Here is a 230,686-nt window from a genome sequence, read left to right as displayed (position 1 = left end):
CCTTGCCCCGGCCGATCATCCACTTGTTCACCGGCACGGTGACGACGAACGCGATGGCCAGCGAGATCGCCAGCGCGCCCCAGAACAGCAGGTCGGTCAGTTCCGCGTCCATCGCGCCCGGCCACAGCACGATCACCCCGTTGTCGACCAGCTCCATCACGGCGATCGACAGGGTGTCCGCGGCCAGCGCCACCCGGACGGCGGCCCGGAGGCCGAGGCCGGAGCGCAGGACGCCGCGCAGGGTGAGCGAGTAGCCGAAGAAGAAGGCGAGGACGATCGCGAGGATCGTCGTCGGCAGGTTCCCCCAGCCGAGCGCGGTGCCGATGACCATGCCGAGCACTTCGCCGATGGCGCAGCCGGTGAGGCAGTGGAGGGTGGCCTGGACGGCCATGGACCAGCTGCTCGCCGGGTGGTGTACGTGTCCCGCGTGCGCCTCGTGCTGCATGAGTGCCCCCAACGTCAGGTAACGGTTCCTGCATCCAGCAAGAACCGTATACCCCCAGGGGGTATTCCGTAACGGGTTACGCGTCGCGAAGTTTCTTCAGCCGCTCCACGTCCGCGGCATGCCCTTCCTTCCCGCCGGGGGTCTCGATGATCAGCGGTACGCCTGCCGTGGCCGGGTGGGTCATCAGCGCCCGGAACGGGTCCTCGCCGATGTGGCCGGCGCCGATGTTCTCGTGCCGGTCCTTGTGGGCGCCGACGACGTCCTTGGAGTCGTTGGCGTGGATCAGCTTCAGCCGCCCCTCGCCGACGGTGTCGACCAGCAGGTCGAGGGTCTGGTGCATGCCGGACGGGCCGGTCAGATCGTGTCCGGCCGCGAAGATGTGGCAGGTGTCGAGGCAGATCCCCAGCTTGGGGTGGGCGTCCAGGGCCTCGAAGTACGGTCCGAAGTCCCAGGTGCGCGAGCACAGCGAGGCGCCCTGTCCGGCGGTCGACTCCAGCAGCAGGAACGGGTCGTCGTCGTGGGTGAGCTCGTCGAGCAGCGGCAGCATGTGCTCCCGGACCTGCTTCAGGGCCACGGACCGGTCCCGTCCGCCGGTCGCGCTGCCCGTGTGCACGACCACGCCGAGCGCCCCGATCTCCCGCCCGCGCCGCAGCGAGTGCCGCATGCTCTCCACCGACTTCTCCACGGTGGCCTCGGTGTGCGAGCCGAAGTTGATCAGGTACGGGGCGTGGACATATGCCGGGATCGACTCGGCCGCGCAGGCCGCCCGGAACTCCTCGTCCTGCCGCGGGTTGCCGGCGGGCGTGGCCCAGCCGCGCGGGTTGGCGACGAAGACCTGTACGGTCTCCGCCTTCAGATCGCGGGCGTAGGACAGGCCGACGGAGTTCAGACCGCCGGCCACGGGGACATGGCCGCCGACGGGGTTGCGCTGAGTCATCACCCGTTCAGGGTGTCATGCGCGGGGGAGTGCCCCGTCGGTGGTCCAGGGTTCGTCCAGGGGCCGGTCTCAGCGGATCTCGATCGTGATGGTCGATCCCTTGGGCGCGGTGTCGCCGCCGTCCACGGACTGGCTCTTGACGGTGTCGCCGAACAGCCCGAGGATGCCGCGGTCCTCGTCGACCTCGAACCCGGCCGCCTCCAGCGCGTCCTTCGCGTCGTCGACGCTGTCGCCGACCACGTCCGGGACCTCGACCATCTCGGGGCCCTTGGAGATCGTCAGCGTCACGGTGTCGCCCTCGGCGGCCCGGCTGCCCTCGCCCGGCGTCTGGGCGGCGACCTGGCCCTTGTCGAACTCCGAGTTGACCTGCTCGGTGGCGACCTTCACCTTCAGGCCCGCCTCCGTCAGATCCGCCTTGGCGTCCTCCAGGCTCTCGCCGGTGACGTCCGGGACGTCGACCGGGCTGCCCTTGCTGACGACCAGGGCGACGGCCGTGCCCGCGTGGAGCTCGGTGCCGCCCTCGGGGTCGGTGCGGATCACGAAGCCCCTGATGACGTCGGAGCTGAACTCCCGGGTGACCATGCCCGGTTCCAGTCCGTCGTTCTTCAGCCGGAGCCGCGCCTTGTCCAGTCGGTAGCCCTTGAGGTCGGCCAGCTCCACGGTCTTCGGGCCGTCGGAGACCGTCAGCGTCACCGAGTCGTTGTTCCGTATCCGGGTGCCGACCTCCGGGTCCGAGTTGATGACCCGGCCCCGCTTCACGGTGTCGCTGTAGGCGTGCTTCACCTTGCCGACGTCGAGACCCTCCTGGGAGAGCCGCTCACGCGCCTGCGCCTCGGTCTTGCCGATCAGCGCCGGGACCTTGGTGAACTGCCCGGAGTTGATGTACCAGACGCCGGCGCCGACACCGAGGATCAGCAGGAGCGCGACGACGATCGCGAGCGGCCCGCGCGGAAGGCCCGAGCCACGGCGCCGCCGGGGCGGCGGGGGCGGCGGGGACGCCAGCCGGCTGGTGCGGTTGAGCGCGGACCCGTCGTCCTCGTTGACCGGCAGCGGCCGCGGCACCGTCAGCGAGCGCGGGATCACACTCGTCCGGTCCTCGGTGTTGTCGTGCTCGGTGGTCAGCGCCTGCGGCGGTACGGCGTCCAGCTGGTCCGCGCTGAGCGCGGCACGCGCCTCGCGGACCTGGGCGAGCATCGCCACCGCGTCGTACGGGCGGACGTCCGGGGTGCGGGCGGTCGCCGACGCGACCAGCTCGTCCAGCTCGAACGGCAGGCCCGGCACGATCGCCGAGGGCGGCGGGGCGTCCTCGTGGAGGTGCTTGTAGAGAACGATCGCGGGCGAGTCCCCGTCGTGCGGCTTCTCGCCGGTCAGCATCTCGTACAGCACGACACCGCACGCGTACACGTCGACGCGGGCGTCGGCGGCGCCCGGCTGCTCGATCTGCTCGGGCGCGAGATAGGAGACGGTGCCGAGCACGGCACCGCTGGTGTTGGTGACGGTGTCGACCGAGCGGACCAGCCCGAAGTCGGCGACCTTGACCCGGCCGTCGTCCCCTATGAGGACGTTCTCGGGCTTCATGTCGCGGTGCACGAACCCGGCGCGGTGCGCGGCGCCGAGCGCCGCCAGCACCGGCTCCAGGATGTCGAGCGCGGCCCGCGGCTGGAGCGCCCCGCGGTCGCGCAGCACGTCCCGCAGGGTGCAGCCGGCGACGTACTCCATGGCGAGATAGACGTACGACCCGTCGGCGCCCTGGTCGAAGACCTGCACCACGTTGGGGTGGGCGAGCCGGGCGACGGACTTGGCCTCGCGGATGAAGCGGTCGACGAAGGTGGCGTCGGCCGCGAGGCCCGGGTGCATCACCTTCAGGGCGAGCACGCGGTCGAGGCGGGTGTCCAGGGCCCGGTAGACCGTGGCCATCCCGCCGACGGCGATCCGCGCTTCCACGCGGTACCGGCCGTCGAGCACCTGCCCGACCAGAGGGTCCTGAAGGGTCGTATCCACGCAGGTGAGTGTACGAGCCGTGACTGACAGGGCCGGGGGTTCGGGTGAGATCGGGGCGGGACTGAAGCCGAGCTGTGACGGACCTCGCACCCGCTCCCGAATCTCATCGAACGTACGTTCAGAATGCCGGGCGTTCGGGGTCGAGACGCGCCAACCCCTCGGTGGGGGAGGAGGCTTCGGCGAAGTGGCGCTTGGGAATGCGCCCCGCCCGGTGGGCCAGCCGGCCCGCCTCGACCGCGTGCCGCATCGCGTGCGCCATCAGCTCCGGCTCCTGGGCCCGCGTCACCGCCGAGGCGAGCATCACACCCGCGCAGCCCAGCTCCATCGCCAGCGCCGCGTCCGACGCCGTACCGGCGCCCGCGTCCAGGATCACCGGCACGCGCGCGTGCTCGACGATCAGCTGGAAGTTGTGCGGGTTGCGGATGCCGAGCCCGGAGCCGATGGGGGAGCCCAGCGGCATGATCGCCGCGCAGCCCACGTCCTCCAGCTTCCGCGCCAGGACCGGGTCGTCGTTGGTGTACGGCAGCACCGTGAAGCCGTCGTCGACCAGGGTCTCCGCCGCCTCCAGGAGCTCGATCGGGTCCGGCAGCAGGGTGCGCTCGTCGGCGATGACCTCCACCTTGATCAGGTCCGTGCCGAGCGCCTCGCGCGCGAGGCGGGCCGTCAGCACCGCCTCGCCCGCCGTGAAGCAGCCGGCCGTGTTCGGCAGCACCTGGATGCCGAGCTCGGTCAGCACGGACAGGACCGAGCCGTGCACGGTCGGGTCGACGCGGCGCATGGCGACCGTCGTGAGTTCCGTGCCCGAGGCGACCAGCGCCCGCCTCAGCACGTCCAGACTGGGCGCCCCGCCCGTGCCCATGATCAGCCGGGACGCGAACGTCGTACCGCCGAGGACGAAGGGATCGTCGGCCATGGGTCAGCCTCCTTGGACGGCGGTCAGGACCTCGACGCGGTCCCCCTCGGAGAGGGGCGTCGACGGCCACTGCGCGCGCGGGACGACGGTTTCGTTGAGGGCGGCGGCCACTCCGGAGGGTGCCGGGGTGAGGGCGCGCACGACGGTGTCGAGCGCCGTGCCGGGGGCGAACTGGCGGGGCTCCCCGTTGACGGAGATGTTCATGCGGGCTGCTCCGTGAGGTGCTTCGTGAATCGCCTGGGGGTGAAGGGGCGGGCCTCGTCCGGGAGTTCACCGGTGGTCAGGGCGTGGGCCATGGCGTCGCCGGTGATCGGCGTCAGCAGTACGCCGTTGCGGTAGTGGCCGGTGGCCAGCAGCAGCCCCGGCAGCTCGGTCGGGCCGAGCAGGGGCGCGTTGTCGGGGGAACCGGGGCGCAGCCCCGCGCGGGTCTCCGTCAGCGGCAGCTCGGTGATGCCGGGGACCAGCTCATGGGCGTCGCGCAGCAGTTCGTACACCCCGCCCGCGGTCACCGTCGTGTCCCAGCCCTGCTCCTCGCTGGTCGCCCCGATCACCAGCTCGCCGTTCTCCCGCGGCACCAGATAGACCTGGCTGCCGCGCACCACGGCCCGCACGGTCCGGCTCAGGAACGGCGCGTACCGCTGCGGCACGGTCAGCCGCAGCACCTGGCCCTTCACCGGGCGCACGGGCGGCAGCACGGCCTCGGGGACACCCGCGAGGCGTCCGCTGAGGCTGCCCGCCGCCAGCACGACCTGCCCCGCGCCCAGCCGCGTACCGTCGGTCGTGGTGATACCGGCGGCCCGGTCCCGCACGACGTCGAGCCGCTCGGCCCAGTCGCGGTGGAACACCACGCCCGCCCGCTCGCAGGCGGCCAGCAGCGCCCTGGTCAGCCGCCGGGGGTCGATCTGGTGGTCGCCGTCCACCCGCAGCCCGCCGCGCACGCCCGGCGCGAGCATCGGCTCCAGCCGCCGGCACTCCCGCCCCGAGAGCCACTCGGACTCCAGCCCCGACTGCTGTTGCAGGGCGTGCAGTTCACGCAGATGGGCCCGGTCGTCGGCGTCCAGGGCGACGGCGAGTGTGCCGCAGCGGCGGTGGCCGAGGTCGAGCCCGGTCAGCTCGGTCAGCTCGGCCGCGAAGTCCGGATAGCGGCGGGCCGAGGCCAGGTTCAGGCCGAGCAGGGTCTGTTCGCCGTAGTGCAGTTCGGTGACGGCGGCGAGCATGCCGGCCGCCACCTGGGCGGCCCCGCCGCCCGGTTCGGGGTCCACGACGGCGGTGGCGAAACCGCGCTGCGCGGCCCGCCAGGCCGTGACGAGGCCGATGATTCCGCCCCCGACGACGAGGACGTCTGACGTACGTGAGGACATGGGCGTCCAGCCCCTCCCTTCGCCGGCATGACCCGGATCAGGTTCGTACGGTCGGAGGCCGCCAGCCTCCCTCTCAGCCCGGTGCGTCCGGGCTCCCGCGAGTGCTCTACGTTGGCCACCCTAGCCCGACGTCGTATGTCTCAGTAAGGGAGCCTCTCTCGGTGGCACGCTCGCTCGACGGTCTCGTCCTCGCCCCGGTCGCCGACCAGGCCCCAGGTCAGGTGGGTACCCGGACCCGGTTCACGTACCACGAGAAGGACGGCGAGATCTGGGCCGAGTACGCGGGCGGCGACGTCGTCCGCGGCCACCTGGTGGGCACGCGGGCGGGCGACCGGCTCGACTTCCGGTACGTACAGCTCAAGCACGACGGGACGACCTCCTCCGGGCACTGCGTGTCCACGGTCGTGGACCTGCCCGACGGGCGGGTGCGCCTGGCGGAGCGCTGGGAGTGGGAGTCACAGCCCGGCAGCGGGACCAGCGTTGTGGAGCAGGTCACTGTGCAGGACTCCTGACTGACAAATTGTCAGTTGTCTATGGTGATCAGGTGAGCGACGAGACGGAGACGCAGGCGCGGCGGCGTGTGGTCGTGGTCGGCGCGGGCATGGCCGGCGTACAGACCGCGGTGGCCCTGCGCGAACAGGGCTTCACCGGCACGGTGACGCTGATCGGCGCGGAACCCCACCAGCCCTACGACCGGCCACCGCTGTCCAAGGCGGTGCTGCTCGGCAAGGCCGAGGGCTCCGCCTTCGACGTCGACTTCGAGGCGCTCGGCATCGAACTGCGGCTCGGCGTCGAGGTGCTGGGCGTCCGCCCGGCCGACCATGAACTGGACGCCGAGGGCGGACCGGTGCCGTACGACGTCCTGGTCCTCGCCACCGGCGCGGAACCGATCCGGCTGCCCGGCGCGGAGGGCGTCCCCGGCGTCCATCTGCTGCGCACCCTCGACGACGCCGAACGGCTGCGCCCGGTGCTCGCCCGGCAGCACGACATCGTGGTCGTCGGCGCGGGCTGGATCGGCGCCGAGTTCGCCACCGCCGCGCGCGACGCGGGCTGCGCGGTGACCGTCGTCGAGGCCGCCGACCGGCCGCTCGCGGGCGCGCTGCCCGCGGAGGTGGCCACGCCGATGGCCGCCTGGTACGCCGACGCGGGAGCCGCGCTGCGCACCCACGCGCGCGTGGCCCACATCGAGCCCGGCGAGGTCGTCCTCGACGACGGCTCCCGGCTGCCCGCGGACGCGGTCGTGGTCGGCATCGGCGCCCGCCCGGCCACGTCCTGGCTGTCCGGCTCGGGCATCGACCTCGGCGCGCACGGAGAGGTCGTGGCCGACGCGGGGCTGCGCACATCAGTCCCGGACGTGTACGCCGTGGGCGACTGCGCGTCCTTCCCCTCGGGGCGCTACGGCGAGCGCCTGCTGGTCCACCACTGGGACAACGCCCTCCAGGGGCCGCGCACGGTCGCGGCCAACATCATCGGCGAGGCACCCTCGGTCTACGACCCGGTGCCGTACTTCTGGTCCGAGCAGTTCGGCCGTTTCGTCCAGTACGCCGGCCACCACACGTCCGCCGACACGGTCCTGTGGCGCGGCGACCCGTCCGGACCGGCCTGGGCGGTGTGCTGGCTGCGGGAGAACCGCCTGGTCGCGCTCCTGGCGGTGGGCCGGCCGCGGGACCTGGCGCAGGGGCGGCGCCTGATCGAGGCGGGGACGGCACTCGACACCGGGTTGCTGTCGGACCCGGGGCGGCCGTTGAAGGCGGCGGTGGTCTAGCGGAAACGTCAAGGTGGGAGCCGTTTCGGGCGGCCCCGGCTTCCGACTGTCAGTGCGGGATGGCAGGCTTGATTCCGTGACCGAGATTGACGCAAAGATCGATGCTCTCGTCCCCGCCTGGCTCACCCTCCCCGACATCGCAGAAATGCTGGACGTCGAGGTGACGCGTGTGCGGCAGCTGGTCAAGGATGGCCAGCTCATCGCCGTACGCCGAGGTGAGAACCGCGCCCTGCACGTCCCCGCCGCCTTCATCGACGGGGCCGAGCAGAAGGTCGTCAAGGGCCTCGCCGGGACCCTGACACTCCTGAGGGACGACGGCTTCACCGACGAAGAGATGCTGGAGTGGCTCTTCACCCCGGACGACAGCCTGCCCGGCACTCCGGCCCAGGCCCTGAGCGAGAACCGCGGCACGGAGGTGAAGCGCCGGGCCCAGGCGCTCGCCGTCTGACCCGCACACCGTCCGGTGCGTGAACCGGGGCCGCAGGATGTCCGTGCGGCCCCGGGCCGGGGTGGCTGCCGGACCGGGCGGCGGCACCCCGCGAGCGCGGGCGAGCGCACCCACCCCCGGCCCACGCGACCTGCCACGGCGTACCGGCATGCCCCGCCCCGACCCGCCTGTGTTTCACTACCGCCCGCCAAGGCCGACCGCACTCGTCCACGGCCCGTACGCCACCGACACCGGGGGAACGACCATGACCGACGCCGCCCGCACCGCCCGCGCCCAGCTCGCCGACGCCCGCGTCTACCTCTGCACGGACGCCCGCAGGCGCCAGGGCGACCTCCCGGAGTTCCTCGACGCGGTCCTGGCCGGCGGCGTCGACATCGTGCAGCTCCGCGACAAGGGCATGGAGGCCGCCGAGGAACTGGAGCACCTCCAGGTCTTCGCCGACGCCTGCGCCCGCCACGGCAAGCTCCTCGCCGTCAACGACCGCGCGGACGTCGCCCACGCCGCCTCGGCCGACGTCCTCCACCTCGGGCAGGGCGACCTCCCGGTCCCCGCCGCCCGCGCGATCCTCGGCGACGACGTCCTCATCGGCCGCTCCACCCACGCCGAGCGGGAAGCCGCCGCCGCGGCGACCCAGGACGGCGTCGACTACTTCTGCACCGGCCCCTGCTGGCCCACCCCCACCAAGCCCGGCCGCCACGCCCCCGGCCTCGACCTCGTCCGTCACACCGCCGCCCTCGGCGCCGACCGCCCCTGGTTCGCCATCGGCGGCATCGACCTCGGCAACCTCGACGAGGTGCTGGAGGCGGGGGCCGACCGTGTCGTCGTCGTACGCGCCATCACCGAGGCGGACGACCCCGGCGCGGCCGCCGCGGAGTTCGCCAAGCGCCTGCGCCTGCGGTGACCAGCCGCATCGGGGCCCCGCTAGACGAAAGCTGTCCGATGGGTGGACAACAAATCGACAAAACGGGCAAATTTCCGTGATCTGGTTGGGTGACCAGCGCCCCCTGGCTAACCTGCCGGTATGGCCCTCGGAACCGCATCCACCAGGACGGACCGCGCACGCACCGTGCGCGACATGCTCGCCACGGGCAAGACGACGTACTCCTTCGAGTTCTCGGCGCCCAAGACTCCCAAGGGTGAGCGGAACCTGTGGAGCGCGCTCAGGAGGGTCGAGGCGGTCGCCCCGGACTTCGTCTCGGTGACCTACGGTGCCGGCGGCTCCACCCGCGCGGGCACCGTCAAGGAGACCCAGCAGATCGTCGCGGACACCACTCTGACCCCGGTCGCCCACCTCACCGCGGTCAACCACTCGATCGCCGAACTGCGCAACATCATCGGCCAGTACGCCGACGCCGGGATCCGCAACATGCTCGCCGTGCGCGGCGACCCGCCCGGCGACCCCATGGCCGACTGGGTGCCGCATCCGCAGGGCCTGACGTACGCGGCCGAACTGGTCCGGCTCATCAAGGAGTCGGGTGACTTCTGCGTCGGCGTCGCCGCCTTCCCGGAGATGCACCCGCGCTCCGGCGACTGGGACACGGACGTCGAGCACTTCGTCGACAAGTGCCGTGCCGGCGCCGACTACGCCATCACGCAGATGTTCTTCAAGCCCGAGTCCTACCTTCGCCTCCGCGACCGCGTGGCCGCAGCCGGCTGCGCCACCCCGGTCATCCCCGAAGTGATGCCGGTCACGAGTGTGAAGATGCTCGAGCGACTTCCGCAGCTCAGCAACGCGTCGATCCCGTCCGTCCTGAAAGAGCGGATCCTCACAGCAAAAGACGATCCGGCCGCTGTACGCTCCATCGGTATCGAATTCGCCACCGAGTTCTGCGCGCGGCTACTGGCCGAGGGAGTGCCCGGACTGCACTTCATCACGCTCAACAACTCCACGGCGACGCTGGAAATCTACGAGAACCTGGGCCTGCACCACCCACCGCAGGCCTAGACCGGCCGCACGGATATACGACACACTGCGTAGCGGTCACTGGGAGAGGGGCGTACATGGGCTGGACGGTCCTCTACATCGCGTTCGGCATCGTCGCGCTGTGGTTGCTCGGCGAGGTGCTGCTCCAGTACAAGGCGCGGCTGCGCTGGCGGCTGCTCGCCTTCGCGGGCTTCCTCGGCGTCGTCCTCGGTGTGCTGATCCCGTCGGTCGTCGTCATCGGGCTGGGCGCCATCGCCTTCGCGATCGGCCAGACGTACGTCACGCTCTCCTTCCGCCGCGGCTTCGAGCAGGGCTGGGCGGTCAATCCGCCGGCGGCCCTGGGCGGCCTGACCGGCGGCAAGCGCCCCCGCCGTGAACGCGGTCGCGAGGAGCCCACCCTGGAGGTCTCCGACCTGGAGGCGTCGGACGCCGACTACGGCGACGAGGCCAACTACCGTCAGGACCCGGCCGGTTACGGCGACGACTACGACCGCGACGACGTGTTCACGCCCGCCCGCTCCGCCGCGGCGGCCGAGACCACCGCGGTCTACGAGCCCCAGCCGATGCCGGACGACACCGGCTCCTACGGCATATACGGCGACACCCCCTACCCGGCGGCGACCGGCGACGGCACCTACGCCGGCCAGGACCAGTACGCGACGGCCGCCCAGGGCGCCGACCAGAGCTATTCCTACGACGGCTACACCGGCTACGACCAGCAGCAGTACGGCTACGACATGGCCGGACAGCAGCAGTACGCCGCCTACTCCGACCCGTACATCGGCACCCAGACCTACGGCGGCGCCGGCTACGACACCTCGTACGGCGGCCAGCAGAGCTACGACCAGCAGGCCTACGGGCAGGACCAGTACGGCAACCCGACCTACGGCGGCGAGACCCCGGCCGGCGGCGTCTGGGTCCCGCAGCAGCGGTCCGACGACTCCTACGGCGGCGAACTCCCGCCGGAGCAGCAGTACCCCTACCAGGGCAACGGCCAGCAGGGGAACGGCTACGACGAGCAGTACCGCTTCTGAGCTTCTGAGCGGCGGTCACCCGCAGCGGGCGGCTCGCGGGGCCGTCACTGAGAGCCCCGGAAGTCCGGTCCCTCCACGATCAGTCCGGCGACCAGCGCGCCCGACATGCCCGCGTGCGGGAGTCCGCCGCCGGGGTGCGACCAGCCACCGACGGTGAACAGGCCCGGCAGGCCTGTGCTGTTCGCCGGGTGCAGCAGACGCCCTTCGGCCGCGGCGAGAGCCGGGGGTGGTACCGCACCGCCCGCCGCGCCCGTCGTCTCCGCGATGTGGGCCGGAGTGCGTACCTCGTGCCAGAGGAGGCGCTCGCGCAGGTTCGGTACGGCCCGCTCGGCGGTGGTGATCAACTGGTCCGCGTGGTCGGCGAAAACCTCGGACTCCGGCTGGCCGCTGTCGGCGAACGCGGGCACGGTCGTCGTGAGGGTGACCGCCTCGTGGTCCGCGTCCGGGACGGAGCGGACGTCGTCGGGGCGCAGGACGGTGAGCGTGGGGCGCGCGTCGAGTCCCGGAGACGAACCGAACAGCAGGCCCAGTTCACGCTCCCGGTCCTCCGCGTGCACGACCGTCTTGTGCGCCACACCTTCCGGGCGGCCGCCGCGCAGCGCCAGCAGCACCGTGAGGCGGCTCGGCAGCCCGCGTCGAGGGGGAACACCGCCGTCGCCCCGGATCGCCGTGCCCCGCACACAGCGGTCCAGCACCTCGGGAGCGACTCCGGCGACCACGAACTCCGCCTCCGCCACCGAGCCGTCGCCCAACTCCAGCCCGGCCGCCCGGCCGTCCTTCTCCACCACGCCGGTGACCTCGGCGCCGAAGTGGAACTCCACCCGGCGTGCCACACACCGCTCGTACACCGCGCGCGCCAACTCCCGCATGCCGCCGCGGACATACCAGGTCCCGAAGGCGTGCTCCATGTACGGCAGCACCGCCGCGCTCGCCGGGGCGGTGCTCGGGTCGAGGCCGTACGCCAGGGCGTAGCCGTCCAGGAGCGCGGCCAGTCGGGGGTCGCGCAGCTCCCAGGCGCCGATCTCGGTGAGCAGCCCGGCGCGGCGGGTGCGCAGCAGCTTCTTGTGCGGGACCGACGGATAGGGCTCGCGGTCGGCGAGCACCGACCAGTTGGGCCACAGAGGCTCCTCCAGGAGCGGCCGGCGTGTACGGTCCCAGGCCTCGCGGGCCCGGACCAGGAAGTCGCCCCAGCGGTCACCGGCGCCCGCACCGAGGGCCTCGTCGAGCGCCGCGACCACGCCCGCGCGGGACGCGTTCGGCAGGGAGACCTCGGTGCCGTCCGCGAAGAGGTGCCGCGACGACGGGTCGACCTGGACCAGCTCGACGACCGACTCCAGCGGTTCCTTGCCGGTCTTGACGAAGAGGTCGCGGTAGACGGCGGGCAGCGGCAGCAGCCCCGGGCCGGTGTCGAAGGCGAACCCGTCGCGCTCGAAGCGGCGCACCGCACCGCCGTACGTCTCCGTACGCTCGTACACCGCCACCCGGTGGCCCGCGACGGCCAGCCGGGCAGCGGCCGCCATCGCGCCCATCCCGGCGCCGATCACCGCAATCCGTGCCATGCCCGCGACTTTATCGGCCGCCACTGACAGCCCAGGTGACAGGTGGGGTCACCAGCCGGGCGGCGACCCCGACCGGCCCGCGAGCCGCTTCTCCTCCCGGCGCTGGGCCCTGCGCCGCAGGAACCGCCGGATGCGGGAGACCAGGAAGATCAGTATCACCAGCCCGCCGACGAGCAGCACCGCCGCGATGATCGCCGCCGCCTGCGGGTGGAAGATCGCGAAGGTGACGAGGCCGGCGACGCCGAGATCCTCGGCCAGGCTCACGATCACGTTGCTGAGCGGCTCCGGCGAGGTGTTCACCGCCATCCGCGTCCCGGCCTTGACCGCGTGGCTGGCCAGCGCCGTCGAACCGCCGACCAGACCCGCGACCGCGTCGTTGAGCGAGCCGCTCTGACCGGCCAGCACCGCGCCCACCCAGGCGCCCGCTGCGGGCCGGATCAGCGTGTGCACGGAGTCCCACGCCGAGTCGACGTACGGGATCTTGTCCGCGATGGCCTCGCACAGGAACAGCACGCCCGCTGTGACGAGAACCTCAGGGCGCTGCAAGGTCTCGGGGACGTCGTCGCTCAGCCCGGTCGCGCCGAAGACGCCGAGCAGCAGCACGACGGCGTACGCGTTGATTCCGCTGGCCCAGCCGCTGGTGAAGACAAGGGGGAGTACGGACACGGAGGCGATCGTAACCAGTCGGCAACGGGGCGTCCTGGGCCTGAGTGCGCAGCTCTGAGTATCCGTACCTAGTGGGGGAGATGAGTACGCGCGCGGATGGGGCCCGACCTGCGTGAACGAGAGAGTGGAGCCACGGAGAAGGGAACGGCTCCGGCACCGGCGACACGGGGCGCCGGAGCGGAGCCGCCCCGGATCCGCTCCTTCCGCCGGCGGAAGTCGGCGGGAGCGAGGCACGGGGCCCGGGGGAACGACCGAACGGGGGTCCAACGGGGGACACGGGGGAAAACGGGGGAGCACGAGAAGGCGCCGGTTCGAGGTGGCCCGCGGGGGACGCGGCCACAGCGGACCGGCGCTTTCGTGTCTACGCGCGCGTGCCGCGCCTCAGCCCCGGCCGCTCACCCGGCCCTGCAACAGCCGCGACAGCGCCGAGTGGACGTCGTCCAGCGAGCGTTCCGGCTGGAACGCCTTCCAGTCCAGCGCGGCCACCAGCACCATGCCGACGAGCGCGGACGCGGTCAGGGACACGTCGATGGCCTCGTGGAACTCGCCGCCCTCGATGCCCTCGCGCAGCACGTTCTCGACCACCGCCACCGCCTGCTGACGGACCACCATGAGCGTGGACTGCCAGGCCCGGTTGGTACGCCACAGCTCGGCCACGTACAGCTGCGTGAAGGCCGGGTAGCGGTCGATGAAGACCAGGCCGGCCCGGATCATCGCGTCCAGGGCGTCCGTCTTGCTGCCGCCCGCCGCGGCCGTCCGCTCCGCCGCCTCCTTGAGGGAGGCGGTGAGGAGTTCCACGCCGTGCCGCAGCAGCTCCTCGAAGAGGACGGACTTGCTCGCGAAGTTGTAGTACACGGTGCCCTTCGCGACCCCGGCCCGCTCGGCGATCTCGTCGACCGTGGTGGCGGAGAAGCCCTGCTCCGCGATGAGGGTGACGGCCGCCTCGTAGAGCTTCTGGCGGGTGGCCTCGCGGCGCGTGCTGCCGCTGCTGCTTTCCATGGCCCTGATTGTCACAGCAACCGTGGGCCCGTCGGTCGTCGAGGTCACAGGCTCAGCTCCGGGTGCAGACGGTCGAGGGTCCACACCTGGCGGCGGCGGGCCGACAGGGCGGTCAGTGCGAGCGCGCCCGCGGTGAACGCGACGAGCACCACGCACGCGTGCCACACCGGACCGAGCCCGCCGCCCGTGATGAGCCGGCGCAGCGCCTCGACGACGTAGCTCATCGGCAGGAAGGGGTGGATCGCGTTGAAGAAGCCGGGGCTGGTCTGTACGGGGTACGTGCCGCCCGCGGACGTCAGCTGGAGCATCAGGAAGGCCAGGACGAGGATCCGGCCCGCCGCCCCGAAGCGGGCGTTGAGCCACTGCACGATCGCCGCGAAACACGCCGTGACCAGGAACAGGAAGCCCACGGTCCCCGCCGCCCGCACCATCTGCAGGCCGATCGCCCAGTGCAGCACCGACATCAGGGCGACGGTCTGGAGCACCCCGACCGCCACCACCGGCAGCCAGCCCGCCAGCGCGATCCGCCACGCCGGGGCGCCCGCCGCGAGCGCGCGCCGGTTCATCGGCGCCACCAGCATGTACGCCACCATCGCGCCCACCCACAGGGACAGCGGGATGAAGTACGGGGCGAAGCCGGTGCCGTAGTTGGGCGCCTGGTGCAGGTCCCGGGAGACGAGCTGGACCGGGTCGGCCATGACGCCGGTGCGCTCGTCGCGGTCGGCCTTGCCGTAGTCGGGGATCTGGCCGGCCCCGTCGTGCAGTCCGTCGGAGAGCTTCCCGGTGCCGTCGACGAGCTTGAACATGCCGCCGTTGAGGTCCTGGGCGCCGGTCTTGAGCTTGCCGACGCCCTCGTCCAGGTCGCCGGCGCCGGTCTTGGCGGTGCCGAGGCCTGTGTGGAGCGTCTTGGCGCCCGCGGCGACCTTGCCCGCGCCCTCGTTCAGCTTGTTGATCTTGGAGACGGCGTCGTCGAGGTCCTCGGACAGGTTCGGCGCCCGGTCGGCGAGGGACTGGGCCTGCTTCTGGAGGGTCGCCAGGTTCTTGTCGAGCTTCTTGAGGTCGCCGTCCTGGTCGTCCACGAGGGTGTTCAGGTCGTCCGCGATCGTGGCCACGTCGGCGGCGGCGTCCTTGGCCTTCTTCAGGTCGGCGCAGGCCCCGTCCGGCAGGACCGGGTCCTCGCAGCGCGCCTTGTAGACGTCGTTCAGGGTGTCGGAGGCGGTACGGGCGCCCTTGGCGGCGACGGGGGCCGTCTTCACCAGGGTGTCGAGGTTGTCGCGGATCGCCCCGGCGGAGTCCGCGACCAGCTGGGCGGTGTCGCCGATCGTCTTCTCGTTGTCCTTCAGGAACGGACCCACCTTGTCCGCGACCCCGTTGACCTTGTCGGCCAGCGTCTGGGTGCCCTCCGCGACCTGCGCCGAGCCGTCCTGGAGGTCGCCCGCGCCCTTGTCGAGCTTCTTGAGCCCCTTGGACAGCTTGCCGCTGCCGCTCTTGGCGTCCGTCAGCCCGTCGGCGAGGTCCTTGGAGCCCTTCTCGGCCTTGACCGTGCCGGTCTCCAGCTTGTCGGCGCCCTTGGCGGCCTTGACCGTCGCGCCGTGGATGTCGGAGAAGGAGATGAAGATCTGGTCCAGGAACGACCGCGACGCCTTCGTCGACGCGGCCTGACGGACCTCGCTGAAGACCGTGCGGGAGATCTGGCCGACGATGTAGTTGTTCGCGTCGTTGGTCCTGACCTGGAGCGCGCCCGTCTCGGGGGAGTCGCCCGCGCTGGAGGCGATCCGCGCGCTGAAGTCGGTCGGCACGGTCAGCGACAGGTAGTACGTGCCGTCCTCGACGCCCGCGCGCGCGTCGGCGGCGCTCACCTCGTGCCACTCGAACGTGTCGCTGTCGAGCAGCCCCTTCGTGATGTCGGCGCCCGCGGTGATCTTCTTCCCGTCGGCGGTCGCGCCCTTGTCGTCGTTCACCAGCGCCACCGGGATGCGGTCGAGCCGGCCGTACGGGTCCCAGAACGACCACAGGTACAGGGCGCCGTAGAGCAGCGGCAGCACCAGCAGCGCCACCAGGGCGGCGCGCGGCAGCTTGCCCCGCCCGAAGCGCCGCAGCTCAAGAGCGGCCAGTCGCGGCGAGCGCATCGGTCCCCTCCTTCTGTCCGGTGGCGATCGTCAGAACGCCCTCAGGAGCCTCGCTGCACACCGCCACGACCGTGGTCCCGGCCTCGGCGAGCGACCTCAACAGCGCCCAGACCTCGGCCCGTTCCGCGTCCGACACCTTCAGGTCGACGTCGTCGACGGCGAGGAGTTGCGGACGCCCGATGAGCGCGAGTGCGAGGGACAGGCGCAGCGCCTCAAGCCGCTCCAGATCGCGTACGGCGGTCCGCGAGCCCTTGGGCAGGGCCTCCCGGTCGAGACCGGCGGCGGTCAGGGCGGTGTCGATGCGCAGCCTCGCCTCGTTCGCGCGCTCCGCGCGGGGCCGCAGCAGGGCCCGCAGGGAGTCCCCGAACCGGCGCTGGAGCAGGGCCCGCTCCCGCAGGTGTTCCCCGACGGTGAGGGCCGGGTCGAGGTCGGTGACGCCGGCGACATGGGCGACGGCGCTCAGCCGCCGCACCGCCCCGAGCTGCTTCGGCAGCCGCGCCCCGCCCACGGTCGCGGTCCCCTCGGTGGCCTTCATCCGTCCGGTGAGCGCGAGCAGCAGACATGTGCGGCCGGTTCCCGACGGGCCCTCGACCGCGATGAGCGACCCGGGCTCGGCCTCGAAGGTGATGCCGCGGAAGGCCCACCCCCGCGGTCCCTTGAGCCCGAGGCTCTCGGCTGCGACGGCGATTCCGTCCACAGCCCACCCCCTGAGTGTGTGGCAAGTTTTTGAACTGACTGGTCAGTGCAAAAGTAACCCGAACCTTCGATCGAAGCAAAAGCCCAGGTCAGAACGGATTGTCAGTGCCATACCTCACGATGGGCACATACGGCCACAACGCCGTCACGCAGACGACAGGAGGTTCGTCATGGCCACCTATCACGCAGCAGCCGCCCGCCGGCGCCGCGCCACCGGCCCTGCCCCCTCACTGACCGGACCGGCGAGCGACGTACACCCCGTGCTGCGCCGGACCACGGCCCCGCCCGCCGCCCTCGACCTGCTCGCCCAGGCCCGCGCCGGACTCGACGAGGCCGCCGTCCTGGAGACACCGAACGAGCGCTATGCGACGGCGCACCTCGCCGCCCTGCGCACCGCCGCCGCCGTGCTCGCCGCGCGAGGCCGCCCGGAGCCCACGCCCCGACGCCGCGCCAAGATCCGGAGCGCCTGGGAAGTGCTCCCCGAGATAGCGCCCGAGCTCGCCGAGTGGAGCGCGCTCTTCGCCGCCGGGGCCCGGCGCCGCGCCCGGGCCGAGGCCGGCATCCAGGGCGCGGCCTCCCGCCGGGACGCCGACGACCTCATACGCGACGTGGCGATGTTCCTGCGCCTCGTCGAGCGGATGCTGGTCCTCCAGCCGGTCCTGCCCCAGCCCCGCCAGGACGCCGACCACCCGGACCCCGACGACCACCCAGGGAGCAGGGACATGCCGGACGCGGGGTGACACCGCCGGCGGGACGCGCGCCCGCACCGGCCGGCGCAAGGGGGGCCGCCAAGGTGCCGCGTCCGGCGTATGAGACGTGCCCTCGGCCACCGCCCCGAGGTGACCAGGTGGGGCAACGGAGGCAATAGGGTGGAGGCGCCTGAAGCCCTTCGCCCTCCGTAGCCCGGGCGGGGAGGGTGCCCGTTCGCTCCGCCGCGCAAGAGGCGGTGCCGCGCCGAGGAGTCAACTGTCGTGTCGGACCCGCTGCGACCCCGCGCCTCCCTCCGTACCGCCGTGGTCTGGGAGGTCCTCCAGGACGCTCTCGAACGACGGGTCAAGGCCACGGGCCGGGAGTCCCTGGACGTGCTCGACACCGGGGGCGGCAGCGGCAACTTCGCCGTGCCCGTCGCCCGCCTCGGCCACCGTGTCACCGTCGTCGACCCCAGCCCCAACGCGCTCTTCGCCCTGGAGCGCCGCGCCGCCGAGGCCGGCGTGGCCGACCGGGTCCAGGGCGTCCAGGGCGACGCCCACGGCCTCTTCGACGTGGTCGAGCGCGGCGCCTACGACGCGGTGCTGTGCCACGGCGTCCTGGAGTACGTCGACGAGCCCGCCGAGGGAGTGCGCAACGTGGTCGCCGCGCTGCGCTCCGAAGGCGTCCTCAGCCTGCTCGCGTCCGGCCTCGGCGGCGCCGTGCTCGCCCGCGCCCTCGCCGGCCACTTCAAGGAGGCCAAGCAGGCCCTCGCCGACCCGAACGGCCGATGGGGCGCCGGTGACCCCGTCCCGAGGCGCTTCACCGCCGAGCAGCTCACCGCGCTGGTCGAGGGCGCGGGCCTGGAGGTCGGCGCCGTGCACGGCGTACGGGTCTTCGCCGACCTGGTCCCCGGAGTGCTGGTCGACACCGAGCCCGGCGCCCTGGAGGCGCTGCTCAAGCTGGAGGAGGCGGCCGCCGAGCTCCCCGCCTTCCACTCCGTGGCCACCCAGCTTCATGTGCTCGGCGAGACGCGGACGACCTCCTGAGGCCCGGGTGCCCCGTCCTGGTGCCGCGCTGATCAGGGACTTGGGTGCAGATGGAGTACGCCACAGGCCCCCCGATCGGGCGCCCAGCGCCGTATGATCGAGGGAGACCGCCCGGCATGACGGGCCGGCTGCTGGGGAATGGAAGATTCAGTGGCCGGGACGTTCATGGCGGAATCCGGTTGGCCAATTGGCGTAGAGGGGCGGGTTTCACGGGGGCGATTCCCTGCCTATCCTGAAGGGACCCCCCGGGTCGCCCCGGCGACTGCACGATGAGGAGGACTCCGTGCCGCTCTCGGAGCACGAGCAGCGAATGCTCGAGCAAATGGAGCGAGCGCTGTACGCCGAAGATCCCAAGTTCGCGACAGCGCTTGAGGGAAGCGGGCTGCGCACGTACACCCGGCGACGGGTCTACCAGGCGGTCGCGGGCTTCCTCGTGGGTATCGCGCTCCTCATGGCAGGAATGGTCGCCAAGCAGGTCTGGCTCAGTGTGGTGGGCTTCCTCGTCATGCTGGGGTGTGCGGTACTCGCCGTGACCGGTTGGCGCAAGGCCCCCAAGCCGGGCGAGCAGCCCTCGGCAGGTGGACCGCACGCCCGCCGTCAGCCACGGCAGAAGCGCTCCATGATGGACCGCATCGAGCAGCGCTGGCAGCGGCGCCGCGACGAACAGGGCGGCCAGTAGCTCGACCACAAAGCTGATGAGGGGGTGACCGTCCACCGGACGGTCACCCCCTCACGCACGCCCTTGTTCAGGCCTCTGGCCCCGGCGCCTCCGGGGACCCTGTGAGCGCCTGAAGAACAGCGGTGGACACAGCTGAGGCCCCGATCCGTTCCCCACGGACCGGGGCCTCGGCAGTGATGCGTGCCCTCCGGCCTCAGCTCTGCTGGCCGGACGGTTTGCGCAGGGTCGGCCGGGCCGCCGCCACCCGCGCCGTGACACCGCTCCACCACTCCGAGACGGCCCACACCACTCGGACGGTCGAACGCGGGGCGAAGGTCGCGCGCAGCCGCGTGCCCCGCGGCGCCGTACCGCGCAGCCCGGCGACGGCCCGCCGGACGTCCTCCGCCAGCCCCGCCACCGGACGTGGCCGCGGCGCGTAGAGGACCTGCTCCACCGCTTCGGCCACACGATGCACCGAGGCCGCGGCCTCGGGTTCGAGATGCCCCACCCGGACGATCCGGGCCGCCGCCTTGCGCGGGGTCTGCGACCCGTCCGGCACGATCCCGAAGTCCCAGGCCGTGTCCGTCAGTTCCAGCCAGACCGCCAGAGTGTGCAGCGCGGCGTCCGCCTCGGTCCGTCCGTGCGCCCCCAGCCGTACCGCGCGGGTCCGCATCCGCCACAGCGCGGGCGCCAGCGGGATCGCCAGGGCGGCGAGACCGGCGAACGCCCAGGCCAGCAGGACGTACCACTTCGGACCGTCGTCGTCCTTGATGAGCGCGGCCGCCGCGGACTCGCTCGGGCAGGCCTCGAGCTTCTTCTGCTCCGCCGTGCAGCTCTCGCTCGCGGAGGGGGCGGCGGACGGCGCCGCGCTCGCCGACTGCGTCGGCCTGCCGGTGTCCGGCAGGTTGCTGCCCGGGGCCTCCGTCTGCGTGTACTCGGGCTGCGTGCCCCGGGTCGGGGTCGGCTCGAAGCGGGTCCAGCCCACCCCCTCGAAGTACAGCTCCGGCCACGCGTGGGCGTCCTTCAGCCCCACCGACACCGAACCGTCGCCCTGCGGCGTACCCGGTGCGAAGCCCACGGCGACCCGGGCCGGGATGCCGAGGCTGCGGGCCATGGAGGCCATCGCGAAGGAGAAGTGGACGCAGAAGCCCTGCTTGTTCTCCAGGAACCGGGCGATCGCCTGCGAGCCGCTGCCCGCCTGCACCTGGGTGTCGTACTGGAAGCCCCCGGTCACCGTGAAGTACTCCTGGAGCTTCACCGCCTGCTCGTAGTGGTTCGAGGAGCCGGCGGTGACCTCACGGGCGGTCTTGGTGACGATGTCGGGCAGGGACTTCGGCAGCTCGGTGTACTCGCGCTTCAGGGCCGCGGGCGGCTCCGGCGCCGTGGCGAGCTGCTCGGCCGTCGGCCGCACGTCCAGGCTCCTGACCGTGTACGTCGCCCCGCGCGTGGTCTGGCCGTGGTCCCCGACCAGCGTCATGCCCTCGGGTTCGTAGCGCCACTTCCCGTCGACGTCCACGCCGCTCGGCGGGTACGGCATCGGCAGCCAGTCCTGCTGGTACCAGTCGGCCGCCGAGATCCGCGTCGTGATCTCGGCCCGCCGGACGTCGGCACCGAGCCCGAGCGGGGTGGGGAACTCGTCCGGAACCTTCTCGATGCTGCGCTTGGACGGCTTCCAGGTGGTGCCGTCGAAGTCGTCCAGGGAGACGATCCGCAGGTACTGGCTCGCGGCCGCCTCGGGGTTCGAGCGCACGGACAGGACCTGGCGGTCGTCGTCCGCGTTGAGGTTGTCGCGCAGGGACACCAGGGGGTTCACCGCGGAGATCGTGCCCCCGCTGCCGTTCCCGGCGCCCGCGCCCGTGCCCACGCCGTCCAGGAGGCCGCCGCTCATCGAGGGCAGGGCGATGGGCACCACGAGGGCCAGCCCCAGCGCGACCGCGCCGATGCGCCGCCCGGTGCGGACCGGGGCCACCACACCGGACTCCGCGCCGGGAGTGCGCGGTGCCCCGCCGAAGACCCGCCCCCACTGGGAGAGCCGGTCGCGTCCCTCGGCGAGCAGCAGCATCAGATAGCCCGCCGCCGCGACCAGGAACCACAGCCAGTCCGCGCCGCCGTCGGACAGCCCCGCGGCCACCGAGTACAGCGCCAGCAGCGGCAGCCCGGCCGGAGCCGCGCTGCGGAAGGTCACCGCGAGGGTGTCCACCGCGAGCCCGATGACCAGGACGCCACCGATGATCATCAGCCGGATGCCGGCGGACTCCAGCGGCGCCGGGATCGCGTACCGCGCGATGTCGTCGCTGCCCTGCTGGAGCAGGTCGGCGAAGTGCCGGAAGGCCTCGGGGCCGGGGACGATCCCGGCGACCGCCTGCTCCCGGGCGAAGACCAGGGTCAGCATCATCAGCGTGACCAGCGCCTGCGAGGCCACGGTCAGCGGCCGGGCCAGCGGCACCCGCCGGGTCGCCGCGCCCACCAGGGACTGCACGCCCAGCAGGAAGGCCGCCTGGACGATCCACGTGGCCGGCTCGACCAGGGGGAGCAGGGCGCAGGACGCCATCAGGGTGGCCGCCCAGGCGCACAGCGCCAGTCGTGCCCGCCCGCTCATGCCGGTGCCCCCTCACTGCCCGCGCCGCTCGCCACACCCAGACCGGTGCGCTCACGGTCCGCCTGGCGCCACAGCTCGGTCAGAGAGGCGCCGCGCGGCACGCGCAGCGCCGTCCAGCCCACCTCGCGCAGCATCCGCAACCGCTCCTCGCTCCGGTCCAACGGCCCGGCCACATCGGTCGGTTCCCGCCCCCAGCTCGCGCTGTCCAGCAGGAAGGCGACCGCGCCGCCGCTGCGCTGGCGCATCTTGGCGGCGACCGTGGCCTGTTCCTCGTCGAGGTCGCCGAAGAAGGCGACCAGCAGCCCTTCGTTGCCGCCGCGCAGCACGTCGTACGCGCGCGACAGGCCGGTGCCGTCGGAGTGGTCGATCACCGCGAGGGTGTCCATCATCAGGCCCGCCGCGTCCGCCGACTCCTGGTTCGCGCCGGCGAACCCGTCCGCGCCCTCGCCGGGCACCGAGCTGCCGGTGTCCGTCAACAGCCGTACGGAGAAGCCGCGTTCGAGCATGTGGACCAGCGCCGACGCGGTGCCCGAGACGGCCCACTCGAACGCTGAGTCGGGGCCCGCGCCGTGGAAGGCGAGACCCCGGGTGTCGAGCAGCACCGTGCAGCGGGAGCGCTGCGGCTGTTCCTCGCGGCGCACCATCAGCTCGCCGTAGCGCGCGGTGGAACGCCAGTGCACCCGGCGCAGGTCGTCGCCGTAGCGGTACCCGCGCGGGATGACGTCGTCCTCGCCGGCCAGCGCGAGCGAGCGCTGTCGCCCGTCGCCGTAGCCCTTCGCCTCGCCGCTGAAGCGGACCGGCGGCAGCGGCTCCACGCGCGGGATCACCGTCAGGGTGTCGTACGAGGAGAAGGACCGGGTCAGCTCGCACATGCCGAACGGGTCGGTCAGGCGCAGCTGGAGCGGGCCCAGCGGGTAGCGGCCGCGCAGGTCGGAGCGGACCCGGTAGGACACCTCGCGGCGGCCGCCCGCCTCGACCCGGTCGAGGACGAAGCGGGGGCGCGGGCCGAGCACGTAGGGCACCCGGTCCTGGAGCATGAGCAGGCCGGTGGGCAGCCGCGAGACGTTGTCCATCCGCAGATGGACGCGGGCCTCGCTGCCGGCGGGCACGCGCGCGGGGGAGAGCCGGCGGCTGCCGGCGACCCGGTAGCGGGTGCGGTACAGGACGGTGGCGCAGACCAGGGGCAGCACGGCCAGCAGCAGACCGACCCGCAGCAGATCGCTCTGCCCCAGGACGTACGCGCAGATGGCGGCGGCGATGCCCGCGGCCAGGAAGGACCGGCCGCGGGTGGTCAGGCCGGCCAGCGCGGTGCGCATCCCGCCCTTGTCGCCCCGGTCGGCCTCCGCGTGGCCCGGCCCGGCGGCGGTGGTCATCCAAGCCTCCGCGGCGGCTGCTGGCCGTAGCCCGGCGTGCCGTGGCCGAGGCCCATGCCGCCCTGCTGCTGGGGCACCGGGGTGCGCTGCAGGATCTCCTGCACGACCTGCTCCGCGGTGCGCCGGTTCAGCTGGGCCTGGGCGGTGGGCAGCAGGCGGTGGGCCAGGACGGCGACGGCGAGGGCCTGCACGTCGTCCGGCAGCGCGTACTCCCGGCCGCTGAGCGCGGCCGACGCCTTCGCCGCGCGCAGCAGATGCAGCGTCGCGCGCGGGGAGGCGCCGAGTCTGAGGTCGGGGTGGGTGCGCGTGGCGGCGACCAGGTCGACGGCGTAGCGCCGGACCGGGTCGGCGACATGGACGCCGCGGACGGCGTCGACCAGCTTCACGATGTCGTGCGCGTGGGCCACCGGCTGGAGGTCGTCCAGCGGGTTCACCCCGCCGTGGACGTCGAGCATCTGCAACTCGGCCTCCGCGCTGGGGTAGCCGATGGAGACCCGTGCCATGAAGCGGTCGCGCTGGGCCTCCGGCAGCGGGTAGGTGCCCTCCATCTCGACCGGGTTCTGCGTGGCCACCACCATGAAGGGGCTGGGCAGCTCGTAGGTCTGCCCGTCGATGGTGACCTGCCGCTCCTCCATGGACTCCAGGAGCGCGGACTGCGTCTTCGGCGAGGCGCGGTTGATCTCGTCGCCGATCACGATCTGCGCGAAGATCGCGCCCGGCTTGAACTCGAAGTCCCGGCGCTGCTGGTCCCAGATCGAGACACCGGTGATGTCCGAGGGCAGCAGGTCGGGCGTGAACTGAATACGCCGCACCGAGCAGTCGATGGACCGCGCCAGTGCCTTCGCCAGCATGGTCTTGCCGACGCCGGGGACATCCTCGATCAGAAGATGCCCCTCGGCGAGCAGCACGGTCAGCGAAAGCCGTACGACCTCGGGCTTGCCCTCGATCACACCCTCCACCGAACTGCGGACTCGCTCCACAGTGGCAGTCAGATCAGTGAGGCTCGCTCGATCGTCATAGGTCGTCACCCGGCCCTCCTCGGCCCGTTCTTTCTCCGGGCCGACGCTCTGCGTTGCGGACCGGCCCACCCCGAATCACGGACACCACGCGGAAATGGTTCCGCGTGACGTCCATCCACGCATTCTTGCTGCCGTTACCGATTCGTGTCACTCGCCTGTGGACAACTGCCTGCGATTTGTCGGGGCTTGCGACGCTTTGGGTGCCCCGGAAGCGGAAATCAACAGCAGAACGACAGCTTCGGAGCGCGGCCGGGCGCGGTCAGGCGGGGTCGATCTCGCGCAGCAGGCCGGTCTTCACGTCGAAGACGAAGCCGCGCACGTCGTCGGTGTGCAGCAGGAACGGGTTGGTGCGCACCCGCTGCATGGACTGGCGTACGTCCTGGTCGACGTCCCGGAAGGCCTCCACGGCCCAGGCGGGGCGCTGGCCGACCTCGTCCTCCAGCTCGGTGCGGAAGTCCTCGGTGATCTGCTCCAGGCCGCAGTTGGTGTGGTGGATCAGCACGATGCTGCGGGTGCCCAGCTTGTGCTGGCTGATGGTGAGCGACCGGATCACGTCGTCGGTGACCACGCCGCCCGCGTTGCGGATGGTGTGACAGTCGCCGAGCTCCAGGCCGAGCGCCGCGTGCAGGTCGAGGCGGGCGTCCATGCAGGCCACGATGGCGACGTGCAGAACAGGGCGGGCGTCCATGCCGGGGTCGGTGAACGCGGCGGCGTACTGCTCGTTCGCGGCGACGAGCCGGTCGGTGACGGCGCCGGTACGTATGGCGCCTTCGGATGCGGTGGCGGCGGATGCAGAAGTCGTCATGGTGACGACATTACTGGTCACCGCTGATCCGGTCCTGCGGTGAGAAGGGAAAAAGACCGTCATCACGTCCTCTTTGTGAGGTAAGCCACAGGGGTGGCGGGGTACGCCCGAGCGGGTGATTTCCCGCCGTCGGCCGCCTCGCCCCGATGCCCGGCCGCGACGCGCAGGCCGGTTGATTGACCGCGAGACACCGTGGACTAAAGTGACGCGAAGCGGGAGGCGAGGTCTCCCTGCTGGCATGAATTCCCCAGGAGAAACCGGCGCAGTCACCGGATCTCCCCACGCGCGCGGCGCGTACGTACGGCTCGGCCTCCTCCCGCTCCCGGCCGGCTGACGCTTCCGGCGCCGGCAGGCCTCCCCTTCACGAGCGGGCGGGGACCCGGCGGTGCGTACGGCCCGCCGGACCTGAGAGGGCCCCTTGAGCAACACGCGACATGTCCCGGTGATGCTCCAGCGCTGCCTGGACATGTTGGCCCCCGCCCTGCACGCCCCCGGAGCGGTCGTCGTCGACTGCACCCTCGGTCTCGGCGGCCACAGTGAGGCCCTCCTCCAGCAGTTCCCCGAGGCCCGGCTCGTCGCCCTCGACCGCGACAAGGAGGCCCTGCGCCTGTCCGGCGAGCGCCTCGCGCCCTACGGCGAGCGTGCCACGCTCGTCCACGCGGTCTATGACGAGCTTCCGGAGGTTCTCGAGCGACTCCGCATTCCGCACGTCCAGGGCGTCCTGTTCGACCTCGGCGTCTCCTCCATGCAGCTCGACGAGGCCGACCGCGGCTTCGCCTACGCCCAGGACGCCCCGCTCGACATGCGCATGGACCAGACGACCGGCATCAGCGCCGCCGAGGTCCTCAACACCTACCCGCCGGGCGAGCTGGTGCGGATCCTGCGGGCGTACGGCGAGGAGAAGCAGGCCAAGCGGATCGTGGCCGCGATCGTGCGCGAGCGCGAGAAGGAGCCGTTCAGCAACAGCTCGCGGCTCGTCGAGCTGATCCGGGACTCCCTGCCGCAGGCCGCCAAGCGCACCGGCGGCAACCCGGCCAAGCGCACCTTCCAGGCGCTGCGCATCGAGGTCAACGGCGAACTCTCCGTCCTGGAGCGGGCGATCCCGGCCGCGGTGAAGGCCCTCGGCGTCGGCGGACGGATCGCCGTGCTGTCGTACCACTCGCTGGAGGACCGGCTGGTGAAGCAGGTGTTCGCGGCCGGCGCCGCCAACACCGCGCCCCCCGGACTCCCGGTGATCCCCGAGCAGTACCAGCCGCGGCTCAAGCTGCTCACGCGCGGTGCCGAACTTCCCACCGAGGAAGAGGTCGCCGAGAACCGGCGGGCGGCCCCCGCGCGGCTGCGTGGCGCCGAGCGGATCAGGGCGGACATCGAGTGAGGAGCGGAGTGAGCAGGAAACCCGAACTGAGGGGGCGGGCGGCTCGGCTCGCGCGGCTCTTCCCACCCCATTCCGGCTCCGGCCGGCCCGGTTCCGGCCAGGCCGCCCGCACCCCGTTCGTGCTCCTCGTCGTGCTCCTTCTCGGCGGCGGCCTCATCGGACTCCTCGTGCTGAACTCCGCGCTCAGCGAAGGGTCGTTCAAACTCGACGACCTCCAGAAGGAGACCAAGAGCCTCACCGACCAGGAGCAGGCCCTCCAGCGCGACATCGACGCCTACTCCGCCCCCGACGCCCTCCAGCGCCGGGCCCGCGAACTCGGCATGGTCCCCGGCGGAGACCCGGCCTTCCTCGCCCCCGACGGCACCGTCAAGGGCGTCCCGAGCGCCGCGGCCGAGCAGTCCGCGGTCCAGGTCGTACGACCCCCCGAGGCGATGCCCGTCACGGCCGCGTCCCCGACGCCCACGGCCGCGCCCACCCCCACGGCCGTCCCCACCCCCGCAGTCACGCCCTCCACCGAACCGTCCTCCGCGACCCCGACCCCCGGCAGGTGACGGAAGTGTCCGACAGGGAACCGCCGCGCCGCCGTGTGCCCGGACCCGCCAGGCCCGCCCCCGACGGCCGCCGGCGCCCCGCCGGCCCCGGCGCCCGCCCGGCCCGCCGCCCACCGGCGCCCCGCCCCGCGGCCCCGCGCGCCACGGCCGCACGGCAGATCCGGCTCGGCAGCCCCCGGCCCCGGCTGCGCATGGTCAGCCTCGGCCTGACCCTCGTCCTGATCGCCTTCGCGGTCCGGCTCCTCCAGGTCCAGGCCGTCGACGCGAGCACCTACGCCGCCAAGGCCGAGCAGAACCGGTACGTCGGCTACACCCTGACCGCCGAGCGCGGCCAGATCACCGACCGCGGCGGCGTCGCCCTCGCGACCAGCGTGGACGCGTACGACATCACGGCCGACCCGACGCTCTTCAAGCGCAAGCAGCTCAAGATCGACGACGGGCCCGAGCAGGCCGCCGCGCTGCTCGCCCCGATCCTCGGGCAGGAGCAGGCCGACCTGGCCGAGAAGCTCCGCACCAAGGGGCAGTACGTCAAGCTCGCCGGACGGCAGACCCCGCAGGTCTGGAAGCAGATCAAGGACCTCAAGAGCGCCCTGGCCGCGAAGGCCGAGGACGGCACCGGTGTCAACGTCCTCGCCGGTGTCTTCGCCGTCGCCACCAGCAAGCGCGTGTACCCGAACGGCGATCTCGCCGCCGGGATACTGGGCTGGGTCAACGCCGACGGCAAGGGCGGCGGCGGGATCGAGCAGAAGCTGAACACGCTGCTGTCCGGCAAGGACGGCAAGATCCGCTACGCCCAGTCCGGCGGCCGGCAGGTCCCGACCGCGGGTTCCACGGAGACGCCCGCCGTGCCCGGCAGCGACGTCGAGCTCACCATCGACCGCGACATCCAGTGGGCCGCGCAGAACGCCATCACCGAGCAGGTGCGCAAGTCCAAGGCGGACCGCGGCTACGTGATAGTGCAGGACACCAAGACCGGCGAGATCCTCGCGATGGCCAACTCGCCCGGCTTCGACCCCGGCGACCTCTCCCAGGCCGACCCCGGCACCCTGCACAACTGGGCCGTGGAGGACGCCTACGAGCCCGGCTCCACCGCCAAGGTCATGTCGATGGCAGCCGTGCTGGAGGAGAACGTAGCGACGCCGCTGACGCACGTCACCGTGCCGAACCGGCTGCACCGCGGCGACCGGCTCTTCAAGGACGACATCGACCACAAGACCTGGTACCTCACGCTCAACGGCGTGCTCGCCATGTCCAGCAACATCGGCACCATCCTGGCGACCGGCCAACTCGGCAAGACCCAGGCCCAGTCCAACCAGGTCCTCTACTCCTACCTGCGCAAGTTCGGCCTCGGCAGCTACAGCGGCCTGGACTTCCCCGGCGAGACGAAGGGCATCCTCGCCGCGCCCCAGGACTGGTCGACCTCGCAGCAGTACACGATTCCTTTCGGCCAGGGCGTCTCCCTCAACGCGATGCAGGCCACGTCCGTCTACTCGACGATCGCCAACGGCGGCGTCCGCGTCGAACCCACGCTCGTGCGGGGCACGCAGGGACCCGACGGACGCTTCACACCCGCCGCGAAGCCCAAGAAGTCAAGGGTGATCAGCGAGAAGACGGCGAAGACCCTCGCCCGGATGCTGGAGTCGGTCGTGGACGACGAGGCGGGCACCGGTGCCAAGGCGCGTATTCCGGGGTACCGGGTCGCGGGCAAGACGGGTACGGCCAACCGTGTGGATCCGGCCACCGGCAGGTACCACGGCTACACCTCGTCGTTCGCCGGGTTCGCGCCCGCCGACAGCCCCCGCATCACCGTGTACTGCGCGATCCAGAACGCCACCAAGGGCAGCTACTTCGGCGGTCAGATCTGCGGCCCCGTCTACAAGCAGGTCATGGAGTTCGCCCTGAAGACCCTCCAGGTCCCACCGACGGGAACCAAGTCCGCCTCCCTTCCCGTCACCTTCACGCCCTGATCAGTACGAGCAGCCAGGAACCACCTCGTGACAACGATCACTCCCGATCCCGGGAACCAGAGCACGCCCGCGCCCTCGCTTCGCTCCGAAGCGGGTGTGCCCGGTACGCTCACCGCCGTGCCACACGCTGATCAGTCCCAAACCACCCAGAAGGGCCATCCCGTGACATATCCGGGACCGCCCCGGCCGGTCCGGGTCTCCGCAACACCCCTCGCGGAACTCGCCGATCAGCTGGGTGTCGAGCAGCCGGACAGCACCGCCGAGGTCACGGGCATCACCCATGACTCGCGCGCGGTCCGCCCCGGCGACCTGTACGCCGCCCTCCCGGGCGCCCGCCTGCACGGCGCCGACTTCGTCACCCAGGCCGCCGGCCTCGGCGCGGTCGCCGTGCTCACCGACCCGACCGGCGCCGAGCGCGCCGCGGCGACCGGTCTGCCGGTCCTGGTCGTGGACGACCCGCGCGCGCGGATGGGCGAACTGGCGGCCACCATCTACGGCCACCCGGGCCGCGACCTGCTCCAGATCGGCATCACCGGCACCTCCGGCAAGACCACCACCGCCTACCTCGTCGAGGGCGGCCTGAAGACCAAGAACAACACCGGTCTGATCGGCACGGTCGAGATGCGGATCGGCGACGAGCGCATCAAGTCCGAGCGCACCACCCCCGAAGCCACCGATCTCCAGGCCCTGTTCGCGGTCATGCGCGAGCGCGGCGTCGAGGCGGTCGCGATGGAGGTCTCCAGCCACGCCCTGGTGCTCGGCCGGGTCGACGGCTGCGTCTTCGACATCGGCGTCTTCACCAACCTCAGCCCGGAACACATGGAGTTCCACTCCGACATGGAGGACTACTTCCGGGCCAAGGCACAGCTCTTCACGCCGAAACGCAGCAGACTCGGCGTCGTCAACTTCGACGACGAGTACGGCCGCCGCCTCGTCGAGGAGGCCACGGTCCCGGTCGTCACCTTCTCCGCCGAGGGCCACCCCGACGCCGCCTGGCGCGCCGAGAACGTCCAGGTCGGCCCGATGGACTCGACGTTCACCGTGATCGGCCCCGAGGGCGAGCGCATCCACGCCCGGTCGCCGCTGGCGGGCCCCTTCAACGTGGCCAACACCCTCGCCGCGATCGTCGCCCTCGCCGTCGCCGGGCTCGATCCGCAGACCGCCGCCGACGGCGTCGCCGCGGTGCCGGGCGTGCCGGGGCGCCTGGAGCGCGTGGACGCCGGACAGCCGTATCTCGCGGTCGTGGACTACGCCCACAAGACCGACGCCGTCGAGTCCGTCCTCAAGGCGCTCCGCAAGGTCACCGAGGGCAGCCTGCACGTCGTGCTCGGCTGCGGCGGCGACCGCGACCGGACCAAGCGCGCGCCCATGGGCGCCGCCGTGGCGCGGCTCGCCGACACCGCCGTACTGACCTCCGACAACCCCCGCTCCGAGGACCCGCTCGCGATCCTCGCAACCATGCTCGAAGGCGCGGCGTCCGTGCCAGTACACGAGCGCGGCGAGGTCCAGGTCTTCGAGGACCGGGCCGCCGCGATCGCCGCAGCCGTCGCCCGAGCACGGCCCGGAGACACCGTGCTGGTCGCGGGCAAGGGCCATGAGCAGGGCCAGGACATCGCCGGGGTGGTCCGTCCGTTCGACGACCGCCAGGTGCTTCGAGAAGCCATCCAGAAGACCCAGGGATGAACTTGTGATCGCCCTCTCTCTCGCCGAGATCGCCTCAGTCGTCGGCGGGCAGACGCACGACATACCGGATCCGTCCGTCCAGGTCACCGGGCCGGTCGTCCGGGACTCCCGAGAAGTGGAGCCCGGCAGTCTCTTCGTCGCCTTCGTCGGCGAGCGCGTCGACGGCCACGACTTCGCGGCGCAGGTCGTCGAGGCGGGCGCGGCCGCCGTGCTGGCGTCGCGCCCCGTCGGCGTGCCCGCGATCGTCGTGGACGACGTCCAGACCGCGATCGGCGCCCTCGCGCGTGAGGTCGTACGACGGCTCGGCGCGACCCTCGTCGCCCTGACCGGCTCGGCGGGCAAGACCAGCACCAAGGACCTCATCGCCCAGGTGCTCCAGCGCAAGGCGCCGACGGTGTGGACGCCGGGCTCGCTCAACAACGAGATCGGGCTGCCGCTGACCGCCCTGTCCGCCACCGAGGAGACGCAGTTCCTCGTGCTGGAGATGGGCGCCCGCGGCATCGGCCACATCCGCTACCTCGCCGAACTGACGCCCCCGAAGATCGGCCTCGTCCTCAACGTCGGCACCGCCCACATCGGCGAGTTCGGCGGTCGCGAGCAGATCGCGCAGGCCAAGGGCGAGCTCGTGGAAGGGCTGCCGGAGGAGGGCGCGGCGATTCTCAACGCCGACGATCCTCTCGTACGGGCCATGGCGTCCCGTACGAAGGCGAAGGTGATCCTTTTCGGAGAGTCCGACGAAGCGGACGTACGCGCCGAGAACGTGAGACTCACGGACACGGGACAGCCGGCCTTCAGGCTTCGCACACCCTCCGGTGACAGCGACGTGACCATGCGCCTGTACGGTGAGCACCACGTGTCGAACGCGCTCGCCGCGGCCGCCGTCGCCCATGAGCTGGGCATGTCCGCGGAAGAGATCGCCACCGCGCTCTCCGAGGCGGGCTCCCTCTCCCGCTGGCGGATGGAGGTCACCGAGCGCCCGGACGGCGTGACCGTCGTCAACGACGCCTACAACGCCAACCCCGAATCCATGCGGGCCGCACTGCGCGCGCTCGTGGCCATGGGCCGGGGGCGGCGGACCTGGGCGGTGCTCGGCAAGATGGCCGAGCTCGGGGACGAGGCGCTCGCCGAGCACGACGCGGTCGGACGGCTCGCCGTCCGGCTCAACGTCAGCAAGCTCGTCGCGGTCGGGGGCAGGGAAGCGTCCTGGCTGCAACTGGGCGCATATAACGAGGGTTCGTGGGGTGAGGAGTCGGTGCACGTGTCCGACGCACAGGCGGCGGTCGACCTGTTGCGCAGCGAGCTGCGCCCGGGAGACGTCGTTCTCGTGAAGGCGTCCCGTTCGGTCGGCCTGGAGAGCATCGCCGCGGCGCTGCTCGCGACCGGTGCCGAGGGTGAGGTTTCCGCCCGATGATGAAGCAGATCCTGTTCGCAGGAGTCATTGGTCTGTTCCTGACCCTGGTCGGCACCCCGCTGCTGATCAAGCTGCTCGCCCGCAAGGGCTACGGCCAGTACATCCGCGACGACGGCCCGCGCGAGCACGCCAGCAAGCGCGGTACGCCGACCATGGGTGGTATCGCCTTCATCCTCGCGACGGTCGCCGCCTACTTCCTGTCCAAGATCATCACCGGCTACCCGCCCACCTACTCGGGCCTGTTGGTGCTCGGCCTGATGGTCGGCATGGGTCTGGTCGGCTTCCTCGACGACTACATCAAGATCGTCAAGCGGCGCTCGCTCGGTCTGCGGGCCAAGGCGAAGATGGCCGGCCAGCTGATCGTCGGCATCAGCTTCGCGGTGCTCGCCCTGATGTTCCCGGACGCCCGCAACAACACCCCGGCCTCCGACAAGCTGTCGTTCATCACGGACTTCGGCTGGAAGATCGGCCCGGTGCTGTTCGTGATCTGGGCGCTGTTCATGATCCTCGCCATGTCGAACGGCGTGAACCTGACGGACGGTCTGGACGGCCTGGCCACCGGTGCCTCCGTGCTCGTCTTCGGCGCCTACACGTTCATCGGCGTCTGGCAGTTCCAGGAGTCCTGCGCCAACGCGGGCACCCTGACCAACCCCAACGCCTGTTACGAGGTGCGCGATCCGCTCGACCTCGCGGTCATCGCCTCGGCGCTGATGGGCGCCTGCCTCGGCTTCCTGTGGTGGAACACCTCGCCGGCCAAGATCTTCATGGGCGACACCGGTTCGCTCGCGCTCGGCGGTGTCCTGACGGGTCTGGCCATCTGCTCCCGCACGGAGCTGCTCGTGGCCATCATGGGCGGCCTCTTCGTCCTCATCACCATGTCGGTGGTCATCCAGGTCGGCTCGTTCCGGATGACCGGCAAGCGGGTCTTCCGGATGGCGCCGCTCCAGCACCACTTCGAACTCAAGGGCTGGTCCGAGGTCCTCGTGGTGGTCCGCTTCTGGATCATCCAGGGCATCTGTGTGATCGTCGGCCTGGGTCTCTTCTACGCGGGATGGGCGGCAGAAAAGTGACCTCCTCGGTGTCCGCGGACTTCCAGGGCAAGCACGTCACGGTCGCCGGACTCGGCGTCTCCGGCATCCCGGCGGCCAAGGTGCTGCACGCGCGCGGGGCGCTCGTCACGGTCGTCAACGACGGCGACGACGCACGCGCGCGTGAGCAGGCCGCCGAGTTGGAGGCGCTCGGCATCACCGTCCGCCTCGGCGACGGCGCGACCCTGCCCGAGGGCACCGACCTCATCGTCACCGCACCCGGCTGGAAGCCGGACAAGCCGCTGTTCGAGGCGGCCCGCGCGGCCGGCGTGGAGATCTGGGGCGACGTCGAACTCGCCTGGCGCCTGCGGGGTCCCGACGCGGCCCCCTGGCTCGCGATCACCGGCACCAACGGCAAGACCACGACCACCCAGATGCTGGCGGCCATCCTGAAGGCGGCGGGCCTGCGCACGGCGGCCGTCGGCAACATCGGGATCTCGGTGCTGGACGCGGTGCTCGGCGAGGAGCGGTACGACGTCCTGGCCGTGGAGTTGTCGAGCTACCAGCTCCACTGGGCGCCCTCCCTGCGCGCCCACTCCGCCGCCGTGCTGAACCTCGCGCCGGACCACCTCGACTGGCACGGCTCGATGGAGGCGTACGCACGCGACAAGGGCCGCATCTACGAGGGCAATCGCGTCGCCTGCGTCTACAACGTCGCCGACAAGGCCACCGAGGACCTGGTCCGCGAGGCCGACGTCGAGGAGGGCTGCCGGGCCATCGGCTTCACCCTCGGCTCGCCCGGCCCCTCCCAACTCGGCGTCGTGGACGGCATCCTGGTCGACCGCGCCTTCGTGGAGAACCGGCAGAAGAACGCCCAGGAACTCGCCGAGGTCTCCGACGTCAACCCGCCGGCCCCGCACAACATCGCCAACGCCCTTGCGGCGGCGGCCCTCGCGCGCGCCTTCGGGGTGCCCGCCAAGGCCGTACGGGACGGTCTGCGGGCCTTCACCCCGGACGCCCACCGCATCGCGCACGTGGCCGACGTGGACGGCGTCGCCTACGTCGACGACTCCAAGGCCACCAACACCCACGCCGCGGAAGCCTCGTTGGCGGCGTACGAGTCCATCGTGTGGATCGCCGGCGGGCTCGCCAAGGGGGCCTCCTTCGACGAGCTGGTCGCCAAGTCGGCAAAGCGACTTCGGGGCGTGGTGCTGATCGGCGCCGACCGGGCCCTGATCCGCGAAGCCCTCGCGCGACACGCGCCGGAAGTACCCGTCGTCGACCTCGACCGGACCGACACTGGGGCGATGCTCCAGGCGGTGACGGAAGCGAAGCGGCTGGCTCAGCCCGGCGACACGGTGCTGCTGGCCCCGGCCTGCGCCTCCATGGACATGTTCACCAACTACAACAAGCGCGGTGACGCGTTCGCGGAGGCGGTTCGCGAACTCGGCTCCTGACCGACGTAGCGGAGGCTCTGATGCCCAGCAGCCGTACCGGCCGACCGCCCGTGCAGCGGACCGTCAGACGTCCCGCCGCCTCCCGGACCGTGCGCGACAATCCCGTACGACAGCTCTACCTACGCGCGAAGAAGGCCTGGGACCGGCCGCTGACCGCGTACTACCTGATCCTCGGCGGCAGCCTGCTGATCACCGTGCTGGGGCTGGTGATGGTCTACTCGGCCTCCCAGATCAAGGCGTTGCAGATGTCGCTGCCGGGCTCGTACTTCTTCCGCAAGCAGCTGCTGGCCGCGGCGATCGGCGCCGGGCTGCTGCTCGTGGCCTCGCGGATGCCGGTGAAGCTGCACCGGGCGCTGGCCTACCCGATCCTCGCGGGCGCGGTCTTCCTGATGGCCCTGGTGCAGGTGCCGGGGATAGGGATGGCGGTCAACGGCAACCAGAACTGGATCTCGCTCGGCGGCTCCTTCCAGATCCAGCCCAGCGAGTTCGGCAAGCTCGCGCTCGTCCTGTGGGGCGCCGACCTGCTCGCGCGCAAGCAGGACAAGAAGCTGCTGACCCAGTGGAAGCACATGCTGGTGCCGCTCGTCCCGGTCGCCTTCATGCTGCTCGGGCTGATCATGCTCGGCGGCGACATGGGGACCGCGATCATCCTGACGGCGATCCTTTTCGGCCTGTTGTGGCTCGCGGGAGCGCCGACCCGGCTGTTCGTGGGGGTGCTGTCGATCGCCGGTCTGATCGGCCTGATCCTCATCAAGACCAGCCCCAACCGGATGGCCCGGCTCGCCTGCATCGGCGCCACCGAGCCCCGCTCCGCGGGAGCCGACTGCTGGCAGGCCGTGCACGGCATCTACGCCCTGGCCTCTGGCGGAATCTTCGGCTCCGGGCTCGGCGCGAGTGTGGAAAAATGGGGGCAACTGCCCGAAGCGCACACGGACTTCATCTTCGCCGTCACCGGTGAGGAACTGGGCCTGGCGGGGACGCTGTCGGTGCTGGCCCTGTTCGCGGCTCTAGGCTATGCGGGTATCCGCGTGGCCGGCCGCACGGAGGACCCCTTCGTCAGGTATGCCGCGGGAGGCGTGACCACCTGGATCACCGCGCAGGCGGTGATCAACATCGGTGCGGTGCTCGGCCTGCTGCCGATCGCCGGCGTCCCCCTCCCGCTGTTCTCCTACGGAGGTTCCGCCCTGCTGCCGACCATGTTCGCGATCGGGCTGCTGATCGCCTTCGCTCGTGACGAGCCCGCTGCGCGGGCCGCGCTTGCGATGCGGCAACCCCGCTTTGGTAGAAAGCGGGGTGCCGGGGGCTCCGCTCGGACCAGGGAGCCGCGGAGATGGAACACGATGCGACGGCGTGCCTCGGCGGCACGTACGTCCGGAGAGCGGTGAATTTCGGTGCATGTCGTACTCGCCGGTGGGGGGACCGCCGGCCACATCGAGCCCGCGCTCGCCCTCGCGGACGCCCTGCGCAGGCAGGACCCGACCGTGGGAATCACGGCCCTGGGCACGGAGCGCGGCCTCGAGACTCGTCTCGTCCCCGAGCGCGGCTACGAACTCGCGCTGATCCCCGCCGTACCGCTGCCACGCAAGCCCACACCCGAGCTGATCACCGTGCCGGGCCGACTGCGCGGCACGATCAAGGCCGCGGAGCAGGTCCTGGAGCGCACCAAGGCGGACGCGGTGGTCGGCTTCGGCGGTTACGTGGCCCTGCCCGGCTACCTCGCCGCCAAGCGCCTTGGCGTGCCCATCGTGATCCACGAGGCCAACGCACGCCCCGGCCTGGCCAACAAGATCGGCTCGCGCTACGCCGCCAAGGTCGCCGTCTCCACCCCGGACAGCAAGCTGCGCGACGCCCGCTACATCGGCATCCCGCTGCGCCGCACCATCGCCACACTCGACCGGGCCGCCGTCCGCCCCGAGGCCCGCGCGGCGTTCGGCCTCGACCCGAACCTGCCGACCCTCCTGGTCTCCGGCGGCTCCCAGGGCGCCCGCCGGCTCAACGAGGTCGTCCAGCAGGTCGCCCCCTGGCTCCAGCAGGCCGGCATCCAGATCCTGCACGCGGTCGGCCCGAAGAACGAACTGCCGCAGGTGCACCATATGCCGGGGATGCCGCCGTACATCCCGGTACCGTACGTGGACCGGATGGACCTCGCGTACGCCGCGGCCGACATGATGCTCTGCCGCGCGGGCGCGATGACCGTCGCCGAGCTCTCCGCCGTCGGACTCCCGGCCGCCTACGTCCCGCTGCCCATCGGCAACGGCGAACAGCGGCTCAACGCCCAGCCGGTGGTCAAGGCGGGCGGCGGTCTGCTCGTCGACGACGCGGAACTCACCCCGCAGTGGGTCCAGCAGAACGTCCTGCCCGTGCTCGCCGACCCGCACCGGCTGTACCAGATGTCCCGCGCCGCCGCCGAGTTCGGCCGCCGGGACGCCGACGACCTGCTCGTCGGCATGGTGTACGAGGCGATCGCCGCCAACCGTGCACGTCACTAGGGACGCATGACCGAAGGGCAGGGAGCGTGGCCGGACCGACCACTGCCGAACGCGGTGAACGCCAGCAGGAGTCGTCCGTTCCGCCCCCTGTCCGACGGCTGAGGCCGCCCCGGCCTCGTACGATCATCATTCTCGCCGTCGCGCTGGTCCTCCTCGGCGCCGGTGGCGTCTGGGCGCTCTACGGCTCCCAATGGCTGCGCGTGGAACGGGTGTCGGTCTCCGGCACCGGTGTGCTGACGCCCGCACAGGTGCGCGAGGCTGCCGACGTACCGCTCGGATCGCCGTTGATTTCCGTCGACACCGATGCGATTGAGGCGCGCTTGCTCCGGAAATTGCCCCGAATTGACTCGGTTGACGTGACTCGCTCCTGGCCGCACGGAATCGGGCTGAAAGTGGTCGAGCGCACTCCGGTTCTGATTGTCGAAAAGGGCGGAAAGTTTGTCGAAGTGGACGATGACGGCGTCCGTTTTGCCACGGTTTCCCGGGCCCCGAAAGGCGTCCCCGCGCTCGAATTGGCGCCCCCGGAGTCCAGCTCCGCCACCGCGAGCCTGCGCCGCTTCGGCGACGACCGGCTGGTGCGCGAGGCGGTACGCGTCGCCGGTGACATTCCGGCCGCCGTCGCCCGCACGACCCGGACCGTCAAGGTGCGTTCGTACGACGACATCTCGCTGGAGTTGAGCGACGGCCGGACCGTCGCGTGGGGGAGCGGCGAGAAGGGTGCTGCGAAGGCCCGTACGCTCACCGCTCTGCTGAAAGCGGCGCCCGGTGCGCGGCACTTCGACGTCTCGGTTCCCACCGCCCCTGCGTCATCAGGGAGTTGACGTACATCCGCGCAGGCCAGCACCCTGGTTGGCTACCGCTACGGCTGATCACATAGGGTGAAAAGAAAAACGGGAGGTTCGGCGTGTTCGTTGAACGTGCGCCACTTGTCGACTTAGTGTCCTGTTCAGAAGACTCCAGGGAACAGACACACTGGTAACCCTAAACTTCAACGTTAGGGTTCGGGTCGGCACTATGGACCGTCCCATTCGGCATCCGTCGTCGTATCGCATGACCACGCGAGACGACGACACGTAACTCGAGGCGAGAGGCCTTCGACGTGGCAGCACCGCAGAACTACCTCGCAGTCATCAAAGTCATCGGTGTCGGCGGCGGTGGTGTCAATGCCATCAACCGGATGATCGAGGTCGGTCTCAAGGGCGTCGAGTTCATCGCCATCAACACCGACGCGCAGGCGCTGTTGATGAGCGACGCCGACGTGAAGCTCGACGTCGGCCGTGAACTCACCCGTGGACTCGGCGCCGGCGCCAACCCGGCCGTCGGACGCAAGGCCGCCGAGGACCACCGCGAGGAGATCGAGGAGGTCCTCAAGGGGGCCGACATGGTCTTCGTGACGGCCGGTGAAGGCGGCGGCACCGGCACCGGCGGCGCGCCCGTCGTGGCCAACATCGCACGCAACCTGGGCGCCCTCACCATCGGCGTGGTCACGCGCCCGTTCACCTTCGAGGGACGGCGCCGCGCCAACCAGGCCGAGGACGGCATCGCGGAACTCCGCGAAGAGGTCGACACCCTCATCGTCATCCCCAACGACCGGCTGCTGTCCATCTCGGACCGCCAGGTCTCGGTCCTCGACGCCTTCAAGTCGGCCGACCAGGTCCTGCTCTCCGGCGTCCAGGGCATCACCGACCTCATCACCACGCCCGGCCTGATCAACCTCGACTTCGCCGACGTCAAGTCGGTCATGTCCGAGGCCGGTTCGGCCCTCATGGGCATCGGCTCGGCCCGCGGCGACGACCGCGCGGTGGCCGCAGCCGAGATGGCGATCTCCTCGCCGCTCCTGGAGGCGTCCATCGACGGCGCCCGTGGTGTGCTGCTCTCCATCTCCGGTGGCTCCGACCTCGGCCTGTTCGAGATCAACGAGGCCGCCCAGCTGGTGAGCGAGGCCGCGCACCCCGAGGCCAACATCATCTTCGGCGCGGTCATCGACGACGCCCTCGGCGACGAGGTCCGCGTCACGGTCATCGCCGCCGGCTTCGACGGCGGCCAGCCGCCGGCCCGCCGGGACACCGTCCTCGGCTCGACCTCCAACTCGGGCCGCCGCGAAGAGCCGACTCCGGTACGGCAGACCGAGTCCCGCCCGTCCTTCGGCTCGCTCGGCAGCGTCACACCGAAGGAGGAGCCGGAGCCCGCGCCGGAGCCGGTCGCCGACCTCCCGGTCGCCCCGCCGGTCCCGCCGTCGCGCACCTACTCGGACAGCGCGGCCGAGGAACTGGACGTGCCGGACTTCCTGAAGTGATAGGACAGCGCGAGACCGTGAGCGGCGCGCACTTCGCCTTCACCGACCGGTGGGGCGGGGTGAGCGCCGTTCCGTACGAGGAGCTCAACCTCGGCGGAGCGGTCGGCGACGACGCCGACGCCGTCCGTACGAATCGCGAACTGGCCGCCAAGTCGCTGGGGATCGACCCGGCGCGGGTGGTCTGGATGAACCAGGTGCACGGGGCGGAGGCGGCGGTGGTCTCCGAGGCGTGGGGGGACCGGCCGGTGCCGCGGGTCGACGCGGTCGTCACCGCCGAACGCGGTCTCGCCCTCGCCGTCCTCACCGCCGACTGCACGCCCGTCCTGCTCGCCGACCCGGTCGCCAACGTCGTCGCCGCGGCGCATGCGGGGCGGCCGGGCATGGTCGCCGGGGTCGTCCCCGCCGCCGTACGGGCCATGACCGAACTCGGCGCCGAGCCCGGCCGGATCATCGCCCGCACCGGGCCCGCGGTGTGCGGGCGCTGCTACGAAGTCCCGGACGCGATGCGCGCCGAGGTCGCCGCCGTCGAACCGGCGGCGCACGCCGAGACGAGTTGGGGCACTCCCGCCGTCGACGTGACCGCCGGAGTGCACGCGCAGCTCGACCGGCTCGGGGTGCGCGACCGGGAGCAGTCGCCGGTGTGCACGCTGGAGTCGCGCGACCACTTCTCGTACCGCCGCGAGCGCACCACGGGGCGACTCGCGGGATATGTCTGGCTGGACTGAGAGAGCATGACGGACCGTAAGGGCGAACTCGCCGCAAATCTGGCGAAGGTGGAGGAGCGCATCGCCGCCGCGTGCGTGGCCGCGGGGCGCAAGCGTGAAGAGGTGACCCTGATCGTGGTCACCAAGACCTACCCCGCGAGCGATGTGCGGATCCTCTCGGAACTCGGTGTCCGCGACGTCGCCGAGAACAAGGACCAGGACGCGGCACCCAAGGCCGCCGAATGTTCTGATCTGCCACTGACTTGGCATTTCGTGGGTCAGCTACAGACCAACAAGGTGCGTTCCGTGACTGGTTATGCCGATATGGTGCATTCGGTCGACCGGGCTCGACTCGTCACGACGCTCTCCAGGGAAGCGGAGCGGCAGGGGCGGGAACTCGGCTGTCTGATCCAGGTCGCGCTCGACGCGAACGAAGGCGGCCGCGGGGAGCGCGGGGGCGTCGCGCCCGACGGAATCGAAGAGTTGGGCGAGCTTGTGGCGGCGGCGCCGGGGTTGCGGCTGGCGGGTCTGATGACCGTCGCACCCCTCACCGGCCCTTACGCGGGACGCGAACTCGCGGCGTTCGAGCGGTTGATGGATTTGTCGACCGACCTGCGCCGAGCCCATCCGGCTGCGAACATGGTCTCGGCAGGGATGAGTGCGGATCTCGAACAGGCCGTGGCCGCCGGAGCGACACATGTACGCGTCGGTACCGCGGTACTCGGAGTCCGCGCGAGGCTCGGGTAACGTCGCCAAGAAGTCGGACCACAGCAGAAAATATGGTCATTACCGCCGAAAGGCGGGCGTAACGACCTCGTGGATCGCAGGCACTTGGCAGTCGTCAGCAGATCCACCACAGAGCGGAGGACTCAGAGCATGGCCGGCGCGATGCGCAAGATGGCGGTCTACCTCGGCCTCGTGGAGGACGATGGGTACGACGGCCGAGGTTTCGACCCCGACGACGACTTCGAACCCGAACTGGACCCGGAGCCCGAGCGGGACCACCGGCGGCACGAGCCCGTGCACCAGTCGCACAGTGCACATCAGTCCCAAAGGGACGAAGAGGTGCGAATCGTACAGCCGTCCACCCCGCGTGAACCGGTCGCACGTTCCGCTTCGCTAGCCGCGGAATCCGGACGTCCGGCGCGCATCGCGCCCGTGGCGTCCATCACACAAGAACGCCAGAGCCTGGAGAAGAACGCACCGGTGATCATGCCCAAGGTCGTGTCCGAACGAGAGCCTTACCGGATCACCACACTTCACCCGCGGACCTACAACGAGGCCCGTACCATCGGGGAACACTTCCGTGAGGGCACCCCTGTGATCATGAATCTCACTGAGATGGATGACACAGATGCGAAGCGACTTGTCGACTTTGCGGCCGGTTTGGTGTTTGGTCTTCACGGCAGCATCGAGCGGGTGACGCAGAAGGTGTTCCTGTTGTCGCCTGCTAACGTCGATGTCACGGCGGAGGACAAGGCCCGTATCGCAGAGGGCGGGTTCTTCAACCAGAGCTGAGACGCAAGGCCGGAAACAGCAGTACAAGTAGTACCCGGCAGCACGGAAACAGGGGAGAGGGAAGCACAGGTCATGAGCGTGGTTCTGGATGTCGTCTACATCGCGCTGATGTGCTTCCTGATCGTGCTCATCTTCCGGTTGGTCATGGACTACGTCTTCCAGTTCGCCCGCTCGTGGCAACCCGGCAAGGCGATGGTGGTCGTTCTGGAGGCCACCTACACTGTCACCGATCCACCGCTCAAGCTTTTGCGGCGGTTCATTCCGCCGCTGCGTCTCGGGGGCGTGGCGCTCGACCTGTCCTTCTTCGTACTGATGATCATCGTCTACATCCTGATCTCGATCGTGAGCCGGCTGTGAGCGATGTGAACTACCGTCTTGCCGATGCCGACGACTACGTTGAGGTGAAGAGATGCCGTTGACCCCCGAGGACGTGCGGAACAAGCAGTTCACGACCGTCCGCCTCCGAGAAGGCTATGACGAGGACGAGGTCGATGCCTTCCTCGATGAGGTCGAAGCCGAACTGACCCGCTTGCTCCGCGAGAACGAGGACCTGCGCGCCAAGCTGGCCGCGGCCACGCGCGCCGCTGCGCAGAACCAGCAGAACATGCGCAAGCCTCCGGAGGGTCCTGGCGGTCCCGGTCCGCAGGACCAGCAGCAGGGTATGCCTCAGCAGGGGATGCCGCAGCAGGGCATGCGAGGACCGGGCGGCCCCGTGCCGGCCGGCATATCTGGCCCGCCGCAGCAGCAGATGGGCGGCCCCATGGGCGGCCCGCCCCAGCTGCCGAGCGGTGCGCCGCAGCTGCCCGCCGGTCCCAGTGGGCAGGGTGGCCCGCAGGGTCCCGGTCCGATGGGCCAGGGTCCGATGGGTCAGGGCCCGATGGGTCAGGGCCCCATGGGTGGTCAGCCGCCCATGCAGCAGCAGATGGGTGGCCCGATGGGCGGCCCCATGGGCGGTCCGATGGGCGGCCCCGGTCAGGGTCCCGGTGGCGACAGCGCCGCCCGTGTCCTCTCGCTGGCCCAGCAGACCGCCGACCAGGCGATCGCCGAGGCCCGTTCCGAGGCCAACAAGATCGTCGGCGAGGCGCGTTCGCGTGCCGAGGGTCTCGAGCGTGACGCCCGTGCCAAGGCCGACGCCCTGGAGCGGGACGCGCAGGAGAAGCACCGCGTCGCGATGGGCTCCCTGGAGTCCGCCCGCGCCACGCTGGAGCGCAAGGTCGAGGATCTGCGCGGCTTCGAGCGCGAGTACCGCACCCGCCTGAAGTCCTACCTGGAGTCGCAGCTGCGTCAGCTGGAGACCCAGGCCGACGACTCGCTGGCTCCGCCGCGTACCCCGGCGACCGCGTCGCTTCCGCCGTCCCCGGCGCCCTCGATGGCCCCGGCCGGTGCGAGCGCCCCGTCGTACGGTGGGAACCCGGGCGGCATGGGCGGTGCTCCGGCGCCGGCCGCCCCGTCCTACGGCGGTCAGCAGCAGATGTCGCCCGCGATGACCCAGCCGATGGCTCCGGTCCGGCCGCAGGGTCCGTCGCCGATGGGGCAGGCCCCCTCGCCGATGCGCGGGTTCCTGATCGACGAGGACGACAACTGACGAGTTGTAGTACGCCTTAGGCGTCGGCAGCGTTCAAAGGGGCGAGCCCTGGACTTCGGTCCGGGGCTCGCCCCTTTTACGCGGGTTGATCTCGTGGGGTGGGGTGGGGTGGTGTGGGGGCGTGGGCGCAGCCTTTGCCATGCAGAGGTACGGCAAAGGCCCGGTCTCCGCGGACGGGAGACCGGGCCCTCGTAGGCCGTGCCCTTGTTACGCCTTGCGCAGGCGGAACGTCAGGGACAGGCCCTCGTCCGTGAACGGGGCGCCGAACGTGTCGTCCGCCTCACCCTGGGCGAAGTCCGTCGACAGGACCTCGTCGGCGATCAGGCCCGCGTGTTCGGTCAGGGCCGCGATCACCGCCGGGTCCGTGGACGTCCAGCGCAGGGCGATGCGGTCGGCCACGTCCAGGCCGCTGTTCTTGCGGGCCTCCTGGATCAGGCGGATCGCGTCACGGGCCAGGCCCGCCTGCTTCAGCTCCTCCGTGATCTCCAGGTCCAGGGCGACCGTCGCGCCGGAGTCGGACGCCACCGACCAGCCCTCGCGCGGGGTCTCCGTGATGATGACCTCGTCGGGTGCCAGCGTGATCGTCTCGCCGTCGACCTCCACCGATGCCGTGCCCTCGCGGAGCGCCAGGGACAGGGCGGCGGCATCCGCGTTCGCGACCGCCTTCGCCACGTCCTGGACGCGCTTGCCGAACCGCTTGCCCAGGGCGCGGAAGTTGGCCTTGGCAGTGGTGTCGACCAGGCTGCCGCCGACCTCGGAGAGGGACGCCAGCGACTCGACGTTCAGCTCTTCCGTGATCTGCGAGTGCAGTTCGGGGTTCAGCGTGTCGAAGCCCGATACCGCGACCAGCGCGCGCCGCAGCGGCTGACGGGTCTTGACGCCCGACTCCGCGCGCGTGGCACGGCCCAGCTCGACCAGGCGCCGGACGAGGACCATCTGCCGCGACAGCTCCGGGTCGATGGCGGACAGGTCCGCCTCCGGCCAGGTGGACAGGTGGACGGATTCCGGGGCGCCCGGCGTGACCGGGACGACCAGGTCCTGCCAGACCCGCTCGGTGATGAACGGGGTCAGCGGGGCCATCAGCTTGGTGACCGTCTCCACGACCTCGTGCAGCGTGCGCAGCGCGGCCTTGTCGCCCTGCCAGAAGCGGCGACGCGAGCGGCGGACGTACCAGTTGGACAGGTCGTCGACGAACGCCGAGAGCAGCTTGCCGGCGCGCTGGGTGTCGTAGGCCTCCAGAGCCTGCGTCACCTGGTCGGTGAGCGCGTGGAGTTCGGAGAGCAGCCAGCGGTCCAGGACCGGGCGGTCGGCCGGGGCCGGATCGGCCGCGGACGGCGCCCAGTTCGACGTACGGGCGTACAGGGCCTGGAAGGCGACCGTGTTCCAGTACGTCAGGAGCGTCTTGCGGACGACCTCCTGGATCGTGCCGTGGCCCACGCGGCGGGCCGCCCACGGGGAGCCGCCGGCCGCCATGAACCAGCGGACCGCGTCGGCGCCGTGCTGGTCCATCAGCGGGATCGGCTGGAGGATGTTGCCCAGGTGCTTGGACATCTTCCGGCCGTCCTCGGCGAGGATGTGGCCGAGGCAGACGACGTTCTCGTAGGACGACTTGTCGAAGACCAGGGTGCCCACCGCCATCAGCGTGTAGAACCAGCCGCGGGTCTGGTCGATGGCCTCCGAGATGAACTGCGCCGGGTAGCGGCTCTCGAAGAGCTCCTTGTTCTTGTACGGGTAGCCCCACTGCGCGAACGGCATCGAACCCGAGTCGTACCAGGCGTCGATGACCTCCGGCACGCGCGTGGCCGTCTTGCCGCAGGCGTCCTTGGGGCAGGCGAAGGTGACGTCGTCGATGAACGGGCGGTGCGGGTCGAGGTCCGACTGGTCGGCGCCGGTCAGCTCGGTGAGCTCCGCGCGGGAGCCGACGACGGTCAGGTGGTCGTCCTCGCAGCGCCAGATCGGCAGCGGGGTGCCCCAGTAGCGGTTGCGGGACAGCGCCCAGTCGATGTTGTTGTTCAGCCAGTCGCCGTACCGGCCGTGCTTGACCGTGTCCGGGAACCAGTTGGTGTTCTCGTTCTCCTGGAGGAGGCGGTCCTTGATGGCCGTGGTGCGGATGTACCAGGACGGCTGCGCGTAGTAGAGGAGCGCGGTGTGGCAGCGCCAGCAGTGCGGGTAGCTGTGCTCGTACGGGATGTGCTTGAAGAGGAGGCCGCGGTCGTGGAGGTCTTCCGTGAGCTTCTCGTCCGCCTTCTTGAAGAAGACACCGCCGACCAACGGGACGTCCTCCTCGAAGGTGCCGTCCGGGCGGACCGGGTTCACGACCGGGAGGCCGTACGCGCGGCAGACCTTGAGGTCGTCCTCACCGAAGGCGGGGGACTGGTGGACCAGACCCGTACCGTCCTCGGTGGTGACGTACTCGGCGTTCACCACGTAGTGGGCGGGCTCCGGGAACTCCACGAGCTCGAACGGACGTTGATACGTCCAGCGCTCCATCTCGGCGCCCGTGAAGGACTGGCCGGTGGTCTCCCAGCCCTCGCCGAGCGCCTTGCCGACGAGCGGCTCGGCGACGACGAGCTTCTCCTCGCCGTTGGTCGCGACGACGTAGGTGACGTCGGGGTGCGCGGCGACCGCGGTGTTGGAGACCAGCGTCCAGGGGGTCGTCGTCCAGACCAGGAGCGCGGCCTCGCCGGCGAGCGGACCGGAGGTGAGCGGGAAACGGACGTACACGGACGGGTCGACGACCGTCTCGTAGCCCTGCGCCAGCTCGTGGTCCGACAGGCCGGTGCCGCAGCGCGGGCACCAGGGGGCGACGCGGTGGTCCTGGACCAGCAGGCCCTTGTCGAAGATCGTCTTCAGCGACCACCAGACCGACTCGATGTACTCGGGGTCCATCGTGCGGTAGGCGTCGTCCAGGTCGACCCAGTAGCCCATGCGGGTCGTCAGCTCGGTGAAGGCGTCGGTGTGGCGGGTCACGGACTCGCGGCACTTGGCGTTGAACTCGGCGATGCCGTACTTCTCGATGTCCGGCTTGCCGCTGAAGCCGAGCTCCTTCTCCACCGCGAGCTCGACCGGCAGGCCGTGGCAGTCCCAGCCGGCCTTGCGGGCCACGTGGTAGCCGCGCATGGTGCGGAAGCGGGGGAAGACGTCCTTGAAGACGCGCGCCTCGATGTGGTGGGCCCCGGGCATGCCGTTGGCGGTGGGCGGGCCCTCGTAGAACACCCACTCGGGGCGGCCCTCGGACTGCTCCAAGGACTTGGCGAAGATCTTCTGCTCGCGCCAGAAGTCGAGCACCGCGTGCTCGAGCGCGGGCAGATCGACCTGGGCGGGCACCTGGCGGTACTGCGTCATCAGTCTTCCTCCGGCGGACTTGCTGCCTTCCGTCCGGAGGGACGAGAGCTACGTCATATCCTGCGCCGCCTTCGGCGCGCTCCCGCGGTACCACCCTCCTTGGCTCCCCTGTGCGCCGAACGCACCGGTGAGCCCCCTCATTGGGGTCGCGATGCCGGGTCTACTGGCCCTCCTGGGCGTTCTTCCGGCGGCTCCGGGGTGATCTTCACGTCGCGCTCGCCCCCGGGCTTCCACCGTCCCCGGGTCGCTCTGGGCTGCGTACGTCGTTACTCGTCCCCATCCACGCTTCTCGCTCCGCCCAGTGTACGGCGCCGCGAGGACAGCGGCCGACCGGTTTTCCCGGCCTCCGGGGCGCGGGCTCCGGAGTGACCCGAATGGAGCGGTACGCGTGTTCGGATTCCGGGACGCGCGATCCGGCGGATTACCGGGCGGGGAGCTGGGCACAACGCTTGCATGCCTGGCGTGCTCCCTGCGCGAGGCGGGCGAATCGGGCGGTGCGCCCCGTTGCCGCGGGACTCAAGTCGATTTATCGTCCCAGCACGATTCGCGTGCAAGATCACAATATGTGAAGGGGCCGCGGCCATGGTGGCGAAGAAGACCGCCGATCAGAAGTCGGCGTCGGGCAGGTCCACACATGCCTCCGGCGGTGCGGCCAAGGACGTGGGCGGGAAGAAGGCCGTGGGGGCGGCGGCGAGGAAGGCGGCCGAGAAGGCGGCGGAGGGTCCTGAAAGACCGGGGGCGGCGGCCGGGAGCAGGAAGACGGCGGCCAAGAAGACTGTGACGAAGAAGGCCGCCGCCAAGAAGACGGCGGAGACGGCGGCGGAGACGACGGAGACAGCGGAGCCGGCCGCGAAGAAGGCGGCCGTGAAGAAGGCGGCTGCCAAGAAGACGGCGGCGACGAAGACGGCGGCGAAGAAGGCGGCCGCCAAGAAGACCGCCGCCGCGAAGAGCACGAAGAGCACCACCTCGAAGACCTCGAAGACCACGAAGAGCACCTCCACGAAGACCGCGACCGGCGAGAGCACGGCCGGGAAGACGGCCAAGAAGGCGAGCGCGGCGCAGGCCGCGAAGCAGACGGGAGCCACGACGGTGGTTGCGAAGAAGACTCCTGGCACGGCCACGGCGGCGAAGACGGCCGTCCCCAAGGCACGCCTCGCCGCGGCGGAGCCGGGCGAGCTCGCGGTCCGCCCCGGCGAGGACCCCTGGACCCCGGAGGAGGTCGCCGAGGCGCGCGCCGAGCTCCAGTCCGAGGCGCTGCGGCTGCGCGCCGAGATCACCACGTCCGAGGAGTCCCTCGTGGGTCTCATGCGGGACTCCGGGGACGGCGCGGGCGACGACCAGGCCGACACCGGCACCAAGAACATCACGCGCGAGCACGAGATGGCCCTCGCGGCCAACGCGCGCGAGATGCTCGAACAGACCGAGCGGGCCCTGGACCGCCTCGACGCGGGTACCTACGGTCTGTGCGAGAACTGCGGCAACCCGATCGGCAAGGCGCGTATGCAGGCGTTCCCGCGCGCGACCCTGTGCGTGGAGTGCAAGCAGAAGCAGGAACGCCGGTACTGAGGGTCCACCTGGGCGTGCCGTACCCTCGTCCTCAGTCAGGCACCTAGGTTGAGGGACTCACGTGACCGAAGCGGAGCGCATGATCGGTACGCCGGACACCCCTGAGGGGGACGGGGCCGAGCCGGAGCAGGCAGCCGGGCAGGCGGGCGTCGAGGAGCGGCCCCAGGCCAGGGGCAAGCGCCGGATCGCCGTGCTGTTCGCCGTCGCCGCCTTCGCGTACCTCCTCGACCTCGGCAGCAAGCTGCTCGTGGTGGCCAAGCTGGAGCACCACGCGCCGATCGAGATCATCGGGGACTGGCTGAAGTTCGAGGCGATCCGCAACGCGGGCGCCGCCTTCGGCTTCGGCGAGGCCTTCACCGTGATCTTCACGGTGATCGCGGCGGCCGTGATCGTGGTCATCGCCCGCCTCGCCCGCAAGCTCTACAGCCTGCCCTGGGCGATCGCGCTCGGCCTGCTCCTCGGCGGTGCGCTCGGCAACCTCACCGACCGGATCTTCCGCTCGCCCGGCATCTTCGAGGGCGCGGTCGTCGACTTCATCGCGCCGAAGCACTTCGCGGTGTTCAACCTCGCCGACTCGGCGATCGTGTGCGGCGGCATCCTGATCGTGCTGCTGTCCTTCAAGGGCCTCGACCCGGACGGCACCGTCCACAAGGACTGAGCGCGCGGTCGGGACTGTCTCACCCGTCCGGCATACTCGACGGGTGAGCACGCTTCCCGAGATCCGAACCCTGCCCGTGCCGGACGGCCTGGAGGGCGAGCGCGTCGACGCCGCCATCTCCCGCATGTTCGGCTTCTCCCGCACCAAGGCGGCCGAGCTGGCGGCGGCGGGCAAGGTCCAGGTCGACGGGTCCGTGGTCGGCAAGTCCGAGCGGGTGCGCGGCGGCGCCTGGCTGGAGGTCGAGATGCCCGGCGCGCCCGCGCCCGTGCAGATCGTCGCCGAGCCGGTCGAGGGCATGGAGATCATCCATGACGACGACGACGTGGTGGTGATCGTCAAGCCCGTCGGCGTGGCCGCCCACCCGTCGCCCGGCTGGACGGGACCGACCGTCATCGGCGGCCTCGCCGCCGCCGGGTACCGCATCTCGACCTCCGGCGCCGCCGAGCGCCAGGGCATCGTGCACCGCCTCGACGTCGGCACCTCCGGCCTGATGGTGGTCGCCAAGTCCGAGTACGCGTACACGTCGCTCAAGCGCCAGTTCAAGGAGCGCACGGTCGACAAGCGCTACCACACCCTCGTCCAGGGCCACCCGGACCCGACGAGCGGCACCATCGACGCCCCCATCGGCCGCCACCCGAACCACGACTACAAGTGGGCGGTCACGGCCGACGGCAAGCCGTCGATCACGCACTACGACCTCATCGAGGCGTTCCGCGCGGCCTCCCTGCTCGACGTGAAGCTGGAGACGGGCCGCACCCACCAGATCCGCGTCCACATGGCCGCCCACCGCCACCCCTGCGTCGGCGACCTCACCTACGGCGCCGACCCGACCCTCGCCAAGCGGCTGCGCCTGACCCGGCAGTGGCTGCACGCGGTCCGGCTCGGCTTCGAGCACCCCGGGGACGGGCAGTGGGTCGAGTTCGAGAGCGACTACCCGGAGGACCTCCAGCAGGCCCTGGACCAGGTCCGCGAGGAGACGTACGCGTGAGCGGGCCGTCGTACGCCGTGCGGGTCGCCGAGGACCCCGCCGACCGGGAGATGTGCTTCGCCGTGCGCAAGCAGGTCTTCGTCGTCGAGCAGGGCGTCCCGGAGGACCTGGAGTACGACGCGTACGACGCCGTCGCGGTGCATGTGCTGGCCGTGCGGGACGACGGGGTGGCGCTGGGCACCGGGCGGCTGCTGTACGGCGCGCAGGCCGCCGAGAAGGTCGGCGGTGATCTCACCCTGGGGTCGCTCGGGCGGCTCGCGGTGGCCGAGGAGGCGCGCGGTCTCGGCGTCGGCGTGGCGCTCGTACGGGCCATCGAGGACGCGGCACGCGCGCGGGGGCTCGCGGCGGTGGATCTGCACGCGCAGACGCACGCGCTGGGGTTCTACGAGCGGCTGGGGTACGAGGCCTACGGGCCGGAGTACCTGGAGGCGGGGATTCCGCACCAGGGGATGCGGCGCGCGCTGTAATTGATCGCGGCGGCCGTCATGGCAGGCTGGACAGCTGGAGTTTCCTGTTCGTCCGACCCGCCGGAGCCTGACCGTGGATCAGTTGGCCCTGCTGTTCATGCTGTTGCTCGGGGCCGTGGTGAGCGTCCCGGTGGGGGAACGGTTGAAGCTGCCGGCGCCGGTCCTGATGACCCTGCTCGGGATCGTCCTCGCGCTGCTGGACTTCGTGCCGAACGTCGAGATCGAGCCGGAGCTGATCCTGCCGCTCCTGCTGCCGCCGCTGCTCTACGCGGCCGTGCGGCGCACCTCCTGGCGGCAGTTCGCGGCCAACGTACGGCCGATCCTGCTGCTCGCCGTGGCGCTGGTGTTCGTCACCACCCTGTGTGTGGCCGCCGTCGCCCAGGCGATCGTGCCGGGGCTGCCCGTCGCCGCCGCCGTGGCGCTCGGCGCGCTGGTCGCGCCGCCCGATCCGGTCGCGGCGACCGCCGTCGCCGGGCAACTGGGGCTGCCGCGGCGGCTGGTGTCGATCCTGGAGGGCGAGGGGCTCTTCAACGACGTCACGGCCATCGTGCTGTACCACGTGGCGATCGCCGCGGCCGTCAGCGGTTCCTTCCATGTCGGGGAGGCCGCGTTCGAGCTGGTGCTCTCCGCGGTCGTCGCCGTCGTCATGGGGCTCGCCCTGGGCTGGGGCGCGAACAAGCTGATGGACCTGCTCGGCGACGCCACCCTCCAGATCGGGCTGACGCTCCTCGTGCCGTACGCCTCCTACGTGCTCGCCGAGGAGCTGCACGGGTCCGGGGTGCTCGCCGTGCTCACCACCGCCCTCTTCCTCGCCGAGTACGGCACCGACGCCGACGACGTGCTCACCCGGCTCGCCGGGCACACCTTCTGGGACATCGTCGACACGCTCGTCACCGGGGTGGCCTTCGGGCTGATCGGGCTCGAACTGCACAACGCCATCCGGACCGCGTCCGGGCGGTGGGGCGAGATGCTCGGCTGGGCGGCCGCGATCGTCGCGGTCGTCGTCCTCGTACGGCTGCTGTGGCTGCTGCCCGCGACCTGGGTCGCCAAGCGGCTGCACGCCAGGCAGGACTACGACGAGGAGATCCCGATGACCTGGCGGGAGACCGTCGTCATGTGGTGGTCGGGGATGCGAGGGGTGGCGTCCGTGGCGTTGGCGCTGGCGATTCCGCTGAAGACCGAGGACGGGGGCGCCTTTCCCGACCGGGACGAGATCGTGTTCATCGCGTTCGGCGTCATCATGGCGACGCTGGTGCTCCAGGGGCTGACCCTGCCGTGGCTGGTGAAGCGGCTCGGGGTGAAGGCCGACACCGAGCGGGAGAAGGAGTTCGAGAAGACGCTGGCGATCCGGGCGGCCAGGGCGGCCAAGCGGCGGCTGCGGGAGATCGAGGACGTCGAGGAGCTGCCGGAGGAGCTGTCCGAGCAGATGCTGCGGCGGGCCTTCGACATCGGGGTGCGGATCAGTCCGGACATGGGCGACGAGGAGCGCCGGGAGGCGCACCAGCAGCGGGCGAAGCGGCTGAAGCGGGTGCGGCGGATCCAGGGGGAGATGCTGAGCGCGGCGCGGCACGAGGTGCTGGCGGCGCGGAGTGAGCCGGGGGCGGATCCGGAGGTGGTGGACCGGGTGCTGCGCCATCTGGACGTGCGCAGTCTGCGGTGACCTGACAGGCGTATGACCTTCGTGTGAAGGCGGATGACGGGAGCCACAGCCCTTCTTAGGGTGGGTTCATGGCTCGCAACGTGGTGATCAGTGGTGGCGGTACGGGAATCGGGCTCGCTGCGGCCCGGGTCTTCGCGGCGGACGGCGATCGGGTGCTGCTGCTCGGGCGGCGCAAGGAAGTGCTGGAGGAGGCCGGGGTGCCCGGGGCGCTGACGTACGCGGCCGATCTCAGTGACACGGCCGATGTGCGCGGGGTCGCCGAGTTCGTCGGGCGGGAGCTGGGGGCCGTGGATGTGCTCGTCCACAGTGCCGGCGGGACGGGGCAGCTCGAACCGCCTGCCGCCGGGGACGATCCGCTGGACGCCGTCGCGCACAACTGGACCGTCAACTTCCGGCTCAATCTGCTGACCGCCGCGCTGCTCACCGAGGCCCTCAAGGACCGGCTCGCCTCGCCCGGCGGACGTGTGCTGTTCGTCAGCTCCATCGCCGCCTACCGGGGGTCCGGGAGCGGGGCGTACGGGGCCGCCAAGGCGGGGCTGCATCCCTACGCCCACGACCTGGCCCGGGATCTCGGGCCGCGCGGCATCACCGTGAACGTGGTCGCGCCCGGCTACATCGAGGACACCGAGTTCTTCGGCGACGCCATCGACCCCGCCCGGCGGGAGCGGCTCATCAACGACACCGCGAACGGTCGCGCCGGGAACCCGGGGGACGTCGCCGAAACCCTGCACTGGCTCGCCTCGCCCGGCGCCGGGCACGTGACGTCACAGATCGTGCAGGTCAACGGGGGTGCCGAGCGGGGTAACTGACGGTCAGCGGTTCTGCCTCGGGGGCTCGTGCATCCGGCGGGGCGCGCCGTCCGGGGAGGCGGACGAGCGGGCGCCGTTGCGGCCCGGGGGCGGAGCCGAGTCGGCCGTGTTGACGCGGGGGAGGGCGTAGGGGTGGTGGTCGGTCAGCCAGCGGATCATCTGCTCGCGGACCGTGACCCGTACCTTCCAGATGTCGTCGGCGTCCTTGGCGGTCACCAGGGCCCGCACCTGCATGGTGTTCGGCGTCGAGTCCGTGACCGTCAGATCGCAGGCACGGCCGTCCCACGCCGGGCACTCGCGGAGGATGTCGCGGAGCTTCTCGCGCATCGCGTCCATCGGCGCCGAGTGGTCGAGGTGCCAGTAGACGATGCCGGTCATCTGGGCCCCGCCGCGCGACCAGTTCTCGAACGGCTTCGAGGTGAAGTACGACACCGGCATGGTGATCCGGCGTTCGTCCCAGGTCCGGACCGTCAGGAAGGTCAGTGTGATCTCCTCGACGGTGCCCCACTCGCCGTCCACCACGACCGTGTCCCCTATGCGCACCATGTCGCCGAACGCGATCTGCAGCCCCGCGAACATGTTGCTCAGCGTGGACTGCGCCGCGACACCGGCGACGATGCCGAGGATTCCGGCCGAGGCCAGCAGCGAGGCACCGGCCGCGCGCATCGCCGGGAACGTCAGCAGCATCGCCGCCACCGCCACCACGCCGACGATCGCGGCGACGACCCGCATGATCAGCGTCACCTGGGTGCGCACCCGGCGGACCCGGGCGGGGTCCCGGTGCATGCGCGCGTACCTGCTGTACGACGTCTCGACGACCGCCGCCGCGATCCGGATCACCAGCCAGGCCGCCGACCCGATCAGCACGAGCGTGAGGGTCTGCCCGATGCCGACCCGGTGCTCGCGCAGCACCCGGGCCTCGTCGTAGGAGCCTCTGAGCATCGCGGCGCACAGCACCAGCTGGTAGGGGATGCGGCCGCGGCGCAGCAGTCCCCACAGCGGGGTCTCGCTGTGCCGTGCGTCGGCCTTGCGCAGCAGCAGGTCCGTGGCCCAGCCGATGACCAGCGTGAGCAGGACCGAGCCACCGATGACGATCAACGGACGGAGTACGTTCTCCATGACCCCGAACCTAACCGGCACCACGGGGTCATGAACATGTGACTTCCGCGGAGATATGGGTACGGGCGCGCGCCGGCGCTGTCGTACCCGGCTGGCACCATGGCCTCATGAACATCATGCTCTTTCACTCGACCTACGGTCTGCGGCCCGCCGTCCACCAGGCCGCCGACCGGCTGCGCGCCGCCGGACACCAGGTCTGGACACCGGACCTGTTCGAGGGGCGCACGTTCGAGACGGTCGAGGAAGGCATGGAGTTCAAGGAGGGCATCGGCAAGGACGAGCTGCTCAAGCGGGCCGTGCTGGCCGCCGCGCCCTACTCGGAGCGGGGCCTGGTGTACGCCGGGTTCTCGTTCGGCGCCTCCGTCGCGCAGACCCTCGCCCTCGGCGACGACAAGGCGCGCGGGCTGCTGCTCCTGCACGGCACCTCGGACATCGCGGCCAACGCCACCGTGGACGAGCTGCCGGTCCAGCTGCATGTCGCCGAGCCGGACCAGTTCGAGACGGACGACTGGCTGAGCTCCTGGTATCTCCAGATGGGCCGCGCGGGCGCCGACGTGGAGATCTACCGGTACGCCGGGGCCGGTCACCTCTACACCGACCCCGACCTGCCCGACTACGACGAGGAGGCCGCCGAGGCCACCTGGCGGGTGGCGCTCGGCTTCCTCGACTCGCTCTAGGTCAGCCGGCGCGGTAGGCCGCGAAGCTCTGCTGCATCCGCGTCACCTGGCCCGCGGTGAACTGGTACATGCAGCTGTCGTACGTGTAGTCCATGAAGTTGTGGATCGGGTCGACGCCGGTCTTGTTGGTGCAGCTGTCGCGGCCGGTCGGGCACTCGAAGGCGGCGCTCTTCTCGGCCGGGGTGTCGCTGACGTAGTCGCCGTTGCCGTTACAGCCGCCCTGGAAGGTGTGGTACAGCCCCATCCAGTGGCCGACCTCGTGGGTGGCGGTGTCGCCCTCGTCGTAGTTCGTCGCCGAGCCGCCGGGCAGGGAGGCGTCGAGGATGACGACGCCGTCCATGGCCGGGCTGGACTTGTACGAGCTGGGGAAGGTGGCCCAGCCGAGGAGGCCGTCGCCGAGGTTGGCGGTGTAGATGTTGAGCGCGTTCGCGCCGCCCTTGCGCAGGGCGGTCTTCATCGCCTTCTCCTCGGCCGAGCCGGAACCGACGTTGTACCAGGCCGCGTTGTCGGTGTAGTCGGTGCCGGCCAGCGTGAACTGGTAGCCGGAGTCGACGTTTCCGGTGCCCTGGCCGGCGTAGGCCGCGTTCAGGACGTTCAGCTGGGCGTTGATGGCGGACGAGCTGAGGTTGCCGGTGGCGCCGTCGTGGATGACGTGGAAGTACACCGGGATGGTGGTGGAGGACGCGGCGGCGAGGCTGCGGCTGCCGGACTTGGGCAGCTTGTCGAGCTTGGCCTTGAGGTCGGCGTTCATCGCCTGGGCCTTGGCGGCGCTGACCTCGTTGGGCTCGGCGATGTGCGCGCCGCTGCCCGGGCGGGATTCGCGGGCCGCCGCGTGGGTGTCCGTGTCGGCGCAGTCGGCGGCGGCCGGAGCCTGGGCCGCCGCGAGTCCGGTGGGCGCCGACAGGGGAGTGAGCATCAGGGTTCCGGCCACAACTGCCGTGCCGAGAAGGCGTCTGCGCGTAGTGGGGGATATCCGGGCAAGCGCACGCATGCTGACTCCTAGCGGATGCGTTGGGGAGAGCGGACGCAGGGGTCTTCCTGGCCGCCGCCCGGAGATTACGTGTACATGCTCAGCCTGTAAATGCCTTCCGATCACCTTCTGACCGGCCAAGGGGCGCGGCCGTATACGAACACGGGCCGCGCCCCTCGCCGTTGGCCAAAACCTGACTACACGGGGTCGTACGTCCGCTCGACCTTCTGGGTGCCGGACTTCGTGCGGTACGAACGGGCCCAGGACGAGGTCGCGTTGGCCTTCGTCTTGTCGGAGACGACGTAGTAATCCATCTGCGCGCGGTCGGCGGTGATGTCCAGGACGCCGTAGCCGTGGCGGTCGGTGTCGACCCAGTGGACATGCCGGTTGGCCAGCTTGATGACCGGCGCGGCGAGCGCGGAGACCGTGCCCTCGGGGACCTTGACGAGATCGTCGAGGTTGTCGGAGGTCACCGAGGTGACGACGAACTCGGTGGCGGCCGAGGCCGACAGCGGGTACGTTCCGGCGTCCACCGGCACGTCGTTGGCCCACGCCATGTGGATGTCACCGGTCAGGAACACGGTGTTGCGGATGGCGTTCGCGCGCAGGTGGGCCAGGAGTTCACGGCGGTCGTCCGTGTAGCCGTCCCACTGGTCGGTGTTGAGGGCGAGGCCCTCCTGCGGCAGTCCGAGCAGCTTGGCGAGCGGCTTGAGCAGGTCCGCGGAGAGCGAGCCGATCGCGAACGGCGAGATCATCACCGAGTTGCCGACCAGCCGCCAGGTGGTGTCGGAGGACTTCAACCCCGCCTTCAGCCAGTCCAGTTGGGCCCGCCCGGTGAGGGTGCGGTCCGGGTCGTCGACCGTGCCGTTGCCGACGGACACCTGCTGCGAACGGAAGGACCGCAGGTCCAGCAGCGACAGGTCGACCAGCTTGCCGAAGCGCAGCCGCCGGTAGGTCGTCCCCGCGATCGCCGGACGTACCGGCATCCACTCGAAGTACGCCTGCTTGGCGGCCGCCTGGCGTGCGGCCCAGGTGCCCTCCGTGCCCTCGGTGTGGTTCTCCGCCCCGCCCGACCAGGCGTCGTTGGCGAACTCGTGGTCGTCCCAGATCGCGACGACCGGAGCCACCGCGTGCAGCGCCTGGAGGTCGGCGTCGGTCTTGTACTTGCCGTGCCGGACGCGGTAGTCGGCGAGGGTGAGGATCTCGTGGGTCGGCGCGTGCTGCCGTACGACGGTGTCGCGCGTGCCGTACTCGCCGGTGCCGTACTCGTAGATGTAGTCGCCCAGGTGCAGCCAGGCGTCCAGGTCGCCGCGGGCGGCGAGATGGCGGTACGGGGAGAAGTAGCCGGCCTCCCAGTTGGCGCAGGAGACCACGCCGAAGCGGAGGTTGGACACGGCCGCGTCCGCCGCCGGCGCGGTGCGGGTGCGCGCCGCCGGGGAGTCGGTGCCGCCCGCGGAGAAGCGGAACCAGTAGGTGGTGGCGGGGGCGAGGCCGCGGACGTCGGCCTTGACGGTGTGGTCGGAGGCGGCGGTCGCGGTGACGGAGCCCTTGGCGACGATGTTCGTGAACGCCTTGTCCGTGGCGACGATCCAGCTCACCTCGGTGTCGGGGCCGAGCCCGGAGCCGGGTATCGCCGCGGCCACGGGGGTCACCCGGGTCCACAGCAGGATGCCGTCGGGCAGCGGGTCGCCGGAGGCGACGCCGTGCAGGAAGGCGGGGACCTCGTCGGCGGCGCCGGCGGGGAAGGGGGCCGCGACGAGGGCGGCGCCCGCGGTGGCGGCGGCCTTCACGACCGTACGGCGGCGTGGCGCCAGGGAGTTGAGGCGCTCGGATGCTCTGTGTCTACTGGTCACGACCGATCAGGTTACTGATCGGTATGAACGAGAGCGGGCGAACCGGTGAAAGTTCGCCCGCTCTTTGACCGAAGGCCTGGATCAGCGCTGGATCAGGCCTGGCTCAGCCCTGGCTCAGGCCTTCAGAGCCGCTTCGAGCGCCGTGTTGAACTCGGCCACCGTCATCGGCGCGTTCTCGCCGTCGGAGCCGGTCAGGGTCTTGCCGTCCATCTTCAGGGTCGGGGTGCCGCCCACGCCGGCCTTGTCGAAGAGCTTGGACTCCTCCAGCGCCCACTTGTCGTAGGTGCCGTCCTTCACGTCCTTCTGGAACTGCTTGTTGTTCTTCAGGGCGTCGACCGTGTTCGCGATCTTGATGAGGTAGGCGTCGTCCTTGAACTTGTCGTCGGTCTCCTCGGGGTGCCACTTCGTCGTGTACATCGCGGTCTTGTACTCGAGGAAGGCCTCGGGGCTGACGTTGAGCGCGGCGCCGAGCGCGCTGAGCGCGTTCTTGGAGCCCTCGCCGGTCAGCTTGTCGTCCAGGAAGGTGGCGCCGACGTACTGGATCTTGAACTTGCCGGCGTCGAGGTCCTTCTTGACGGTCGGGCCGACCGTCTGCTCGAACTGGGCGCAGACCGGACAGCGCGGGTCCTCGTACATGACGAGGGTCTTCTTGGCGCTGCTCTTGCCGATGACGACGGTGGTGCCGTTCGTGCCGGTGGTGTTGGCCGGCTTCACCAGCTTGTCGTTCTTGGCGTCTTCCCAGTAGCCGGGCTTGTTGCCCTGGACGACGGCGTAGCCGATGCCTCCGGCTATCGCGAGGACGCCCACGATGGAGCAGGCGACGATGACCTGCCGCTTGATCTTGTCGCGCTTGGCCTGGCGCTCGCGTTCCTGCCGCAGGCGCTCGCGCGCCGCCGTCTTCGCAGACTGGCTGTTCCGCTTGCTCATGGGGGATCTCCGTAAGGGGACGCGCACACGTGGGTGCGGATACGTAAAAGAGGGGGTGGTGATGCTCGGTGCTGTGCGTGCTCGTTCAGACGAGAGCGGCCGAGCAGGGCGGTCCACGCCGTCCCAGGGAGTGCACGAGAAGCCGGTCGCGGGCGGCCGTCGTACGACGACGGGGGTGCCGCGGGACGCGGGGCGCCGGGGTCCGTCGTACCGCCACCGCGGCGACCGCGAGCAGGAGCGGGCGGAACGTGGTCGCCGCGACCGCCCCCAGCAGCTGGGCCAGCGCCCGCTCGCCGCGGCGCAGCCAGGCGGCGGCGAGCAGGCCGACGCCGATGTGCGCGCCGAGCAGCAGCCAGGCGGCCTGCGGATCGGCGTGGGCGAGGAGGCTCGCGAGCCGGTCGGTGTCGGCGCCCGTGACCCGGGCCAGGGGGCTGCCGACGCTGGTGCCGTCACCGCAGAGCACGTCCCAGCCGACCGAGCGCAGCGGGCCCGCGACGGGGCCGCCCGCGGCGCCGTAGCAGACGTGCTGCCCGGTGGTGAGGACCGTGTCCGCGGCCAGCTCCAGCGGGACGAGCAGGGCGGCGATCCGCCCGAAGCTCCGCTCCCGGCCGGCCAGGGCGTACGCCACGGCGAACACGGCGACCGCGACCAGGGCCACCGTGTTCAGCGGGAGCGGGGCACGGGACAGCAGTACGTGCGACGCGGTGCTGAGCGTCACGACGAGTGCCGTGAACAGCGCCGCGCGGAGCGCTCGTAGCTGGGTCCCGGATATGTCCATAGCGACAGAGAGTGTGTCACGCGCCCCTGTAAGGGACCCCTAAAAGGTCCCTGTGAGCGCCCCTATCGTTATCGACATCCGTGCGGTTTCCGTCACAGGCCCGGAATCCGGCCGTTGCGGAAGAGGTCCACGAAGATCTGGTGGTCGGCACGCGCGCGTGCGCCGTAGTCGTGGGCGAAGGAGACCAGGAGCTCGCCGAAGCCCTCCTCGTCGGCCGCGATCGCCGCGTCGATGGCCCGCTCGGTGGAGAACGGCACCAGGGACTCGCCGGACTGGTCGTCCGCCGCCGCGTGCATGGTGGCCGTGGCCCGGCCGAGGTCGGCGACGACCGCCGCGATCTCCTCGGTGTCGTCGATGTCACCCCAGTCGAGGTCCACGGCGTACGGCGAGACCTCGGCGACCAGCTGCCCCGCGCCGTCCAGCTCGGTCCAGCCCAGCCACGGGTCGGCGTGGGCCTGGAGTGCGCGCTGGGAGATCACCGTGCGGTGCCCCTCGTGCTGGAAGTAGCCGCGGATCGCCGGGTCGGTGATGTGCCGGGAGACGGCCGGGGTCTGGGCCTGCTTGATGTAGATCACGACGTCGTTCTCCAACGCGTCGCTGTGGCCCTCCAGGAGGATGTTGTACGACGGGAGTCCCGCCGAGCCGATCCCGATGCCGCGGCGGCCGACGACGTCCTTCACCCGGTACGAGTCCGGGCGGGCCAGCGAGGTCTCCGGCAGGGTCTCCAGGTAGCCGTCGAAGGCGGCCAGCACCTTGTACCGCGTGGCCGCGTCCAGCTCGATGGAGCCGCCGCCCGGGGCGAACCGGCGCTCGAAGTCGCGGATCTCGGTCATCGAGTCCAGCAGCCCGAAGCGGGTCAGCGAGCGGGCGTCGCGCAGCGCGTCCAGGAGCGGGCCCTCGGCGGTGTCCAGCGTGAACGGCGGCACCTCGTCGCTCTTGGCGCCGGTCGCCAGGGCGTGGACGCGCTCGCGGTACGCGGCCGCGTAGACGCGCACCAGCTCGGTGATCTGCTCGTCGCTGAGCGCCTTCGCGTAGCCGATCAGGGCGATCGAGGCGGAGAAGCGCTTGAGGTCCCAGGTGAAGGGGCCGACGTACGCCTCGTCGAAGTCGTTGACGTTGAAGATCAGGCGGCCCGTGGCGTCCATGTACGTGCCGAAGTTCTCCGCGTGCAGGTCGCCGTGGATCCACACGCGCGAGGTGCGCTCGTCGAGGTACGGGCCGCCCCGCTTCTCGGCGTCCAGGTCGTGGTAGAAGAGGCACGCCGTGCCCCGGTAGAACGCGAACGCCGAGGCCGCCATCTTGCGGAACTTCACGCGGAACGCTGCCGGGTCGGCGGCCAGGAGCTCGCCGAAGGCGGTGTCGAAGACGGCGAGGATCTCCTCGCCGCGAGGCTCGTCGTTGAGCTGCGGTACCGACATCGCGGGGTGCCTCCTGGTGCATGTGTACGACAGCGTTTCTGTCGTCTCAACGGGTGGGGTCGCGCGAAAGTGCCCGCGACAACCCTCGCTGTGAAGGTACGCGGGGCGGCCCCCGGAGTGTCAGTCCCGAGGCATAGACTTCGACGCTGTCCCCCGAACTGTCCGCCAGCCTGTCGCCGAGCGTTTCCCAGGAGGCCAAACCGTGTCGAAGCCGCCGTTCACGCACCTGCACGTCCACACCCAGTACTCCCTGTTGGACGGTGCCGCGCGGCTGAAGGACATGTTCGACGCGTGCAACGAGATGGGCATGACCCATATCGCCATGTCGGACCACGGCAACCTCCATGGGGCGTACGACTTCTTCCATTCCGCGAAGAAGGCCGGGGTCACCCCGATCATCGGCATCGAGGCCTACGTCGCCCCCGAGTCCCGGCGCAACAAGCGCAAGATCCAGTGGGGTCAGCCGCACCAGAAGCGGGACGACGTCTCCGGTTCCGGTGGTTACACCCACAAGACGATCTGGGCGGCGAACGCCACCGGTCTGCACAACCTCTTCCGGCTCTCCTCGGACGCCTACGCCGAGGGCTGGCTCCAGAAGTGGCCCCGGATGGACAAGGAGACCATCTCCCAGTGGTCCGAGGGCCTCATCGCCTCCACCGGCTGCCCCTCCGGCGAGCTCCAGACCCGGCTGCGCCTCGGCCAGTACGACGAGGCCCTGAAGTCGGCCGCCGAGTACCAGGACATCTTCGGCAAGGACCGCTACTTCCTGGAGCTGATGGACCACGGCATCGAGATCGAGCGCCGGGTCCGCGACGGCCTCCTCGACATCGGCAAGAAGCTCGGCATCCCGCCCCTGGTGACGAACGACTCGCACTACACGTACGCGCACGAGGCGACCGCCCATGACGCCCTGCTCTGCATCCAGACCGGCAAGAACCTCTCCGACCCGGACCGCTTCAAGTTCGACGGCACCGGCTACTACCTGAAGTCCACGGACGAGATGTACGCCATCGACTCCTCCGACGCCTGGCAGGAGGGCTGCCGCAACACCCTCCTGGTCGCCGAGCAGATCGACACCACCGGCATGTTCGAGGCCAAGAACCTCATGCCGAAGTTCGACATCCCCGAGGGCTACACCGAGGTCACCTGGTTCAAGGAGGAGGTCCGCCGCGGCATGGAGCGCCGCTACCCGGGCGGCATCCCCGAGGACCGCCAGAAGCAGGCCGACTACGAGATGGACGTCATCATCTCGATGGGCTTCCCCGGCTACTTCCTCGTCGTCGCCGACTTCATCATGTGGGCCAAGAACAACGGCATCGCGGTCGGCCCCGGCCGAGGCTCCGCGGCCGGTTCGATCGTCGCCTACGCCATGGGCATCACCGACCTCGACCCGATCCCGCACGGCCTGATCTTCGAGCGGTTCCTCAACCCCGAGCGCATCTCGATGCCCGACGTCGACATCGACTTCGACGAGCGCAGGCGCGTCGAGGTCATCAGGTACGTGACCGAGAAATACGGCGCCGACAAGGTCGCCATGATCGGCACCTACGGCAAGATCAAGGCCAAGAACGCGATCAAGGACTCCGCGCGCGTGCTGGGCTACCCGTACGCGATGGGCGACCGCATCACCAAGGCCATGCCCGCCGACGTCCTCGGCAAGGGCATCGACCTCAACGGCATCACCGACCCCTCGCACCCCCGCTACTCGGAGGCCGGCGAGGTCCGCGGGATGTACGAGAACGAACCGGACGTGAAGAAGGTCATCGACACCGCCAAGGGCGTCGAGGGCCTGGTCCGGCAGATGGGCGTGCACGCCGCCGGCGTGATCATGTCCAGCGAGACCATCACCGAGCACGTGCCCGTCTGGGTGCGCCACACCGACGGCGTGACCATCACGCAGTGGGACTACCCGAGCTGCGAGTCGCTCGGCCTGCTGAAGATGGACTTCCTCGGCCTGCGCAACCTGACGATCATGGACGACGCCGTCAAGATGGTGAAGTCCAACAAGGGCATCGACCTGGAGCTGCTGAGCCTCCCGCTGGACGACCCCAAGACCTTCGAACTGCTCCAGCGCGGCGAGACCCTCGGCGTCTTCCAGTTCGACGGCGGCCCCATGCGCTCGCTGCTGCGCCTGATGAAGCCCGACAACTTCGAGGACATCTCCGCCGTCTCCGCGCTCTACCGTCCCGGCCCGATGGGCATGGACTCGCACACCAACTACGCGCTGCGCAAGAACAAGCTCCAGGAGATCACCCCGATCCACCCGGAGCTGGAGGAGCCCCTCAAGGAGGTCCTGGACGTCACCTACGGCCTGATCGTCTACCAGGAGCAGGTGCAGAAGGCCGCCCAGATCATCGCCGGCTACTCGCTCGGCGAGGCCGACATCCTCCGCCGCGTGATGGGCAAGAAGAAGCCCGACGAGCTGGCGAAGAACTTCACCATCTTCCAGGCGGGCGCCAAGAAGAACGGCTACAGCGACGAGGCGATCCAGGCCCTGTGGGACGTGCTGGTCCCCTTCGCCGGCTACGCCTTCAACAAGGCGCACTCCGCCGCGTACGGCCTGGTCTCGTACTGGACGGCCTACCTCAAGGCCAACCACCCCGCCGAGTACATGGCCGCGCTGCTGACCTCCGTCAAGGACGACAAGGACAAGTCGGCCGTCTACCTCAACGAGTGCCGCCGCATGGGCATCAAGGTGCTCCCGCCGAACGTCAACGAGTCGGTGCACAACTTCGCCGCCCAGGGCGACGACGTGATCCTCTTCGGCCTGGAGGCCGTGCGCAACGTCGGCACCAACGTGGTCGAGTCGATCATCAAGAGCCGCAAGGCCAAGGGGAAGTACGCCTCCTTCCCCGACTACCTCGACAAGGTCGAGGCCGTCGCCTGCAACAAGCGCACCACCGAGTCGCTGATCAAGGCGGGCGCCTTCGACACCCTCGGCCACACCCGCAAGGGCCTCACCGCGCACTTCGAGCCGATGATCGACAACGTGGTCGCGGTCAAGCGCAAGGAGGCCGAGGGCCAGTTCGACCTCTTCGGCGGCATGGGGGAGGAGGAGACCAGCGAACCCGGCTTCGGACTCGACGTCGAGTTCACCACCGACGAGTGGGACAAGACCTATCTGCTCGCCCAGGAGCGGGAGATGCTCGGTCTGTACGTCTCCGACCACCCGCTCTTCGGCCTGGAGCACGTGCTCTCCGACAAGGCCGACGCGGGCATCGCCCAGCTCACCGGAGGTGAGCACGCGGACGGCGCGGTCGTCACCATCGGCGGCATCATCTCGGGCCTCCAGCGCAAGATGACCAAGCAGGGCAACGCCTGGGCGATCGCCACCGTCGAGGATCTCGCCGGCTCCATCGAGTGCATGTTCTTCCCGGCGACCTACCAGCTGGTGTCGACCCAACTCGTCGAGGACGCCGTGGTGTTCGTCAAGGGCCGCCTCGACAAGCGTGAGGACGTCCCGCGCCTGGTCGCCATGGAGCTCCAGGTCCCCGACCTGTCCAACGCGGGCACCAACGCGCCGGTGATCCTCACCATCCCGGCGACCAGGGTCACCCCGCCGATGGTCAGCCGCCTCGGCGAGATCCTCAGCCACCACAAGGGCGAGAGCGAGGTCCGGATCAAGCTCCAGGGTCCGACCAAGACCACCGTCCTGCGCCTGGACCGGCACCGGGTGAAGCCGGACCCGGCGCTCTTCGGTGACCTGAAAGTGCTGCTCGGCCCGTCCTGTCTGGCGGGTTAGCCGTACGTCGAGAGGGCGCATCCGTGAACCGGATGCGCCCTCTCTGTGTGCCTGGGTCTCAACAACCCGCGGGTCTCGACCCGTTATGCAGATGTCAGTTGTGACCGAAGCGCTTCTGCTTGCCCTTGCGGGCCATGTCACCCGGAGTCACCTGGGTCATGCGCTGCTCGGCCTGCGCCTCCATCGAGGACTGCTGGGCCTGCTGCTGACCACGCTCGGACTGCGGCTGCTTACGGTCACGGTTCTTGTTCTTGGCCATGGTGATCTGCCTCCTGAGGGGGATCTAGGGGCCAGGGCCGCGACCAGATTCACATAGGCTGACAAAGAACGCATTTCGGATAATTACCGTGTGTGACAGGGGTTGTCGTCCGGCGATGCCCCGAAACGCCACGCCGAAGATCGAGTTCCGGCCGTTAACCTCCGCGTGGTCGGGCAGACTCGAAGGAAGCCCGAAGCAAACCTCCCGGGAAGAGGGTGAGTCGCGTGGACCGCTGCATCGTCCTGGTGGACGCCGGCTATCTGCTGGGGGCGGCCGCCTCCCTCCTGGCGGGGGAACCTTCCCGATCCCGGATCACCGTCGACCACGCCGCTCTGATCCAGGGCCTGCGCGATCGCGCCGAGTCGGACACCGAGCGGCCGCTGCTGCGCATCTACTGGTTCGACGGCGCCCCCGACCGCGTGCCCCAGCCCGAACACCGCCGGCTGCGCGTGATGCCCCGGGTCACCGTCCGGCTCGGGGCCCTGACCCGCAGCGACGGACGCTGGGCCCAGAAGGGCGTCGACGCCGCCATGCACGCCGAGCTCACCGAGCTGGCCCGCAACCGCGCCTGCTCCGACATCGTCCTCGTCACCGGCGACGGCGACCTGCTGCCGGGCATGATGGCCGCCAAGGAGCACGGCGTCGCCGTCCACCTGTGGGCCGTGCAGGCCGCCGACGGCGACTACAACCAGTCCGAGGACCTGGTCGCCGAGGCCGACGAACGACGCGTCCTGGACCGTACGTGGATCACCAAGGCCGTCCGCGCCAAGGAACTCGGCGGGATCTGCGCGCCGCCGCCCGCGCCCCGGCCCGAGATCGCCGCGATCCTCTCCGCGCCGCTGCCCGAATCCGCGCTCGCCGCGGCCGCCGAGCGCTCCGCCGACGAGGGCGAGCACACCCCCGCCGCCGCGTCCGAGAACGGCACCCAGGAGCGGGTGCCCGCGCCCAAGGGCGTGCCCACCCCCAAGGACCTCGCCGCCCTGCGCGCCCCGGGCGTCCAGCCGCAGCAGCCCGCCAACGCCACCCTGCGCTGGTCCTCCGACAAGGGCTGGGTCGACCGGCCCGGCGGCGCCGCCGAACCGCCCGAGGTCGCCTCGATGCCGACGCTCGCCCAGCTCACCACCGCCGAGCAGCGCTGGGCCGACCGGGAGGAGGACATCACGACCGTCGGAGGCGACCCCTACGAGGTGGGGCAGGTCTTCGCCCGGCGCTGGATGGAGCGGTTGGGCGACCAGAGCCATCTCCAGAAGCTGTCCGGGATGTACCCGCGCATCCCGCACCGCATCGACGGGGAGCTGCTGCGCTACGCCGCCCGCTTCGGACTGCTCGCGCACAAGGACGACCAGATCGACGAGCACGACCGGTATGCCATCAGGGCCGGGTTCTGGCGCGAGATCGACGTCCGCACGGCCGCGGAGCACGCGCCCGCGGGGGAGTGAAACGGCACATACCCCGCCCCCAAGGGGGAGCGGAGCTTCCCGACCCCGTAGTCTCGTCCCTTGTGAGTACGCGCGCGGCACAGGCACTTCGGCATGGCGACGATGTCGTGTGCGCGGTGCGCGGACTGACCAAGACCTATCCCGCGGTACGGGGCAGGCGCGGGGTTCCCGCGACGCCCGAGGTGCGGGCCACCGACGACGTACGACTCGACATCCGCCGCGGTGAGATCTTCGGACTGCTCGGGCCGAACGGCGCCGGCAAGTCCACCCTCGTACGCCAGCTGACCGGCCTGATGCGGCCCGACAGCGGCACGGTCGAGATCCTCGGGCACGACATCGTGCGCCACCCGGAGCGGGCCGCGCGCATCCTCGCCTACCTCGGCCAGGAGTCCACCGCCCTCGACGAGCTCACCGTCTCCCTCGCCGCCGAGACCACCGGACGGCTGCGCGGCCTGGAGGCGCGTGCGGCCCGGGCCGAGCGGGACGCCGTACTCGACGAACTGGGGCTCGCGCCGCTCGCCGGGCGGGCGATCAAGAAGCTGTCCGGCGGTCAGCGGCGGCTGGCGTGCTTCGCCGCCGCGCTGGTCGGGGAGCGGCCGCTGCTGGTGCTCGACGAGCCGACCACCGGCATGGACCCGGTGGCGCGGCGAGCCGTGTGGGCGGCCGTGGACCGGCGCCGGGCCGAGCGCGGCACGACCGTCCTGCTCGTCACCCACAACGTCATCGAGGCCGAGACCGTCCTCGACCGGGTCGCGGTCCTCGACCGCGGCCGGGTGATCGCCTGTGACACCCCCGTCGGGCTCAAGGAGCAGGTCGCGGGAGAGGTCCGGGTCGACCTGGTGTGGCGCGAGGCCGCGCCGCTGCACGTCCCCGAGGTCGCCGCGCTGCACGACCGGGCCGTCGAGACCGGACGCCGCTGGACGCTCCGGCTCGCCCCCGAGGAGGCCCGCGCGGTCGTCGCCACCGTCACCGGCGGCGCCGCCTTCGCCGCCCTCGACGACTTCACGCTCGCCACGCCCAGCCTGGAGGACGTGTACCTGGCGCTCGGCGGGGCGGCGCGGCAGGGGCTGGTGAAGGCGTGAACGCTTTGAAGGCTCTTGAGTCGGGCTTGAGCGAGCGGGCCGTAGCATCCGTACGGAGACGGAACAGGGCGAACGTATCGGTGACCCCGTGGGTGAAAGGGAGCAGCGCCACGTGAGTGTCGTACCCGCCGAGGTGCTGCCGGGCGGCGCCCTGGCCGTCGAGGAGACGGACCGGGAGGCGGCCGAGCTCGGGCCGCGTGCGCGGCTGTGGCCGGCGCTCGTGGCCGTGTACCGGGCCCAGTTGTCCCGGGCCCGAGTCGCGCGCATCCCGCTGCTGTTCGTGGCGACCTTCCAGTCCGTCGGGATCATGGTCCTGATGCGCGGGGTCGTGGACGGCGGGGCCGAGGCGCAGGCCGTCGTCGCGGGCTCCGCGGTGCTCGTCGTGGCGTTCGTCGCGCTCAACCTGCTCGCCCAGTACTTCGGGCAGCTGCGGGCGAGCGGCGGCCTTGACCACTACGCGACGCTGCCGGTGCCGCCCGCCGCGGTGGTGCTGGGCGCGGCGGGGGCGTACGCCTCCTTCACCGTCCCCGGGACCGTCGTGACCGCGGTGTTCGGGTGCGTGCTGTTCGGGCTGCCGATGGCGCATCTGTGGGTGCTCGTCGCCGTGATCCCGCTCGCCGGGGCCGCGCTCGCCGGGCTCGGGGCGGCCTTCGGGCTGCTCGCGCCGCGGCCGGAACTGGCGACCGTCCTGGGTCAGTTGGGCATGTCCGCGGCGCTGCTGCTGGGCGTCCTGCCGGCCGACCGGATGCCGGAGGGGGTGCGGTTCCTGCGGGACCTGCTGCCCTCGACGTACGGCGTCGAAGCCTTCGCGCGGACCTTCGGGCCGCATCCCGACTGGGCGTTCGTCCTCGGTGACCTGGCCGTCTGCGGAGCGGTCGGGGTCGTCTCCCTCGGCGTCGCCACCTGGGCCTACCGTCGAGCGGCCGTCCGGTGACGCGCCGCACAGGCGGGCCTGGCACGATGTCAGGGTGACCGCACCGCTGACTCCTCCGCCGCCGAGCGACCCCTCCCCGCACCAGGCCTGGCAGGCACCGCCGCCCTACGGTGCCGGTGGGCCCGGAAGCCTGTACGAACAGGACGGCCCCGGAATGAAGACCGAACTGCGGGAAGCCGCCGTGATCACGGTGGCGGTGGCGCTCGGTGGGCTGCTGCTGGGTGTGCTGTGGTGGTGGCTGGCGCCGCACGTGCCGCTGGTCGGGGACGTCGTCGAGAAGCGCTGGATCGTCTACGTCAAGGACACCGAGGGGGAGCAGGCGGTCGGCGTCGACGGCACGTTCGCGCTGCTCGGGCTGGCGTTCGGGGTCGTGAGCGCGGTCGTCGTGTTCCTGCTGCGGCGGCGTGGGGGTGTGCCGTTGGTGGTGGCGCTCGGGGTCGGGGGGCTGCTCGGGTCGCTGCTGGCGTGGCGGGTCGGGGTGTGGCTCGGGCCCGCGCAGGATGTGCTGGCCCATGCGAAGTCCGTGGGCAAGGGGGTGACGTTCTCGGCGCCGCTGAAGCTCGGGGCGAAGGGGGCGTTGCTGGCGTGGTCGTTGGGGGCGCTGTTGGTGCACCTGGGGCTCACGGGGTTGTTCGGGCCGCGGGATCCCGAGTTGCCGGCGTATGGGGCGGGGCCTTACGGGGCGAAGCCCTCGGCGTAAGGCTTTCGGTGCGTTGTGGTTGCGGCGGGGATTCTCTCGCCCCCGCCGCCCCTACCTGTCCCATCCCTGGGGGCTGCGCCCCCAGACCCCCGCTTCGGCCCTGGACGGGCCTCGTCCTCAAACGCCGGACGGGCTGAAAAGCGCCCCTACGCCGGGCGCCTGCCGTGGTTCGAGCGGCCCTTCTTCGTGCGCCATTTCCGCTTTCGCGTTTTCTTCGACATGTTCCTCGTACTTAACCGAGGAACGGACCCGCGTCGAGAGGTCAGGCGCGGCCGATGGGGGCCAGGACCGCGTCCGTGAGCTTCGCCAGGTCCTCGGGGGCGAGTTCGACCTCCAGGCCTCTGCGGCCCGCCGAGACACAGATGGTGGGATGGGCGGAGGCGGAGGCGTCCAGGACCGTGGGGAGCTTCTTGCGCTGGCCCAGGGGGGAGATGCCGCCTCGCACGTAGCCTGTCGTGCGCTCGGCGAGGGTCGGGTCGGCCATCGCCGCCCGCTTGCCGTTCACCGCCGCCGCCAGGGCCTTCAGGTCCAGCTGGCCCGCCACCGGGACCACCGCCACCGTGAGGGTGCCGTCCACGTCCGCGACGAGGGTCTTGAAGACCCGCTCGGGGGACACGCCCATCGCCTCGGCCGCCTCCTCGCCGTAGGAGGGGTGGCTGGGGTCGTGGTCGTAGGCGTGGACCGTGTACTCCGCTCCTGCCGCCGTCAGGGCCACCGTCGCGGGGGTGCCGCCTGTCTGCTGTGCCTGCTTCTTGGACTTCTTCGCCATCGGTCGTCCCTCGGACTCAGTTCAGACTCGTCGGGCCGCGCGTCAGGTCCGACGCCGGCAACGACGGCAGATTACGGATGATCGCCGTCTCCGAGCGAAGGAGTTTCAGCTCGTCGCGCAGCCGGGACGCGGTGTCCGGGGCCTGGAGGAGGCGCTGTTTGGTGGGGGTGTCGAGCATCATCGCCGCCGCCACCAGATAGGAGACGACCGCCGGTTCGTCCGGCAGTTCGGAGCCGGAGGCGAGGGAGCGTTCGCGGGCGCCCGCGAGGCGCTTCTGGTAGGCGCGGAAGGCCCTCAGGACGCCTTCGGCCAGGGCGCCGGCCTCCTCGCCCCGCTCCTCCGGGAGCTCCTCCAGTTCCGCGACGAGATACGGGCCCGACGCGTCCACGGACAGCAGCTTCACCCGGGTCGTGCCGGTCGCCAGGACCTCGAACGTGCCGTCGGCCCGCTCCCTGATCGTCGCCGCGTCCGCGATGCAGCCGGTGCCGTGGAAGGCCTTGGCGGGGTCGGCGCCGAAGCCCGCGGCCGGGCCGCGTTCGGGCACCGACGTGGGATCGGGCATGCCGGGCTCACTCGCCGCCACCTCGTGGCCGTCGCGAATGGCGACGACGGCGAAGCGGCGCGGTTCGTCCTCGGGGGTCTTCAGAAGTTCGCGCATCATGGCGCGATAGCGCTCCTCGAAGACGTTCAACGGGAGCACCAACCCCGGGAACAGCACCGAGTTCAGGGGGAAGAGCGGGAGCCGGACGGTGGTCACGGCGCAAAAGCCTAGTGGTCGCGGGAGTGTGCACGTCCGCGGTGCCCACTCCGTGGATGCCCGGAGGCCGATCGCAGCCGGATCTCCTCCCGCAGTTCCAGGAACCGTCCCAGCGGGTCGTCGGAGACCAGTTCCCAGGGGAACGAGGTGGCGTACGGGCCGATCCGGCGCAGCTGCTCCAGGGCGTCCTCGCGGCGGTCCAGGAGCGCGAGGACGTACGTCAGCTTGTTCCGCATCTCGGCCGGCCACGGGTCCGCCGCCGGGAACCGCGCCGACAGCGCGATCGCCCGGTCCACCGCCGCGTCCAGCCGGGCCCGGGGTACGTCCGGTCCGCAGCCGTCGGTCAGATAGGCGAGCGCGGCCCGGGTCGGCAGGGCCTGGACGAGGGAGTCGGCCGGGGCGTCCTGCGCGGCCGTCTCCGCGAAGTCGAAGCACTCCCGGTGCGAGCCGTGCCAGCTCTCGGCGAGACAGCGCAGGGCGGCGGCATGGCAGCCGTAGTGGTGCGGGGCGCGGCGGATCGCCGCCTCCCACAGCTCCTCGAAGTACTTGTGCCCGGCGCGCGAGCCGTGCGCGTGGTCCAGCGCGATCCGCCACGGCACCGGATCGCGGTCGTCACCGCGCGCGGCGGCCGTGATCAGCGGGCTCACCTCGCGCAGCAGCTCCTCCCGCGCGGGCGATCCCCAGACGCGGGTCACGGCGAGCTGGGCGCCGACCACGAGCATGTCCGGGTCGCGCGGAGCGGCCGTACGCCAGGACTCGAACCACTCGGGGCGCGCGCACGCGAAGGACGCCAGGCGTACGACGTACCGGTCGCGGTGTTCCCAGGCGGAAGCCGCGCGGGTCGAGGCGAGCAGGGCGGCCGCCACCTCGTACGATCCCTGCCCTGCGGCCACGAGGGCCGGGCCGAGCCGGTCGTCGGGCGCGTCGAGAAGCACCTCGTCGTCGGCCGGCAGCGCGACAGGCGGGTGCTCGACGGTCCTGGCCGTCCGGGAGGAGCGGACGAACGGGGGCAGCAGAGCCATGGTGTCGACCATTGAAAAGCCGCAGGTCGCACGAGCGCCAGAGGTTCCGGGCAAAGTACGGAAAGTTGTACGGCGGAAGGTCAAGAGCGCGTAAAAATGATTAGTGTTCAACAATCGTTGGACCGCCGTGCCCCCGAACGTCGGCGTCAGTTGCGTCTCAGCAGCCTCGTCGCCCCGGCCGCCACCGTCGTCGCCAGGATCCAGCCCAGCAGGATCATCGCCGCCGCCAGCCACTGCCAGCCGCCGCGCAGCTGCCAGAAGCCGACCTGGCCCAGGTCGATGACCGGCAGGAGCAGGTCGAGGGCGAACAGGGTGGCGTTCCAGTGCGGGCCCTCGTCGCCCTTGAGTGGCGGATGGTCGGCGTGCGCGAAGGCCAGCGAGCCCGCCGCCCACAGCACCGCCATCCACACCAGCGCCCGCCCCGGCCGGTAGCCGTAGGCGACCGTCCAGTCCTGCGCGTACCCCCACAGCTTCGCGGCCGGCGGCAGCGTCTCGCGGCGGCGGCGCTGCTTGGCGAGCAGTACCTCGCGCGCGTCCTCGTCCTCGCCGCCGGCCCGCAGCACGGCCGCGAGGCGCTCGTACGGCTCCGGGTTGTACTCGGCGGTCGCCGCGGACACCCACGCCAGCCGCTCCTCCAGCGGGAACGGGCCCCTCGGCACCAGGTTCTCGTAGCCGAAGCCGCCCATGTGCAGCCGGCCCGGGCCCGGCCAGCTGTCGGTGCGGTCCATCAGGTTCACCACCCGCGCCCCCGACAGCACCACCCGCCCGCGCGCCGGTGCCTGCCCGAGGAAGCGCAGCTCGGGCGTCTGGATGCGGCGCAGCGACACCTCCTGGTCGTCGGTGAGGGTGAAGCGGGCCTTGTCGAAGTCGACCGCGTCCCCGAACCGGCCGTCGTCCAGGCGCAGCCCGCCCCGGCAGGTGAACCGCTGGATGCGCGTGCCCTGCGCCGGGGTGGCCCCGCTCAGCAGCGGGCTGCCGACACCCGCCGGCGTCAGGTACATCGAGCGCCCGACGGTCAGCTGGGGAGCGTTGAGCGCGAGCCGCGTGTAGGGGTTGGCCAGCTTCGCGCCGCGCAGGCTCAGCGAGACACCGACCTTGGCGCTGCGCAGGCTCAGCTCGCCGTGCGACTCAAGCAGCTCGGCCTGGAGATCCTGGCCCACGCTCATGCCGTCGGCGGCGATCGAACGGCCGCTGCGGTCCCGGTAGACGATCGCCTGGTTGAGCAGCAGATCGGTGCCGATGTGCGCGTCGGTCAGCCGTACGCCGTTGTGGAACCGGCAGCGCGGCAGATGCAGATCGCCCTCGGTGTGGACGCGGGCCGCCTCCAGGCGCGGCACCGAGCAGTCCACCAGGCGCAGGGTGGCGAAGCGGGCCTCCGGCAGCAGGACGTCCCGCTCGAACCGGCAGCCCTTCATCTCCACGTACGGCACCACGGTGCCGCCCGCCAGGTCCAGCGCGCCGCTGATCTGCACGCCGGCCAGCTTCAGCGACGACACCCGGCCGGCCAGTGCGGGCGGCCCGTCCAGCAGCAGCCAGCACACGATGCGGGCCCGCACGGTCCGCTCCGGGCCCCACGGGTGGCCGCCGTGCGGATCGTCGACGACCGCGTCGCCGCTGCTCAGGTCGTACACACTGCCGTTGCGGAAGGCCTGCCACATGCCGACCTCGGCAGGCGTCAGATCGTCCGGCAGGTCCCCCTCGGTCACCACTCCTCCAATCGCGTGCGCATCCCCGTCATGCCCGCGTCATGCCCGCTGGGTGAGGCCCCGAACGCGGGCCTGTCCGGCGGATCAGGTCGCAGTAAAGCAGCGGTGCCTCATCGACCCCGCGTCTGCGGCATGATCCGCCGGACAGGCCCATAGACGTGAAGGCGATCTTCCAGGTTGCGTACCAGGTCGCGTATCAGCCATTGGAATGCCCGAACGACGCCGGACCGTGGTCTGAGAGAATTGGGTCTGTGATCTCCCGAATCGATCTGCGCGGCGACGCCCTCCCCGAGGGCCCCGCCCTGCGCGACCTGCTGCCCCGAGCCGACTTCGACGTTCAGGCCGCCCTGGAGAAGGTGCGTCCGATCTGCGAGGCCGTGCATCATCGGGGCGACGCGGCGCTGATCGACTTCGCCGAGAAGTTCGACGGGGTCCGGCTGGAGTCCGTACGGGTTCCGGCCCAGGCCATCAGCGAGGCACTGGAGTCCCTCGACCCGGCCGTCCGCGCGGCCCTGGAGGAGTCCATCCGCCGCGCCCGGCTCGTCCACCGCGAGCAGCGCCGCAGCACCCACACGACCCAGGTCGTCCCCGGCGGCACCGTCACCGAGAAGTGGGTCCCGGTCGACCGGGTCGGGCTGTACGCGCCCGGCGGCCGGGCCGTCTACCCGTCCTCCGTGATCATGAACGTGGTCCCGGCCCAGGAGGCCGGCGTCGAGTCCCTCGCCCTCGCCTCCCCGGCGCAGGCCGAGTTCGGCGGCCTGCCGCACCCGACGATCCTCGCCGCCTGCGCGCTGCTAGGCGTCGACGAGGTGTACGCCGCCGGCGGCGCCACCGCCGTCGCGATGTTCGCGTACGGCACCGAGTCCTGCGCGCCCGCCAACCTGGTCACCGGCCCCGGCAACATCTGGGTCGCCGCCGCCAAGCGCTACTTCACCGGCAAGATCGGCATCGACGCCGAGGCGGGCCCGACCGAGATCGCGATCCTCGCGGACGACACCGCCGACCCGGTGCACGTCGCCGCCGACCTGATCAGCCAGGCCGAGCACGACCCGCTCGCGGCGGCCGTGCTGGTCACCGACTCCGTCGCGCTCGCGGACGCGGTCGAGAAGGAGCTGGAGCCGCAGGTCGGGGCCAGCAAGCACATCGACGAGCGGATCCGCCCGGCCCTGGAGGGCAAGCAGTCCGCGATCGTCCTCGTCGACGGCATCGCCGAGGGCCTGCGGGTCGTCAACGCCTACGGCGCCGAGCACCTGGAGATCCAGACCGCCGACGCCGGCGCGGTCGCCGAGCGGGTCCGCAACGCGGGCGCGATCTTCATCGGCCCCTGGGCACCCGTGTCACTCGGCGACTACGCCGCCGGGTCCAACCACGTCCTGCCCACCGGCGGCTGCGCCTGCCACTCCTCCGGGCTCTCCGTCCAGTCCTTCCTGCGCGGCATCCACATCGTCGACTACACGAAGGACGCGCTGGCGGACGTGGCGCACCACGTGGTCACGCTGGCGGAGGCGGAGGACCTGCCCGCGCACGGCGCGGCGGTCAAGGCAAGGTTCGGGTGGAAGGTGCCTGAGAGCAAGTGAGCTTCGGAATCGACGATCTCCCCGTACGGGACGAGCTGCGCGGCAAGTCCCCTTATGGCGCGCCCCAGTTGGACGTGCCCGTACGGCTGAACACCAACGAGAACCCCTACCCGCTGCCCGAGCCGCTGGTGGAGCGCATCGCCGAGCGCGTCCGCGAGGCCGCCCGCGACCTCAACCGCTACCCCGACCGGGACGCGGTCGAACTGCGCACCCAGCTCGCCAAGTACCTGACGGACACGTCCGGTCACGAGGTCGGCCTGGCCAACGTCTGGGCCGCCAACGGCTCCAACGAGGTCATCCAGCAGCTGCTCCAGACCTTCGGCGGCCCGGGCAGGACGGCGATCGGCTTCGAGCCGTCGTACTCGATGCACGGCCTGATCGCGCGCGGCACGGGCACGGGCTGGATCTCCGGTCCCCGGAACGAGGACTTCACCATCGACGTCGAGGCGGCCGCGCGAGCGATCGCCGACGCCAGGCCGGACGTCGTCTTCGTCACCACCCCCAACAACCCCACGGGCAACGCGGTCCCGCCCGAGACGGTCCTCGCGCTGTACGAGGCCGCGCAGGCGGCGAAGCCGTCGATGGTCGTGGTCGACGAGGCCTACGTCGAGTTCAGCCACGGCGACTCGCTGCTGCCGCTCATCGAGGGACGGCCCCAGCTGGTCATCTCGCGGACCATGTCGAAGGCCTTCGGCGCGGCGGGTCTGCGCCTCGGCTACCTCGCCGCGCACCCGGCGGTGGTGGACGCCGTACAGCTCGTACGGCTGCCCTACCACCTGTCGGCCGTCACCCAGGCGACCGCCCTGGCCGCCCTGGAGCACACCGACACGCTGCTGAAGTACGTCGAGCAGCTGAAGGCCGAGCGGGACCGGCTGGTGAGCGAGCTGCGTGAGCTCGGTTTCCAGGTCGTGGAGTCCGACGCGAACTTCGTGCAGTTCGGCCTCTTCGACGACTCCCACGCGGCCTGGCAGAAGATCCTCGACCGGGGTGTCCTGGTCCGGGACAACGGCATCCCGGGGTGGCTGCGGGTCTCCGCCGGAACCCCCGAAGAGAACGACGCGTTCCTCGACGCGGTCCGTGAGTTGAAGAAGGAGCTGAACGCATGAGCCGCGTGGGACGCGTGGAGCGAGTCACGAAGGAGACCTCCGTGCTCGTCGAGATCGATCTCGACGGCAGCGGCAAGGTTGAGGTGGCGACCGGGGTCGGCTTCTACGACCACATGCTCGACCAGCTCGGCCGGCACGGTCTGTTCGACCTGACCGTGAAGACCGAGGGCGACCTGCACATCGACTCGCACCACACCATCGAGGACACCGCCCTCGCCCTGGGCGCCGCCTTCAAGCAGGCGCTCGGCGACAAGGTCGGCATCTACCGCTTCGGCAACTGCACGGTCCCGCTGGACGAGTCCCTCGCCCAGGTGACGGTGGACCTGTCCGGGCGCCCGTACCTCGTGCACACCGAGCCCGAGAACATGGCGCCGATGATCGGCGAGTACGACACCACCATGACCCGGCACATCCTGGAGTCCTTCGTCGCCCAGGCGCAGATCGCCCTGCACGTGCACGTGCCGTACGGGCGCAACGCGCACCACATCGTGGAGTGCCAGTTCAAGGCGCTCGCGCGGGCGCTGCGCTACGCGTCCGAGCGGGACCCGCGCGCGGCCGGCATCCTCCCCTCCACGAAGGGCGCGCTGTGAACGGGCTGTCCACCGTCCTGATCGTCCTCGGCCTCTTCCTGGTCGGCGGGATCATCTCCTTCGTCAAGCAGGGGATGCCCAAGCAGCTCGTCGTGCTGCTCTCCATCGGCGCCGCGATGTGTCTCGTCGCCGGTGTCATGAGGCTGGAGGTGTGGAGTTGAGCGCATCCTCGAAGAAGGTCGTGGTCTTCGACTACGGCTTCGGCAACGTGAGGTCGGCCGAGCGTGCTCTCGCGCGCACCGGGGCCGACGTCGAGATAACGCGTGACTTCGACAAGGCGATGAACGCCGACGGGCTGCTGGTGCCGGGCGTCGGCGCCTTCGCCGCCTGCATGAAGGGCCTGCGCGACGCGCGCGGCGACTGGATCATCGACCGTCGGCTGTCCGGCGGGCGCCCGGTCATGGGCATCTGCGTCGGCATGCAGATCCTCTTCGCGCGCGGCATCGAGCACGGCGTGGAGACCGAGGGCCTCGACGAGTGGCCCGGCTCGGTCGAGCCCTTGCAGGCCGACATCGTGCCCCACATGGGCTGGAACACCGTGGACGCGCCGGCCGGCTCCGAGCTGTTCGCGGGCCTGGACACGGACGCCCGCTTCTACTTCGTGCACTCCTACGCCGTCCACGACTGGACCCTGGAGACCGCGAACCCGGCGATCAAGGCCCCCCTGGTCACCTGGTCGACGCACGGCAAGCCCTTCGTGGCCGCCGTGGAGAACGGCGCCCTGTGGGCCACGCAGTTCCACCCCGAGAAGTCCGGCGACGCCGGAGCGCAGCTGCTGAACAACTGGATCGGAACCCTCTGATGCCCTCGAAGCTTGTACTCCTTCCCGCCGTGGACGTCCGCGACGGCCAGGCGGTCCGCCTCGTGCACGGCGAGTCCGGTACGGAGACCTCGTACGGCTCCCCCCTGGAGGCCGCCCTCGCCTGGCAGGCGGCGGGCGCCGAGTGGCTGCACCTGGTCGACCTGGACGCCGCCTTCGGCACCGGCGACAACCGGGACCTGGTCCGCCAGGTCACCGAGGCCATGGACATCAAGGTGGAGCTGTCCGGCGGCATCCGCGACGACGCCTCCCTGGCCGCCGCGCTCGCCACCGGCTGCACCCGCGTGAACCTCGGCACCGCCGCCCTGGAGAGCCCGGAGTGGGTCGCCAAGGTCATCGCCGAGCACGGCGACAGGATCGCGGTCGGTCTCGACGTCCGCGGCACGACCCTCAAGGGCCGCGGCTGGACCAGCGAGGGCGGCGACCTCTACGAGGCGCTGGAGCGTCTCGACAAGGAGGGCTGCGCCCGGTACGTCGTCACCGACATCGCCAAGGACGGCACGCTCCAGGGCCCCAACCTGGAGCTGCTGCGCAACGTCTGCGCGGCGACGGACCGGCCGGTCGTGGCGTCGGGCGGCGTGTCGTCGCTGGACGACCTGCGCGCCATCGCCGAGCTGGTACCCCTCGGTGTCGAGGGCTCCATCGTCGGGAAGGCCCTGTACGCGAAGGCGTTCACGCTGGAAGAGGCCTTGGAGGCTGTGTCCTGATGACTGATGCCGTACGGCGGGTGCAGAGCGGAAGCCCCTGGGAGGAGTCCTTCGGTTTCGCACGCGCCGTCGCGGTGGGCGACCGGGTGCTGGTCGGGGGCACGACGTCCTTCAAGGGGTCGGTGCTGTACGGCGAGGGCGATCCGTACGAGCAGGCCAAGGTCGCCTTCGGTACGGCGATCGAGGCGCTCGGCGAGTTCGGCCTGGACGCCGGGTCCGTGATCCGTACGCGGATGTATCTGACCCATGCGCGGGACGTGGACGACGTGGGCCGCGCGCACAAGGAGCTCTTCGACGCGGTGCGTCCGGTCTCGACCCTCCTTGTCGTGGAGGGCTTCGTGGACCCGCGCATCCTCGTCGAAGTCGAAGTAGAGGCATTCAGAGGAGCCGTGAACTCATGACCCTGGCGGTCCGAGTCATCCCCTGCCTGGACGTGGACAACGGCCGGGTCGTCAAGGGCGTCAACTTCCAGAACCTGCGCGACGCGGGCGACCCGGTCGAGATGGCCAAGGTCTACGACGCCGAGGGCGCCGACGAGCTGACGTTCCTGGACATCACCGCGTCGTCCGGCAACCGCGAGACCACGTACGACGTGGTGCGCCGCACGGCCGAGCAGGTCTTCATCCCGCTCACGGTCGGCGGCGGTGTGCGGACCGCCGAGGACGTGGACAAGCTGCTGCGGGCCGGTGCGGACAAGGTGGGCGTCAACACGGCGGCCATCGCCCGTCCCGACCTGATCCGCGAGATCGCCGAGCGGTTCGGGCGCCAGGTGCTGGTGCTGTCGGTGGACGCGCGGCGCACTCCCGAAGGCACCTTCGAGGTCACCACCCACGGTGGCCGCAAGGGCACCGGCATCGACGCCGTCGAGTGGGCGCACCGGGCCGCCGAGCTGGGGGCGGGGGAGATCCTGCTCAACTCGATGGACGCGGACGGCACCAAGGACGGCTACGACCTGGAGATGATCGCCGCCGTCCGCAAGCACGTGACGGTTCCGGTGATCGCGTCCGGCGGCGCCGGCAAGCTCGCCGACTTCGCCCCGGCGATCGAGGCGGGGGCGGACGCGGTCCTGGCGGCGTCCGTGTTCCACTTCGGCGATCTGCGGATCGGCGAGGTGAAGGACGCGCTGCGGGGGGCCGGGCACCCGGTGAGGTGACGCGCTGCTGAGGGGAGCCCCGGCTGCCGGTGAGGTGGGCGGGGCTTTCTTGCCGGGAGATAGGAAAGGAAAGTTGCGCAACTTTTCTTTCCTATCTACGATAGCGGCATGGCAAGCAAGGAGAACCGCCGCATCAAGGATGTGGGGACGCTGAAGGCGCTGGCGCACCCCTTGCGGGCGAACCTGTACCGGCTGTTGTCCGTGGCCCGTGTGGCCACCGCCTCACAGCTCGCCGACCAGGTGGACGAGGCCGTGTCCCTGGTCAGCTACCACCTGCGCAAGCTCGCCGAGCACGGGCTGATCGAGGAGGCCGAGCCGCAGACCGGTGACGGCCGGGAACGCTGGTGGCAGCCGTCGTCGGACGGTGTGAGCATCCGCGACGCGGACTTCCGGGACGCCCCGGAGAAGGCCGCCGCGCACACCGCCGCCACCCGCCTCTTCCATGAGCAGCGCGCCGACCTCTACCGGCGCTACCTGGACGAGCGCGCGGCGTGGGGGCCCGAGTGGAACACGGCCTGCCAGGACTCGGAGTCCTGGCTGCGGCTGACCCCGACGGAACTGTCCGAGCTGGGCGAGGAGTTGCTGGCCCTCGCCAGGAAGTACGACGAGAAGGGCCGGGCCGCCGAGGCCGCCGGCGACACCGAAGGGCGCGAGAACGTCGCGTTGCACGTGTACGGCTTCCCGTTCCGCGTCTGAGAAGGGCTCCTGTCATGACGGTCACCGCCGTAGCCCCGGCCCATGTCGGCAAGGCCCACCGCGACGGCAACGTCCTGCGCTGGCTCGCCGCCTACACCTCCTCCATGGTCGGCGACAGCGTGTACTACATCGCCCTGTCCTGGGCCGCCGTCCAGACGGGCAGCGCCTCGCAGGCCGGGCTCGTGATGTCCGTGAGCGCGCTGCCGCGGGCGGTGCTGATGCTCGGCGGGGGAGTCGTCGCCGACCGGCTCGGACCGCGCCGGGTCGTCATCGGCAGCGACGTGGTGCGCTGCGCGGCCGTCCTCGCGGTGGCGGCGCTGCTGTTCCTCACCAGCCCCGGGCTGTGGCCGCTGGCCGCGCTGGCGTTCGTCTTCGGCACCGTCGACGCCGTGTTCATGCCGGCCGTGGGCGCCCTACCCGCGCGCGTGACGTCACGGGACCAGCTCGCGCGCGTGCAGGGCATGCGGGGCCTGGCGATCCGGTTCGCGAGCGTGGTCGGGGGACCGCTGGGCGGCCTCGGGGTGGCGGTGGGCGGGGCGGCGGCCGCGTTCGGGCTGGCGGGGCTGCTGATCGCGGTGTCGGTGCCGCTGCTCGTGTCCGTACGGGTGGGGGAACTGCCCGCCGACGACAAGGCCGGTGACAGCCCTCGGGGCAGCGCCTGGAGCGACCTGGTGAGCGGCCTGCGCTACATCCGCCGGCACCGCGTGCTCGCCCCGCTGATGCTGGCCATCGCGCTCGGGGACCTCGGGTTCGTCGGCCCCCTCAACGTCGGCCTGACCCTGCTCGCCGACGAACGCGGCTGGGGCGCCTCCGGCATGGGTGCCGTGCTCGCCGGGTTCGGGGTCGGAGCCGGCGCCGCCTCTCTGCTCCTCACCGTGCGCGGGCGGCTGCCGCACGCCGGGCAGGTCGCGGCGTACGCCATCCTCGCGGGCTCCGTCGCCATCGGGGCGCTGGCGTTCGTGCCCAGCCTCCTCGCCGCCGTCGGCACCGCCGTGCTGGTCGGGCTCCTCGCCGGGCTCAGCGGCGCGATGTGCGGGGCGCTGCTCCAGACCCAGGCCGACGCCGCCTACCTGGGCCGCGTCACGGCCGTCTCCGGACTCGTCAGCCTGGGCTTCGCGCCGCTGAGCATGCCGCTGTCCGCCGCGGCCATCGGGGCCTGGGGCACGGGGCCGGTGTTCGTCGTCAGCGCGGCGGTGTGCGGACTCGGCGGGGTCGTCGCCCTGCTGGTACGGGACCTGCGCCGAGCCGAACTCCCGAAGTGACCCCTAGATACCGAGCTGCTTGCCCTCGGACAGCTTCGCGATGGCGTCCTTCTCGCCGTCCAGGTCCACCTTGGCGGCGCTCTTGCGGCCGTACAGGAACAGCAGCAGCTCCGACGGCTCGCCCGTCACCGTCACGACCGGCGTGCCGCGGTGGGCGACCGCCGTCTGGCCGTCGGGGCGGCGCAGCACCAGGCCGGTCGGGGCGCTGCGGCCCATCAGCCGGGCGGTGCGCTCCAGGCGGGACCACAGGGCGTCCTGGAAGACCGGGTCGAGCTCGCGGGGCGTCCAGTCCTCCTGGGCCCGGCGGACGTCCTCGGTGTGGACGTAGAACTCGATGATGTTGGACGCCTCGTCGAGCTGCTTGAGCTGGAACGGCGAGAAACGCGGCGGCCCGGTCCGGATCAGCTGGATGAGCTCCTCGTACGGCTTGGCCGCGAACTCGTCCATCGCCTTGTCCAGGCGGGCGGAGAGCTGCTTGATGAGGAGGCCGGCGGAGGCGTCCGGGCGCCGCTCGCGCACCACCACGTGCGCGGCGAGGTCCCGGGTCTGCCAGCCCTCGCACAGGGTGGGCGCCTCGGGGCCGGCGGTTTCCAGGAGATCGGCGAGCAGAAGTCGTTCACGCTTGGCGAAAGTCGACATGCCGTCAGCCTACGACCGCGTAGCGGGTCCGCCCACCCGTCTCCCGGCCACCACCCCTCACCGAGGCGCTTCGCGCCGCCTTTTCCAATCAGTGGACACCACGCCGGAACTGTCAGCGGCGCGCGGCACAATGGCACCCATGACCAGCACGCCCCCGCCCACCGCCCTCGACCCCGAGATCGCCGCCCGCCTCAAGCGCAGCGCCGACGGGCTCGTCCCCGCCATCGCCCAGCAGTACGACACCGGTGAGGTGCTGATGCTCGGCTGGATGGACGACGAGGCGCTGCACCGCACGCTCACCACCGGCCGCTGCACGTACTGGTCGCGCAGCCGCCAGGAGTACTGGGTCAAGGGCGACACCTCCGGCCACTTCCAGTGGGTCAAGTCGGTCGCGCTGGACTGCGACGCCGACACCGTCCTGGTCAAGGTCGACCAGGTCGGCGCCGCCTGCCACACCGGCGCGCGCACCTGCTTCGACGCCGACGTGCTCCTCAAGGACGGCGCCGGTTCCGGCGTACCGGCCGCGGATCAGTAAGGTCAGCCGCCATGGACCTCGAGACCTTCCGCAAGCTCGCCACCGACCGCCGTGTCATCCCGGTCACGCGCAAGCTCCTCGCCGACGGCGACACCCCGGTCGCGCTCTACCGCAAGCTCGCCGCCGAGCGCCCCGGCACCTTCCTGCTGGAGTCCGCGGAGAACGGCCGCTCCTGGTCTCGCTACTCCTTCGTGGGCGTGCGCTCCGCCGCGACCCTGACCGCGCGCGACGGCCAGGCCCACTGGCTCGGCGCCCCGCCCGTCGGCGTCCCCGTGGACGGCGATCCGCTCGCCGCCCTGCGCGCCACCATCGAGGCCCTGCACACCCCGCACCAGGAGGGCCTGCCGCCCTTCACCGGCGGCATGGTCGGCTATCTCGGCTACGACATCGTCCGCCGCCTGGAGAAGATCGGCCCCGGCGAGCGCGACGACCTCCAGCTGCCCGAACTCACCATGCTCCTCACCAGCGACCTCGCCGTCATGGACCACTGGGAGGGCTCGGTCCTGCTGATCGCCAACGCGATCAACCACAACGACCTCGACACCGGAGTCGACGAGGCCTACGCCGACGCGGTGGCCCGGCTGGACGCCATGGAGGCGGACCTGTCCCGCGCGGTGGCCCAGCCGCCCGCCGTCCTGCCGCCCTCCGAACTGCCCGAGTACACCGCCCTGTGGGGCGGCGAGGACTTCCAGGCGGCCGTCGAGGACATCAAGGAGCGCATCCGCGCGGGCGAGGCCTTCCAGGTCGTCCCCTCCCAGCGCTTCGAAACGCCGTGCACGGCAAGCGCGTTGGACGTCTACCGGGTCCTGAGGGCCACCAACCCGTCCCCGTACATGTACCTGTTCCGCTTCGACGGCTTCGACGTCGTCGGCTCGTCCCCCGAGGCCCTCGTGAAGGTCGAGGACGGACGGGCCATGGTCCACCCCATCGCCGGCACCCGCTGGCGCGGGGCCACCCCGCAGGAGGACCAGGCCCTCGCCGACGAACTGCTCGCCGACCCCAAGGAGCGCGCCGAGCACCTGATGCTGGTCGACCTCGGCCGCAACGACCTGGGGCGGGTCTGCGAACCGGGCTCGGTCGAGGTCGTCGACTTCATGTCCGTCGAGCGGTACTCCCACGTGATGCACATCGTCTCGACGGTCACCGGAAAGGTGGCCGAGGGCCGGACGGCCTTCGACGTCCTCACGGCCTGCTTCCCGGCCGGCACCCTCTCCGGCGCCCCGAAGCCCCGCGCGATGCAGATCATCGACGAACTCGAACCGTCCAGGCGCGGTCTGTACGGCGGCTGCGTCGGCTACCTCGACTTCGCGGGCGACTCCGACACGGCCATCGCCATCCGAACGGCCCTGCTCAGGGGCGGTACGGCCTACGTCCAGGCGGGCGCCGGGATCGTCGCCGACTCCGACCCGGTCGCCGAGGACACCGAGTGCCGCAACAAGGCGGCGGCGGTGCTGCGCGCGGTGCACACGGCGAACCGGCTCGGGCAATAGGGCGCTTCTCATAGGAACCCCGGGTGACGGTTCGCCCGGGGTTCGGGCGATAGTGGAGTACGTGACTGCCGTTCCTCACCCCCGTTCCGAAGCCGCAGGACCCGCCAGGGCCGGCCGCCTCAGCCTCGCCACAGCCCTGCTGGCCGGTGCCCTCGGCGCGGCCGTGGCGCTGCTCGCGACCCGTCAACAGTGGTCGTCGGGCACCGCGACGGTGGCCGGCGGCGACTTCCCGCTGACCGCCAAGGGCAGCGACGTCACGGGCGTCCCCGCGGCCCTCGCCATAGTGGGCCTCGCCGCGCTCGTCGCCGTCTTCGCCGTCCGCAAGGTGGGCCGCTTCGCGGTCGCCGCGCTGCTCGCGCTCTCGGGCGTCGGCATCGTCGTCGCGGCGCTGCTCGGCGTCTCCGACAGCTCGGCACTCGACGAACAGGCGGCGTCCGCCTCCGGCGACGCGGCCGCCACGGTCGACGGTCTCAGCCACACCGCGTGGCCGTACGTCGCCGTCGCCGGCGGTGCGTTGATCCTGCTGGCCGGGTTGCTGGCGCTGCGGTACGGGCGGATGTGGCCCGCGATGTCCGGGCGCTACGAGCGGAACGGGGCGCCTCGGACGGTTCGGCGGGCGAAGGCCGTTGATCCCGAGCGGCCTGAGGAGATGTGGAAGGCGTTGGATCGGGGCGAGGACCCCACGGGGGCGTAGCGCTCCGCCGGGGAGGACCCGTTTTCGGGTGCGGGCCGACCGTGGCTGGTCGCGCAGTTCCCCGCGCCCCTTGGGGGGGTCCACTCACCCGCGTTGACCCGCTAGGGCCACCCCTGCTCACCTCTCCCGTGCACGTGCGGAAGAATGGTCTCCGAGCGTCCGGCTCAGACACGAATACAGCAACGAGGAGCAAGTCATGGCGGGCAGCAGCCACGGTCACACCCCGGCCGCCTGGACCGGTGTCACGATCGCCTTCATCGGTTTCTGCGTCGCGGGCGCCTTCATGGTGATGGCCCAGCCCGCAGGCTTCTGGGCCGGCATGGCGATCGTGGTCATCGGCGGCATCGTCGGTTGGATCATGAGCGCGATGGGCCTGGGCCAGCCGAAGGACGCCCACAAGGACCTCCTCGCCTCGCAGCCGGAGCCGGCGAGCGCCAAGGGCTGAGAGCGGCAGCAGCCACCTCGTGGAGGGGCGGACCGGCGAAAGTGCCGGAGCCGCCCCTCACGCGCGTCCGGGGCCGAGCGGGGCACAATGCGAGGCGTGAACGCCGACAGCGAGAGGGTGCTGACCCACACGCGCGTGCTGAGCCGTCTGGCCGTGCCCGCCGGCGTCCTCACGGCCGTCGCCGGAGCCTTCGCCTACGTGGCCGCGGTGGACCCCAACGAGCCCGGCCACTATCCCGTCTGCCCGCTCCTGCGCTACACCGGCCTGTACTGCCCCGGCTGCGGCGGACTGCGCAGCGCGCACGCCTTCGCCCACGGGGACGTCATGGCGGCGCTCCAGGCCAACGCCCCGGCCGTTCTCGGCTATCTGGGCTTCGCGGTGCTGTGGACCGTCTGGGTGGTCCGTGCGGCGCGCGGACGACCGCTGCGCATCGACCTCGGCCCGGTCCACCTGTGGACGCTGGGCGCGTTGCTGCTGGTCTTCACCGTTGTCCGGAACCTGCCGTTCGGTGGCTGGCTGCATCCTTGATCAATGGGCGAACGTCCAGGTAGTGGGACCGCCGTCAACCGGATGCGAGGCCTACGCCCTCCTGCGGATACCATCGCAGTGACCGCCTTTTCCCACCGGTCGCTGGAACTGTCAACCGTCTGGAAGGGGGCCGCTCGCGTGAGTGTGCTCGACGAGATCATCGACGGAGTCCGTGCCGACCTCGCGGAGCGGCAGGCGCGCGTCAGCCTCGACGAGCTCAAGGAGCGCGCGGCGAAGGCTCCCGCGGCGAAGGACGGCGTGGCCGCACTGCGCGGCGACGGCGTCAAGGTCATCTGCGAGGTCAAGCGGTCCAGCCCCTCCAAGGGCGCGCTGGCCGCGATCGCCGACCCGGCGGGCCTGGCCGCCGACTACGAGGCGGGCGGCGCCGCCGTCATCTCCGTCCTCACCGAACAGCGCCGCTTCGGCGGCTCGCTGGCCGACCTGGAGGCCGTCCGCGCGCGCGTGGACATCCCGGTCCTGCGCAAGGACTTCATCGTCACGTCGTACCAGCTGTGGGAGGCCCGGGCCTACGGCGCCGACCTCGCCCTGCTGATCGTGGCCGCCCTCGAACAGCCCGCCCTGGAGTCCCTCATCGAGCGCGCGGTGTCCATCGGACTCACCCCGCTCGTCGAGGTCCACGACGAGGACGAGGTCGAGCGTGCCGTGGACGCCGGCGCGAAGATCATCGGCGTCAACGCCCGCAACCTCAAGACCCTGGAAGTCGACCGCGGCACCTTCGAGCGCGTCGCCCCCGAGATCCCCGACCACATCGTCAAGGTCGCCGAGTCCGGCGTCCGCGGCCCCCACGACCTCATCGCCTACGCCAACGCCGGCGCCGACGCGGTCCTGGTGGGCGAGTCCCTGGTGACGGGCAAGGACCCGAAGACGGCGGTGGCGGACCTGGTGGCGGCGGGCGCACATCCCGCGCTTCGGCACGGGCGCGGATGATCTTTCGGTAGGCTTGCCCCGATGACTCTCTCACTGACCCTGACGACCGTGGACCGGTACGCCCGCCTCGCGCGCGGCTGCCGCCCGCGGGGTTGCCGTGCGCCGGCACGCAGGGTGCACGGCCGCAGGGTGCGGTACGTGATCGGTGATGAGCCGGGGCAAGTGAACGGCATGCGATGGCAGCAGCGCCCCGTCAGGGGCGCGGGGAACTGCGCGACCAGCCACTACGGGTCCGCAGCCAACTGATCACCCCCGCCCCCACGGCGAACAGTGCTGTTCACACATCACTCACCGTGAGGTTTCCGCATGCCCAGCGAGTTCTTCATCCCCGACCCCCAGGGTCAAGTACCGACCGCCGAAGGCTACTTCGGCGACTTCGGCGGCAAGTTCATCCCGGAGGCCCTCGTCGCCGCCGTGGACGAGGTCGCCGTCGAGTACGACAAGGCCAAGCATGACCCCGAGTTCGCCCGCGAGCTCGACGACCTGCTGGTCCACTACACCGGCCGCCCCAGCTCCCTCACCGAGGTACCGAGGTTCGCCGAACACGCCGGTGGCGCCCGGATCTTCCTGAAGCGGGAGGACCTCAACCACACCGGCTCCCACAAGATCAACAACGTGCTCGGCCAGGCGCTGCTCACCAAGCGCATGGGCAAGACGCGCGTCATCGCCGAGACCGGCGCCGGTCAGCACGGCGTGGCCACCGCCACCGCCTGCGCGCTGTTCGGCCTCGAATGCACCATCTACATGGGCGAGATCGACACCCAGCGCCAGGCCCTCAACGTGGCCCGGATGCGGATGCTCGGCGCCGAGGTCATCGCCGTGAAGTCCGGCAGTCGCACGCTGAAGGACGCGATCAACGAGGCGTTCCGCGACTGGGTCGCCAACGTCGACCACACCCACTACCTCTTCGGTACGGTCGCCGGCCCGCACCCCTTCCCGGCGATGGTCCGCGACTTCCACCGCGTCATCGGCGTCGAGGCCCGCCGCCAGATCCTGGAGCGGGCCGGCCGGCTCCCCGACGCGGCGATCGCCTGCGTCGGCGGCGGCTCCAACGCCATCGGCCTGTTCCACGCCTTCATCCCGGACACCGGCGTACGCCTCATCGGCTGCGAGCCCGCCGGGCACGGCGTGGAGACCGGCGAGCACGCGGCCACCCTGACCGCGGGCGAGCCCGGCATCCTGCACGGCTCCCGTTCCTACGTCCTCCAGGACGAGGAGGGCCAGATCACCGAGCCGTACTCGATTTCGGCCGGTCTGGACTACCCGGGCATCGGCCCCGAGCACTCCTACCTCAAGGACTCCGGCCGGGGCGAGTACCGCGCGGTCACCGACGACGCGGCCATGCAGGCCCTGCGCCTGCTGTCCCGCACCGAGGGCATCATCCCGGCCATCGAGAGCGCCCACGCGCTGGCCGGCGCCCTGGAGGTCGGCAAGGAGCTCGGCAAGGACGGGCTGATCATCGTCAACCTGTCCGGCCGCGGCGACAAGGACATGGACACGGCCGCGCGCTACTTCGGCCTGTACGACACCGACGCCGAGGTCGCGGCCGACGCCGCCGACCTCGCCGAGATCGAGGGGGACGCCAAGTGAGCGGGAACATTCAGCTGCTGTCGGACACCCTCGCCGGTGCCAGGGCCGAGGGGCGCTCCGCGCTCATCGCCTACCTCCCGGCCGGGTTCCCGACCGTGGACGGCGGCATCGAGGCGATCAAGGCCGTCTTCGACGGCGGAGCCGACGTCGTCGAGGTCGGGCTGCCGCACAGCGACCCGGTCCTCGACGGTCCCGTCATCCAGACCGCCGACGACATCGCCCTGCGCGGCGGCGTCAAGATCGCCGATGTCATGCGGACGGTGAAGGAGGCGTACGCGGCCACCGGGAAGCCGGTGCTCGTGATGACGTACTGGAACCCGATCGACCGCTACGGCGTCGAGCGCTTCACCGCCGAGCTCGCGGAAGCGGGCGGTGCCGGGTGCATCCTGCCCGACCTGCCCGTGCAGGAGTCGGCGCTGTGGCGGGAGCACGCCGAGAAGCACGGCCTCGCGACCGTCTTCGTCGTGGCGCCCAGCAGCAAGGACGAGCGGCTCGCGCAGATCACCGCGGCGGGCAGCGGGTTCGTGTACGCCGCCTCGCTGATGGGTGTCACCGGCACCCGGGAGTCGGTGGGCGCGCAGGCGCAGGACCTGGTCGAGCGCACCCGCGCCGTCGGCGGCGACCTGCCCGTCTGCGTCGGGCTCGGCGTCTCCAACGCGGCGCAGGCCGCCGAGGTGGCCGGCTTCGCCGACGGCGTGATCGTCGGCTCGGCCTTCGTGAAGCGGATGCTGGACGCGCCGGACGACAAGGCCGGCGTCGAGGCCGTCCGCGAACTCGCCGGTGACCTGGCGAAGGGCGTGCGCGGACAGGCGTAACAAGTCCGGACGTTTCGTACGGGTCACTCGAACGGGTGGACCTGGGACCGGGGAGGCGCGCTGCGCCTCCCCGGTTCGTTTCCGGGGTGTGAGCGAGAAGAACCGTGAGGGAAAGCGCACCGCCCGCGAGCGGCTGGCGGTCGAGCGTGAGAAGCAGAAGGCCGCGGAGAGGCGGCGGCGGACGCTGATCGTGGCCGCGAGCGTCGTCTGTGTCCTGGGGCTCGCGGCGGTGATCGGCATCGTCGCCGCCAACTCGGGCAAGGACGACGGCAGCGACTCCGCGGGCCCGGTCGTGGCGCCGTCGGGCGCCAATGGCGACGACCAGCTCGCCATCCCGGTGGGCAAGGCCGACGCCAAGTCCTCGCTCACGGTGTGGGAGGACTTCCGCTGCCCGGCCTGCAAGTCCTTCGAGGACGCCTACCGCTCGACCATCCATGAGCTGACCGGCGCCGGCCAGCTGAAGGTCGAGTACCACCTCGCGACGATCATCGACGGCAACATGGGCGGCACCGGCTCCCGCACCGCGGCCAACGCCGCGGCCTGCGCCCAGGACGCCGGCAAGTTCACCGCGTACCACGACGTGCTGTACGAGAACCAGCCCCCGGAGACGGACGACGCCTACGCCAAGAACGACAAGCTCATCGAGCTGGCGAAGAAGGTCGACGGCCTGGACACGCCGGCGTTCCGGACGTGTGTCGAGAAGGGCACCCACAACAGCTGGGTCGCCAAGTCCGCGGCCGCCTTCCGCAACGGCGGATTCAGCGGCACCCCGACCGTCATCCTCAACGGCAAGAACATCTACCAGGACCAGACGATGACCCCGGCGAAGCTGAAGAAGCAGGTGCAGGACGCGGCCAAAGGGTAACGGGGGGTAAGAGAATTCCGACCCTCCTGTTATGGAGCCGTAGCCGGGCTGCCTGCCGTCGGCGGCGCCCGGCACGGTAGCGTCGGTCCTGCCATGGAACTTGCCTACATTCCCAGCCCGTCGCACGGGGTGTACCACCTCGGTCCCATCCCCCTGCGCGGCTACGCGTTCTGCATCATCATCGGCGTCTTCGTCGCGGTCTGGCTCGGCAACAAGCGCTGGATCGCCCGCGGCGGCCGCGCCGGCACGGTGGCCGACATCGCGGTCTGGGCGGTGCCCTTCGGCCTCCTCGGCGGCCGGCTCTACCACGTGATCACGGACTACGAGCTGTACTTCAGCGAGGGCCGTGACTGGGTGGACTCCTTCAAGATCTGGGAGGGCGGCCTCGGCATCTGGGGCGCGATCGCGCTCGGTGCGGTGGGCGCCTGGATCGGCTGCCGCCGCCGGGGCATCCCGCTGCCGGCCTACGCCGACGCCATCGCCCCCGGTATCGCCTTCGCGCAGGCCATCGGACGCTGGGGCAACTGGTTCAACCAGGAGCTGTACGGCCGGGAGACCGACCTCCCCTGGGCCCTGAAGATCACGTCCTCGACGGACGGCCGGGTTCCGGGCACCTACCACCCGACGTTCCTGTACGAGTCCCTGTGGTGCATCGGCGTCGCGCTGCTCGTCATCTGGGCCGACCGCCGCTTCAAGCTCGGGCACGGACGGGCGTTCGCGCTGTACGTCGCCGCGTACTGCGTGGGCCGGTTCTGGATCGAGTACCTCCGCGTCGACGACGCCCACCACATCCTGGGCCTGCGCCTGAACAACTGGACCGCGCTGATCGTCTTCCTGCTGGCGGTCGTCTACATGGTCCTCTCGGCGAAGAAGCGCCCGGGGCGCGAAGAGGTCGTCGAGCCGGGTGCCGCCGACGACGAGGCGGACGACGCCGAGAAGGCCGAGGGCGTGGCGAAGGGCGAGGCCGAGTCCGACTCCGAGGAGACGACGGACGAGGCCGATTCCACCGCGGTGAAGGACGAGGCCGAGTCGGCCAAGAAGAGCTGACGGTCGAACGTACGACGACGAAGGGCGCCCGGGGATCACCGGGCGCCCTTCGTCGTGCGGAGGTTCAGCGGCGGCGGGCGAGCGACAGAGTCCGTCGCGCCGCTGTCACCACCGCCGCGTCGACGAAGCTGCCGTCCGGGAGCGCCTGGGCGCCCTGTTCCGTGGTCGCCGCCTTCACGATCGTCTCCGCCTTCTCGATCTCCGCCGGGGTCGGGAGGTAGGCGCGTTCGATGATCGGGAGCTGGCGGGGGTGGATGGCCGCCCGGCCCAGGAAGCCCAGGGTGCGGCCGTGGGCGCAGGAAGCGGCCAGGCCCTCCAGGTCGCGGATGTCGGGGTGGACCGACTGGGGCGGGGACGGGAGGTTCGCGGCGCGCGCCGCCACGATCACGCGGGAGCGGGCCCAGTCGAGGCCCGCGTCCTCCCGTACGCCCAGGTCCGCCCGTAGGTCCGCCTCGCCCAGGGCGATGCCGCGCAGGGCGGGGTGGGCCGTGGCGATCGCGTGGGCGTGTTCGATGCCGAGGGCCGACTCCAGGAGGGCGAAGAGGGCGGGTGCGCCGCCGTCGGCGGGGGTGGCGCGTTCGGCGATGGCGGTGATCTGCCGCGGTCTCGTCACCTTGGGCAGGCGGAGGCCGGACAGGCCCGGGAGGGCGGCCACCGCCTTCAGGTCCGCCGCCGCGAGCGGGCCGTCCAGGGCGTTGACGCGGACGTGGACCGGGACGGGATGCCGTTCGGTGAGGAGTTCGGCGGTGGCGTCGCGGGCGTAGGGCTTGCGGTCCGGGGCGACCGCGTCCTCCAGGTCGACCACGACGACGTCGGCGCCGGCCGCCAGCGCCTTCGCCACCACGTGCGGGCGGTCGCCGGGGGCGTACAGCCACGTCAGCGGTGTGGTCATACGGCGCCCTCCGCGCGCAGCGCCGCCAACTCGGCCTCCGTCAGGCCCAGTTCGGTCAGGACGGTGTCCGTGTCGGCGCCGTGCGGGCGGCCCGCCCAGTGGATTCCGCCCGGCGTGGCGGAGAGGCGGAAGAGGACGTTCTGCATGCGGAGGGGCCCGAGTTCGGGGTCGGGGAGGGTGGTAATGGTGTCCAGGGCCGCGTACTGCGGGTCGGTCATCACGTCCCGGACGTCCTGGACGGGGGCCACGGCGGCCTCCGCCTTCTCGAAGGCCGCCAGCACCTCCGTACGGGTGCGGGCGGCGATCCAGGTGCCGACCGCCTCGTCGAGGACGTCGGAGTGACGGGCGCGGTCGGCGCCCGTGGCGAACCACGGCTCGGCGATCAGATCCTCGCGGCCCACCAGGCGCATCACGCGCTCCGCGATCGACTGGGCCGAGGTGGAGACGGCGACCCAACCGCCGTCCGCGGTGCGGTAGGTGTTGCGCGGGGCGTTGTTGGCGGAGCGGTTGCCGGTGCGCCGCTGGACGTAGCCGAGTTGGTCGTACCAGGTGGGCTGGGGGCCGAGGACGGTGAGGATCGGCTCGATGATCGCCATGTCGACGACCTGGCCCGCGCCGGTGCGGTCGCGGGCCGCGAGGGCCGTCATGACGGCGTACGCCGTGGCCAGGCCGGCGATGGAGTCGGCGAGGCCGAAGGGCGGCAGCGTCGGGGGTGCGTCCGGTTCGCCGGTGATCGCGGCGAAGCCGCTCAGCGCCTCGGCGAGGGTGCCGAAGCCGGGGCGGTGCGCGTGCGGGCCGAACTGGCCGAAGGCGGTGACCCGGGTGAGGATCAGCCGGGGGTTGACCGCGGACAGCTCGTCCCAGCTCAGGTCCCACTTCTCCAGGGTGCCGGGGCGGAAGTTCTCGATGACCACGTCCGCGGTCGCCGCCAGGCGCAGGAGGGTGGCCCGGCCGCCCGCCTTGGAGAGGTCGAGGGTGATCGTGCGCTTGTTGCGGCCCAGCACCTTCCACCACAGGCCGATGCCCTCCTTGGACGGCCCGTGGCCGCGGGAGGGGTCGGGTTTGGTGGGGTGCTCGACCTTGACGACCTCCGCGCCGAAGTCGCCGAGCAGGGTGGCGGCGAGGGGGCCGGCGAAGAGGGTGGCCAGGTCGAGGACGCGGAGGCCGGAGAGCGGGGCGGTGGGGGGTGGGGTGCCGGTCATGCGTTGTGCTGCTTGTCGATCTCGGAGCGGTACGGCATCGACGCCGACGCGCCCGGCCGCTGCACCGACAGTGCCGCCGCCGCTGCCGCCCAGTGCAGGGCCTCGCGGATCGGGCGCTCCTCGCTGAGCGCGACCGCGAGGGTGCCGGCGAAGGTGTCGCCCGCGCCGGTCGAGTCCACGGCGGTGATCGACGGGGCGGGTACGGCAAGGGGGTCGGCACCGTCGCGGGCCGCGTAGAGGCTGCCCGCCGCACCGAGCGTGACGACGACCGCCGGCACCTGGTCGAGGAGGGCCCGGGCCGCGGCGATCGGGTCGGAGAGGCCGGTGAGGGTGGTCGCCTCGTACTCGTTGGGGAGCAACAGGTCGGTGACGGCGAGGAGTTCGGGCGGGAGGGGCTGCGCGGGGGCGGGCGTGAGGATCGTCCGGACGCCGTGCGCGCGGGCCGCCTCGGCGCCGGCCACGACGGCCTTCAGCGGGGTCTCCAGCTGGAGCAGCAGCGCGTCGGCGGAGGCGATCAGGCTCTCGTCGCCGGGGGCGAGGTGGTCGACGGTGCCGTTCGCGGCGGGGATCACGACGATCGCGTTGCCGCCCTCGTCGTCGACGACGATGTGTGCGGTGCCGGACGGGCCCTCGACGGTGCGGAGATGGTCGGTGTCGACGCCCGAGTGTTCGAGGGTGGAGCGGAGTTGGGCGCCGTAGGGGTCGTTGCCGACCGCGCCGATCATCGAGACGGTGGCGCCGGCGCGGGCGGCGGCGATCGCCTGGTTGGCGCCCTTGCCGCCGGGGATCGTACGGAACGCGCGGCCGGTGACCGTCTCGCCGCGCTGCGGGGCCTTCTCGACGTAGGCGACGAGGTCCATGTTCGTGCTGCCTAGTACGGCGATGTGGGTCATGGGTGGGAAGCCTCCAGGTGAGTCAGGTGGGCGAGGGCGTCGAAGCCGGTGCCGTCGAAGTCGCCCACGGAGGTGGCGAGTCGGTTCTTCAGCGGGGTCGTCCAGCGGTCGGGGAGCCTGTCCGGTGTGCCGGTGAGGAGTCCGGCGATGCTGCCTGCCGTGGCGCCGTTGGAGTCGGTGTCCCAACCGCCGCTCACCGCTTTGCAGATGGACGCGGTGAAGTCGCCGTCCGCGTGGGTGAGGGCGGCGGCGATCAGGGCGGTGTTGGGGATCGCGTGGACCCAGTGGTGGGCGCTCGCGTAGGTGGCGTGGAGTTCGTCCACGACCTTGTCGAAGTCCTCGGTGGTTTCCGCCAGTTGGATCGCGTGGTGGATCGCCCGGCTGAGGCGGGAGGCCGCGGGGATCACGGTCAGGCCGGTGCGGAGGCAGGCGTGGATGTCGTGGCTGCCGGTCGCCGCGGTGGCGATCGTCGCGGCCGTGAACATCGCCGCGTAGACGCCGTTGGCGGTGTGGGTGAGGGTGGCGTCCCGGTGGGCCTGTTCCGCCGCGGCGGCCGGGTCGCCGGGGTTGGTCCAGCCGTGGACGTCGGCGCGGATCAGGGCGCCGATCCATTCCCGGAAGGGGTTGCGGTGGCGGGCGGTGTGCGGGGGTTCCAGGCCGAGGAGGAGGTTGCGGTAGGCGATGCGTTCGGCGGTGAACGTGCGGCCTGCCGGGAGTTCGTCCAGCCAGAGGGTGGCCACGTCCGAGGTCGTGAAGTGTCTGCCGTGGCGTTGGAGCAGGAGGAGGTTGAGGAGGGGGTAGTTGAGGTCGTCGTCCTCGGGCATGCCGTCGATGTTCTCGGCGAGGGAGGTGGGGGCTGAGCGGCGGTTCCAGGGGTGGGAGCGGAGAAGGGTTTCCGGGACTCCTCGGGCTGTGAAGTAGGTGGTCAGGGGCCAGTTGCCGGTGGACTCGGCCAGTTGGCGGATGGCGTTCAGGGGGAGTTTCTCCACCGGTTTGCCCAGGAGGCAGCCGACGGCTCGGCCCAGCCAGGCTGCTTCGTAGGCCGCGGGGGGCGGGGGTGCTGTGGGGATGGTCGGAGCGAGGGCGGGCCATTCTGGGCAGCCGGCCTTGATCTTGGTCAGGTCCGTGGGTTCCTGGTCCGTCAATGTGCTTGGCAGGTCTGACAGTTCGTCCAGGAGGTCTTTTGCCAGTTGGCGTAGGTAGCGGGACGGGGGCTGGGGGGAGGCGCCTGCTCTGAGGGGGGCCTCCATGCCGCCTGCCGCTTTCCAGCGCGCGGCGATCACCCCGGGTTCCCTGCCGTCCAGTGCCGCCTGGCGGAGTTCGTGGCCCAGGAGGTCCTCCGGTTGGACCCAGGTCAGTCGGAGCATCTCAGGCCTCCGATCTCCGTGAACGCGGCCTCGTGGGCTCGGCGGCGGTGGATGTCGTGGTCGTGGATCTCGCGGGCCACTGCGGTGAGCGTCCTCGCCGGTTCCCACAGGTCCAGACGGCTGGCCTCCGCGACCGTCTTCGACCAGGTCTCCGGGACCGGGGAGCCCAGGGCACCCGCGATCGCGCCGGCCATCGTCGCGATGGAGTCGCAGTCGCGGCCGTAGTTCACGGCACCCAGCACCGCGTCGCGGTAGTCGCCGTTCGCCACGATCAACATGCCCAGGGCGATGGGGAGTTCCTCGATGGCGTGGAGGCGGGAGGGGCGGCGGGCGCCGAGGGAGGGGGCCCGGTAGTCCGGGCCGACCGTGTCGTAGGGGGCGACCGCCTCGCGGAGCGGGGTCAGCGCCGACTCGAAGGTGGTGTGGTGCGTTGCCGCTTCGCAGACCTTCTCGATCGCCGTCCTCGTGCCGTCCTTCGCGAGGGACAGGCAGTGGGAGACGACCGTCTCCGGCGTCGCGTTCGGGGCGCAGGCCGCCGCCACGGCCGCCGCGAAGACTCCCGCCGCCTCGCGGCCGTACGACGACTGGTGGGCGCCGGCGATGTCGAGGGCCTCGGCGTAGGCGGCCCTCGGGTTCGCCGCGTTGACCAGGCCCACCGGGGCCATGTACATCGCCGCACCACAGTTGACGATGTTGCCGACGCCGGCCTCACGAGGGTCCGCGTGGGCGTAGTGGAGGCGCGTGACCAGCCATTTCTCCGCCAGGAAGAGGCGGTGGAGGGGGAGCGCCTCCTGTTCGAGTTCGGGGATCCAGCGGGGAGTCGTCATCAGGTCGGGGACCAGGTGGTCGGCGACGGCGTAGGCGTCCAGGTGGTCGCGGACCTCGGCGTAGACCCTGATCAGGGCGTGCGTCATCAAGGTGTCGTCGGTGACGTGGCCGTCGCCCTTGTGGTACGGGGCGATCGGGCGGGCCGTACGCCAGGCGTCGCCGTTCCAGGGGCCGACGATGCCGTGGACGCGGCCGGCGTGGCGTTCCAGGATCTGGTCGGGGGAGTAGCCCTCCACCGGGCCGCCGAGTGCGTCGCCGACGGCGGCGCCCACGAGGGCGCCGGTGATGCGGTCTTCGAGGGTGGGGGTGGCCGAGGTGGGGGTGTGTTGTGGGGGTTTGCGTGAGATCGGTGGCATGAACCGAATCATCCTCCTGGCAGGGGCGGTTGCGTGGCTTCCAGGAGTTCGGCGAGTTCCACCAGGTCGGTGCCGGTGAGGCGGGGGAGGGCGCAGCCGGAGAGGGTGCGGCAGGTGTCCCGCCAGGAGGGCGGGAGCGCGGCGCCGCCGGTGAGGGCTCCGGTGAGGGCTCCGGTCAGGGCGGGGGCCGAGTCCGCGACGCGGGACAGGCAGGCGGCGGCGGGGACGGCTGCCGAGATGTCGCCGTTCGCCGCGGTCGCCAGGGCGAGGGCCACCGGGACCGTTTCCGCGGCGGCGATGCCGTAGCTGTAGACGTGGTCGACGATCTGGTGTTCCAGGAGGGGGATCAGGGCGAAGGCGGTGGGGGTGGTGCGGGCGAGTGCCAGGGCGTGGCGGGCGTTGCGGCCGATCTCCGTGGACTCCGGGAGTTCGGTGAGGGCGGCGTCGACGCAGGTGTGCACGTCGGCTCCGGTGAGGGCGAGGGAGAGGGCCGCGGCCATGGCTCGGGCGCCGTGGACTCCGTCGCCGTCCTGGGTGTAGCGGGCGTCGAACTCGGCGAGGTCCGCTGCGAGTTGGGGGTTGCCGGGGTGGGTGACGGCCAGGACGCAGGCTCTGATGCAGGCCGCGTCGTCGAAGTAGTGGGGGTTGTCGTGGCCGGTGGCGGGTGGGCGTAGGCCGGTGGCGAGGTTGCCGAGGCCGGCGCGGACCGAGATGCGGGCGCGTAGGGGGAGTACGGCGGACTCGATCTCGGGGGCGCGGTTCGCTGCGGCGGCTACTTCGCCGGCGAGGGTGGTCCAGGTGAGGTCGATCGCTGCTCTGGTACGGCGGTCTCGGCTGAGGTCGGGGAGGGTGGTGTCGTCGCCTGCGCGGAGGAGGGCTTCCGCGGTGAAGGCCGCCCATTCCGCGTCGTCGGAGGGGCCGAGGCGGAGGGGCTCGGGGGGTTGGTTGAGGGCGATGGGGACGGGGAGGGTGGTGGTGGCGTTGTGTTCGGCGAAGGTGTCCAGTTCGCGGGTGAGGCGGCGGGTCCAGTCGGGCATGCGGGCGGCTCTGTGGCGGGCGGCGGGCCAGCCGGCGGCGTCGCCTGCGGCTAGGCCTAGGAGGAGGCCTTCGATGCGGTGAGGGTTTGGGGTGGGGGTGTCGGCGGTTTTGTCTTTCGCCCCCGCCGCCCCTACCCGTCCCATCCCCAGGGGCGCTGCCCCTTCGACCCCGCCAGGGGGCTCCGCCCCCTGGACCCCCGTCGGCCCCGAAACGGCCTCGTCCTCAAACGCCGGACGGGCTGAGTGATGCGGGGCGGGGCTGAGAGGTGGCGGCTCGTCTTCGAGGGGCGGAGGGGCTGAGGGGTGTGGGGTGGGGGTGCGGGGTGTCGGCTCGTCCTTGAGCGGCGGAGGGGCTGGGGGAGGTGGGGCGGCCTCGGACGTCGGGCGGGCTGAAATGGTCGCACCGGCGTCGGCAGGTGTTGGCTCGTATTCGAGTGTCATGCCAGCGCCTCCGCCTCGTCGCCGTCCGCCGCCAGTACGTACTCCTCGCCCGGTGTCAGCAGGTCCGCCACGTTCAGGACGTGGTGGCCCGCCATCGACGGCAGGCAGCTGCCCCTTGCCGGGCCGATGGCCGCTGCCCACTCCGTGGGGATCGCGGACGCTCCCCTCGTCGCGCCTGCCAGCGCGCCCGCCACCGCTGCCGTCGTGTCCGCGTCGCGGCCCATGTTGACGGCCGTCAGGACCGCCTCCACGAAGTCGCCGTCCGCCGCCGCGTAGGCGCCGAAGGCGAGGGCCACCGCCTCCGGGGCCAGGTCGGTCCAGGGGTAGCCGCCGATGACCACCGCGGAGCGGACCGCTCGTTCGCCTCGGTGGGCCACCGCCACCGCGCGGCGCAGGGAGCGGGCCGTCCAGGAGTCGTCCGGGATCACCGCCAGGGCCGAAGCGACCACCGCCACCGTGGGGGCGCCCGCCATCGCCGCCGCCACTCCTGCGGCTACCGCCTGGCCGCCGTAGATGCCCTCGCCGTCGTGGCTCACGGAGCCGTCGATCGCCGCCAGGCGCGCCGCCTCCGCCGGGCGGCCGGACGCGTAGACGCCGAAGGGGGCCGCGCGCATCGCCAGGCCGTCGCTCCAGGCGTGGCGGTGCTGGGCGGAGATGGGGGCAGCCAGGCCCCGGCGCAGGTTCTCCAGGGTGCCGCGTTCGCTGAAGCCCGCTCCCCGGAACGGGCCCTCCTCGCGGTCCGCGATCCACTCGTGCCAGGCCGCCTCGACGTGGGCCGGGGTGAGTGCCGAGCCATGGCGGGCCAGGAGGAGGCCAGAGAAGATCGCGTACTCGGTGTCGTCCGTGCCGGCGGGCGTCTCGGCCACGTACCCCGTGATCCTGCCCCAGCGGGCTCGGATCTCCGACGGTTTCAGGTTCTCCGCGGGGGCGCCGAGGGCGTCTCCCACCGCCAGGCCCAGGAGGGCGCCGCGGCCCCGTTCGCGGAGTTCGGCGGCGTTCCCGGGTGCCGGGGCCGAGGGGATGCAGGCGATCGATGCCATACGGCGGGCCTCTCCTCCGGGGGCTCCGCACAGGGCGCGGGGCCTTTGCGGATGTGTCCCACGGGGCGGTCACGACAAGAGCATCCCTTGCCTCAGCATCACCCGGTCGACATCTGAGCAGGCTTGCGATCGTATGCGCATTCGGAGGTAAAGGTGCAGGTTAGCCCAGCCTTTCCTTCGTGGCGGGCGGGAATTTCGCGTCGTACAGTCTGGTTGTCGGTAATTAGAATCTGTCTAAAGTTAGCTTTGGCTTAGCTTCCCTGGGGGACCCCTGATGGCCATCATCGAGACCGAGGCGCCGCTGCACGAGGCGCACCGTGACAACCACACCCATCGCGATGTCAATGGAGGGTGGCTGCGGCCCGCCGTCTTCGGGGCCATGGACGGACTGGTCTCCAACCTCGCGCTGATGACCGGCGTCGCCGGTGGCGCCGTCGGGCAGCAGGCCATCGTGCTCACCGGGCTCGCGGGGCTTGCCGCCGGGGCCTTCTCCATGGCCGCCGGTGAGTACACCTCCGTGGCCTCGCAGCGCGAGCTCGTCGAGGCCGAGCTGGACGTCGAGCGGCGGGAGCTGCGCAAGCATCCGCAGGACGAGGAGGCCGAGCTGGCCGCGCTGTACGAGGCACGGGGGGTCGAGCCGGCGCTCGCGCGGGAGGTCGCCAAGCAGCTGTCGCGTGACCCCGAGCAGGCTCTGGAGATCCACGCACGGGAAGAGCTCGGGATCGATCCCGGCGACCTGCCCTCGCCGCTGGTCGCCGCCGTCTCGTCCTTCGGTGCCTTCGCGCTCGGTGCGCTGCTTCCCGTGCTGCCCTATCTGCTGGGGGCCAGCGCCTTGTGGCCTGCGGTTCTCGTCGCCCTCGTCGGGCTGTTCGGGTGCGGTGCCGTCGTGGCCAAGGTGACGGCGCGGACCTGGTGGTTCAGCGGTCTGCGACAGCTCGCTCTCGGTGGTGCGGCGGCCGGTGTGACGTACGCCCTGGGCAGCTTCTTCGGAACGGCCGTAGGATAGGCCGACCGCTACTTATGCGTTGGGCCGCATAAGTAGCCGTTACTCACTGGTTTCGAACGCTTAACCACTGGGCATGAGCCGTAAGCGCTGTGGGCAATGACGCCTGCCGCGCACCCGCGAGGTGAGCGACGCCGCCTGCCTCGCCCCTGGAGCGACGGACATCGATCTGTCCCGTTCGCTCCCCCCACACTTCAAGCCACGTGCGCGATACCCCTGTCGCCACCGCGTGGCGTCCGCATGTTGGAACGCAGTATCCGGTTCCCGAGAACCACTCCATCATGTAACCTGCACGAAATTTTGCGCACACGCAGAGGGCCAACGTCGTCCCTCGGCACGCAGATATGCCACTTGAGACGACGACGGGAGAGCCGATGCGTACGCCGCGCCAGCCGTCCCAGCATTCCGCGAATGGCCAGAAGTGGTCCTTCATGGATGCTCGCCCTGCTGCGCAGGGTATGTACGACCCCCGCAACGAAAAGGACGCCTGTGGCGTCGGTTTCGTGGCCACCCTCACCGGCGAGGCGAGCCATGCGCTGGTCGAGCAGGCGCTCACCGTTCTGCGCAACCTGGAGCACCGCGGTGCCACCGGCTCCGAGCCCGACTCGGGTGACGGAGCGGGCATCCTGACCCAGGTTCCGGACGCCTTCTTCCGTGAGGTGGCCGGCTTCGAGCTGCCCGAGGCGGGCGCCTACGCCGTCGGTATCGCCTTCCTCCCGGAGGACGGCACCGAGGACGCCGTCTCGCGGATCGAGACGATCGCCGGCGAAGAGGGCCTCACCGTCCTCGGCTGGCGTGAGGTCCCGGTCGCGCCCGAGCTCCTCGGCGCCACCGCCCGGTCGACCATGCCCGCCTTCCGCGAGATCTTCGTCGCCGACGGCGCCGGCTCCGGCATCGAGCTCGACCGCAAGGCCTTCGTGCTGCGCAAGCGCGCCGAGCGCGAGGTCGACGTCTACTTCCCGTCGCTGTCCGCGCGGACCATCGTCTACAAGGGCATGCTGACCACCGGCCAGCTGGAGCCCTTCTTCCCGGACCTGTCCGACCGCCGCTTCGCCTCGGCCATCGCGCTCGTCCACTCGCGCTTCTCCACGAACACCTTCCCGTCGTGGCCGCTCGCGCACCCGTACCGCTTCGTCGCGCACAACGGTGAGATCAACACCGTCAAGGGCAACCGCAACTGGATGGCCGCGCGTGAGTCGCAGCTGGTCTCCGACCTGTTCGGGGACAAGGGGCTGGAGCGGGTCTTCCCGATCTGTACGCCCGACGCCTCCGACTCGGCGTCCTTCGACGAGGTGCTCGAACTCCTGCACCTGGGCGGGCGTTCGCTGCCGCACTCCGTGCTGATGATGATCCCGGAGGCGTGGGAGAACCACGACTCCATGGACCCGGCCCGGCGCGCCTTCTACCAGTTCCACTCCACGATGATGGAGCCCTGGGACGGCCCGGCCTGTGTCACCTTCACCGACGGCACCCAGGTCGGCGCGGTCCTCGACCGCAACGGTCTGCGTCCCGGCCGCTACTGGGTCACCGACGAAGGCCTCGTCGTCCTCGGCTCCGAGGTCGGCGTCCTCGACATCGACCCCGCCAAGGTCGTCCGCAAGGGCCGCCTCCAGCCCGGCAAGATGTTCCTCGTCGACACCGCCGAGCACCGCATCATCGAGGACGACGAGATCAAGGCCGGCCTCGCCGCCGAGAAGCCGTACGCCGACTGGCTGGAAGCCGGCGAGATCGAGCTGTCCGACCTGCCCGAGCGCGAGCACATCGTGCACACGCACGCCTCGGTCACCCGCCGCCAGCAGACCTTCGGCTACACCGAGGAGGAGCTGCGCGTCATCCTGGCGCCGATGGCCAAGGCCGGTGCCGAGCCCATCGGCTCGATGGGCACCGACTCGCCGATCGCCGCGCTGTCCTCGCGCCCGCGCCTGCTCTTCGACTACTTCACCCAGTTGTTCGCGCAGGTCACCAACCCGCCGCTGGACGCGATCCGCGAGGAGCTCGTGACCTCGCTGCGCTCGTCCCTCGGTCCCGCGAGCAACCTGCTGGAGCCGACGGCCGCTTCCTGCCGTAGCGTCACCCTGCCCTTCCCGGTGATCGACAACGACGAGCTGGCCAAGCTCATCCACATCAACGCCGACGGCGACATGCCCGGCTTCAAGGCCGCGACGCTCTCCGGTCTGTACCGGGTCTCCGGCGGCGGCGACGCCCTCGCCGCGCGCATCGACGAGATCTGCGCCGAGGCCGACGCGGCCATCGAGAACGGCGCCCGGCTGATCGTCCTGTCGGACCGCCACTCCGACGCCGAGCACGCGCCGATCCCGTCGCTGCTGCTCACCGCGGCCGTCCACCACCACCTCATCCGCACCAAGCAGCGCACCCAGGTGGGCCTGCTGGTCGAGGCCGGTGACGTCCGCGAGGTCCACCACGTCGCCCTGCTGATCGGCTTCGGCGCCGCGGCCGTCAACCCCTACCTGGCGATGGAGTCCGTCGAGGACCTCGTCCGCGCGGGCACCTTCCTCTCGGACATCGAGCCCGAGCAGGCCATCCGCAACCTGATCTACGCCCTGGGCAAGGGTGTTCTGAAGGTCATGTCGAAGATGGGCATCTCGACCGTCGCCTCCTACCGCGGCGCCCAGGTCTTCGAGGCCGTCGGCCTGGAGGAGACCTTCGTCGAGAAGTACTTCAACGGCACCGCCTCCAAGATCGGCGGCGTCGGCATCGACGTCATCGCCAAGGAGGTCGCCGCCCGGCACGCCAAGGCGTACCCCGCCTCCGGCATCGCTCCCGCGCACCGCGCGCTGGACATAGGCGGCGAGTACCAGTGGCGCCGTGAGGGCGAGCCGCACCTGTTCGACCCGGAGACGGTCTTCCGCCTCCAGCACTCGACGCGCAGCGGCCGCTACGACATCTTCAAGAAGTACACGGACCGCGTGAACGAGCAGTCCGAGCGGCTGATGACGCTCCGCGGGCTCTTCGGCTTCAAGTCGGACCGTCCGTCGATCTCCGTCGACGAGGTCGAGCCGGTGAGCGAGATCGTCAAGCGGTTCTCCACCGGCGCCATGTCCTACGGCTCCATCTCGCGCGAGGCCCACGAGACCCTCGCCATCGCCATGAACCAGCTGGGCGGCAAGTCCAACACCGGTGAGGGCGGCGAGGACCCGGACCGCCTGTACGACCCGGCGCGCCGGTCGTCCATCAAGCAGGTCGCCTCCGGCCGCTTCGGTGTGACCTCCGAGTACCTGGTCAACGCGGACGACATCCAGATCAAGATGGCCCAGGGCGCCAAGCCCGGTGAGGGCGGTCAGCTGCCCGGCCACAAGGTCTACCCGTGGGTCGCCAAGACGCGTCACTCGACGCCGGGCGTGGGCCTCATCTCCCCGCCGCCGCACCACGACATCTACTCCATCGAGGACCTGGCCCAGCTGATCCACGACCTGAAGAACGCGAACCCGCAGGCGCGGATTCACGTGAAGCTGGTCTCGGAGGTCGGCGTCGGCACGGTCGCGGCCGGTGTGTCGAAGGCCCACGCGGACGTCGTCCTGATCTCGGGTCACGACGGCGGTACGGGCGCCTCGCCGCTGACGTCGCTCAAGCACGCCGGCGGTCCCTGGGAGCTCGGCCTCGCCGAGACCCAGCAGACCCTGCTGCTCAACGGCCTGCGCGACCGCATCGTCGTGCAGACCGACGGCCAGCTCAAGACCGGCCGTGACGTCGTCATCGCCGCGCTGCTCGGCGCCGAGGAGTTCGGTTTCGCGACCGCGCCGCTCGTCGTCTCCGGCTGCGTCATGATGCGCGTCTGCCACCTGGACACCTGCCCGGTCGGCATCGCCACCCAGAACCCGACGCTCCGCGACCGGTTCACCGGCAAGGCCGAGTACGTCGTGAACTTCTTCAAGTTCATCGCCGAAGAGGTCCGTGAGATCCTCGCCGAGCTGGGCTTCCGCTCCATCGAGGAGGCCGTCGGCCACGCCGAGACCCTCGACGTGACCCGCGCGGTCGACCACTGGAAGGCGCAGGGCCTGGACCTGTCCCCGCTCTTCTACGTGCCCGAGCTGCCCGAGGGCGCCCCGCTGCACCAGGTCATCGAGCAGGACCACGGCCTGGAGAAGGCGCTCGACAACGAGCTCATCAAGCTCGCCGCCGACGCCCTGGCCGCCGACTCGGCGACCGACGCCCAGCCGGTGCGCGCCCAGGTCGCCATCCGCAACATCAACCGCACGGTCGGCACCATGCTCGGCCACGAGGTGACGAAGAAGTTCGGTGGCGCGGGCCTGCCCGACGACACCATCGACATCACCTTCACCGGCTCCGCGGGCCAGTCCTTCGGCGCCTTCCTCCCGCGCGGCATCACGCTGCGCCTGGAGGGCGACGCCAACGACTACGTCGGCAAGGGCCTCTCCGGCGGCCGGGTGATCGTCCGTCCCGACCGGGGCGCCGACCACCTCGCCGAGTACTCGACGATCGCGGGCAACACGATCGCGTACGGCGCGACCGGCGGCGAGCTCTTCCTGCGCGGCCGTACCGGCGAGCGGTTCTGCGTCCGCAACTCCGGTGCCCTGGTGGTCTCGGAGGGCGTGGGCGACCACGGCTGCGAGTACATGACCGGCGGGCACGCGGTGGTCCTCGGCCCGACGGGCCGCAACTTCGCGGCCGGCATGTCCGGTGGCGTCGCGTACGTCATCGACCTCGACCGGGACAACGTCAACGTCGGCAACGTGGACGCCGTGGAGGCGCTGGACGACAGCGACAAGCAGTGGCTGCACGACGTGGTGCGCCGCCACGCCGAGGACACCGGCTCGACGGTGGCCGAGAAGCTGCTCGTCGACTGGGACGCGTCCGTGGAGCGCTTCAGCAAGATCATCCCCAGCACGTACAAGGCAGTGCTCGCCGCCAAGGTCGCCGCCGAGCAGGCCGGTCTCTCCGAGACCGAGATCACCGAGAAGATGATGGAGGCGGCGATCAATGGCTGACCCGAAGGGCTTCCTGAACCACGGCCGTGAGGTCGCCAAGTCCCGCCCCGTCGACGTCCGGCTGAAGGACTGGAACGAGGTCTACGTCCCCGGCTCCCTGCTGCCGATCATCAGCAAGCAGGCCAGCCGCTGCATGGACTGCGGCATCCCGTTCTGTCACAACGGCTGTCCGCTGGGGAACCTCATCCCCGAGTGGAACGACTACGCCTACCGCGAGGACTGGGCCGCCGCCAGCGAGCGGCTGCACGCGACCAACAACTTCCCGGAGTTCACCGGTCGCCTCTGCCCCGCGCCCTGCGAGGCGGCGTGCGTGCTCGGCATCAACCAGCCGCCGGTCACCATCAAGAACGTCGAGGTCTCGATCATCGACAAGGCGTGGGACACCGGTGACGTCGCGCCGCAGATCCCCGAGCGCCTGTCCGGCAAGACCGTCGCCGTCATCGGCTCAGGGCCGGCCGGCCTCGCCGCCGCGCAGCAGCTCACCCGGGCCGGTCACACGGTCGCCGTGTACGAGCGCGCGGACCGCATCGGTGGTCTCCTCCGGTACGGCATCCCCGAGTTCAAGATGGAGAAGCGGCACATCAACCGCCGCATCGAGCAGATGCGCGCGGAGGGCACCCGCTTCCGCACCGGCATCGAGATCGGCCGCGACCTCAAGGCGACCGACCTGAAGAAGCGGTACGACGCCGTCGTCATCGCCGCCGGTGCGACCACCGCGCGTGACCTGCCGGTCCCGGGCCGCGAGCTCAAGGGCATCTACCAGGCCATGGAGTACCTGCCCCTGGCCAACAAGGTGCAGGAGGGTGACTACGTCACCGCCCCGATCTCCGCCGAGGGCAAGCACGTCGTGGTCATCGGCGGCGGCGACACCGGCGCCGACTGCGTGGGCACCGCCCACCGCCAGGGCGCGGCCTCGGTCACGCAGCTGGAGATCATGCCCCGCCCGGGCGACGAGCGGAACGCCGGCCAGCCCTGGCCGACCTTCCCGATGCTCTACAAGGTCACGTCCGCGCACGAGGAGGGCGGTGAGCGGGTCTACTCCGTCTCCACCACCCACTTCGAGGGCGACGAGGACGGCAACGTCCAGTGGCTGCACCTCACCGAGGTGGAGTTCATCGACGGCAAGCTGACCCCGAAGCCGGGCACGGAGCGCAAGATCCCCGCCCAGCTGGTGACGCTGGCCATGGGCTTCACCGGCACCGACCGGGAGAACGGCCTGGTCGACCAGTTCGGCCTGGAGCTCGACGAGCGCGGCAACATCGCCCGCGACGCCGACTTCCAGACCAACGTGCCCGGTGTCTTCGTCGCCGGTGACGCGGGCCGCGGCCAGTCGCTCATCGTGTGGGCGATCGCGGAGGGCCGCTCGGCCGCCCGCGGCACCGACCGGTTCCTGACCGGCACCAGCGACCTGCCGGCGCCGATCCGCCCGACGGACCGCGCGCTGATGGTCTGACGGTCCCTCAAAAGACGTCCCGTACAACGGCGTACGGAACGCTGACGGCGCCTGCCCATCTCGTCCCCGACCGGACGATGGGGAGGCGCCGTCGCCTCTTTCAGCCGGAGGGCGCGTGCAGTCGGAGGGCGCCTTCCCGTCGGCGGGCGTTTCAGCCGGAAGACGCCTCCAGGCCCTCGAACTCCACCGTCGCGTCCTCCGAGTAGGCGCCCACCCGCCCCTCGTCGTACGGCAGTTCGGCGTCCGTGAACTTCACCAGCGGGGTGCCGTCGACCGCCACGGACAGCGCCGCCCCGCGCTGTTCGACCCGCACGTCGTACCAAGGACCCACCGGGTACTGGGTCCGTCCCGTCGCCAGGAAGCGCTGGCCGCCCGGGTAGGCGGGGTCGCGCTTGCCGAGCTCCCAGCCGTTCGGCTTGAGGGTGATGTAGTAGAAGTGCTCCGGGTCGGTGTACGCCCAGACCAGCCACGGCACTTCCCACGGGTTCGGCTTCGGTGAGCGCAGCTGCTTCACCGTCCGCATCCGGGCCTCGTAGCGCACGTCCGTGTAGACGGCCGTGCTCACCACCAGACCGGCGTGGGTGGTGCCCGGGTCCTCGGCGGCCATGGGGGAGAGGGTGAGCGAGGAGTCGTCGCCGTGGTTGGTGCCCATGCCGTTGAACACCGACAGCCAGCGGCCGTGCGTGGTGCCGTCGATCCAGGGCTTGGGGGGCGGGGAGTCGTCGCCCTGGCACTGGCTCACGGTGATCGCGACGATCGCGGCCAGGGCGAGAGCCAGCGCCAGTCCGATGAGGCGACGACCCCTGAGTGTCATGCCGTCGAGTATGGCCCGGATGTCGTCAGGCCGACCGGGACATCGGCGGCGAAGTCCTCGGCCAGCTGACCCAGGATGCGGCGCGCGGCCTCGCCGTCGCCGAAGGGATTGCCCGCGGTCGCCATCCGCCGGTACTCCACCGGGTCGTCCAGGAGCCGTTCCGCCCAGGTGACGATGGCGTCCGGGTCCGTGCCGATCAGCCGGGCCGCGCCCGCCTCCACCGCCTCGGGCCGCTCGGTCGTCGTCCGCAGCACCAGCGAGGGCTTGGCGAGGCTCGGGGCCTCCTCCTGGATGCCGCCGGAGTCGGTGAGCACGAGGTCGCACTCGGCCAGCGTCGCCGCGAAGTCCAGGTAGTCGAGCGGCTCGACGAGCTTGACGCCCCGCTGGCCGTCGAGTTCGGGCAGCAGCGCGTCCCGTACGGCCGGACTCTTGTGCAGCGGCAGCACGATCTCCACGTCCCCGCGCCGGGCGAGCCGGGTCAGCGCCCGCCCCATGCCGCGCATCCGCTCGCCCTGGTTCTCCCGGCGGTGCAGGGTGACCAGGATGCGCTTGGGGCCTGCCCGGCGGATCATGTCGCCGTCGCGGGCCGGGCAGGCGTTGTCGTCGGTGCCGAACGCGGAGGTGCCGCTGCCCTCGGCCAGCACCCACAGCAGGTTGTCGATGACGGTGTTGCCGGTGATGAACACCTGCTCGTCCGGGACGCCCTCGTCGGTCAGATGCCGGGCGGCGGCCGGGGTCGGGGCGAAGTGCCAGCGGGCGATCCGGCCGATGAGGCTGCGGTTGAGCTCCTCCGGGAACGGGTTGTCGATGACACCGGTGCGCAGGCCCGCCTCGACATGGGCGACCGGGATCTTCTCGTAGAAGGCGGCCAGGGCACCCGCCAGCGCGGTGGTGGTGTCCCCCTGCACCACCACCAGGTCCGGCCGCTGCTCCCGCAGCACCGTGCCGAGCTCCCGGACCAGCCGGGCGGTCAGATCGGAGAGCTGCTGCCGGGTGCGCATCACGTCGAGGGCGATGCGGACGTCGACGCCCAGCATGCCGAGCATCTGGTGGAGCATCTCGCGGTGCTGGCCGGTGGTGACGACGATCGGCTCGAACTGCGGGCCGGCGGCCATCGCCCGCGCCACGGGCGCCAGTTTGATCGCTTCCGGCCGGGTGCCGAGCACCAGCATGGCGTGCACGGGCATGGTTGTCGGAGGTGTGGACATGGGTGCCCCCCTTGGGCATGCGTGATCGGCGCAGCGATCACGTGAGGGTGATGAGAGGTGAGGCGAGGACCCGCGCGGGGACCCGGCGCGGCCTGAATGTCCTCAGTGGAGCGGTACGGATGTCGTCAGGTGCGTGCCGTCTTGAGCCAGCCGCGCTGGCCGGTGAGCATCCGCCAGAAGCCCCACCAGCCGGCCGCGAACCAGATGTAGCCGTAGAAGACGAAGACATGGGCGAGCAGGACCGAGCGGACCAGGCCCAGCTCCCGTTCCCGCTTGGCGTACACGTAGCCGTACGCGTAGGCGGCCGTGAACGACAGCAGATACGGGCCGAGCAGCCACATGGGCGAGACCAGCGGATGGCCGACCTGGACGGAGGCCACGACGGTGGCGCCGAAGGCGACGAGGAAGGACAGCGGCAGCAGCGAGGTGAGCAGGATCAGCACCGGGCTGGAGAGGTGGTACAGCAGGTCGACCGCGGCCTTCGTGGGGACGTCCCTGAGGATGAGCGGGACGAGTCCGGCCGACTGCAAATGACCCTGGAACCAGCGGGATCGCTGGCGGATCAGGCGCCGCAGGCTGAGCACGGCCTGCTGGGAGACCGCGGCGGTGGTGCAGTGCTGGTTGGTCCAGCCCTTGGCGATCAGCCGCACGCCGAGGTCGAGGTCCTCGGTGAGGCTGTCGCTCCACGGGCCGTCGCCGTCCAGGGTGTCGAGCGCCGACAGCCGCATGAACTGGCCGTTGCCGCCCATGCCGACGCTGCCGATGTAGCGGCGGGCGCTCTGGAAGACGTCGCCGTAGACGACGAACTCCATGTCCTGCATGCGGGCGAGCAGCCCGAGGTGCCGGTTGTACATGCGGACGCAGACCTGTACCGCGCCCGTCCTCGGGTCGTCGAAGTACGGGTCGACCGACTGCACGACATGCGGATCGAGCCGTCCGTCGGCGTCGACCACGCACAGGACCACGTCCGCCGGATCGTGGCCGCCGAGCAGGCCGGACGCGCGCAGGTGCCGGACCCCGTCGTTGAGGGCGGCGCCCTTGCCCTTGCGGCAGTTCGGCGGGGTACGCCGGTGCACATGGACCAGGCTCGGATCGGCGGCCCGGGCGACCTGGAAGGTGCGGTCGTCCGAGCCGTCGTCGATGACCAGCGCCATGAAATTCCGGGCGGGCAGCGAAGTGATCCGCTCCAGGCTTTCAGAAAGCACTTTCTCCTCGTTCAGACAGGCGAGGAGAAATACGTAGAACCGGTCTCTCCGGTCGGTTCGGGAACGGCGAATTCTGCGCCTCGACAACAGAAAGAGACTCGTGTTGTAGCACCCGGCCATAATGATCAGAGTGATGCTCGACCACAGGAGCAGTTCAGTGATCATGGCTGCCCCCGGCGCCGACCTGCATCCTTTCGTCGGCCCGCGTTCTTTGTGCCTGGCGGCGCAGTCGTGCCCGGGCCAGCAATATCAGACAGGCCGTCAAACAATAGAACAGAAATCCGGCCCCCGCCGTCGCCTGTAGCGCTTTGGCCAAAGGTAGCCCCGGTACAGCTTCTGGCGCGGCCATCGCCCCTGCCAGGGGCAGCAGAGCCCCCAGGGCGGGTCGTCCGTACATTGTCCCCCCACATTTCACAGCGCGTCCCCATCGCGCCGAGGTGAACGTAGCAGACGCCGAGGGCGGGTCAGAAGACTATTCGGAAAAAGGACAAGTCCGATCTTCCGGTAGGGTCACCTGGCGCTCAGGAATTCACCCTTCGATCCATTGACACCGTTCATGCCGGTCAGAAGAATCGGTGACTTCCTATTGGGAAAAACCTTTGCCAAGACAAGGCAAAGTGGGGGGAATGATCGTGAGACCGTTGATCCGTCCTCGGCGACGAGGAATCTCGAAGTTTTCCGTGCTCCTGCTGCTGATCGCCGCCCTGTTGAGCGGCACTTTCCTGGCCGCCGGCGCCCAGGCCGCACCAAAAGGTCATGGACATGGCCATGAAAACGTCGGCGGGAAATCCGGAATGAATCGCGTCGACCTCAAAGGCTGGGCGAAGGCCCAGCTCAAGGCCGACGACGCCCGCCACGACAAGGCCCGTGCGAAGACCTCCGCGACCACGCTGTCGACCACCGCGGTCTTCCCGGCCCGCACCGCCACGACCGTGACCCGCCAGGCCGCCCTGCTCCGGGCCGCCGACGCCGAGGTCGCCGCCGCGGCCGACCCGAGCACCCTCGTGCTCTACGACACGGCGGGCCCCTACGGGCAGTTGGGCGAGCTGTACGCCATGGCCGCGGCCAACCTCGCGGGCCATTTCGGCACCGTGACCGCCAAGCCGGTCCAGCAGTACACGGCCGGTCTGGTCGACACGTACACGGCCGTGATCTACATCGGCTCGACCTACTACTGCTGCGACGTCCCGGACGCCATCCCGGCCGCCTTCTACCAGGACGCCGCCACCACGACCAAGCCCGTGCTGTGGATGGGTGCCAACATCTGGAACATGGCGAACTCGGTGGGCGTAGCCCAGTTCACGCAGAAGTACGGCTGGGACCCGACGACGTCGTACTACGAGGACGGCGGATCGATCGGCACCGTGACGCAGGTGGCGTACAAGAACCAGGCCCTGACCCGGAAGATCCCGGCGGGCCAGGACGGCGGCGTGCTGCGCCCCAACGTCCTCACCGGCCCCGGCTACCCCGCCGTCACCCGGCTCGCGGAGGGCCTCGACACCTCCAACGGGCACACCTTCGGATGGGCGGTCCGCTCCTCCAACCTCACCTACATCGGTGAGATCCCGTTCGCGTACGTCTCCGAGAGCGACCGGATCATCGCCCTGGAGGACCTCCTCTTCGACGCCCTCGCGCCGGCCACCGCCGAACGGCACCGCGCGCTGCTGCGCCTGGAGGACATCAGCCCCGACTCGGACCCGGCCGAGCTGCGCGCGACGGCCGACTACCTCAAGTCGCAGAACATCCCGTACGGCATCAACGTGATCCCGGTCTACAAGGACCCCAACGGCACCTACAACAACGGCGTCCCGCAGACGATCACGCTCGCCCAGCGGCCGCAGGTCGTCAGCGCCCTGAAGTACATGCTGGCCAGGGGCGCGGTCCTGATGGACCACGGCTACACGCACCAGTACGGCAATGTCGCCAACCCCTACAACGGCGTCACCGGCGACGACTTCGAGTTCTACCGGGCGCACGTCGACGCCTCGGACAACGTCGTCTACGACGGCCCCGTCGCCGAGGACTCCACCGTCTGGGCGCAGGGCAGGGTGACCAGCGCGCTGGCCGCGTTCGCCGCCGTCGGACTGCCGAAGCCGACGCTGTGGACCACCCCGCACTACGCGGGTTCGGCCACCGACTACAAGGCCATCAGCGCCAACTTCGCGGCCCGCCTGGAGCGTTCGCTGTACTTCTCCGGAACGCTCAGCGGCAACTCCGCCGGACCCAACGTGTTCATCGGCCAGTTCTTCCCGTACGTCGTGAAGGACGTCTACGGCACCAAGGTGCTGCCCGAGAACATCGGCAACTACGAACCGGACGCCTTCAACAACCACCCGCCGAGGCTGCCGGCCGACCTGATCGCCTCGGCCAAGGCCAACCTGGCCGTCCGGGACGGGTTCGCCAGCTTCTTCTACCACCCGTACTACCCGACCCAGCCGCTCAAGGACACGGTCGACGGCATCAAGGCCCTGGGCTACACCTTCGTCAGCCCGACGAGCCTGTGAGGCGGACCACCGCCAGGAGGAGGGTCGTCGCCGCGGCAGCGGCGGCGGCCCTCCTCGCCGCCGCGGGCTGCACCACCACCGGCGCCTCCGACGACAGGAAACCGGCGGCGCCCCTGCGCGGCATCACCCTGCCCTCCTGGTACCGCACCGACTACGACAGCCCCGCCGCCCCCCGCTACCTCCAGGACATCAAGGCCACCGGCGCCCGCTGGGTCACCTTCACCCCCACCTGGTACCAGCGGCACCGAAGCGACACGGAGATGCACCGCACCGAGGAGACCGCGAGCGACGCGAGCCTGCGCCGGATCGTGCGCCGTGCGCATCGGCTCGGCCTCCAGGTGATGCTCAAGCCGCACGTGGACCTGCCCGGCGACGGCGACCGCGCCGAGATCCGCCCCCGCGACCGGGCCGCCTGGTTCACCTCGTACCGCCGCTTCATCACCCACTACGCCGACCTCGCGGCGGACACCGGCGTCGAGCAGTTCGCGGTCGGCACCGAACTCGCCGGGGTCTCCGGCGACCGCGAGGCGTGGACCCGCGTCATCGCGGCGGTCCGCGACCGCTACGACGGCACCCTCACCTACGCCGCCAACTACGACGAGTACGCCAAGGTCCGCTTCTGGACGCGGCTCGACCTCATCGGCATCGACGCCTACTGGCCGCTCGCGGAGAAGCCCACCACCGACGTCGGTCGACTGCGCCGCGCCTGGCAGCCGATCACCGAGGAACTCGCCGCGTTCGCCGAACGGTACGACCGGCGGGTGCTGTTCACCGAGGCCGGGTACGTCAGCCAGCGGGGCGCGACCACCGCGCCGTACGCCTGGGACCTCAGCGACCACACCGGCGACGCCGAACAGGCCGCCGCCTACCGGGCGTTGCTGGAGACGTTCACCGGGCGCCGCTGGTGGGCCGGGGTCTGCTGGTGGATGTGGGACGACTGGCCGGACAGCGGCGAGACACCGGCGAAGCTGGCGTATTCGCCGCACGGGAAACCGGCGGAAGCGGTGCTGCGCGAGGAGTGGGGTACCTAGCGCACCTTGTACGTCTCCCCGTACACCGCCCACGTCAACGGCGTCTCCAGCTCCAGCTTGCCCTCGCGCAGGAAGCGGCGTTGGGCGGTGTCGACGCGGGTGGTGTCGATGTCCGCCTTGCGGGTCCGCATCGCGGCCTTGCGGACGTCGAGGAAGGCGCTCAGGTAGGCCTCCTCGGAGCCGCCCTCGGAGGGCAGGTCGGCCTTCTTCATGGCGGCCTCGCGCAGGCCGTAGAAGCTGGTGGCGTTGGTGCCGGGGCCGTGGAAGACCATGGCGTCGTAGTAGATGAACTGGCCCAGCGCGCCCAGGCCGTCGAGCTTGGCGAGGCGGACCGCGGGGTCGAAGTAGACGCGGTCGCGCTCGGCGTCCTGCGCCTCGCGGAACGCCTCGACCTTCGCCTCCGCCTTCCACGCCGCGGTGAAACCGGGGTCCAGGCCCTCGTGCGAGTCCGAGCCGTCGACCTCGCGCAGGGCGGGGAGGTAGCGGGCGAGGCCGTTGTCCGGGTGGTCCTTCGTGTAGCGCTCGACCAGGGTGAGCAGGTCGTGGGTGCCGGTGCAGAAGCCGATGATGCCGGCCGTGTAGCCCTGCCCGTCGCCGATGTCCTCGATGTAGGCGTAGGCGGTGCGCCAGTCGAGGGTGGAGTTCTCGGCGCTGGCCACGATCTGCTGGGCCAGCTCCTTCTTGGCGGGGGCCGTGAGGCCCGGCGGGAGGGCGGCGATGGCCTGGTCGTCGGCCGAACGTTTCCCCTCGGCCCGGCCCCTGGCCGCCTCACCGTCCTCGCCGACCACCGACCGCGAGGTGGTGTCGGGCTCCTCGGACGAGTCCGAGGGGGACAGGAAGAAGACCCCCGCCGCGATGACGACGGGCACGGCCGCGAGCAGGGGCACACCGATACGTCTCACCGGGTCAACTCCGAGACGCGCACGAGCGTCAGGACCACGAACAGCGCCAGCAGCGCCAGACAGGCGGCCGCCTGGATCAGATCGCGCCGCGGCCCCCGGGGAGCGTACGCGTAGGCGAACGCGACCGCGCAGCCCGTGAGCAGCCCGCCGAGGTGGCCCTCCCAGGACGTGACCCAGGCCGAGCCGACCAGCCAGACCAGCATGTACGCCATGAAGCGGTTCACGCCGCTCATGTTCGAGCCCGCGCGGCGGGCCAGCACGTAGTAGGCCCCCGCGAGGCCGAAGACCGCGCCCGACGCGCCCAGCGACTCCGTGCCGGTGTCGGCGAGCAGCGCCTCGGCGACGGAACCGCCGACCGTCGCGAGGAGGTACAACGCCAGGTAACGGACCCGGCCCAGCGCCGGTTCCACGACCCGGCCCAGCTGCCACAGCGCGAGCATGTTCAGCACGATGTGCAGCAGCCCGAAGGTGCCCTCGGTCGGCTCCTGGTGCAGGAAGCCGCTGGTGAGCAGGCGTTCCCACTGTCCGGCCACCAGGCCCTCGGCGTGGAAGTCGGACGGGTAGAGGGACTGGTAGACGTAGTGGCCGCCGTCCGGGCCGATGAGGCCCGCGGTGAGCATCGCGAAACGGTCGACGATCGCCGGGCGGACCACCTCGCCGACGTACGCGAGCACGTTGAGCCCGATCAGTACGTACGTCACCAGCGGCACCGCCGACACCCGCCCGCCGACGATCGTGCGGGCCTGCCGTACCGACTTCGCGCCCTCCTTCACGCACTCCACGCAGTGGTGGCCGACCGCCGCCTCGCGCATGCAGTCCGGGCATATGTACCGGTCACAGCGGGTGCAGCGGACATGGGACTCCACCTTGGGATGGCGGAAGCAGGTGGTGACGGCGGACTCGGTGGCGTCGGGTTCCACGGCCGGCTCCTCGGGAGATGGGACGATCTGTGAGCCGGTGGGGACGGCGGCGATCAAAATAGCCAATGCCCGTGAACAGAGAGACGGTGGGGGAACGAATGGCGGCGATCAGCCTCAGCAAGGTCGAGGAGAAGGCGCCCGCGCTGGTGAGCCTGTACAAGAGCGCCGGGGTCTCGCTGAGCAAGCACGGCCTGGACGGCCTGCGGGCCGCCGTCTACCTCGTCGTCGACTACTCCGGGTCGATGAAGCCGTACTACCAGGACGGCAGTGTGCAGGCGCTCGCCGACCGGGTGCTGGGGCTGTCCGCGCACCTCGACGACGACGGCCGTGTCCCGGTCGTCTTCTTCTCGACGGACGTCGACGCCGAGACCGAGATCGCCCTCGCCGACCATGAGGGGCGCATCGACCGGATCGTGGCCGGGCTCGGTCACATGGGCAAGACCAGCTACCACCTGGCGATGGACGCGGTCATCGACCACTACCTCGACAGCGGCTCCCGGGAACCCGCCCTCGTCGTCTTCCAGACCGACGGCGGCCCGATCAACAAGCTCGCCGCGGAACGGTACTTGTGCAAGGCGGCCCGGCTGCCGCTGTTCTGGCAGTTCATCGGCTTCGGGGACGCGAGGAGCAAGCAGTTCGACTATCTCCGCAAGCTCGACGAGCTGTCCGTCCCGGACAAGCGGGTCGTCGACAACGCCGGGTTCTTCCACGCCGGTGCGGAGCCGCGGAAGGTGTCCGACGCCGAGCTGTACGACCAGCTGGTCGGCGAGTTCCCGAAGTGGCTGGTGGCCGCCCGGGCGCAGGGCATCATTCCGCCAGGCGCTTGAACTGAGCCTCGGTGAGGGCGAGTTCGAGGGCACCGGCGTTCTCGGCCAGGTGGGCCGGTGACGAGGTCCCCGGGATGGGGAGCACGTTGGGGGCGCGGTGCAGCAGCCAGGCCAGCGCGGTCTGCGAGGGCGTCGCGCCCAGTTCCGCGGCGACCTCGGACAGTGCCTCCTGCTCGCCCCCGCTGACCGGGAAGTACGGCACGAAGGCGATCCCGCGCTCCGCGGTGTGGTCGATCACCGGGTCGTGGCCGCGCTCGGCCAGGTTGTACACGTTCTGCACGCTCGCGATCGGCGCGATGCGCGCGGCCTCCTCGATCTCCTCGACGGACACCTCGGAGAGCCCGATGTGCCGTACCTTGCCCTCCTCCTGGAGCTGCCCGAGCGCGCCGATCTGGTCGGCGAGGGGATAGGCGGGGTCGACGCGGTGCAGGTACAGCAGGTCGAGGCGGTCGGTGCGCAGCCGGCGCAGGCTCAGCTCGGCCTGCTGGCGCAGATAGCCGGGGTGGCCGTGGGGGATCCACTCGGCGGGGCTCGGGCGCAGGACGCCCACCTTCGTCGCGATCACGACGTCGTCGCGGTGCGGCTGGAGGGCTTCGGCGAGCAACTCCTCGTTCGCGCCGAGGGCGTAGGCGTCGGCGGTGTCGAAGAGGTTCACGCCGAGATCAACGGCCTTGCGCAGCAGGGCGATCGACTCCGCGCGGTCGGTGGGGGCGGTCCAGATGGGGGCCGTCATGCCGGAACGCTCGTGCGGGGCGTTCGCCAGCCGCATCGCGCCGTAGCCGATCCGCCGTACCGCGAGGTCGCCGCCGAGCCGGAATACCTGGGTGTTCGTCATGGCTGCGACGCTATGAGCTCACATGGATGTGAGGTTCAAGGGCCTGTGAGGGGGATCACATGAAGATCGGGGAGCTCGCCAGGGAGACCGGAGTGAGCGTGCGGCTGCTGCGTTACTACGAGGAGCAGGGGCTGCTCGACGCCGGGCGCACCCCGGGCGGGCAGCGCGTGTACGACGCCGGCGCGCCCGTGACCGTACGCCGTATCCGTGCCCTCCTCGACGCCGGGCTGCCCACCCGGGTGATCCGTGAGGTGCTGGACTGCGTGTGCGGCAGCGAGGCCGAGGTGGAGCCCTGCCTGACACCCCTGTTGCTGGAGCAGCTCCAGGGGATCGAGGAGCGGATCGCGGATCTGGAGGGCTCACGCCGGTCGCTCACGCGGCTGCTCGCCCCGTTGGCTTAGCCGTACGACCGTGCCACCCTGAGGTTGATCCGACGGGAGGCGACGACGTATGGACGGCGCGCGATCGGTGAACGGACGGGCGGGCGGCCGGAGTTCGGGGCCGCCCGGCGGCGGGGAGAAGCTCGCCGACTGGGCGGACGGGCGGCTCGGTCTGTACGGGCTGGCCAAGGCCAACATGCGCAAGCTGTTCCCGGACCATCCGTCCTTCATGCTGGGCGAGATCTGCCTCTACAGCTTCATCGTCATCATCCTGACCGGCATCTACCTCACCCTGTTCTTCGAACCGAGCGGCGTCGAGGTCGTCTACAACGGCTCCTACGAACCCCTCAACGGGATCGTGATGACCCGGGCGTTCGAGTCCACGCTCGACATCAGCTTCGACGTGCGCGGCGGGCTGCTGATCCGGCAGATCCACCACTGGGCGGCGCTGGTCTTCGTCACCGGCATGCTCGTGCACATGATGCGGGTGTTCTTCACCGGCGCCTTCCGCAAGCCGCGCGAGGTCAACTGGGTGTTCGGCTGGACCCTGTTGATGCTCGGCATCATCACCGGCCTCACCGGCTACTCGCTCCCCGACGACCTGCTGTCCGGCACCGGCATCCGCTTCGCGCAGGGCGCCATCCTGTCCGTGCCGATCGTCGGCACGTATCTGTCGTTCTTCCTGTTCGGCGGGGAGTTCCCGGGGCACGACATCATCCCGCGGCTGTTCCCCATCCATGTCCTGCTGCTGCCCGGGATCATGCTGGGCCTGGTGACCGCGCATCTGATCCTGGTCTTCTACCACAAGCACACGCAGTTCCCGGGGCCCGGCCGCGACGAGAAGACGGTCGTCGGCATGCCGCTGCTGCCCGTCTACACCGCGAAGGCCGGCGGGTTCTTCTTCCTCGTCTTCGGCATGCTGGCGTTCATGGGCGGCATCGCCCAGATCAACCCCGTGTGGGCCTTCGGACCGTACCGCCCCGACCTCGTCACCACCGGCGCCCAGCCCGACTGGTACCTCGGCTTCTCCGAGGGACTGATCCGGGTGATGCCGGGATGGGAGATCAACGCCTGGGGCCACACGCTCCAGTTGGGCGTCTTCATCCCCTTCTCGCTCTTCCCGCTGATCCTGGCCGCCATCGGCGCCTATCCGTTCATCGAGGCCTGGATCACCGGCGACAAACGCGAGCACCACATCCTGGACCGGCCGCGCAACGTGCCCGTGCGCACCGGCCTCGGCGTGGCCTGGCTGAGCCTGTACGCGGTGCTGCTGATCGGCGGCGGCAACGACGTCGTGGCCACACATCTGCATCTGTCCATCAACGCGATCACCTGGTTCGTACGGATCGCCGTCTTCGTGGTGCCGGTGCTCGCGTTCGTCGTCACCAAACGGGTCTGTCTCGGGCTCCAGCGCCGGGACCGGGACAAGGTGCTGCACGGCAGGGAGTCGGGCATCATCCGGCGGCTGCCGCACGGCGAGTACGTCGAGGTCCACGAGCCGCTCGCGCAGGCGCAGTTGCACACCCTCACCCAGCACGAACAGAACGGCCACTACGAGATCGGCCCGCTCGTCGACGCCAACGGCGTCCGCCGCCCGGTCAGCACCTCCATGCGGGTACGGGCACGGCTGGCGCGGGCGATGTTCGGACCGGAGACACGGATCCCGAAGCCGACGGTGGAGGAGTACCGGCAGATCAGCAGTGGGGATCACCAGCACTGAGGACCGTGTCCCGGCACTCCTCGGGGCTGCCCCAGGCCGTGCGCAGGGTGCGGGCCTTGGTCAGCCACAGGGACAGGTCGTACTCCGCCGTGTAGCCGATCGCGCCGTGCAGTTGGAGGGCGGTGCGGGCGGTGGCGTACGCCGCCTCGCCTGCCGTGACCTTGGCGGCGGCGACGTCGGCCGGGTCGAGGGTGACGGCGGCGGCGAGCACGAGGGGCCGGGCGAACTCCAACGCGGTTTTGGCGGCGGCCAGTTGGTGCTTGACGGCCTGGAACGAGCCGACGGGGACGCCGAACTGGGTGCGCTGCCTGACGTAGCGGACCGTCTGGTCGAGGAGGGCGAGCCCGACGCCGAGGGCCTGCGCGGCGGTGGTGAGACGGGCCAGGAGGAGGGCTTTCGCCAGGGGTGGCTCGCTGGTGAGAAGGGCGCCGGGGGTGAGGGTCGTCAGGCGCCGGGCCGGGTCGAGGGACGGGCGCACCGGGCCGTGACCGGTGGCGGCGTGCAGGCCGTCGGGGGTGAGGACGAGACAGAGGTCGGCCGCGTCGCCGTCGAGCGCGTACGGGCCGCCGTACGCCACCGTCGCCAGGGTCTCTCCCGACACGAGCCGCTTGACGAGGTCGGGCGTGGGCAGCAGGACGGCGGCGGCGATGGTCTCGACGAGCGGGCCGGGGACGACATGACGCCCCAACGCCGTGAACGCCAGGGCGAGTTCGACCGGGCGGACGCCGACGCCGTCGTACTCCTCCGGGGCGGCCAGCGCGAACACGCCGGCCGCCGCGAGCCGGCTCCACAGGGCGCGCCCGCTCCCGTGCTCGCCGCGACTCCACTCCCGTACGACGGACGGCGTGTCCGCCCCGGTCAGCATGGACTCCAACGAGTCGGTGAACGCCCGCTGTTCGTCGTCGAGCACGAGCCGCATCAGCGTCGCCCCTTCGGCAGGCCCAGCAGGCGCTCGGCGATGATGTCCCGCTGGATCTCGTTCGTCCCCGCGTAGATCGGGCCGGCCAGGGCGAAGACGTACCGCTCCGCCCACTCCGTGTCCGCCAACTCGCCCTCCGCGCCCAGCAGATCGAGGGCCGTCTCGGTGAGCGCGATGTCGTACTCCGACCAGAAGACCTTGTTCAGGCTGGACTCCGGGCCGAGGGACGCGCCGTCGAGGAAGCGGGAGGCGGCGGCGTAGGTGAACACCTGGTAGGCGCGGGCGCCGATCAGGGCGTCGGCGACCCGGGTCCGCATGCCGTCCGGGCCGCCCCGGTCGCGCCACAGGGCGTGGAGGCGGTCCGCCGCCGCCCGATAGCGGCCGGGGGAGCGGAGCGTGAGCCCGCGTTCGTTGCCCGTCGCCGCCATCGCGATCCGCCAGCCCTGACCCGGCTCCCCGATCACGTCCGCGTCCGGCACGAACACCTCGTCCAGGAACAGCTCGGCGAACGCCGGCTTGCCGTCGAGACGGGCGATCGGGCGGACCGTGACACCGGGCGCCCGCAGGTCGAACATCAGGTACGTCAGGCCCTGATGGGGCTTCGCGGCGTCCGGATCGCTGCGGAACAGGCCGAAGGCGCGGTCCGCGAACGCGGCCCGGGACGACCACGTCTTCTGGCCGCTCAGCAGCCAACCCCCGTCCGTACGCACCGCCTTGGAGCGCAGCGACGCCAGATCCGAACCCGCCTCCGGCTCGGACCACGCCTGCGCCCAGACCACCTCACCGCGAGCCATCGGCGGCAGCACCCGCGCCCGCTGCTCCTCCGTGCCGTGGTCGAAGAGCGTCGGCGCGAGCAGGCTGATCCCGTTCTGCCCGACCCGGCCCGGCGCGCCCGCCGCCCAGTACTCCTCCTCGAACAGCAGCCAGCGCACCAGCCCCGCGTCCCGCCCGCCGTACGCCACCGGCCAGTCGACCACCGACCAGCGGTCCGCGGCCAGTTCGGCCTCCCACGCGCGATGGGCCGCGAAGCCCTCCGCCGTCTCCAGGGAGGGCAGCGAAGCGGTCGGGACATGGGCCGCGAGCCACGCCCTGGCCTCCTCCCGGAACGCCTGCTCCCCGGGCGTGAACGCGAGATCCATCGCCGAACCCTCCCGCCACCGAGCTTCCCTAACAAGTGTTTGGTAGGTTAGCGTGCCCCCATGACAGGCGTCGAGAGTCCGGTGTACGAGCCGGGGCACGGGCTGCTGAAGGGCCGCACCGCCGTCATCACCGCCGCGGCCGGCGCCGGGATCGGCGGGGCGACCGCGCGGCGCTTCCTGGAGGAGGGCGCGCGCGTGGTCGTCAGCGACGCGCATGTGCGCCGGCTCAAGGAGTGCGAGACCGAGCTCGCCCGGGAGTTCCCGGGCGCGGTGACGGCCGTGCCGTGCGATGTCACCGACGGGACACAGGTGACGGCGCTGTTCGAGGCCGCGGTGCGGGAGCACGGCCGGCTCGACGTCGTCGTCAACAACGCGGGGCTCGGCGGGACGTCCGACCTCGTCGACATGAGCGACGAGCAGTGGTCGCGGGTGCTGGACGTGACGTTGAACGGGACCTTCCGGTGCACGCGGGCGGCGCTTCGGCTCATGAGGGAGACCCGCGGCGGTGTCATCGTCAACAACTCCTCCGTCGTCGGCTGGCGCGCCCAGGCCGGGCAGGCGCACTACGCCGCCGCGAAGGCCGGCGTGATGGCGCTGACCCGGTGCGCGGCGATCGAGGCGGCCGGCTTCGGGGTGCGCGTCAACGCGGTCGCGCCCAGCCTCGCCATGCACCCGCACCTCGTGAAGGTGACGTCGGCGGATCTCCTGGAGGAGCTGACCGCGCGGGAGGCGTTCGGGCGGTACGCCGAGCCCTGGGAGGTGGCCAACGTGATCGTGTTCCTGGCGTCGGGCTACTCGTCGTATCTGACGGGAGAGGTCGTCGCCGTCAGCTCCCAGCACCCGTAGGACGAGAATGGATCTGTGCCGACCAAGAAGAAGCCCCAGGTGACCGCCGCCCCCGCCCGGCGGCGCGAACTCCTCGACACCGCCGCCGAGGTCTTCGCCGAGCAGGGCTACAACGCCACCACCGTCCGCAAGATCGCGGACCATGCGGGCATGCTCGCGGGCAGCCTCTACTACCACTTCGACTCCAAGGAGTCGATGCTCGAAGAGATCCTGCGGACCTTCCTCGACGAGCTCTGGGCGGGTTACGACACCGTCCTGGCGGCCGAGTCGGGCCCGCGCGAGACCCTCGAAGCCCTTGTCACCGAGTCGTTCCGGGAGATCGACCGGCACCGCGCCGCCGTCGCGATCTACCAGAAGGAGAGCAAGCAGCTCGTCGCGCAGGAGCGGTTCGGGTTCCTCGTCGAGTCGCAGCGCAGGTTCGAGAAGGCGTGGCTGTCCACGCTGGAACGCGGGGTCGCCGCCCAGGTCTTCCGGGCCGACCTCGACATGCGGCTGACGTACCGCTTCGTGCGCGACACCGTCTGGGTCGCCGCGTCCTGGTACCGGCCCGGCGGACAGCACAGCCCGGAGGAGATCGCCCGGCAGTACCTGTCGATGGTGCTGGACGGGATCGCCGTACGCGAACAACCCCAATAACCCCGATCAAGTGCCCCTTTATGCAAGGGAGTTGTCATGGGCGAGGCCTACATCGTCGAAGCGGTGCGGACGCCCGTCGGGCGGCGCAAGGGAGGACTGAGCGCGGTCCATCCGGCCGACCTGGGAGCGCATGTGCTCAAGGAACTCGTCGCGCGGGCGGGGGTCGATCCGGCCGCCGTCGAGGACGTCGTCTTCGGATGCCTGGACGCGGTGGGGCCGCAGGCCGGGGACATCGCGCGGACCGCGTGGCTGGCGGCCGGGCTGCCCGAGGAGGTGCCGGGCGTGACCGTGGACCGGCAGTGCGGCTCCTCCCAGCAGGCCGTGCACTTCGCGGCCCAGGGCGTGCTGTCCGGGACGCAGGACCTCGTCGTCGCCGGCGGCGTGCAGAACATGTCGATGATCCCGATCGCCTTCGCGACCCGGCAGGCCGCCGAGCCGCTCGGGCTGACGCAGGGGCCGTTCGCGGGCAGCGAGGGCTGGCAGGCGCGGTACGCGGGCAAGCCGGTGAACCAGTTCGTCGGCGCCGAGATGATCGCCGCGAAGTGGGGGATCAGCCGGCAGGACCAGGAGGAGTTCGCGCTGCGCTCCCATCAGCGGGCGCTGCGGGCGATCGACGAGGGGCGCTTCGCGCGGGAGACCGTGGCGTACGGGGACGTCGACGTCGACGAGGGGCCGCGCCGGGACACCTCGCTGGAGAAGATGGCCGCGCTGAAGCCGGTCGTCGAGGGCGGCACCATCACGGCCGCCTGCTCCTCCCAGGTCTCCGACGGCGCGGCGGCGATGCTGCTGGCCTCCGAACGGGCCGTACGGGAACACGGGTTGCGGCCCCGCGCCCGCGTGCACCACCTGTCCGTCCGCGGCGAGGACCCCATCCGCATGCTCACCGCGCCCATCCCGGCCACCGCCCACGCCCTGAAGAAGACCGGCCTGTCCATCGACGCCATCGACCTCGTCGAGATCAACGAGGCCTTCGCACCGGTGGTGTTGGCGTGGCTGAAGGAGACGGGCGCCGACCCGGAGAAGGTCAACGTCAACGGCGGTGCGATCGCGCTGGGGCATCCGCTGGGGGCGACGGGCGTGAAGCTCATGACGACCCTGTTGCACGAACTGGAGCGCACGGGAGGCCGGTTCGGGCTCCAGACCATGTGCGAGGGCGGCGGGCAGGCCAACGTGACGATCATCGAGAGGCTCTGAGGCTTCACGGAGTGGCGGGGAGGCCCGAGATGACCTCCTCGGCCTCCTTCATGACCCGCTCCACCAGCTCCGCGCACGACGGCAGGTCGTCGATCACCCCGGCGACCTGCCCCGAGGCCATCACCCCGAGGTCCGTCCGGCCGTCCACCATCGCGGACTTGAGCAGCATCGGCGTGTTGGCGGCGAGCAGCACCTGGCTCCAGGTGAGCTCCTTGCCGTGCTTCATGGCGAGGCCGTCGCGCAGCATCCGGCGCCAGGTGAGCCCGGACAGGGCGCGGTAGCCGGCCGCCCTGCGCACCGCGTGCAGCAGGCGCCGCGGACGGCCTGACCGTTCCAGGGAGTTGACCAGGTCCGTGCGGAGCATGCGGTGCGGCAGTCCGTCCACCGCGCGGGTCACCGTCACGTCCTTGACGCCGGCCGCGAGATAGCGCCGCTTCACCGCGTCCGGCACCGTCGAGTCCGACGTCAGCAGGAACCGCGTCCCCATCGCCACGCCCGCCGCCCCGTACGCCAGCGCCGCGACCAGCCCGCGTCCGTCGAAGAAGCCGCCCGCCGCGACGACCGGGATGCCGACCGCGTCGACGACCTGGGGGAGCAGTACGGTCGTCGCCACGTCGCCGGTGTGCCCGCCGCCCTCGCCGCCCTGCACGATCACCGCGTCCGCTCCCCATGCCGCGACCTTCTCGGCATGGCGGCGGGCCCCGACGGACGGGACGACCACGACGTCCGCCGCCTTGAGCCTGGCGATCAGGTCGGGGGAGGGCGCCAGTGCGAACGACGCCACCCGGACGCCCTCGTCCAGCATGATCGACACGCGCTCCCCGGCGTCCGCCGCGTCCGCCCGCAGATTCACGCCGAAAGGTGCGTCCGTACGGGACTTGACCTCCCGTATCGCGTCCCGCAGCTGGTCGAGCGTCATCGTCGCGGAGGCCAGGATGCCCAGCGCGCCCGCGTTCGCCGTGGCCGACACCAGGCGGGGGCCCGCGACCCAGCCCATGCCGGTCTGCACGATCGGGTGGCGGACCCCGACGAGCCGGGTCAGTGCCGTGTCCATCAGACGGCGACCTCCCTGGCGCGGGCGCCGGCCGGGTCGAGCACCTCGCGGATCAACTTCAGTTCCTGGGCGGTCGGTTCGCGGGTGTACGGCACCTCGGAGGGGAGACTGAGCGGGAAGCCCGTCGCCTCCGTCACCTGCTCGACACTCACCCCCGGATGCAGCGAGGCCAGCCGCATCGAGTGGTCCGGCGTCGCGAAGTCGAAGACGCCGAGGTCGGAGACGACCCGCGGGATGCGGTGATGACGCGCGCCGGCGGCATGGTCGTACCCCACCCCGCACACCATGTCGACCTTCTCCACGAACACCCGCCGGGAGTGCTTCGGCACCCAGTAACTCGTCGGGTTGTTGAGGGTGTTGACCGGCGCGCCCCGCACCCCCAGCAGCTGCCGTCTCGGGCGTTCCCAGTCGCCGATGCAGGAGATGTTCTGGTTGCCGTACCGGTCGATCTGGCTCGCCCCCATCATCACGTGCCGCCGCCCGCCGGTGACCAGGGCCAGATGCTGCCGGTACGGCAACCAGCCCTCGACGGTGCCCTCGGCGTCCACGATCATCGCCTCGCCGTCGGTCAGCAGCAGGTCCGGTGCGAAGGTGAGGCGGGCCAGCCGGGCGCCCACGGAGGGGATCAGGCCCATGGGGCTCGCCAGGATCTCGCCCGCGTCGCGCCAGGCCTCGGCGCAGGCGATCACGCAGTACTCGGCGCGGGTCGCGGTCACGTCGTCCTCCCGTCGAGGTACTTCGCGGCGAACTCCGGCCAGGGTGTGGTCGCGTACGCGCGCTGGGCGTCCTCGTCGCGGCCGTAGTCGGGTGCGCAGGACGTGAAGTGCGCGCCGCCCGGCGCCTCGACGACCCCGGTCACCACGTGCCGTTTGAGCAGCAGCGACTGGGGTGGCCCCTCCTTCGCGAACTCGGCCGTCCCGACGACCCGTTCGCAGGAGACGTACGCCGCGTCGGCCGCCTCGCAGAAGAGGTCGTCGAAGTACGGGTCCGGGCCCAGGTACTGCCCGTTGCCCTGCCGGTCGGCGCGGTTGACGTGGACCAGGGCCGCGTCGAGTCGCAGGGCGGGCACGGCGACGAACGTCTCGCCGTCGTCGTACGGCGAAGTCACCGTCCGCAGCCCGGGGTTGACCCGCATGACGTCCGAGCCGAGGCCGGCCCGCACCGGCAGGAACGGCAGCCGGTTGGCGGCGGCGTGCAGTCCCCACATGAACATCGCCTCGTCGATCTCCGTCAGTGCGAAGGCGCCGCTCTCGCGGGCGGCCCGGTAGTGGGGTTCGAGGGGGATGGAGTCGAGGGTGACGAAGGGGGCCACGAGTGCGCGCAGGCGTCCGGCGGCGGCGAGCATGCCGACGTCCGGGCCGCCGTACGAGACGACCGTGAGATCGGTGATGCCGGTGCGCAGCAGCGCCCGCACCAGCTCCATCGGCTTGCGGCGGGAACCCCAGCCGCCGATGCCCAGGGTCATGCCGCTCTGAAGACGGGAGACGGCCTCGTCGGCGGTCATGGTCTTGTCGGTCATGGTCTTGCGGCTCACCTAGGAATCACCCTTCCCGAACCTGCTGCGCACCCGGTCCGCGACCCCGCTCACGCTCGCCTCGAACGTGAATCCCTGCTCGAAGCGGTAGCTGCGGCGGACGTCGACCGGGTCGATGCCGTTGATGGCGGCCTTGGCCAGGCGCAGCAGCTCCCCGTCCTTCGCGGCGATCTTCCGCGCCAACCCCAGGGCCGCGTCGAGCAGTTCCTCACGCGGCACGACCGCCCACACCGACCCGTGCGCATGCAGCTCGGCCGCCGTGACGGTGCCCGAGGTGAAGTACAGGGCGCGCATGAGGTGCTGGGGGACCAGCCGGGCCAGATGGGTGGCGGCGCCCAGGGCTCCCCGGTCCAGCTCGGGCAGCCCGAAGGTGGCGTCCTCGCTCGCCACGATCACGTCCGCGTTCCCGACCAGTCCGATCCCGCCGCCCAGACAGAAGCCCTGCACGGCCGCGACCACCGGGACCTCGCACTCGTACACCGCCGAAAAGGCCTCGAAGCAGCCGCGGTTGACCCCGACCAGGGCGTCCGCGCCCCGCGCCTGGAGCTCCTTGATGTCGACGCCCGCGTTGAACCCCCGCCCCTCGGCGGCCAGCACCACACAGCGCGTGCCCGGATCACGGCCGGCGGCGCGCACGGCGTCGGCCAGTGCGTACCAGCCGTCCACCGGAAGGGCGTTCACCGGCGGGAAGTCGACCGTGACGACGCAGATCCCGTCTCCTCGGATCCCTTTTTCCTCGGATGAGGTGGAGACACCCATGGAAGCATCAGCTACCTTTCCACCAAACGTTTGTTAGGTGGAGGGTAGCGGCGAATGGAGCTGAAGGGGAGGGTCGCCGTCGTCACCGGAGGAACCCGGGGCGTGGGCGCCGGGATAGCGCGCTCCTTCGCCGAGGCGGGCGCCCAGGTCGTGGTCTGCGCCCGCCGCCCGCCCGAAGTCCCGCTCAAGGGAGCGGAGTTCATGCCCCTCGACGTCCGTGACCACGACGCCGTGCACGCCTTCTTCGCCGCTCTGCCCCGCGTCGACGTGCTCGTCAACAACGCGGGCGGCGGCCCCTACCGGCTGCTCACCGACGTGGACGCGGCACGGCACGCGCGCGTGATCGAGCTCAACCTCCTCGCCCCGCTGACGGTTTCCCTCGCCGCGTACGACCACCTCAGACGCGCGAAGGGCTCCGTCGTGATGGTCGGCAGCGTCAGCGGCAGCCGCCCCTCGCCCGGATCGGCGGCGTACGGGGCGGCGAAGGCCGGGCTGGAGAACCTCGCCCGCTCGATGGCGGTGGAGTGGGCGCCGGACGTCCGGGTCAACACCCTGGTCGTCGGCATGGTCCGCACCGAACTCGCCCACCTGCACTACGGCGACGAGCGGGCACTCGACGCCGTGTCGCGCACGGTCCCGCTCGGGCGCCTGGCCGAGCCGGCCGACGTCGGCGCCGCGGCCGTGTTCCTCGCCTCGGACGCCGCCGCGTACCTCAGCGGGGCCTCGCTCCTGGTGCACGGGGGCGGGGAGCGGCCGCTGTTCCTGGATGCCGCAACTGCCCACAGGGAGACGTGAGATGAGCGGAATCTGCGACCACTGCCGACAGGAGACGTGAGATGAGCGGAATCTGCGACCACTGCCGACAGGGGACATGAGATGAGCGGAATCTGCGACGGCCGGGTCGTCGTCGTCACCGGGGCGGGGCGGGGGCTCGGCCGCGCCCACGCGCTGGCCTTCGCGGCGGCGGGAGCGCGGGTCGTGGTCAACGACCTCGGCGTGGGGCTGGACGGCACGCCCGGCGCCGACAGCCCGGCGGCACGGGTCGTGGCGGAGATCCGCGCGGCGGGCGGCGAGGCGATGGCGCACGGCGGCGACATCGCGACGACCGAAGGCGCGCGGAGTCTGATCGCGACCGCCGTGGAGAGGTACGGCCGCCTCGACACCCTCGTCAACAACGCCGGTTTCCTGCGCGACCGGATGCTGGTGAACCTCGACGAGGACGACTGGGACGCGGTGCTGCGGGTCCACCTGAAGGGCCACTTCCTCCCGCTGAAGCACGCGGCGGCGCACTGGAGGAGCGAGGCGAAGGCGGGCCGTACGCCGGTGGCCCGGATCATCAACACCAGTAGCGGCGCCGGGCTGTTGGGCTCGCTGGGGCAGGGCAACTACAGCGCCGCGAAGGCCGGGATCGTCGGGCTGACGCTGGTCGCCGCCGCCGAACTCGCCCGTTACGGCGTCCAGGTGAACGCGATCGCGCCCGCGGCCCGGACCCGGATGACGGAACGGACCTTCGCGGAGACGATGGCGGCGCCCACCGCCGGGTTCGACGCGATGGCCCCCGAGAACGTCTCGCCGCTCGTGGTCTGGCTGGGCTCGGCGGCGAGCGAGGGCGTCACCGGGCGGGTCTTCGAGACGGAGGGCGGCCGGGTCACGGTCATGGAGGGCTGGCGTCCCGGTCCGAGCGCCGACAAGGGTGCGCGCTGGGATGCGGACGAAGTCGGGGACGCCGTACGGAAGTTGCTGGCGTGCGCCGAGCCGCCGGGGGCGGTCTACGGGACGACGTAGGAAGTCCTACTCGGCGAGGCGCTCCGCCGCCTCGCGCTGGTGCTCCGTCATCACGTCCAGGAAACGGATCACCGTCTCCAGCTCCTCCGTGGTGAACCCCTCGCACTTCTTCGCGATCTCGACCGCGTAGTCCTCGAAGAACCCGAAGAGCTCCGCGAGCTTCTCGCGGTTCAGCTCGACGAGCACCCGGCGCTTGTCCGTGGGGTGCTTGACCCGGCGCACGATGCCCTTGGCCTCGAGCCGGTCGACCAGGCCGGTCACGGAGGCGGGGGCCAGCCGGGTCAGTTCGGCGAGTTCCTTCGCGGTGAGCGGGCCGTGCCGCTCCAGGAAGTCGAGGGCCTTCGTCTCTGTGGGGTTCAGGCCCTGCCGGGCGGCGACCGCGGCGTGGAACATCACCGTGGCCCCGCTGTTCTCCCGGCCGGCTGTGAAGAGGCGCAGCAGGGTGTCGGCGCGCCGCTTGTCGTCCCTGGGGACGGCCCGCTCCAGGTTCGGGACGGGGCCGTTCGAGGTGGGCCCGCTCGCCGTGTCGCTGCTCATGGCGCCAGGCTAGCAAAAAGTTCGTTCGGTCGAACTAACTACTTGCGATCAACGTGGCGCCGATGCAAGTCTTTCGTTAGGTCGAACGAAATAAATAACCGATGGGGGAACCCGCCATGACGACCACAGGCCTCACCACCACACCACCCGCCACCGCCGAGCCCCCATACCCCCGCCGCTGGGCCGCCGCGACGGTCATGATGATCGCCGCCCTGATGGACCTGCTCGACGTGACGATCGTGAACGTCGCGATCCCGTCCATCGGCCGCGACCTGCACGCCACACCCACCGACCTGCAATGGCTGATCTCCGCCTACCTGCTCGGCTTCGCGGCCACGCTGATCGTCTCCGGCCACCTCGGGGACCGCTTCGGCCGCCGGGGCCTCTTCCTCGCCGGCACCGCCGGGTTCGGGCTCGCCAGTCTCGGCTGCGGGATCGCCCAGACGCCCGGACAGCTGATCGCCGCGCGCGCCGTGCAGGGGGTGATGGCAGCCGTCCTCATGCCGCAGGTGCTCGGCTCGTTCCGGACGCTGTTCCACGGCAAGGAACGCGGCGCCGCCTTCGGGATGTACGGCGCGGTGGCCGGGTTCGCCTCGGCGGTCGGCCTGCTGCTGGGCGGGCTGCTGACCGACGCCGACCTGTTCGGGCTCGGCTGGCGGTCGGTGTTCCTGGTGAACGTGCCGATCGCGATCGCGACGCTCGGGGCGGGCCTGCTGCTGGTGCCGTCGACCAAGGAGCGGTCGGCCGGGCGGCCGGACGTGCTGGGCAGTGTCGTGCTGGCGGGCGGGCTCGTCGCCATCGCGCTGCCACTGGTGCAGGGGCGGGAGAACGGCTGGCCGCTGTGGGGCTGGAGCTGCCTCGCCGCCGGGGTCTGCGCGATCGTCGGGCTCGCCGTGTTCGAGGCGCGGCGGCGCCGGCCGGGGACGACACCGCTGCTGCCGGGGCGCGCGTTCCGCTCACCCGCCTTCTCCGTGGGGGTCGTGGTCCAACTGGTCTGCTCGGTCGGGATGCAGGGCTTCTTCCTGGTCTTCATCGTCTGGCTCCAGGGCGGCCAGGGCTACTCGCCCCTCCAGGCCGGGGTCGTCGCCGTCGCCTACTCGGCCGGGGCGTTCCTGACCGCGCCCGTCGCCGACACGCTCGCCACCAAGTACGGGCGCTGGGTCCTCGGCGCCGGAGCGCTGCTGATGGCGGGCGGCTTCGCCTGGGTGTGGGCGGCGGTCACCGGCGCGGCCGACACCCACACCGGGGCGTGGCCGCTGGTGCCGGGCCTGGTCGTCGCGGGCGCCGGGCTCGGCTTCCTCGTCGTACCGCTGGTGAACGTGGTGCTCTCCGCGGTGCCCGGCGAGCTGGCCGGCGGCGCCTCCGGCATCCTCTCCACGGCCCAGCAGTTCGGCGGCGCCCTCGGCGCGGCGATCATCGGCACGGTCTTCTTCGCCCACGCCGACGACGGCCTCACCCACGCGCTCACCACGGCGATGCCCTGGGTGACCGGCGGATTCGTCGCCTGCGGGCTGCTGTGCGCGGCGCTGCCTCGGCGGGCGGTCAGCGGCTACGAGGGGTAGGGGAGGACACGGACGAGCCCCTGGGGGAGCCGCCCCCGGGGGCTCCGTCACGTGTCGCACTCCCACACCGTCCGGCACACCCCGCACCGCGCCCGCATCCGCCCCCGCACCGGCACCCGGATCTTCTGATGGCAGGTCGGGCAGGGAAAGGACACCCGCAGCTGCCCGCCCCCGTCCGGACTGAACGCGTACGGCACCCCGGCCGGCGCGGCCGCCGCATGCTTTCGCTCCCGCGCGTACCGCCGCCGCCCCGCCCACCCCGCCGCGGTCAGCGGCGGCTGCTGCTCGTCCTCCCGCGCCCGCGCCATCCCCTTCACATACGCGGTGTAGGCCTGCGGGCTGGTGAACCACACCGACGGGTCCTCCCCGAACACCAGCGACCGCTTGGCGAGGACGTACCCGAACTCCTCCGGCGTCAGATACCCCAGCTTCTGCGAGGAGGCGGAGTCCTCCCGGTACGCGTCCAGCAGCAGCCACCCGGCACCCAGATACGTCGCCGCCGTGTCCGTGAGGATCTCGTTGTCCCGGGTCCCGGGGAAGGACAGCCCGAGGCGGTGCAGATACACATGCATCACCTCGTGCGCGAGCGCCGCCCCGATGTCCCGCCGATGCGTCCGGAACCGGTCGTTGAGTTCGACGAAGTACTCGGGCCCGGCGGCGAGTTCGACGTTCGCCGCATGCGTCATCTCACGGAAGCCGACGATCATCCGGGCGTCGGGGAGCCGGTAGTGCCGCACCATCTCGCGCGCCACCCGCTGCGCCCCCAGATGGAGATCGTCGGTGTCGCAGAACGCCACATCCGCCGGGACTACGCTGGTCGCGAAGGTCTGGACGGTGTCGTACGACAGCCGTTTCCACAGCGCGGTGATCGCGGCCCGCACCGTCTCCAGATGCGGATACCCGTGCTCGACCGGTCCGTCGTTCGCCACGCCCATACCCCCAAGACGCCGAGAACCCGTTCCCACTCTACGAGGTCATCGGCTCCGGACGTACGGCGCCGAAGCCGCCCGCTCCAGCTCAAGAACCCACACGTCGTTCACCCCGTCCCGCAGTACCGGGCCGGGCACGTACAGCGACCGCTGCGGGCCCACGCACCAGTACCGGCCGAGGCTGAAGCCGTTGATCCACACGAAGCCGCGGGTCCAGCCCGGCAGTTCCAGCAGCGCGTCGCCGGCGCCGTTCACGTCGAGAGTGCCTCGGTACAGGCCGGGGGCCCCGTCCTCGGGAAGAGCTCGTAGCCGCACGTCATCGACGGCGTCCAACGCGTCCAGCCGCAGCCCACGCGCGCGTACCCCGTGCAGATACTGCCGCTCGTGCAGCAGCCCGCCGGTGATCCCCTTGGACTCCCCGGTGCGCGGCCCGTAGTTGACCCGCCCCAGCGACTCCACCCACAGCTCCACGCGCGCGTGCCCGGCGACCGGCTCCTCCAGCCGCTCGTCCGCCTCCGTCAGCACCCCGGCCCGCTCCCCGTCGACGTACACCACGGCCAGATCGCGCAGCCCGCGCGCGAGGAACGGGTAGGGCTGCCGCGGCCCCGGCACGGTCACCTCGTAGCGCACCAGCCCGCGGTCCACGTCCAGTGCCTCGAAGGACGGCGGGACGGGGGAGGTGACGACCGGCCCGCCCCGCGCCTCCAGCACGTCCGCCAACGGCGCCCACCCCGCGAGCTCCACCTCCGCGCCCGCTGCCAACTGCGTCGGCAGCGGCGGGAGTTCGGGCAGCGGGCCGTCCGCGTACGGGGCCAACACCTCGCGGAAGCGCCAGAACTTCTCCGTCGGGTGCCCGAACTCGTCGATCGGGGCGTCGTAGTCGTACGACGTCACATCCGGCTCCAGCACCCCGTCGTGCAGATCGCCGCCGCCCCGGTTCGCCCCCGCCCAGCCCGCGAAGCTCGTCCCGCCGTGCGCCATGTACAGGTTCACCGACGCACCGCACTCCAGGATCTCCCGCAGCGCCGCCGCCGCGTCCGCCGGATCCCGTACGACATGGCCGGCGCCCCAGTGGTCGAACCAGCCGCACCAGAACTCCATGCACATCAACGGCCCTTCGGCGCGGTGCCGGCGCAGGGTCGCGAAGGCCTCCCGGGCCTGGGAGCCGAAGTTGACCGTCGCCAGCATCCCGGGCAGCGAACCGCCGGTCAGCATGTGGTCCTCGGGGCCGTCCGAGGTGAACAGCGGAACCGTGACACCGGCCGCGCGGATCGTCGAGGCCAGCCACCGCAGGTACTCCGCGTCCGAGCCGTAGCTGCCGTACTCGTTCTCCACCTGCACCATCAGCACGGGACCGCCCCGGTCGACCTGCCGTGACACGACCTCGGGCAGCAACCGGCCGAACCACCGCTCCACCTGCCGCAGATACACCGCGTCGCTCGTCCGCGCCCGCCCCGCCAGCCAGTGCGGCAGCCCGCCGTTCTCCCACTCGGCGCAGATGTACGGGCCAGGGCGCACGATCGCCCACAGCCCCGCCGCCCGCGCCGCGTCCAGGAACCGGCCCAGGGCCGCCACGTCCTCGTACCTCCCCGGCCGCGGCTCGTGCAGGTTCCACGGCACGTACGTCTCCACACAGTTCAGGCCCATCGCCCGCAGCATCGCCAGCCGGTGCCCCCACTGCGCCTCGTGCACCCGGAAGTAGTGCAGCGCGCCGGACAGCAGCCGCACCGGCCGCCCGTCCAGCAGAAACTCCTCGTCCCCGACCGTGAACTCGCTCATACGCCCCACCCTCACCCCTGGTGTCGATCACCGTCCATGGACAAAGATCGACGGGACTTGGACCGAAGACCGGCGGGACGTGGACCGAGGATCGGCGGGACCTGGTCCGGAGATCGGCGGGACCTGGTCCGAGGATCGGCGGGACCTGGTCCGGAGATCGGCGGGACGTGGACCGAAGGGAGAGACCCGTTGACGTACCACACCTGGATGCGGTTCTTCACCCCCGGCCCCGCCCACCACCGCCTCGGCCTGGTCTGCCTCGGCGTCGGCCTCCAGTACGGTGCCCTGCCCACCGTCGGCCCCCGCGTCCTCGACCACCACGTCGCCGTCGTCATCAGCACCGGACACGGCTGGTACGCCCACCCCGACGGACGCCGTACGACCATCACCGCACCCGCCCTGCTCTGGCTCACCCCCGGCACCCCGCACCACTACGCACCCGACCCCGGCACCGGCTGGGACGAGGGCTTCGTCGACTTCACCGGGCCCGCCACCGCCTCCTACACCGACCTCGGCTACATCGAACCCGACCGCCCCGTCGTCCCCCTCTCCGACGCCGCCGCACCCCGCGCCGTCATCGGCCGCATGGCCCGCGCCGCCCGCCGCGACAACCCCCTCCTGGAGGTCGAGACCGGCGCCGCCGTCCACGAACTCCTCGTCGCCCTGCGCCGCGCCCGCGCCGACCTCACCCCCGACGGCGAACAACTCCTCAAGGCCCTCGCCCGCGACGCCTGCCTGCCCCTGTCCGTCGCCGACCACGCCGCCCGGCACGGCATGACCCTCGCCGAACTGCGCACCGCCGTCCGCCGCGGCGCCGGTTGCAGCCCCAAGGACTACCTCCTCGGCATCCGCCTCGGCCGCGCCAAGGAACTCCTCGCCACGACCGAACTCCCCGTCGCCGCCGTCGCCCGCCGCGTCGGCTACGACGACCCCGCCTACTTCTCCCGCCTGTTCACCCGCCGCGTCGGCACCCCACCCGTCCGCTTCCGCGCCCAGCAGGGCCGCGTCGTCCCCGGCGGCTGGAGCGACCGGGTACCCGACCCCGAGGATCCGCCGATCATCCCCGGCACCTGGGCACCGTAGGGTTGACGCCCATGACCACCAGCAACCCCGGTACCGGTGCCGTCGACCCCGCCGTGCGCGAGGAACTCGCCCGGCTGCGCGACAGCATCGACAACATCGACGCGGCCGTCGTCCACATGCTCGCCGAACGCTTCAAAGCCACCCAGCAGGTCGGCCTCCTCAAGGCCCGGCACCAGCTCCCGCCCGCCGACCCGGCCCGCGAGGCCCGCCAGATCGAACGGCTGCGCAGCCTCGCCGAGAACGCCAAACTCGACCCCGCGTTCGCTGAGAAGTTCCTGAATTTCATCATCGCCGAGGTGATCCGCCACCACGAGCGCATCGCCGAGAACGCCACCAACGGCACCACGCCCACAGCGAACTGACCTCCCCGGACGTCCCCCAGGGCGTGACAGAACGCCCCCCGCAGGGGCATGCTGCGCTGTGCACTCCTTGTCAGCTGCCGGGCACGCACGGTCAGCGCCTCGGACATAAGCTGGTTGTCCCATGCGGGAGGGACGTCGGGCCATGCCGTCGGATGCCAAGATCCTCATCGTCGACGACCACGAGGACACGCTGTACGCGCTGGAGAGCGCCCTCGCCCCCCTGGGCTACCGGCTCGGCAGGGCCACCAGCGGCGACGAGGCCCTCAAACAGGTCCTGCGCGGCCAGGTCGGCCTGCTCCTCCTCGACGTCCGCATGCCCGGCGTCAGCGGCCTCGACGTCGTCCGCTACATGCGTCGCGTCGAACAGACCCAGCACATTCCCGTCGTCCTGCTCACCGGCTTCGGCCCCGACCAGGAACTCACCGCCACCGCCTTCGCCCTCGGCGTCGCCGACCTCGTCATGAAACCCATCGACCCCTGGACCCTGCGCACCAAGGTCCGCTACCTCTACGACACCCACCGCCGCCGGCTCGCCCTCGAAGAGGAGAACCGCGCCCTGCGCGCCCTCGTCAAGGACGGCCCCGAAGCCCCCGGCCGCCCCGCCCGCCCCGCCCTGCCCCACCCGGACCCCCGCGTCCCCGTCCAGCGCGCACAAGGGGCGCACACCGACAGTCTCGAACAGGACCGGACATAGGCCGCGTACCGATCCGCCCCTGTGCCACGACCCCGCCATCAGGCAGCATGTCGTGCATGTCCGTACTGACGCGCGACGAAGCGCAGACCCGTGCCACACTCCTCGACGTCCACCGGTACACGATCGACCTCGATCTCACCACCGGCGACGACACCTTCGACTCGAAGACCGTCATCCGCTTCACCGCGCGCACGGACGCGGACACCTTCATCGAGGTCAAGCCCGCCGAACTGCGCTCCGTCACCCTCGACGGACAGCCCCTCGACCCCGAGACCCTCGACGGCAACCGCCTCCCCCTGAAGAACCTCACCGCCGGTGAACACGAACTGAGCGTCGACGCGAGCATGCGCTACTCCCGCACCGGCGAGGGCATGCACCGCTTCACCGACCCCACCGACGGCGAGACCTACCTCTACTCGAACCTCTGCATGGACGACGCCCAACGCGTCTTCCCCGTCTTCGACCAGCCCGACCTCAAGGCCGTCTTCGAGATCACCGCGACCGTCCCCGAGAACTGGACGTTCCTCGCCAACGGCATCACCACCGCCCTCGGCGACGGCCGCTGGCAGGCCGCCCCCACCCCCCTCATCTCCACCTACCTCGTCGCCGTCGCCGCCGGCCCCTGGCACTCCGTCCGCACCGAACACCGCGGCCTGCCCTTCGGCATCCACTGCCGCCGCTCGCTCGCCCCCCACCTCGACGCGGACGCCGACGAACTCCTCACGATCACCAAGCAGTGCTACGACCGCTACCACGAGAAGTTCGAGGAGCCCTACCCCTTCGACTCCTACGACCAGGCGTTCGTCCCCGAGTTCAACGCCGGCGCCATGGAGAACCCCGGACTCGTCACCTTCCGCGACGAGTTCGTCTACCGCTCCGCCGTCACCGACACCGAACGCCAGACCCGCGCCATGGTCATCGCCCACGAGATGGCCCACATGTGGTTCGGCGACCTCGTCACCCTGCGCTGGTGGGACGACATCTGGCTCAACGAGTCCTTCGCCGAGTACATGGGCTACCAGACCCTCACCGAAGCCACCCGCTTCACCGACACCTGGACCGACTTCGGCGTCGTCCGCAAGGCCTGGGGCTACGACGCCGACCAGCGCCCCTCCACCCACCCCGTCGCCCCCGACCCCGAGCTCGTCCCCGACACGGCCTCCGCGATGCTCAACTTCGACGGCATCTCCTACGCCAAGGGCGCCTCCGCACTACGGCAGTTGGTGACCTGGCTCGGCGAGAAGGACTTCCTCGCCGGCATCAACACCCACTTCGCCCGCCACAAGTTCGCCAACGCCACCCTCGCCGACTTCATCGACTCCCTCGCGAGCGTCACCGACCGCGACGTCCACGCCTGGGCCGACACCTGGCTGCGCACCACCGGCGTCGACACCCTCAAGCCCGTCATCATCCCCGGCGACGAAGGCACCTACGCCCTCCAGGTCGAACACGACGGCAGCCGACCCCACCGCATCGCCGTCGGCCTGTACGACCGGGCCTTGGCCGACAACGCAGCCGACGAGGGCCGCCACCTCGTCCTGCGCGAGCGCCTCGACCTCGACGTCCCGCAGCCCGACGGCCCGCTGCCCATCGGCAAGCGCCCCGCCCTGCTGCTCCTCAACGACGGCGACCTCACCTACGCCAAGGTCCGCTTCGACGCCGAGTCCTTCAAGACGGTCACCGAGAGCCTGTCCGGACTGCCCTCGCCGCTCACCCGCGCGGTCGTCTGGAACGCCCTGCGCGACGCCGTCCGCGACGGCGAACTCCCGCCCGTCGCCTACCTGGAGGCGGCCCGCGCCCACCTCCCGTACGAGACCGACCTCGCCCTCGTCCAAGGCGTCCTCGCCTTCGCCTCCGTCCAGGTCGCCGACCGCTACGCCACCCCCGAGGAACGCCCCGCCGCCCTCGCCACGCTCAGCAGCCTGTGCCGCGACCTCATCCGCCGCACCGAGGACGGCGACAACCCCGGCCTGCGCCTCATCGCGGTACGCCACTTCATCGACGTCGCCGCCCACCCCGACACCATCGCCGCCTGGCTCGCCGACGGCACCGTCCCCGGCGGCCCCGAACTCGACCCCGAACTGCGCTGGCGCGTCCTCGCCCGGCTCGCCGTCCTCGGCGCCACCGACGAGACCGCCATCGCCGCCGAACTCGCCCGCGACCCCTCCGCCACCGGCCAGGAAGGCGCCACCCGCTGCCGCGCCGCGCTGCCCGACGCCGACACCAAGGCCAAGGCGTGGGAGGCGATGTTCACCCACGACGACCTCTCCAACTACCTGTTCATCGCCAACGCCCAGGGCTTCTGGCAGCCCGAACAGGCCGACCTCGTCCGCGCGTACGTCCCCCGCTTCTTCGAGGACGCCGTCACCCTCGCCGCCCGCCGCGGCCCCGCCATCGCCGACGCCACCGGCCGCTGGGCCTTCCCGGCCCACGCCGTCGACGCGGAGACGCTGGGCTGGGGAGAGCGGTGCCTGAGCGACGCCGACCCGATCCCGGCCCTGCGCCGCAAGCTCGCCGACCAATTGGATGACTTGGGGCGTGCGTTGCGAGTGCGACAGGCGTAGCGCACGGACGTACCCCCTTTCGGGTTTCGATCGTTGGTCTTTTCGGGCGCGATGACGCATCCGCGTACAAGCTGGAACTCCCTCTAGCCCAGCGCGCCCGGGAGGACCCACGATGCCCACCCCACCCCTCGCGTCCGGCCCCGACGCCCTGCGCCCGCTGCTCACAGAGGTCCTGGAGGCCCTGGGGGAGGGGGCGCGGGCGCGTGGGGGGCCGTTGCCGGGGGGTGGCCCGGAGGCGGTCGCGGAACGGCTGCGGGCGGCCGTGGGCGACGTACTCCCGCAGGAGGGTGACCCGGAGGCGCTACGGCACGTGGTGCGGGCGTTGGCGGAAGGCTCGGCGGACCCGGCGGACCCGCTGTGCGCGGCGCATCTGCACTGCCCGCCGCTGGCGGTCGCAGCGGCAGCGGACTTGGCTGCGAGCGTGCTCAACCCCTCCCTGGACTCCTGGGACCAGGCACCAGCGGCGTCCGAACTGGAGCTGCTGGTAACTCGGGCACTTACAAACGAGGTCTACGGTGAGCCGCCCAGGGGCGCGGGGAACTGCGCGACAAGCCTCCACCTACCCGCAGCCGACAGCGACGCCCTGGTAACAACGGGCGGCACCGAATCCAACCAACTGGCCCTACTCCTGGCCAGGGAATCCCTCGGTGCCGGCGTCCGGCTGATCTGCGGGGCAAACGCCCACCATTCACTGCCCCGCGCCGCCTGGCTATTCGGCCTTCCCGACCCAGTGATCGTCCCCACCCCCACCGGCACCCTCGACCCCACCGCCCTCGCCGAAACCCTCACCCGGCACCAGGGCCCCCACCTCGTCGCCGCCACCGCAGGCACCACCGACGCCGGCCTCATCGACCCCCTCCCCGAGATCGCCGCCGTCTGCGACACCCACGGAGCCCGCTTCCACATCGACGCGGCATACGGCGGAGGCCTCCTCTTCAGCGAAACCCGGCGTCACCAACTCACCGGCATCAGCGCCGCCGGCACCGTCACCCTCGACCTGCACAAACTCGGCTGGCAACCCGTCGCCGCCGGCCTCCTCGCCGTCAAGGCCCCGCAGGACCTCGCCGCCCTCCACCAACGCGCCGACTACCTCAACGCCGACGACGACACCGAGGCAGGCCTGCCCGACCTCCTCGGCCGCTCCCTGCGCACCAGCCGCCGCCCCGACGTGCTGAAAATCGCCGTCACCCTGAAAACCCTCGGGCGGGCAGGACTCGGCGCCCTCGTCGACCAAGTCTGCGACCGGGCCCGCGAGTTCGCGGAGCTCCTCGACGCACACCCCCGCTTCGAGCTCTACGACCGGCCCACCATCAGCACGGTGCTGTTCCGCCCCGCACACGCGACCGACGACGACATCGCCGCCACCCGCCGGCACCTCCTCACCACCGGCCGCGCCGTCCTCGGCCGGGCCCGCATGGACGGCCGGCTCTGGCTCAAGGCCACCCTCCTCAACCCCCACACCCGGCCCGACGACCTGGCCGCCCTCCTGAAACTCGTGGAAGGAACCACCCCCCGATGAGCCCCACCCCCACCCCCACCCCGCCCCACGAGCCCGACGCACCCCGCGACCTGGTCGGCATCGGCATCGGCCCCTTCAACCTCTCCCTCGCCGCCCTCGCCCACCCCCTCGCCGAACTCGACACCGCCTTCTACGAACAACGCCCCGCCTTCGACTGGCACCCAGGCCTCCTCATCGACGGCGCGCGCATCCAAGTCCCGTTCCTCGCCGACCTGGTGACCCTCGCCGACCCCGCCAGCCCCTGGACCTTCCTGAACTACCTCAAGGCCCGCGAACGGCTCTTCCCCTTCTACTTCGCCGAGCGCTTCCACATCCAGCGCGCCGAGTACGACGCCTACTGCCGCTGGGTCGCCGAGAACCTCCCCGGCCTCCACTTCGGCCACCAGGTCGACGCCGTCCGCTGGAACCCCGAACGCGACATCTTCGAAGTCGACTTCACCCAGCTCGACACGGAAGGCGAAGCCGAGGCCCTCGGCCGTACGTACACCAGGAACATCGTCCTCGGCGTCGGCACCGAGCCCTACGTCCCCGAACCCCTCAAGCCGCTCGTCGAAGCCGCCGGCGTGCCCGTCATCCACGCCGCCGACTACCTCGCCCACCGCGAGACCCTCACCGCCGCCGAACACGTCACCGTCATCGGCCTCGGACAGTCCGGCGCCGAGATCTTCCTCGACCTGCTCCGTCAGCGCCCCGCCGGCCGCGAAGGCCTCCACTGGCTCGGCCGCACCGAAGCCTTCGCCCCCATGGAGTACTCCAAGCTCGGCCTGGAGCACTTCACCCCCGACTACACCCGCTACTTCCACGCCCTCGCCGAAGGCGTCCGCGACCGCCTCGTCACCACCCAGTGGCAACTCCACAAGGGAATCGACAACGACACCATCGCCGCCATCCACGACGAGCTCTACCAACGCACCCTGCACGGCGGCTGGCCCGACACCACCCTCACCCCCGGCGTCCGCGTCCGCACCGCCGGCCGGGTCGCCACCACCAAGGTCGAACTCCACCTCGAACACACCGAGCAGAACACCCGCTCCCGCCTCACCACCGACGCCGTCGTCCTCGCCACCGGCTACCGCGAACGCCCCCTCGCCCGCATCCTCGCCGGACTCGACCCCTACCTGCGCCGCGACAGCCGCGACCGCCCCCGCGTCGACGAACACTTCAGGCTCGTCATGGACGCCTCCGTCACCGGCTCCCTCTACGTCCAGAACGCCGAACGCCACACCCACGGCGTCGGCACCCCCGACCTCGGCCTCGCCGCCTGGCGCAGCGCCGCCATCCTCAACACCGTGACCGGCAAGGACCCCTACCCCCTGCCCACCCGAACGGCCTTCACCACCTTCGGACTCGAGCAGACGGCCCGGGTCCCGCAGGCCCGCCAGGCCCCCGCCGCGCTCACCCCGCTGACAGACGCCCGATAAAAGCCGTCGCGGACCCGTACCGCCTCAAGGCCGGGTCCGCGACGAGTCCAACGCGCCAAAGTCGGCTAGAACACCGGCGTACCGTTCCGCGTCAACTTCCAGTCCACCGACGCGAAGTCAGCGGGGTTCAGCACACCCTTGGCCGTCACCCACTCCGCGATCCGGGTACGGATCTCCGTCGACTCCGACCACAGCTCCTTCGCCGACGCCACATGCGGGAACGCACCGCCGCCGTTCGCACGGTAGTTGTTCACCGCGAACACGAACTGCTGCGCGTCGTCCAACGCGGCACCGTTGTACGTCAGGTTCTTGATCCGCGAACCCGCCGCCTGCGCGATGTCGATGTCGTACGACAGCCCCGACACGTAGTCGTAGTTGTAGTCCGGCCGGTTGTTCGCGTTCGTCAGCTTCTCGACGTCCACCACCGCGTCCGCCGCCGTCTGCACGAAGTACTGCGCCGAGTACTCCAGGTACGCCCTGATCTGCGCCCCGGTCAGGAGCTTCGCGACCAGCGTGTTGTCGTACACGTACAGGCTCGACAGGTCGCGGATGGTGACGTCACCGGCCGGGATCTCCGAGGTCCGCGAGAACGGCGACGCCTGCGCGATGACCGGCAGCGAGGCGTACTCGGTGGACGCCAGCGCCGCCTTGACGACGTCCTCCTGGACCTTCGTGATCAGGTCGATGATCGGGGCGTCCTTGTAGCGCGCCTCGACCGTCGTCAACGTCTGCGTCGCCGTACCGACGACCTGGTTGACGTACTCCACGACGACGTCGTGGTCGTCCTTCAGCAGCTTCGTGATCTTCGGGTCGTCCGCGACCGAGTTCGAGTTGAGGACGGACGCGGCGACCGACTCGACCGTCCACCTCCCCTTCTCGAAGACCAGCTCGATGTCGAACAGCGACAGCCGCTCCGCATAGGCCAGCGGCTCGGACAGCACGACGGTCTTGCCGGTCGCCGTGTTGGTGACCTTCAGCTCCGGGATCTCCACGTGCGCGTGCCCGACGAGAATCGCGTCGATCCCCGGCACCTGCTGGGCGACGAGCGCGGCCGAGTTCTCGACGTACGGCAGCTGGTCACCGTAGGAGGACGTACCTGACGACCCCGAATGCGCCGACACGACGACCACGTCCGCGCCCATCGACCGCAGCTTCGGCACCCACTTCGCCGCCTGCTCCTCCAGACCCGGGAACGTCAGCTTGCCCTCGACGTACGCCTTGTCCCAGATCGCGATACCCGGGTTGGTGAGCCCGAGCACCGCCACCTTCACCGGCGGCGCACCCGGCACGTGGAACTTCTTGATGAAGTAGGGCGGGAACGCCGGCTTCAGCGTCTTCGCGTCCAGCGCGTTCGCACCCAGCAGCGGGAAGTCACACTGCTCCTCGAACTTCCGCAGCGTCTCGATGCCGTAGTTGAACTCGTGGTTGCCGAGCGCCACGGCGTCGTACCCGATGGCGTTCATGGCGGCGGCCATCGGGTGCACGGGACCACCGGGGGCGGTGATCGGGTCCACCTTCGCGTAGTAGTACGTCAGCGGCGTGCCCTGGATCGTGTCGCCCGCGTCGAGCAACAGCGTGTTGCAGCGCCCCTTCTCCGCGCGCACCTGGTTCACCAGCGTCGAGATACGCGACAGACCCTGCGCGTTGCCCTTCGCGTCCGAGTACTCCGCGTCCTTGAAGTAGTCCCAGTTGAAGACATGCCCGTGCAGGTCCGTCGTGCCCATCACCGTCAGGGAGTACCGCTTCGCCGGCTTCTTCCCCTTCCCGGCCTCCGCCGCCTGCGCCGCAGGAGCCCCCACCGCGCTCGCCAGCGCGACCCCGGCTCCGGTCACGGCGGACTTCTCCAGGAACTTCCTGCGGTTCAACGGCATGTCTAGATCTCCTAGGGGCACGGTCAACGACGCGCGTAGATAAACGCGCGTAGATTCTGACCCGAGCATGCCGAACGGCAATAGCCCCCAGAGGTTTCGATCTGGTGACCTAACCCGTCACTTGAGCCGCCGGTAACCAGTCAAGAAGTGACAGAGTGGGTCGTATGACCACACCTTCCCCGGACCCCGCACCCCCCGTGCCCTACGGCACCCCCGACGCCCCCCGCATCGCCGTCCGCGGCGAAGCACGCCTCGAAGTCGACCCCGAGATCGCCCGCATCGGCGTCACCGTCGCCGCCCGCGGCAAAGACCGCCGCACCGCCCTCGACGACCTCACCCGCCGCAACGCCACGGTCCTCGACCTCATCAAGACCTACGGCGACGCGGTCGAGAAACTGGAGACGGGCTCCTTCTCCATCACCCCGGAACTGAAGGAGAAGGGACGGGGAGAGAGGGTGCATGCCTATCACGGCCGCGTCCGCATCACCGCGGAACTCACGGACTTCACGGCCTTGGGCGAACTCACCACCCGCGTAGCCGACTTGGACCTCACCCACGTGGACGGCCCCTGGTGGGCCCTGCGCCTCACCTCACCCGCCTACCGCGAGGCACGCCAACAGGCCGTACGCGAAGCGGTCCAGCGAGCACAGGAGTACGCGGAAGCACTGGGTACGACGCTCGCGGCCCTGGTGGAGCTCGCCGACATCGGCGCCGAGAACGCCCAGCCCCTCGCCCCCGCCGCACCCGGCGGCCGCATGCGCTCCATGGCCTACGCCGCCGCGGAAGACACCGCCGCAGCCCCCCTCGACCTCGAACCCCAACGCCAACACGTCCACGCCCAGGTCAACGCCCGCTTCACCATGCACCCGCCGCGACTGTGAACCGCCCACTTCAAGTCTTGTCAACACCCCTTCATCGAAAGGTTGTTGGGCGGTCATTCCCGGCCAATTCCCTACCCGCCGGTAAGCCCTAAGGTCGAACCATGCGCCGAGCCAAAATCGTCTGCACCCTGGGCCCCGCCACCGACACATACGACCAGATCAAAGCCCTGGTCGAAGCCGGAATGGACGTAGCCCGCTTCAACCTCAGCCACGGCGGCTACGCCGAACACGAGGAGCGCTACCAGCGCGTCCGCAAGGCCTCCGACGAGACCGGCCACAGCGTCGGCCTCCTCGCCGACCTTCAGGGCCCGAAGATCCGCCTCGGACGCTTCGCGGAGGGCCCCGTACTCCTTGAACGCGGGGATTCCTTCACCATCACGGTGGAGGAGGGCGTGGAGGGAAACCAGGGGCGGTGCGGGACGACGTACGCCGGCCTGGCGGAGGACGTGACGCCAGGGGAGCGCATCCTCGTCGACGACGGCAAGGTGTGCCTGGAGGTCACGGAAGTCGACGGCCCGCACGTCCACACGACGGTGGTCGAAGGCGGCATGATCTCCGACCACAAGGGCCTGAACCTCCCCGGCGTGGCGGTCTCCGTCCCGGCCCTCTCGGAGAAGGACGAGGCGGACCTGCGCTGGGCGCTGCGGGCGGGCTTCGACGTCATCGCCCTGTCCTTCGTCCGCTCCGGCCGGGACATCGAGGACGTCCACCGCATCATGGACGAGGAGGGCCGCAGGCTGCCGGTGATCGCCAAGGTGGAGAAGCCGCAGGCGGTGGACGCGATCGAGGACATCGTCGCGGCCTTCGACGGCATCATGGTCGCGCGCGGTGACCTCGGCGTCGAAATGCCCCTGGAACAGGTCCCGATCGTCCAGAAACGCGCGATCAAACTGGCCAAGCGCAACGCCAAGCCGGTGATCGTGGCGACGCAGATGCTGGACTCGATGATCGACAACTCGCGACCCACGCGGGCGGAGGCCTCGGACGTCGCCAACGCGGTCATCGACGGCACGGACGCGGTGATGCTGTCGGGCGAGACGAGCGTCGGCAAGTACGCGGTGGAGACGGTCCGGACGATGGCGCGGATCGTGGAGGCGGCGGAGGAGGACATCCTCGCGAAGGGCCTGCCCCCACTGACGGACCGCAACAAGCCCCGCACCCAGGGCGGGGCGGTGGCTCGGGCGGCGGCGGAGATGGGCGACTTCCTGGGCGCGAAGTTCTTGGTCGCGTTCACGCAATCCGGGGACACGGTACGGAGGCTCTCCCGGTACCGGTCCCCGATCCCGCTGCTGGCGTTCACGCCGGAGCCGGCTACTCGCTCGCAGTTGAATCTGACGTGGGGTGTGGAGACGTTCCTCGGGCCGCATGTGGATTCCACGGACGCGATGGTCGACCAGGTGGACGAACTGCTGTTGAAGTACGGCCGCTGCCAGAAGGGCGACATCGTGGTCATCACGGCCGGTTCGCCGCCTGGGGTGTCCGGGTCGACGAACCTGGTCCGGGTGCATCACATCGGGGTGGATGACAAGTAGGAGCGGTCAGTGTTTGGGGCCTACGTGGGTGTCCATGAGGGCTACTGAGGCTTTGCGGGCGATGGAGATGTTGAAGGGGTCGCTGCCGCGCGCGAGGGTGGTCCACTCGACGCCGACCTTGTCGAGGGTGTCGGTGAAGAGCTTCCTGATGTCGTCCGACTTGTTGGTGAAGAAGTACCGGGGGTATTCGTAGCGCTTGCGCTCACCGGCGACCATGCGGGTGGTCCAGTGGGTGATGCGGCAGCCGTCGGAGTGGATGAGGCCCCGGATGAACTCCCAGGGGTGGGCGTCGACGATGGCCTGTTGCCAGGGTTCGAGGGTGATGGGGCGGTCATGCTTCTTGCCTGGGCCGTGCTGGGGGAACATGCAGGTCCAGTGCTTGCTGAACGACTTCACCTCGATACATCCAGCCCGTTGGACACGGCTGGTGCTGGGGTAGGGCAGGACCTTGCGCATGGCGGCTTCGGCGGCCTCAACGAGCCCCGGCCAGGAGGCAGTGCACGAAACCATGAGGTAGTGCTGTCTCGGCTTAGAGATGATGTAGCCGTCCCCCAAGTAGAGACCCAACAAGTAGGCGTACGCCGCAGGGTTTTCGGGTAGCTCTGGCGCGTCCGTGCAGCGAATGCATGGCGGGGTTCGAGACAACGGCTCGATTCGGCTCAGCCAACATGAAATCGCGTGTCGGGAGATGCCTGTCTCTTTGCTGACGGAGTTCAGGCTGCGCCCCTGTGCCACCAGGGTCAACGCCCGCTTGCGCGTGCTGATGTCGTACATCTGATCAGGGTGTGCGAGTGATCGCGACAACACGCAGCAAAAAGCGGATGTTCACGAGAACGTGGACATCCGCTTTCGGCGAGTTCCTTGGAATCCAAGGAAAAGTACCCCGGGTCGGATTCGAACCGACGCTGTATGGGTTTTGAATCCATGGCCTCTACCGCTGGGCTACCGGGGCTCACCTTCGATGTGAAGGTTGGTGGTTACCCGCCGTGCCCCCACCTTACCGCAGCTAGGTACGCTCTTGTCAGCAGCACCCCTGCCCCTGAACGAGGAGCCCCCGTGACCGCCCCCGAGTCGCCCCAGCCCGTAGACGCGCCCGACGACGACAAGTCGCACGTGCCTCCGCTGACGACCCGTGTCGTCATCGCCGAGGACGAGGCACTGATCCGGCTCGACCTCAAAGAGATGCTGGAGGAAGAGGGCTACAGCGTCGTAGGCGAGGCCGGTGACGGTGAGCAGGCCATCGAGCTCGCCCGTGAGCACCAGCCCGACCTCGTCATCCTCGACGTGAAGATGCCCAAGATGGACGGCATCTCCGCCGCCGAGAAGATCGCCGAAGAGCGCATCGCGCCGGTGCTGATGCTCACCGCCTTCTCGCAGCGTGACCTCGTGGAGAGGGCTCGCGACGCCGGTGCCATGGCGTATCTCGTGAAGCCGTTCAGCAAGAGCGACGTCGTGCCCGCGATCGAGATGGCCGTTTCCCGGTTCACCGAGCTGAAGGAGTTGGAGAAGGAGGTCGCCGACCTCACGCTCCGCCTGGAGACGCGCAAGCTGGTCGACCGTGCCAAGTCCATCCTCCAGACCGAGTACGGGCTGACCGAGCCCGCCGCGTTCCGGTGGATCCAGAAGACGTCGATGGACCGGCGTATGTCGATGCAGCAGGTCGCCGAGGCCGTCATCCAGGACGCCGAGGAGAAGAAGGCGTCCAAGGGCTGACCAGCGCGGCCAAGCGTGAGGCCCGCGTCCCCGACAGGGGGCGCGGGCCTCGTCGTATCAGCGTGCGGGCTCAGTCCTCACCCAGGTACGCCTTGCGGACCGACTCGTCGTGCAGCAGGCTCTGTCCGCTGCCCGACAGGACGATCTTGCCGATCTCCATCACGTGGCCGTGGTCGGCCAGGGAGAGGGCCGCCTGGGCGTTCTGCTCGACGAGGAGGATCGTCGTGCCCTGGGACTTCAGTTCGGCGATCGTCGCCATGATCTTCTGCATCATGATCGGGGACAGACCCATGGAGGGCTCGTCCAGCATCAGCAGCTTGGGCTGGGACATCAGGGCGCGGCCCATCGCCAGCATCTGCTGCTCGCCGCCGGACAGGGTGCCCGCGGCCTGCTTACGGCGTTCGCCCAGGATGGGGAAGAGGTCGTAGGCGCGCTGGATGTCCTTCTCGATGCCTGCCTTGTCGTTGCGGAGGAAGGCGCCGAGGCGGAGGTTGTCCTCGATCGTCATGCGGGGGAAGATGTGCCGGCCCTCGGGGGAGTGGGCCAGCCCCAGCGAGACGATGTCGTGGGCGGGGACCTTCTTCAGCGACTTGCCGCCGAACTTGATCTGGCCGCCGACCGGCTTGAGGAGACCCGACAGGGTGCGCAGGGTCGTCGTCTTGCCGGCGCCGTTGGTGCCGATGAGGGTGACGACCTCGCCGGCCTCGACCTTGAAGGAGATGCCCTTGACGGCCTCGATCTTGCCGTAGGCGACGCGGAGGTCCTCGACCTCGAGGAGTGCGGTCATCGGTCGTTCTCCTTGCCGGGCGTGGCGTCCGAGGGGGCGCTTGCTTCGGCTGCTTCGACTTCGGCCACTTCTTCGTCGCCGGGGGTGCCTTCGAAGGGTTCGCCGAGGTAGGCGGCGATGACGCGTTCGTCGCCCTGGACGGTGGCGCTGTCGCCCTCGATGAGCTTCTCGCCCTGGACGAGGACGGCTACGCGGTCGCAGAGGTTGAAGATGAAGCGCATGTCGTGCTCGATGACGAGGACGGCGATGCCCTTGTCGCGGATGGCGAAGACCAGTTCCTCGGTCGCCCGCGTCTCCTGGGGGTTCATGCCGGCGGTCGGCTCGTCGAGCAGGAGCAGGCCGGGCTCGCTGGCCAGCGCTCGCGCGATCTCCAGCTTGCGCTGCTCGCCGTAGGGGAGGTTACGAGCCAGGTGCTCGGCCTTGTTCGCGAGGCCGACGAACTCCAGGAGTTCCATGGCGCGTTCGCGGGAGGCGGCTTCGGCCTTGTGGAAGCCGGGGCCGCGGAGCAGGGCGCTCCAGAGGCCTTCCTTGGTGCGGGTGTGGCGGCCGACGAGCACGTTCTCCAGGACCGTCATGTTGGCGAACAGACGGATGTTCTGGAAGGTGCGGGCGATGCCGGCGGCGGTGACCTTGAAGGACTTGGGCGGCAGGACGGTGCCCTTGTAGCGGACCTCTCCCTCGGTGGGGATGTAGAGGCCGGTGAGGCAGTTGAAGAAGGTTGTCTTGCCGGCGCCGTTGGGGCCGATGAGGCCGACGATCTCGCCGCTGTTGACCTGGAGGTCGACGTTGCGTACGGCGGTGAGGCCGCCGAAGCGCATCGTGACGCCGCGGGCGTCGAGGACGGTGGTCCCGGTGACGGTGGTGGTGTCGGTCATGTGTCAGACCCCTGTCTTGCTGAGGACTGCGGGGGCTTCGGCCTCTTCGTGGAATTCGAGTTGGCGGCGCCGGTTCGGGATGAGGCCCTCGGGGCGGAACCGCATCAGCAGGACGAGCGCGACGCCGAAGGCGAAGAGCTGGTAGTCGCCCAGGAACTGGAGCTTGGCCGGGATGAGGTAGAGCAGGGCCGCGCCGACGAGGGGGCCGGCGATGGTGCCCATGCCGCCGAGGACGACCGCCGCGAGGAGGAAGGCCGAGTTGGGCGGGACGACGTGGGCGAACTGGTACTGCTCGGGGGTCACGGTGTAGGTGACGTGGGCCTGGACGGCGCCGGCGAGGCCGGCGAGGGAGGCGCCGAGGGCGAACGCGATGAGCTTGACGCGGAAGCCGTTGATGCCCATGGCGAGGGCGGCGGTCTCGTCCTCGCGGATGGCAATCCAGGCGCGGCCGATGCGGGAGTCGCTGCTGCGCTTGAAGACCACCACGACGATGAGCGTGATGAGGAGCATCAGCAGGAAGTAGTTGGCGAATCGGCCGATGGTGAAGCCGAGGATGGTGTGTTCCAGTCCGAAGTCGAATCCGAGGATGTCGAGGTTCGGGATGGAGGAGATGCCGTTGGAGCCGTTGGTGATGTCGGGTCCGCTGGTGCCGTCCATGTTGAGGACGGTGATGCGGAAGATCTCACCGAAGCCGAGCGTCACGATGGCGAGGTAGTCGCCGCGCAGTCGCAGGGTGGGGGCGCCGATGAGGACGCCGAAGACCATGGCGACCGCGGCGCCGAGGAGCGCGGACAGCCAGAACGGCAGGTGCAGGTCGAACGGCGAGGAGGGGGAGCCGGAGACCATGGCCGCGGTGTAGGCGCCGACGCCGAGGAAGGCGACGTATCCGAGGTCGAGGAGGCCGGCGAGGCCGACGACGATGTTCAGGCCGAGGGCGACGGTGGCGAAGATCAGGATGTAGACGCCGATGGTCGCGTACTGGTCGTCGGACTGGGTGAAGGGGAAGAGGGCGGCGGCGATGAACGCGCCGAACATGGTGATGGTGCTGTGCCGGCCGGTGATCGCCGAGACCCGGGCCACGAGCCCGGCCTTGGAGAGGGCGGCGAAGAGGAACCCGACGGTGATGAGGAAGCCGACGAAGAGTTCGTCGTACTCGGTGCCGATGCCGTAGGTGAAGACGGTCAGGCCGACGGCCATGGCGGCGACGATGACGAGGATCTCGGCGTAGGCGGGGAGTTTGCGGGCCGGGGCCGGGGAGGGGGTGAAGACGGCCGACTTCAGGAGGGCCACGATGTGGCGCCAGATGCGGCCGATGCGTTCGCCGACGCTCTCGTCCTCGTCGACCGGCTCGTCCTCCGGCCGTTCGAAGGGCAGGGAGAACGCGCCGAGGAAGGCGGCGAGGGTGACGGCCGCGGCGATGTAGCCGCCGGGTTCGAGGTTGACGACGCCGCCGAGTTCGTCGCTGATCGCGATGACGGTGTACCAGGTGGTGGCGAAGGTGCCGGTGGCGGCCAGCTTGATGGCGCCGTCGGCGCCGGCGGGGGTGAGCCAGCGCAGGCCCTTGACGCCGTACGAGGCGAGGCCGAAGAGGGTGGTGAGGGCGCCGCCGATGAGGACGAGGACCTGGAGGCCGCCGGGGTAGCCGTAGACGGTGAGGTCGCCGGGGAAGGCGGAGGTCCAGGTCCAGGCGAGGAAGGTGGAGACGACGGCGAGGGCGCCGCCGATGGTGGCGAGGGCGCGGCCGACGTTCTCGGGGAGGCCGACGAGGCCCTTGGTGGCGCTGTCCTTGTTGACGGGGGCGCCGGTGCTTTCGGTGGTCTGTGTCGTCATCGGTGTCACGCCCTGTCCGCGACGCGCTCGCCGAGCAGGCCTTGTGGCCTGACGAGGAGTACGAGGATGAGGAGTACGAAGGCCCAGACGTTGGCCCAGGACTGGCCGCCGAGGAGGTCGAAGCCGGGGACGTCGGCGATGTAGGCGGTGGCCATGGTCTCGGCGAGGCCGAGGACGAGGCCGCCGAGCATGGCGCCGTAGATGTTGCCGATGCCGCCGAGGACGGCCGCGGTGAAGGCCTTGAGGCCGAGGATGAAGCCCATGCGGAACTGGACCTGGCCGTACTTGAGGCCGTAGGCGACGGCTCCGACGGCGGCGAAGAGGGCGCCGAGGGCGAAGGCGACCACGATGATGCGGTCGGTGTTGATGCCCATGAGCTTGGCGGTGTCGGGGTCCTGCGCGGTGGCCTGCATGCCGCGGCCGGTGCGGGTCTTCATGACGAAGTAGGCGAGGATCGCCATGCTGACGGGGGCGGCGACGAACAGGAAGATGTCACCGGTCTGGATGGTGACGCTGCCGATCTCGAAGGGTCCGCCCGGGATCTCGGGGAAGTTGATGGACTCCTTGGCGCCGGGGTACCAGGCCCACACGGCCTGCTGGAGGGCGAGGGAGAGGCCGATGGCGGTGATGAGGGGCGCCAGGCGTGGCGCGGTGCGCAGGGGGCGGTAGGCGAACCGTTCCGCTCCGACGGCGACGAGGACGGCTGCGATGACGGCTCCCACGAGCATCAGTGGCAGTGCGACCCACATGGTGGTGCCGTCGGGCAGTACGTACAGGTAGACCGTGAGGGCTCCGAACCCTCCGATCATGAAGATCTCGCCGTGGGCGAAGTTGATGAGCTGGACAATGCCATAGACCATTGTGTAGCCGATGGCGACCAGCCCGTACATTGCTCCTAGTAGCAGGCCGTTGACCAGCTGCTGCGGCAGTTCGTTCACCGCATGTCCTCCGAGGTTTCGGATGTTCGACGGATGTGACCGGATGTGTGTCCGGGGCCGGATGCGAGTCCGCGCGGGGCGCCTGTGGAACAGCGCCCCGCGCGGCTCAGGTGGTGCGGGTGGGGGTGGGTCAGCCGGTGTAGGTACCGGACTTGACGGCCTTCCAGGCACCGTTCTCGACGGCGTAGACGGTGAGCTGCTTGTTGGTGGCGTCACCGAACTCGTCGAAGGAGACCTTGCCGGTCACACCGTCGAAGGAGACGTTCTGGGTGGCGGCGGTGATCTTCGCGCGGGCGTCGGACGGCAGCTTGCCGCCGTTGTCGTCGACAACCTTCTTCACGGCCTGGATGATCGCCCAGGCGGCGTCGTAGGAGTAGCCGCCGTAGGCCGCGTACTCCTCCTTGTAGCCGGCCTTCTTGTAGTCGGCGACGAACTGCTTGGCGGAGTCGAGGGTCTCGACCGGGGCGCCGACGGAGGTGGCGAGGTCACCGGCGCTGTTGGCACCGGCCAGCTCGATGAAGGTCGGGTCGTAGATGCCGTCACCGCCGACGAGCGGGATCTTGGCACCGGCGGCCTTGATCTGCTTGCTCAGCGGGCCGGCCTGCGGGTACTCGCCGCCGTAGTAGACGACGTCGGCGCCGGAGTTCTTGACCTTGGTGGCGACCGCGGAGAAGTCCTTGGTGTCCGGGTCGATGTGGTCGGTGCCGACGACCTTGCCGCCGATCTTCTTGAACTCGTCGGTGAAGGTGGCGGCGAGACCGGCGCCGTAGGTCTTCTTGTCGTCGATGACGAAGACCTTCTTCTTCTTGGCGTCGTTGTAGACGTACTGCGCGGCGAACGGGCCCTGGATGGCGTCCGTGGTCGCGGTGCGGAAGTACGACTTGTAGGTGCGGACCTTCTTGGTCTGCCAGTCGACACCCTGCGTGAGGGCCGGGCCGGTGTTGGCCGGGGAGATCTCGACGAGCTTGGCGTCGTCGAAGACCTTCTGCATGGACTCGGCGACGGAGGAGTTCAGCGGGCCGACGACGCCGAGGACTTTGTCGTCGCTGACGAAGGTGGAGGCGTTGGCCTGGCCCGAGGAGGGCTGGGCCTGGTCGTCGAGGGCCTTGATCTCGAAGGTGACGCCGTCGACGAGCTTCTGCTTGTTGGCGGTCTTCGCGGCGAGGTCGACGGAGTTCTTGATGCCGAGGCCGAGGGCGGAGAGGTCACCCGTCAGCGGGGCGTCGACACCGATGACGACCTTGGTGCCGCCGCTACCGGAGTCCGAGCCGCCGTCGTCGTCGCGCGAGCCGCAGGCGGTGAGGGTGAGTGCTCCCGCCGCCAGCGCGGCGGTGATGGTGATGAGCGAACGTTGACGCACGATTCGTCCTTTCACTGGCGCGGCGCTCCCCCCTGGAAGCGGCCGAGTCTCTGCGCTGGTCTGTGGTGAGTTTCCATGGCGCGGTGACTGGGCGTGACTCTAAGCGTGTGCAGGGAGGGTGGAGGAGGGTCTGACGGAGGCTGTGACGCTCTTGTTATGACACGTCGTAATGCAGAGCGGTACTGAGTGGGTGGAACAGCGGAATTCAGGCCGATTCGCCCTGTCCACATTTTGAGAACCCGCAGGACCCGCCCGGGGGTGTTCAGGTGTCTCAGGGGTTTTGCTAATTACCCAGAACCGTTGCTGCAGGCGACTTGTAGGGCCTCTGACAGATGTTGGGCGTATCGCTGCCCGAGGATGAAACTGTGAACTTCTATTGCGCGCGTATTACGTAGAGTTACGTCAAGGAAAGGGAGTCCGGCGTTCCATGGCACTTTTCTGCATTGCGACACCCGCATCGTGATGACGACCTTGCGGCTCGTCCCCGCACTCGTCCGGAAAGGGGCCTTTGGGGTGGAGGTCACCGACATGCCCGCGTACGGCTGTGAAACGCGGGTCACGGTGACCGGCGGCCCGGCGAGCACGCTCAGTTCCACCCCGAAGCTGAAGCTGTGCGGCCCGGCGCCCTTGGGCGTGGCCTCGCCGCTGAGGTAGTGCAGGTCCGTCACTTGGGACGGGTACGGCGGGTCGGGAGGCGCCGGCGGCTGGGGCCGGGTCGCGTAGAGGTAGGTGCCGCACGCGAGGAGGACCGTGGCGGTCGCGGTGGCGAGGACGGAGCGCCGGTGTCTGGCGTACAACTCGCCGACGCGGCCGCGAGGTCGGGGCCGGGTGGTGGCGTCCAGGGTGTCCAGGGTGTCCCAGGCGTGCGTGCCCTCGCCCGGTTCGACCGGTCCGACGCCGCTCACTGCCAGGGTCCCTTGCCGGGGCCGCCGTCGCGGTACCACCGCACGCAGCCGCTGCGGGCCTGACGGTCGATCAACTGGTCGGCGGCCGCGGCGCCTTGCTTCTTCTTCGCGGCGCGGGCGGCGTCGACGACCTTGATGAGGATGTCGTACTGGCCGTTGGACAGGCCCATGGACTGGTAGTCGCCGTAGGTGTTCTGGTCCAGCACCTCGCGGGACCAGTGGGCGACGAGGCGGGTGCAGAGGTCTTCGGGGGGTGCGCTGGGGGAAGGGGGTGCCGATGGCGGTGGCGATGCCGACGCCGACGCAGGCGTCGGTGCCTGTGCGGTGGCGGAGCCGGAGTCTCCGCATCCGCCGAGGGTCAGAAGGACCACCAAGAACCCGACCCCGGCCCCGACCCCGACTCCGACCCCGGCCCCGAGGACCGGGGTTCCTCCCGTTCGCATGCCCCGACGCTAGGCCTTGCGGCACGGTCGGGGCCAGAGGTCCTGCCGTCAGGCGCCGGCCCCGACGCGGGCGGCGTCGCCCGGGTTCACGTCGCGCAGCAGACAGGTCAGCCGCGCGGTGCACACCCGCCGCCCCTCCTCGTCGCTGATCACGATCTCGTACGTCGCCGTCGAGCGCCCCCGGTGCACGGGCGTGGCCACGCCGGTCACCAGGCCCGAGCGGGCGCCCCGGTGGTGGGTGCAGTTCAGGTCCACGCCCACGGCGATCTTCGAGCTGCCGCCGTGCAGCATCGAGCCGACCGAGCCGAGGGTCTCGGCGAGCACGGCGGACGCGCCGCCGTGCAGCAGTCCGTACGGCTGGGTGTTGCCCTCCACGGGCATGGTCCCGACGACCTTCTCCGCCGAGGCCTCGACGATCTGGACGCCCATGCGGGTGCCGAGGTGTCCGGCGGAGAACAGGGCCTGGAGGTCCACGCCGAGCGCGGCGTACTCGTCGATGACCTCTTGCGGGAACTTCACGTGCTGCTGCTCGCCCATGGGGCCCGGCTCCGTTCGTCGGGAACTCTCACTCGAACTCAGATGACTGAGCAAACGCTCAGTCGGTGGCCGATTGTTCCAGACGGACGACGACGGACTTGCTGGCCGGGGTGTTGCTGGTGTCCGCGGTGGCGTCCAGCGGGACGAGGACGTTGGTCTCGGGGTAGTAGGCGGCCGCACAGCCGCGCGCGGTCGGGTAGTGCACGACGCGGAATCCGGGAGCCCGGCGCTCGACGCCGTCCTTCCACTCGCTGACGAGGTCCACGTAGGAGCCGTCGGCGAGCTTCAGCTTTGCCGCGTCCTCGGGGTTGACCAGGACGACCCGGCGGCCGTTCCTGATGCCGCGGTAGCGGTCGTCGAGGCCGTAGATCGTGGTGTTGTACTGGTCGTGCGAGCGCAGGGTCTGCAACAGCAGCCGGCCCTCGGGGAGCGCCGGGTACTCGACGGGCGCGGCCGTGAAGTTGGCCTTGCCGGTGGCGGTCGGGAAGCGGCGCTCGTCGCGGGGGGCGTGGGGGAGGGTGAAGCCGCCGGGCTCGGCCACGCGCGCGTTGAAGTCCTCGAAGCCGGGGATCACGCGCGCGATGCGGTCCCGGATCGTGGCGTAGTCCTTCTCGAACTCCTCCCAAGGGGTGCGGGAGGCGTCACCGAGGACGCGGCGGGCCAGGCGGGCCACGATGGCGGGCTCGGACAGCAGGTGGGTGCTCGCGGGCTCCAGGCGGCCCCGGGAGGCGTGCACCATGCCCATCGAGTCCTCGACGGTCACGAACTGCTCGCCGCTGCCCTGGAGGTCGCGTTCGGTGCGGCCGAGGGTCGGCAGGATCAGGGCACGCGCGCCCGTGACGGCGTGCGAGCGGTTGAGCTTCGTCGACACGTGCACGGTCAGCCGGGCGCGCCGCATGGCCGCCTCGGTGACGTCGGTGTCGGGGGAGGCGGAGACGAAGTTGCCGCCCATGGCGAAGAAGACCTTCGCCCTGCCGTCGCGCAGTGCCTCGATGGCCCGTACGACGTCGTAGCCGTGCTCGCGCGGGGGCGCGAAGCCGAACTCCTTCTCCAGGGCGTCCAGGAAGGCCGGGGCGGGGCGTTCGAAGATGCCCATGGTGCGGTCGCCCTGCACGTTGGAGTGACCGCGCACCGGGCACACGCCCGCGCCCGGGCGGCCGATGTTGCCGCGCAGGAGCAGGAAGTTGACCACCTCGCGGATGGTCGCCACGGAGTGCTTGTGCTGGGTCAGGCCCATCGCCCAGCAGACGATGGTGCGCTTCGAGGCGAGCACCAGGGAGAGGGCTTCCTCGATCTCCGCGCGCGTGAGGCCGGTCGCGGTGAGCGTCTCGTCCCAGTCTGCGGCGCGGGCGGCCGGGGCGAACTCCTCGAAGCCGTGGGTGTGTTCGTCGACGAAGGCCTGGTCGACGGCGCCTTCCGTCTCCAGGATCAGTTTGTTGAGGAGGCGGAAGAGGGCCTGGTCGCCGCCGATGCGGATCTGGAGGAACAGGTCGTTGAGGGCCGCGCCCTTGAGTATGCCCTGGGCGGTCTGCGGGTTCTTGAACCGCTCCATGCCCGCCTCGGGCAGCGGGTTGACGCTGACGATCTTCGCGCCGCCCGCCTTGGCCTTCTCCAGGGCGGAGAGCATGCGCGGGTGGTTGGTGCCTGGGTTCTGGCCGGCGACGATGATCAGGTCGGCCTTGTAGAGGTCCTCCAGCAGGACGCTGCCCTTGCCGATGCCGATGGTCTCCGACAGGGCCGAGCCGGAGGACTCGTGGCACATGTTGGAGCAGTCCGGCAGGTTGTTGGTGCCGAGCTCGCGCGCGAAGAGCTGGTACAGGAAGGCGGCCTCGTTGCTGGTGCGCCCCGAGGTGTAGAAGAGGGCCTCGTCGGGGGAGTCGAGGGCGGCGATCTCCTCGGCGACGATGTCGAAGGCGCGCTCCCAGGTCACCGGCTCGTAGTGCGTGCCGCCCTCGGGGAGGTACATGGGGTGGGTGAGCCGTCCCTGCTGGCCCAGCCAGTAGCCGCTGCGCGTCGCGAGGTCGGTGACGGGGTGCGCGGCGAAGAACTCCGGGGTGACCCGGCGCAGGGTGGCCTCCTCGGCCACGGCCTTCGCGCCGTTCTCGCAGAACTCGAGGGTGTGCCGGTGGTCCGGCTCCGGCCAGGCGCAGCCCGGGCAGTCGAAGCCCTCCTTCTGGTTCACCCGCAGCAGCGTCAGCGCGGTCCGCTTCAGCCCCATCTGCTGCTGCGAGATGCGCAGGCTGTGCCCCACGGCCGGCAGCCCCGCCGCCGCGTGCTTCGGCCCGGCGACCTGCGGAGCGTCCTGGACCGGATCACCCTTGGGCGGCTTCGTTGCCATCGCGGCGCTCTCCTTCGCATGCACATGTGAACTACGTCTCCGATCCTCGCACGCACCACCGACAGTGACGGTCGCCGGGGCGTGGGGAGGACGGAGACCATGGTTGCGTATTGAGCAATAGTTGCGGAAGGGGGAACGAGGGCGGTTCGGTGGCCCCTGGTGAGGCTTGGCCGCGGCTGGGCACGACTGTCAGTGGGGCGTGGCAGGATCGGGGGCGTGGCAGAGACAGCATCGAAGAAGACCGACAACAGCCCCGGCGGCAGCCGCCCGCGCCTGATGCTCATGGACGGGCACTCCTTGGCGTACCGCGCGTTCTTCGCGCTGCCCGCGGAGAACTTCACGACCGCGACGGGCCAGCCGACGAACGCGATCTACGGCTTCGCCTCGATGCTGGCCAACACCCTGCGCGACGAGGCGCCCACGCACTTCGCGGTGGCCTTCGACGTGTCGCGCAAGACCTGGCGCTCCGAGGAGTTCACGGAGTACAAGGCCAACCGCTCCAAGACCCCCGACGAGTTCAAGGGCCAGGTCGAGCTGATCGGCGAGCTGCTCGACGCGATGCACGTCTCGCGGTTCGCCGTCGACGGCTTCGAGGCCGACGACATCATCGCCACGCTCGCCACCCAGGCCGAGGCCGCCGGCTTCGAGGTGCTGATCGTCACCGGCGACCGCGACTCCTTCCAGCTCGTCAGCGAGCACACCACCGTGCTCTATCCGACGAAGGGTGTCTCCGAGCTGACCCGGTTCACCCCGGAGAAGGTGTTCGAGAAGTACGGCCTGACCCCCGCCCAGTACCCCGACTTCGCGGCCCTGCGCGGCGACCCGTCCGACAACCTCCCGGGCATCCCCGGCGTCGGCGAGAAGACCGCCGCGAAGTGGATCAACCAGTTCGGTTCGTTCGCGGACCTCGTCGAGCGCGTCGAGGAGGTCAAGGGCAAGGCCGGCCAGAACCTGCGCGAGCACCTGGAGGCGGTCAAGCTCAACCGCCGCCTCACCGAGATGGTCCGCACCGTCGAGCTGCCGAAGACGGTCGCAGACCTGGAGCGCGCCCCGTACGACCGCAAGACGCTCGCGATGATCCTCGACACCCTCGAGATCCGTAACCCCTCGCTGCGCGAGCGCCTCCTGGCCGTCGACCCCGGCGCCGAGGAGGCCGAGTCGACGCCGGTCGTGACGGCCGGCGTGGAACTCGACGGCACTGTCGTCGGCACCGGCGAGCTGTCCGCCTGGCTCACCGAGCACGGCACCCAGACCCTCGGCGTCGCCACGGTCGACACCTGGGGCCTCGGCACCGGCTCGGTCGCCGAGATCGCCCTCGCGGCAGCCGGGGGACCGGCCGCCTGGATCGACCCCACCCAGCTCGACGAGGCCGACGAGAAGGCCCTCACCGGCTGGCTCGCCGACGCCGCCAGGCCCAAGGTCTTCCACAACGCCAAGGGTGCGATGCGCGTCTTCGCCGAGCACGGCTGGAGCATCGCCGGCGTCTCCATGGACACCGCGCTCGCCGCCTACCTCGTCAAGCCGGGCCGCCGCTCCTTCGACCTGGACGCCCTGTCCCTGGAGTACCTCGGCCGCGAGCTCGCCCCCGCCGCCGCGGCCGACGGCCAGCTCGCCTTCGGCGCGGACGACGGCGCCGAGGCCGAGGCCCTCATGGTGCAGGCCCGCGCCATCCTCGACCTCGGCGAGGCCTTCGAGGCCCGGCTGACGGAGGTCGGCGCCGCGGACCTGCTGCGCGACATGGAGCTGCCCACCTCCGCGCTGCTGGCCCGCATGGAGCGGCACGGCATCGCCGCCGACCGGGCGCATCTGGAAGCCATGGAGCAGATGTTCGCCGGCGCCGTCCAGCAGGCCGTCAAGGAGGCCCACGCCGCCGCCGGGCACGAGTTCAACCTGGGCTCGCCCAAGCAGCTCCAGGAAGTCCTCTTCGGTGAGCTGGGCCTGCCCAGGACGAAGAAGACGAAGACCGGCTACACCACGGACGCCGACGCCCTGGCCTGGCTGGCGACGCAGACCGACAACGAACTGCCGGTGATCATGCTCCGCCACCGCGAGCAGGCCAAGCTGCGCGTGACGGTCGAGGGCCTGATCAAGACCATCGCGGCGGACGGCCGTATCCACACGACGTTCAACCAGACGGTCGCGGCCACGGGACGCCTCTCCTCCACCGACCCCAACCTCCAGAACATCCCCGTCCGCACGGACGAGGGCCGGGCCATCCGCCGCGGCTTCGTGGTCGGCGAGGGCTACGAGTCGCTGATGACGGCCGACTACAGCCAGATCGAACTGCGCGTCATGGCCCATCTGTCGGAGGACGAGGGCCTCATCGAGGCGTTCACGTCCGGCGAGGACCTGCACACCACGGTCGCCTCGCAGGTCTTCGCCGTCGAGCGCGACGCCGTCGACGCGGAGATGCGCCGCAAGATCAAGGCCATGTCGTACGGCCTCGCCTACGGCCTGTCCGCCTTCGGCCTCTCCCAGCAGCTGAACATCGAGGCGGGCGAGGCGCGTGCCCTGATGGACACGTACTTCGAGCGTTTCGGCGGCGTCCAGGACTATCTGCGCCGCGTGGTCGACGAGGCGAGGGCGACGGGGTACACGGCGACCCTCTTCGGCCGCCGCCGCTACCTCCCCGACCTCAACAGCGACAACCGCCAGCGCCGCGAGGCCGCCGAGCGGATGGCCCTGAACGCGCCGATCCAGGGCACGGCCGCCGACATCGTCAAGATCGCGATGCTCAACGTCGGCAAGGCCCTGAGCGAGGCGGAGCTCACCTCCCGCATGCTGCTCCAGGTCCACGACGAAATCGTCCTGGAGATCGCCCCCGGCGAGCGCGACCGCGTCGAGGAGATCGTCCGCCGCGAGATGGCGGGCGCGGTCCAGCTGCGCGCCCCGCTGGACGTCTCGGTGGGCGTGGGCCCGGACTGGGAGTCGGCGGCGCACTAGCCTCCGGCGGTGGACCGGTGTCTGCGGTGGAGGGAGTCTGGTTACCCGGCTCCCTCCACCGCAGCGGTATGCGGGCCCCGGCCTTCGTGGCCGTGGGCGCGCGAGCCACCCCCGGTGCCGCACCCTGTCACCCCGAGAAGCCGTCACTCAGGTGGCCCCCGCGAAAACGCCCTCACCCACCCCCGCCCGTAAAGATGCGGACATGGGTATACGCACGCTCCACCGCCAGACGGCTCCGGCGCAGGCGACCACCGATGCGACCGCGTCCACCCCAGCCGTGCACGTCCCGCCCTTCTCGGCAGCGGCCGGCACCCCCCGCATCCCGACGGACCTCGCCACGACCCTCCGCAGGGCGGCCACCGACGTCCGTCACCGCTTCGTCCGGAGGGACTGGCTCAACCGCGGGGACCTCCGCCTGTGGGCCGACCAGGCCCGCGGCTACCTCGCACTGCTTCTCAGCGCGGTCCCCCGCTCGCGCCCGATGCGGACCGTGACCGTGTTCATCGCAACCGTCGGCACGGTCACCGACCCCTCGGGCGGCTCAGCCCCCGTCAGGACCGCCACCGACCCCGCCGCCGGTCCAGCCCCGGACAGGGCCGTCACCGATCCCTCGGACGGCCCCGCCCCCGACAGGACCGCCACCGACCCCTCCGCCGGCCAGGCCGCCCCCGACAGGACCGTCACCGACGCCCAGGACGGCTCGGCTCCCGCCCGGCGAGGTCCGGCGCCCGGACCGGACGCCACGCCCTGACCGCCACGGCGTACCCGAGCACCCCCACCACCAGACCCGCGCCCACGCCGAAGCACAGCGTCGGGATCAGTTCCCACGGCCTCGCGGAGGACCCCCAGTAGGCCCACCACCGCGAGGCCCGCTGCACCGCCGCGACGAGCACGCAGCCGCCGATGCCCACGGCGGCCCACCACCGGTCGCGCGCCGAGAGCGCGGGCACGCCCGCCGGCTCGCTCACCGGCATCCGCCGTACCGCGTACCCGACGAACCAGGCGATCACCACCGCGGCCACCGCCGAACTGCCGTACTGCAGGTACCAGTACAGCGGTGACCCGGCGATCGTCTCGCCCAGCACCGGGAACAACCGCATCCCCCACCGGTCGAGGTGCGTGAACGCGTCCCACACGACATGCGTCAACGCCCCGAGCGCCGCCGACACGTACCACCGCGCCACCAGCGCCGGCCGTACCCGCGAGCGTGGCGCCCCGCAGCGCAGCAGCGCCGCCACCCGCCCCTGCCGCGCCCTCGGCAGCAGCGCCACCAGGGGCTCCCGCACGAGCAGCCAGAGCCCCACCAGCGCCCACGCGATGAGCACGTCGACGGTGAACACGCCCGTGAAGGAGTGGGTGACGGTCCCGAACTCCATCGCCTCGGAGAACGCGCTCGCCGCGAAGTACGTCATGTCGGGAGCGAAGGAACCCGCCACGAGAACGGACGGAACCAGCCGCCCCCGCCCGGTTCCGTCGGCACGCACACCAGGTAACACCGCGGCCGCGTGACTGAGGGTGAACGGCAAGAGGCCTCCCAAGGCAGGAAACGGACCGGCCCAGTATGGCCAACTGGTGAAAACCGGGCACGAACGGGTGCCCGAGCAAAGGAAGTTGCCGTAGGGTCGCCTGGGTCACTCCGCCGGGGAGCGGGGTCGAACCGACATTGAACGGCAGAACCGAACAGTAGAAAACAGTAGAACCGAACAGCAGAACAACGCACGGAAAAAGCTCCACGAGGGCAACCCGCGACGCGGGTCGATCGTCACACCATGACGAGCACGTCGGACGGAGACGGGCGCTCGGCGTCCACGGGAGGGGTTCACTTTATGTCGGCGCAATTCGGCAGGCGGCTGCGCAAGGGGGCGGTGGCCACCACCGTCGCCGCCGCGGCGGTCGCGGCACTGTCCGCGTCCCAGGCACCCGGCGTGTCGGTCGACGACAACGGCAGATCGACCACCGCCGACGCCCAGCCCACTCCCGACCCGGTCGACGACGACGGCGCGACCGGCGGCTCGCCGTTCTACATGGACCTGCCGCCCCTCAACAGCCCGAGCCCCGTCCCGAGCGCGGGCAGCGGCGGCACCGGCGTCACGGGCACCGGCGAGGCCGGCATCCCCGCGACCGTTCTCGACGCGTACAAGAAGGCCGCGGCGGCCCTCCAGGAGTCCAAGCCCGGCTGCAACCTGCCCTGGCAGCTCCTCGCCGCCATCGGCAAGGTCGAGTCCGGCCAGGCCCGCGGCGGCCGCGTCGACGCCGACGGCACCACGATCGGCAAGATCCTCGGCCCGCAGCTCGACGGCAACGGTTTCGCGCTCATCCCGGACACCGACCACGGCGTCTACGACGGCAACAGCACGTACGACGCCGCCGTCGGTCCCATGCAGTTCATCCCCTCCACCTGGGAGTGGGCCGGCCGCGACGGCAACGACGACGGCAAGAAGGACCCCAACAACATCTACGACGCGGCCCTCGCCGCCGGCCACTACCTGTGCCGCAACAGCTGGGACCTGTCGGTGCAGGCCGACATGAACCGCGCGATCCTCAGCTACAACAACTCCCAGGACTACCTGCACACGGTCCTGTCGTGGCTGGAGTACTACCGCAAGGGCACCCACGAGATCCCGGACGGCACCGGCAGCCTGCCCGGCCACCGCAGCGACGACAACGACCCCCCGAGCCCCTCGCCGTCGCCCACCCCGCCGTCGACGCCCGGCACGCCCAGCACACCCGGCACGCCCACCACCCCGAGCAGCCCGCCGCCGTCGGACCACCCGTCCACGCCCGGCACCCCCACGCCCACGCCCACCCCCACCCCGACCGACACGGTGGACCACCTGGAGGACGCGGGCACCGCGAAGCTCACCGCGCAGGCCGGGGACACGTTCAGCAAGCGGATCAGCACCCGCGCCGAGACCTCGGCCGGCAAGGCCGTCGGCAAGGTCCGTATCCGCTTCACGATCGTGGGTGACACCGACACCACCTTCACCGGCGGCGAGAGCGTGGCCACGATCGTCACCAACGGCTCCGGCGTCGCCGTCGCGCCCGCGCTGAAGGCCGGTGAGAAGACGGGCGACTTCACCGTCCGCGTCGCCGTCGTGGGCCGCGCGGTCGCCGGCCTCGACTACAAGGCCACCGTCACCGAGCGCGTCGCCGACACCCTCGCCCGCACCAGTGACACCGCGCTGACCTGCACCCCGGGCGGCGAGTTCGCCGACCAGGTCGAGGTCAAGGCGACGTACGACGGCGCCGTCGCGGACGGCGTCGCCGCCACCGCCACCCTGATCACCTCGGCGGACGACCCCACCGAGAACACCAAGGGCCCCTACTTCAAGGACGCGGACGGCAAGACCGTACGCACCCTGAAGGGCCTGGAGACGGACGCGAACGGCCTGCTGAAGCTGCCGAAGCTGTACGCCGACGACACGACCGGCACGTTCCTGCTCCGCATCAACACCGCGGGCGGCGCGTCCCTGACCGTCGAACTGACGGTGGCGGCGGCCGCCGAGCCGACCGAGTCACCGAGCCCGTCGGCCAGTCCCAGCGCGTAAGTTCGCGTACTTCCCGTACGACGTCGACGGCGTCCTTCTCCGGAAGGGCGCCGTCGTCGTGTGCGACGTGTTCTCATCTCGGCCGCCCGTTGCTACGGTGCCGGACCTGACGATGTATCAGTTCCGGGCTCACGGGGTCCGGTCGGGAGGCCGTCATGCGTGCCCTCATCGCCGCCGCGATCGGCCTGGCCGTCGCGCTCGCGCTGGTGTTCACGATCACCGCGATGGGCTCGCCGACCGGCGAAACATCGCCGAAGCCGCTGCTCACGACCGTGCCGTCACACCCGTAACCGCCCGGGAGGGAGGCCGAGATGCGCCGCAAGGCCAGCCTGATCCTGCTCGCCCTCGCCGTGTTCTTCGCGGCACTGTCCCCGCTGCTGCGCTGGTACGCCTTCCCGCGCCTGGCGAAGATACCGGCGAACCAGTACCAGGACATGGTCCTGGAGGCCAAGGACGCCACCCTCGTCGACAACTCCCTCCAGGAGAAGAAGGTCTCCAAGATCACCATCGTGCAGACCCTCAAGGGCAACGTGGAGGCCTCGGAGAAGATCGAGAAGACGCTCGGCCGGGACGTGGTCGTCTGGGACAGCCTGTCGTACGCCCAGGACCCCGACGGCAAGATGGTCGCCTACATCCCCGAGCGCTACATCTTCGACGCCCACAGCCAGGACCCCGTCCACGCCACCGGCGAGATGGTCGACGGCGACCCGGTCAAACGCGAGGGCATCGAGTTCAAGTGGCCCTTCCGGACGGAGAAACGGGACTACGAGTACTTCGACGCGCAGACCCGCACCAGCAACCCCATCCACTACAAGGGGACGCAGAACTTCCGCGGCCTGGAGGTCTACTACTTCGAGCAGACCATCCCCTGGACCCAGGTGAAGTTCCCCAAGAAGCTGCCCGTCGCCGGCATCACCCCCGAGCAGATCGCCAAGACCGGCATGACCCGCTGGTACACCACGGTCCGCAAGTTCTGGGTCGAGCCCGTCACCGGCGCCCCCGTCTACGGCGAGGAGATCCACAAGGAGGAACTCCGGGGCGGCACCCTCCTGGGCGACCGCGAGAAGGTCACGGCGTTCGCCGGGCACGTGAAGATGCGCGAGGACTACATCGAGCACACGGTCGATCTGGTCAAGTCCAACCGCCTGCTGGTCCTGCTGATGACGACGTACCTCCCCTGGGGCTTCCTCACCCTCGGAGTCCTGCTCCTCGCCCTCTCCCTGTGGCTGGAGGCCCGCAGCCGCCGCCCGGACGACCCCGTGCCCACGACCGCCGACGAACCGGAACCGGTCACCGCCTGAGGCGTGCGTTGGTGTGGCGCGTCGGCTCGGCGGTCGCCGGGTCCTCCGGCCACGGATGCTTCGGATACCGGCCGCGCAACTCAGCCCGTACGCCGTTGTAGCCGTCCTTCCAGAAGGAGGCGAGGTCGGCGGTGACGGCCGCGGGCCGCCCGGCGGGGGAGAGGAGATGGACGAGCAGCGGCACCCCGGCGACCCGCGGCGACTCCCGCAGCCCGAACATCTCCTGCAACTTGACGGCGAGAACCGGCTGTTCGGGTTCGGAGTAGTCGATCCGGATCCTGGACCCGCTCGGCACCGCGATCCGCTCGGGCGCGAGCTCGTCGAGCCGCCCCGCCTCACCCGAGGCCCAGGGAAGCAGCCGGTTCAACCCCGCCCCGGCATCGATGCGCGCCAGATCGGCCCGCCGCCGCGCCCGCCCGAGTTCCGGCTCCAACCACTCGTCCACGCGCGCGTGGAGCGCGTCGTCGGAGACATCAGGCCAAGGATCGCCGACACGCAGCCGCAGAAAGGCGAGCCGCTGCCGCAGGACGCCGGCCTCCGGCGACCAGCGCAACAACCCGAACCCCTCCTGCCGCAACCCTTCGAGAAGCGCCTCGCGTACGAGGGTGGCGTCGGCGTCCTTCAACGGCCGTGAGGCCAGCTCGATCGCCCCGAGCCGCTCGACGCGCCGCGCGACGACGTCCCCGTCGGCCCAGTGCACCTCCTGCGCCGCGGCGTACATCGAGGCCGCGGCCGACCGCGCCGTGTCCTCGTCGACAACCGCCGCGAGCTGCACGCGCGCGTGCCCCTTCCCGACGGGCCGATCGGCGACGGCCACGGCGATCCAGGGCGCCCCGCGCAACGCGGAAGCCTCCGGCAATTCGGCCCGCGTACCGGAGGCCATGAGATAGGAGCCTCCGTCGGCTTTTGCGACCCGCTCGGGGAAGGCGAGGGCGGCGACAACGCCGACCAGCCGCTCATCGCCGCCGGTGCGCCGTTGCCCGGCGGCAGCCTCTTCCGCGCCGTTCGCGGCATCGGCCGTGGAGACGGCCCGCAGCCGCCGTACCTCCGTGCGCCACCGCCCCGCATAGGCGTCACCCCCACGCCGTGCGGCCCGAAGAGCCGCCGCGAGATCGTCGCCGTACTCCCGCGGTACGTCCTCCGACAGCAGCGCCACCACCTCGGCCGCGTCGCCCGGCGCGTCCAGCAACGCCCGCCCCAGCCGCGGATGCAAGCCCAGTCGAGCCAACCGCACCCCCCGCTCCGTGGCCCGCCCGGCGGAGTCCACCGCCTCGACCGCCACGAGCGCGGCCCGCGCCGCCGCCATCGCCCCACCGGGCGGCGGATCCGGCAACGCCAGCCCGGACGCGTCGGGATCGCCCCAGCAGGCCACCTGGAGCGCGAACGCCGTCAGGTCGGCCACCTTGATCTCCGGCGACGGGAACAGCGGCAGACGCGTGTCCTCGGCCTCCGCCCAGCACCGGTACACCGCCCCCGGCGCCTCCCGCCCGGCCCGCCCCGCCCGCTGCCGCCCGGCAGCCCGCGAGGCCCGCACGGTCGTCAGCGCGCTCAACCCGCGCGCGTGATCCACCCGAGGCTCCCGGGCCAGCCCGGAGTCGACGACCACCCGCACCCCGGGCACCGTCAGCGAGGACTCGGCGACGGACGTCGCCAGCACCACTCGCCGCCGCTCCGCGGGAGCCAGCACCGCGTCCTGCACGGCCGCCGGAGCCCGCCCGTGCACCTGGAGCACCTCGACATCCCCCAGGCCGCCGAGCTGCCCGGCCACCCGCGCGATCTCCCCGACGCCCGGCAGGAAGCACAGCACGTCCCCCGCCCGCTCGGCCAGCGCCCGCCGCACCACCGACGCCACATGCGCCAGCAGCGCCGGATCGACCCGCATCCCGTGCGGCGGCCGCACCGGCCGTACCGGCGGCGCCCACACCACCTCCACCGGATGCGAGACCCCCGCCGCCTCGACGACCGGCGCCCCGCCCAGCAGCCGCGCCCAGCCCTCGGCGTCCGTCGTCGCCGACGCCGCCACCAGCCGCAGCTCCGGCCGCAGGGTCTGGCGTACGTCCCACAGGAAGGCGGCGGACGTGTCCGCGTCCAGGTGCCGTTCGTGGCACTCGTCGAGGATCACGACGTCCACGCCGGGCAGCTCCTGGTCGCGCTGCAACCGCTGGAGCAGCACCCCGGTCGTGACGACCTCCACGCGCGTGTGCCGCCCGACGACCCGCTCGCCGCGCACGGTGTACCCGACGCTCTCCCCGGCCTTCTCGCCGAGCAGCCACGCCATCCGCCGGGCGGCGGCGCGGGCGGCGATGCGCCGCGGTTCGGCCACGAGCACACGCCGCGCGGGGGCGCCGGCGTCCAGGAGACCCGCCAGGGCCAGTGGCACCAGGGTCGTCTTGCCGGTGCCGGGCGGCGCGACGAGGACGGCGGTGCCGTGGTCGTCGAGCGCCGCGCACAGGTCGGGCAGGGCGGAACGTACGGGCAACCGGTCGAGAGCATCGCTGCGGATCACCCGTCCAGTCTCGGGCACGCGGCTATTGTCACCGCATGCCAGTGCCTGACGAAGACATGCCACTGCCCGACGAGGACGCGACGCTCGCCCACCATCTGGGTGCCGCCGCGCAGGCCGTGGGCGCACAGGGAAAGCTCACCCGCCTTGTGGCCGGGAGGCTGAAAAAGGACGTGCTGGAGATCCGCCTCGGCACCGGCCTGGCCCCGGAGGCGGCGCTGGCGCTGGCGGAGCAGATGGTGGTGGGCTGTGTGCCGCCGTTGGCCGTCGTCGCCCTGCCGGACGGCGGCCATGCCGTCCGCGCGGTGATGGGGACCGGATTCGGTGGGATGAACCCGGCCGTCGTCACGCTCACCGTCACCGCGGCCGACGGCGCGGGCAGCACGGTCCTCGTCCGGGGTGCCGCCAAGGAGGGGCTGATCAAGCAGCGCGGCGGCCAGCGGGCCGTCGAGGGGATCGTGTCCCGGTGGCTGGCCGCGGACCCCACCGCCGGCCCCGAGACCGACCTGCCGGACTGAGAGACCTCAGCCCCTGTCGTCCCGCTCGCACACGAAGATCGCCGTCCCCGGGATCATGTTCCCGCGCAGCGGCGACCAGCCGCCCCACTCCGAGGAGTTCCAGGCCGGCCACTCCGGCTCGACGAGATCCACGAGACGGAAGCCCGACGCCGCGATGTCCCGCACCCGGTCGCCGATCGTCCTGTGGTGCTCGACGTACACCGCGCGGCCCTGCTCGTCCTGCTCGACGTACGGCGTGCGGTCGAAGTAGGAGGCGGACACCGACAGCCCCTCCGGGCCCGGCTCGTCCGGGAACGCCCAGCGGATCGGGTGGGTCACCGAGAAGACGAAGCGGCCGCCCGGGCGCAGGACCCGGCGCACCTCCGTCAGGACCCGCACCGGGTCGGCGACAAAGGGGAGCGCGCCGTACGCCGAGCAGGCCAGGTCGAAGGAGGCGTCCGCGAAGGGGAGGGCGCCGGCGTCGGCGCAGACCAGGGGGAAGGAGCCGCCGATGCGCAGGGCGTGCTGGAGCTGGCGGTGCGAGATGTCGAGCGCGACCGGGCGGGCGCCCTGCGCATCCAGCCAGCGCGAGCACTGGGCCGCGCCGGCGCCGATCTCCAGGACGCGCCGGTCCTTGAGCTCCTCCGGCGGGCCGAGCAGCTCGGCCTCCACCTCGTCCAGGCCCTCGGGGCCCCACACGAAGCGATCGTCGCCGAGGAACGTGCCGTGTTCCACCTGGTACTCGTCGGCGTTCCGGTCCCACCAGCCCCGGTTGGCCCGGGAGCTCTCGGCGGCTCCCGCGTCGCGCCGCGTGGCCTCCGGCTCGACGTCGGACGCGGAGGCGGACTCGGAAGAAGTGGGCTCTTGGATGATCGGCTCCCTCGTCGTACTCTTCCCTCCAACCCGTCCCCACGGGTGTCACGGAAGAGGTGTCTCAGGCCTGCGTGGCCTCCAGAGACAGTTCTTGTGCCGGGTATGCGGCGATCCGCCCCGGGTGTGCGCCTTCGCGCATTGACCCTGCCCGGCTGCCCCCGTATGCTACAAGTTGCGCTGCGGGCCTGCGCACCTCAGACGTAGCAGGCTGCGCTCGCATCTGTTGTATGTCCCCTCGGTTGTCGAGGCGCCATCACCAGTTTCTGGTTTGGCGCTTCCTTGGCTGTCCGGCTTCATCAGAGCGATACGGGCTCCCGGCGTAGCAGTACCTACGACTTTCTGTCCGTAACCGGAGCCCTTTCCCACATGACGAGCAGCACCGAGACCACCGCCACCACCCCGCAGGTTGCGGTCAACGACATCGGTAACGAGGAAGCCTTCCTCGCCGCGATCGACGAGACGATCAAGTACTTCAACGACGGCGACATCGTCGACGGCGTCATCGTGAAGGTCGACCGGGACGAGGTCCTGCTCGACATCGGTTACAAGACCGAAGGTGTCATCCCGAGCCGCGAGCTCTCGATCAAGCACGACGTCGACCCCAACGAGGTCGTCGCCGTCGGTGACGAGATCGAAGCCCTTGTTCTCCAGAAGGAAGACAAGGAAGGCCGCCTGATCCTCTCGAAGAAGCGCGCCCAGTACGAGCGTGCCTGGGGCACCATCGAGAAGATCAAGGAAGAGGACGGCATCGTCACCGGTACCGTCATCGAGGTCGTCAAGGGTGGTCTCATCCTCGACATCGGCCTCCGCGGCTTCCTCCCGGCCTCCCTGGTCGAGATGCGCCGTGTCCGCGACCTCCAGCCCTACGTGGGCAAGGAGCTCGAGGCGAAGATCATCGAGCTGGACAAGAACCGCAACAACGTGGTCCTGTCCCGCCGTGCCTGGCTGGAGCAGACCCAGTCCGAGGTCCGCCAGACGTTCCTCACGACCCTCCAGAAGGGTCAGGTCCGTTCCGGTGTGGTCTCCTCGATCGTCAACTTCGGTGCCTTCGTGGACCTGGGTGGCGTCGACGGTCTGGTCCACGTCTCCGAGCTGTCCTGGAAGCACATCGACCACCCGTCCGAGGTTGTCGAGGTCGGCCAGGAAGTCACCGTCGAGGTCCTCGACGTCGACATGGACCGCGAGCGTGTCTCCCTGTCGCTGAAGGCGACGCAGGAGGACCCGTGGCAGCAGTTCGCCCGGACCCACCAGATCGGCCAGGTCGTCCCGGGTAAGGTCACGAAGCTGGTTCCGTTCGGTGCGTTCGTCCGCGTGGACGAGGGCATCGAGGGTCTGGTCCACATCTCCGAGCTGGCCGAGCGCCACGTGGAGATCCCGGAGCAGGTCGTCCAGGTCAACGACGAGATCTTCGTCAAGGTCATCGACATCGACCTCGAGCGTCGTCGCATCAGCCTCTCGCTGAAGCAGGCCAACGAGTCCTTCGGTGCCGACCCGGCCTCGGTCGAGTTCGACCCGACCCTGTACGGCATGGCTGCCTCGTACGACGACCAGGGCAACTACATCTACCCCGAGGGCTTCGACCCCGAGACCAACGACTGGCTCGAGGGCTACGAGAAGCAGCGTGAGGAGTGGGAGCGCCAGTACGCCGAGGCGCAGACCCGCTTCGAGCAGCACCAGCAGCAGGTCATCAAGAGCCGCGAGGCCGACGCTGCCGCTGCCGCCGAGGGTGGCGACGCCGCCGGTGCGGCTCCGGCCGCGGGTGGCGGTTCGTACTCCTCCGAGGGTGCGGACACCTCCGGCGCGCTGGCTTCCGACGAGGCGCTCGCCGCGCTTCGCGAGAAGCTCGCCGGTGGCCAGAGCTGAACGCTCACTGAGCACTAGCTCCTGACTGAGGGGCCGTACCTTCCGAGGTGCGGCCCCTCAGCCGTGCCCGGCCTTCGGTATCCCTCGTGACACGGTGGAGCGGCGCACGAAAACGCCGTAAGAGATGGCTGATCAGCTCTGCCGGTGGGAATGCCCCTGCTTCAGGGGGCGTTGAAGCGTATGAACACGAGGAGGAGCGGTCACTGTGCTTGATCCGCAGGGTTTGTACGCATGGGAGCCGAAGGGCCTGGCCGTCGTCGACATGGCGCTCGCCCAGGAGTCGGCCGGCCTTGTCATGCTCTACCACTTCGACGGATACATCGACGCGGGCGAGACCGGCGACCAGATCGTCGACCGGGTGCTCGACTCGCTGCCCCACCAGGTCGTGGCCCGTTTCGACCACGACCGGCTCGTGGACTACCGCGCCCGCCGTCCGCTGCTCACCTTCAAGCGCGACCGCTGGACCGACTACGAGGTCCCCTCGATCGAGGTGCGACTCGTCCAGGACGCCACCGGGGCGCCCTTCCTGCTGCTGTCGGGGCCCGAGCCGGACGTGGAGTGGGAGCGCTTCGCGGCGGCCGTCCAGCAGATCGTGGAGCGGCTCGGCGTCCGCCTCTCGGTGAACTTCCACGGCATCCCCATGGGCGTCCCGCACACCCGCCCCGTCGGCCTCACCCCGCACGGCAACCGCAACGACCTCGTGCCCGGCCACACCAGCCCCTTCGACGAGGCGCAGGTCCCCGGCAGCGCCGAGTCGCTGGTCGAGTACCGGCTCATGGAGGCCGGCCACGACGTCCTGGGCGTCGCCGCGCACGTCCCGCACTACATCGCGCGCTCCCCGTACCCGGACGCGGCCCTGACCGTGCTGGAGGCCATCACGGCGGCCACCGGTCTGGTGCTGCCCGGCATCGCGCACGCGCTGCGCACCGACGCGCACCGCACGCAGACCGAGATCGACCGTCAGATCCAGGAGGGCGACGAGGACCTCGTGGCCCTCGTGAACGGCCTTGAGCACCAGTACGACGCGGCGGCGGGCGCCGAGACCCGCGGCAACATGCTCGCCGAGTCCACCGACATCCCGTCCGCCGACGAGATCGGGCGCGAGTTCGAGCGCTTCCTGGCGGAGCGGGAGGGCGACAACTGAGCCCAGTGGGGTGCGTTGTCAGCGGCACCGCCTAAGCTGCGGCTCATGTTGAAGGTGGGCCTGACCGGTGGGATCGGTGCCGGTAAGAGTGAGGTGTCGCGGCTGCTCGTGGAGCGGGGGGCCGTGCTGATCGACGCGGACCGTATCGCGCGGGAGGTCGTCGCGCCCGGTACGCCCGGGCTGGCCGCCGTCGTGGAGGCCTTCGGGGCCGGTGTGCTCGCCGAGGACGGCAGCCTGGACCGGCCCAGGCTCGGGTCGATCGTGTTCGCCGACCCCGAGAAGCTCGCCGTGCTGAACTCGATCGTGCACCCCCTGGTGGGCGCCCGCTCCCGCGCCCTCGAATCCGCCGCCGACGAGGACGCGGTCGTCGTCCATGACGTGCCGCTCCTCACCGAGAACGGCCTCGCCCCGCTCTACGACGTCGTGGTCGTCGTCGACGCGGCCCCGGAGACCCAGCTCGACCGCCTCGTCAGGCTGCGCGGCATGACCGAGGACGACGCACGCGCGCGGATGGCCGCCCAGGCGACGCGGGAGAAGCGCCGGGAGATCGCGGACATCGTCATCGACAACGACGTACCCCTGGAAGACCTGCGGCGACGGGTGGCGGACGTATGGGACGAGCTCGTACGAAGAGCCCGCGCGCCCCACGAGGCTGAGGGCTCGCCCCGGAGGCCTCAGGAATAGCGGCCGCCTGTCCGGGCGTTGAACCCTTCCAGTGAGGGAAGGACTCTGCCGTGCCCGAGACCAGCGGTTGGACCGGACGTACTCCGGAGACGCATGTGATCGACTTCCGTGCCGCCGAGCAGTTGCTCGCCGCACGGGACCCGCAGGGCGCGGTGAAGCTGCTCGACCAGGTGATCGCCGCGCACCCCGAGAACACCGCCGCCCGCCTGCTGCGCGCGCGTGCCTTCTTCGCGGCCGCCCAACTGCGGCCCGCGGAGCTGGAGTTCACGATCGTCCTGGAGCGCGAGCCGGACAACGCGTTCGCGCACTTCGCGCTCGCCCGTACCTATGAGCGTCAGGCCCGCCCCGACCAGGCCAAACGCCACTTCCGGCTGGCCGCCGCACTGGACCCGAACCCGCAGTACCTGAAGGCGGCGCGGTTCGACGCGTGACGGCTCAGGGCGCGGGCCGGTCCGGGGGCCGGTTCCCCGGTCGTCGGCTCGGCGGCCGCTGCCCTGGTGACCCGCCCGGTGGCCGGTGCTCCGCCGGCCGGTACGGTGGGACGTCCGGGCCCGGCTGGTAGTGCGGGCCCTGTCGGATGTGCCGGAGGATCAGGGTCAGATCGACGGTGACGACCAGCCAGAGCACCCCGCAGGCGGCGGCCCACCCGGGGCGGCCCGCGAGGGCGAACGCGGCTGTCCCGAAGACCGCCCAGAGCAGCCCCCACACGCTCAGCCAGAACCGGGCCCGCAGCGCACTGCGCGCGGTCGTCGGCTCACTGCCCGTACGCATCGGGATCACCACTCCTCTCTGCCAACGTACTCCTCGTACCCCTTGCTGGAGGGCGCGTGCTGCCGGACACCGATGAGCTCGCCGAGGTGCTGCTCGACCTCGCGGTACCCCATGAGGACATCAACGAGATCGTCGCCCGGCGGCGGACGCTGACGGCCGACGCCGGAGCGATGCGGCTGGTGGCGGAGTGCGTCGAGGCGGTGGTGCGCGACATGGGGGAGATCGTCGAGTACGGCGACGGCTTGCAGCTGACCGCGCGGACCGCCGAGGCACCGGCGGCGCTGCGCCGGATCTTCCCCGCGTACGTGTTCGTCGCGGCGCTTCCGCACACGCGCGCGTACCACCGGGCACGGGGTGTCCCCGCCGACGTCTCCCGGCGCACCCTCACCGACCTCGGGCGGAACATGGCCGTCCACCGCAGGCGGCACGGAACGGCGGGAGTCCAGTCACCGCAGTGGCTGGCGCTCCATCTCCGCGGTGAGATCTACCAGTTGGGGAGACTGCACTTCCAACGGGCGCGGCTCTGGTCGGGTGCGGCACGGGGGCTCGCGGCGGCGGGGATGCCTGCGACCACCGGCACGCTCTGTCTGGACCTGCACATCCCCGACTTCCTCGGCCCGCTGACGCCGGCCGCGTGCGACCGGGCGGTGGCGCTGGCGGGCGAGTTCTTCGCGAAGCACTACCCCGAGGAGCGGTACCGGGCGGTGACGTGCCACTCCTGGCTGCTGGACCCGCAGTTGAAGCGGTACCTGCCCGCCGACTCCAACATCGTCCGCTTCCAGGAGCGGTTCCGGATCGCGCCGCGAGACGCCGAGTCGGCCGACACCGAGCCGGTCCAGTTCGTGTTCGGGGACCCGGAGCTGCCGGTGGCGGGGCTGCCTCGGCGTACGTCGGTGGAGCGGGCGGTGGGCGACCATCTGCGGTCCGGTGGGCACTGGTACGTCGGGCACGGGTGGTTTCCGCTGCCCTAGGAGGGGCTCTCCGTCACTCCGTCCCTCGAATGGGTGAATGCATGCGAGTGGGGAACGGGCTTGCGGATGCGGCCGTTTGACGGGCATGGAACTGCACATGCGTGAGGGGTACGAGGGGACGGGGCCGGGGGCCATCACTCCGGACGGCTGCGCGGTGGAGCTGTACTCGCGGTTGCCGGTGTACGACGAGCCGGACATCATCGCCGCGGCCGTGCCGGCGGGGGCGCACATCCTGGAACTGGGCTGCGGCGTGGGCAGGATGACCCACCCGCTCCTGGAACGGGGCTTCAGGGTCACGGCGGTGGACGAGTCGCCGGAGATGCTGGCCCGCGTCCAGGGGGCGCGCACGATACGCAGCACGGTCGAGGATCTCGACCTGCCCGAGACGTTCGACGTGGTGATGCTCGCGTCGTTCCTCGTCCACACCGGCGACGCCGAGGTGCGACGCGGGATGCTGCGCGCCTGCGCCCGGCATGTGGCGGAGGGCGGGTGCGTACTGATCCAGCGGGAGGGCGAGGACTACCACACCAACCTGCCGCGCGAACGCGTCGACCCCAGCGGCTTCACCGTCCGCATGGTGTCGGCGGAACCGGTCGGCGACGGGGTGAACTCGGTGCGCGCGGAGTACGAGTTCCCGGACGCGGTATGGACCCAGACGTTCCTGGCCCGGCCGCTGACGAAGGATCAGTTCGAGGAGGCACTGGAGGAGGCGGGCCTGCGGGTGGACAAGTACCTCACAGAGGACCGGATATGGGTACGGGCGGTGCGAGCGGAGACGGCTGGGGAGACGGCTGGGGCTGCCTAGGCGGCCCCGCGAAGGTGAGGCTGTTCGCTTGGCGGCGATGAGTTTCTGTGCGGGGGTCGGTCTATCTCTGTGACAGCACAACGGACCGCATTCCACAGGAGCCCCCGATGTCCGAGACCACCGTATCCGTCACCGCCGCCGCGTCCGCCAACTCCGGTACCGGCACGGTCGTCGCCGAGTCCGCGACCGCCCGTGGGCGCCGCGCCAGGATCGCCCTGCGCACCATTCAGGTGCTGCTCGCCCTGTTCTACGCGTTCGCGAGCGCGCTGCCCAAGCTGATCGCGCACCCCACGGCCGCCGACGCCTTCGCCGAGATGGGCTGGGGCAACGCGGGGATGTACACCATCGGCGCGCTCGAACTCGCCGGTGCGATCGCGTTGTTGGTCCCGGTGTTGCAGTCGGTGGCGGCGGTGGCGCTGAGCGGGCTGATGGTGGGCGCGTTCGTGGTCCAGGTCTCCTACTTCGACGGGGAGAACGCCGCGACGCCGCTGATCCTGATCATTCCGCTGGCCCTGATCGCCTGGGCTCGCCGCGGTCAGAACGCCCAGCTGCTGCGGATACTGCGACGCCGCGCGTGACAGCTGCTCCGGCGCCCCGCAAACCCCGGACGGACTGGCCGACCCAGTCCGTCCGGGGTTTGCGGGTGAGGTCCGTTCAGGGCCGAAGCGGGGGTCTGGGGGGGCGGGGGCGAGGAAACCCCGCCGGTCACCGCCCGCCGGCGCGGCCACCCGCACTTCCACCCTTGCGTCCACCCGGCATCCCGGGCACCCCCGGCACCCCGGGCACCCCACCCATCCCCCGCAAACGCTCCATGTCCCGCCGGTCCCGCTTGGTCGGACGCCCGGCACCCCGGTCACGGATCCCCGCCGGAGCAACCGCCTCGCGAGGCGGAGGCGGCGGGCTGTTGTCGACATAGCACTGCACCGCGACAGGAGCCCCCACCCGCTTCCGGATGAGGCGCTTGACGACGACGATCCGCTCCCGCCCCTCATGCACCAGACGGACTTCGTCACCGACCCGGACGGAGTGGGCCGGCTTGACCCGCTCACCGTTCACCCGGACATGACCGCCCTTGCAGGCGGCGGCACCGGCGGACCGGGTCTTGATCAGCCGCACGGACCAGATCCAGCTGTCGACGCGAACCGTCTCGCCCTGCTGCGGCCCAGCGGCCTCGGCGGCGGCCACAGCGGCGGCGACCTCCGGATCCGGCCCCGCACCGCCCTCACGTCCGACCGACTCCGCTCCGGCCGACTCCGCTCCGGCGGAGGCCGACTCTGCCCGGACGGGTGCCGACGTCGCGCCAGTAGCGGTCGGCGCGCCCTCGGCACCGTTCCGAGCGGCTGCGACGGCGTCCACGCCCTCGCCCGCCCCGCCTTCCCCACGTTCAGCAGCCATGCCTCGACCTTAGCCGCCCGCCCCCGCTCACCCCGACGCCATTTCCGCACCGGCTCCGGTCCCCACCGCTCGTGGTCCCGGGGTGGCGAGGACACCGTCGTACGGTGGTGACGTGGACGCTCTCGACGACCTGGACCGGCGCATCGCAGGCTGCCGTGCCTGCCCCCGCCTGGTCGAGTGGCGGGAGGAAGTGGCGCGTACGAAACGGGCCGCTTTCGCCGACCAGACGTACTGGGGCCGCCCGGTGCCGGGATTCGGGCCGGCGGACGCCCGGATGCTGATCGTCGGCCTCGCCCCCGCCGCGCACGGCGGCAACCGCACCGGCCGGATGTTCACCGGCGACCGCTCGGGAGACGTGCTGTACCAGGCGCTTCACGACGTCGGCCTGGCCTCGCAGCCCACGGCGGTGAGCATCGACGACGGCCTTGCGCTGCACGGCGTCCGCATCACCTCGCCCGTGCACTGCGCCCCGCCCGCCAACAAGCCCACCCCGGGTGAGCGGGACACCTGCCGCCCCTGGCTGGTGCAGGAGCTGAGGTTGCTGCGGCCGACGCTGCGGTCGGTGGTGGTGCTGGGCGCCTTCGGCTGGCAGGCGACGCTGCCCGCGCTGATGGCGGCGGGGTGGGACGTGCCCCGGCCGCGGCCCGCCTTCGGGCACGGGGTGCGTATACCGCTCGACGGGATCGAGCTGTTCGGGTGCTTCCACGTCAGCCAGCGCAACACGTTCACCGGCCGGCTGACCCCGCGGATGCTCCGGGACGTGCTGCGCACGGCGGCGGCCGTCGATTGAGGGGACCTGATCACCGTACGAGAACCAGGGGAGTCAGCTGGGTTCGCCGAACAACTGTCGTACCGTCGACTCGTAGTTGGTCCGCACGTGGGCGAGGGCGTGGGCGCGGGCCCGCTCCGGGTCGCCGGAGGCGATCGCCTCGTACAACTCGCGGTGTTCTATGAGGAGTTGGGGCCACTCCTCGTTCCGCCTGGTCATCCAGCGCAGTCGGCCGGCGACCGGTTCGAGGGCTTCGATCAGCAGGCTGTTGTCGGCCATGGCCACGATGCGGTCGTGCAGCCGGCTGTTGATGTCCGTGATCGTCTCCGCGTCGCCCGCCTCGGTCGCGGTCGCCGCCTCGTCGAGGAGCCGCTCGACCTCGGCGAGATCCCGCGGTGTCGCGCGGGCCGCGGCCAGCCCCGCCGCGTAGACCTCCAGCGCCTCGCGCAGTTCGAAGAGTTCCTTGACGTCCTGCGGGTTCAGCCGCCGTACGACGGTCCGGCGCGGGGTCTCGAAGTGGACGAAGCCCTCGGCGACCAGGGCGCGGATCGCCTCGCGGACCGGCACCCGGGAGACGCCGAAGCGCTCGGCGAGCTCCCGTTCGACGAGTCGGTCGCCGGGGCGCAGCCCGCCCGCGATGATCTCCTGCCGTAGCGAGGCCAGGACGCGTTCGCGGATGGCGCCGAGGGGTTCGATCTTCGTCGTGGAGCTCATGGGCCCATCTTCGCCGACTCCGGAGGTGTTTTACGGAGCGTTAACAGAGGCGACATCGGTCGGAACGCTTGACGGGAGGACTATGACCGCAGTTTGGTATACCAAACTGGCGTTCCAGGCGGCCTTATCCGGCCACCCTCCTCCGTCCCCGGCTCATGGAGGCCCCGTGTCCCTCGCCGACCGCGCCACAGCCACCGGCGCCCCAGCGTTCGTCCCCGATCCCCGCCTCACCAACGAAGACCTCGCGCCCGCCGAGAAGCGGAACTGGAAGGTCTTCGACCTCTTCGCGATGTGGATGTCCGACGTCCACAACCTGGGCAACTACACCTTCGCCGCCGGTCTGCTCGTCCTCGGCATGAACGTGTGGCAGGTCTTCACCTCGCTGCTCGTCGGCTTCGTGCTCATCTACATCGGCATGAACTGGATGGGGAAGATCGGCCAGCGCCACGGCGTCCCGTTCCCGGTGGTCAGCCGCATCAGCTTCGGCATCTGGGGCGCCAACATCCCGGCCCTCATCCGGGCCGTGATCGCCATCATGTGGTACGGCATCCAGACCTATCTGGCCTCGGTCGCGGTGAACGTGATGCTGCTCGCCGCCTGGCCGGGCCTGGAGTCCTGGACGCACAGCTCCTTCCTGGGACTGGACGCGCTGGGCTGGGTGTCCTTCCTCTCCCTGTGGCTGATCCAGGCGCTGATCATCAGCCAGGGCATGGAGTCGGTCAGGAAGTTCCAGGACTTCTGTGGTCCGGCGATCTGGATCGTCATGATCGCGCTCGCGGTCTGGGTGCTGGCCAAGGCCGACTGGACCATCTCCCTCACCACCACCCCGCATCCGGTGTCGGTCGGCGAGCAGTGGCGGCAGTGGTTCGGAGCGATCGGCCTGATCCTCGCCACGTACGGCACGCTGATGCTCAACTTCTGCGACTTCTCCCGCTTCGCCCCGGACTACAAGACCGTCCGCCGCGGCAACTTCTGGGGTCTGCCCATCAACTCGACGGCGTTCGTGGTCGTCTCGGTGATCGTCACGGCCGGTTCGCTGGAGGTGTTCGGCGAGGCCATCACCGACCCGGCGGAGCTGGTGGCCAAGGTCGGCAACACGTGGGTCCTGGTCGTCGCGGCACTCACCTTCGCCATCGCCACCATGGGCGTCAACATCGTCGCCAACTTCGTCTCACCGGCGTACGACCTCGCCAACGTCTGGCCGCAGAAGATCAGCTTCAAGGTCGGCGGCATGATCAGCACCGTCGCCGCGCTGGTCGTCACCCCCTGGAACCTCTTCTCCAACCCGACCGTCGTCAACTACTTCCTCGGCGGCCTCGGCGCCTTCCTGGGCCCGCTGTTCGGCGTGATCATGCTCGACTACTACTGGATCAAGAAGGGCCGCGTGGACGTCGACGAACTGTTCTCCGGCGCCCCCGGCTCCCGCTACTACTACAAGAAGGGCGTCAACCCCAAGGCGCTGTGGGCGTTCCTGCCGTCGGCGGGCGTCGCGGCCGTGCTCGCCCTCGTGAAGACGTTCAGCGACGTGGCCCCGTACTCCTGGTTCATCGGCACCGCCCTGGCGGCCGGACTGTACGCCATGCTGTGCCGGGACGAGCGCACCGTCGCCACCAAGGCCGTGGGGGTCTGACGGACGTGCGGATCGTCGTCACCAACTGCAACACCACGCAGGAGATGACCGAGGAGATCGTGCGAGGTGCCCGGGCCGCGGCAGGCCCGGGCACCGCCGTGACCGGGCTGACGCCGCAGTGGGGGCCCGAGTCGGCCGAGGGCTGGCTCGACAGCTACCTGTCGGCGGCCGCGGTGATCGACCTCCTGCGGACCTACGAAGGCCCCGCGTACGACGCGGTCGTCATGGCCGGTTTCGGCGAACACGGACGGGAAGGCGTCCGGGAGCTGGTCGACGTCCCCGTCGTCGACATCACCGAGGCCGCGGCCCATCTGGCCTGTCTGCTCGGCCGGCGCTACGGGGTGGTCACCACCCTGGAACGCTCCTGCGGCCAGATCGAGGACAGCCTGGAACTCGCCGGCGTGGGCCGCAACTGCGCCGCGGTGGTCGGAACGGGGCTGAACGTCCTCGAACTCGGCGACGCGGAGCGCACGGAGGCCGCCTTCGTGGCCGCCGCGGAACGGGCCATCGCCGCGGGCGCCGAGGTACTGGTGCTGGGCTGCGCCGGGATGACGGGGCTGCAACGGGCGGTGGGGGAGAAGCTCGGGCTGCCGGTGGTCGACGGGGTGGGGGCCGCGGTGAAGCTGGCGGAGTCGCTGGTGGGGTTGGGGCTGGGGACGAGCCGGGTGGGCGGGTACGCGCGACCGTTGCCCAAGGGGCGGGTCTGGGGGAGGGGGGTGGGGTGAGGGGTTTGCGGCGCTGGCGGTGGGGTGAGGGGTTTGCGGCGCTGACGGTGGGGTGAGGGGTTCGTGGCCCTGGAAGTGGGGTGAGGGTTTGCGGCCCTGGTGGTGGGGTGAGGGGTTCGTGGCGCTGGCGGTGGGGCGGGGGTTTGCGGTCCTGGTGGTGGGGTGAGGGGTTCGTGGCGCTGGCGGTGGGGTGAGAGGGCGTGGCCTTAGCGGTGGGGTGACAGGGCGCGGCCCTGGAAGTGGGGCTAGGTCGGTGGTGCCGCGGTGCCCGGAGCCGGTGAGAGGCCGCCGTCGGGGTGATCCTGGCATGGTCCGGTCGGCGGTGCGCCAGGGGCGGAGGCGGTACGACCGCACACTTCCGTCGTGACGTGGCGCCGCCCCCGCGTCTCCCTCACCTCCTGATGCTCGGCGGCGGAACGGGAGTCTCCGGTGTTCAGGTGGTCGTCGGTGGCGGGTGGCCGGGCTCCGCGTACCGTGCTCGCCGCGCTGCTGCTCGTCGGGTGGTGCTGCACCGGAGCCTCGGGGGACGAGGCCGAGCCGTTCTGGACGAACCCCGACTCCCGGGCCGCGCAGCAGGCCGCCGAGTGGAGGCTGGCGGGGCGGGACACGGACGCCGCGCTGATGGACCGCATCGCGACACGTCCCCAGGCCGAGTGGCTGAACGGCCCGAACCCCGGCCCGGTGGTCCGCGCCCGCACCACCGACGCCGCCCTGGCCGGCCGGACCGCCGTACTCGTGGCGTACTACATCCCCCACCGTGACTGCGGCCTGTACTCCACCGGAGGTGCACCGAGCGCGGCCGACTACCGCGCGTGGGTCGACGAGTTCGCCGACGCCCTCGGCGACCGCGGCGCCTATGTGATCGTCGAACCCGACGCCGTCGCCCAGGTGGTGGCGGGCTGCACCCAGGTCGTGGCGGAGGACCGCTACGCCCTGCTCGCCTACGCCGTCGACCGCTTCACGAGCAGCCCGCACACCCATGTGTACCTCGACGCGGGCAACTCCGGCTGGATTCCGGAGGCTTGGCGCCTGGTCGACGCGCTCGCGGCAGCGGGCATCGCCCAAGCCGACGGCTTCGCGCTCAACGTCTCCAACTTCCAGACGAACGCGGCCAGTTCCACGTACGGCGACTGGCTGTCGGGGGATCTCGGCGGCAAGCACTACGTCATCGACACCAGTCGCAACGGCAATGGGCCGTACTCCGGCACCGACAGCTGGTGCAACCCGCCCGGCCGAGCCCTCGGTGAACCCCCGACGACGCACACGGGCAACCCCCGCCTGGACGCCTACCTCTGGATCAAGCGCCCCGGCGAGTCCGACGGCACCTGCCGGGGCGGACCGGCGGCGGGCAGCTGGTGGCCGTCGTACGCGCTGGAGCTGGCCCGAAACGCCGTCCGCTGAAGCTCCCCTGGTCGCTCACGGCCGCCATACGTACCGCACGTCCGGCTCCCGCTCCTCGTTCCCCCTCCCGTCCGTGTGCTCGACCGCGACGAAGCCATGCCGCTCGTAGAAACGGTGGGCGGGCTTGTTGACCTGGAAGGTCCACAGCTGCAACCCCTGTGGACTGCGCTCCTTGGCGAGCGCGACGAACCGGTCCCCGATGCCCTGCCCGCGCCGGTCCGGGGCGAGATAGAGCTGGGAGAGCAGATCGCCGTTGAGCACCATGATCCCCACGATCTCCCGAACCCCCGCGACCTCCCGCTGCCCGGCGTCGGTCGTCTCCGCGACCCACGTCTCCCGCAGCGGTACGACCACGTCCCGGATGTAGTCCCGCACCTCGTCGTCGGACCGCGGCCTGACGACGGTCGGCAGTGCGGCATCGAACGACCGCAGCCAGACGTCGGCCGCCGCGGCGGCGTCGGCGGGGGTGGCGCGACGTATCGTGACGCCCGGTGCGTCGTCGTTCATCACGCCTCCTCCGGGATCGCGGCCGTCGCCGTGATCTCCACCAACTGCCCGCTGTACCCGAGGCAGGCCACACCGATCAGCGTCGACGAGTGTGGTCCGGTGCTGAGTCCGGACGCCTCCACCACCTCCCAGACGGCGGAGAGGACCGAGGTCTCCTGGCTCACGACGTACACGTCGGTGGCGAGCACATGGGCCAAGTCACTGCCCACCGCCCGTAGTTGCTCCTCCAGGTTCGCGATCACCTGCTGGGCCTGCCGCACCGGGTCCCCTTCGCCGACGAGGCCGCCCTGGGCGTCCAGCGGCACGGACCCGGCGAGAAACGCGAGCTTCGTGCCGGCCTCGACGACGGAGGCGTGGGAGTAGGTGGGTGGCGGGAAGAGGGCGGGGGTGGTGACGCGCTGGATCACGGCGGCTCCAGTAATGGACGGGTGGCGGACAACCTCGCGATCATCCAGGCCATGGTCCCGACCCGCATCTGAATTTCGCGCCGGCCATGGATATCCGGTCGACAGCGCAGCCTGCCGGTGTCAGCCTTTCCGGCATGCGCGACAAACGCCTGGGCCGTTTCACGGTAGCCGACTTCTAGCGGTCCACCGGAAGTCCCGGTGGACCTCGGAGGTCTGCCATGTCACGCACCGTTCACCACGTCCCCAGCAGCCACCGCACCCTGCCCGCCTACTGGCCGCTCGGCCTGGCGGGCCCCTGGACCGGCAACGCTTCTGCCGAACTCCGCTACACCCGCGAGGAGTTCACCCGGGCCCGACGCGAGGGACGTCGTCCCGTACCCAGCCTCGTCGTGCGGAGCTTCACCTCGTACACCTACTCCCGCGCCATGAACGAGCGCCGGAACTCCCCGTACGAGCGCCGGGCCCGGGCGGCGCTGCAGGCCTTCCGTAGCTCTGCCCGCGCGCATCTGCGCGCGGCGCCTACGGGCGTGCTGCCGCTGTGGGCCGAGGACCTTGACCTCCCCCCTGCTCGCCACCGCCACCGCGACCTGTGGGAGGCCTGAGCGAGCCCGGGCGGGCTGGCGCCCTCATCCTTCCGATCGCCGTGTCATGTCCGCGGAGGACCGCATTCCCGTTCCCGCAGTTGTCGTTCACACTCCCGTGCAAGATCCGGATACGCCTCGGCGATGGCCGCGTAGACCTTGCGCCGCAGCAGTTCCTCCGCGGCGGCGCGGCCGGTGCTTCCGTAGAGTCCGTCGAGGAGTTCGTCGTAGCGGGTCAGCCCATGACGGAGGTAGTTCACCTTCCACCGGGCGAGCGCGCCGGGCTCGGCTGTCTCGACCGTGACCGGATCGGGCACATGGCCCGAGCGTTCGTGGACCCGCTCCTGGTCCCCGCGGTTGCGATGCGCGCCAGCACCTCCCGGCGCCTGCGCGCGGCGGCGGCCTTCGCGGCGACGGAGCGGCGCAGCGCGACCGCCGCCGCGGTGCGGAACTCCTCGCTCCGCTCGGCGGCCGCGATCCGCTCGACGCGGTAGAGCCGTGTCTGCGGCGCCGACCGGAAGTACGGGTTGGTGCGCAACAGGTCCGGCTCACCCAGGAGTTGGCGCACCATTCCGGCGGTCCAACCCCTGGCTCGCAGCCCGGCCACGGACACATGGGTACGGTTCTGCAGAGCGGGCGTGCCGTTGCGGTCGTCCCGTTTCTGGTTGCTTTCGTGCGCCGTCATCATCGCTTCCCCCGTCGTAACACTGAGTGACGGGTTCATTGATAACGCGCACCACTGACAACGGCCTGGAGCGACAGAGCCGGGCCGGGTGCTGTGCGCTATGCCGTGAGCAGGGGCGCGAGGAATCGGCTGGGCTTCCCGTGCCAGAAGATGGCGAGCGAGTCGCGGGAACGGGTGGCGGCGACGAAGAGCAGCGAGCGGGCGCGCTGAATCTCGCGCCGGTACCGCAGCGCGTCGCTCTGCTGGAGACCGATCACCACGCTGCGCGGGACCAGTCCCTCACTCACCCCCGCGATGATCATCCGCTGGTATTCGAGCCCCTTGAAGCGGAACATCGTCCCGATGTGAACTCCCTCGTCGCTGCGCGGCCCGTCCGGGCCGATCTCGACAGCCCGGATCTCCGCCTGGGCCAGGCTGTAGGCCACCTCCTGGGCCATGGCGTTGGTGGGCACGCAGATGGCGATCTGTTCCAGCGGAATGTCGTTCCAGGCCCCGATCAGCTCGACGATCGCCTCCCGTTCGGACTCCCAGTCCGCGCTCGGGTGCAATGCCGGAAGCGCGCCGTTGAGCACCGACCGGTACCCGGCGAGCGTCTCCTGGTTGCCGTCCAGGTCGTCGAAGGATTCGCCCTCCAGCACGCCGAGCGCGGAACCGAGGATCTGCCGGGTGGTGCGATAGCTGAGGGTGAGCTTGGCGGACCGGCCGCGGATGTTGATGCCGAGGCTGCCCAGGGTCACCTGGTTGTTGTAGATCCGCTGATGGGTGTCACCGACAAGGAAGATGTCGTTCCGGTCCGGGGCGACCATCGCCCGCAGCATCTTCCAATGACCCGGCCGGAGATCCTGCGCCTCGTCCACCACGATGTGCCGGTAACGGTGATGCAGCCAGCCGGCGGAGCCGTCCTGGAGGTGGATGTTGTCCAGGCCGCCCGCCTCCTCGCGCTGCCGCTCGATGTTCTGGATCCGCTGTGCCCGCTCCATCTCCAGCCGTGCGGCCCGCTCGGCCACCTGGGCCCAGGTCTGGCGGCCCAGACGGTCCAGGCGCTGGGTGAACTTCTCCGCCAGCTGCCAGATCTCGGCCCGCTCGGCTCGCGCGATGTTCCGTCCCCGGCCGGCCCGGCGGGCCCGGAAGTACTCGGTGCGGGAGGCCACCGCCTGGCCGAGGATGACCTGGGTCCACTCGTCGTGCAGGAAGTCGGCGTCCCAGCCGGTCTCCCCGAGTTCGTCGAGCATCGCGCGCCACTCGCGCAGCACCTGGTTGTCGTCGATGGTCTGCTTGGCGCTGCCGGGCTCGGCCTCCCGCACCACGCGCAGGGCGAGCTGGTCGACATGGCTGATCTCCACACGGGACAGCAGCGCCTCACCGCCCAGCTCGACCAGACGGGCCCGCAGATCGGCGGCCAGGTTCTTGTTGTACGTGGTCAGCAGGACCGGCTTGGTGCGACCCGGGGGAAGCTGTTCGACCAGGTGCTTGACCCGGTGCAGGGCGACGATGGTCTTCCCCGTGCCGGGGCCCCCGCCGACCCGGGCGGGACCGGAGTAGTCGCGCGCCACGAGCTTGGCCTGCGTGGGGTGCAGGAAGACCTTCCAGCGCCCGAAGTCCTCGCCTTCGAGGGCTTCGCGCAGGGCCTCGTCCGTAGTGGTGACCATGGTCGCCGGGCGCTCGGCGGCGGCCTGGAAGTCCTCCGTGTCGACCGGTTCGGGCGCGGTAACCGGCGCGGTCACCTGCTCCAGTACCTCGTCGTAGGACTTTCCGTCGAACAGCGAGAGCAGGACCTCGCCGGTCAGCTGAGGGGCGAACTCGACGAGTCCGAGGAGCTGCTCCTCCGTGGTGAGGGTCCGGATCACCGGGACCAGCGGCTCCGCCACACCGAGGTCCGTGAGCTGCTCGTCGGCGAAGCGTGCGAACAGGGGCTCGGGCCGCGCCGGTTCGGGCCGCTCGGGGGCAGCGGGGCGCGGGGCCGCGATCCGCCGCAGCACGCTCTCCTCGACGACCTGGAGGTCGACGTACTCGATCGCGCCGGTGACCTGGTTGATGCCGTAGGAGAGGCGGTCGAGGTTCTCGTAGACCTCCTTGCGGTGCTTGACCGAGACGATCAGCCAGTCCTGGTCGGCGAGCCGGAGCAGCAGCGCGCGGTACTCGTCATTGACGCGCGCGGACCACAGCCTGCTGTCGCCCTTCAGCTGCTTGAGCTGAAGTCCGGTGGCCTGTGGGTTGGTCTTGAACTTGTGCTGGAAGTCGTAGAGGGCGCCCTTGACCGCGCGGGGGAGTCTGAGGATCTCCTTGTCGGCCTTGTCGAGCAGACGCAGTGTCACACTCGCGGTGTTCATCGGCGGGGCTCCCCCTGAGTCGTTCCGTTGTTCTGTACGTGTGCGTCGAGGCGTTCGGCCAGCTCTTCCGCGGTCCAGTCGCTCGCCGACCGGACCTCCCACCCGGCCGCTGCGAAGGCACGGTCCCGGTCCTGGGCCTCGTAGTCGGGCTCCGCTCCCGAGGGCTGGTGGGCGAGCACCACGCCCACCTTGCGGTCGGGCCAGGCGAGTTCGGCCAGCCACCCGTGTTCGTCGAGCTCGAATCCGTCGACCGGCGCGGGCGCTCCGCCCATGGCAAGTGACACCGCGAGGAGTTGGAGGCCGGGTTCATCGGGATCGAGGTATTCGAGGACGCGGTCCCAGCCCTGGTTCTGCTGCGCCGATACGGCGACGTTGCGCACGGACGGCGTGGCGACGACCGCGGGCTCCAGGACGACGGTAGCTTCGGCCCCCTCCTGTTCCACCGCCTCCAGCTCGATCCGGGCCGATGCCAGCCACCCCGAACCGCCCACGATCGCCAGGGTCTCCGGCGCGAACGCGCCCAGCCGACTGATCGTCAGCTGAGCACTGTCGCCGCCCCCGTGCTCCAGGAACTGGAGGAGGTTGCTCCAGTACAGCCACGCACGCCATCGCACCTTGTGCGCCTCCGAGTCGGCGAACACACCCGCGCCGTCGTCCAGCACACACAGCGCCGTCCATGCGGGAGGCCTTCGCCGCCCGTCGGCGACCACTACCAGGGGGCATCCCGACCGGTCCTTCGCCGCGAGAACCTGCAGAGGGCCGCCCCCGCCGGTCAGCGGAGCGCCCCGCAACGCGTCACCCAGCTGTGCGCTCAACGCCTCGGCCGGCACCTTCGCCGTCTGAGCCACCTCCGCGCCGGTGAGGCCGGCGACAGCCGCCTCCGCCCGCGCCAGCCACAGGTCGGGGGCCGGGGAACGCAGATAGGACAGCAGCATCTCGGCGGGGTTGACCCAGACGTTCTCCTCCAGCTCGCCCGGCAGCTGCTTGCGCACCTTGTCGTAGTACGTGCGCGCCTGCTGGCGCCCCTTGTCGCCGTACGGCTGCCACACCCTGTCGGCGGGCCCGGTGCCCGCATAGCCGGTGTCGCGCACCCGGGTGCGCCACGCCTTGACGTCGTAATACGTGAGCTGGAAGACCCGGAGCCCCTCCGCCCGCAACCGCGTTCGCTTGGCGGCATCCTCGGCGACGCGGTTGTGCTTGGCCGAGGCATGGAACTCGTACCCGTCCAGGTAGAGCGCCAGCCGTGGTCCGGGTGCGTCGAGCCGCTCGAACAGCACATCGGGGCGGGTGCCGTCGAGCACACGCTGCTGGGACACCCGCCAACTCAGTGTGGTGCCGTCCGGGTTCGTCAGCCGCAGATCAAGCGAGTACGTGCCCGCGGTCGTCGTGTACGCATCCGCACTCGCCTGCGAAGCCGGCTGTAGTGCCCACTCCTTGAGCGTGTCGATGAACATGACCTCGAGGTCGCTCTCGGCCTGCCGCTCCAGCGGAATGGCGTGCGTCGCCGCAACCGGTGAAGTCGCCCAGCGCTCACCGGACTTGCCCAGCAGCTCGTCCAGCATCTGCCGTACTTCGTTGCGGCTGACCCGGTCGTAGTCGGTCGCGGCGACGCGGCGGAGCAGGCAGCGGTGGCAGCCGTCGAGGCCCTTCTCGATGCACGGGCAGCTCTCGATGACCTCGCGGGCCTTGAGCAGCACTTCCCGGAAGCCGTCCGCCGAGGCGAGGCGGTGCAGATAGCCGGTGCCGCCGGGCAGCCGGTCGTAGACGACCAGGAAACGGCGGGGCCAGTCGCCGTCACCGCCGTCCGGCATGGACGCGGCGGCGATGTCGATGTGGTCCGGGTCGCCGCCGTATCGGGCCGCTATGCCCACGAACAGGGCGGCGGTGAAGGAGGCGAGCCGTTCCCTGGCGCGGGCCACGGAGGCGGGCAGCAGGATGCGTACGGCCTCGGTGACCAGCTCGTGTGCCAGGAGCAGCGGGATGTCCTGACCCTTGCCCTGTCCCTCACCCGCGGTCCGCGTCTTGCGGCGCGGACACCACAGCAGATGGTGGGCCCCGGCTCTGCTGGACGTGGCCAGGGACTCGGTGAGGGCGTCGTACGGCTGGTCCACCACCGGACGCCCGTCGGCCGTGGCCCCACCGCAACTGGTGCACACATAGAAGGGGTTGAGACGCACCTCGTCCCCGGCGACCGGCACGGTGCTGCTTCCGTCCTGCCGGTCGAGGCCCAGGTTGAGGGTTCTGATGACGGCGCGCCGGGTGAAGTCGACGCCGAACACGGCGGTGTCGTGCCGCCACGAGCCGGGCGTGAGGTGCACCGGGTCGATGTCGACGGTCGTGAGCATCGCGTAGCGGCGTCGGTCCCGTTCGTCCTTGTCGTCCCGGACACGGGCGTCGTCACGCTTGTCGCGGGCGATCACCCGACGCGGTTCGAGCACGTACTGCACGCACCCGGCGTCGGCGATCTCCCGCCCGCCGCAGCGCGGGCAGGGCAACGTGTCGGTCTTCGCGTTGTCGGTGCGGGTGTAGCCGCACGCCGGGCACAGCCGCCACACCGACCAGGCGCGGCGCTCGGGGCTGCCGATGTCCAGGGCGCGGACGACGTGCTTGTAGCCGTTGACGTAGAAGCTGTTGCCGGGGGCGAGTTCGGCGAGGGCGAGCCGGCGCGACCGCTCGTAGTCGCGCACCTCGCTGCGGTAGGTCTTCTTCGCGCCCTCTTCCTCCTGCTCCTCCGTCCAGTAGAGGGTCGCCTCCAGCTGGGTCGTCGTGTCGGTGAGGCTGTAGTTCGGGAGCAGTCCCAGATCGACGAGCGCGCCATGGGCGCTGGTCTGGCTGAGCTCGCGCAGCAGATCGCCCGTCGTGCGACGCTCGGCCATCAACTCCCGGTGTTCCCGGTCCTGTTCGGGGTCGGACCGCACCAGGCCGTCCATCGCCGTGTCGATGGCCGCGATCCGCCGTCGCAGTTCCTCGCGGCGGGCCGTCCAGTCCTCCTCGGCCTCCTGGAGGGCGCGGGCGATCCCGCCGGTCGCATAGGCCCGCAGTTCCTCGGCGGCGTGGTCGGTGACCTCCGCGAAGAGGCCGAGGAAGTCCTCGACCAGCCGGGCACCGTGGGTGAGTGCGGCGTCCTGCAAGTCCTGGCACCAGCCCGTGGTGCCGAAGAGCGCGGACACCAGCCGTGGCGCGGGCTGCAGCCGTTCGCCGTCCGCGGTGGTGAGAGCGCCCCGTGCGGCCAGGTCCAGCAGATGGGCCGTGTACTGGCGGCGCAGGATCTCGACAGCCGACAGATAGCAGCCGGGCGGGACGATGTCGCCCGCGATCATCTCGCGTGGCTCGTCCAGGTAGTACAGGTCGCGTGCGCGACGCCCGCCGAAGGCGACCACGAGCGCGTTGCCGGTCCGGCGGCCCGCCCGCCCCGCTCGCTGCACGTAGTTGGCGGGCCCCTTCGGCAGCGAGCCGAGGAGCACGGCCGACAAGTCGCCGATGTCGATGCCGAGTTCGAGGGTCGGGGTGCACGACAGCACGTTGGGATCGGTGTAGTGGGTGCCGTCGCGGAAGGTGCGTTCGACGCGCTCGCGTTGCGGCCGGGTGAGCATGCCGGTGTGCTCGGCCGTCACCACGCGGAAGGTTCCGCCCGTCCGGTAGAGCCGACGGTAGTAGTCGCTGCGGTAGTCCCGCTCGCGGGAGCCTCCGAAGCCGCCGGAGGAGCTGGTGACGCTCATGGTGAGGTCGTCCTGCGTCGGCCTCAGCACGCCCTGGCAGCGGTAGCGGGGGCACGGGTGCCCGTACCAGCGGGTCTTGCGCTCGGGTGGGACGACCTGCTCCCAGCCGCAGTCGGGGCAGCTGACGAACGCCCGGTTCACGACGGCGTCGTCCAGCAGCCGCACCTCGATGTGCCCCGGCTGCAGGCCGTACACCTTCGTCGTGCGGTCCTGCGCCGTGCGGACGGCCAGCACGCCCTCCTCGACGAGCACGGGCAGCAGCCGCCGCAGATACTCGTTGGCGCCCTGGACGTCCAGGCCGAGACAGCGCCGCGTCCAGTCCTGGTACCAGCCGAGCCGGCCCGTGGCCGCGTCGAACGTCGACTTCTCCTTGGGCACGTCCACCAGGAACCGGGGCGCGGCCACCCCGTCGGGGAACGCCGGCATGCCGTCCGGCCGTCCGCCCCACACCTTGAACCGGGTGACCCCGGCATCCCGCATCCACGGCTCCAGCCACCGGTGATGCACACCGCCCCGCATCCGGATCCGCTCCAACAGCCCGCGGACGAACGCCAGATAGCGATCGGGCGTGGGCAGCTCCCCGACGGCGACCAACTGCCCCGGCAGCGTCAGATGCAGATCACGCGCCAGCGCGGTGATGCGCTCCGGGTGCCTGAGCGCGACCTCGGCGGCCACCGTCCGGGTGAGTTCCAGCGTGCGCCCCTGCCGCGAGCGCAGCCCGAACTCCATCACCGTGGCGAACGCCAGCCGCTCACCGATCAGCTTCCACGTACGGGCATCACCGGTGCCCCGACCCGACAACAGCCGGTCCACGCCCGGCTCGTCGTGCAGATCCGGCGGTACGACGGCTGCCAGGGCCTGGGTGTCGTCGATGGCGTCGAGGACGTTGCCGATCAGGTCGTTGAGCGCGAGCGGCTCCGGTGCGTCGGCGAGGGTGTGGGCGAGCAGCGACCTGAGCGAGAACTTGTACGAGGCGTTGGCGACGTAGCCGGCCCGGTGCGCGGCGTCCTGCGTGGAGTCGTTGAACAGCAGCGTCTTGCGCTCTTCCGGAACCAGCGCGATGTCCCCACCGGTGAACAGCTGCGTGACGGTCGCCGAGGCGAGCGCCGCGAGCGACGTACCGAGAAAGCGGATGCCGTTGTCGGTGTTGCAGGCCGGGCAGCGATCGTCGACGGCGGCCTTGTCAGCGGACTTCTTGTCGGTGACGGCGAGCGCGAACCAGCCGTCCTGCAACTCCTCACGGTCGGTGGGCGCGGGCAGCCGGTACGCCCCCTGGGCCGCGTCGAGAACGACGACGGACAGCGGGTCGAAGCCGCTGCCCGACGCCGGCTTGTCTCCGGTGAGCGCCGCGAGTGCCTCGTCGCGCTCGGCGGGCGTCGCGGCGATGAAATAGCGGATACGACGCTTGTCGCGCCCCACGCCCGCCCGCCACACCTTGTCCTGCGCCATCACGAGTTGCTGCGGGTCGGCCTCCGGGGACAGCGCGGCCCATCCGGACCGCCCGCAGTTACGGCAGTACACGGCGGGCAGATGCACGGCTGCGGGTCGTGCGGCCGTGTCGGCGCCCGGCTGCGCCTCGGCCCGCCGGGCGTCCCCGGACGGCCAGTTGCCGGACGACCGCTCGCCGTCCCCGGCGTCGGTGCCGGCGGGCGCCGACGCCAGGGCGGCACGGCGGGCGGCGGTGCGATCGTCCTCGTACCAACGGAACTCGGGCGTCGGCCCGACTCCGCGCAGCACACGTGTGACGGGCCGCACCCACAGATGCGCCTCGACGTGCAGCAATGGCCGGGGCCGCTTCTCCTCCGACTCGGGGTCCCGGGCGGCGGACAGCAGGGCCACGAACCTCGACAGTGCCTGGAGCACCAGGCGCGGGTTCTCACGCGCGGTGCGGGCCCACGCGTACCCGAACCGGCTCATGCGGTCCCGCAGTTCCCACTCACTGAGGGGTTCACCGTCGAGCAGCGAGAGCACACCGTGCGTGAAGTCGTGCCGCTTCAGCAGCCTGCCGATCTGGAACGCGTCCAGTCCCCTCCGTCCGAGCAGCCGCTCCGCGAGCCCGTCGAGATCGAGCAGATCGGGCCGGGCCTCGATCCCGGGCCCGCCGGAGCACTCGATGACCTCCTTGGGGGACGGCGGCTCGGGCAGTTCGTAGTCGACCTCCCCGGTGAACTGCCCGGCGGTCATCCGCTCCTCGCCGATCACCGAGTCGGCGGGGAAGGGCATGCCGAAGACCTGCGCGGCGACGTCGAGGATCCCGCCGTCCGGACTGGCGCTCTCCCCGAGCGTCGCGGAGGTCGCCACCGGGCAGATGGTCCCGAGCGGCTGCCCCGGCCGGCTCTTGCCCGTCGCCGTCGCGAGCCGGCGCAGCAGCATCGCCACGTCCGTGCCCTGTGCGCCGTCGTACGTGTGGAACTCGTCGAGCACCACATACGTGATGTCGGCGCCCTCCCACAGCGGTTGGTCCTCGCCGCGCTGCAACAGGAGGTCGAGCATCTTGTAGTTGGTGATCAGCACGTCCGGCGGGGAGAGCCGCATGTCCTCGCGGCGCGTCATGACCCGCCGGAAGTCGGTGTCGGGCCGGTCACCGATGTAGAGGCCCGCCGTGACCTGCGCCAGCTCGGGCTGCGCCAGATACTCGCCGATGCGCCCGGCCTGGTCGGTGGCGAGCGCGTTCATCGGATACAGCAGCACGGCCTTGACGCCCCCGCGCCCGGCGGCTTTCTCCCGTGCGCAGTGGTCGAGCACGGGCACGAGGAACGACTCCGTCTTGCCGGACCCGGTCCCGGTGGTGATGAGCGTCGGCTGTGCCGGCCCGCGCAACGTGCTGAGCCGCTCCCACGCCTTCGCCTGATGCCGGTACGGCGGGAAGCCGGGCGTCCAGTCGAGATGCCGGCGCCAACTGTCGTCGGCGGTGTGGAACGGCGTCCGGATCCGCAGATACGGCCCCCGGAAGATCCCCGTCTCGGGGTGATTCAGGAACCGTTCCAGAGCGAGGCGGGTGTCCGGGTCGGTCAGGGCGTACGTCGTCGTGAGGTACTGAGTCAGACTGCCGCGCACCTGCGCAGCGGCCAGGGTGGGCCGCACGACGTACTCCTTCGTCCCAGGTCGGTGTACGGATCAACCGTTCTGCCCAACCGTATAGCGGACCAGTGACGACGTCCCGCGAATCCCGCCTCACCCTGTGTGCTTCCGGTTTCGCTGTGGAGCATTCCTGGCCGGAATTGCGCTCTTTCGTTACGAAGAATGCCCGCTCACCCTGTGACCAGGGGCGATCGAGGATTCGGCGGGCGAGGGGGAGCCGCGATGATCGAGCCGATCTATGTACCGATCCTGCCGACGCGGCCGCGTGCCTGGAAGGCCTTCGAAGCGCTGGACACCCGATTACGGAGTCGAATCGCGCCGCTGTGGACCATCGTGCCGTGCGTCGGTCCGGAGCGGGCCCGAGGAGAGCGGCCGGCCCTGGAACCTGATGACGACCGGACGGTGCTCGAACCCTGGCTGGTCCCACTCATGGACCGGCTCATCACGGCGGTGGACGGGGCGCCGGGCTGGATCGACGCCAGCCATGTGGAGAGCCAGGTCCGAGGGTCCGCCGTGGGGTTGTGGCGGCTGGCGACGAGGAGTGGCCTACGACTGGTCACCGGCCCGGAGCGGGACCACACGCTCCAGCGCTACACCGCCGACCTCGCGTTCCAGAGCGGCCGGGGACTCGGCATACGGATCCTGGTCGACGAGCCACCGGACGAACGCAGCTCCGCTGCGCTGCTGGGCATGGTCGACCGCCTTTGTCTGCCGCCCTCGCGGACCGACCTCATCCTGGACATGGGCGAGATCACGGCAGGCGACGAGACGGACAAGGGCGCGATCGCCGCGCTCGATCTGCTCGGTACGTTGCTGCCGTGGCGGACGGTTGTGCTCGCGTCCGGGGCGTTCCCGCGATTCCAGGAGCAGGGCGGCGCGGAGTTCACACATGTGGTGCGGCGCTACGACCATCAGCTCAACCACTTGGTGCACAGGTCCAGGCCCGCTTTCCCAAGAGCAGTGTTGTACGGCGACTACTCCGTGGAGCACGTCTCCGCCGCCAACATCCCACCCAGCAAAGATCCTTACGGCCCGCCGTGGGGCCTGCTGCGCTACACCACGCCGGACGACTTCCTCATCGCCCGGGCGCCCATGCGAGGGCGCGCGCGTGCGGAGCGGGTGCGGGAGTTGGCTCGTTGGATCACGGAGTACGAGGGGTTCCGCGGGGCGGAGTTCAGTGAAGGTGAGCGCTGGCTGCAGGCGTGTGCAGACGGGGAGGGGACCAAGGGGTCAGGCAACCCGGAGACCTGGATGAAGGTGGGGCACATCCAGCACATGAGCTTCGTCGTACGTCGGCTCATGAGTGCTGTGGAATGATCCAAGCGCAGTCGGAGCATGGCTACGGGGAGACATGTGGTGGGGGTTCGGTACGACCAACGGGCGCTCGCTCTCGTCGAGGTACGAGGAGGGCAAGGGGATTGGGAGAAGGCCCAGAAGGAGTTCGAGCAGCGGGACTGGCGGGTCGTCAGGTCATTCGCGAGAGGTGACGACATATCGGCCGGCGTGCTGACGCCGGATGCCGACTCGCGGATGTACCTCGTCGAAGTGCATCTCTTCGGGGCGCGCAACGACAGAACGGTGGGGGCCGCAGCTTGGCGGGTCCAGCGTCTGGCGAAGACGGCCAGGCTCGAAATGTACGTCAGACGCTGCGACTTGCTCGAAACGGATCGGGAAGTGCTCACCGAGTGGAGAGTGCACACGGTTGCGCATCGCCCAGAGCCGCGCCCCCCGCAGGAGGCCCAAGGCCTCGCTGCGCGACTGCGTTGGAGGTGGAACGTCTTCCTCGCCCGAGTCGGTGAACGTCGAGGCCGTCACGACATCGGGACCCTGGTGAGCGGTACGGCTTCGGAGGCCGGGCGGCTGTCGCGCATGGACATGCAGACCGGAGCGTCTCCCCGGAGCGATGTCGATGTGCGCGCCGTGTATGGACGGGAACGCAGCTATATCGTCGGGAGACGTGAGGAGGCCGCGCTCCGCCATGCCTACCAGATCGTTGGCTGGCTGGTGGCGATGGACTTCTGCGCGGTCCTCGCGAACCACCATTCCGGCTATCAGGCCTGGTTCTGGGGGCTTTTGGCGGTGGGCTCATTCGCGGGGGCACTGTGGGACGGCAGTCGAACCTTTGTCTCCGGTGGGCGCGTGCTGAGCGTCTTCATCGTCTGCTTCGCGGCATTGCTCCTGCTGACTGCTGTTCTCGGCTGGGGCCAGGCCGATGCGGCGACACCACTCCAGATGCTCTTCTGCATTGCGGTTCTGTTCACCGTGATCGGCATCTGGCTACTCGTGCGGCAGTGGACCTGGGGCGAATGGCTGGCCTGGGCCGCTCCGCTGGTACTGACGGCGGTCTTCTCCTTTGTGGTTGCCTCGGGGTCGGTGCTCCATGCCCTGTACGCGAACATGCTCGGGCTCGATCTCGGCGACCTGGATGTGCCAGGCCTCTGGCAGGCGACGGCCGCCGTCAAGCTGCTGGGCTTCCTGAGCCTGGCGCTGTTCGTGCCGGCAGCGTGGGGCATCGCGAAGCATCGGCATGTGTCCTACATCCGCCCGGGGGAGGAGCTGAACGTTCCGCTGTATCTGCTTGCACAGGTCATGGTGCTCGGAGTGGTCGCGGTGCTGGCCGTGGAGTCCGCTGACCATGCCGCAACAGCCGTCAAATCCGCCGCCGACAACGGGAAGAGCGCGCCGCCCTACTTCGGAGTCCAGCCTGAGTGGATCTGTGCACAGCCAACGGTCCCCAGGTCGAAGCTGAACGTACAGGGACACGAACTCCACTCCGAGCGACCCTATTTGTCGTTCGGGGTCTCCGGTGACTACGCCGTGCTCTGGGACTCGGAGGCCGCCGAACCGTTCAAGGTGCCCGCCGGGCAACTACGGCTACTCCCCGCGAAAAGCCCACGCGCAGCCTGTTGAACTGTCACCGCCCCGCCCCTTGGCCGCCTGCCCAGGCGCGGAGCGGCAGCCGGGTCGGGTCGGCGAGCGTGTCGAAGTAGGGCTCCTTGCTCCAGCTTTCCCGATGCCCGATGACGAACAGTCGCCGCTTCGCCCTGCTCACCGCCACATTGAGGAGGTTCGGCTTCTCGGCGGCCCAGGCGCGGGCATGAGCACCTTCACGGGGATGGGTGCCGAGCACCAGGATGACGACGTCCGACTCGTTGCCCTGCATGGTGTGCACGGTGCCGATGTGATCCTTGAGGAAGGCGGAGGCGGAGGCAGAGTCGCCGAGGTGCATACCGCGCACCGTCCTCGCACAGCCGGCAACCACCTCCCGGAACGGGCTGAGAACACGTATCCGGTCCAGCTCGACGCCCCATACGTGATGGAGCTTGGTGACCATCCGCTCCAGGGCCGCCCCCTCCTCCGGAACCCATTTGCCGACCGTCTCGCCCGGAATCACATCCACCCAACAGCTGAGGGGGTAGGCGCAGGTGAGGCAGCCGCTTCTGGCCTCCGCCACGCACTCCGGGCAGAAGTCGGGACCGGGAAACGGCTTCTCCCGCGTCCCGTAAACCATCAGGCCCTCGTACGCGATGTCATTGCTCAGCTCGAAGATCGTTCGCTCGCACCGCCGGTGCACCCGCAGCGGGGCGCCCACCCAGACCGGATCGATCTCACCGTCCGGCTGTCGGGACTCGACGGTCGTCCCCCAGCGGTTGGTCCGATCCGCCACCCGCTGGGCGGAGGTCCGGGACGGCAGCCACTCCTCGTCGACGCCGTACGCCTGCCGCAGCCGTTCCTGGACGCTGACCGGCAGCGATACGACGGGCTCCAGCTGCAAGGGATCGCCGACCAGCACAGCACGCCGGGCCCGCCACAGGGCGCCGACCGCGGCCTGCGGTGCGGCCTGTCCGGCCTCGTCGATGAGCACCCAGCCCAGCGATTCCTGCTCCAGCGGCCCGAAGAGCCGCCCGCACGAGGCGAACGTCGTGGAGACCACCGGCATGACCAGGAACAGTGACTGCCACACGACCAGCGCCACGTCCGGCGGTGCCATCCCGGCGAGCACCTCTTTGAGCAGCAGCAGATTGAGTCGTACGGTCCGGGCGTTGGCGGCGACGAAGGCGCGGTGCAGATTCAGCGCGGCCAGGAACACCCGGGTCCGCGCCGCACAGAACTCCTCGTCCGACCACGGTGACGACAACTCGCGCTGCGTGTCGCCAAGGTGCTCCCACCCCTCCGGGAAGTGCTCGCCCCACTGCGCCCGAGCCTGCTCCAGAGCGCGCCGCGCGCCGTCGGCAGCCGCCTGTGCCAGCCCCAGTTGAAGCCGCGCGTGCCTGCGGACCTCGGTGACCTCGGCCAGCACTCGATCCGTAGCTCGGGCAAGGCTGCCCGCCGCCCCGTAGGCGAGGAACGTGCGCTCCACCTCCGACTGGCACCAGCGGTCCCGGTCCTGCCACTCCGCGAAGGCCCGTCCGGCGCCGAGAGCACCCAGCAGTCCGCCAGGCCGGCCCCGACGATGCCTCTCGGCTCGGTCACGTGCCTCCTCGTACGCCACCGACGCATGCCGCAGGTCGGTGCGTGCATCGGCTGCCGCCTGTCTGGCGCCCTCCTCGTCCTCCCGCGCCAATCGCTCCGACAACTCCGCGGAGTCCAAGGACGCGTCGAGCCGGCCGAGGTCCCGCATCGCATGCGCCACTCCCGCCCGGTCGGCACGCAGGGCCTCGGCCTGCCGCAGCGCATCCAGGAAGGCGGCCTTGGCGGCAGCCCAGCCGTCCACCGCAGCAGTGCCCTCCGGGACGGGCAGGGGTCCATTCCCACGCGTGGGGAATCGGACGCCGGCAGGAGGGTCGCACAGTGACTCCCCGCGCTCCAGCCGCTGGAGCAGCGACTGCATGCCGTTGGAAGTACCGCTGGGCGTCTGGCCGTTGCCGGAGTCTCCGCGGGGGTTACGCGCCCGCCCGCGGGAGTCCTGTTTGGGCTTCTCACCCCACCACCAGCGCGACATGAACTCCTTGCGCTTCTCGGACTTGCCGAGCGGCGCGGCGACCGCGCCCCAGGCCGGGGCTCCGTCGAGCAGGGACACCGCCTGGTCGAGGAAGTACGAGGCCTCCCCGAGCCACTCCTCTCCGAGGGCGTCGAGTGCGGGCAACTCGGTGGTGATGTTCTGCACCGCTCCGTTGTTGGAGGAGGCGACGACGATCTCGTGCCCGGTGAGAGCGGGTCTGAGCCGCGCCACGCTGCGGGTGTATCCGTCCGCTTTCCATTCCACGCGCCCGCTGAACCCGTCCGCGGCGCGTGTGAGTGCGGCCAGATGTACAGCCCGCTCCACCACGATGGAGGCGATCAGATCGCGGAGCATCGTCGTCTTGCCCGTCCCCGGCGGCCCGTTGACGGAGAACAGCCCCGCTCCGCCGGACAGTTCGGCGATGATGCGGTTGACCGCGAACTGCTGGCTGAGGGCGAGGGGATGCTCGGTCGGAGCCGGCCACCGTCCCAGCGGCGTCGCCTCGGGTGCGACACCTTCCAGGACCACTTCGGGGTGGTCGCGTACGTCGATCCGGTCCCTGGCCCGTACGGCCGCCGGATCGGTCAGGTAGGCGGTCAGCGCCTTGCCGTGGCTCTCCGCGCTCGCGACGCGCTCCAGGTCCTCGGGCAGCAGGCTGTTGAGGAAGGCGGGGTCGGGGTCGGGCAGTGAACCGTCCTTCTTGCGGCGGACCCGCTGACTGTGGATTCGGATGCTCGCCGGCGACAACAGATCTCCGACCCCGCACAGATCGGCGACATGCGCCGCGAACGCCACCAGGTCGGGCAGTTCCAGGGGGCGCCCGGGTTCCTGTGCGTCGTCCTCAGGTTCCGCTGTCGGTTCGGAGCTGTGCGTGGGCTCGGGCGCCACGCCGGCAGGAGGCCCAGGGGGAGTGGATGCCGCGATACCGTCCGGCTGCCGTCCAGCCCGGGCCCCACCGACGCGCCGCGCGACGGGCCGCAACGCCCCCGCGATCGCACCCGCTCCCATGTCCCCGATCAGTGCGCCGAGTGCGCCGACCGCGGCCGAGCTGAGGATCTCCCGGATCAGGCTGCGCCAGTCGCCGGACCTGGTGCCCGGAGCGCCGGGGGCGGCAGCGGGCGGGTCCGGGAGGAGAGGCACCGCACCGCCGGGTTCGGAAGGGGTCCGGGTGTACGGAATGTGGTGCTGGGTGAGCATGCTGATGGCCTGCCCGCACTGGCTCTCGGTTTCCTCGAATCCGTCGAGCCAGCCTGGGGTGTTCGGCCCCGGATCACGGACCCGGCCGGTCGCCCACGCACAGGTGGAGAAAGCCGTCCCGCCCTCCAGGAGGACGCCGTCGGAGTCCACGGTGATGGCGAAGACGGCGGTGTCGCCCTTCTGCTGCCGTACCCCGGCGTGGTCCTCGCCGTCCGCGCCGAAGTGGTCCTCAAGGGCCTTGCGGATGGCGGACAGTGGAAAGACTCCGCCGTAGACCGTGTGACGCCACACCTCCTTACGGGTGTCGATCCGTTCCCGCCGCAGAGGATGGCCCGACTCCCAGGGCAGTGCGGGCCATGGCTCCCCGGGCCGGACATCCACCTGCTGGAGCCACTCGCGCTCCGACACCCGGGCTCCGCGTCGGGGAGGGGACGGCAACTGGGGCGGACTGAACAGTTCCACCGCTCGCCAATAGTTCACGACCTCGGTACGCCGCCACTGTTCCGACCGCATCCGCCCCCCTGGTCTCCCGCGGGTCACCACCGAAGTGATCCAACTTACCTGTGCCCGGTGTGCCGCTGGCTCGACGGATGACAACTTCGCTGCGTGTCACAGGAGTTGGGCTATGGTTGACGTCACGCTCTGTTGATGTGACTGGGTCAGATCGAGTGACTCGGTGTGATGGAATCCGGAAGCTCGGGGGCATCGTGGATCCGTACCTCCTCACCATGGCCGGAACGGCCGGGACGACAGTCGTCACCCTTCTTGTCGGCGAGGGCTGGCAGCAGGCCCGTGACGGGGTGATCGCCGTGTGGCGGCGGTTCCGCCCGGAGGCCGCGGATGAGATCGGGCGCGAGCTTGAGACGTCCAGAGCGGCTCTGCTGCAACTGCCGACAGGTGACGACCAGGGCTCCGACATGCAGCAGATGGAGGGGCAATGGATCGCGAGGTTCGTCGGGCTGCTGAGCGAGCATCCGCAAGCCGCCGACGAGCTGCAGAGCCTCATGGAGCGCTTGCGGCAGGGGGCCGGGCAGTCGATCAGCGGCGGTGTGCGCTTGCAGGCGCGAGCCGAGGGCAGCAGCCGTATCTACCAGGCTGCTCGTGATCAGCACATCACCGAGCGATGAGCGGACTGGACAGGTGGGATGACGGCACCGGCGACCGTGCCGAGGCGTGGGGCCGCGCTTCGGACAACCGGCAGGTCTTCCAGTCCCGCGGCAACCAGTATGTGACGCAGGTAAACCTGGCGGCACAGGCTCAGGGGGAAGCCGCTCACCAGGCGCGAGAACACGCCGATGTCGTGGTCCAGGTACTCGCCCGTGCTGTGGGGGACCTCACGGCCCGCTGTGAGGACCTGGAAAAGAAGGCGAAGCGAGCGAAGGCCGAGGGGCGGGCCGAGGCGCACGCCGAGTTCGCCGAGAGGCTGAGGGACGCGGAACTGCGCGTCATGAAGGCCCAGCGGATGATGCGGGAGGCGGAGCAGGAGCGCGCGAACGCGGAATCGCTGCTGGCCCATGCGCAGCGGGAGCTCTCGCGACAGCAGCGGAAGGCGGAACGAGAGCGGGCCGAGCGGGTGGGGAGCCAGTATGAGCAGGCTGCCCGGGAAGCGCAGGAGACCGCGCAGTTCGATCAGATCTTTGAGCAGGCAGAGGTCCAACTGGGCGCGGTGCGCGATGAATTGCGGCTGCTGAGCGAGCAGATACAGACGCGCGAAGAGGGCGGCCCGCAGACGGTCCTGGCGGGCGAGGTCCTGCACGGGGAAGGCGACGAGTGGCCAGACGCAGGGATGCCCTCGGACGGCACGGTGTCCCAAGGGAACGATGCTGAGCAGCGGTTCGAGATCGGAGGCTTTGCCACGGCCCCCGCTCCGGCGCAGTCTCCCCGACAACACACCAGATGGGGAACCGCGCTCGGGGTCGCGACCTTCGCCGCCGCCGCTCTGCCCCTGCCGATCGTCGGCTCCGCCATCCGGAGCATGTACTCGGCCAAGAGCCCTCCCGCGATCATCTGGGGGACCCTCTTCGACATCGTCGCCGTGCCGACGGCGCTGGTCGTCACTGTCTTCCTCAGTTCCCTGGTGGCCGCGGTCTTCCAGTGGTCCGATGGCGCCTCAGACGCAGGCTGTGCCGTGCACGTCGTCGCCGGCATCGGACTCTTCATCACCGGAATCGTCCTCGATCCCGGTACGTGGCCGTGGCTGACGCAGGCCGGTCGCATCGTGGCGGAGTATCTGGGACCGCTGTGATCGAGGGGGCCACGGCGTGTCACCGGCGAGCAGTCCAGCGGCCGAGGTCGGCGAGCAGGTCGGCATGAGAGCGGTTCTGGCCCACGGGCGCGGTCAGCAGGCCGTGCTTCGCGGCTTCCTGCGCGATCAGCGGGCCCTCGCTCTCGCGGAACGGCGGCGACTTCAGCTCACGCTTCAACTTGCCCTTCGGGTCGTTCATCAGCCCCGTGTCCTTGCCGCGTAACTGGGCAGGGATCTTCCACTTGGGGTGGGCGTGCCGGAACGCCTCGGGGAACAGGAGCAGCCACCCTTCGGATTCCCACGCGGCGAGGGCGTACGCGGAGTCGGCCGGGCACTGGCGGTCCAGTTCCGCGGCGACGGTCTTGCGGACGGCCAGGTAGCGGTCGTCGGTGTAGCCGTCCAGGTCCTCGTGAACGGCGAAGGCGACAAGGGGCCCCTTCTGCTGGAGAGCCTTGCCCTTGGCCTTCCCCACCAGAGTCCGCACGCTGCTCTCCAGATCCCCGCCGCGCTTCTTCTTCAGCCGGACGGGATCGTTGATGCGTACGATCCTGGAGTTGCCGAGGCCGGGATGGTGGGCCCGGATGATCTCGGCGAGGATCTTGCAGTCGTTCTCGTCCTCACCGGCCAGCACGATCACCCCGCGCCCCGGCCGCTCCGCCCCCCGACGGTTCACAGCTCGCGCCCGGTGAGGTCGCCGCCGAGGACGCCGGAGAACCAGAGGTCGCCCAACGGCTGGTCCCCGCTCTCCTCGACGATCGCCTCGACCTCCTCGACGGTCAGAGCGGGGATGATCGAGGCACCTTCGGCGTCGCGCTCGCAGATCACGATCTCCTCGGGGAGGAGCCGGTCGACGAGGGCCGGGGAATGAGTGGCGACCAGGAGCTGGCTGCGGTGCGACGCCTCGCGCAGGCGTTCCACGATGAGGGCGAGAGCCTGCGGGTGCAGGCCGTGGTCGATCTCCTCGATGCAGGTGAGTGCCGGTGGGTGCGGGTCGTAGAGCAGGGCCAGCAGGCCGAGAAGGCGGACGGTGCCGTACGAGGCGAAGGCCAGCGGAGTGGGGCGGCGCAGGCCGCTCTCCCGCAGGAGGACGGTGACCTGGTCGGAGGCGCCGCCGAGGGTGGCGAACTCGATGTCCTCCAGCTGCGGCAGGACCGTGCGGGCATCGGCCACAAGGGATTCCCAGAGGTCCGCGTCCTCGGAACGGAGGTACATCAGGAACTCGGCGAGGTTCTCCGCCTGGGGTGACAGATCGACGAAGCGACTCCTGCGCCGCGTCCGGTACGGCTGGCGGGCAGCCGCCACATCCACGTCGAAGACCCGGAAGGAGGAGAGCTGCTGGGCGAACCGGGAGACCTCCTCACCACCGTCGGAACTGGCCAGCCGCGGCAGTGTCGACAGGCCGCTGCTCAGCCGCTGGATACCGAAGCTGCCGCTGTCGTCCTCCTTGCCACCCGCCTTCGTGTCGACCACCTCCGCCGAGTCCCCGGAGATGGTGATGCGCCGTCCCCGCCCCTGGGTGCGCTTGAAACGGAAGGTCTCGCTGCGGGAGAGGCTCTCGGCGCCCGACTTCAAGACCCTGCGGCGGATGGTGAGTTCGTACTCGTCGGGAGAGCTCCAGTTCGCATGCGTGGTCCACGTCGCCTTGAGGCCGATCTTCAGCGTGGCCGGAGGCTTGGGACCGCCCCAGAATGCGATCTCCCCAAAGCCGTCCCGGGAGTCGAGCGCGGGCTGGAGATCCGTACGGATGACGTCGGCGAGGAAGTCGAAGACTTCGAGGAGGTTCGACTTACCGGTGGCGTTCGGACCGACGAGCACGGTCAGCGGGCCGAGCGGAACGGTCACTTCGCGCAGGCTGCGGAAGTTCTCCACGTGCAGTTCGAGCAGATGGCCAGGCATGCGGGGCAACCTATCGGGAAGCGGGGCGGGTGTGACGGGTGGGGAATTCGGCCCGGGTCGCTGATTTTGCCTGATGAGGCGTCTCCCTGCTGGAGAGACGCCCGGTTCACGGCCAAATTGAGGATTGACTCAATCTGCGGTTCCGGCGGGAGAGGCGGGTGTGAGGTTGGCCGAACAGGCCCTGTTCCCACTGGTGTTCGCGCCGGAGACACTCGCGCAATGGTGTACCAATGCCGCGCGCAGAAGCCTGACGGACGGCTGTGCAAGAACAGGGTCACAGGACCTGACATGCGCTGCCACCACCACAGGGGGCTGTCGGCGGGACCAGTGACATCGCCGCCTCGCCGCTCCCGGCCTGTGAAGCGGACGGCGACAGCGCGGGGACCCGCGCGTGTCGCGGTTCCGGCCCGTCTCCTGAGCGTCGTCGCCTGGAGGAGGCCGCCGGATTCGTTGCGGACACGCTGAACGGTGGCGGGGTGGCGGGGTGGCGGCCATCGCGGACCGGGCCTCCGTCTACCTCACCGACGCGACGTGAAGGCGCTGATCAGGAAGCACCGTAGGAAGGGGTGCGATGACCTGGCGGAGCATCCTGCGGGGAATGGAGAAGCTGCACGATGCTGCGGCCCGGACCGGGATTTGCAGATCGCAGGCATCTACGTCTGCCTGACAGGGAACCGAGAGCTCGTCGACTGCGCCTGCCTGAAGGACGTCCTCAAGGTCGAGGGGAAGGAGCGCCTCAAAAAGCCCGTGGAGGACTGGAAGTCGGTGCCCCGCAGAATGTCGGACGTGGCGGGCGAGGTGTGACGGCACAGGCCCGCCAGGACAGCAGTCGGGACGCCAAGATCTGGATCGATGCAAGGCGGGTCACATTTCGCACATGAACTTCACAGTGCGTCAGCTCGGCCTGGACGACAACGCCCCTGTCTCCTGGAAGAGTTGCGTTACTGTGAGTCGTGTTGACGTTGCCGGACCCAAAAGTTGTGTGGTCTGGTCGATCGAATTCTCGGGGGATGCCATGGACCCGTATCTCGTCACCCTGGCCGGAGAAGCTGGTGCGGCAATGGTGGCCCTCCTCGTGAGTGAGGGATGGCAGCAGGCACGGGACGGCATGGTGACTGTGTGGCGCAGGTACCGTCCGCAGGCCGCGGACGAGGTCGAGCGAGAGCTCGAGACCTCTCGCCGGGCGCTGCTCATCGCAGCCGACTCCGCTGACACCACGGGCGACACGGACGTGGCGAGGGACTGGGAGCACCGGGTGGCGGACCTGCTGGGCGAACACCCCGGCGCCGCAGAGGAACTGCGCACGCTGCTGGACCGGTTGACCCCAGTGGCGCCGAACCGTCAGGAGATCCAAGGCGGAGTGCGACTCGACGCGCATGCCTCGGGCAGTTCCCGGATCTACATGTCGGTGGGTGACCAGCACATCAACGAGCGGTGAGCGGCATCGAACCGTCCGGCCGGGAGGGCCGGAGAGAGACCGACATGCGGGGCAGTGCCTCGGACAACGGGCAGGTGTACCTGTCCAGGGGCAACCAATACATCTCTCATCTTCACCTTCATGAAGAGCCCGGCGGCTCGGCCAGGGAACTGGCGCAGGCCGGGATGCGCGGTGCGGCGCTGGAGCTGACGCAGGAGCGCGTCACCTTGCTGATCCGGACGTTGAGCCTCACTCAGGCCGAGCTGCGGGCCCGCTGCGCGGAGCTGGAGGAGGAGGCGCGGCAGGCGAGGGCCGAAGGACGTGCCGAGGCGCTCGCAGAGATGCAACAGCAGTTGCAGGCCGCCGAACTCCGCGTCATGAAGACGCAAGAGATGATGCGCGCCGCGGTACAGGAGCGCGAGAAGGCGGAGGCACTCCTCACTCAGGCCCATGAGGAACTGGCGCAGCGGCGCCGTGCCGAGGAGCGGCGCGAGAAGGAACGGGCCCGACTGGCCGCACTCGCCCGCGCCGAGGCCGAGACGGCACCCCCTGCGGTGACGCCGGACGAGGAGGGCCAGCAGTTCACGGAGTTCCTGGAGCGGGCCGAGGAGCAGCTCGGTCGGGTGCGGGACGACCTGCGGCTGCTCGGTCACGAGATCACGGGGCAGGACGGCACAGCGGCTGCCGCGCAGGTGATCGAGGGCCAGGTGGTACGTCAACCCGGTGAGAGTCGTGAGCAGGCTCCGAAGGAAGCGAAGCCGGCTCTGGTTCACCCTCCGACCGCCAAGACACCGGAAGCGAAGACGCCTTCCGGTTCCCCGTCCAGGAGCGGCGGCAACAGGGCAGCCACCACACCCAGGCGCACCACGCGGACTCCCGTGCCTGGACCGCGCCGACCGTTCCGGATCGCCCTGATCTGGCTGCTCTGCCTGATCCCGGGGTGGGTCCCGCTACTCGTCGTCACGATGAACCGAGCCGTGTACGCGACCGACGCGAGTGTGGTGGAGGCGGTGGTGTTCACCGTCGCGAGCGTTGCCCTGGGTGCGGTGGTGTTTGCGGGGGTTGGGTTCGCGGTGTTTGTGGTGTTGGCCTTGAATCTCGACCGGGACTCGGAGGAGGGCGCCGGCTTCGCGGGAGTCGGGGTTGCCTTCGCGGCGACGTTGGGTCTGCTGATTGCCGGGTTCTACACGCCCCTCGACGCGCCCGGCCCGCTCGGAGCCTGGGGGAAGGCCCTCGCCTCGGCGATGGGGTTTCACTGAAGCACGGTCGGATTCGGTTACCGAAGAAGCTCCGCCCATACGGTCTTGCCGGGGGCGTTGGGGCGGGGTGCGCAGCCCCAGTTGTCCGCGAGGGTGGCTACGAGGAGGAGGCCGCGGCCGGATTCCGAGTCGGCGGACGGGGGTGGGGTGGTGCAGGTGGGCGAGGGGTGCTTCTCCGTGCGGGTGTCGGTGACCTCGATGCGGAGAGTGGTTGCGGTCGTGGTGAGGCGGAGGTGGAAGTCGCGGCCGGGGATGTGGGCGTGGCGGACCGCGTTTGCTGTGAGCTCGGCCGCGATGAGGGTGAGGGTCTCGTTCGTGGGGGTGGTGTAGGGGTGACCCCAGTCGTTGAGGCGGTGTGAGACGAGTCGGCGGGCGAGGCGGGCGCCGCGTGGGGTTGAGGTGAACTGCATTGCGAACTCGTGGGTGGGTGCGTGGTGTTGTGAGGCGCGGTGGTGCGGGTGCGGGCCGGAGTGGTGTGGGGGAGTTATCGGCTTCATAAGGTCAACACTCTTGTACTGTGAGTAACCTTGACCAGGTGGGACGCGCTGACGTGTGTGGGTTGTACGTGGTGCGGGGCGTTACGTGTGGGGTTCGGTGCGGGAGGAACTGCGGCATGGACGACGAGGTTCAGGGGTCGGGGTCGGGGTCGGGGCCGGGGCCGGGGCCGGGGTCGGAGGGCGAGTACGAGGCTGGGGCGGGGATGCTCCATGTTTTCGGGCGGCAGCTGAAGCTGTTCCGGGAGCGGGCGGGGATGGGGCGGGCGGAGTTCGGGTCGCTGGCGGGGTATTCGGCGTCGACGATCGCTTCGTTTGAGCAGGGGAGGCGGATTCCGCCGCTACGCCACGAAGGCTGTGCCCGGGCTGATGCAGACGGAGGAGTACGCGCGGGCGGTGTTCGCCATGTGGCGGCCCTTGCTGGACGAGGAGATCATCAGCCAGCGGGTCGCGGCTCGGCTGGCCCGGCAGCAGGTCTTCTCTCGCACCCCGTTGCCCACCATCAGCTTCGTCATCGAGGAGTTCGTGCTACGGCGTCCGCTGGGCGGGCGGGACGTGATGCGCGGCCAGTTGGAACAGATCCTTCTGTACGGTCAGCGGCGCAACGTCGAAATCCAGGTGATGCCGATCGAGCGCGAGGAGCATGCTGGGTTGGACGGACCCTTCACCTTGATCGAGACACTGGAAGGGCAGAGGATCGCCTACGTGGAGGCGTACAAGGACAGCCGCCTCTACACGGAGCGGAGGTCGGTACGGGAGATCGAGGAGCAGTACGGCATCCTCCGGGCCCAGGCTCTCACTCTGCGCGAGTCGCTGGCCCTCGTCGAGAAGTTGCTTGGAGAGAGATGAACGCCCAACAGTCGGTACCTGAGTCGGCCTGGTTCAAGAGCAGTTACAGCACGGGCTCGGGCGGCGAGTGCGTCGAGGTTGCCGCCAGCTCGGGTGCCGTGCATGTCCGTGACTCCAAGGACACGAGCCTTGCTGCGCTGAGCGTGGAGCCTGTGACCTGGAGCGCGTTCGTCGAGTTCGCGGCGGTGTGATTGGGGCGGAGCCCTCGGCGCGTGTATGTGCGTGCCGAGGGCTCTTTGTCATGCCGAGGCGGGTTGCGGGGGTGACCAGCGGCCGAGGGCGATCTCCTCGTCCAGGCGGGCCTGGAAGTGCGCGTGGGCTGCGCGCATTTCGGCTTCGCGGTCGGCCTTGTAGAAGGGGGCCGTGTAGCCCGCCGGGGGTGGGGTGCCGTCCGGGTCTTCCAGGTGGGCGATGAGGTCGAGGTAGTCCTGCTTGGTTTGCCCGTGGCCAAAGGTGAAGGGGCTGGCGGCGACCTTGCGACCCTTGGCGTCGAACCAGGTTGCTGATTCGTAGTCGTGCAATTGAGGGAAGCGGGACTTGAAGATCGCAACGAGCTGGTCTGCTGTGATGCCGAGCCAGACGGAGACGAGGGCGTCGAGTTCGACCTGAGCAGCTCGGCGTTCGTGCTCGGTGCGGAGAGGGGTTGCGTAGTCCCAGGTGGGCTTGAGACCGGCAGCGAGGGGCTTGAGGCCATGCCATCCAGGGTTGGCCCAATCCTCATAGCCCGCCCACTGACGGTCGAACAGCTCCGCCCAGAGGGTGGCGTAGTGCGAAGTCAAGGCGTTGAGGCGAAGAGTGCGGAGGAGGAGGGCGGGAGCGAGGGGGTGCGTCGAGGTGGGGGCAGGCATTTTGCGTGCTTCAGCGCCGCGGAGGTCGGAGCGACCTGTGATGCGGAGCAGGTAATCAAGTGGCAGAGAGGCCCAGAAACCCGCGTTGAGCACGGTAAGGCGTTCGTCAGACAGGGCCGCCGAATGCACGGCATCGATGTGGGCGGGGCCGGGTGGGATGAGGGCTGCATGCAGGCAGCGGCTGCTGTCGAAGGGGACCCTCCTCCGCCAAGCCAGCCGGAAATACGAGGTGGAGGGTTTCCCGTTCCAGGAATCTTGGGCCGCCACGTATGTTGTCTGGTCAGCTGCCCGCACGTAGTTGGTCACTGGAGCGTACGTCTCGGTCAGGTTGGTCGGAACGAGCAAGTCCCAGTCCCTATTGCTCCGACAGGGGATCCTCGGCTCCTTCGAGAAGGGAAGTGCCGACGCGAAATGCGGCCCTTGAAGGATGACGTCCGCGAACTCGGAAACGGACTGATTTCCCCAGCGGATCAGCCCGTCCTTCTTTGCGCCGGCTTCGTGGTATCCGCTCGTGATCGCCGGTTGGCAGTCGGCAAAGCTGCTGCGATAGGTGGCCAGCGCCTCGATTGCTCCCTGCTCGCCCACGAGGACGGGATACAGCAGCGGAGCCTGGGCCGCTCCACCCTGCGAGCCCGTCAGGGCCTGCCAGCTGGCAAGGAGGGCAGTGTTCACCTGCACCACGCGATCGCGGTGCGGCCTAATGTCCCATGAGCCGTTGTGCTTGATGCCCGGTGTTGGGCCTCGTCCATCGTGGGCTAGGGAAGCGGGCAGGACGTCGGCGTCCCGGAGCTCGCTTAGGTGAAGAAAATGAGGCTCTTGTGGGGTGCCATAGATGTGCATCCCAAATTCCTGGGACCAGTTCAAATCGTCGAAGGCCCACCTTGATGAGTTGACGAAATGAGCGTGGACTCGAAGATGTCGATAAGTGGCGGCCCGGATAGTACCCTCGCGCGCGCCACCCAAGTGCGTGTCCGGGTGGATCAGGCCCGCGCTGCCCTGCGATGCGATGTTCTGCCACACCTGGGCCATGAAGGCCCGATAGAGATCGCTCTGTGTGCCCAGAAGAAGGGGATACGTCGCCGGGCTGCCCAGAACGGCCATAGATCCTGCATGTACGGCCAACTCGTCGAGGAGGAACCTCTGGTCATCCGTGCTGGAGTTGAGCACCTCTTCCTTGCGTAGCCGCCACTCCTCAGTGGTTGGTCGCTCCGCCAGCACGAACCACGGCTCCAGCTCAGCCAGAACCACGTCCTCCTGCCACTGCGGCCGAACCCAAGGCGGATTCCCCACCTGCAAATCAAACCCACCAGCCCGCGCAAACACCTGCGCGAACTCCAACTCCCAATGAAAGAAACCCTGCTGCCCCGCAACATCCCGAGCCACCGCGGCCCACGGATACCGCTCCTCCAACCGCAGAGCCAGATCCATCCCCATCAGATCCGGCAACGCATCCTCATACGGCTCAAGCTCATCCAGCCGCTCGAACTCCGAGATCAGCGAGTCCGCAGGAACCTCCCGCCGCCCCAGCAACGACTCCGCGAAGTCCAGCCAGTCATCAAGCTCGGCCAGCGGAACCACCACCCGCCGCTGCTCGCTCACCGCCTCCTTGCGCCGCCCAGTACGCCGCTTGTCCAAGTTCTCCCGAGTGAGCGCAAGCTGCTTGGGATCAACGCCGAACCCAGGAAGCGCATCCTCTTCCCAACTCATCAGCACACCGGAGTCCGACCCCGAACCCGAGTCAGCACCCTCCTCGCCCACCCCCAGAGACGACTCAAACGCCCCCGACTCCTCCACCAACTCAGCCACCCGCCGATACCGCTCATCCGTACCGTCAAGCAGCGAAGCGCCCTGCACAGGCCAGAACCACAGCGCACACCACGCATCCATCAGCGTCTTGAGCCGCCAGTAAGGCGTATCGACAGCCTCAAGATCCGCCAGCACCTCATCCCGCTGCACGGCGACTTCAGGCGCCCGCAGCCAACCACCCTCCGCGCCCCACACCTCGATCCGCCGGGAGATGTCCCGCTCGGAGATCTCCAGACGCCGCACGACAAGCCCCCACAGGTACTCGACCCTCCGCGCGAGCCCCTGCAACCGCTCCGTCTGCTTCTTCGACGGCGACTTGGTGAAGGCCTTCCGCCACGCCCCCAACGCCTTCGACTCCTCCGGAGCCAGCGCCTTGGCCTCCTTCTCTGCGGCGACCGAACCCCACTCCTTCGCAGGCAGCAGGAAGTGATGCACAGCCCCCACCGGCAGACCACCCGCCGCCTCCGTCAACGGGAAACGCTCGGGCGTCGACCCCAGCCATCCCCCCTTCTTCAACTTCTCGGCGGCGTACACCTCCCTCCGGCCGCCGATCAGCGAGTTACCCCGCCGCAAGTGCAGACCGAACCACGGCGCTTCCATCCCGGGATGCATCGTGTTGAGCCACAACGACACCTCGGCCAGTTCCACGGCCGTCGAATTGAGGTCCACGCCATAGGAGTTGTGCAGGGCGACGTAGGCCTTCACCCGCTGCAACTCCACCGCATACTTCTCGGTGTCGATGGCAACGCCCAACTCGTCCTGCCGACGCCGCAGATACTCCGCCGCCACCTGGTTGATGGCCTCGTTCAAGAACGCGCCCGACCCCAGCGCAGGTTCGCAGATCTTCCAATCCAGCAGCTCCCGCGCCGGCGTCACCTCACCGTCCTGGTCCAGCCGGTGCTGCAAGGCCAACTGCACGGTCACCTTGGTCAGCGACTCCGGCGTGTAGTACGACGCCGACGTCTGCCGATCCCGCCCCGACAGCCGGTACACGAACGACCCCGGCCGATACCGGACCCGTACCTCCTCGCCCGTCTCCTCGTCACGCCTCCGCACGAAGACCGAGTCCGGATACTCGTCCGCCTTCGACGCCGGCACCAGCCAGGAACCGTCCTTCGAGTGCCCGCCCTTGGCGACCTCGTACAGCTCCTCGCCCGCCACGAACCCGGAGTACGACATCAACCCCTCGTACACGGCCCCGAGTTGGTTGATGCCGAGCTGCGCGTACGAGATGAAGCCGCCGCGCTCGCCCTTCTTGCCGCGCGTGAGCATCAACAGCCGCAGCACCCGGTACAAGGTCGCGTTGCGCAGCCGCGTGTCCACGAAACGCGCCACGCCCGTCTCGTCCTCGTCGACGCGCGGATCCCGGACCGACCGCGCCCCGATCAGGCGGATCGAGTCCGCCTCGAACAGCTTGGAGTGCAGCGGCTCGAAACGCAGACCCACGTCCTCTGAATCGCGCTCCCCCTCGACCGCCTTCCCGTGCATCCGGCGCGAGCGGTAGCCCTCCTGCACCTTCCTGAAGAGCAGGTCCAGCGACTCGTACAGGTAGAAGCCCTCGCGCGCCTTCTCGCCCACCAGGTCCCGCTCCGCCACCAGCTCACCGAGCCGCCCCAGCCCATACCCCTGGTGGTACTCGGGATAGTCCGACGGCAGGATGCCCAGTTCCGGGCGAGCTTCCGCATACAGCAGGAACAGGATCCGGTACAGATAGCGCAGTGACTCCCGCGTCAACTGACGTGACAGCTCCGGGAGTTCCGCTACCTCCTCCGGCCTGACCCCCGCCGCCCGCACCCGGTCGAGGACCTCGTTCGCGATCAGTTCCACGGACAGCCTCAACCCGTCCCGCAGATCACTCGACACCCCCACCGCATGCTTCGTCGACTTGTCGACCAGGCCCGCGAGCGGGTTCTCCCCGCCCTCCTCGGGCGTTCGCAGTGAGTCCGCCCCGAACAGGGCCGCCAGCGTGTCGAGTTCGCCGCCCGCACGCGTGTCGTTGCGTTCCAGCGCCGCGTCCAGGGAGGCCGCCAGGTACCGGCCCTCACCCCACGCCGCCCGGTCGGCGAGCACGACGACTCCACCCATCAGCAACAGCACATAGCGAGGTGCGTCCTCGCACGCGAACAGGAACGACGCCAGCTTCGAACCCGTCGCCACCGCGTTCGAGCCGTCCAGCGGCAGCCGGTGCAGCAACCGCCCCGAACCGTCCGGGTCCATCGCCGCGTCCGGCTCGGCCGCCCACCCGCAGTCCAGGGCCACGAGCCCCGGCTCGGCATGCGCGACCTGGACCTCGTAGGTGTGGTCCGCGCGTTCCACCGTCAGGGTCTGCGGTTTGGCGTCGTAGCCCAGTGCACGCAGGACATCCGCGTTGAGCGCCGATACCCGTTCCCGCCACGCAGGCGCGTCGTACGTCCTCGCGTCGTCCGGCTCGGAAGCCGCCTCTGCGAAGTCCGCGCGCGCCTTGAAGTACCTACGCCGCAGCTCACGCAGGCCGACTCGCGGAGTCACCGGAAGTGAGGACGACGACTCCGTGGGCTCCTGCTCGTCAACTCCCGCCGCTGCCTCCTCCCGCTCCTTCCACACAGCGAGGAGTCCCGACTTGAGGTCCTTCGGGAAGACCTCGGCCAGATAGTGGGCGGAGAAGTAGTCGCCGCGGTTGACGAGAGAGTCGTACGACATGACGGAGAGGACCTCGGGGATCAGCTGGTGTGGTCGAGGACGGCGAGGACCCGGAGCATCGGGCGGCCGGTGGTGAGGAGCGAGTCGGCCAGGTCGGCCAGGTCGGACTTGGTGCGATTGTCGGCGAGGGTCGGTTGCTCCCAGTTGCCGAGGCGGAGTTTGTAGTCCTCGATCGGGCCGGTCAGCGCCTTGTCCCAGTCGCTGCTGTGGCGGCGCAGGAAGCGCTCGGCGGCCTCCAGGGCGCCCGGGATGCCGGCGGCGAGGAGGTCCAGATCGTGGTCGTGCAGCGGATTGGCCATGGTCGGGCCTACGCCCGCCCGGCGCAGCGTGCCCACCATGTCGTCGGTGACCTCGCCTCCCCGTACGGCCATCCACTTCACGACCGTCGGACGGCCCAGCTTGTTGGAGAAGATGCCCTGGATCAGGTAGGTCGGCGCCTCGACGTCCGCCGTGATGACCGGTGCCTCCTGGCGGCCCAGCCGTACCAGCACCTTGTCCGTCAGCCACTCCACGACCGGGTGGAGGTCGGTGAGGAGTGAGATCTCCGGCCAGCTGGACGCTGACGACTCCCGGGCGCGGACAAGGGAGTTGTTGGCAAGCGTGCGGTTGAGCGTCACCAACAGACGTTCGTGCAGGCGCTGTTCGCGGCGGTAGTCCGGCGGGAGCGCCTTCATGCGGTGGGTCAGGTCGGACGGTGGGCGGAAGGACAGCAGGCCCGTCTCCGAGTCGATGTCCAGCTCCAACTGCCGCTGCGCGTCCGGGAAGACCTCGCGGATCGCCTCGTCCAGGAACTCCCGGGTGCCGGTGAACAGGCGGGGTACGTCGGCGGGTGCGGGCGGCGCGTCACCGTCCACCTCGCCCGGCTCGTCGCCTACCGCGCCGAAGAAGTCCGCGAGGAAGTCGCCGCCGTCGTCCTCCGCCTCGGCCGCCGTCGCGTCCAGCGACTCGTCGACCGTACGGCCGCGCAGCAGGTCCTGGATGAGGGACTTCTCCTCGGCCTCGGCGCGGTAGAGGCCGGACACCGCCTCCGCCGTGCCCAGGCTGCGGTGTGCCTCGTCCTCGCGCTCCAGGAGCCGTTCGGCGACCGTGCGGTCGTCCTTCGCGTCCTCGACCTCGCTGGTGAGGATCAGCGCGCGGAACTGCGGCTGGTGGGCCTGGCCGTAGCGGTCGATGCGGCCGTTGCGCTGCTCGATGCGGATCAGCGACCACGGGACGTCGTAATGGATGAGCTGATGGCACTGGCGGTGCAGGTTGACGCCCTCGGACGCCACGTCACCGGTGAAGAGGAGCCGTACCGGGTTGTCGGCGAGGCCGAAGTCCTCCACGCACTGCATCTGCTGCTCGTCGGAGAGACCGCCGTGCATCACGCGCGCGGCCTCCTGGAGCGCCTTGCCCTTGAAGCCGAGGGCCGCCGGGACCGCCGTACGCAACCACTCCAGCGTCTGTACGCGCTCGGAGAAGACGACGACCCGGGTGTCGCTGCGCGGACCGACCCCGATCTCGCGCAACTGCTCCACCAGGGCCCGGAACTTCGCCGAGTCCGTCTCCGACATGACGAGCGTGAGGTCGGCCAGGCGCTGGAGTGCCGCCAGTTCGGGCTCCGCCGAGCCGTCCTCCTTCGCCTTGAGGGTTCGGATGCGGGCGTCGACCGTCGATGCGAGGGCCTTGTGGGAGGACAGGAAGGACTTCAGCAGCGTGTAGGGGAAGAGGCGGCTCTCGCTCACCGAGGGGCGGTCCTGCGGGAGCCACACCTGTGCCAGCTCCTCGAAGATCTGCTCCTCGGCCGGGGTCGCCGCACAGTGGACCGACGTGCTCGGGCCCCGGTCCGCCCACTGGCCCTTCATCTGCTCGCGGACCTCGGGGCTGATCTTCGTACGCCGGATGAAGAGGTGCTCGATGTCCTTCGCCTCGTACCGCTCCGGGTCGCGGATCGCGGCCGGGTCGAGGAGGGAGATCAGCTCGGCGAAGGAACGGGCGTCGCCGTTGTGCGGGGTGGCGGAGGCCAGGATGAGTGCGTCGGTCTGCGGGGCGAGGAGCCGGGCCAACTGGTTGCGGAGGGAGCCGCGGTTGATGAGGTTGTGGGACTCGTCGATGACGACCGCGTCCCATGTGATGCGTTCCAGATGGTGCTTGTACTGGTCCGTGTTCTTGAGCGTGTCGATGGAGACAATGACCCGCTTGAAGTACGTGAACGGGTTGCGGCCCGCCGGGATCTCCCGCTGGATGCGCTCGATGCCGACCGAGTCGAGGCGGATCAGGGGGATCGCGAAACGGGTCCACAATTCGTGCTGGAACTGCTCCAGGACGTGCTGCGGCGTGACGACGAGAATGCGCTCGCCGCGGCCCCGGCGGATCAACTCCGCGAGCGTCAGGCCGATTTCGAGGGTCTTGCCGAGGCCGACCACGTCCGCGATCAGCATGCGCGGGCGCAGGTTCTTGCCGGACAGTGCGAGTTGCGCCGGGCGATGCTGGTAGGGGAGCGAGTCGAGCAGGAAGCTGTCCGCCAGCGCCAGGCCGCGCTCCGACTGGGGGAGCGGCGTCTTGCGCAGGATGGCTTCGAGGAAGAGGCGGCTGCGCCGGAAGTTCGGGGAGTCGTCGGACGTCAGCTTTGTCCGGCTCGGATCCATCAACTGCACATCGTCGAGGTTCGTGAAGAAGACGGCTTCCTGGTCGCGGACGAACTCCGAGACGCCCACCGCCTCGATCTTGTCCCCGTCGTGTGCCGTGTGCGTCACGTTCCGTACGAGCCACTCCTCGTCACGGACCTCGATCTGCGAGCCGGGCGGGTACTTGGCATCCCCTTCGTCCGCACCGGCGCTGTGGGGAGCGTGCGCGACGGCACCGGCCTGCTCGACGGTCACGAGGGCTGCCTCCGGGAATGTCAGGTGCTTGAAGGGGAGGTTGAAGGGAGTTGTCTCAAGGTTTCTCAGAACTTCGCATGCTGAGCGTAGGCCTCGCGCAGCTGCTGGGCCACGCGCTTGGCCTGCACGGAATGCCGTATGCCGGGGCCGCCTGAGCGGGGAGCGGTCCGTGCCCGGACCCGCGGCGAGGGCGCCGGGGTGGCGGGGGCCGGGACCGGGGGTGCCGGCTGCTGCTCGGGGGCGGTCGGCTCGGCCTCCGCGGTCGGGCTGGGGATCACCTCGTCAGCCGTCGGCGGAATGGCGACGTCTTGGACTCCGCCGGTGCTCTGGGCCACGTGAGAGGTGAGTCGGCGCCGGGCCTGGGCGACCTTCAGGCCCTTGGCCTCGATCACGGCACGGCACTGCTGGACCACGTTCTGCAGGGTGGGACGCAGGCTCGGGTCGTAGGTGAGCATCGTGGTCAGCAGCGGTATCAGCTCGTCCGGGGCGCCGCTCAGGTCCGGCTTCGCGTCGGCCTTGGTGATCAGGTGGAAGAGGGCGTGGATGTTCTCCGCCTGGAACGGATAGTGGCCGGTTGCCGAGTAGAGCAGGACGGCGCCGAGGGCGTAGACGTCCACTGGCGGCAGCAGGGGCTTCACGCCGTTCGCCTGCTCGGGAGCCATGCAGGCCGGAGTGCCCATGATCGTGTTCGGGGCGGTGAGGGAGGCGCTGGACTCGGTGAACATGGCGAGACCGAAGTCGATGACCTTCGGGCCGTTCGGGCCGAGGAGGATGTTGGCGGGCTTGAGATCCCGGTGCAGCAGACCCTGTTTGTGGACGCCGGCGAGGGCCTCGGCCAGCGTCGCACCGAGGGACGCCACGAGAACGGTCGGCAAGGGCCCGCAGGTGTTCACATGTTTCCGCAGGTCAGGGCCGTCGACATACTCGGTGGCCAGCCAGGGCTGCTCGGCGTCGGGGTCCGCGTCCATGAAGGCGGCGATACGCGGGCCCCAGATGGTCTTCAGAACCTCGACCTCCTGCGCGAAACGCAGCCGCGTCTCCGAGTCGACCACCGTGGGCTTGATGACCTTGACCGCGGCCGGTTCGCCCCCTTGCGACTCACCGAGGTAGACCTGCCCCATGCCGCCGTGGCCGATCCGGCCGAGCAGTTCGAAATCGCCGAGCTGCGTCGGATCCTCGGGGCTCAGTGGCGCCGCGTTCACGTGGGTCTCGTCCCTTCGCCCTGGTCATCCCGTATGTGCACCGTGCAACGGTAGTCCACGCCCCACGGTCAGCTCACGGCGGCGAGCCTCCGCCGTGGCCTGTCAGCCTTCACTGTCCCTCTGACCTGCGGGGGGGGGTACCCCGCCCCAGAGGACCGAGGAGTCGGCAGGTCGATGAGATCGCTGACGTCCGCCACCTCCTGAAGGGTCCGGGCCAGTGAGACCAGGGTCTGGCGGACCTCTCCGATCCGCTCGCGCAGTGCGCCCGCGTGTTCCCACTCCCGCTCCCACGCCACCGGATCGTGTCCCTCCGGCCGCTGCGACTCGTACGCCGTGAGTCGCGGATGCCACGACGCGAGCAGCGGGCGCAGGACGCGGTTGAGGACCGTCACCGCGAGGACGCCGAAGCTGACATGGCCGGGGGCCAGGGGAGGGGCGACGTCGGGGCCGTAGCGGCGCAGTATCTCGCGGGTCGTGTTGAAGAAGGTGTAGAGGGAGGACAGCGCCTCGCGCAGGAAGCCCTCGCCCGGGTCGAGTTCCTCGACCGACACGCGCGTGACGAGTTCCAGGTACAGCTCCCAGGCCGCACTGCGTTCCGCGTCCGCCGGCTCCCACGTACCCGAGATCTCGCCGACGAACGGAATCGTCAGCCGGGCCGTGACCTGAGCCGGGCCGCCCGGTCGGCGCCGCCTGCGCTGCCTGTTTGCCATGATCGACCTCCCCGGTACCCACAGTAGGGTAAGTCGCCGTGTGGGACGTCTTCCTCAGCTACAGCCGCAGCGATGTGGAGCGGGTCCGTCCGCTCGCGCGGGCCTTGCGCGGCGGGGGCCTTCGGGTGTTCACGGACGAGACCGGAGTCGCGTCCTTCGCGGGCATCAGCGACACCATCCGCCGTGAACTGGCCCGCTCCAGGGCCCTGCTGGCGTACTACTCCGCCGGCTACCCGGAACGCGAGGCCTGCCAGTGGGAGTTGACCACCGCGTATCTGGCGGGACTCGGTGAAGGCGACCCGCGGCGCCGGGTCATGGTCGTCAACCCGGAGCAGGGGACCGGTCATATCCACCCCGTCGAACTCCGGGACGCCCGGCACGCCTCGGACGACGACCTCGCCACCCTCGTCGACGACGTACGCGCGCATGTCGCCGGTCTCGACGGCCCCATGCCTGTCCGCGCGTTCGGCGTACGACGCCGACGGCCGGGCGCGCCGCAGCCGCACCCCGGGTTCCTGGGCCGCCTCTCCGAACTGTGGCAGGTGCACTCCGCCCTGCACGCCCACACCGCGCCCCTCGTCACCGGCCGCGCCGCCGCCCACGCCGTCCAGATCCGCGGCACGGCCGGCATCGGCAAGACCGCCCTCGCCCAGGAGTACGCGCTCCGTTTCGAGGCGGCGTACCCGGGCGGGGTCTTCTGGCTGAACGGGGAGGCGTACGACGACTCGCTGCGCGCCCTGGGAATCACCGAGCCGTACGACCAGTTCGAGGCGGCCGGCGAACCGTTCCTCTGGATCGTCGACGCCGTCCCCGCCGGCCGGCTCCCCGCGCGCGAGATCACCGGCATGGCGGCCCCGCACCCACTGGGCCGCACCCTCTTCACGCTGCGCAGCAGGGCGTACGACGGACTCGGCACCGCCGTGGACCTCGGCCCCCTCGACCCGCCCCACGCGCGCGTGCTCGTCGGCGGTGACGACGCGCTCGCGGAGGCGACGGGCGGCCACCCGCTCGCCCTCACGCTCCTCGGGCGGGCCGTTGCCGCAGGTCACGACGCCCCTGCGCTCTACGACCGGCTGCACGCGCGCGGTGCCTCGCTCCTCGACACGCTGGCCGGTGAGGACGTGACCGCCGCTCTCGTGCGCGACGTGGACACGCGGGACGCCGCCGACGCGCTCCGCTGCGCCGCTGCGCTGCATCCGCTGCCGCTGACCGCGGAGGACGCGGAGCAGGCGCTGGCCGCCGCCGATCGCGTACCGAGGGCCGTCGCCCACCGCCGTGCCGACAACGGCATCGCCGAACTGCGCGTCCGCGGTCTGCTCACCCCGGTCGCCGACGGTGGCTGGCAGCTCCACCCGGTCACCCTGCACGCCTGGCACCACCACGACCCGGCCCCCGCCCGCACCGAGGCCCTGCGCCGAGCCGCCCTGCGCACCCTGTGCGCCCGCCGCGACCCGGTTACGCTGGCCTTCCCCGGTGGCCGAAGGGAGGCACCCATGACAGCGCCCAGCGAGTCGGAGCGGATGGCCGCCTTCGACATCCAGGTCGAGCTCGTCACACGGATCGGGGTGCAGGAACTGGCGCCGGGGACGGGGAGTCTGCGGGAGGCGCTGACGTCCCTGAAGTCGCTGATCGATTTCACGCGCGCGACGCTGCACACGTACAGCATCGGTCTGGAACGGGGGTCGGCCGACGGCACGCCGACGGTCCAGACCCTCGCGTACGGCCTGATCAACGACGTCATCCGCCCCTTCACCTCGACCTGGCACCCACGCCTGGCCGCGTACGAGGCCCGCTGCCCGACGGACACCGCCCCCCTCGACCACGAGACGGCCTGGCCGGAGGCGGACACGATGCGGGCCGAACTGACGGCGTTGCAGGGGCCGTTGCGGTCGATCGCCGACTCTCTGGGTGGCATTTCGGGGGCGGACTTCGGGGTGGCGGCGACGGGTTAATGCGGTCGCGTCGGACCGGAGCGGCTCCTTACGCTGCACCCATGCCCGCCCACACCGACGCCGCCTTCCTCGACTCCACGGCTGACCGCCTCGCCGCCCTGCCCACCGTCCAGGCCGTGGCCCTCGGCGGTTCGCGCGCGCAGGGCACGCACCGCCCCGACAGCGACTGGGACTTGGCGGTGTACTACCGCGGCCCCTTCGACCCCGCCGACCTCCGTGCCGTCGGCTGGGAGGGCGACGTGTCGGATGTCGGCGGCTGGGGCGGGGGCGTCTTCAACGGTGGCGCGTGGCTGACCGTGGACGGGCGCCGCGTCGACGTCCATTACCGCGATCTCGACGTCGTGGAACACGAGTTGGCGGAGGCGGAGGAGGGGCGGTTCCATGTGGAGCCGTTGCTCTTCCATCTCGCGGGGATTCCCAGCTACTTGGTGGTGGCCGAGTTGGCGATCAATGAGGTGCTGCGGGGTGATCTGCCTCGCCCGGACGGCTATCCCGCGAAGTTGCGCCGCACGGCGAGCGACCGCTGGTACGGCACTGCTCGCGCCACCCTCTCCTATGCCCGCGCCAACCACGCCCCCGCAGCCCGTCTCACCGAAACCGCCGGCGCCATCGCCACGGCCGCAGTACAGACGGCGCACGGGATGATGGCGTCCCGGGGCGAGTGGGTGACCAACGAGAAGCGGCTCCTGGAAAGGGCCGGGCTGCGAACCGTGGACGGCGTCGTCGCGTCACTCTCCGAGGAAGCGACCCCGGATTCCCTGATCCAGACGGTCACCCGGGCCGAGGCGATCTTCGAGACAGCGAGCCGGGGCAGCGCCGCGGATCTCTAGGAGGGCAGGAAACGCATGGTGCGGGTGCTCATCTCCCCGTCGTACGGAAGCACCGAGACACGGCGCCACTGGGCGGACACGATCGACCGGCAGGTGGACTTCTCGGTGCCACGCCACGACCGCCTGCTCACCTCGGAACAACGGGAACAGCTCCGGTCGCTGCACCCGGAGGGTCGTGCGAGGTTCTGGGGAGCGACTCCCGCCCACGACAGGAAATTCGCGGACGTGGCCACCGGCGACGTCGTGCTGTTCACGGGGCAGGGGCAGGTGCGTGCCATAGGAGAGGTCGGAGCGATCTTCCGCAACCGAGACCTCGCCGATGCGCTGTGGCCGCCCCGGCCCGACGCACCGAGCTGGCACACCGTCTACAGCCTTCTCGACGTGGTGCCGTCCGGCATCACCTACGAGGAGCTGAACGCGTCGATCGGATACCGTGCCGCCCACAACTTTCCCGGCCAGATGGTCCTGCGCGGCGACAAGGCGAGGTCAGTCCTCGAAGACTTCATGATCGTGCCGGGTGCGACGAACCCGCCCGCGTCGGCGCCGGCGGTCGCAGGAAGCGCGGACCCGGTCCGCATCGCTGCGCTTGAGGAACTGCGTACCCATCGGACCGGCTACCGGCGGAGCCGACGCCTGATCGTCGTCGATCGGCGTGAAGCCCGACTCGTGCGTGAGTACCGGCAGTTCCTCGCCGATCGCGGACTGACGGCCAGTCGGTTCTTCTGTCCGGCCGGCATCAGCGACATGTACGTCGAGCACACCGGCGAGCCCGAGGTGATCGAGGCGAAGAGCGCCGCCGACCACGGCCATGTACGGCAGGCGTTGGCCCAGCTCCTCGACTACGCCCCCCACAGCCCGGCCTCGGCGCACACCCTCACGGCGCTGTTCCCCGAAGCGCCGGACCCCGACGACATCGCACTCCTGCACCGCTACGGCATCGACTGCGTCCACCAGGAGCCGGAGAGCGGCTTTCGGCGAGTACCCGCGTCGAGAGAGCGTCGGGCCCTCATGCGTGAGGTGTGGTCGGAGAAGCCTGCGGCGGCAGCGGCGGGATGACGCCGACCGCCACCGCTTCCCTGTGGCTGTCCGCTCACGCTTCGGTGTGAACTCGATTGGACCTGGCTGGCCGGAACACCCCTGCTGGTGAACCCACTTCTGGCTCACCCGAGGCGCCGAGGCTCTGGGCCGTACACCTCCGAACCCGAAAGGCCGGAGCCGTGATCGGTCAACAGGGCAGACGACAGTGGGCTCTTTCAGCCGATCTTGATGCGGGACGCAACTTGTACGGTCCGTGGGCCGGTTGCCCTGACGAGGTTGCGTGGGCTGCCTCCTTCCTGCCCGGCGTCCGACCGCCGAAGGAGCAGTTCGCCTGTGACCCCCTCTCCCCAAGTCGCCCTGGTCGCCCAGCGGCTGGGCTTCACCTACGCGTCCGGTGCCGGTCTGAAGCCCGCGGATCTCGCCCTTGCGTCAGGAGAGACGGCCGCCGTAGAAGGCCCCTCGGGCTCCGGCAAGAGCACCCTGCTCGCCCTTCTCGGTCTGATCCTCACGCCGAGCACCGGCTCCCTGGCTATCAGCGGGACCGACACCGGCTCACTCACACCGAGCGAGCGGGATTTGTTGCGGCGGCGGGAGATCGGCATCGTCCTTCAGGACCTCGGTCTCCTGACCTTCCTCAACGCCTGGGAGAACGTGGCCGCCGCCTTCGGGCCGCGGTTCGGGCGGCATCGTGGTGTGGCTCGGGATCTGCTCGGTGATCTCGGGATGGGGGAGCTGGTCGACCGGCCGGTCGCGGAGCTCTCCGGTGGGCAGCGGCAGCGTGTCGCCGTCGCTCGGGCCGCGGTGAAGCGACCCGTGCTCGTCCTGGCCGACGAGCCGACCTCGGGGCTCGACCCGAAGAACGCCGACCTCGTGAAGGGCGCCCTGCGTGCGTGTGCCGCGCAGGGCGCCGCCGTACTGCTCGTCACCCACGATCGCGGCATCGCCGAGACCTGCGATCGGCGGTACGCGCTCGACGAGGGAGTGCTGTCCCCTGTCTCCAGCGTCTCCAACGCCTCCAGCGCCTCCATGGAGAACGCTCGCACCGACAACGCCCGCAAGGAGAAGCTCGGATGAGCCTCTGGAGCCTCCACACCTGGAAGCGGGACCGGCGTTCCCTGCGCAGGGCCTTGCCCACCCTCGCCGTCATGGGCGCGCTGCTCGGCACGGCCGCGGGAGTCGCCGCCGGGGCCGCCGGGGCCGTGGAGCGGGACGTACTCGGGTCGGGTGGGCTCACCCAGGTCGAGTTGTCGTCGTTCGAGGGGGATGACTCCGTCCGTGCGCTCACCGACTCCGCGCTACGGGACGCGGAGAAGACACCGGGCGTCCGTCAGATCGTCGCCGACTACCCAGCCACCCTGTACGCCGAGGAAGAGGGCACTTACGACCTCACCAGCCACACCCTCACCCCGGGCGACGACCTGCCCGTCACCCGAGGTGCCCTCCCCGCCCAACTCGGCCGGGATCACATCGTGTTGCCCGCCTCCTCCCAGGGCACCGACTTCGCCCCGCTCCTCGGCCGTACCGTCGCTTTCGGGTACACCAAGGCGACCGGCGCCGGCGCCGGGGCCGGTACCACCGCCGTCGTCAAGCTGACGATCGTCGCTCTGTACGACCCGAGTTGGCAGGCCGACGGGCCGGGCGTCGCCTATCTCTCCGAGGAGACCGCCGCCCTGCTCGCCGCGGCGCGTGCCGGGCAGACGGTGGAAGACTTTCGGGGCCAGGAGGGTGCCCAGTCCGCCGTCGTCGTGGTCGGGCATCAGGAGCAGGTCGCCGGTGTCGTCAAGTCGCTTCAGGGCGACGGCTTCTCCGCCTCCGCCGTGTCCGACCGGGTGCGGAACCTGCCCGGTCTCTTCGGCGCCGCCGATCTCGCGATGCGTATCGGTGTGCTCGTCCTGGCGCTTGGCGCTGTCTGGCTCGGTGTCGTCCGGGCCGCCGACAGTGCGCGGGCGCGGATCGGGCAGCTCGCGATTCTGCGGATTCTCGGGTCCGGGCGGGGTGAGCTTCGGCGGATTCTGCTCGGGGAGGCCGCGTTGTCCGGGGGAGTGGCGGGCATCCTCGGTGCGGCCGTCGGTACGGGGGTGTCCGTAGCGCTCGCCGGTCCGCTCAGTGAGGTTCTCGGTCTGCCCATCACCGTCGCGGATGCGCTGCCCGGTCCGGGATGGGCAGCCGCGGTGCTCTTGCTGCCGGGTGTCGGGCTTGCCGCCGGAACTCTTCTCGGAAGCCGGGACGTTCTTCGCCGCGACCCTTATCTCACCGCCCGCGCGCACAGCTGACGGTGCGATACGAAGCCCACGTTGCCGGCCGCTGTCTCGCGTACGTATCCGCCGTCGATCGCTGTCGATCATCGTCGATCGCCGTATCGACCGGGTCCGGAGCCCCTGGACAGTTGAGTTCATAAAGAAAGCGGCAATAGGGCCAACCGTCACATCCCCGAAATACGACCGCCCCAACTTCTCCCCCCACGCGATCTACCGTGGACATCCACGCCCGGCCACCGTCGCCCGAAGGCACCCTCCGCCCTCGACCGGACGACAGGAGCCCAGTGTCCCGCCCGCTCGACCTCCCGCCCTGGCTCGCCCACGCCCTCCGCACCCAGCGCGGGCCCGTTCCCTGGAACGCCGTCCTGCGCGGCGCCCTCTCCGCCGGGCCCCTGCTGCTCGTCGCCGTGGTCGCCGACCGCACCTCCCTCGGTGTCGTCGCCGCCATCGCCGCGATGCTCGCCGGGATCAACGACCGGCCCGGCAGCCGGCGGGCCTCCGTCCAGCGGATCGGGGTGCCGGCGGTGGCCGGGGCGCTGGGGATGCTCGTCGGGACGTACGCCGGACAGCACGTCGCCGCTCTGCCCCTCACCCTTCTTCTCACCGGGCTCGGCCTGGTCGCGGGCGGCATGAGCGCCATCGGGCCGGTCGCCTCCGGGGCGGGGACGCAGCTGCTCGTCGCCTCCGCGATCGGGGCGGGGATGCCGCTGCCGGAGGCGGGCTGGCAAAGGGCGCTCGGCTATCTCGCGGGCGCAGCCTGGCTGCTCGGGCTCCGCCTCGCCCTGCCCACGCCCGGCTCCCTCGCCGGTGACTTCCGGTTCGACGGGGAACGGGAGGCGGTCGCGCGGGTGTACGACGCCGTCGCCGACCTCCTCGACGCCGTCGGCGCCGACCACGCCACCGCCCGCCGCGCCGCCCTCACCGCCGCTCTCGACCACGCGCAGGACGCCCTCGCCGGGCCCCGACTGCGGCGTTACGCCAGCTCCGCCGCCGAGCGGCGGCTGCACGCCCAGTACGCCGCCGCCCTCCCGCTCGCCGAGGCCGCCACCGCGCTCGCCTGGGCCGGCGAACCCCTGACCGGGCGGGCCTCGGCCGGGCCCCGCCGGCTCGCCACCGCCGTACGCGAGAACACGCACACCGGGCCGCTGCCCGCGCCCACCCGGTCCGCCCCCGCCCTGCGGGCGCTCGACGACGCCCTGCTGCACGCCGCCGAGGCCTTCGACCGGGGCAAGGGCGGGGATCTGCACACCCGTCGGCGGGCGGCCGGGGATCTGCTGCGGGCCGCGTTCGGCAGTGGCGGACGGGAGTACGGGCTGCGGGTCGCCCTCAGCTTCGGCGCCAGCGCCGCCATCGCCCAGGGCCTGCACCACTCCCACTGGTACGGGCAGCACGAGCACTGGTACTGGCTGCCCGCCACCGCCGTCTTCCTCGTCAAGCCGGATCTCGGGCCGCTGGTCTCGCGGGTGCTGTGCCGGGCCGCGGGGACCGTGCTCGGCGCGCTCGTGTTCGCCGCCTTCGCCGCCGTACTGCCCCGGCCCGAAGGGCTCATCGCGCTCGTCGCCGTGAGCGGGGCGCTCATCCCCGTCGCCACCCGGCACTTCGCCGCCCAGACCGCCGTGGTCACCGTCCTGGTGCTCGCCCTGGTGATGGTCGGCGGCGAACCGCAGGCCTCCGTGAGCCGGATCGGCGAGACGCTGCTGGCGTGCGCGCTCGTGCTCGTCGTCGGCCATCTCCCGATGCCGGGGCAGCGCGGCGGGGGAGTGCGGGCCCGGCTCGGCGCTGCGAGCGAGGCCGCCCAGGCCTACCTCTCCCACGTCCTGCACGAGACGGACCCGGACGCGGACAGCCGTCGCGTCCGCTGGACCCTGCGCCGCGAGGCCTATCGCACGCTCGCCGAGGCCCGTACCGCCATCGCCCTCGCCGCCGCCGAACTCCCGCCGCTCGCCCGGCACTCGGCGGGGGCGGGCGACGTCGTCGCCGTGCTCGAAGAGCTCGTCGACACGACCACCGCGTGCGCCGTGCATCTGGACGACTCGGGCCGGCTCACGCCCCTGCACACCGAGCGGCTCGCCGAGCTGCTGGACCAACTGGCGCAAGGACGCGGCCACTTGAGGGTACGGCTGCCCGAACTTCCCTTGGCTGTCTAGCCGATCCGTACCCACACCGGCGCATGATCCGACCCAGGGGCCCCTCGCCTTCCCGCCGGGTTCGCGTCCACGGACGGCAGGTCGGGTGCCGCCTCGTCCGGCAGGCCGGTGCCCGCCGCCGTCACCCGGCGGACCAGGCGGTGGCTCAGCAGGATGTGGTCGATCAGTTCACGGCGACCGGAGTTGACGCGGGAGAAGCGCTGCTCGGCGGGGATGAGTGGGGCCACGTCCCACAGGCGCAGCGCGTCGCCGCCGTCCGGCCGGTCGAAGCCGGGCGTGCCGATCTCGGAGCCGGGCGGGCCGAGCAGGATCTGCGTGGTCGCCGCCTGCACCTCGTCGTTCAGATCACCCAGTACCACCACGTCCCGCTCCCGACCGTCCCCCGCCAGCAGCACATCGGCCAGCGCGCGCAACGCCGTCGCCTCCGCCGCCCGCCGGTACAGCGCGTACGCCCCGTAGCGTGCCCGTTCGCCCTCGTCGCGGGGCGCGAACCGGCCGCCCGGATACGACAGCAGCTTCGACTTCAGATGGCAGACCGCCGCCCGCAGCGGGCCGGCCTCCGTCGCCGCCTCCACCGCCAGGAAGCCGCGGCCCGCCTCCGCGGCCACGCCGCCCTCGTCGTCCGCCTGCACCGGGCGCAGCCGTGCCGGGAACGCGTTCGTGTCGGACAGCACCTCCAGCGGGACCCGGCTGAGGAACCCGACCCGGATGCCCCGGCCGTCCGGGTGCCGGGACAGCGCGGTGTGCCAGTCGCCGTCCAGCAGGCCGGCCAGGTCCCGCAGCGCCTCCGGCTCACCGACCTCCTGCACGCCCAGCAGCGTCGGGTTCAGCTCCGTGATCGTGGCGGCCAGGGCGGCGAGCTTCGTCTCGTAGGCGGCCTTGTCGGGCGGGCCGAACGGGCCGCCGGGGCGGTACAGGTTCTCCAGGTTCCAGGTGCCGATGAGCATGCCGGTCCCCCTTCCGGGCGGTGTCATGAGGCCAGCGTGCTCGTCCGGGCGACGCCGCGACAGAGCCGGGACGCGATGCGCGGTTCGGCTCACACGACCCGACGACCACGCCGTACGTTGGCGTGATGACCGACTCTCCCGCCGACCTCGTCATCACCGGTTGCACCGCCCTCGTCCACGACGCCGAGGAGCGCATCGGGTTCGAGGAGAACGCCACCGTCGTCGTACGGGACGGTGTCATCGAGTCCCTCACGGCGGCCGAACCTCCGGCCGAGCCTCCGCCCGCCGCCGAACACATCGACGCCCGGGGGCAGGTGGCGATGCCCGGGCTCGTCAACTGCCACACCCACGCCCCGATGGTCGCCCTGCGCGGGGTCGCCGAGGACCTGCCCACCGAGGAGTGGTTCAACGACGTCGTCTGGCCCGTCGAGTCCAACCTCACCGGAAAGGACGTGGAGTTGGGCGCCCGGCTCGCCTGCGCGGAGATGATCCGCGCGGGCGTCACCTGCTTCGCCGACCACTACTTCTCGATGGACGCCGTCGCCTCCGTCGTCGAGGAGTGCGGCATCCGGGCGCACCTGGGCGAGGCCTACTTCTCCTCCCAGGGTCCCCAAGGGCGGGAGAGATCACTGGAGTTCGCGCTCCGGCACCGCGGCGGCGCCGCCGGTCGCATCACCACCGCGCTCGCCCCGCACGCCCCCTACACGGTCGACGACGCCGACCTCGCCGCCACCGCCGAACTGGCCCGCGCCCACGGCCTCCCCGTCCATCTCCACGCCGCCGAGAACCGCGACCAGGCCGACACCAGCCTCGAACGCCACGGCGTCACCCCCATCGAGGTGCTGGCCCGCACCGGCATCCTCGACACCGACGTCCTCATCGCCCACGGCACCGGCATCCTCGACCGCGACCTGCCGGTCCTCGCCGGTGCCACCGGCCGCGTCTCCGTCGCCACCGCACCCCGCGGCTACCTCAAGTTCGCCTGGCCCACCACCACACCGGTCCGCGCCCTGCGCGACCTCGGCATCCCCGTCGGCCTCGCCACGGACGGCGCCGCCTCCAACAACTCCCTCGACGTATGGGAGTCGATGGCGCTCACCGCGCTCATCCAGAAGTCCACGACCGGCGACCCCCGTTGGCTGACGTCCCGCCAGGCGCTGCACCACGCCACCCTCCAGAGCGCCCGCGCGGTCGGACTCGGCGACACCCTCGGCACCCTCGCCCCCGGCCGCCGCGCCGACCTCGTCCTCGTCGACCTCACCGGCCCGCACACCCAGCCCGTCCACGACCTCGCCGCCACCCTCGTGCACAGCGCCCGCTCCTCCGACGTCCGCACGACGATCGTCGACGGACGGGTCCTGATGCGCGACCGGGAGCTGCTGACCATCGATGTTCCCGGTGTCGTCAGGGAGTTGGGGGAGCGGATGCCCGCGCTCCTGGACCGGAGTCACGGCGGGCGGATCCAGGAGTACGACACCTGAGAGCCGCCGGAAAACGACGACGAAAAAATTCTCCGGCCCAGCGATGAGTTCCGCCCCCGCCATCGGTCACCACCCCGAACGGACCGTTGCACAGGAGGGCTCATGTCACTTCCGGAGGTCGTCTCGCGTGCGCAGTGGCGCGCGGCGCGCGAGGAACTGCTGGTCAGGGAGAAGGCGGCCACACGGGCGCGGGACGCGCTCAACGCCGAGCGGCGTCGGCTGCCCATGGTGGAGATCGAGGAGGAGTACCTCTTCGAGGGCGGCGACGGGAAGGCGACGCTGCTCGACCTCTTCGAAGGACGGTCCCAGCTCGTCGTCTACCACTTCATGTTCGCGCCGGAGTGGGACGCGGGCTGCCGCAGTTGCTCGGCGTTCCTGGACCAGATCGGGCATCTGGCGCATCTGAAGGCGCGGGGCACCACGTTCGCGGCGGTGTCCCGGGCGCCGTACACGAAGATCCTGCCGTTCAAGGCGCGGATGGGATGGACCGTGCCCTGGTACTCGTCGTACGGCGACGACTTCAACCGCGACTTCGAGGCGACCCTCGTGCACGAGGGGGAACTCGTCGAGCGGCCCGGCATCAGCTGCTTCCTGCGGGAGCGGGACCGCGTCTTCCACACGTACTCGACGTACGAGCGCGGCCTGGACGGGCTCGGCTCCACGACCAGCCTCCTGGACCTGACCGCGCTGGGCCGGCAGGAGGAGTGGGAGAAGCCCGAGGGGCGCGCGTCGGCGCTGGGGGCGCCTGCGGGCAGTGAGCGCGTCCGCTACCACGACGAGTACGAGGATTGACGCGGAGCGTGCAGGAACTGACACGAGCGGTAACGGAAGTGACCGTTCGGTAACCAACTTCTCACGCTGCGCGTTGAACCAGTGTCAACTACGTCTCAGTCCCGCAACTCAGCGAGCCGTTCCGGCCCTCCAGAGCGTTAACTCCTAACAGAAGGACGCTTGATCGGAGGTGCAGGATGGTGAACGGGCGAAAGGTGCTCGAGCGCTTTCCCGCCGGTGGCCCGCGTGGCTCCTGGCCCGCGGAGGAGTTCGCGCACGCACGGCGCATGGAGGGCACGCCCGCCGAGGTCGTGATGGACCTCGCGACGGACGCGTTCCTGGTCGTCGTCCCCGCGGACCCCGCGATCAGCTCGCCTTCGGTGCCGTGAACTGGTCCGCCTGGAGCGAGTACAGCTCGGCGTAGACACCGCCGGTCGCCAGCAGCTCCTCGGGGGTGCCCGACTCGACTAGCCGGCCCTGCTCCAGGACGTGCACCAGGTCGGCATGGCGTACGGACGCCAGGCGGTGGGTGATCAGGACGACCGTCTGCCCGCTGCCCGCCAGGGCGCGGATCTTCTCGAAGACCTCCAGCTCGGCCCGCGCGTCCAGCGCCGCCGTCGGCTCGTCCACGATCAGGATGCGGCCGCGCCGGTAGGCGGCCCGCGCGATGCCGAGGCGCTGCCACTGTCCGCCGGACAGCTCGTGGCCGCCGCTGAAATGGCGGGCCAGCAGGGTGTCCAGGCCGCGCGGCAGATCCGCCACCACGTCCTGGGCGCCGGCCTCGGCGATCGAGTCGGCCATCCGCTCCTCGGTCAGCGGCGCCGCCGACCGGCCGACCGCCACGTTGACCCGGGCCGTGAACGGCCAGCGCTTGAAGTCCTGCGCCACCATCGCGATCCGCTCGGCGAGCAGCTGCCGGTCCGCGTCCGCCGCGTCCACGCCGTCCCACAGGATGCGGCCCCGGTCCGGCTTGTAGAGCCCGGCCAGCAGCTTCACCAGCGTCGTCTTGCCCGAGCCGTTCTCGCCGACCAGCGCCACGATCCGGCCGAGCGGGAGGGTGAGCGTCACGTCGTCCAGGGCCGGGTGCGTGGACTCACCCGGATAGCTGAACGTGACGTTCTCGAAGCGGATCTCCCGCGGGTCCTCGGGCAGCTCCCGTCCGCCGACCGGGATCGCGCGCTGCTCTGCCTCGACGTACAGCCGTTGCAGATCGCCGACGAAGAGGGCCTCCTGGTGGAGCTGGTTCACCTCCAGGACCAGGCTGTCCAGGCTGGCGGAGCCCGAGCGGATCGCGATCACCGCCGTGCCCGCCACCGACAGCGCCATCGCCCCGGCGAGCAGCAGCCCGCCCAGCGTCGCGTACGTCGCCACCGTCGCGAGCCCCGTCCAGAACGCCGCGATCAGCCCGGTACGGGCCGCGAGCCGGGCCAGCCGGGCCTGTTCCGCCTCCGCCGCCTCCGACATCGCCCGGTAGTGGTGCAGCAGGAACGGGCCGACCCCGTGCACCCGGATCTCCGGTGCCGCGGTCGGTTCGGTGAGCAGTTCGCTGAGCAGATGACCGGCCCGGGCGTGCTGCACCCAGGTGTGGAAGGACTCGTACCGGCGCCGGGCGATCGTCAGGGCACTCCACGCGCTGGGCAGGGTCATGGTCACCAGCAGCGGCAGCAGGGCAGGGTGCAGCACGGTCAGGACGCCGGCCGCCGCGATCAGCGAGATCGCCGCGTTCATGACCCGGGTGGCGTAGGCGATCATGCGGCGGGCGGACGTGGCGCCGTACTGGGCGGTGTCCAGCAGTTTGTGGAAGGCGTGGTCCTCGATCGCGGCCAGCTCCACGGCGGCCGCCCGCTCCAGATAGCGCTCGGTCGCCACCCGCTCCACCTTCGGTTCGAGGCGTCCGGTGGCGTACGTCGAGGCGGCCCGCAGCAGCGCGGCCACCAGCATGACCGAGGCCATCGCGACGAGGGCGGGGACGGCACCCCGTAACCGTTCCTCGATCGCCCCGCCGCCGATCAGCCGCCCCAGCACACTGTTCACGGCCAACAGACTCACCGCCTGTGCCGCACCCCGGCCCGCCTCGGCGCCGAGCACGATCTTCGCGGCCCGCCGGTCGGCCTGCCAGGCGAGCCGGAAACTGAGCGAGAGCAGCGCGGGCAGCTGCCGCACCAGCTCCCGGAAGTTCACCCGGAGCCGGGCGTCGGAGTGGCTGTTCCAGCCCATGTCGTAGCGCAGCGGCCCACCGAAGAGCAGCCGCTCCGACTCCGACACCTCAGGTTCTTCGGCGTCGCGCTTCTTCCCCACCGACGGCCTCCCCCGATCGTGGACGGAGGGCCACTATCGCGGGAGGGGGGCGCCGGGGGCAGGGCGCGGAGGAGAGGGGCTGTTGCGCGCGGGCGTACGCCTTGGTGGAGTCGGGCTCGGCTCAGGCGCTGACCGGTCGCGACCAGGCGGGGGTCGTCCCCGTCAGCCGGCACAGGGCCAGATACAGGGGGATCGGCGGGGTGTAAGGGACCGTGCCCTCCGGCTTGTGGATGAGGCCGGGGACGCCCGGGGCGTCGGGGACGATGGCGCCGGTGGCG

Annotated in this window: 199 protein-coding genes, 1 tRNA gene, 2 pseudogenes and 1 riboswitch (2 of these 203 only partly in view); of the genes and pseudogenes, 118 read left to right on the top strand and 84 right to left on the bottom strand. The window is 70.7% G+C overall.

Annotated features, from left to right (window positions below):
* From EJC51_RS14200 to thiO, 6 genes are all read right to left on the bottom strand, one after another.
* A protein-coding gene (locus tag EJC51_RS14200; RefSeq protein WP_126271414.1) for a DUF4396 domain-containing protein crosses the window boundary here: on the bottom strand, positions 1–445 show its 5' portion. It extends 29 nt beyond the left edge of the window; 445 of the gene's 474 nt are visible here — the first part of the coding sequence; the start codon lies at positions 443–445; its stop codon lies beyond the left edge, outside the window.
* Positions 446–521: 76 nt separating this feature from the next.
* The gene (locus tag EJC51_RS14195; protein WP_059197557.1) at positions 522–1,382 is read right to left on the bottom strand and encodes a deoxyribonuclease IV; all 861 of its coding nucleotides are present in this window, start codon (positions 1,380–1,382) and stop codon (positions 522–524) included.
* A 69-nt stretch (positions 1,383–1,451) separates the two neighbouring features.
* Positions 1,452–3,383 (bottom strand): Stk1 family PASTA domain-containing Ser/Thr kinase, encoded by a 1,932-nt coding sequence (gene pknB / locus EJC51_RS14190; protein ID WP_166682858.1) that lies wholly within the window; start codon positions 3,381–3,383, stop codon positions 1,452–1,454.
* A 118-nt stretch (positions 3,384–3,501) separates the two neighbouring features.
* On the bottom strand, positions 3,502–4,296 hold the full coding sequence (locus EJC51_RS14185; RefSeq protein WP_126271413.1) for a thiazole synthase: 795 nt from the start codon (positions 4,294–4,296) through the stop codon (positions 3,502–3,504).
* A 3-nt stretch (positions 4,297–4,299) separates the two neighbouring features.
* Positions 4,300–4,500 carry a sulfur carrier protein ThiS gene (thiS, locus tag EJC51_RS14180; RefSeq protein WP_126271412.1) on the bottom strand — a complete coding sequence of 67 codons (201 nt, stop codon included), beginning with the start codon at positions 4,498–4,500 and terminating at the stop codon, positions 4,300–4,302.
* Positions 4,497–5,657, bottom strand: a complete 1,161-nt coding sequence (gene thiO / locus EJC51_RS14175; RefSeq protein WP_126271411.1) for a glycine oxidase ThiO — start codon at positions 5,655–5,657, stop codon at positions 4,497–4,499. The genes thiS and thiO overlap by 4 nt, the downstream gene beginning before the upstream one ends.
* Positions 5,655–5,766, bottom strand: a riboswitch (TPP riboswitch). It overlaps the preceding gene by 3 nt.
* 52 nt (positions 5,767–5,818) lie before the next feature.
* Between thiO and EJC51_RS14170 the strand changes: the two genes are divergently transcribed.
* The 6 genes from EJC51_RS14170 (at position 5,819) to EJC51_RS14145 (ending at position 10,828) form a co-directional block, all read left to right on the top strand.
* Positions 5,819–6,169 (top strand): avidin-fold protein, encoded by a 351-nt coding sequence (locus EJC51_RS14170; protein ID WP_126271410.1) that lies wholly within the window; start codon positions 5,819–5,821, stop codon positions 6,167–6,169.
* 89 nt (positions 6,170–6,258) lie between these two features.
* Positions 6,259–7,422, top strand: a complete 1,164-nt coding sequence (locus tag EJC51_RS14165) for an NAD(P)/FAD-dependent oxidoreductase (protein ID WP_244363387.1) — start codon at positions 6,259–6,261, stop codon at positions 7,420–7,422.
* A gap of 76 nt (positions 7,423–7,498) precedes the next feature.
* On the top strand, positions 7,499–7,870 hold the full coding sequence (locus EJC51_RS14160) for an Rv2175c family DNA-binding protein (protein ID WP_126271408.1): 372 nt from the start codon (positions 7,499–7,501) through the stop codon (positions 7,868–7,870).
* A gap of 244 nt (positions 7,871–8,114) precedes the next feature.
* Entirely contained in the window at positions 8,115–8,771 is a 657-nt protein-coding gene (gene thiE, locus EJC51_RS14155) for a thiamine phosphate synthase (protein WP_126271407.1), read from the top strand.
* Positions 8,772–8,891: 120 nt separating this feature from the next.
* Positions 8,892–9,815, top strand: a complete 924-nt coding sequence (metF, locus tag EJC51_RS14150) for a methylenetetrahydrofolate reductase [NAD(P)H] (RefSeq protein ID WP_126271406.1) — start codon at positions 8,892–8,894, stop codon at positions 9,813–9,815.
* Positions 9,816–9,871: 56 nt separating this feature from the next.
* On the top strand, positions 9,872–10,828 hold the full coding sequence (locus tag EJC51_RS14145; RefSeq protein WP_126271405.1) for an SCO2102 family sporulation regulator: 957 nt from the start codon (positions 9,872–9,874) through the stop codon (positions 10,826–10,828).
* Positions 10,829–10,872: 44 nt separating this feature from the next.
* Here the strand turns inward: EJC51_RS14145 and EJC51_RS14140 are convergent, their stop codons facing one another.
* The 5 genes from EJC51_RS14140 to EJC51_RS14120 form a co-directional block, all read right to left on the bottom strand.
* A complete protein-coding gene (locus EJC51_RS14140) occupies positions 10,873–12,387 on the bottom strand; it encodes a phytoene desaturase family protein (protein ID WP_126271404.1) in 1,515 nt (504 codons plus the stop codon).
* A gap of 48 nt (positions 12,388–12,435) precedes the next feature.
* Entirely contained in the window at positions 12,436–13,053 is a 618-nt protein-coding gene (locus EJC51_RS14135; protein WP_126271403.1) for a DUF4126 domain-containing protein, read from the bottom strand.
* A gap of 381 nt (positions 13,054–13,434) precedes the next feature.
* Complete coding sequence (locus tag EJC51_RS14130; protein ID WP_126271402.1) at positions 13,435–14,052, bottom strand: TetR/AcrR family transcriptional regulator; 618 nt, start codon at positions 14,050–14,052, stop codon at positions 13,435–13,437.
* Positions 14,053–14,096: 44 nt separating this feature from the next.
* The gene (locus EJC51_RS14125; protein ID WP_126271401.1) at positions 14,097–16,181 is read right to left on the bottom strand and encodes a YhgE/Pip domain-containing protein; all 2,085 of its coding nucleotides are present in this window, start codon (positions 16,179–16,181) and stop codon (positions 14,097–14,099) included.
* Positions 16,153–16,878 carry an ATP-binding cassette domain-containing protein gene (locus EJC51_RS14120; RefSeq protein WP_126271400.1) on the bottom strand — a complete coding sequence of 242 codons (726 nt, stop codon included), beginning with the start codon at positions 16,876–16,878 and terminating at the stop codon, positions 16,153–16,155. The genes EJC51_RS14125 and EJC51_RS14120 overlap by 29 nt, the downstream gene beginning before the upstream one ends.
* Positions 16,879–17,047: 169 nt before the next feature.
* On the opposite strand from EJC51_RS14120, the gene EJC51_RS14115 reads away from it, so the two are divergent.
* The 3 genes from EJC51_RS14115 to EJC51_RS14105 all read left to right on the top strand — a co-directional run bounded on the left by EJC51_RS14115 (position 17,048) and on the right by EJC51_RS14105 (position 19,292).
* Positions 17,048–17,617: an SAV_6107 family HEPN domain-containing protein gene (locus EJC51_RS14115; protein WP_126271399.1), complete on the top strand. Its 570-nt coding sequence runs from the start codon at positions 17,048–17,050 to the stop codon at positions 17,615–17,617.
* Between the two features lie 231 nt (positions 17,618–17,848).
* Positions 17,849–18,613 carry a methyltransferase gene (locus EJC51_RS14110; RefSeq protein ID WP_126271398.1) on the top strand — a complete coding sequence of 255 codons (765 nt, stop codon included), beginning with the start codon at positions 17,849–17,851 and terminating at the stop codon, positions 18,611–18,613.
* A 283-nt stretch (positions 18,614–18,896) separates the two neighbouring features.
* Positions 18,897–19,292, top strand: coding sequence for a DUF3040 domain-containing protein (locus tag EJC51_RS14105; RefSeq protein ID WP_079308681.1), 396 nt, complete (start codon positions 18,897–18,899; stop codon positions 19,290–19,292).
* Between the two features lie 193 nt (positions 19,293–19,485).
* Here the strand turns inward: EJC51_RS14105 and EJC51_RS14100 are convergent, their stop codons facing one another.
* The 4 genes from EJC51_RS14100 to EJC51_RS14085 form a co-directional block, all read right to left on the bottom strand.
* Complete coding sequence (locus EJC51_RS14100; RefSeq protein WP_126271397.1) at positions 19,486–21,870, bottom strand: transglutaminase TgpA family protein; 2,385 nt, start codon at positions 21,868–21,870, stop codon at positions 19,486–19,488.
* Positions 21,867–23,243, bottom strand: coding sequence for a DUF58 domain-containing protein (locus tag EJC51_RS14095; protein WP_126271396.1), 1,377 nt, complete (start codon positions 23,241–23,243; stop codon positions 21,867–21,869). Before EJC51_RS14095 ends, EJC51_RS14100 begins: the two co-directional genes overlap by 4 nt.
* Entirely contained in the window at positions 23,240–24,271 is a 1,032-nt protein-coding gene (locus EJC51_RS14090; protein WP_126271395.1) for an AAA family ATPase, read from the bottom strand. Before EJC51_RS14090 ends, EJC51_RS14095 begins: the two co-directional genes overlap by 4 nt.
* A 250-nt stretch (positions 24,272–24,521) precedes the next feature.
* On the bottom strand, positions 24,522–25,130 hold the full coding sequence (locus tag EJC51_RS14085) for a beta-class carbonic anhydrase (protein WP_126271394.1): 609 nt from the start codon (positions 25,128–25,130) through the stop codon (positions 24,522–24,524).
* A gap of 355 nt (positions 25,131–25,485) precedes the next feature.
* Between EJC51_RS14085 and rsmH the strand changes: the two genes are divergently transcribed.
* From rsmH to EJC51_RS14005, 16 genes are all read left to right on the top strand, one after another.
* On the top strand, positions 25,486–26,442 hold the full coding sequence (rsmH, locus tag EJC51_RS14080; protein ID WP_126271393.1) for a 16S rRNA (cytosine(1402)-N(4))-methyltransferase RsmH: 957 nt from the start codon (positions 25,486–25,488) through the stop codon (positions 26,440–26,442).
* Between the two features lie 8 nt (positions 26,443–26,450).
* Positions 26,451–26,993 (top strand): cell division protein FtsL, encoded by a 543-nt coding sequence (ftsL, locus tag EJC51_RS14075; RefSeq protein ID WP_126271392.1) that lies wholly within the window; start codon positions 26,451–26,453, stop codon positions 26,991–26,993.
* A 5-nt stretch (positions 26,994–26,998) separates the two neighbouring features.
* Positions 26,999–28,960 (top strand): peptidoglycan D,D-transpeptidase FtsI family protein, encoded by a 1,962-nt coding sequence (locus EJC51_RS14070; RefSeq protein ID WP_279631345.1) that lies wholly within the window; start codon positions 26,999–27,001, stop codon positions 28,958–28,960.
* Positions 28,961–29,122: 162 nt separating this feature from the next.
* On the top strand, positions 29,123–30,643 hold the full coding sequence (locus EJC51_RS14065) for a UDP-N-acetylmuramoyl-L-alanyl-D-glutamate--2,6-diaminopimelate ligase (RefSeq protein WP_126271390.1): 1,521 nt from the start codon (positions 29,123–29,125) through the stop codon (positions 30,641–30,643).
* 4 nt (positions 30,644–30,647) lie between these two features.
* Complete coding sequence (locus EJC51_RS14060; protein ID WP_126271389.1) at positions 30,648–32,054, top strand: UDP-N-acetylmuramoyl-tripeptide--D-alanyl-D-alanine ligase; 1,407 nt, start codon at positions 30,648–30,650, stop codon at positions 32,052–32,054.
* Positions 32,051–33,124, top strand: a complete 1,074-nt coding sequence (mraY, locus tag EJC51_RS14055) for a phospho-N-acetylmuramoyl-pentapeptide-transferase (protein ID WP_179143513.1) — start codon at positions 32,051–32,053, stop codon at positions 33,122–33,124. Before EJC51_RS14060 ends, mraY begins: the two co-directional genes overlap by 4 nt.
* The gene (gene murD / locus EJC51_RS14050; RefSeq protein ID WP_425276790.1) at positions 33,106–34,539 is read left to right on the top strand and encodes a UDP-N-acetylmuramoyl-L-alanine--D-glutamate ligase; all 1,434 of its coding nucleotides are present in this window, start codon (positions 33,106–33,108) and stop codon (positions 34,537–34,539) included. The genes mraY and murD overlap by 19 nt, the downstream gene beginning before the upstream one ends.
* Before the next feature lie 20 nt (positions 34,540–34,559).
* Positions 34,560–35,924, top strand: a complete 1,365-nt coding sequence (gene ftsW, locus EJC51_RS14045; protein WP_126271388.1) for a putative lipid II flippase FtsW — start codon at positions 34,560–34,562, stop codon at positions 35,922–35,924.
* 6 nt (positions 35,925–35,930) lie between these two features.
* Complete coding sequence (gene murG, locus EJC51_RS14040) at positions 35,931–37,028, top strand: undecaprenyldiphospho-muramoylpentapeptide beta-N-acetylglucosaminyltransferase (RefSeq protein WP_079311106.1); 1,098 nt, start codon at positions 35,931–35,933, stop codon at positions 37,026–37,028.
* Between the two features lie 26 nt (positions 37,029–37,054).
* A complete protein-coding gene (gene ftsQ, locus EJC51_RS14035; protein WP_126271387.1) occupies positions 37,055–37,849 on the top strand; it encodes a cell division protein FtsQ in 795 nt (264 codons plus the stop codon).
* Positions 37,850–38,127: 278 nt separating this feature from the next.
* Positions 38,128–39,324, top strand: a complete 1,197-nt coding sequence (gene ftsZ, locus EJC51_RS14030; protein ID WP_126271386.1) for a cell division protein FtsZ — start codon at positions 38,128–38,130, stop codon at positions 39,322–39,324.
* The gene (pgeF, locus tag EJC51_RS14025; RefSeq protein WP_126271385.1) at positions 39,321–40,049 is read left to right on the top strand and encodes a peptidoglycan editing factor PgeF; all 729 of its coding nucleotides are present in this window, start codon (positions 39,321–39,323) and stop codon (positions 40,047–40,049) included. The genes ftsZ and pgeF overlap by 4 nt, the downstream gene beginning before the upstream one ends.
* 6 nt (positions 40,050–40,055) lie before the next feature.
* Positions 40,056–40,775, top strand: coding sequence for a YggS family pyridoxal phosphate-dependent enzyme (locus tag EJC51_RS14020; protein ID WP_126271384.1), 720 nt, complete (start codon positions 40,056–40,058; stop codon positions 40,773–40,775).
* 129 nt (positions 40,776–40,904) lie between these two features.
* Entirely contained in the window at positions 40,905–41,546 is a 642-nt protein-coding gene (locus EJC51_RS14015) for a cell division protein SepF (protein WP_079311103.1), read from the top strand.
* Positions 41,547–41,618: 72 nt separating this feature from the next.
* On the top strand, positions 41,619–41,903 hold the full coding sequence (locus EJC51_RS14010) for a YggT family protein (protein WP_007448661.1): 285 nt from the start codon (positions 41,619–41,621) through the stop codon (positions 41,901–41,903).
* Positions 41,904–41,955: 52 nt separating this feature from the next.
* Complete coding sequence (locus EJC51_RS14005; protein ID WP_126271383.1) at positions 41,956–43,131, top strand: DivIVA domain-containing protein; 1,176 nt, start codon at positions 41,956–41,958, stop codon at positions 43,129–43,131.
* Between the two features lie 207 nt (positions 43,132–43,338).
* Here the strand turns inward: EJC51_RS14005 and ileS are convergent, their stop codons facing one another.
* On the bottom strand, positions 43,339–46,476 hold the full coding sequence (gene ileS / locus EJC51_RS14000; RefSeq protein WP_126271382.1) for an isoleucine--tRNA ligase: 3,138 nt from the start codon (positions 46,474–46,476) through the stop codon (positions 43,339–43,341).
* Between the two features lie 582 nt (positions 46,477–47,058).
* On the opposite strand from ileS, the gene EJC51_RS13990 reads away from it, so the two are divergent.
* The 6 genes from EJC51_RS13990 to EJC51_RS13965 all read left to right on the top strand — a co-directional run bounded on the left by EJC51_RS13990 (position 47,059) and on the right by EJC51_RS13965 (position 52,624).
* Positions 47,059–48,042 (top strand): TraR/DksA family transcriptional regulator, encoded by a 984-nt coding sequence (locus EJC51_RS13990; RefSeq protein ID WP_126271381.1) that lies wholly within the window; start codon positions 47,059–47,061, stop codon positions 48,040–48,042.
* A gap of 61 nt (positions 48,043–48,103) precedes the next feature.
* Complete coding sequence (gene lspA, locus EJC51_RS13985) at positions 48,104–48,700, top strand: signal peptidase II (RefSeq protein ID WP_126271380.1); 597 nt, start codon at positions 48,104–48,106, stop codon at positions 48,698–48,700.
* Positions 48,701–48,743: 43 nt separating this feature from the next.
* Entirely contained in the window at positions 48,744–49,688 is a 945-nt protein-coding gene (locus EJC51_RS13980) for an RluA family pseudouridine synthase (protein WP_126271379.1), read from the top strand.
* Complete coding sequence (locus EJC51_RS13975) at positions 49,685–50,155, top strand: GNAT family N-acetyltransferase (protein ID WP_126271378.1); 471 nt, start codon at positions 49,685–49,687, stop codon at positions 50,153–50,155. The genes EJC51_RS13980 and EJC51_RS13975 overlap by 4 nt, the downstream gene beginning before the upstream one ends.
* Before the next feature lie 73 nt (positions 50,156–50,228).
* Positions 50,229–51,815, top strand: coding sequence for a Na+/H+ antiporter (locus tag EJC51_RS13970; RefSeq protein ID WP_126271377.1), 1,587 nt, complete (start codon positions 50,229–50,231; stop codon positions 51,813–51,815).
* Positions 51,816–51,883: 68 nt separating this feature from the next.
* Positions 51,884–52,624: an SDR family NAD(P)-dependent oxidoreductase gene (locus EJC51_RS13965; RefSeq protein ID WP_126271376.1), complete on the top strand. Its 741-nt coding sequence runs from the start codon at positions 51,884–51,886 to the stop codon at positions 52,622–52,624.
* Between the two features lie 3 nt (positions 52,625–52,627).
* On the opposite strand, the gene EJC51_RS13960 is transcribed toward EJC51_RS13965, so the two are convergent.
* Positions 52,628–53,743 carry a mechanosensitive ion channel family protein gene (locus tag EJC51_RS13960; protein WP_126271375.1) on the bottom strand — a complete coding sequence of 372 codons (1,116 nt, stop codon included), beginning with the start codon at positions 53,741–53,743 and terminating at the stop codon, positions 52,628–52,630.
* 107 nt (positions 53,744–53,850) lie between these two features.
* Here EJC51_RS13960 and EJC51_RS13955 point away from each other — a divergent pair, with 107 nt between their 5' ends.
* Positions 53,851–54,420, top strand: coding sequence for a dienelactone hydrolase family protein (locus EJC51_RS13955; RefSeq protein ID WP_126271374.1), 570 nt, complete (start codon positions 53,851–53,853; stop codon positions 54,418–54,420).
* Position 54,421: 1 nt separating this feature from the next.
* Here EJC51_RS13955 and EJC51_RS13950 read toward each other — a convergent pair whose 3' ends face one another.
* From EJC51_RS13950 to EJC51_RS13930, 5 genes are all read right to left on the bottom strand, one after another.
* Complete coding sequence (locus EJC51_RS13950; protein WP_126271373.1) at positions 54,422–55,411, bottom strand: zinc metalloprotease; 990 nt, start codon at positions 55,409–55,411, stop codon at positions 54,422–54,424.
* Between the two features lie 176 nt (positions 55,412–55,587).
* Positions 55,588–57,243: an alkaline phosphatase D family protein gene (locus EJC51_RS13945; protein WP_126271372.1), complete on the bottom strand. Its 1,656-nt coding sequence runs from the start codon at positions 57,241–57,243 to the stop codon at positions 55,588–55,590.
* Between the two features lie 114 nt (positions 57,244–57,357).
* Positions 57,358–58,170 (bottom strand): DsbA family protein, encoded by an 813-nt coding sequence (locus EJC51_RS13940; RefSeq protein ID WP_126271371.1) that lies wholly within the window; start codon positions 58,168–58,170, stop codon positions 57,358–57,360.
* 85 nt (positions 58,171–58,255) lie between these two features.
* Positions 58,256–58,948 carry a hypothetical protein gene (locus tag EJC51_RS13935; protein WP_126271370.1) on the bottom strand — a complete coding sequence of 231 codons (693 nt, stop codon included), beginning with the start codon at positions 58,946–58,948 and terminating at the stop codon, positions 58,256–58,258.
* Positions 58,949–59,040: 92 nt separating this feature from the next.
* Positions 59,041–60,366, bottom strand: coding sequence for a DUF2252 domain-containing protein (locus EJC51_RS13930; protein ID WP_126271369.1), 1,326 nt, complete (start codon positions 60,364–60,366; stop codon positions 59,041–59,043).
* A 202-nt stretch (positions 60,367–60,568) separates the two neighbouring features.
* Here EJC51_RS13930 and dnaE point away from each other — a divergent pair, with 202 nt between their 5' ends.
* Positions 60,569–64,108, top strand: a complete 3,540-nt coding sequence (gene dnaE, locus EJC51_RS13925; protein ID WP_126271368.1) for a DNA polymerase III subunit alpha — start codon at positions 60,569–60,571, stop codon at positions 64,106–64,108.
* A gap of 94 nt (positions 64,109–64,202) precedes the next feature.
* Here the strand turns inward: dnaE and EJC51_RS47695 are convergent, their stop codons facing one another.
* Positions 64,203–64,367, bottom strand: coding sequence for a hypothetical protein (locus tag EJC51_RS47695; RefSeq protein WP_165951132.1), 165 nt, complete (start codon positions 64,365–64,367; stop codon positions 64,203–64,205).
* Between the two features lie 224 nt (positions 64,368–64,591).
* Between EJC51_RS47695 and EJC51_RS13920 the strand changes: the two genes are divergently transcribed.
* From EJC51_RS13920 to EJC51_RS13905, 4 genes are all read left to right on the top strand, one after another.
* A complete protein-coding gene (locus EJC51_RS13920; protein WP_126271367.1) occupies positions 64,592–65,806 on the top strand; it encodes an NYN domain-containing protein in 1,215 nt (404 codons plus the stop codon).
* 107 nt (positions 65,807–65,913) lie between these two features.
* Positions 65,914–66,888 (top strand): ABC transporter ATP-binding protein, encoded by a 975-nt coding sequence (locus EJC51_RS13915; protein WP_126276942.1) that lies wholly within the window; start codon positions 65,914–65,916, stop codon positions 66,886–66,888.
* 112 nt (positions 66,889–67,000) lie between these two features.
* Complete coding sequence (locus EJC51_RS13910; RefSeq protein WP_126271366.1) at positions 67,001–67,822, top strand: ABC transporter permease; 822 nt, start codon at positions 67,001–67,003, stop codon at positions 67,820–67,822.
* 34 nt (positions 67,823–67,856) lie between these two features.
* The gene (locus EJC51_RS13905) at positions 67,857–68,522 is read left to right on the top strand and encodes an AAA family ATPase (RefSeq protein ID WP_126271365.1); all 666 of its coding nucleotides are present in this window, start codon (positions 67,857–67,859) and stop codon (positions 68,520–68,522) included.
* Positions 68,523–68,784: 262 nt separating this feature from the next.
* Here EJC51_RS13905 and ybaK read toward each other — a convergent pair whose 3' ends face one another.
* From ybaK to EJC51_RS13885, 4 genes are all read right to left on the bottom strand, one after another.
* Positions 68,785–69,291 (bottom strand): Cys-tRNA(Pro) deacylase, encoded by a 507-nt coding sequence (ybaK, locus tag EJC51_RS13900; RefSeq protein ID WP_126271364.1) that lies wholly within the window; start codon positions 69,289–69,291, stop codon positions 68,785–68,787.
* Positions 69,292–69,307: 16 nt separating this feature from the next.
* Positions 69,308–70,048 (bottom strand): LON peptidase substrate-binding domain-containing protein, encoded by a 741-nt coding sequence (locus EJC51_RS13895; protein ID WP_126271363.1) that lies wholly within the window; start codon positions 70,046–70,048, stop codon positions 69,308–69,310.
* 11 nt (positions 70,049–70,059) lie between these two features.
* Entirely contained in the window at positions 70,060–71,082 is a 1,023-nt protein-coding gene (locus EJC51_RS13890; protein WP_126271362.1) for a hypothetical protein, read from the bottom strand.
* Positions 71,083–71,216: 134 nt separating this feature from the next.
* Entirely contained in the window at positions 71,217–72,779 is a 1,563-nt protein-coding gene (locus EJC51_RS13885; RefSeq protein ID WP_399580358.1) for an oxidoreductase, read from the bottom strand.
* A 248-nt stretch (positions 72,780–73,027) separates the two neighbouring features.
* Between EJC51_RS13885 and hisD the strand changes: the two genes are divergently transcribed.
* The 10 genes from hisD (at position 73,028) to EJC51_RS13840 (ending at position 80,687) form a co-directional block, all read left to right on the top strand.
* Positions 73,028–74,353 carry a histidinol dehydrogenase gene (gene hisD, locus EJC51_RS13880; protein ID WP_126271360.1) on the top strand — a complete coding sequence of 442 codons (1,326 nt, stop codon included), beginning with the start codon at positions 73,028–73,030 and terminating at the stop codon, positions 74,351–74,353.
* Positions 74,350–75,459 carry a histidinol-phosphate transaminase gene (locus EJC51_RS13875; RefSeq protein WP_126271359.1) on the top strand — a complete coding sequence of 370 codons (1,110 nt, stop codon included), beginning with the start codon at positions 74,350–74,352 and terminating at the stop codon, positions 75,457–75,459. Before hisD ends, EJC51_RS13875 begins: the two co-directional genes overlap by 4 nt.
* Complete coding sequence (gene hisB, locus EJC51_RS13870) at positions 75,456–76,049, top strand: imidazoleglycerol-phosphate dehydratase HisB (protein ID WP_028808075.1); 594 nt, start codon at positions 75,456–75,458, stop codon at positions 76,047–76,049. Before EJC51_RS13875 ends, hisB begins: the two co-directional genes overlap by 4 nt.
* Positions 76,046–76,210, top strand: a complete 165-nt coding sequence (locus EJC51_RS47690) for a hypothetical protein (protein WP_165951131.1) — start codon at positions 76,046–76,048, stop codon at positions 76,208–76,210. The genes hisB and EJC51_RS47690 overlap by 4 nt, the downstream gene beginning before the upstream one ends.
* Positions 76,201–76,851: an imidazole glycerol phosphate synthase subunit HisH gene (hisH, locus tag EJC51_RS13865; RefSeq protein ID WP_126271358.1), complete on the top strand. Its 651-nt coding sequence runs from the start codon at positions 76,201–76,203 to the stop codon at positions 76,849–76,851. Before EJC51_RS47690 ends, hisH begins: the two co-directional genes overlap by 10 nt.
* The gene (gene priA, locus EJC51_RS13860) at positions 76,851–77,576 is read left to right on the top strand and encodes a bifunctional 1-(5-phosphoribosyl)-5-((5-phosphoribosylamino)methylideneamino)imidazole-4-carboxamide isomerase/phosphoribosylanthranilate isomerase PriA (RefSeq protein WP_126271357.1); all 726 of its coding nucleotides are present in this window, start codon (positions 76,851–76,853) and stop codon (positions 77,574–77,576) included. The genes hisH and priA overlap by 1 nt, the downstream gene beginning before the upstream one ends.
* Positions 77,573–77,977 carry a RidA family protein gene (locus EJC51_RS13855; protein WP_207924753.1) on the top strand — a complete coding sequence of 135 codons (405 nt, stop codon included), beginning with the start codon at positions 77,573–77,575 and terminating at the stop codon, positions 77,975–77,977. The genes priA and EJC51_RS13855 overlap by 4 nt, the downstream gene beginning before the upstream one ends.
* Positions 77,974–78,729 (top strand): imidazole glycerol phosphate synthase subunit HisF, encoded by a 756-nt coding sequence (gene hisF / locus EJC51_RS13850; RefSeq protein ID WP_126271355.1) that lies wholly within the window; start codon positions 77,974–77,976, stop codon positions 78,727–78,729. The genes EJC51_RS13855 and hisF overlap by 4 nt, the downstream gene beginning before the upstream one ends.
* Before the next feature lie 108 nt (positions 78,730–78,837).
* Positions 78,838–79,425 (top strand): ArsR/SmtB family transcription factor, encoded by a 588-nt coding sequence (locus EJC51_RS13845; protein WP_126271354.1) that lies wholly within the window; start codon positions 78,838–78,840, stop codon positions 79,423–79,425.
* 14 nt (positions 79,426–79,439) lie between these two features.
* The gene (locus EJC51_RS13840) at positions 79,440–80,687 is read left to right on the top strand and encodes an MFS transporter (RefSeq protein ID WP_126271353.1); all 1,248 of its coding nucleotides are present in this window, start codon (positions 79,440–79,442) and stop codon (positions 80,685–80,687) included.
* Positions 80,688–80,690: 3 nt separating this feature from the next.
* On the opposite strand, the gene EJC51_RS13835 is transcribed toward EJC51_RS13840, so the two are convergent.
* On the bottom strand, positions 80,691–81,326 hold the full coding sequence (locus EJC51_RS13835) for a TIGR03085 family metal-binding protein (protein ID WP_126271352.1): 636 nt from the start codon (positions 81,324–81,326) through the stop codon (positions 80,691–80,693).
* A 139-nt stretch (positions 81,327–81,465) separates the two neighbouring features.
* On the opposite strand from EJC51_RS13835, the gene hisI reads away from it, so the two are divergent.
* The 11 genes from hisI to lgt all read left to right on the top strand — a co-directional run bounded on the left by hisI (position 81,466) and on the right by lgt (position 90,283).
* A complete protein-coding gene (gene hisI, locus EJC51_RS13830) occupies positions 81,466–81,861 on the top strand; it encodes a phosphoribosyl-AMP cyclohydrolase (RefSeq protein ID WP_097273929.1) in 396 nt (131 codons plus the stop codon).
* An 11-nt stretch (positions 81,862–81,872) separates the two neighbouring features.
* Entirely contained in the window at positions 81,873–83,351 is a 1,479-nt protein-coding gene (locus tag EJC51_RS13825; RefSeq protein WP_126271351.1) for an anthranilate synthase component I, read from the top strand.
* Between the two features lie 52 nt (positions 83,352–83,403).
* A complete protein-coding gene (locus EJC51_RS13820; RefSeq protein ID WP_126271350.1) occupies positions 83,404–84,045 on the top strand; it encodes a TIGR02234 family membrane protein in 642 nt (213 codons plus the stop codon).
* Between the two features lie 196 nt (positions 84,046–84,241).
* Entirely contained in the window at positions 84,242–84,490 is a 249-nt protein-coding gene (locus EJC51_RS13815; protein ID WP_059197486.1) for an HGxxPAAW family protein, read from the top strand.
* An 87-nt stretch (positions 84,491–84,577) separates the two neighbouring features.
* Entirely contained in the window at positions 84,578–85,018 is a 441-nt protein-coding gene (locus EJC51_RS13810; protein ID WP_126271349.1) for a DUF2752 domain-containing protein, read from the top strand.
* Positions 85,019–85,156: 138 nt separating this feature from the next.
* The gene (trpC, locus tag EJC51_RS13805) at positions 85,157–85,966 is read left to right on the top strand and encodes an indole-3-glycerol phosphate synthase TrpC (RefSeq protein WP_097262811.1); all 810 of its coding nucleotides are present in this window, start codon (positions 85,157–85,159) and stop codon (positions 85,964–85,966) included.
* A gap of 21 nt (positions 85,967–85,987) precedes the next feature.
* The gene (gene trpM, locus EJC51_RS49550) at positions 85,988–86,212 is read left to right on the top strand and encodes a tryptophan biosynthesis modulator TrpM (protein WP_126271348.1); all 225 of its coding nucleotides are present in this window, start codon (positions 85,988–85,990) and stop codon (positions 86,210–86,212) included.
* Between the two features lie 60 nt (positions 86,213–86,272).
* Positions 86,273–87,556: a tryptophan synthase subunit beta gene (gene trpB / locus EJC51_RS13795; protein ID WP_126271347.1), complete on the top strand. Its 1,284-nt coding sequence runs from the start codon at positions 86,273–86,275 to the stop codon at positions 87,554–87,556.
* Positions 87,553–88,371: a tryptophan synthase subunit alpha gene (trpA, locus tag EJC51_RS13790; RefSeq protein WP_126271346.1), complete on the top strand. Its 819-nt coding sequence runs from the start codon at positions 87,553–87,555 to the stop codon at positions 88,369–88,371. Before trpB ends, trpA begins: the two co-directional genes overlap by 4 nt.
* Positions 88,372–88,459: 88 nt before the next feature.
* Positions 88,460–89,236 (top strand): DsbA family protein, encoded by a 777-nt coding sequence (locus tag EJC51_RS13785; RefSeq protein ID WP_126271345.1) that lies wholly within the window; start codon positions 88,460–88,462, stop codon positions 89,234–89,236.
* A gap of 93 nt (positions 89,237–89,329) precedes the next feature.
* Positions 89,330–90,283 (top strand): prolipoprotein diacylglyceryl transferase, encoded by a 954-nt coding sequence (gene lgt / locus EJC51_RS13780; RefSeq protein WP_126271344.1) that lies wholly within the window; start codon positions 89,330–89,332, stop codon positions 90,281–90,283.
* Between the two features lie 64 nt (positions 90,284–90,347).
* Here the strand turns inward: lgt and EJC51_RS13775 are convergent, their stop codons facing one another.
* The 7 genes from EJC51_RS13775 to EJC51_RS13740 are packed head-to-tail and all read right to left on the bottom strand — an operon-like array spanning position 90,348 to position 98,339.
* Positions 90,348–91,175, bottom strand: coding sequence for an HpcH/HpaI aldolase/citrate lyase family protein (locus EJC51_RS13775; RefSeq protein ID WP_126271343.1), 828 nt, complete (start codon positions 91,173–91,175; stop codon positions 90,348–90,350).
* A complete protein-coding gene (locus tag EJC51_RS13770) occupies positions 91,172–92,377 on the bottom strand; it encodes a CaiB/BaiF CoA transferase family protein (protein ID WP_126271342.1) in 1,206 nt (401 codons plus the stop codon). Before EJC51_RS13770 ends, EJC51_RS13775 begins: the two co-directional genes overlap by 4 nt.
* Entirely contained in the window at positions 92,374–93,270 is an 897-nt protein-coding gene (gene rbsK / locus EJC51_RS13765; protein WP_126271341.1) for a ribokinase, read from the bottom strand. Before rbsK ends, EJC51_RS13770 begins: the two co-directional genes overlap by 4 nt.
* Complete coding sequence (locus EJC51_RS13760; RefSeq protein WP_126271340.1) at positions 93,267–94,637, bottom strand: ADP-ribosylglycohydrolase family protein; 1,371 nt, start codon at positions 94,635–94,637, stop codon at positions 93,267–93,269. The genes rbsK and EJC51_RS13760 overlap by 4 nt, the downstream gene beginning before the upstream one ends.
* Positions 94,625–95,821 (bottom strand): ADP-ribosylglycohydrolase family protein, encoded by a 1,197-nt coding sequence (locus EJC51_RS13755; protein ID WP_126271339.1) that lies wholly within the window; start codon positions 95,819–95,821, stop codon positions 94,625–94,627. The genes EJC51_RS13760 and EJC51_RS13755 overlap by 13 nt, the downstream gene beginning before the upstream one ends.
* A gap of 8 nt (positions 95,822–95,829) precedes the next feature.
* On the bottom strand, positions 95,830–97,299 hold the full coding sequence (locus EJC51_RS13750) for an ADP-ribosylglycohydrolase family protein (protein WP_425276789.1): 1,470 nt from the start codon (positions 97,297–97,299) through the stop codon (positions 95,830–95,832).
* Entirely contained in the window at positions 97,296–98,339 is a 1,044-nt protein-coding gene (locus EJC51_RS13740) for an ADP-ribosylglycohydrolase family protein (protein ID WP_126271337.1), read from the bottom strand. The genes EJC51_RS13750 and EJC51_RS13740 overlap by 4 nt, the downstream gene beginning before the upstream one ends.
* A 274-nt stretch (positions 98,340–98,613) precedes the next feature.
* Here EJC51_RS13740 and EJC51_RS13735 point away from each other — a divergent pair, with 274 nt between their 5' ends.
* The 3 genes from EJC51_RS13735 to EJC51_RS13725 all read left to right on the top strand — a co-directional run bounded on the left by EJC51_RS13735 (position 98,614) and on the right by EJC51_RS13725 (position 105,762).
* Positions 98,614–99,345, top strand: coding sequence for a VIT1/CCC1 transporter family protein (locus tag EJC51_RS13735; protein ID WP_079309644.1), 732 nt, complete (start codon positions 98,614–98,616; stop codon positions 99,343–99,345).
* A gap of 371 nt (positions 99,346–99,716) precedes the next feature.
* The gene (gene gltB, locus EJC51_RS13730; RefSeq protein WP_126271336.1) at positions 99,717–104,309 is read left to right on the top strand and encodes a glutamate synthase large subunit; all 4,593 of its coding nucleotides are present in this window, start codon (positions 99,717–99,719) and stop codon (positions 104,307–104,309) included.
* Positions 104,302–105,762 (top strand): glutamate synthase subunit beta, encoded by a 1,461-nt coding sequence (locus EJC51_RS13725; RefSeq protein ID WP_126271335.1) that lies wholly within the window; start codon positions 104,302–104,304, stop codon positions 105,760–105,762. Before gltB ends, EJC51_RS13725 begins: the two co-directional genes overlap by 8 nt.
* Before the next feature lie 151 nt (positions 105,763–105,913).
* On the opposite strand, the gene EJC51_RS13720 is transcribed toward EJC51_RS13725, so the two are convergent.
* The 3 genes from EJC51_RS13720 to EJC51_RS13710 all read right to left on the bottom strand — a co-directional run bounded on the left by EJC51_RS13720 (position 105,914) and on the right by EJC51_RS13710 (position 109,109).
* A complete protein-coding gene (locus EJC51_RS13720) occupies positions 105,914–106,576 on the bottom strand; it encodes a LamG domain-containing protein (protein ID WP_126271334.1) in 663 nt (220 codons plus the stop codon).
* A complete protein-coding gene (gene wecB / locus EJC51_RS13715) occupies positions 106,573–107,784 on the bottom strand; it encodes a non-hydrolyzing UDP-N-acetylglucosamine 2-epimerase (protein ID WP_126271333.1) in 1,212 nt (403 codons plus the stop codon). The genes EJC51_RS13720 and wecB overlap by 4 nt, the downstream gene beginning before the upstream one ends.
* A gap of 125 nt (positions 107,785–107,909) precedes the next feature.
* Positions 107,910–109,109 (bottom strand): glycosyltransferase family 2 protein, encoded by a 1,200-nt coding sequence (locus EJC51_RS13710; protein WP_279631436.1) that lies wholly within the window; start codon positions 109,107–109,109, stop codon positions 107,910–107,912.
* Between the two features lie 674 nt (positions 109,110–109,783).
* Here EJC51_RS13710 and EJC51_RS13705 point away from each other — a divergent pair.
* Both EJC51_RS13705 and EJC51_RS13700 read left to right on the top strand, forming a co-directional pair.
* Positions 109,784–111,493 (top strand): DUF2334 domain-containing protein, encoded by a 1,710-nt coding sequence (locus tag EJC51_RS13705; protein ID WP_244362617.1) that lies wholly within the window; start codon positions 109,784–109,786, stop codon positions 111,491–111,493.
* Complete coding sequence (locus EJC51_RS13700) at positions 111,490–112,524, top strand: glycoside hydrolase family 113 (RefSeq protein ID WP_166682857.1); 1,035 nt, start codon at positions 111,490–111,492, stop codon at positions 112,522–112,524. The genes EJC51_RS13705 and EJC51_RS13700 overlap by 4 nt, the downstream gene beginning before the upstream one ends.
* On the opposite strand, the gene EJC51_RS13695 is transcribed toward EJC51_RS13700, so the two are convergent.
* Both EJC51_RS13695 and EJC51_RS13690 read right to left on the bottom strand, forming a co-directional pair.
* Positions 112,521–113,426, bottom strand: a complete 906-nt coding sequence (locus tag EJC51_RS13695; protein ID WP_126271331.1) for a chitosanase — start codon at positions 113,424–113,426, stop codon at positions 112,521–112,523. The two genes, EJC51_RS13700 and EJC51_RS13695, sit on opposite strands and share 4 nt — an antisense overlap.
* The gene (locus tag EJC51_RS13690; RefSeq protein WP_126271330.1) at positions 113,423–114,346 is read right to left on the bottom strand and encodes a rhomboid family intramembrane serine protease; all 924 of its coding nucleotides are present in this window, start codon (positions 114,344–114,346) and stop codon (positions 113,423–113,425) included. Before EJC51_RS13690 ends, EJC51_RS13695 begins: the two co-directional genes overlap by 4 nt.
* 98 nt (positions 114,347–114,444) lie before the next feature.
* Between EJC51_RS13690 and EJC51_RS13685 the strand changes: the two genes are divergently transcribed.
* Entirely contained in the window at positions 114,445–115,173 is a 729-nt protein-coding gene (locus tag EJC51_RS13685) for a vWA domain-containing protein (protein ID WP_126276939.1), read from the top strand.
* On the opposite strand, the gene EJC51_RS13680 is transcribed toward EJC51_RS13685, so the two are convergent.
* Positions 115,154–116,008, bottom strand: coding sequence for an aldo/keto reductase (locus tag EJC51_RS13680; protein WP_126271329.1), 855 nt, complete (start codon positions 116,006–116,008; stop codon positions 115,154–115,156). The genes EJC51_RS13685 and EJC51_RS13680 overlap by 20 nt on opposite strands.
* Positions 116,009–116,067: 59 nt before the next feature.
* Here EJC51_RS13680 and EJC51_RS13675 point away from each other — a divergent pair, with 59 nt between their 5' ends.
* Complete coding sequence (locus tag EJC51_RS13675; RefSeq protein ID WP_059197460.1) at positions 116,068–116,409, top strand: MerR family transcriptional regulator; 342 nt, start codon at positions 116,068–116,070, stop codon at positions 116,407–116,409.
* Positions 116,410–116,458: 49 nt separating this feature from the next.
* Positions 116,459–118,108 (top strand): cytochrome bc1 complex cytochrome b subunit, encoded by a 1,650-nt coding sequence (qcrB, locus tag EJC51_RS13670; protein ID WP_126271328.1) that lies wholly within the window; start codon positions 116,459–116,461, stop codon positions 118,106–118,108.
* On the opposite strand, the gene EJC51_RS13665 is transcribed toward qcrB, so the two are convergent.
* Both EJC51_RS13665 and EJC51_RS13660 read right to left on the bottom strand, forming a co-directional pair.
* Positions 118,083–119,027: an acyl-CoA dehydrogenase family protein gene (locus tag EJC51_RS13665; RefSeq protein WP_126271327.1), complete on the bottom strand. Its 945-nt coding sequence runs from the start codon at positions 119,025–119,027 to the stop codon at positions 118,083–118,085. The two genes, qcrB and EJC51_RS13665, sit on opposite strands and share 26 nt — an antisense overlap.
* On the bottom strand, positions 119,027–120,166 hold the full coding sequence (locus tag EJC51_RS13660) for an acyl-CoA dehydrogenase family protein (protein WP_126271326.1): 1,140 nt from the start codon (positions 120,164–120,166) through the stop codon (positions 119,027–119,029). The genes EJC51_RS13665 and EJC51_RS13660 overlap by 1 nt, the downstream gene beginning before the upstream one ends.
* A gap of 60 nt (positions 120,167–120,226) precedes the next feature.
* Here EJC51_RS13660 and EJC51_RS13655 point away from each other — a divergent pair, with 60 nt between their 5' ends.
* The 3 genes from EJC51_RS13655 to EJC51_RS13645 are packed head-to-tail and all read left to right on the top strand — an operon-like array spanning position 120,227 to position 122,842.
* A complete protein-coding gene (locus tag EJC51_RS13655) occupies positions 120,227–121,012 on the top strand; it encodes an SDR family oxidoreductase (RefSeq protein ID WP_126271325.1) in 786 nt (261 codons plus the stop codon).
* A gap of 15 nt (positions 121,013–121,027) precedes the next feature.
* The gene (locus tag EJC51_RS13650; RefSeq protein ID WP_126271324.1) at positions 121,028–121,648 is read left to right on the top strand and encodes a TetR/AcrR family transcriptional regulator; all 621 of its coding nucleotides are present in this window, start codon (positions 121,028–121,030) and stop codon (positions 121,646–121,648) included.
* 36 nt (positions 121,649–121,684) lie between these two features.
* Positions 121,685–122,842: an acetyl-CoA C-acetyltransferase gene (locus tag EJC51_RS13645; RefSeq protein WP_126271323.1), complete on the top strand. Its 1,158-nt coding sequence runs from the start codon at positions 121,685–121,687 to the stop codon at positions 122,840–122,842.
* A 4-nt stretch (positions 122,843–122,846) separates the two neighbouring features.
* Here EJC51_RS13645 and EJC51_RS13640 read toward each other — a convergent pair whose 3' ends face one another.
* Genes EJC51_RS13640 through EJC51_RS13625 form a run of 4 tightly spaced genes read right to left on the bottom strand, consistent with a single transcriptional unit; the run spans position 122,847 to position 126,189 of the window.
* The gene (locus EJC51_RS13640) at positions 122,847–123,896 is read right to left on the bottom strand and encodes an NAD(P)H-dependent flavin oxidoreductase (protein WP_126271322.1); all 1,050 of its coding nucleotides are present in this window, start codon (positions 123,894–123,896) and stop codon (positions 122,847–122,849) included.
* Entirely contained in the window at positions 123,896–124,612 is a 717-nt protein-coding gene (locus EJC51_RS13635) for a CoA-transferase subunit beta (protein ID WP_126271321.1), read from the bottom strand. The genes EJC51_RS13640 and EJC51_RS13635 overlap by 1 nt, the downstream gene beginning before the upstream one ends.
* On the bottom strand, positions 124,609–125,415 hold the full coding sequence (locus EJC51_RS13630; RefSeq protein WP_126276938.1) for a CoA transferase subunit A: 807 nt from the start codon (positions 125,413–125,415) through the stop codon (positions 124,609–124,611). Before EJC51_RS13630 ends, EJC51_RS13635 begins: the two co-directional genes overlap by 4 nt.
* Positions 125,416–125,430: 15 nt before the next feature.
* Entirely contained in the window at positions 125,431–126,189 is a 759-nt protein-coding gene (locus EJC51_RS13625) for an enoyl-CoA hydratase family protein (protein ID WP_126271320.1), read from the bottom strand.
* 54 nt (positions 126,190–126,243) lie between these two features.
* On the opposite strand from EJC51_RS13625, the gene EJC51_RS13620 reads away from it, so the two are divergent.
* Together EJC51_RS13620 and EJC51_RS13615 are read left to right on the top strand one after the other, a co-directional pair.
* Positions 126,244–126,984 carry an SDR family oxidoreductase gene (locus EJC51_RS13620; RefSeq protein ID WP_126271319.1) on the top strand — a complete coding sequence of 247 codons (741 nt, stop codon included), beginning with the start codon at positions 126,244–126,246 and terminating at the stop codon, positions 126,982–126,984.
* 81 nt (positions 126,985–127,065) lie between these two features.
* Positions 127,066–127,974 (top strand): SDR family oxidoreductase, encoded by a 909-nt coding sequence (locus EJC51_RS13615; RefSeq protein WP_126271318.1) that lies wholly within the window; start codon positions 127,066–127,068, stop codon positions 127,972–127,974.
* A gap of 6 nt (positions 127,975–127,980) precedes the next feature.
* Here the strand turns inward: EJC51_RS13615 and EJC51_RS13610 are convergent, their stop codons facing one another.
* Positions 127,981–128,511 carry a MarR family winged helix-turn-helix transcriptional regulator gene (locus EJC51_RS13610; RefSeq protein ID WP_126271317.1) on the bottom strand — a complete coding sequence of 177 codons (531 nt, stop codon included), beginning with the start codon at positions 128,509–128,511 and terminating at the stop codon, positions 127,981–127,983.
* A gap of 116 nt (positions 128,512–128,627) precedes the next feature.
* On the opposite strand from EJC51_RS13610, the gene EJC51_RS13605 reads away from it, so the two are divergent.
* Entirely contained in the window at positions 128,628–130,073 is a 1,446-nt protein-coding gene (locus EJC51_RS13605; RefSeq protein ID WP_126271316.1) for an MFS transporter, read from the top strand.
* A 47-nt stretch (positions 130,074–130,120) separates the two neighbouring features.
* Here the strand turns inward: EJC51_RS13605 and EJC51_RS13600 are convergent, their stop codons facing one another.
* Together EJC51_RS13600 and EJC51_RS13595 are read right to left on the bottom strand one after the other, a co-directional pair.
* Entirely contained in the window at positions 130,121–131,002 is an 882-nt protein-coding gene (locus EJC51_RS13600; protein ID WP_126271315.1) for a zinc ribbon domain-containing protein, read from the bottom strand.
* Positions 131,003–131,047: 45 nt separating this feature from the next.
* The gene (locus EJC51_RS13595) at positions 131,048–132,781 is read right to left on the bottom strand and encodes a glycoside hydrolase family 35 protein (RefSeq protein ID WP_126271314.1); all 1,734 of its coding nucleotides are present in this window, start codon (positions 132,779–132,781) and stop codon (positions 131,048–131,050) included.
* 207 nt (positions 132,782–132,988) lie between these two features.
* Between EJC51_RS13595 and EJC51_RS13590 the strand changes: the two genes are divergently transcribed.
* The 6 genes from EJC51_RS13590 to EJC51_RS13565 all read left to right on the top strand — a co-directional run bounded on the left by EJC51_RS13590 (position 132,989) and on the right by EJC51_RS13565 (position 140,424).
* Positions 132,989–133,864 (top strand): helix-turn-helix domain-containing protein, encoded by an 876-nt coding sequence (locus EJC51_RS13590; protein WP_126276937.1) that lies wholly within the window; start codon positions 132,989–132,991, stop codon positions 133,862–133,864.
* A gap of 11 nt (positions 133,865–133,875) precedes the next feature.
* Positions 133,876–134,226: a chorismate mutase gene (locus EJC51_RS13585; protein ID WP_097262728.1), complete on the top strand. Its 351-nt coding sequence runs from the start codon at positions 133,876–133,878 to the stop codon at positions 134,224–134,226.
* A gap of 142 nt (positions 134,227–134,368) precedes the next feature.
* On the top strand, positions 134,369–134,920 hold the full coding sequence (locus EJC51_RS13580; RefSeq protein WP_126271313.1) for a response regulator: 552 nt from the start codon (positions 134,369–134,371) through the stop codon (positions 134,918–134,920).
* A gap of 56 nt (positions 134,921–134,976) precedes the next feature.
* On the top strand, positions 134,977–137,484 hold the full coding sequence (pepN, locus tag EJC51_RS13575; protein WP_165951129.1) for an aminopeptidase N: 2,508 nt from the start codon (positions 134,977–134,979) through the stop codon (positions 137,482–137,484).
* 112 nt (positions 137,485–137,596) lie between these two features.
* The gene (locus EJC51_RS13570) at positions 137,597–139,003 is read left to right on the top strand and encodes a pyridoxal phosphate-dependent decarboxylase family protein (RefSeq protein ID WP_126271311.1); all 1,407 of its coding nucleotides are present in this window, start codon (positions 137,597–137,599) and stop codon (positions 139,001–139,003) included.
* Positions 139,000–140,424 (top strand): lysine N(6)-hydroxylase/L-ornithine N(5)-oxygenase family protein, encoded by a 1,425-nt coding sequence (locus EJC51_RS13565; RefSeq protein ID WP_126271310.1) that lies wholly within the window; start codon positions 139,000–139,002, stop codon positions 140,422–140,424. Before EJC51_RS13570 ends, EJC51_RS13565 begins: the two co-directional genes overlap by 4 nt.
* 65 nt (positions 140,425–140,489) lie before the next feature.
* On the opposite strand, the gene EJC51_RS13560 is transcribed toward EJC51_RS13565, so the two are convergent.
* Positions 140,490–142,295, bottom strand: a complete 1,806-nt coding sequence (locus EJC51_RS13560; RefSeq protein ID WP_126271309.1) for a bifunctional metallophosphatase/5'-nucleotidase — start codon at positions 142,293–142,295, stop codon at positions 140,490–140,492.
* 164 nt (positions 142,296–142,459) lie between these two features.
* On the opposite strand from EJC51_RS13560, the gene EJC51_RS13555 reads away from it, so the two are divergent.
* On the top strand, positions 142,460–143,176 hold the full coding sequence (locus EJC51_RS13555) for an SIMPL domain-containing protein (protein WP_126271308.1): 717 nt from the start codon (positions 142,460–142,462) through the stop codon (positions 143,174–143,176).
* Between the two features lie 101 nt (positions 143,177–143,277).
* Complete coding sequence (pyk, locus tag EJC51_RS13550; RefSeq protein WP_126271307.1) at positions 143,278–144,708, top strand: pyruvate kinase; 1,431 nt, start codon at positions 143,278–143,280, stop codon at positions 144,706–144,708.
* Positions 144,709–144,714: 6 nt separating this feature from the next.
* On the opposite strand, the gene EJC51_RS13545 is transcribed toward pyk, so the two are convergent.
* A complete protein-coding gene (locus tag EJC51_RS13545; protein WP_126271306.1) occupies positions 144,715–145,482 on the bottom strand; it encodes a transcriptional regulator in 768 nt (255 codons plus the stop codon).
* Between the two features lie 105 nt (positions 145,483–145,587).
* Positions 145,588–145,660 (bottom strand) — tRNA-Leu (locus EJC51_RS13540).
* Between the two features lie 104 nt (positions 145,661–145,764).
* Between EJC51_RS13540 and EJC51_RS13535 the strand changes: the two genes are divergently transcribed.
* Positions 145,765–146,421 carry an ANTAR domain-containing response regulator gene (locus EJC51_RS13535; RefSeq protein ID WP_079310942.1) on the top strand — a complete coding sequence of 219 codons (657 nt, stop codon included), beginning with the start codon at positions 145,765–145,767 and terminating at the stop codon, positions 146,419–146,421.
* 70 nt (positions 146,422–146,491) lie between these two features.
* Here EJC51_RS13535 and EJC51_RS13530 read toward each other — a convergent pair whose 3' ends face one another.
* From EJC51_RS13530 to EJC51_RS13490, 9 genes are all read right to left on the bottom strand, one after another.
* The gene (locus tag EJC51_RS13530; RefSeq protein WP_097262711.1) at positions 146,492–147,208 is read right to left on the bottom strand and encodes an ABC transporter ATP-binding protein; all 717 of its coding nucleotides are present in this window, start codon (positions 147,206–147,208) and stop codon (positions 146,492–146,494) included.
* Complete coding sequence (locus EJC51_RS13525; protein ID WP_126271305.1) at positions 147,205–148,083, bottom strand: ABC transporter ATP-binding protein; 879 nt, start codon at positions 148,081–148,083, stop codon at positions 147,205–147,207. The genes EJC51_RS13530 and EJC51_RS13525 overlap by 4 nt, the downstream gene beginning before the upstream one ends.
* A gap of 3 nt (positions 148,084–148,086) precedes the next feature.
* On the bottom strand, positions 148,087–149,913 hold the full coding sequence (locus EJC51_RS13520; protein WP_126271304.1) for a branched-chain amino acid ABC transporter permease: 1,827 nt from the start codon (positions 149,911–149,913) through the stop codon (positions 148,087–148,089).
* A 5-nt stretch (positions 149,914–149,918) separates the two neighbouring features.
* A complete protein-coding gene (locus tag EJC51_RS13515; RefSeq protein WP_126271303.1) occupies positions 149,919–150,851 on the bottom strand; it encodes a branched-chain amino acid ABC transporter permease in 933 nt (310 codons plus the stop codon).
* Positions 150,852–150,981: 130 nt separating this feature from the next.
* Entirely contained in the window at positions 150,982–152,211 is a 1,230-nt protein-coding gene (locus tag EJC51_RS13510; RefSeq protein ID WP_126271302.1) for a branched-chain amino acid ABC transporter substrate-binding protein, read from the bottom strand.
* A 287-nt stretch (positions 152,212–152,498) separates the two neighbouring features.
* Positions 152,499–153,116 carry a Tat pathway signal sequence domain protein gene (locus EJC51_RS48675; RefSeq protein WP_126271301.1) on the bottom strand — a complete coding sequence of 206 codons (618 nt, stop codon included), beginning with the start codon at positions 153,114–153,116 and terminating at the stop codon, positions 152,499–152,501.
* Complete coding sequence (locus EJC51_RS13500; protein WP_244362615.1) at positions 153,113–153,559, bottom strand: hypothetical protein; 447 nt, start codon at positions 153,557–153,559, stop codon at positions 153,113–153,115. The genes EJC51_RS48675 and EJC51_RS13500 overlap by 4 nt, the downstream gene beginning before the upstream one ends.
* Before the next feature lie 48 nt (positions 153,560–153,607).
* Positions 153,608–154,096 carry a PaaI family thioesterase gene (locus EJC51_RS13495; RefSeq protein ID WP_126271300.1) on the bottom strand — a complete coding sequence of 163 codons (489 nt, stop codon included), beginning with the start codon at positions 154,094–154,096 and terminating at the stop codon, positions 153,608–153,610.
* Between the two features lie 58 nt (positions 154,097–154,154).
* Positions 154,155–156,434: an FdhF/YdeP family oxidoreductase gene (locus tag EJC51_RS13490; RefSeq protein WP_126271299.1), complete on the bottom strand. Its 2,280-nt coding sequence runs from the start codon at positions 156,432–156,434 to the stop codon at positions 154,155–154,157.
* Positions 156,435–156,650: 216 nt separating this feature from the next.
* Between EJC51_RS13490 and polA the strand changes: the two genes are divergently transcribed.
* Both polA and EJC51_RS48210 read left to right on the top strand, forming a co-directional pair.
* Positions 156,651–159,377 carry a DNA polymerase I gene (gene polA, locus EJC51_RS13485; RefSeq protein WP_126271298.1) on the top strand — a complete coding sequence of 909 codons (2,727 nt, stop codon included), beginning with the start codon at positions 156,651–156,653 and terminating at the stop codon, positions 159,375–159,377.
* Positions 159,378–159,579: 202 nt separating this feature from the next.
* Positions 159,580–160,128 (top strand): hypothetical protein, encoded by a 549-nt coding sequence (locus EJC51_RS48210; RefSeq protein ID WP_208870704.1) that lies wholly within the window; start codon positions 159,580–159,582, stop codon positions 160,126–160,128.
* Here the strand turns inward: EJC51_RS48210 and EJC51_RS13475 are convergent.
* Positions 160,058–160,903, bottom strand: coding sequence for a DUF4184 family protein (locus tag EJC51_RS13475; RefSeq protein WP_126271297.1), 846 nt, complete (start codon positions 160,901–160,903; stop codon positions 160,058–160,060). The two genes, EJC51_RS48210 and EJC51_RS13475, sit on opposite strands and share 71 nt — an antisense overlap.
* 300 nt (positions 160,904–161,203) lie before the next feature.
* Here EJC51_RS13475 and EJC51_RS13470 point away from each other — a divergent pair, with 300 nt between their 5' ends.
* The 3 genes from EJC51_RS13470 to pgfA all read left to right on the top strand — a co-directional run bounded on the left by EJC51_RS13470 (position 161,204) and on the right by pgfA (position 164,226).
* Complete coding sequence (locus tag EJC51_RS13470; RefSeq protein WP_126271296.1) at positions 161,204–162,925, top strand: lytic transglycosylase domain-containing protein; 1,722 nt, start codon at positions 161,204–161,206, stop codon at positions 162,923–162,925.
* A 155-nt stretch (positions 162,926–163,080) separates the two neighbouring features.
* Positions 163,081–163,215, top strand: coding sequence for an SPW_0924 family protein (locus EJC51_RS13465; protein ID WP_126271295.1), 135 nt, complete (start codon positions 163,081–163,083; stop codon positions 163,213–163,215).
* Between the two features lie 21 nt (positions 163,216–163,236).
* Positions 163,237–164,226 carry a cell envelope lipid trafficking protein PgfA gene (pgfA, locus tag EJC51_RS13460; protein ID WP_126271294.1) on the top strand — a complete coding sequence of 330 codons (990 nt, stop codon included), beginning with the start codon at positions 163,237–163,239 and terminating at the stop codon, positions 164,224–164,226.
* Here pgfA and hrpB read toward each other — a convergent pair.
* The gene (hrpB, locus tag EJC51_RS13455; protein ID WP_126276935.1) at positions 164,216–166,732 is read right to left on the bottom strand and encodes an ATP-dependent helicase HrpB; all 2,517 of its coding nucleotides are present in this window, start codon (positions 166,730–166,732) and stop codon (positions 164,216–164,218) included. The two genes, pgfA and hrpB, sit on opposite strands and share 11 nt — an antisense overlap.
* 35 nt (positions 166,733–166,767) lie before the next feature.
* On the opposite strand from hrpB, the gene EJC51_RS13450 reads away from it, so the two are divergent.
* Complete coding sequence (locus EJC51_RS13450) at positions 166,768–167,247, top strand: hypothetical protein (protein WP_126271293.1); 480 nt, start codon at positions 166,768–166,770, stop codon at positions 167,245–167,247.
* Between the two features lie 6 nt (positions 167,248–167,253).
* On the opposite strand, the gene EJC51_RS13445 is transcribed toward EJC51_RS13450, so the two are convergent.
* Complete coding sequence (locus EJC51_RS13445) at positions 167,254–168,099, bottom strand: class I SAM-dependent methyltransferase (protein ID WP_208870821.1); 846 nt, start codon at positions 168,097–168,099, stop codon at positions 167,254–167,256.
* A 366-nt stretch (positions 168,100–168,465) separates the two neighbouring features.
* Here EJC51_RS13445 and rpsA point away from each other — a divergent pair, with 366 nt between their 5' ends.
* From rpsA to EJC51_RS13425, 4 genes are all read left to right on the top strand, one after another.
* Complete coding sequence (gene rpsA, locus EJC51_RS13440; protein WP_031166273.1) at positions 168,466–169,962, top strand: 30S ribosomal protein S1; 1,497 nt, start codon at positions 168,466–168,468, stop codon at positions 169,960–169,962.
* 205 nt (positions 169,963–170,167) lie between these two features.
* Complete coding sequence (locus tag EJC51_RS13435) at positions 170,168–171,106, top strand: PAC2 family protein (RefSeq protein WP_126271291.1); 939 nt, start codon at positions 170,168–170,170, stop codon at positions 171,104–171,106.
* A gap of 45 nt (positions 171,107–171,151) precedes the next feature.
* Entirely contained in the window at positions 171,152–171,790 is a 639-nt protein-coding gene (gene coaE, locus EJC51_RS13430) for a dephospho-CoA kinase (protein ID WP_126271290.1), read from the top strand.
* A gap of 50 nt (positions 171,791–171,840) precedes the next feature.
* On the top strand, positions 171,841–172,221 hold the full coding sequence (locus tag EJC51_RS13425) for a tetratricopeptide repeat protein (RefSeq protein ID WP_097262669.1): 381 nt from the start codon (positions 171,841–171,843) through the stop codon (positions 172,219–172,221).
* Positions 172,222–172,300: 79 nt separating this feature from the next.
* On the opposite strand, the pseudogene EJC51_RS13420 reads toward EJC51_RS13425, so the two are convergent.
* Positions 172,301–172,561, bottom strand: a pseudogene (locus EJC51_RS13420) (DUF6343 family protein); the annotation flags it as partial.
* A 56-nt stretch (positions 172,562–172,617) separates the two neighbouring features.
* Between EJC51_RS13420 and EJC51_RS13415 the strand changes: the two are divergent.
* From EJC51_RS13415 to EJC51_RS13405, 3 genes are all read left to right on the top strand, one after another.
* Positions 172,618–173,532 carry an acyltransferase domain-containing protein gene (locus EJC51_RS13415; RefSeq protein ID WP_126271288.1) on the top strand — a complete coding sequence of 305 codons (915 nt, stop codon included), beginning with the start codon at positions 172,618–172,620 and terminating at the stop codon, positions 173,530–173,532.
* A gap of 97 nt (positions 173,533–173,629) precedes the next feature.
* Positions 173,630–174,337, top strand: a complete 708-nt coding sequence (locus tag EJC51_RS13410) for a class I SAM-dependent methyltransferase (protein ID WP_126271287.1) — start codon at positions 173,630–173,632, stop codon at positions 174,335–174,337.
* Positions 174,338–174,444: 107 nt separating this feature from the next.
* Complete coding sequence (locus EJC51_RS13405; protein WP_126271286.1) at positions 174,445–174,915, top strand: DoxX family protein; 471 nt, start codon at positions 174,445–174,447, stop codon at positions 174,913–174,915.
* A gap of 127 nt (positions 174,916–175,042) precedes the next feature.
* Here the strand turns inward: EJC51_RS13405 and EJC51_RS13400 are convergent, their stop codons facing one another.
* Positions 175,043–175,732: an RNA-binding S4 domain-containing protein gene (locus EJC51_RS13400; protein ID WP_126271285.1), complete on the bottom strand. Its 690-nt coding sequence runs from the start codon at positions 175,730–175,732 to the stop codon at positions 175,043–175,045.
* A 112-nt stretch (positions 175,733–175,844) separates the two neighbouring features.
* Here EJC51_RS13400 and EJC51_RS13395 point away from each other — a divergent pair, with 112 nt between their 5' ends.
* Entirely contained in the window at positions 175,845–176,522 is a 678-nt protein-coding gene (locus EJC51_RS13395; protein WP_126271284.1) for a uracil-DNA glycosylase, read from the top strand.
* 33 nt (positions 176,523–176,555) lie between these two features.
* On the opposite strand, the gene EJC51_RS13390 is transcribed toward EJC51_RS13395, so the two are convergent.
* Positions 176,556–177,215, bottom strand: coding sequence for a GntR family transcriptional regulator (locus EJC51_RS13390; protein ID WP_126271283.1), 660 nt, complete (start codon positions 177,213–177,215; stop codon positions 176,556–176,558).
* 166 nt (positions 177,216–177,381) lie between these two features.
* Here EJC51_RS13390 and EJC51_RS13385 point away from each other — a divergent pair, with 166 nt between their 5' ends.
* From EJC51_RS13385 to EJC51_RS13375, 3 genes are all read left to right on the top strand, one after another.
* Positions 177,382–178,845: an NCS1 family nucleobase:cation symporter-1 gene (locus EJC51_RS13385; protein WP_126271282.1), complete on the top strand. Its 1,464-nt coding sequence runs from the start codon at positions 177,382–177,384 to the stop codon at positions 178,843–178,845.
* A gap of 5 nt (positions 178,846–178,850) precedes the next feature.
* Positions 178,851–179,570, top strand: a complete 720-nt coding sequence (locus tag EJC51_RS13380) for an aspartate/glutamate racemase family protein (RefSeq protein WP_126271281.1) — start codon at positions 178,851–178,853, stop codon at positions 179,568–179,570.
* Between the two features lie 429 nt (positions 179,571–179,999).
* Positions 180,000–180,971, top strand: coding sequence for a glycoside hydrolase family 6 protein (locus tag EJC51_RS13375; protein ID WP_208870702.1), 972 nt, complete (start codon positions 180,000–180,002; stop codon positions 180,969–180,971).
* A 15-nt stretch (positions 180,972–180,986) separates the two neighbouring features.
* Here the strand turns inward: EJC51_RS13375 and EJC51_RS13370 are convergent, their stop codons facing one another.
* Together EJC51_RS13370 and EJC51_RS13365 are read right to left on the bottom strand one after the other, a co-directional pair.
* Positions 180,987–181,478 carry a GNAT family N-acetyltransferase gene (locus tag EJC51_RS13370; protein ID WP_126271280.1) on the bottom strand — a complete coding sequence of 164 codons (492 nt, stop codon included), beginning with the start codon at positions 181,476–181,478 and terminating at the stop codon, positions 180,987–180,989.
* Positions 181,478–181,885 (bottom strand): RidA family protein, encoded by a 408-nt coding sequence (locus tag EJC51_RS13365; protein WP_126271279.1) that lies wholly within the window; start codon positions 181,883–181,885, stop codon positions 181,478–181,480. Before EJC51_RS13365 ends, EJC51_RS13370 begins: the two co-directional genes overlap by 1 nt.
* 218 nt (positions 181,886–182,103) lie before the next feature.
* Between EJC51_RS13365 and EJC51_RS13360 the strand changes: the two genes are divergently transcribed.
* Entirely contained in the window at positions 182,104–182,487 is a 384-nt protein-coding gene (locus tag EJC51_RS13360; RefSeq protein ID WP_126271278.1) for a hypothetical protein, read from the top strand.
* 44 nt (positions 182,488–182,531) lie between these two features.
* Here the strand turns inward: EJC51_RS13360 and EJC51_RS48670 are convergent, their stop codons facing one another.
* Positions 182,532–182,783: a hypothetical protein gene (locus tag EJC51_RS48670; RefSeq protein ID WP_244362613.1), complete on the bottom strand. Its 252-nt coding sequence runs from the start codon at positions 182,781–182,783 to the stop codon at positions 182,532–182,534.
* Between EJC51_RS48670 and EJC51_RS48665 the strand changes: the two genes are divergently transcribed.
* On the top strand, positions 182,784–182,960 hold the full coding sequence (locus EJC51_RS48665) for a hypothetical protein (RefSeq protein ID WP_244362611.1): 177 nt from the start codon (positions 182,784–182,786) through the stop codon (positions 182,958–182,960).
* A gap of 289 nt (positions 182,961–183,249) precedes the next feature.
* Here the strand turns inward: EJC51_RS48665 and EJC51_RS13350 are convergent, their stop codons facing one another.
* The gene (locus EJC51_RS13350) at positions 183,250–185,481 is read right to left on the bottom strand and encodes a UvrD-helicase domain-containing protein (protein ID WP_126271277.1); all 2,232 of its coding nucleotides are present in this window, start codon (positions 185,479–185,481) and stop codon (positions 183,250–183,252) included.
* Complete coding sequence (locus EJC51_RS13345; protein ID WP_126271276.1) at positions 185,478–192,284, bottom strand: DEAD/DEAH box helicase; 6,807 nt, start codon at positions 192,282–192,284, stop codon at positions 185,478–185,480. The genes EJC51_RS13350 and EJC51_RS13345 overlap by 4 nt, the downstream gene beginning before the upstream one ends.
* Before the next feature lie 219 nt (positions 192,285–192,503).
* On the opposite strand from EJC51_RS13345, the gene EJC51_RS13340 reads away from it, so the two are divergent.
* Complete coding sequence (locus EJC51_RS13340) at positions 192,504–193,598, top strand: beta family protein (protein ID WP_166682855.1); 1,095 nt, start codon at positions 192,504–192,506, stop codon at positions 193,596–193,598.
* Between the two features lie 186 nt (positions 193,599–193,784).
* Entirely contained in the window at positions 193,785–195,191 is a 1,407-nt protein-coding gene (locus EJC51_RS13335) for an NnrS multi-domain protein (RefSeq protein ID WP_244362609.1), read from the top strand.
* A gap of 4 nt (positions 195,192–195,195) precedes the next feature.
* Here the strand turns inward: EJC51_RS13335 and EJC51_RS13330 are convergent, their stop codons facing one another.
* Positions 195,196–198,828, bottom strand: coding sequence for a DEAD/DEAH box helicase (locus tag EJC51_RS13330; protein WP_126271274.1), 3,633 nt, complete (start codon positions 198,826–198,828; stop codon positions 195,196–195,198).
* A gap of 299 nt (positions 198,829–199,127) precedes the next feature.
* Between EJC51_RS13330 and EJC51_RS13325 the strand changes: the two genes are divergently transcribed.
* Both EJC51_RS13325 and EJC51_RS13320 read left to right on the top strand, forming a co-directional pair.
* A complete protein-coding gene (locus EJC51_RS13325) occupies positions 199,128–199,547 on the top strand; it encodes a hypothetical protein (protein ID WP_126271273.1) in 420 nt (139 codons plus the stop codon).
* Positions 199,544–200,665, top strand: coding sequence for a V-type ATP synthase subunit E (locus EJC51_RS13320; RefSeq protein WP_126271272.1), 1,122 nt, complete (start codon positions 199,544–199,546; stop codon positions 200,663–200,665). Before EJC51_RS13325 ends, EJC51_RS13320 begins: the two co-directional genes overlap by 4 nt.
* A gap of 19 nt (positions 200,666–200,684) precedes the next feature.
* Here the strand turns inward: EJC51_RS13320 and EJC51_RS13315 are convergent, their stop codons facing one another.
* Together EJC51_RS13315 and EJC51_RS13310 are read right to left on the bottom strand one after the other, a co-directional pair.
* Positions 200,685–201,338: a hypothetical protein gene (locus tag EJC51_RS13315; RefSeq protein WP_244362607.1), complete on the bottom strand. Its 654-nt coding sequence runs from the start codon at positions 201,336–201,338 to the stop codon at positions 200,685–200,687.
* Positions 201,335–202,561 (bottom strand): AAA family ATPase, encoded by a 1,227-nt coding sequence (locus tag EJC51_RS13310; protein ID WP_126271271.1) that lies wholly within the window; start codon positions 202,559–202,561, stop codon positions 201,335–201,337. The genes EJC51_RS13315 and EJC51_RS13310 overlap by 4 nt, the downstream gene beginning before the upstream one ends.
* A gap of 531 nt (positions 202,562–203,092) precedes the next feature.
* On the opposite strand from EJC51_RS13310, the gene EJC51_RS13305 reads away from it, so the two are divergent.
* From EJC51_RS13305 to EJC51_RS13295, 3 genes are all read left to right on the top strand, one after another.
* Positions 203,093–203,365 carry a hypothetical protein gene (locus EJC51_RS13305; protein ID WP_126271270.1) on the top strand — a complete coding sequence of 91 codons (273 nt, stop codon included), beginning with the start codon at positions 203,093–203,095 and terminating at the stop codon, positions 203,363–203,365.
* Positions 203,366–203,438: 73 nt separating this feature from the next.
* The gene (locus EJC51_RS13300; RefSeq protein WP_126271269.1) at positions 203,439–203,999 is read left to right on the top strand and encodes a hypothetical protein; all 561 of its coding nucleotides are present in this window, start codon (positions 203,439–203,441) and stop codon (positions 203,997–203,999) included.
* Positions 203,996–205,237, top strand: a complete 1,242-nt coding sequence (locus EJC51_RS13295) for a hypothetical protein (RefSeq protein ID WP_126271268.1) — start codon at positions 203,996–203,998, stop codon at positions 205,235–205,237. The genes EJC51_RS13300 and EJC51_RS13295 overlap by 4 nt, the downstream gene beginning before the upstream one ends.
* A gap of 17 nt (positions 205,238–205,254) precedes the next feature.
* On the opposite strand, the gene EJC51_RS13290 is transcribed toward EJC51_RS13295, so the two are convergent.
* Entirely contained in the window at positions 205,255–205,647 is a 393-nt protein-coding gene (locus EJC51_RS13290) for an ATP-binding protein (RefSeq protein ID WP_126271267.1), read from the bottom strand.
* 203 nt (positions 205,648–205,850) lie between these two features.
* Between EJC51_RS13290 and EJC51_RS13285 the strand changes: the two are divergent.
* Both EJC51_RS13285 and EJC51_RS13280 read left to right on the top strand, forming a co-directional pair.
* Positions 205,851–206,580: pseudogene (locus EJC51_RS13285) on the top strand (helix-turn-helix domain-containing protein).
* A complete protein-coding gene (locus EJC51_RS13280) occupies positions 206,577–206,771 on the top strand; it encodes a DUF397 domain-containing protein (protein WP_126271266.1) in 195 nt (64 codons plus the stop codon). The pseudogene EJC51_RS13285 and the gene EJC51_RS13280 overlap by 4 nt, the downstream one beginning before the upstream one ends.
* A 48-nt stretch (positions 206,772–206,819) precedes the next feature.
* Here the strand turns inward: EJC51_RS13280 and EJC51_RS13275 are convergent, their stop codons facing one another.
* The 4 genes from EJC51_RS13275 to EJC51_RS13260 all read right to left on the bottom strand — a co-directional run bounded on the left by EJC51_RS13275 (position 206,820) and on the right by EJC51_RS13260 (position 216,686).
* Positions 206,820–211,913 carry a class I SAM-dependent DNA methyltransferase gene (locus EJC51_RS13275; RefSeq protein ID WP_126271265.1) on the bottom strand — a complete coding sequence of 1,698 codons (5,094 nt, stop codon included), beginning with the start codon at positions 211,911–211,913 and terminating at the stop codon, positions 206,820–206,822.
* 20 nt (positions 211,914–211,933) lie between these two features.
* A complete protein-coding gene (locus EJC51_RS13270) occupies positions 211,934–214,774 on the bottom strand; it encodes a DEAD/DEAH box helicase (protein ID WP_126271264.1) in 2,841 nt (946 codons plus the stop codon).
* Positions 214,775–214,839: 65 nt separating this feature from the next.
* Complete coding sequence (locus EJC51_RS13265; protein ID WP_126271263.1) at positions 214,840–215,976, bottom strand: serine/threonine-protein kinase; 1,137 nt, start codon at positions 215,974–215,976, stop codon at positions 214,840–214,842.
* 68 nt (positions 215,977–216,044) lie between these two features.
* Positions 216,045–216,686, bottom strand: a complete 642-nt coding sequence (locus EJC51_RS13260) for a hypothetical protein (protein ID WP_244362605.1) — start codon at positions 216,684–216,686, stop codon at positions 216,045–216,047.
* A gap of 38 nt (positions 216,687–216,724) precedes the next feature.
* On the opposite strand from EJC51_RS13260, the gene EJC51_RS13255 reads away from it, so the two are divergent.
* The 6 genes from EJC51_RS13255 (at position 216,725) to EJC51_RS13230 (ending at position 224,911) form a co-directional block, all read left to right on the top strand.
* Complete coding sequence (locus EJC51_RS13255; protein ID WP_126271262.1) at positions 216,725–218,638, top strand: toll/interleukin-1 receptor domain-containing protein; 1,914 nt, start codon at positions 216,725–216,727, stop codon at positions 218,636–218,638.
* A 41-nt stretch (positions 218,639–218,679) separates the two neighbouring features.
* Positions 218,680–219,468 carry a nucleotidyltransferase domain-containing protein gene (locus EJC51_RS13250; protein WP_126271261.1) on the top strand — a complete coding sequence of 263 codons (789 nt, stop codon included), beginning with the start codon at positions 218,680–218,682 and terminating at the stop codon, positions 219,466–219,468.
* A gap of 15 nt (positions 219,469–219,483) precedes the next feature.
* Positions 219,484–220,524: a hypothetical protein gene (locus tag EJC51_RS13245; RefSeq protein WP_126271260.1), complete on the top strand. Its 1,041-nt coding sequence runs from the start codon at positions 219,484–219,486 to the stop codon at positions 220,522–220,524.
* 315 nt (positions 220,525–220,839) lie between these two features.
* Positions 220,840–221,580 (top strand): ABC transporter ATP-binding protein, encoded by a 741-nt coding sequence (locus EJC51_RS13240; protein ID WP_244362603.1) that lies wholly within the window; start codon positions 220,840–220,842, stop codon positions 221,578–221,580.
* Complete coding sequence (locus EJC51_RS13235; RefSeq protein ID WP_126271258.1) at positions 221,577–222,779, top strand: ABC transporter permease; 1,203 nt, start codon at positions 221,577–221,579, stop codon at positions 222,777–222,779. Before EJC51_RS13240 ends, EJC51_RS13235 begins: the two co-directional genes overlap by 4 nt.
* A gap of 269 nt (positions 222,780–223,048) precedes the next feature.
* Positions 223,049–224,911, top strand: coding sequence for an FUSC family protein (locus EJC51_RS13230; protein ID WP_126271257.1), 1,863 nt, complete (start codon positions 223,049–223,051; stop codon positions 224,909–224,911).
* Here EJC51_RS13230 and EJC51_RS13225 read toward each other — a convergent pair.
* On the bottom strand, positions 224,908–225,858 hold the full coding sequence (locus tag EJC51_RS13225; RefSeq protein WP_126276931.1) for an endonuclease/exonuclease/phosphatase family protein: 951 nt from the start codon (positions 225,856–225,858) through the stop codon (positions 224,908–224,910). The genes EJC51_RS13230 and EJC51_RS13225 overlap by 4 nt on opposite strands.
* 125 nt (positions 225,859–225,983) lie before the next feature.
* Between EJC51_RS13225 and EJC51_RS13220 the strand changes: the two genes are divergently transcribed.
* The 3 genes from EJC51_RS13220 to EJC51_RS13210 all read left to right on the top strand — a co-directional run bounded on the left by EJC51_RS13220 (position 225,984) and on the right by EJC51_RS13210 (position 228,499).
* Positions 225,984–227,339 carry an amidohydrolase gene (locus EJC51_RS13220; RefSeq protein ID WP_126271256.1) on the top strand — a complete coding sequence of 452 codons (1,356 nt, stop codon included), beginning with the start codon at positions 225,984–225,986 and terminating at the stop codon, positions 227,337–227,339.
* 102 nt (positions 227,340–227,441) lie between these two features.
* The gene (locus EJC51_RS13215) at positions 227,442–228,131 is read left to right on the top strand and encodes a DUF899 domain-containing protein (RefSeq protein WP_126271255.1); all 690 of its coding nucleotides are present in this window, start codon (positions 227,442–227,444) and stop codon (positions 228,129–228,131) included.
* A gap of 176 nt (positions 228,132–228,307) precedes the next feature.
* A complete protein-coding gene (locus EJC51_RS13210) occupies positions 228,308–228,499 on the top strand; it encodes a hypothetical protein (protein ID WP_399580496.1) in 192 nt (63 codons plus the stop codon).
* Here EJC51_RS13210 and EJC51_RS13205 read toward each other — a convergent pair.
* Together EJC51_RS13205 and EJC51_RS13200 are read right to left on the bottom strand one after the other, a co-directional pair.
* A complete protein-coding gene (locus tag EJC51_RS13205) occupies positions 228,477–230,408 on the bottom strand; it encodes an ABC transporter ATP-binding protein (protein WP_126271254.1) in 1,932 nt (643 codons plus the stop codon). The two genes, EJC51_RS13210 and EJC51_RS13205, sit on opposite strands and share 23 nt — an antisense overlap.
* 121 nt (positions 230,409–230,529) lie before the next feature.
* Positions 230,530–230,686, bottom strand: partial view of a hypothetical protein gene (locus EJC51_RS13200; protein ID WP_165951128.1) — the end only. Its footprint extends 284 nt past the window's final position; 157 of the gene's 441 nt are visible here — the last part of the coding sequence; the start codon falls outside the window, past its right edge; it ends in the stop codon at positions 230,530–230,532.

The sequence above is a fragment of the Streptomyces aquilus genome (assembly GCF_003955715.1).
In the GTDB taxonomy this organism is placed as follows: Bacteria; Actinomycetota; Actinomycetes; order Streptomycetales; family Streptomycetaceae; genus Streptomyces; species Streptomyces aquilus.
The sequence above is the reverse complement of the archived record's forward strand: the minus strand, read 5'-3'. Positions and strand labels throughout refer to the sequence as shown.

Coding starts and splice junctions, on each gene's coding strand:
- EJC51_RS14195 (WP_059197557.1), bottom strand. CDS start 1,382: ATGACTCAGCGCAACCCCGTCGGCGGCCATGTCCCCGTGGCCGGCGGT.
- EJC51_RS14185 (WP_126271413.1), bottom strand. CDS start 4,296: ATGGCCGACGATCCCTTCGTCCTCGGCGGTACGACGTTCGCGTCCCGG.
- thiS (WP_126271412.1), bottom strand. CDS start 4,500: ATGAACATCTCCGTCAACGGGGAGCCCCGCCAGTTCGCCCCCGGCACG.
- thiO (WP_126271411.1), bottom strand. CDS start 5,657: ATGTCCTCACGTACGTCAGACGTCCTCGTCGTCGGGGGCGGAATCATC.
- EJC51_RS14165 (WP_244363387.1), top strand. CDS start 6,259: ATGGCCGGCGTACAGACCGCGGTGGCCCTGCGCGAACAGGGCTTCACC.
- thiE (WP_126271407.1), top strand. CDS start 8,115: ATGACCGACGCCGCCCGCACCGCCCGCGCCCAGCTCGCCGACGCCCGC.
- metF (WP_126271406.1), top strand. CDS start 8,892: ATGGCCCTCGGAACCGCATCCACCAGGACGGACCGCGCACGCACCGTG.
- EJC51_RS14145 (WP_126271405.1), top strand. CDS start 9,872: ATGGGCTGGACGGTCCTCTACATCGCGTTCGGCATCGTCGCGCTGTGG.
- EJC51_RS14140 (WP_126271404.1), bottom strand. CDS start 12,387: ATGGCACGGATTGCGGTGATCGGCGCCGGGATGGGCGCGATGGCGGCC.
- EJC51_RS14130 (WP_126271402.1), bottom strand. CDS start 14,052: ATGGAAAGCAGCAGCGGCAGCACGCGCCGCGAGGCCACCCGCCAGAAG.
- EJC51_RS14125 (WP_126271401.1), bottom strand. CDS start 16,181: ATGCGCTCGCCGCGACTGGCCGCTCTTGAGCTGCGGCGCTTCGGGCGG.
- EJC51_RS14115 (WP_126271399.1), top strand. CDS start 17,048: ATGGCCACCTATCACGCAGCAGCCGCCCGCCGGCGCCGCGCCACCGGC.
- EJC51_RS14100 (WP_126271397.1), bottom strand. CDS start 21,870: ATGAGCGGGCGGGCACGACTGGCGCTGTGCGCCTGGGCGGCCACCCTG.
- EJC51_RS14095 (WP_126271396.1), bottom strand. CDS start 23,243: ATGACCACCGCCGCCGGGCCGGGCCACGCGGAGGCCGACCGGGGCGAC.
- EJC51_RS14085 (WP_126271394.1), bottom strand. CDS start 25,130: ATGACGGTCTTTTTCCCTTCTCACCGCAGGACCGGATCAGCGGTGACC.
- mraY (WP_179143513.1), top strand. CDS start 32,051: ATGATGAAGCAGATCCTGTTCGCAGGAGTCATTGGTCTGTTCCTGACC.
- murD (WP_425276790.1), top strand. CDS start 33,106: ATGGGCGGCAGAAAAGTGACCTCCTCGGTGTCCGCGGACTTCCAGGGC.
- ftsW (WP_126271388.1), top strand. CDS start 34,560: ATGCCCAGCAGCCGTACCGGCCGACCGCCCGTGCAGCGGACCGTCAGA.
- EJC51_RS14020 (WP_126271384.1), top strand. CDS start 40,056: ATGACGGACCGTAAGGGCGAACTCGCCGCAAATCTGGCGAAGGTGGAG.
- EJC51_RS14015 (WP_079311103.1), top strand. CDS start 40,905: ATGGCCGGCGCGATGCGCAAGATGGCGGTCTACCTCGGCCTCGTGGAG.
- EJC51_RS14010 (WP_007448661.1), top strand. CDS start 41,619: ATGAGCGTGGTTCTGGATGTCGTCTACATCGCGCTGATGTGCTTCCTG.
- EJC51_RS14005 (WP_126271383.1), top strand. CDS start 41,956: ATGCCGTTGACCCCCGAGGACGTGCGGAACAAGCAGTTCACGACCGTC.
- ileS (WP_126271382.1), bottom strand. CDS start 46,476: ATGACGCAGTACCGCCAGGTGCCCGCCCAGGTCGATCTGCCCGCGCTC.
- EJC51_RS13990 (WP_126271381.1), top strand. CDS start 47,059: ATGGTGGCGAAGAAGACCGCCGATCAGAAGTCGGCGTCGGGCAGGTCC.
- EJC51_RS13965 (WP_126271376.1), top strand. CDS start 51,884: ATGGCTCGCAACGTGGTGATCAGTGGTGGCGGTACGGGAATCGGGCTC.
- EJC51_RS13960 (WP_126271375.1), bottom strand. CDS start 53,743: ATGGAGAACGTACTCCGTCCGTTGATCGTCATCGGTGGCTCGGTCCTG.
- EJC51_RS13955 (WP_126271374.1), top strand. CDS start 53,851: ATGAACATCATGCTCTTTCACTCGACCTACGGTCTGCGGCCCGCCGTC.
- EJC51_RS13950 (WP_126271373.1), bottom strand. CDS start 55,411: ATGCGTGCGCTTGCCCGGATATCCCCCACTACGCGCAGACGCCTTCTC.
- EJC51_RS13940 (WP_126271371.1), bottom strand. CDS start 58,170: ATGAGCAAGCGGAACAGCCAGTCTGCGAAGACGGCGGCGCGCGAGCGC.
- EJC51_RS13935 (WP_126271370.1), bottom strand. CDS start 58,948: ATGGACATATCCGGGACCCAGCTACGAGCGCTCCGCGCGGCGCTGTTC.
- EJC51_RS13930 (WP_126271369.1), bottom strand. CDS start 60,366: ATGTCGGTACCGCAGCTCAACGACGAGCCTCGCGGCGAGGAGATCCTC.
- EJC51_RS47695 (WP_165951132.1), bottom strand. CDS start 64,367: ATGGCCAAGAACAAGAACCGTGACCGTAAGCAGCCGCAGTCCGAGCGT.
- ybaK (WP_126271364.1), bottom strand. CDS start 69,291: ATGGCGAAGAAGTCCAAGAAGCAGGCACAGCAGACAGGCGGCACCCCC.
- EJC51_RS13890 (WP_126271362.1), bottom strand. CDS start 71,082: ATGGTCGACACCATGGCTCTGCTGCCCCCGTTCGTCCGCTCCTCCCGG.
- hisB (WP_028808075.1), top strand. CDS start 75,456: ATGAGCCGCGTGGGACGCGTGGAGCGAGTCACGAAGGAGACCTCCGTG.
- priA (WP_126271357.1), top strand. CDS start 76,851: ATGCCCTCGAAGCTTGTACTCCTTCCCGCCGTGGACGTCCGCGACGGC.
- hisF (WP_126271355.1), top strand. CDS start 77,974: ATGACCCTGGCGGTCCGAGTCATCCCCTGCCTGGACGTGGACAACGGC.
- EJC51_RS13845 (WP_126271354.1), top strand. CDS start 78,838: ATGGCAAGCAAGGAGAACCGCCGCATCAAGGATGTGGGGACGCTGAAG.
- EJC51_RS13840 (WP_126271353.1), top strand. CDS start 79,440: ATGACGGTCACCGCCGTAGCCCCGGCCCATGTCGGCAAGGCCCACCGC.
- EJC51_RS13835 (WP_126271352.1), bottom strand. CDS start 81,326: ATGTCGACTTTCGCCAAGCGTGAACGACTTCTGCTCGCCGATCTCCTG.
- hisI (WP_097273929.1), top strand. CDS start 81,466: ATGACCAGCACGCCCCCGCCCACCGCCCTCGACCCCGAGATCGCCGCC.
- EJC51_RS13825 (WP_126271351.1), top strand. CDS start 81,873: ATGGACCTCGAGACCTTCCGCAAGCTCGCCACCGACCGCCGTGTCATC.
- EJC51_RS13815 (WP_059197486.1), top strand. CDS start 84,242: ATGGCGGGCAGCAGCCACGGTCACACCCCGGCCGCCTGGACCGGTGTC.
- EJC51_RS13810 (WP_126271349.1), top strand. CDS start 84,578: ATGCGAGGCGTGAACGCCGACAGCGAGAGGGTGCTGACCCACACGCGC.
- trpM (WP_126271348.1), top strand. CDS start 85,988: ATGACTCTCTCACTGACCCTGACGACCGTGGACCGGTACGCCCGCCTC.
- trpB (WP_126271347.1), top strand. CDS start 86,273: ATGCCCAGCGAGTTCTTCATCCCCGACCCCCAGGGTCAAGTACCGACC.
- lgt (WP_126271344.1), top strand. CDS start 89,330: ATGGAACTTGCCTACATTCCCAGCCCGTCGCACGGGGTGTACCACCTC.
- EJC51_RS13775 (WP_126271343.1), bottom strand. CDS start 91,175: ATGACCACACCGCTGACGTGGCTGTACGCCCCCGGCGACCGCCCGCAC.
- EJC51_RS13770 (WP_126271342.1), bottom strand. CDS start 92,377: ATGACCGGCACCCCACCCCCCACCGCCCCGCTCTCCGGCCTCCGCGTC.
- rbsK (WP_126271341.1), bottom strand. CDS start 93,270: ATGACCCACATCGCCGTACTAGGCAGCACGAACATGGACCTCGTCGCC.
- EJC51_RS13760 (WP_126271340.1), bottom strand. CDS start 94,637: ATGCTCCGACTGACCTGGGTCCAACCGGAGGACCTCCTGGGCCACGAA.
- EJC51_RS13755 (WP_126271339.1), bottom strand. CDS start 95,821: ATGCCACCGATCTCACGCAAACCCCCACAACACACCCCCACCTCGGCC.
- EJC51_RS13750 (WP_425276789.1), bottom strand. CDS start 97,299: ATGACACTCGAATACGAGCCAACACCTGCCGACGCCGGTGCGACCATT.
- EJC51_RS13740 (WP_126271337.1), bottom strand. CDS start 98,339: ATGGCATCGATCGCCTGCATCCCCTCGGCCCCGGCACCCGGGAACGCC.
- EJC51_RS13735 (WP_079309644.1), top strand. CDS start 98,614: ATGGCCATCATCGAGACCGAGGCGCCGCTGCACGAGGCGCACCGTGAC.
- gltB (WP_126271336.1), top strand. CDS start 99,717: ATGCGTACGCCGCGCCAGCCGTCCCAGCATTCCGCGAATGGCCAGAAG.
- EJC51_RS13725 (WP_126271335.1), top strand. CDS start 104,302: ATGGCTGACCCGAAGGGCTTCCTGAACCACGGCCGTGAGGTCGCCAAG.
- EJC51_RS13720 (WP_126271334.1), bottom strand. CDS start 106,576: ATGACACTCAGGGGTCGTCGCCTCATCGGACTGGCGCTGGCTCTCGCC.
- wecB (WP_126271333.1), bottom strand. CDS start 107,784: ATGTCCACACCTCCGACAACCATGCCCGTGCACGCCATGCTGGTGCTC.
- EJC51_RS13710 (WP_279631436.1), bottom strand. CDS start 109,109: ATGGCCGGGTGCTACAACACGAGTCTCTTTCTGTTGTCGAGGCGCAGA.
- EJC51_RS13705 (WP_244362617.1), top strand. CDS start 109,784: ATGAATCGCGTCGACCTCAAAGGCTGGGCGAAGGCCCAGCTCAAGGCC.
- EJC51_RS13685 (WP_126276939.1), top strand. CDS start 114,445: ATGGCGGCGATCAGCCTCAGCAAGGTCGAGGAGAAGGCGCCCGCGCTG.
- EJC51_RS13680 (WP_126271329.1), bottom strand. CDS start 116,008: ATGACGAACACCCAGGTATTCCGGCTCGGCGGCGACCTCGCGGTACGG.
- EJC51_RS13675 (WP_059197460.1), top strand. CDS start 116,068: ATGAAGATCGGGGAGCTCGCCAGGGAGACCGGAGTGAGCGTGCGGCTG.
- qcrB (WP_126271328.1), top strand. CDS start 116,459: ATGGACGGCGCGCGATCGGTGAACGGACGGGCGGGCGGCCGGAGTTCG.
- EJC51_RS13665 (WP_126271327.1), bottom strand. CDS start 119,027: ATGCGGCTCGTGCTCGACGACGAACAGCGGGCGTTCACCGACTCGTTG.
- EJC51_RS13660 (WP_126271326.1), bottom strand. CDS start 120,166: ATGGATCTCGCGTTCACGCCCGGGGAGCAGGCGTTCCGGGAGGAGGCC.
- EJC51_RS13655 (WP_126271325.1), top strand. CDS start 120,227: ATGACAGGCGTCGAGAGTCCGGTGTACGAGCCGGGGCACGGGCTGCTG.
- EJC51_RS13645 (WP_126271323.1), top strand. CDS start 121,685: ATGGGCGAGGCCTACATCGTCGAAGCGGTGCGGACGCCCGTCGGGCGG.
- EJC51_RS13640 (WP_126271322.1), bottom strand. CDS start 123,896: ATGGACACGGCACTGACCCGGCTCGTCGGGGTCCGCCACCCGATCGTG.
- EJC51_RS13630 (WP_126276938.1), bottom strand. CDS start 125,415: ATGACCGACAAGACCATGACCGCCGACGAGGCCGTCTCCCGTCTTCAG.
- EJC51_RS13625 (WP_126271320.1), bottom strand. CDS start 126,189: ATGGGTGTCTCCACCTCATCCGAGGAAAAAGGGATCCGAGGAGACGGG.
- EJC51_RS13620 (WP_126271319.1), top strand. CDS start 126,244: ATGGAGCTGAAGGGGAGGGTCGCCGTCGTCACCGGAGGAACCCGGGGC.
- EJC51_RS13615 (WP_126271318.1), top strand. CDS start 127,066: ATGAGCGGAATCTGCGACGGCCGGGTCGTCGTCGTCACCGGGGCGGGG.
- EJC51_RS13610 (WP_126271317.1), bottom strand. CDS start 128,511: ATGAGCAGCGACACGGCGAGCGGGCCCACCTCGAACGGCCCCGTCCCG.
- EJC51_RS13605 (WP_126271316.1), top strand. CDS start 128,628: ATGACGACCACAGGCCTCACCACCACACCACCCGCCACCGCCGAGCCC.
- EJC51_RS13595 (WP_126271314.1), bottom strand. CDS start 132,781: ATGAGCGAGTTCACGGTCGGGGACGAGGAGTTTCTGCTGGACGGGCGG.
- EJC51_RS13590 (WP_126276937.1), top strand. CDS start 132,989: ATGCGGTTCTTCACCCCCGGCCCCGCCCACCACCGCCTCGGCCTGGTC.
- EJC51_RS13585 (WP_097262728.1), top strand. CDS start 133,876: ATGACCACCAGCAACCCCGGTACCGGTGCCGTCGACCCCGCCGTGCGC.
- EJC51_RS13580 (WP_126271313.1), top strand. CDS start 134,369: ATGCCGTCGGATGCCAAGATCCTCATCGTCGACGACCACGAGGACACG.
- pepN (WP_165951129.1), top strand. CDS start 134,977: ATGTCCGTACTGACGCGCGACGAAGCGCAGACCCGTGCCACACTCCTC.
- EJC51_RS13570 (WP_126271311.1), top strand. CDS start 137,597: ATGCCCACCCCACCCCTCGCGTCCGGCCCCGACGCCCTGCGCCCGCTG.
- EJC51_RS13565 (WP_126271310.1), top strand. CDS start 139,000: ATGAGCCCCACCCCCACCCCCACCCCGCCCCACGAGCCCGACGCACCC.
- EJC51_RS13560 (WP_126271309.1), bottom strand. CDS start 142,295: ATGCCGTTGAACCGCAGGAAGTTCCTGGAGAAGTCCGCCGTGACCGGA.
- EJC51_RS13555 (WP_126271308.1), top strand. CDS start 142,460: ATGACCACACCTTCCCCGGACCCCGCACCCCCCGTGCCCTACGGCACC.
- pyk (WP_126271307.1), top strand. CDS start 143,278: ATGCGCCGAGCCAAAATCGTCTGCACCCTGGGCCCCGCCACCGACACA.
- EJC51_RS13545 (WP_126271306.1), bottom strand. CDS start 145,482: ATGTACGACATCAGCACGCGCAAGCGGGCGTTGACCCTGGTGGCACAG.
- EJC51_RS13530 (WP_097262711.1), bottom strand. CDS start 147,208: ATGACCGCACTCCTCGAGGTCGAGGACCTCCGCGTCGCCTACGGCAAG.
- EJC51_RS13525 (WP_126271305.1), bottom strand. CDS start 148,083: ATGACCGACACCACCACCGTCACCGGGACCACCGTCCTCGACGCCCGC.
- EJC51_RS13520 (WP_126271304.1), bottom strand. CDS start 149,913: ATGACGACACAGACCACCGAAAGCACCGGCGCCCCCGTCAACAAGGAC.
- EJC51_RS13500 (WP_244362615.1), bottom strand. CDS start 153,559: ATGCGAACGGGAGGAACCCCGGTCCTCGGGGCCGGGGTCGGAGTCGGG.
- EJC51_RS13495 (WP_126271300.1), bottom strand. CDS start 154,096: ATGGGCGAGCAGCAGCACGTGAAGTTCCCGCAAGAGGTCATCGACGAG.
- EJC51_RS13490 (WP_126271299.1), bottom strand. CDS start 156,434: ATGGCAACGAAGCCGCCCAAGGGTGATCCGGTCCAGGACGCTCCGCAG.
- EJC51_RS48210 (WP_208870704.1), top strand. CDS start 159,580: ATGGGTATACGCACGCTCCACCGCCAGACGGCTCCGGCGCAGGCGACC.
- EJC51_RS13470 (WP_126271296.1), top strand. CDS start 161,204: ATGTCGGCGCAATTCGGCAGGCGGCTGCGCAAGGGGGCGGTGGCCACC.
- EJC51_RS13465 (WP_126271295.1), top strand. CDS start 163,081: ATGCGTGCCCTCATCGCCGCCGCGATCGGCCTGGCCGTCGCGCTCGCG.
- pgfA (WP_126271294.1), top strand. CDS start 163,237: ATGCGCCGCAAGGCCAGCCTGATCCTGCTCGCCCTCGCCGTGTTCTTC.
- EJC51_RS13450 (WP_126271293.1), top strand. CDS start 166,768: ATGCCAGTGCCTGACGAAGACATGCCACTGCCCGACGAGGACGCGACG.
- rpsA (WP_031166273.1), top strand. CDS start 168,466: ATGACGAGCAGCACCGAGACCACCGCCACCACCCCGCAGGTTGCGGTC.
- coaE (WP_126271290.1), top strand. CDS start 171,152: ATGTTGAAGGTGGGCCTGACCGGTGGGATCGGTGCCGGTAAGAGTGAG.
- EJC51_RS13410 (WP_126271287.1), top strand. CDS start 173,630: ATGCGTGAGGGGTACGAGGGGACGGGGCCGGGGGCCATCACTCCGGAC.
- EJC51_RS13405 (WP_126271286.1), top strand. CDS start 174,445: ATGTCCGAGACCACCGTATCCGTCACCGCCGCCGCGTCCGCCAACTCC.
- EJC51_RS13400 (WP_126271285.1), bottom strand. CDS start 175,732: ATGGCTGCTGAACGTGGGGAAGGCGGGGCGGGCGAGGGCGTGGACGCC.
- EJC51_RS13390 (WP_126271283.1), bottom strand. CDS start 177,215: ATGAGCTCCACGACGAAGATCGAACCCCTCGGCGCCATCCGCGAACGC.
- EJC51_RS13370 (WP_126271280.1), bottom strand. CDS start 181,478: ATGAACGACGACGCACCGGGCGTCACGATACGTCGCGCCACCCCCGCC.
- EJC51_RS13360 (WP_126271278.1), top strand. CDS start 182,104: ATGTCACGCACCGTTCACCACGTCCCCAGCAGCCACCGCACCCTGCCC.
- EJC51_RS48665 (WP_244362611.1), top strand. CDS start 182,784: ATGGCCCGAGCGTTCGTGGACCCGCTCCTGGTCCCCGCGGTTGCGATG.
- EJC51_RS13350 (WP_126271277.1), bottom strand. CDS start 185,481: ATGAACACCGCGAGTGTGACACTGCGTCTGCTCGACAAGGCCGACAAG.
- EJC51_RS13340 (WP_166682855.1), top strand. CDS start 192,504: ATGATCGAGCCGATCTATGTACCGATCCTGCCGACGCGGCCGCGTGCC.
- EJC51_RS13320 (WP_126271272.1), top strand. CDS start 199,544: ATGAGCGGACTGGACAGGTGGGATGACGGCACCGGCGACCGTGCCGAG.
- EJC51_RS13310 (WP_126271271.1), bottom strand. CDS start 202,561: ATGCCTGGCCATCTGCTCGAACTGCACGTGGAGAACTTCCGCAGCCTG.
- EJC51_RS13300 (WP_126271269.1), top strand. CDS start 203,439: ATGAACTTCACAGTGCGTCAGCTCGGCCTGGACGACAACGCCCCTGTC.
- EJC51_RS13290 (WP_126271267.1), bottom strand. CDS start 205,647: ATGCAGTTCACCTCAACCCCACGCGGCGCCCGCCTCGCCCGCCGACTC.
- EJC51_RS13280 (WP_126271266.1), top strand. CDS start 206,577: ATGAACGCCCAACAGTCGGTACCTGAGTCGGCCTGGTTCAAGAGCAGT.
- EJC51_RS13275 (WP_126271265.1), bottom strand. CDS start 211,913: ATGTCGTACGACTCTCTCGTCAACCGCGGCGACTACTTCTCCGCCCAC.
- EJC51_RS13260 (WP_244362605.1), bottom strand. CDS start 216,686: ATGGCAAACAGGCAGCGCAGGCGGCGCCGACCGGGCGGCCCGGCTCAG.
- EJC51_RS13250 (WP_126271261.1), top strand. CDS start 218,680: ATGCCCGCCCACACCGACGCCGCCTTCCTCGACTCCACGGCTGACCGC.
- EJC51_RS13245 (WP_126271260.1), top strand. CDS start 219,484: ATGGTGCGGGTGCTCATCTCCCCGTCGTACGGAAGCACCGAGACACGG.
- EJC51_RS13235 (WP_126271258.1), top strand. CDS start 221,577: ATGAGCCTCTGGAGCCTCCACACCTGGAAGCGGGACCGGCGTTCCCTG.
- EJC51_RS13225 (WP_126276931.1), bottom strand. CDS start 225,858: ATGCTCATCGGCACCTGGAACCTGGAGAACCTGTACCGCCCCGGCGGC.
- EJC51_RS13220 (WP_126271256.1), top strand. CDS start 225,984: ATGACCGACTCTCCCGCCGACCTCGTCATCACCGGTTGCACCGCCCTC.
- EJC51_RS13215 (WP_126271255.1), top strand. CDS start 227,442: ATGTCACTTCCGGAGGTCGTCTCGCGTGCGCAGTGGCGCGCGGCGCGC.
- EJC51_RS13210 (WP_399580496.1), top strand. CDS start 228,308: ATGGTGAACGGGCGAAAGGTGCTCGAGCGCTTTCCCGCCGGTGGCCCG.